The organism is Leucobacter aridicollis (assembly GCF_013409595.1).
Lineage (GTDB): Bacteria > Actinomycetota > Actinomycetes > Actinomycetales > Microbacteriaceae > Leucobacter > Leucobacter aridicollis.
Map to the genome: position 1 here is coordinate 2,442,893 of NZ_JACCBD010000001.1, position 229,735 is coordinate 2,672,627.

Annotated in this window: 207 protein-coding genes and 2 tRNA genes (2 of these 209 cut by a window edge); 76 read left to right on the top strand and 133 right to left on the bottom strand. The window is 68.0% G+C overall.

Features of this window, described 5'->3' with window-relative positions; all coding sequences use genetic code 11:
- From BJ960_RS11365 to BJ960_RS11375, 3 genes are all read right to left on the bottom strand, one after another.
- Positions 1-765 carry the 5' portion of a ribose-phosphate diphosphokinase gene (locus BJ960_RS11365; RefSeq protein ID WP_185987362.1) on the bottom strand. Its footprint begins 213 nt before the window's first position, so 765 of the gene's 978 nt are visible here — the first part of the coding sequence; it begins with the start codon at positions 763-765; its stop codon lies beyond the left edge, outside the window.
- Between the two features lie 28 nt (positions 766-793).
- Positions 794-2,263, bottom strand: coding sequence for a bifunctional UDP-N-acetylglucosamine diphosphorylase/glucosamine-1-phosphate N-acetyltransferase GlmU (gene glmU, locus BJ960_RS11370; RefSeq protein WP_185987363.1), 1,470 nt, complete (start codon positions 2,261-2,263; stop codon positions 794-796).
- A 95-nt stretch (positions 2,264-2,358) separates the two neighbouring features.
- Positions 2,359-2,430, bottom strand: a tRNA-Gln gene (locus tag BJ960_RS11375).
- A gap of 128 nt (positions 2,431-2,558) precedes the next feature.
- Between BJ960_RS11375 and BJ960_RS11380 the strand changes: the two genes are divergently transcribed.
- A complete protein-coding gene (locus tag BJ960_RS11380) occupies positions 2,559-3,107 on the top strand; it encodes a MarR family winged helix-turn-helix transcriptional regulator (protein ID WP_185987364.1) in 549 nt (182 codons plus the stop codon).
- Positions 3,108-3,154: 47 nt separating this feature from the next.
- On the opposite strand, the gene BJ960_RS11385 is transcribed toward BJ960_RS11380, so the two are convergent.
- From BJ960_RS11385 to BJ960_RS11395, 3 genes are all read right to left on the bottom strand, one after another.
- Positions 3,155-4,855 carry an amidase gene (locus tag BJ960_RS11385; RefSeq protein WP_185987365.1) on the bottom strand — a complete coding sequence of 567 codons (1,701 nt, stop codon included), beginning with the start codon at positions 4,853-4,855 and terminating at the stop codon, positions 3,155-3,157.
- 63 nt (positions 4,856-4,918) lie between these two features.
- Entirely contained in the window at positions 4,919-6,085 is a 1,167-nt protein-coding gene (locus BJ960_RS11390) for an acyl-CoA dehydrogenase family protein (protein WP_121073173.1), read from the bottom strand.
- Positions 6,086-6,238: 153 nt separating this feature from the next.
- A complete protein-coding gene (locus BJ960_RS11395) occupies positions 6,239-7,495 on the bottom strand; it encodes a hypothetical protein (protein WP_185987366.1) in 1,257 nt (418 codons plus the stop codon).
- Between the two features lie 289 nt (positions 7,496-7,784).
- Here BJ960_RS11395 and BJ960_RS11400 point away from each other — a divergent pair, with 289 nt between their 5' ends.
- The 7 genes from BJ960_RS11400 to BJ960_RS11430 all read left to right on the top strand — a co-directional run bounded on the left by BJ960_RS11400 (position 7,785) and on the right by BJ960_RS11430 (position 17,788).
- Positions 7,785-7,874, top strand: coding sequence for a potassium-transporting ATPase subunit F (locus tag BJ960_RS11400; RefSeq protein ID WP_121073177.1), 90 nt, complete (start codon positions 7,785-7,787; stop codon positions 7,872-7,874).
- Entirely contained in the window at positions 7,874-9,547 is a 1,674-nt protein-coding gene (gene kdpA / locus BJ960_RS11405; RefSeq protein ID WP_185987367.1) for a potassium-transporting ATPase subunit KdpA, read from the top strand. Before BJ960_RS11400 ends, kdpA begins: the two co-directional genes overlap by 1 nt.
- 4 nt (positions 9,548-9,551) lie before the next feature.
- Positions 9,552-11,684, top strand: coding sequence for a potassium-transporting ATPase subunit KdpB (kdpB, locus tag BJ960_RS11410; protein WP_185987368.1), 2,133 nt, complete (start codon positions 9,552-9,554; stop codon positions 11,682-11,684).
- A 24-nt stretch (positions 11,685-11,708) separates the two neighbouring features.
- Positions 11,709-12,323 (top strand): potassium-transporting ATPase subunit KdpC, encoded by a 615-nt coding sequence (gene kdpC / locus BJ960_RS11415; RefSeq protein ID WP_185987369.1) that lies wholly within the window; start codon positions 11,709-11,711, stop codon positions 12,321-12,323.
- A gap of 2 nt (positions 12,324-12,325) precedes the next feature.
- Positions 12,326-14,881, top strand: a complete 2,556-nt coding sequence (locus tag BJ960_RS11420; RefSeq protein ID WP_185987370.1) for a DUF4118 domain-containing protein — start codon at positions 12,326-12,328, stop codon at positions 14,879-14,881.
- On the top strand, positions 14,878-15,582 hold the full coding sequence (locus tag BJ960_RS11425) for a response regulator (protein ID WP_185987371.1): 705 nt from the start codon (positions 14,878-14,880) through the stop codon (positions 15,580-15,582). The genes BJ960_RS11420 and BJ960_RS11425 overlap by 4 nt, the downstream gene beginning before the upstream one ends.
- A 214-nt stretch (positions 15,583-15,796) precedes the next feature.
- Entirely contained in the window at positions 15,797-17,788 is a 1,992-nt protein-coding gene (locus BJ960_RS11430; RefSeq protein ID WP_185987372.1) for a fibronectin type III domain-containing protein, read from the top strand.
- Between the two features lie 74 nt (positions 17,789-17,862).
- Here the strand turns inward: BJ960_RS11430 and hemQ are convergent, their stop codons facing one another.
- Entirely contained in the window at positions 17,863-18,591 is a 729-nt protein-coding gene (gene hemQ, locus BJ960_RS11435; RefSeq protein ID WP_307814598.1) for a hydrogen peroxide-dependent heme synthase, read from the bottom strand.
- A 16-nt stretch (positions 18,592-18,607) separates the two neighbouring features.
- Entirely contained in the window at positions 18,608-19,720 is a 1,113-nt protein-coding gene (locus BJ960_RS11440; RefSeq protein ID WP_185987373.1) for a ferrochelatase, read from the bottom strand.
- A gap of 126 nt (positions 19,721-19,846) precedes the next feature.
- Between BJ960_RS11440 and BJ960_RS11445 the strand changes: the two genes are divergently transcribed.
- From BJ960_RS11445 to BJ960_RS11460, 4 genes are all read left to right on the top strand, one after another.
- Complete coding sequence (locus BJ960_RS11445) at positions 19,847-20,857, top strand: FecCD family ABC transporter permease (RefSeq protein ID WP_202229132.1); 1,011 nt, start codon at positions 19,847-19,849, stop codon at positions 20,855-20,857.
- On the top strand, positions 20,854-21,627 hold the full coding sequence (locus BJ960_RS11450; protein ID WP_185987374.1) for an ABC transporter ATP-binding protein: 774 nt from the start codon (positions 20,854-20,856) through the stop codon (positions 21,625-21,627). The genes BJ960_RS11445 and BJ960_RS11450 overlap by 4 nt, the downstream gene beginning before the upstream one ends.
- A gap of 36 nt (positions 21,628-21,663) precedes the next feature.
- On the top strand, positions 21,664-22,686 hold the full coding sequence (locus BJ960_RS11455; RefSeq protein ID WP_185987375.1) for an ABC transporter substrate-binding protein: 1,023 nt from the start codon (positions 21,664-21,666) through the stop codon (positions 22,684-22,686).
- 61 nt (positions 22,687-22,747) lie between these two features.
- On the top strand, positions 22,748-23,545 hold the full coding sequence (locus BJ960_RS11460; RefSeq protein ID WP_121073198.1) for a FadR/GntR family transcriptional regulator: 798 nt from the start codon (positions 22,748-22,750) through the stop codon (positions 23,543-23,545).
- Positions 23,546-23,892: 347 nt separating this feature from the next.
- On the opposite strand, the gene BJ960_RS11465 is transcribed toward BJ960_RS11460, so the two are convergent.
- The 6 genes from BJ960_RS11465 to BJ960_RS11490 form a co-directional block, all read right to left on the bottom strand.
- Entirely contained in the window at positions 23,893-25,140 is a 1,248-nt protein-coding gene (locus BJ960_RS11465; protein WP_307814597.1) for an alpha-hydroxy acid oxidase, read from the bottom strand.
- Entirely contained in the window at positions 25,137-25,862 is a 726-nt protein-coding gene (locus tag BJ960_RS11470) for an ABC transporter ATP-binding protein (protein ID WP_185987376.1), read from the bottom strand. Before BJ960_RS11470 ends, BJ960_RS11465 begins: the two co-directional genes overlap by 4 nt.
- Before the next feature lie 2 nt (positions 25,863-25,864).
- Positions 25,865-27,583, bottom strand: a complete 1,719-nt coding sequence (locus BJ960_RS11475) for a branched-chain amino acid ABC transporter ATP-binding protein/permease (RefSeq protein WP_121073202.1) — start codon at positions 27,581-27,583, stop codon at positions 25,865-25,867.
- A gap of 3 nt (positions 27,584-27,586) precedes the next feature.
- Positions 27,587-28,462, bottom strand: a complete 876-nt coding sequence (locus BJ960_RS11480) for a branched-chain amino acid ABC transporter permease (protein ID WP_119284679.1) — start codon at positions 28,460-28,462, stop codon at positions 27,587-27,589.
- A gap of 30 nt (positions 28,463-28,492) precedes the next feature.
- Positions 28,493-29,668: an ABC transporter substrate-binding protein gene (locus BJ960_RS11485; RefSeq protein WP_185987377.1), complete on the bottom strand. Its 1,176-nt coding sequence runs from the start codon at positions 29,666-29,668 to the stop codon at positions 28,493-28,495.
- Between the two features lie 190 nt (positions 29,669-29,858).
- Positions 29,859-31,475 (bottom strand): ATP-binding cassette domain-containing protein, encoded by a 1,617-nt coding sequence (locus BJ960_RS11490; RefSeq protein ID WP_202229131.1) that lies wholly within the window; start codon positions 31,473-31,475, stop codon positions 29,859-29,861.
- A gap of 188 nt (positions 31,476-31,663) precedes the next feature.
- Between BJ960_RS11490 and BJ960_RS17195 the strand changes: the two genes are divergently transcribed.
- The 6 genes from BJ960_RS17195 to BJ960_RS11520 all read left to right on the top strand — a co-directional run bounded on the left by BJ960_RS17195 (position 31,664) and on the right by BJ960_RS11520 (position 37,362).
- A complete protein-coding gene (locus BJ960_RS17195) occupies positions 31,664-32,449 on the top strand; it encodes a helix-turn-helix transcriptional regulator (protein ID WP_185987379.1) in 786 nt (261 codons plus the stop codon).
- A gap of 128 nt (positions 32,450-32,577) precedes the next feature.
- Complete coding sequence (locus BJ960_RS11500) at positions 32,578-33,591, top strand: ABC transporter substrate-binding protein (protein ID WP_185987380.1); 1,014 nt, start codon at positions 32,578-32,580, stop codon at positions 33,589-33,591.
- Entirely contained in the window at positions 33,591-34,460 is an 870-nt protein-coding gene (locus tag BJ960_RS11505) for a siderophore-interacting protein (RefSeq protein WP_185987381.1), read from the top strand. The genes BJ960_RS11500 and BJ960_RS11505 overlap by 1 nt, the downstream gene beginning before the upstream one ends.
- Positions 34,457-35,458, top strand: a complete 1,002-nt coding sequence (locus BJ960_RS11510) for a FecCD family ABC transporter permease (RefSeq protein WP_185987382.1) — start codon at positions 34,457-34,459, stop codon at positions 35,456-35,458. Before BJ960_RS11505 ends, BJ960_RS11510 begins: the two co-directional genes overlap by 4 nt.
- The gene (locus tag BJ960_RS11515; RefSeq protein ID WP_307814596.1) at positions 35,455-36,507 is read left to right on the top strand and encodes a FecCD family ABC transporter permease; all 1,053 of its coding nucleotides are present in this window, start codon (positions 35,455-35,457) and stop codon (positions 36,505-36,507) included. The genes BJ960_RS11510 and BJ960_RS11515 overlap by 4 nt, the downstream gene beginning before the upstream one ends.
- A 36-nt stretch (positions 36,508-36,543) precedes the next feature.
- A complete protein-coding gene (locus tag BJ960_RS11520) occupies positions 36,544-37,362 on the top strand; it encodes an ABC transporter ATP-binding protein (RefSeq protein ID WP_185987383.1) in 819 nt (272 codons plus the stop codon).
- A gap of 39 nt (positions 37,363-37,401) precedes the next feature.
- Here BJ960_RS11520 and BJ960_RS11525 read toward each other — a convergent pair whose 3' ends face one another.
- Complete coding sequence (locus tag BJ960_RS11525) at positions 37,402-38,415, bottom strand: aldo/keto reductase family protein (protein WP_185987384.1); 1,014 nt, start codon at positions 38,413-38,415, stop codon at positions 37,402-37,404.
- Between the two features lie 37 nt (positions 38,416-38,452).
- Entirely contained in the window at positions 38,453-39,283 is an 831-nt protein-coding gene (locus BJ960_RS11530; RefSeq protein WP_185987385.1) for an SDR family oxidoreductase, read from the bottom strand.
- 114 nt (positions 39,284-39,397) lie between these two features.
- Between BJ960_RS11530 and BJ960_RS11535 the strand changes: the two genes are divergently transcribed.
- Positions 39,398-39,976 carry a hypothetical protein gene (locus BJ960_RS11535; RefSeq protein WP_202229130.1) on the top strand — a complete coding sequence of 193 codons (579 nt, stop codon included), beginning with the start codon at positions 39,398-39,400 and terminating at the stop codon, positions 39,974-39,976.
- Between the two features lie 17 nt (positions 39,977-39,993).
- On the opposite strand, the gene BJ960_RS11540 is transcribed toward BJ960_RS11535, so the two are convergent.
- Entirely contained in the window at positions 39,994-41,853 is a 1,860-nt protein-coding gene (locus BJ960_RS11540) for an ABC-F family ATP-binding cassette domain-containing protein (protein ID WP_185987386.1), read from the bottom strand.
- 182 nt (positions 41,854-42,035) lie between these two features.
- Between BJ960_RS11540 and BJ960_RS11545 the strand changes: the two genes are divergently transcribed.
- A complete protein-coding gene (locus tag BJ960_RS11545) occupies positions 42,036-42,488 on the top strand; it encodes a hypothetical protein (protein WP_185987387.1) in 453 nt (150 codons plus the stop codon).
- Between the two features lie 82 nt (positions 42,489-42,570).
- The gene (locus tag BJ960_RS11550) at positions 42,571-44,340 is read left to right on the top strand and encodes a lipase family protein (RefSeq protein WP_307814595.1); all 1,770 of its coding nucleotides are present in this window, start codon (positions 42,571-42,573) and stop codon (positions 44,338-44,340) included.
- A gap of 32 nt (positions 44,341-44,372) precedes the next feature.
- Here BJ960_RS11550 and BJ960_RS11555 read toward each other — a convergent pair whose 3' ends face one another.
- The 8 genes from BJ960_RS11555 to BJ960_RS11590 form a co-directional block, all read right to left on the bottom strand.
- Positions 44,373-44,519, bottom strand: coding sequence for a hypothetical protein (locus BJ960_RS11555; RefSeq protein ID WP_185987388.1), 147 nt, complete (start codon positions 44,517-44,519; stop codon positions 44,373-44,375).
- A gap of 104 nt (positions 44,520-44,623) precedes the next feature.
- Complete coding sequence (locus BJ960_RS11560; RefSeq protein ID WP_121073252.1) at positions 44,624-44,809, bottom strand: hypothetical protein; 186 nt, start codon at positions 44,807-44,809, stop codon at positions 44,624-44,626.
- A 78-nt stretch (positions 44,810-44,887) separates the two neighbouring features.
- Entirely contained in the window at positions 44,888-45,565 is a 678-nt protein-coding gene (locus BJ960_RS11565; RefSeq protein ID WP_185987389.1) for a DsbA family oxidoreductase, read from the bottom strand.
- Between the two features lie 53 nt (positions 45,566-45,618).
- Complete coding sequence (locus BJ960_RS11570; protein ID WP_121073256.1) at positions 45,619-46,551, bottom strand: 4-(cytidine 5'-diphospho)-2-C-methyl-D-erythritol kinase; 933 nt, start codon at positions 46,549-46,551, stop codon at positions 45,619-45,621.
- 10 nt (positions 46,552-46,561) lie between these two features.
- Entirely contained in the window at positions 46,562-47,434 is an 873-nt protein-coding gene (gene rsmA / locus BJ960_RS11575) for a 16S rRNA (adenine(1518)-N(6)/adenine(1519)-N(6))-dimethyltransferase RsmA (protein WP_185987390.1), read from the bottom strand.
- Positions 47,427-48,320, bottom strand: a complete 894-nt coding sequence (locus BJ960_RS11580) for a TatD family hydrolase (protein WP_121073586.1) — start codon at positions 48,318-48,320, stop codon at positions 47,427-47,429. Before BJ960_RS11580 ends, rsmA begins: the two co-directional genes overlap by 8 nt.
- 47 nt (positions 48,321-48,367) lie before the next feature.
- Positions 48,368-49,963 (bottom strand): methionine--tRNA ligase, encoded by a 1,596-nt coding sequence (metG, locus tag BJ960_RS11585; protein ID WP_121073260.1) that lies wholly within the window; start codon positions 49,961-49,963, stop codon positions 48,368-48,370.
- Between the two features lie 70 nt (positions 49,964-50,033).
- Complete coding sequence (locus BJ960_RS11590; protein ID WP_185987391.1) at positions 50,034-50,501, bottom strand: OsmC family protein; 468 nt, start codon at positions 50,499-50,501, stop codon at positions 50,034-50,036.
- A 45-nt stretch (positions 50,502-50,546) separates the two neighbouring features.
- On the opposite strand from BJ960_RS11590, the gene BJ960_RS11595 reads away from it, so the two are divergent.
- Complete coding sequence (locus BJ960_RS11595) at positions 50,547-51,887, top strand: aminotransferase class III-fold pyridoxal phosphate-dependent enzyme (RefSeq protein ID WP_121073264.1); 1,341 nt, start codon at positions 50,547-50,549, stop codon at positions 51,885-51,887.
- 223 nt (positions 51,888-52,110) lie between these two features.
- Here the strand turns inward: BJ960_RS11595 and BJ960_RS16455 are convergent, their stop codons facing one another.
- Complete coding sequence (locus tag BJ960_RS16455) at positions 52,111-52,920, bottom strand: TetR/AcrR family transcriptional regulator (RefSeq protein WP_202229129.1); 810 nt, start codon at positions 52,918-52,920, stop codon at positions 52,111-52,113.
- Positions 52,921-53,023: 103 nt separating this feature from the next.
- Between BJ960_RS16455 and BJ960_RS11605 the strand changes: the two genes are divergently transcribed.
- Positions 53,024-54,016, top strand: coding sequence for an ABC transporter ATP-binding protein (locus BJ960_RS11605; RefSeq protein WP_185987392.1), 993 nt, complete (start codon positions 53,024-53,026; stop codon positions 54,014-54,016).
- Entirely contained in the window at positions 54,013-54,819 is an 807-nt protein-coding gene (locus tag BJ960_RS11610) for an ABC transporter permease (RefSeq protein ID WP_185987393.1), read from the top strand. The genes BJ960_RS11605 and BJ960_RS11610 overlap by 4 nt, the downstream gene beginning before the upstream one ends.
- Positions 54,820-54,878: 59 nt before the next feature.
- On the opposite strand, the gene BJ960_RS11615 is transcribed toward BJ960_RS11610, so the two are convergent.
- The 15 genes from BJ960_RS11615 to prmC all read right to left on the bottom strand — a co-directional run bounded on the left by BJ960_RS11615 (position 54,879) and on the right by prmC (position 67,524).
- A complete protein-coding gene (locus tag BJ960_RS11615) occupies positions 54,879-55,382 on the bottom strand; it encodes a DUF1307 domain-containing protein (RefSeq protein WP_185987394.1) in 504 nt (167 codons plus the stop codon).
- Complete coding sequence (locus BJ960_RS11620) at positions 55,366-56,268, bottom strand: PP2C family protein-serine/threonine phosphatase (protein ID WP_121073272.1); 903 nt, start codon at positions 56,266-56,268, stop codon at positions 55,366-55,368. Before BJ960_RS11620 ends, BJ960_RS11615 begins: the two co-directional genes overlap by 17 nt.
- A gap of 5 nt (positions 56,269-56,273) precedes the next feature.
- On the bottom strand, positions 56,274-57,056 hold the full coding sequence (locus BJ960_RS11625; RefSeq protein ID WP_185987395.1) for a YaaA family protein: 783 nt from the start codon (positions 57,054-57,056) through the stop codon (positions 56,274-56,276).
- Positions 57,057-57,114: 58 nt separating this feature from the next.
- On the bottom strand, positions 57,115-57,375 hold the full coding sequence (locus tag BJ960_RS11630) for a F0F1 ATP synthase subunit epsilon (protein WP_183075253.1): 261 nt from the start codon (positions 57,373-57,375) through the stop codon (positions 57,115-57,117).
- Between the two features lie 2 nt (positions 57,376-57,377).
- Entirely contained in the window at positions 57,378-58,823 is a 1,446-nt protein-coding gene (atpD, locus tag BJ960_RS11635; RefSeq protein WP_185987396.1) for a F0F1 ATP synthase subunit beta, read from the bottom strand.
- Positions 58,824-58,847: 24 nt separating this feature from the next.
- Positions 58,848-59,732, bottom strand: a complete 885-nt coding sequence (locus tag BJ960_RS11640; RefSeq protein ID WP_121073276.1) for a F0F1 ATP synthase subunit gamma — start codon at positions 59,730-59,732, stop codon at positions 58,848-58,850.
- A gap of 77 nt (positions 59,733-59,809) precedes the next feature.
- Entirely contained in the window at positions 59,810-61,435 is a 1,626-nt protein-coding gene (gene atpA, locus BJ960_RS11645) for a F0F1 ATP synthase subunit alpha (protein ID WP_121073277.1), read from the bottom strand.
- A gap of 55 nt (positions 61,436-61,490) precedes the next feature.
- Positions 61,491-62,267 (bottom strand): F0F1 ATP synthase subunit delta, encoded by a 777-nt coding sequence (locus BJ960_RS11650; RefSeq protein ID WP_121073278.1) that lies wholly within the window; start codon positions 62,265-62,267, stop codon positions 61,491-61,493.
- Entirely contained in the window at positions 62,267-62,818 is a 552-nt protein-coding gene (locus BJ960_RS11655) for a F0F1 ATP synthase subunit B (RefSeq protein WP_185987397.1), read from the bottom strand. The genes BJ960_RS11650 and BJ960_RS11655 overlap by 1 nt, the downstream gene beginning before the upstream one ends.
- Positions 62,819-62,852: 34 nt before the next feature.
- Positions 62,853-63,077, bottom strand: a complete 225-nt coding sequence (atpE, locus tag BJ960_RS11660) for an ATP synthase F0 subunit C (protein WP_119284718.1) — start codon at positions 63,075-63,077, stop codon at positions 62,853-62,855.
- 56 nt (positions 63,078-63,133) lie between these two features.
- Positions 63,134-63,937, bottom strand: coding sequence for a F0F1 ATP synthase subunit A (atpB, locus tag BJ960_RS11665; RefSeq protein WP_185987398.1), 804 nt, complete (start codon positions 63,935-63,937; stop codon positions 63,134-63,136).
- 221 nt (positions 63,938-64,158) lie between these two features.
- Complete coding sequence (locus BJ960_RS11670) at positions 64,159-64,653, bottom strand: Cg1360 family ATP-synthase-associated protein (protein WP_307814594.1); 495 nt, start codon at positions 64,651-64,653, stop codon at positions 64,159-64,161.
- Positions 64,650-65,855: an MraY family glycosyltransferase gene (locus tag BJ960_RS11675; protein WP_185987399.1), complete on the bottom strand. Its 1,206-nt coding sequence runs from the start codon at positions 65,853-65,855 to the stop codon at positions 64,650-64,652. Before BJ960_RS11675 ends, BJ960_RS11670 begins: the two co-directional genes overlap by 4 nt.
- 2 nt (positions 65,856-65,857) lie before the next feature.
- Positions 65,858-66,667, bottom strand: a complete 810-nt coding sequence (locus BJ960_RS11680; RefSeq protein WP_185987400.1) for an L-threonylcarbamoyladenylate synthase — start codon at positions 66,665-66,667, stop codon at positions 65,858-65,860.
- An 11-nt stretch (positions 66,668-66,678) separates the two neighbouring features.
- Positions 66,679-67,524, bottom strand: coding sequence for a peptide chain release factor N(5)-glutamine methyltransferase (prmC, locus tag BJ960_RS11685; RefSeq protein ID WP_237463554.1), 846 nt, complete (start codon positions 67,522-67,524; stop codon positions 66,679-66,681).
- 224 nt (positions 67,525-67,748) lie between these two features.
- Between prmC and cysK the strand changes: the two genes are divergently transcribed.
- Positions 67,749-68,684, top strand: coding sequence for a cysteine synthase A (cysK, locus tag BJ960_RS11690; RefSeq protein WP_121073283.1), 936 nt, complete (start codon positions 67,749-67,751; stop codon positions 68,682-68,684).
- The gene (epsC, locus tag BJ960_RS11695) at positions 68,681-69,250 is read left to right on the top strand and encodes a serine O-acetyltransferase EpsC (protein ID WP_121073285.1); all 570 of its coding nucleotides are present in this window, start codon (positions 68,681-68,683) and stop codon (positions 69,248-69,250) included. Before cysK ends, epsC begins: the two co-directional genes overlap by 4 nt.
- Before the next feature lie 469 nt (positions 69,251-69,719).
- Here epsC and BJ960_RS11700 read toward each other — a convergent pair whose 3' ends face one another.
- Positions 69,720-71,126: an MFS transporter gene (locus BJ960_RS11700; RefSeq protein ID WP_185987402.1), complete on the bottom strand. Its 1,407-nt coding sequence runs from the start codon at positions 71,124-71,126 to the stop codon at positions 69,720-69,722.
- An 87-nt stretch (positions 71,127-71,213) separates the two neighbouring features.
- Here BJ960_RS11700 and BJ960_RS11705 point away from each other — a divergent pair, with 87 nt between their 5' ends.
- On the top strand, positions 71,214-71,891 hold the full coding sequence (locus BJ960_RS11705) for a GntR family transcriptional regulator (protein WP_185987403.1): 678 nt from the start codon (positions 71,214-71,216) through the stop codon (positions 71,889-71,891).
- On the opposite strand, the gene BJ960_RS11710 is transcribed toward BJ960_RS11705, so the two are convergent.
- The 7 genes from BJ960_RS11710 to BJ960_RS11740 all read right to left on the bottom strand — a co-directional run bounded on the left by BJ960_RS11710 (position 71,888) and on the right by BJ960_RS11740 (position 81,000).
- On the bottom strand, positions 71,888-72,436 hold the full coding sequence (locus BJ960_RS11710) for a GNAT family N-acetyltransferase (protein ID WP_185987404.1): 549 nt from the start codon (positions 72,434-72,436) through the stop codon (positions 71,888-71,890). The two genes, BJ960_RS11705 and BJ960_RS11710, sit on opposite strands and share 4 nt — an antisense overlap.
- Before the next feature lie 101 nt (positions 72,437-72,537).
- Entirely contained in the window at positions 72,538-73,611 is a 1,074-nt protein-coding gene (gene prfA / locus BJ960_RS11715) for a peptide chain release factor 1 (RefSeq protein WP_121073309.1), read from the bottom strand.
- A 12-nt stretch (positions 73,612-73,623) separates the two neighbouring features.
- On the bottom strand, positions 73,624-75,474 hold the full coding sequence (locus BJ960_RS17200) for a hypothetical protein (RefSeq protein ID WP_185987405.1): 1,851 nt from the start codon (positions 75,472-75,474) through the stop codon (positions 73,624-73,626).
- A 123-nt stretch (positions 75,475-75,597) separates the two neighbouring features.
- Positions 75,598-76,554 (bottom strand): homoserine kinase, encoded by a 957-nt coding sequence (gene thrB, locus BJ960_RS11725; RefSeq protein ID WP_121073313.1) that lies wholly within the window; start codon positions 76,552-76,554, stop codon positions 75,598-75,600.
- Positions 76,551-77,855 (bottom strand): homoserine dehydrogenase, encoded by a 1,305-nt coding sequence (locus tag BJ960_RS11730; RefSeq protein ID WP_121073318.1) that lies wholly within the window; start codon positions 77,853-77,855, stop codon positions 76,551-76,553. The genes thrB and BJ960_RS11730 overlap by 4 nt, the downstream gene beginning before the upstream one ends.
- A gap of 46 nt (positions 77,856-77,901) precedes the next feature.
- Complete coding sequence (gene lysA / locus BJ960_RS11735; RefSeq protein WP_185987406.1) at positions 77,902-79,305, bottom strand: diaminopimelate decarboxylase; 1,404 nt, start codon at positions 79,303-79,305, stop codon at positions 77,902-77,904.
- 174 nt (positions 79,306-79,479) lie between these two features.
- Entirely contained in the window at positions 79,480-81,000 is a 1,521-nt protein-coding gene (locus tag BJ960_RS11740) for a serine hydrolase domain-containing protein (RefSeq protein WP_185987407.1), read from the bottom strand.
- 219 nt (positions 81,001-81,219) lie between these two features.
- On the opposite strand from BJ960_RS11740, the gene BJ960_RS11745 reads away from it, so the two are divergent.
- Positions 81,220-81,966, top strand: coding sequence for a DUF981 domain-containing protein (locus BJ960_RS11745; RefSeq protein WP_237463458.1), 747 nt, complete (start codon positions 81,220-81,222; stop codon positions 81,964-81,966).
- Between the two features lie 33 nt (positions 81,967-81,999).
- Here the strand turns inward: BJ960_RS11745 and BJ960_RS11750 are convergent, their stop codons facing one another.
- A complete protein-coding gene (locus BJ960_RS11750; protein WP_185987408.1) occupies positions 82,000-82,746 on the bottom strand; it encodes an LmeA family phospholipid-binding protein in 747 nt (248 codons plus the stop codon).
- 3 nt (positions 82,747-82,749) lie between these two features.
- Positions 82,750-84,429: an arginine--tRNA ligase gene (gene argS / locus BJ960_RS11755; protein WP_185987409.1), complete on the bottom strand. Its 1,680-nt coding sequence runs from the start codon at positions 84,427-84,429 to the stop codon at positions 82,750-82,752.
- A 92-nt stretch (positions 84,430-84,521) separates the two neighbouring features.
- On the opposite strand from argS, the gene BJ960_RS11760 reads away from it, so the two are divergent.
- Positions 84,522-84,594 (top strand) — tRNA-Arg (locus BJ960_RS11760).
- A gap of 217 nt (positions 84,595-84,811) precedes the next feature.
- Here the strand turns inward: BJ960_RS11760 and BJ960_RS17205 are convergent.
- A complete protein-coding gene (locus tag BJ960_RS17205; RefSeq protein ID WP_185987410.1) occupies positions 84,812-86,926 on the bottom strand; it encodes an acyltransferase family protein in 2,115 nt (704 codons plus the stop codon).
- Between the two features lie 503 nt (positions 86,927-87,429).
- Between BJ960_RS17205 and BJ960_RS11770 the strand changes: the two genes are divergently transcribed.
- The 6 genes from BJ960_RS11770 (at position 87,430) to BJ960_RS11795 (ending at position 92,219) form a co-directional block, all read left to right on the top strand.
- Positions 87,430-87,657: a hypothetical protein gene (locus BJ960_RS11770; RefSeq protein WP_185987411.1), complete on the top strand. Its 228-nt coding sequence runs from the start codon at positions 87,430-87,432 to the stop codon at positions 87,655-87,657.
- A 101-nt stretch (positions 87,658-87,758) separates the two neighbouring features.
- On the top strand, positions 87,759-89,744 hold the full coding sequence (locus BJ960_RS11775; protein WP_307814591.1) for an AMP-dependent synthetase/ligase: 1,986 nt from the start codon (positions 87,759-87,761) through the stop codon (positions 89,742-89,744).
- A gap of 73 nt (positions 89,745-89,817) precedes the next feature.
- Positions 89,818-90,741 carry a DUF1295 domain-containing protein gene (locus tag BJ960_RS11780; protein ID WP_185987412.1) on the top strand — a complete coding sequence of 308 codons (924 nt, stop codon included), beginning with the start codon at positions 89,818-89,820 and terminating at the stop codon, positions 90,739-90,741.
- Between the two features lie 59 nt (positions 90,742-90,800).
- On the top strand, positions 90,801-91,277 hold the full coding sequence (locus BJ960_RS11785; RefSeq protein WP_185987413.1) for a hypothetical protein: 477 nt from the start codon (positions 90,801-90,803) through the stop codon (positions 91,275-91,277).
- Between the two features lie 22 nt (positions 91,278-91,299).
- A complete protein-coding gene (locus BJ960_RS11790; RefSeq protein ID WP_185987414.1) occupies positions 91,300-91,443 on the top strand; it encodes a hypothetical protein in 144 nt (47 codons plus the stop codon).
- Positions 91,440-92,219: a thioesterase family protein gene (locus BJ960_RS11795; protein WP_185987415.1), complete on the top strand. Its 780-nt coding sequence runs from the start codon at positions 91,440-91,442 to the stop codon at positions 92,217-92,219. Before BJ960_RS11790 ends, BJ960_RS11795 begins: the two co-directional genes overlap by 4 nt.
- Before the next feature lie 98 nt (positions 92,220-92,317).
- On the opposite strand, the gene BJ960_RS11800 is transcribed toward BJ960_RS11795, so the two are convergent.
- Positions 92,318-93,604 carry an MFS transporter gene (locus BJ960_RS11800; RefSeq protein WP_185987416.1) on the bottom strand — a complete coding sequence of 429 codons (1,287 nt, stop codon included), beginning with the start codon at positions 93,602-93,604 and terminating at the stop codon, positions 92,318-92,320.
- A 180-nt stretch (positions 93,605-93,784) separates the two neighbouring features.
- On the opposite strand from BJ960_RS11800, the gene BJ960_RS11805 reads away from it, so the two are divergent.
- Positions 93,785-94,324: a hypothetical protein gene (locus BJ960_RS11805; RefSeq protein ID WP_185987417.1), complete on the top strand. Its 540-nt coding sequence runs from the start codon at positions 93,785-93,787 to the stop codon at positions 94,322-94,324.
- A gap of 200 nt (positions 94,325-94,524) precedes the next feature.
- Positions 94,525-96,936, top strand: coding sequence for an RCC1 domain-containing protein (locus BJ960_RS11810; protein ID WP_185987418.1), 2,412 nt, complete (start codon positions 94,525-94,527; stop codon positions 96,934-96,936).
- A 68-nt stretch (positions 96,937-97,004) separates the two neighbouring features.
- On the opposite strand, the gene BJ960_RS11815 is transcribed toward BJ960_RS11810, so the two are convergent.
- From BJ960_RS11815 to BJ960_RS11830, 4 genes are all read right to left on the bottom strand, one after another.
- Positions 97,005-97,637: a TetR/AcrR family transcriptional regulator gene (locus BJ960_RS11815; protein WP_185987419.1), complete on the bottom strand. Its 633-nt coding sequence runs from the start codon at positions 97,635-97,637 to the stop codon at positions 97,005-97,007.
- 10 nt (positions 97,638-97,647) lie between these two features.
- The gene (locus BJ960_RS11820; RefSeq protein ID WP_185987420.1) at positions 97,648-99,834 is read right to left on the bottom strand and encodes a YhgE/Pip domain-containing protein; all 2,187 of its coding nucleotides are present in this window, start codon (positions 99,832-99,834) and stop codon (positions 97,648-97,650) included.
- A complete protein-coding gene (locus tag BJ960_RS17210) occupies positions 99,831-102,572 on the bottom strand; it encodes a YhgE/Pip domain-containing protein (protein ID WP_185987421.1) in 2,742 nt (913 codons plus the stop codon). Before BJ960_RS17210 ends, BJ960_RS11820 begins: the two co-directional genes overlap by 4 nt.
- 71 nt (positions 102,573-102,643) lie before the next feature.
- A complete protein-coding gene (locus tag BJ960_RS11830; protein WP_185987422.1) occupies positions 102,644-103,429 on the bottom strand; it encodes a FadR/GntR family transcriptional regulator in 786 nt (261 codons plus the stop codon).
- 82 nt (positions 103,430-103,511) lie between these two features.
- On the opposite strand from BJ960_RS11830, the gene BJ960_RS11835 reads away from it, so the two are divergent.
- Positions 103,512-104,408: a proline iminopeptidase-family hydrolase gene (locus tag BJ960_RS11835; protein WP_185987423.1), complete on the top strand. Its 897-nt coding sequence runs from the start codon at positions 103,512-103,514 to the stop codon at positions 104,406-104,408.
- Between the two features lie 26 nt (positions 104,409-104,434).
- Positions 104,435-105,811, top strand: coding sequence for an APC family permease (locus tag BJ960_RS11840; RefSeq protein ID WP_185987424.1), 1,377 nt, complete (start codon positions 104,435-104,437; stop codon positions 105,809-105,811).
- A gap of 95 nt (positions 105,812-105,906) precedes the next feature.
- Here the strand turns inward: BJ960_RS11840 and BJ960_RS11845 are convergent, their stop codons facing one another.
- The 5 genes from BJ960_RS11845 to BJ960_RS11865 form a co-directional block, all read right to left on the bottom strand.
- Complete coding sequence (locus BJ960_RS11845) at positions 105,907-108,984, bottom strand: LamG domain-containing protein (protein ID WP_185987425.1); 3,078 nt, start codon at positions 108,982-108,984, stop codon at positions 105,907-105,909.
- A 106-nt stretch (positions 108,985-109,090) separates the two neighbouring features.
- Positions 109,091-110,827, bottom strand: coding sequence for a PhnE/PtxC family ABC transporter permease (locus BJ960_RS11850; protein ID WP_185987426.1), 1,737 nt, complete (start codon positions 110,825-110,827; stop codon positions 109,091-109,093).
- On the bottom strand, positions 110,824-111,648 hold the full coding sequence (phnC, locus tag BJ960_RS11855; protein ID WP_185987427.1) for a phosphonate ABC transporter ATP-binding protein: 825 nt from the start codon (positions 111,646-111,648) through the stop codon (positions 110,824-110,826). Before phnC ends, BJ960_RS11850 begins: the two co-directional genes overlap by 4 nt.
- A gap of 75 nt (positions 111,649-111,723) precedes the next feature.
- A complete protein-coding gene (locus BJ960_RS11860; protein ID WP_307814590.1) occupies positions 111,724-112,665 on the bottom strand; it encodes a phosphate/phosphite/phosphonate ABC transporter substrate-binding protein in 942 nt (313 codons plus the stop codon).
- Positions 112,666-112,675: 10 nt separating this feature from the next.
- The gene (locus BJ960_RS11865) at positions 112,676-113,410 is read right to left on the bottom strand and encodes an HAD family hydrolase (RefSeq protein ID WP_185987428.1); all 735 of its coding nucleotides are present in this window, start codon (positions 113,408-113,410) and stop codon (positions 112,676-112,678) included.
- Positions 113,411-113,552: 142 nt separating this feature from the next.
- Between BJ960_RS11865 and BJ960_RS11870 the strand changes: the two genes are divergently transcribed.
- Together BJ960_RS11870 and BJ960_RS17215 are read left to right on the top strand one after the other, a co-directional pair.
- Positions 113,553-114,308, top strand: coding sequence for a GntR family transcriptional regulator (locus BJ960_RS11870; protein ID WP_237463455.1), 756 nt, complete (start codon positions 113,553-113,555; stop codon positions 114,306-114,308).
- Positions 114,309-114,365: 57 nt separating this feature from the next.
- Positions 114,366-115,118 carry a GNAT family N-acetyltransferase gene (locus BJ960_RS17215; protein ID WP_185987429.1) on the top strand — a complete coding sequence of 251 codons (753 nt, stop codon included), beginning with the start codon at positions 114,366-114,368 and terminating at the stop codon, positions 115,116-115,118.
- A 34-nt stretch (positions 115,119-115,152) separates the two neighbouring features.
- Here BJ960_RS17215 and BJ960_RS11880 read toward each other — a convergent pair whose 3' ends face one another.
- The 7 genes from BJ960_RS11880 to BJ960_RS11910 all read right to left on the bottom strand — a co-directional run bounded on the left by BJ960_RS11880 (position 115,153) and on the right by BJ960_RS11910 (position 120,399).
- A complete protein-coding gene (locus BJ960_RS11880) occupies positions 115,153-115,365 on the bottom strand; it encodes a helix-hairpin-helix domain-containing protein (protein WP_185987430.1) in 213 nt (70 codons plus the stop codon).
- A gap of 42 nt (positions 115,366-115,407) precedes the next feature.
- Complete coding sequence (locus BJ960_RS16775; RefSeq protein ID WP_147429843.1) at positions 115,408-115,719, bottom strand: metal-sensitive transcriptional regulator; 312 nt, start codon at positions 115,717-115,719, stop codon at positions 115,408-115,410.
- Positions 115,720-115,829: 110 nt separating this feature from the next.
- Complete coding sequence (locus BJ960_RS11890; protein ID WP_185987431.1) at positions 115,830-117,248, bottom strand: dihydrolipoyl dehydrogenase family protein; 1,419 nt, start codon at positions 117,246-117,248, stop codon at positions 115,830-115,832.
- A 124-nt stretch (positions 117,249-117,372) separates the two neighbouring features.
- The gene (locus BJ960_RS11895) at positions 117,373-117,651 is read right to left on the bottom strand and encodes a YHS domain-containing protein (RefSeq protein WP_121077699.1); all 279 of its coding nucleotides are present in this window, start codon (positions 117,649-117,651) and stop codon (positions 117,373-117,375) included.
- A 53-nt stretch (positions 117,652-117,704) separates the two neighbouring features.
- Positions 117,705-119,972 (bottom strand): heavy metal translocating P-type ATPase, encoded by a 2,268-nt coding sequence (locus BJ960_RS11900; protein WP_185987432.1) that lies wholly within the window; start codon positions 119,970-119,972, stop codon positions 117,705-117,707.
- Positions 119,973-120,028: 56 nt separating this feature from the next.
- Positions 120,029-120,190 carry a hypothetical protein gene (locus tag BJ960_RS11905; RefSeq protein WP_185987433.1) on the bottom strand — a complete coding sequence of 54 codons (162 nt, stop codon included), beginning with the start codon at positions 120,188-120,190 and terminating at the stop codon, positions 120,029-120,031.
- Positions 120,187-120,399 (bottom strand): heavy-metal-associated domain-containing protein, encoded by a 213-nt coding sequence (locus BJ960_RS11910; RefSeq protein ID WP_185987434.1) that lies wholly within the window; start codon positions 120,397-120,399, stop codon positions 120,187-120,189. The genes BJ960_RS11905 and BJ960_RS11910 overlap by 4 nt, the downstream gene beginning before the upstream one ends.
- Before the next feature lie 267 nt (positions 120,400-120,666).
- Here BJ960_RS11910 and BJ960_RS11915 point away from each other — a divergent pair, with 267 nt between their 5' ends.
- From BJ960_RS11915 to BJ960_RS11925, 3 genes are all read left to right on the top strand, one after another.
- Positions 120,667-122,745, top strand: a complete 2,079-nt coding sequence (locus tag BJ960_RS11915; protein WP_185987435.1) for an alkaline phosphatase family protein — start codon at positions 120,667-120,669, stop codon at positions 122,743-122,745.
- 254 nt (positions 122,746-122,999) lie between these two features.
- On the top strand, positions 123,000-123,608 hold the full coding sequence (locus tag BJ960_RS11920; RefSeq protein WP_185987436.1) for a hypothetical protein: 609 nt from the start codon (positions 123,000-123,002) through the stop codon (positions 123,606-123,608).
- 112 nt (positions 123,609-123,720) lie between these two features.
- Positions 123,721-125,337, top strand: a complete 1,617-nt coding sequence (locus tag BJ960_RS11925; protein WP_185987437.1) for an amidohydrolase — start codon at positions 123,721-123,723, stop codon at positions 125,335-125,337.
- A gap of 151 nt (positions 125,338-125,488) precedes the next feature.
- Here BJ960_RS11925 and BJ960_RS11930 read toward each other — a convergent pair whose 3' ends face one another.
- The 6 genes from BJ960_RS11930 to BJ960_RS11955 all read right to left on the bottom strand — a co-directional run bounded on the left by BJ960_RS11930 (position 125,489) and on the right by BJ960_RS11955 (position 132,131).
- Positions 125,489-126,136: a response regulator gene (locus BJ960_RS11930; RefSeq protein WP_185987438.1), complete on the bottom strand. Its 648-nt coding sequence runs from the start codon at positions 126,134-126,136 to the stop codon at positions 125,489-125,491.
- Complete coding sequence (locus tag BJ960_RS11935; protein ID WP_185987439.1) at positions 126,117-127,442, bottom strand: sensor histidine kinase; 1,326 nt, start codon at positions 127,440-127,442, stop codon at positions 126,117-126,119. The genes BJ960_RS11930 and BJ960_RS11935 overlap by 20 nt, the downstream gene beginning before the upstream one ends.
- A gap of 73 nt (positions 127,443-127,515) precedes the next feature.
- Positions 127,516-130,068 (bottom strand): helix-turn-helix transcriptional regulator, encoded by a 2,553-nt coding sequence (locus BJ960_RS17220; RefSeq protein WP_185987440.1) that lies wholly within the window; start codon positions 130,066-130,068, stop codon positions 127,516-127,518.
- A gap of 95 nt (positions 130,069-130,163) precedes the next feature.
- Positions 130,164-130,790, bottom strand: coding sequence for a hypothetical protein (locus BJ960_RS11945; protein ID WP_185987441.1), 627 nt, complete (start codon positions 130,788-130,790; stop codon positions 130,164-130,166).
- Positions 130,787-131,398, bottom strand: a complete 612-nt coding sequence (locus tag BJ960_RS11950; RefSeq protein ID WP_185987442.1) for a S24 family peptidase — start codon at positions 131,396-131,398, stop codon at positions 130,787-130,789. Before BJ960_RS11950 ends, BJ960_RS11945 begins: the two co-directional genes overlap by 4 nt.
- A 175-nt stretch (positions 131,399-131,573) precedes the next feature.
- On the bottom strand, positions 131,574-132,131 hold the full coding sequence (locus BJ960_RS11955) for a hypothetical protein (protein WP_185987443.1): 558 nt from the start codon (positions 132,129-132,131) through the stop codon (positions 131,574-131,576).
- A gap of 200 nt (positions 132,132-132,331) precedes the next feature.
- Here BJ960_RS11955 and BJ960_RS11960 point away from each other — a divergent pair, with 200 nt between their 5' ends.
- Entirely contained in the window at positions 132,332-132,784 is a 453-nt protein-coding gene (locus BJ960_RS11960; protein ID WP_185987444.1) for a YdeI/OmpD-associated family protein, read from the top strand.
- Here BJ960_RS11960 and BJ960_RS11965 read toward each other — a convergent pair.
- The 12 genes from BJ960_RS11965 to rpoB form a co-directional block, all read right to left on the bottom strand.
- The gene (locus tag BJ960_RS11965) at positions 132,781-134,208 is read right to left on the bottom strand and encodes an MFS transporter (protein ID WP_185987445.1); all 1,428 of its coding nucleotides are present in this window, start codon (positions 134,206-134,208) and stop codon (positions 132,781-132,783) included. The genes BJ960_RS11960 and BJ960_RS11965 overlap by 4 nt on opposite strands.
- 25 nt (positions 134,209-134,233) lie before the next feature.
- Positions 134,234-135,331 (bottom strand): MraY family glycosyltransferase, encoded by a 1,098-nt coding sequence (locus BJ960_RS11970; RefSeq protein WP_307814588.1) that lies wholly within the window; start codon positions 135,329-135,331, stop codon positions 134,234-134,236.
- Positions 135,328-137,052 (bottom strand): polysaccharide biosynthesis protein, encoded by a 1,725-nt coding sequence (locus BJ960_RS11975; RefSeq protein WP_185988278.1) that lies wholly within the window; start codon positions 137,050-137,052, stop codon positions 135,328-135,330. Before BJ960_RS11975 ends, BJ960_RS11970 begins: the two co-directional genes overlap by 4 nt.
- 257 nt (positions 137,053-137,309) lie before the next feature.
- The gene (gene tuf, locus BJ960_RS11980; RefSeq protein ID WP_121077728.1) at positions 137,310-138,503 is read right to left on the bottom strand and encodes an elongation factor Tu; all 1,194 of its coding nucleotides are present in this window, start codon (positions 138,501-138,503) and stop codon (positions 137,310-137,312) included.
- 164 nt (positions 138,504-138,667) lie between these two features.
- Positions 138,668-140,782: an elongation factor G gene (gene fusA / locus BJ960_RS11985; protein ID WP_185987446.1), complete on the bottom strand. Its 2,115-nt coding sequence runs from the start codon at positions 140,780-140,782 to the stop codon at positions 138,668-138,670.
- Positions 140,783-140,881: 99 nt separating this feature from the next.
- Entirely contained in the window at positions 140,882-141,352 is a 471-nt protein-coding gene (rpsG, locus tag BJ960_RS11990; RefSeq protein WP_042544729.1) for a 30S ribosomal protein S7, read from the bottom strand.
- A complete protein-coding gene (rpsL, locus tag BJ960_RS11995) occupies positions 141,352-141,723 on the bottom strand; it encodes a 30S ribosomal protein S12 (protein WP_119284773.1) in 372 nt (123 codons plus the stop codon). Before rpsL ends, rpsG begins: the two co-directional genes overlap by 1 nt.
- A 262-nt stretch (positions 141,724-141,985) precedes the next feature.
- Complete coding sequence (locus BJ960_RS12000; protein ID WP_183075368.1) at positions 141,986-142,612, bottom strand: spermidine/putrescine ABC transporter substrate-binding protein; 627 nt, start codon at positions 142,610-142,612, stop codon at positions 141,986-141,988.
- An 11-nt stretch (positions 142,613-142,623) separates the two neighbouring features.
- Positions 142,624-143,106, bottom strand: coding sequence for a hypothetical protein (locus BJ960_RS12005; protein ID WP_185987447.1), 483 nt, complete (start codon positions 143,104-143,106; stop codon positions 142,624-142,626).
- Complete coding sequence (locus BJ960_RS12010) at positions 143,106-144,089, bottom strand: phage holin family protein (RefSeq protein WP_185987448.1); 984 nt, start codon at positions 144,087-144,089, stop codon at positions 143,106-143,108. The genes BJ960_RS12005 and BJ960_RS12010 overlap by 1 nt, the downstream gene beginning before the upstream one ends.
- A 346-nt stretch (positions 144,090-144,435) precedes the next feature.
- A complete protein-coding gene (rpoC, locus tag BJ960_RS12015; RefSeq protein WP_185987449.1) occupies positions 144,436-148,326 on the bottom strand; it encodes a DNA-directed RNA polymerase subunit beta' in 3,891 nt (1,296 codons plus the stop codon).
- Positions 148,327-148,404: 78 nt separating this feature from the next.
- Positions 148,405-151,920, bottom strand: a complete 3,516-nt coding sequence (gene rpoB, locus BJ960_RS12020) for a DNA-directed RNA polymerase subunit beta (RefSeq protein ID WP_121077737.1) — start codon at positions 151,918-151,920, stop codon at positions 148,405-148,407.
- Between the two features lie 299 nt (positions 151,921-152,219).
- Here rpoB and BJ960_RS12025 point away from each other — a divergent pair, with 299 nt between their 5' ends.
- The 4 genes from BJ960_RS12025 to BJ960_RS12040 are packed head-to-tail and all read left to right on the top strand — an operon-like array spanning position 152,220 to position 154,527.
- Positions 152,220-152,867 (top strand): phosphatase PAP2 family protein, encoded by a 648-nt coding sequence (locus tag BJ960_RS12025; protein ID WP_185987450.1) that lies wholly within the window; start codon positions 152,220-152,222, stop codon positions 152,865-152,867.
- A gap of 57 nt (positions 152,868-152,924) precedes the next feature.
- Positions 152,925-153,197, top strand: a complete 273-nt coding sequence (locus BJ960_RS16785) for a glutaredoxin domain-containing protein (RefSeq protein ID WP_121077741.1) — start codon at positions 152,925-152,927, stop codon at positions 153,195-153,197.
- Complete coding sequence (locus BJ960_RS12035) at positions 153,194-154,057, top strand: spermidine synthase (protein WP_185987451.1); 864 nt, start codon at positions 153,194-153,196, stop codon at positions 154,055-154,057. The genes BJ960_RS16785 and BJ960_RS12035 overlap by 4 nt, the downstream gene beginning before the upstream one ends.
- A 2-nt stretch (positions 154,058-154,059) precedes the next feature.
- Positions 154,060-154,527, top strand: a complete 468-nt coding sequence (locus BJ960_RS12040) for a SprT-like domain-containing protein (protein WP_121077745.1) — start codon at positions 154,060-154,062, stop codon at positions 154,525-154,527.
- Positions 154,528-154,554: 27 nt separating this feature from the next.
- Here the strand turns inward: BJ960_RS12040 and BJ960_RS12045 are convergent, their stop codons facing one another.
- Together BJ960_RS12045 and BJ960_RS12050 are read right to left on the bottom strand one after the other, a co-directional pair.
- A complete protein-coding gene (locus BJ960_RS12045; RefSeq protein WP_121077747.1) occupies positions 154,555-155,130 on the bottom strand; it encodes a DUF4916 domain-containing protein in 576 nt (191 codons plus the stop codon).
- Between the two features lie 45 nt (positions 155,131-155,175).
- Complete coding sequence (locus BJ960_RS12050; protein ID WP_307814584.1) at positions 155,176-156,432, bottom strand: CapA family protein; 1,257 nt, start codon at positions 156,430-156,432, stop codon at positions 155,176-155,178.
- A gap of 34 nt (positions 156,433-156,466) precedes the next feature.
- On the opposite strand from BJ960_RS12050, the gene BJ960_RS12055 reads away from it, so the two are divergent.
- The 4 genes from BJ960_RS12055 (at position 156,467) to BJ960_RS12070 (ending at position 161,175) form a co-directional block, all read left to right on the top strand.
- Positions 156,467-157,300, top strand: a complete 834-nt coding sequence (locus BJ960_RS12055) for a M15 family metallopeptidase (RefSeq protein ID WP_185987452.1) — start codon at positions 156,467-156,469, stop codon at positions 157,298-157,300.
- 74 nt (positions 157,301-157,374) lie between these two features.
- On the top strand, positions 157,375-158,055 hold the full coding sequence (locus tag BJ960_RS12060) for a lysophospholipid acyltransferase family protein (protein ID WP_185987453.1): 681 nt from the start codon (positions 157,375-157,377) through the stop codon (positions 158,053-158,055).
- 9 nt (positions 158,056-158,064) lie between these two features.
- Entirely contained in the window at positions 158,065-159,768 is a 1,704-nt protein-coding gene (locus BJ960_RS12065) for an FAD-binding dehydrogenase (RefSeq protein ID WP_185987454.1), read from the top strand.
- 3 nt (positions 159,769-159,771) lie between these two features.
- Complete coding sequence (locus BJ960_RS12070; RefSeq protein WP_185987455.1) at positions 159,772-161,175, top strand: flavin monoamine oxidase family protein; 1,404 nt, start codon at positions 159,772-159,774, stop codon at positions 161,173-161,175.
- A 19-nt stretch (positions 161,176-161,194) separates the two neighbouring features.
- Here the strand turns inward: BJ960_RS12070 and BJ960_RS16790 are convergent, their stop codons facing one another.
- The 3 genes from BJ960_RS16790 to BJ960_RS12085 all read right to left on the bottom strand — a co-directional run bounded on the left by BJ960_RS16790 (position 161,195) and on the right by BJ960_RS12085 (position 163,445).
- Positions 161,195-162,136 carry a DUF4190 domain-containing protein gene (locus BJ960_RS16790; RefSeq protein ID WP_237463453.1) on the bottom strand — a complete coding sequence of 314 codons (942 nt, stop codon included), beginning with the start codon at positions 162,134-162,136 and terminating at the stop codon, positions 161,195-161,197.
- A gap of 95 nt (positions 162,137-162,231) precedes the next feature.
- Entirely contained in the window at positions 162,232-162,894 is a 663-nt protein-coding gene (locus BJ960_RS12080) for a hypothetical protein (RefSeq protein ID WP_121077758.1), read from the bottom strand.
- 26 nt (positions 162,895-162,920) lie between these two features.
- Entirely contained in the window at positions 162,921-163,445 is a 525-nt protein-coding gene (locus BJ960_RS12085; RefSeq protein ID WP_185987456.1) for an amino-acid N-acetyltransferase, read from the bottom strand.
- Between the two features lie 87 nt (positions 163,446-163,532).
- Between BJ960_RS12085 and BJ960_RS12090 the strand changes: the two genes are divergently transcribed.
- Complete coding sequence (locus tag BJ960_RS12090) at positions 163,533-165,173, top strand: DNA-3-methyladenine glycosylase 2 family protein (RefSeq protein WP_185987457.1); 1,641 nt, start codon at positions 163,533-163,535, stop codon at positions 165,171-165,173.
- A complete protein-coding gene (locus BJ960_RS12095) occupies positions 165,170-165,802 on the top strand; it encodes a methylated-DNA--[protein]-cysteine S-methyltransferase (protein WP_185987458.1) in 633 nt (210 codons plus the stop codon). The genes BJ960_RS12090 and BJ960_RS12095 overlap by 4 nt, the downstream gene beginning before the upstream one ends.
- Before the next feature lie 459 nt (positions 165,803-166,261).
- On the opposite strand, the gene BJ960_RS12100 is transcribed toward BJ960_RS12095, so the two are convergent.
- The gene (locus tag BJ960_RS12100; RefSeq protein WP_185987459.1) at positions 166,262-168,787 is read right to left on the bottom strand and encodes an ATP-dependent Clp protease ATP-binding subunit; all 2,526 of its coding nucleotides are present in this window, start codon (positions 168,785-168,787) and stop codon (positions 166,262-166,264) included.
- A 269-nt stretch (positions 168,788-169,056) separates the two neighbouring features.
- On the opposite strand from BJ960_RS12100, the gene BJ960_RS12105 reads away from it, so the two are divergent.
- From BJ960_RS12105 to BJ960_RS12115, 3 genes are all read left to right on the top strand, one after another.
- Positions 169,057-169,677, top strand: coding sequence for a DUF2975 domain-containing protein (locus BJ960_RS12105; protein ID WP_185987460.1), 621 nt, complete (start codon positions 169,057-169,059; stop codon positions 169,675-169,677).
- Positions 169,674-169,904, top strand: coding sequence for a helix-turn-helix domain-containing protein (locus tag BJ960_RS12110; protein ID WP_185987461.1), 231 nt, complete (start codon positions 169,674-169,676; stop codon positions 169,902-169,904). The genes BJ960_RS12105 and BJ960_RS12110 overlap by 4 nt, the downstream gene beginning before the upstream one ends.
- 97 nt (positions 169,905-170,001) lie before the next feature.
- On the top strand, positions 170,002-170,592 hold the full coding sequence (locus BJ960_RS12115; protein ID WP_185987462.1) for a TetR/AcrR family transcriptional regulator: 591 nt from the start codon (positions 170,002-170,004) through the stop codon (positions 170,590-170,592).
- A gap of 150 nt (positions 170,593-170,742) precedes the next feature.
- Here BJ960_RS12115 and BJ960_RS12120 read toward each other — a convergent pair whose 3' ends face one another.
- From BJ960_RS12120 to BJ960_RS12140, 5 genes are read right to left on the bottom strand one after another with little or no spacing between them, the layout of a single operon-like run.
- Positions 170,743-171,543, bottom strand: a complete 801-nt coding sequence (locus BJ960_RS12120; RefSeq protein ID WP_185987463.1) for an NUDIX hydrolase — start codon at positions 171,541-171,543, stop codon at positions 170,743-170,745.
- A 3-nt stretch (positions 171,544-171,546) separates the two neighbouring features.
- Positions 171,547-172,410, bottom strand: coding sequence for an HpcH/HpaI aldolase/citrate lyase family protein (locus tag BJ960_RS12125; RefSeq protein ID WP_185987464.1), 864 nt, complete (start codon positions 172,408-172,410; stop codon positions 171,547-171,549).
- Complete coding sequence (locus BJ960_RS12130) at positions 172,407-172,946, bottom strand: MaoC family dehydratase (RefSeq protein WP_121077778.1); 540 nt, start codon at positions 172,944-172,946, stop codon at positions 172,407-172,409. The genes BJ960_RS12125 and BJ960_RS12130 overlap by 4 nt, the downstream gene beginning before the upstream one ends.
- Positions 172,943-175,063 carry an acetyl/propionyl/methylcrotonyl-CoA carboxylase subunit alpha gene (locus BJ960_RS12135; RefSeq protein WP_185987465.1) on the bottom strand — a complete coding sequence of 707 codons (2,121 nt, stop codon included), beginning with the start codon at positions 175,061-175,063 and terminating at the stop codon, positions 172,943-172,945. Before BJ960_RS12135 ends, BJ960_RS12130 begins: the two co-directional genes overlap by 4 nt.
- Complete coding sequence (locus BJ960_RS12140; protein ID WP_185987466.1) at positions 175,063-176,670, bottom strand: carboxyl transferase domain-containing protein; 1,608 nt, start codon at positions 176,668-176,670, stop codon at positions 175,063-175,065. Before BJ960_RS12140 ends, BJ960_RS12135 begins: the two co-directional genes overlap by 1 nt.
- A 132-nt stretch (positions 176,671-176,802) precedes the next feature.
- Here BJ960_RS12140 and BJ960_RS12145 point away from each other — a divergent pair, with 132 nt between their 5' ends.
- Entirely contained in the window at positions 176,803-177,387 is a 585-nt protein-coding gene (locus tag BJ960_RS12145) for a histidine phosphatase family protein (RefSeq protein ID WP_185987467.1), read from the top strand.
- On the opposite strand, the gene cls is transcribed toward BJ960_RS12145, so the two are convergent.
- The 3 genes from cls to lysS all read right to left on the bottom strand — a co-directional run bounded on the left by cls (position 177,373) and on the right by lysS (position 180,806).
- Positions 177,373-178,851: a cardiolipin synthase gene (gene cls / locus BJ960_RS12150; RefSeq protein ID WP_185987468.1), complete on the bottom strand. Its 1,479-nt coding sequence runs from the start codon at positions 178,849-178,851 to the stop codon at positions 177,373-177,375. The two genes, BJ960_RS12145 and cls, sit on opposite strands and share 15 nt — an antisense overlap.
- A gap of 75 nt (positions 178,852-178,926) precedes the next feature.
- Positions 178,927-179,088 carry a hypothetical protein gene (locus BJ960_RS12155; RefSeq protein ID WP_162921328.1) on the bottom strand — a complete coding sequence of 54 codons (162 nt, stop codon included), beginning with the start codon at positions 179,086-179,088 and terminating at the stop codon, positions 178,927-178,929.
- 170 nt (positions 179,089-179,258) lie between these two features.
- Positions 179,259-180,806: a lysine--tRNA ligase gene (gene lysS, locus BJ960_RS12160; RefSeq protein ID WP_185987469.1), complete on the bottom strand. Its 1,548-nt coding sequence runs from the start codon at positions 180,804-180,806 to the stop codon at positions 179,259-179,261.
- A 133-nt stretch (positions 180,807-180,939) separates the two neighbouring features.
- Here lysS and BJ960_RS12165 point away from each other — a divergent pair, with 133 nt between their 5' ends.
- The 3 genes from BJ960_RS12165 to BJ960_RS12175 are packed head-to-tail and all read left to right on the top strand — an operon-like array spanning position 180,940 to position 182,823.
- A complete protein-coding gene (locus BJ960_RS12165) occupies positions 180,940-181,482 on the top strand; it encodes a multicopper oxidase domain-containing protein (protein WP_185987470.1) in 543 nt (180 codons plus the stop codon).
- Positions 181,428-182,426 (top strand): multicopper oxidase family protein, encoded by a 999-nt coding sequence (locus BJ960_RS17225; protein ID WP_185987471.1) that lies wholly within the window; start codon positions 181,428-181,430, stop codon positions 182,424-182,426. The genes BJ960_RS12165 and BJ960_RS17225 overlap by 55 nt, the downstream gene beginning before the upstream one ends.
- Positions 182,413-182,823 (top strand): hypothetical protein, encoded by a 411-nt coding sequence (locus BJ960_RS12175; RefSeq protein ID WP_185987472.1) that lies wholly within the window; start codon positions 182,413-182,415, stop codon positions 182,821-182,823. Before BJ960_RS17225 ends, BJ960_RS12175 begins: the two co-directional genes overlap by 14 nt.
- Here BJ960_RS12175 and BJ960_RS12180 read toward each other — a convergent pair.
- From BJ960_RS12180 to tilS, 16 genes are all read right to left on the bottom strand, one after another.
- Positions 182,820-183,695, bottom strand: coding sequence for a hypothetical protein (locus tag BJ960_RS12180; RefSeq protein WP_185987473.1), 876 nt, complete (start codon positions 183,693-183,695; stop codon positions 182,820-182,822). The two genes, BJ960_RS12175 and BJ960_RS12180, sit on opposite strands and share 4 nt — an antisense overlap.
- A gap of 2 nt (positions 183,696-183,697) precedes the next feature.
- A complete protein-coding gene (locus BJ960_RS12185) occupies positions 183,698-184,609 on the bottom strand; it encodes a signal peptidase I (protein WP_185987474.1) in 912 nt (303 codons plus the stop codon).
- A 133-nt stretch (positions 184,610-184,742) separates the two neighbouring features.
- Positions 184,743-185,561 (bottom strand): alternate-type signal peptide domain-containing protein, encoded by an 819-nt coding sequence (locus BJ960_RS12190; protein WP_185987475.1) that lies wholly within the window; start codon positions 185,559-185,561, stop codon positions 184,743-184,745.
- 90 nt (positions 185,562-185,651) lie between these two features.
- Positions 185,652-186,554: a hypothetical protein gene (locus tag BJ960_RS12195; RefSeq protein WP_185987476.1), complete on the bottom strand. Its 903-nt coding sequence runs from the start codon at positions 186,552-186,554 to the stop codon at positions 185,652-185,654.
- 3 nt (positions 186,555-186,557) lie between these two features.
- Positions 186,558-187,187, bottom strand: coding sequence for a hypothetical protein (locus BJ960_RS12200; protein ID WP_185987477.1), 630 nt, complete (start codon positions 187,185-187,187; stop codon positions 186,558-186,560).
- A 44-nt stretch (positions 187,188-187,231) separates the two neighbouring features.
- Positions 187,232-189,913, bottom strand: a complete 2,682-nt coding sequence (locus BJ960_RS12205) for a right-handed parallel beta-helix repeat-containing protein (protein WP_185987478.1) — start codon at positions 189,911-189,913, stop codon at positions 187,232-187,234.
- Positions 189,914-190,347: 434 nt separating this feature from the next.
- Positions 190,348-191,049 (bottom strand): DUF2520 domain-containing protein, encoded by a 702-nt coding sequence (locus tag BJ960_RS12210; RefSeq protein WP_185987479.1) that lies wholly within the window; start codon positions 191,047-191,049, stop codon positions 190,348-190,350.
- Positions 191,036-192,766 carry a PH domain-containing protein gene (locus BJ960_RS12215; RefSeq protein WP_185987480.1) on the bottom strand — a complete coding sequence of 577 codons (1,731 nt, stop codon included), beginning with the start codon at positions 192,764-192,766 and terminating at the stop codon, positions 191,036-191,038. The genes BJ960_RS12210 and BJ960_RS12215 overlap by 14 nt, the downstream gene beginning before the upstream one ends.
- Entirely contained in the window at positions 192,763-193,260 is a 498-nt protein-coding gene (locus BJ960_RS12220) for a PH domain-containing protein (RefSeq protein WP_185987481.1), read from the bottom strand. Before BJ960_RS12220 ends, BJ960_RS12215 begins: the two co-directional genes overlap by 4 nt.
- Entirely contained in the window at positions 193,257-193,757 is a 501-nt protein-coding gene (locus tag BJ960_RS12225; protein ID WP_185987482.1) for a DUF3180 family protein, read from the bottom strand. Before BJ960_RS12225 ends, BJ960_RS12220 begins: the two co-directional genes overlap by 4 nt.
- Positions 193,754-194,305, bottom strand: coding sequence for a 2-amino-4-hydroxy-6-hydroxymethyldihydropteridine diphosphokinase (folK, locus tag BJ960_RS12230; protein WP_185987483.1), 552 nt, complete (start codon positions 194,303-194,305; stop codon positions 193,754-193,756). Before folK ends, BJ960_RS12225 begins: the two co-directional genes overlap by 4 nt.
- The gene (folP, locus tag BJ960_RS12235) at positions 194,302-195,507 is read right to left on the bottom strand and encodes a dihydropteroate synthase (protein ID WP_185987484.1); all 1,206 of its coding nucleotides are present in this window, start codon (positions 195,505-195,507) and stop codon (positions 194,302-194,304) included. Before folP ends, folK begins: the two co-directional genes overlap by 4 nt.
- Positions 195,504-196,067, bottom strand: a complete 564-nt coding sequence (folE, locus tag BJ960_RS12240; protein WP_372430577.1) for a GTP cyclohydrolase I FolE — start codon at positions 196,065-196,067, stop codon at positions 195,504-195,506. Before folE ends, folP begins: the two co-directional genes overlap by 4 nt.
- Before the next feature lie 32 nt (positions 196,068-196,099).
- Positions 196,100-198,163 (bottom strand): ATP-dependent zinc metalloprotease FtsH, encoded by a 2,064-nt coding sequence (ftsH, locus tag BJ960_RS12245; RefSeq protein WP_185987485.1) that lies wholly within the window; start codon positions 198,161-198,163, stop codon positions 196,100-196,102.
- 106 nt (positions 198,164-198,269) lie between these two features.
- A complete protein-coding gene (hpt, locus tag BJ960_RS12250; protein WP_185987486.1) occupies positions 198,270-198,827 on the bottom strand; it encodes a hypoxanthine phosphoribosyltransferase in 558 nt (185 codons plus the stop codon).
- Between the two features lie 35 nt (positions 198,828-198,862).
- Positions 198,863-199,972, bottom strand: a complete 1,110-nt coding sequence (tilS, locus tag BJ960_RS12255) for a tRNA lysidine(34) synthetase TilS (protein WP_185988283.1) — start codon at positions 199,970-199,972, stop codon at positions 198,863-198,865.
- A gap of 117 nt (positions 199,973-200,089) precedes the next feature.
- Here tilS and BJ960_RS12260 point away from each other — a divergent pair, with 117 nt between their 5' ends.
- The gene (locus BJ960_RS12260; protein ID WP_121077824.1) at positions 200,090-200,584 is read left to right on the top strand and encodes an inorganic diphosphatase; all 495 of its coding nucleotides are present in this window, start codon (positions 200,090-200,092) and stop codon (positions 200,582-200,584) included.
- An 11-nt stretch (positions 200,585-200,595) separates the two neighbouring features.
- Complete coding sequence (locus tag BJ960_RS12265) at positions 200,596-201,318, top strand: glucosamine-6-phosphate deaminase (protein WP_185987487.1); 723 nt, start codon at positions 200,596-200,598, stop codon at positions 201,316-201,318.
- Between the two features lie 65 nt (positions 201,319-201,383).
- Here BJ960_RS12265 and BJ960_RS12270 read toward each other — a convergent pair whose 3' ends face one another.
- Together BJ960_RS12270 and BJ960_RS12275 are read right to left on the bottom strand one after the other, a co-directional pair.
- Positions 201,384-201,965 carry a CueP family metal-binding protein gene (locus tag BJ960_RS12270; RefSeq protein ID WP_185987488.1) on the bottom strand — a complete coding sequence of 194 codons (582 nt, stop codon included), beginning with the start codon at positions 201,963-201,965 and terminating at the stop codon, positions 201,384-201,386.
- Positions 201,966-202,097: 132 nt separating this feature from the next.
- A complete protein-coding gene (locus tag BJ960_RS12275) occupies positions 202,098-202,304 on the bottom strand; it encodes a cold-shock protein (RefSeq protein ID WP_119284821.1) in 207 nt (68 codons plus the stop codon).
- A gap of 320 nt (positions 202,305-202,624) precedes the next feature.
- On the opposite strand from BJ960_RS12275, the gene BJ960_RS12280 reads away from it, so the two are divergent.
- Positions 202,625-204,379: a bifunctional 3'-5' exonuclease/DNA polymerase gene (locus BJ960_RS12280; protein WP_185987489.1), complete on the top strand. Its 1,755-nt coding sequence runs from the start codon at positions 202,625-202,627 to the stop codon at positions 204,377-204,379.
- A 208-nt stretch (positions 204,380-204,587) separates the two neighbouring features.
- The gene (locus BJ960_RS17230; protein WP_221936308.1) at positions 204,588-207,104 is read left to right on the top strand and encodes a LuxR family transcriptional regulator; all 2,517 of its coding nucleotides are present in this window, start codon (positions 204,588-204,590) and stop codon (positions 207,102-207,104) included.
- 484 nt (positions 207,105-207,588) lie between these two features.
- Here BJ960_RS17230 and BJ960_RS12290 read toward each other — a convergent pair whose 3' ends face one another.
- Both BJ960_RS12290 and BJ960_RS12295 read right to left on the bottom strand, forming a co-directional pair.
- A complete protein-coding gene (locus tag BJ960_RS12290) occupies positions 207,589-209,076 on the bottom strand; it encodes a phytoene desaturase family protein (RefSeq protein WP_185987490.1) in 1,488 nt (495 codons plus the stop codon).
- Between the two features lie 33 nt (positions 209,077-209,109).
- Positions 209,110-210,219, bottom strand: coding sequence for a fatty acid desaturase family protein (locus tag BJ960_RS12295; protein ID WP_185987491.1), 1,110 nt, complete (start codon positions 210,217-210,219; stop codon positions 209,110-209,112).
- A 160-nt stretch (positions 210,220-210,379) separates the two neighbouring features.
- On the opposite strand from BJ960_RS12295, the gene BJ960_RS16810 reads away from it, so the two are divergent.
- Together BJ960_RS16810 and BJ960_RS12305 are read left to right on the top strand one after the other, a co-directional pair.
- Positions 210,380-210,976 carry a GNAT family N-acetyltransferase gene (locus tag BJ960_RS16810; RefSeq protein WP_307814579.1) on the top strand — a complete coding sequence of 199 codons (597 nt, stop codon included), beginning with the start codon at positions 210,380-210,382 and terminating at the stop codon, positions 210,974-210,976.
- 60 nt (positions 210,977-211,036) lie between these two features.
- Entirely contained in the window at positions 211,037-212,551 is a 1,515-nt protein-coding gene (locus BJ960_RS12305; protein WP_185987493.1) for a SulP family inorganic anion transporter, read from the top strand.
- A 93-nt stretch (positions 212,552-212,644) separates the two neighbouring features.
- Here the strand turns inward: BJ960_RS12305 and BJ960_RS12310 are convergent, their stop codons facing one another.
- Positions 212,645-213,205, bottom strand: a complete 561-nt coding sequence (locus BJ960_RS12310; RefSeq protein ID WP_307814578.1) for a hypothetical protein — start codon at positions 213,203-213,205, stop codon at positions 212,645-212,647.
- A 233-nt stretch (positions 213,206-213,438) separates the two neighbouring features.
- Between BJ960_RS12310 and trxA the strand changes: the two genes are divergently transcribed.
- Positions 213,439-213,837 carry a thioredoxin gene (trxA, locus tag BJ960_RS12315; RefSeq protein ID WP_185987494.1) on the top strand — a complete coding sequence of 133 codons (399 nt, stop codon included), beginning with the start codon at positions 213,439-213,441 and terminating at the stop codon, positions 213,835-213,837.
- Here trxA and BJ960_RS12320 read toward each other — a convergent pair.
- The 3 genes from BJ960_RS12320 to BJ960_RS12330 are packed head-to-tail and all read right to left on the bottom strand — an operon-like array spanning position 213,834 to position 216,414.
- Positions 213,834-214,691: a metal ABC transporter permease gene (locus BJ960_RS12320; RefSeq protein ID WP_372430590.1), complete on the bottom strand. Its 858-nt coding sequence runs from the start codon at positions 214,689-214,691 to the stop codon at positions 213,834-213,836. The two genes, trxA and BJ960_RS12320, sit on opposite strands and share 4 nt — an antisense overlap.
- Before the next feature lie 5 nt (positions 214,692-214,696).
- Entirely contained in the window at positions 214,697-215,440 is a 744-nt protein-coding gene (locus BJ960_RS12325; RefSeq protein ID WP_185987496.1) for a metal ABC transporter ATP-binding protein, read from the bottom strand.
- Positions 215,437-216,414, bottom strand: a complete 978-nt coding sequence (locus BJ960_RS12330) for a metal ABC transporter substrate-binding protein (protein WP_237463452.1) — start codon at positions 216,412-216,414, stop codon at positions 215,437-215,439. The genes BJ960_RS12325 and BJ960_RS12330 overlap by 4 nt, the downstream gene beginning before the upstream one ends.
- Before the next feature lie 289 nt (positions 216,415-216,703).
- On the opposite strand from BJ960_RS12330, the gene BJ960_RS12335 reads away from it, so the two are divergent.
- Complete coding sequence (locus BJ960_RS12335; RefSeq protein WP_185987497.1) at positions 216,704-216,955, top strand: hypothetical protein; 252 nt, start codon at positions 216,704-216,706, stop codon at positions 216,953-216,955.
- A 47-nt stretch (positions 216,956-217,002) separates the two neighbouring features.
- Positions 217,003-217,809 carry a GIY-YIG nuclease family protein gene (locus BJ960_RS17235; protein WP_342354343.1) on the top strand — a complete coding sequence of 269 codons (807 nt, stop codon included), beginning with the start codon at positions 217,003-217,005 and terminating at the stop codon, positions 217,807-217,809.
- 16 nt (positions 217,810-217,825) lie between these two features.
- Here the strand turns inward: BJ960_RS17235 and BJ960_RS12345 are convergent, their stop codons facing one another.
- A complete protein-coding gene (locus tag BJ960_RS12345) occupies positions 217,826-218,287 on the bottom strand; it encodes a tRNA (cytidine(34)-2'-O)-methyltransferase (protein WP_185987499.1) in 462 nt (153 codons plus the stop codon).
- Positions 218,288-218,771: 484 nt separating this feature from the next.
- On the opposite strand from BJ960_RS12345, the gene BJ960_RS12350 reads away from it, so the two are divergent.
- The gene (locus BJ960_RS12350; RefSeq protein ID WP_185987500.1) at positions 218,772-219,992 is read left to right on the top strand and encodes a serine hydrolase domain-containing protein; all 1,221 of its coding nucleotides are present in this window, start codon (positions 218,772-218,774) and stop codon (positions 219,990-219,992) included.
- Between the two features lie 26 nt (positions 219,993-220,018).
- Entirely contained in the window at positions 220,019-220,708 is a 690-nt protein-coding gene (locus BJ960_RS12355; protein ID WP_185987501.1) for a TetR/AcrR family transcriptional regulator, read from the top strand.
- Here the strand turns inward: BJ960_RS12355 and BJ960_RS12360 are convergent.
- Complete coding sequence (locus BJ960_RS12360) at positions 220,686-221,954, bottom strand: MFS transporter (protein ID WP_185987502.1); 1,269 nt, start codon at positions 221,952-221,954, stop codon at positions 220,686-220,688. The genes BJ960_RS12355 and BJ960_RS12360 overlap by 23 nt on opposite strands.
- A gap of 144 nt (positions 221,955-222,098) precedes the next feature.
- Between BJ960_RS12360 and BJ960_RS12365 the strand changes: the two genes are divergently transcribed.
- Complete coding sequence (locus BJ960_RS12365; RefSeq protein ID WP_185987503.1) at positions 222,099-222,524, top strand: ester cyclase; 426 nt, start codon at positions 222,099-222,101, stop codon at positions 222,522-222,524.
- On the opposite strand, the gene BJ960_RS12370 is transcribed toward BJ960_RS12365, so the two are convergent.
- From BJ960_RS12370 to BJ960_RS16815, 6 genes are all read right to left on the bottom strand, one after another.
- A complete protein-coding gene (locus tag BJ960_RS12370; protein WP_185987504.1) occupies positions 222,521-222,949 on the bottom strand; it encodes a hypothetical protein in 429 nt (142 codons plus the stop codon). The genes BJ960_RS12365 and BJ960_RS12370 overlap by 4 nt on opposite strands.
- A gap of 13 nt (positions 222,950-222,962) precedes the next feature.
- Positions 222,963-223,409: a DUF6389 family protein gene (locus BJ960_RS12375; protein ID WP_185987505.1), complete on the bottom strand. Its 447-nt coding sequence runs from the start codon at positions 223,407-223,409 to the stop codon at positions 222,963-222,965.
- Between the two features lie 21 nt (positions 223,410-223,430).
- Entirely contained in the window at positions 223,431-223,934 is a 504-nt protein-coding gene (locus BJ960_RS12380) for an FBP domain-containing protein (RefSeq protein ID WP_185987506.1), read from the bottom strand.
- 213 nt (positions 223,935-224,147) lie between these two features.
- Positions 224,148-225,614 carry an amino acid permease gene (locus BJ960_RS12385; protein ID WP_237463451.1) on the bottom strand — a complete coding sequence of 489 codons (1,467 nt, stop codon included), beginning with the start codon at positions 225,612-225,614 and terminating at the stop codon, positions 224,148-224,150.
- 244 nt (positions 225,615-225,858) lie between these two features.
- Complete coding sequence (locus BJ960_RS12390; protein ID WP_185987507.1) at positions 225,859-226,545, bottom strand: response regulator; 687 nt, start codon at positions 226,543-226,545, stop codon at positions 225,859-225,861.
- Positions 226,542-227,747, bottom strand: a complete 1,206-nt coding sequence (locus tag BJ960_RS16815; protein ID WP_185987508.1) for a sensor histidine kinase — start codon at positions 227,745-227,747, stop codon at positions 226,542-226,544. The genes BJ960_RS12390 and BJ960_RS16815 overlap by 4 nt, the downstream gene beginning before the upstream one ends.
- A gap of 193 nt (positions 227,748-227,940) precedes the next feature.
- Here BJ960_RS16815 and BJ960_RS12400 point away from each other — a divergent pair, with 193 nt between their 5' ends.
- Positions 227,941-228,666, top strand: coding sequence for an ABC transporter ATP-binding protein (locus BJ960_RS12400; RefSeq protein ID WP_185987509.1), 726 nt, complete (start codon positions 227,941-227,943; stop codon positions 228,664-228,666).
- On the top strand, positions 228,663-229,735 hold the 5' portion of the coding sequence (locus BJ960_RS12405) for an FtsX-like permease family protein (protein ID WP_185987510.1). It continues 271 nt past the right edge of the window; the window shows 1,073 of its 1,344 coding nt (coding positions 1-1,073); it begins with the start codon at positions 228,663-228,665; its stop codon lies off the right edge, out of view. Before BJ960_RS12400 ends, BJ960_RS12405 begins: the two co-directional genes overlap by 4 nt.

The window sequence follows — 229,735 nt, forward strand, 5'->3', positions numbered from 1 at the left end:
GATCGTGACGCCGCGGGCACCAGCCTGCTTGAGCGCCTCCGCAGCCTTGGAGATCGTCCCGCCCGTGTCGATCATGTCGTCAACCATGAGGCACCAGCGGTCCTTCACGTCACCGACGATGCCGTGCACCGACGCCTGGTTCGCGACCGACGGGTCGCGGCGCTTGTGAATGATCGCGAGCGGTGCGCCGAGGCGGTCGCTCCAGACGTCGGCGACGCGAACGCGGCCCATGTCGGGCGAGACGACGGTGAGGTCGTCGCGGTTCAGGTTCTTCTCGAAGTGCTCGAGCAGCACGGGCATCGCAAACAGGTGGTCGAGCGGGCCATCGAAGAAGCCCTGGATCTGCGGCGCGTGCAGGTCGACCGACATGATGCGGTCGGCGCCTGCCGTTTTGAAGAGGTCAGCGATGAGGCGCGCCGAGATCGGCTCGCGACCGCGGCCCTTCTTGTCCTGGCGCGAGTACGGGTAGAACGGTGCGACGACGGTGATGCGCTTCGCCGACGCACGCTTCAACGCGTCAACCATGATGAGCTGCTCCATGAGCCACTCGTTGATCGGATCGGTGTGCGACTGGATCACAAACGCATCGGAACCGCGGACGCTCTCGTCGAACCGAGCGTAGAGCTCGCCGTTCGCGAAGGTTCGGGCATCGGTGGGAACGAGTTCAGCGCCGAGTTCAGCGGCAACTTGTTCGGCGAGCTCGGGGTACGCTCGGCCGGTAATGAGAACGAGCTTCTTCTGCCCGGTCATCTCGATTTTGCTCATCAGTGCTTTCCCACTTGCCCTTCAGTGATTACTTTGTATGAGATGTGTCGTTGAGTGAGTCTGTGGCGGCGTCGGGGCTCGCGGCCCGCTCGGCAGCGGCAGCGGAACTCGTTCCGGGGCGGTTCGCAGCGACCCAGCCCTCCAGGTTTCGCTGAGGGGCGACAGTCATCGCGAGCGCGCCAGCGGGCACAGGCTTGCGCACAATCGTTCCCGCCGCGGTGTACGTTCCGTCTTCAATGGTAACCGGTGCGATGAGCACGTTTTTCGACCCGATCCGAACGGCGTCTCCGACGACCGTCTGGTGCTTGTTCACGCCGTCGTAATTCGCGACGATCGTGCCCGCGCCGATGTTCGAGCCGGTACCGATGGTGACGTCGCCGACGTAGCTCAGGTGTGGCACCTTCGAGCCCTCGCCGATCTGCGCGTTCTTCGCTTCGACGAACGCGCCGATCTTGCCGCCCTCGCCGAGCTCGGTGCCGGGGCGGATGAACGCGAACGGTCCAACCTCCGCGCCGGCGTGGATCGCGGCGAGCGTCGCTTCGGACCGGCGAATGCGCGCGCCCTCGCCAACCTCGCAGTCGGTGAGCGTCGTGTCTGGGCCGATGATCGCGCCCGTCGCGATCGAGGTCGCGCCGTGCAGGAAGGTGCCAGGCAGGATCTCGACATCGGCCTCAATGGAGACGTCAGCGTCGATCCACGTCGTCGCCGGGTCCATGATGGTGACGCCGGCCCGCTGGTGCGCGCGGATGATGCGGGCGTTCAGCTCGCGTCCCGCATCGGCGAGCTGCGCCCGGTCGTTGACGCCTGCGACGACCCACGGATCGTTCGTTGCGACGGCTTCGACGCCGCCGCCCTTCGCGAGAATGCGGGCTGCCGCGTCGGTGAGGTACTTCTCGCCCTGCGCGTTGTTGGTGTCGATCTCGCCGAGTGCCTGCACCAGCGCGCGGTGGGTGAAGACGTAGATGCCGCCGTTGATCTCGCCGATCTTGCGCTGCTCATCCGTCGCGTCCTTCTCCTCGACGATGCCGGTCATGCCGCCATTCTCGTCGCGGAGGATACGGCCGAGGCCCGTCGGATTGTCAAGCAGCGCCGACAGCAGCGTCATGTCGCGGTTGCCGGCGAAGTGGCCGTCGAGCAGGTTGAGCACGGACGGCCCGTCAACGAGCGGGGCGTCGCCCGACAGCACAACGACGGAGCCGTCGAAGTCCGCGGGGAGTGCGGCGAGCGCAAGCTCGACCGCGCGGCCGGTGCCGGGGACCTCGTCTTGGTCGACGATGATCGTGTCGGGCGCGTGGTTCAGGATCGCCTCGGCAACGCGCTCGCGCTCGTGCCGAACGACGGCGACGATCTGCTGCGGCGAGACTGCCGCCGCGGTGTCGAGGACGTGCTCGATAAGCGAGCGTCCGCCGATGCGATGCAGCACCTTCGGAAGCGTCGACTTCATCCGGGTGCCCTGGCCAGCGGCCAGAATGACGACAGCGAGAGAACGTTCTGTCATGTCGGGTGTCCCTTTCTCGTTCGCGAGCGCGTGAGCACTGCGCGGAACTGCGCCGAAACCGGCGCGCGGCGGTGAGTTCGCCTCAGCCGCCACCGCTCCGCCCCTAGGATTCGAACCTAGACTTAACAGCTCCAAAGGCTGTCGTGCTGCCATTACACCAAGGCGGATCGCGCCGAAACCGGCACGGATATAGTCTGCCAGACGTCGCGACCACTTTCGCACCTCTCGGGCAGAACGGGGCAAACTGCGGCGGGTTCACGGGGAAAAATGTGTGCCAACCCGCGATAATGAGCAGATGGAAGACCGCACGCCAGACTCGACCGACGAGGTTGACGGGATCATCGCGTCGTGGAGCGCAGCGCGCCCCGACCTCGATTTCGCGCCACTCACCGTGTTCTCCAGGCTCTCGCGCATCGCGAAGCATCTGGATCGCGCGAGGTCACACGCGTTCGAGCGCTCCGGTCTCGCTTCGTGGGAGTTCGACGTACTCGCAGTGCTGCGCCGCGGCGGAGCCCCGTACCGGCAGAGCCCCAAGGTGCTCGTGCAGCAGACCATGGTGTCGAGCGGCACGATGACGAATCGGATTGACAGGCTCGTCGAGCGCGAGCTTGTGCGCCGCCTGACTGACCCGAACGACGGCCGGGGCGTGCTCGTCGAGATGACGCCGCTCGGCCAGACCCTCGTTGACGCGGCGATGACGCGCCTCACCGATTCAGAGGAGCGCCTGCTCGGCGCCATGAGCCGGCCCGAGCGTGAACGCCTCGCCGTGCTGCTGCGCAAGCTTGCTCGCAGCGTCGACCGCTACGAACCAGTCTCCGAAGCAACCGACGAGCCGGTCGTCTAGGCGCCGGCGCGGGGCGCGGGGCTCCGGGCGGACGCCCGCCGGCCATCTCAGAGCGCCGGCGTCGACTCCGGGGCGACCCGCAGCGAACCGGCTCCCCCGCCGGCCTCGAAGATCGCGCCGACGCGCAGCAGTTCGGGGTCAGTGTATGCGGCGCCGGCGAAGGTCAGCCCGACGGGCATCCCGATGTCTGACATCAGCCCCATCGCGACCGTGACCGTCGGAATGCCGAGGTGGCGCAGCGCGTAGTTGCCGTTCGAGAAGAACACGCCGTTCGACCACGCGTGATCGGCGGCGTCCTGGTCGCGCTCGGCCGATTCGCGCGCGACATCGGCGTTCGCGGGAAAGACGACGCCGTCAAACCCCTCGGCACGCAGCCACGACTCGAACAGCTCTTCGCGCAGCCGCACGAGCGCGCGCAGACCGTCGGCGAAGTCCGGCCGCTCCCGCGGGTCCGGGATTCCGGCCTTCGCGAACGCGACGACCGCACGATAGCGGTTCTCGTAGTCTTCGACTTCCTCGTAGCGGTCGGGCAGCGTGCCTGGCGGCTGCGGGAAGATCGTGTCGGGGTCGACGTCAGCGAGCGTCGGGATCGCGGGGTCGCCGTTCGCTCGGAGGAAGTCGTCCCAGCCGTAGGCGAGGAAGTGGTTGAACTCGGTGTCCATCCAGCCCTCGGGCAGCACGCCGAGCGCACCGACGTTCTCTTGGCCCGGCCGGTCGCCCTCGTAGCGTTCGATGAGCGGGAACCCGGTCTCGACGACCTCGGCGCCGAGGGCCTCCAGCCGGGCTCGCGCCTCCTCCCACAGGGCGAGCACGGACGGTCGCACGGCGATCGGGAACTGAGGATCGTGGCCGAGGTACATCCGCGGCACCGCGAACCGCTTGCCCGCGAGCGGCTGGGCTGACGCTGCCTCCGCGGCCGAAGGGTCGCCAGCGAGCGCAAGGTACGACGGGGGCCGGTGCGCGCTCGGAGCGGGAACCGGGACAGCGCTCTGCGCACGCCAGAAGTCGCCACGCGTGATCTCGTCGTCCTGCACGAGCACGTCGAGCAGCCTGAGCATGTCCGGCATCGACCTGGTGTGCGGCACAACGACGTCGCGCGCCGGGAAGAGCGGCCAGTTGCCGCGGATCGACAGCACTCCCCACGACGGCGTGTAGGCGCACAGGCCGTTGTTCGACGCGGGGCTGCGGCCGCTCGAGACCGTCTCCTCGCCCATGCCGAACACTGCGAGGTTGGCGGCGGTCGCGACGGCGGAACCGTTCGACGATCCCGACGCGTAGGCCGCGGCGAGGTAGTCGCGGTTGTACGGCGACTCCGCGCGGCCGTAGACGCCGCGCTGCATGCCGCCGTCGGCCATCGGCGGCATGTTTGTCTTGCCGAGGAGCACCGCCCCGGCCTCGCGAAGCTTCGCGACGGAGAAGGCATCCCACTGCGCCACGAGACGTTCGAACGCTGGCGACCCGGACGCGACGGTGAGGCCGCGCACCATGTACGAGTCCTTCACCGTGAACGGCACGCCCTCGAGGGCGCGCTGCGTGCCCGCGGCCCAGCGCGCGTCGGACTCGGCCGCCTGGGCGAGCGCCTCGGGGTGTGCCACGACGACGGCGTGCAGGCCAGCCTCGCCGGCGTCGTACGCCGCGATGCGTGCGAGATAACTCTCGGTCACGCCTGTCGGCGTGGCCGCCCCTGTTTCGTAGGCCTCGAGCACGTCGGCGATGCTCGCTTCGATGAGATCAAAAGACTCGCGCATGACCCCATGCTAGTGGGGGCATGCGCGAGTCTCGTGCGATGCGACGGCGCAGGGCCGGTGGCGCTACTTTCGGCCGGTCACCGCGCGCGCGACGATCTCGCGCATGACCTCGTTAGTGCCGCCGTAGATCCGGTGGACTCGGGCGTCGAGGAAGGCGCGGGCGATCGGGTACTCGGTGATGTAGCCGTAGCCGCCGTGGAGCTGGACGCCCTGGTCGAGGATCTCCCACTCGCGCTCGGTGCACCAGAACTTCACCTTGGCGGCCTCGTCTGCGGTGAGCTTGCCCTCGATGAAGAGCTTCATCGCGCGGTCGATGTACGCCCACATGACGTCGACGGTCGTCGCCATGTCTGCGAGGCTGAACCGGGAGTTCTGGAAGTCGGCGACGGGCTTGCCGAACGCCTCACGGCTCTTCGTGTAGTCGAGGGTCCACTGGAAGCCGGCCTGCGCGATCGCGGTCGCCGCGACACCGATCGAGAGGCGTTCGAGCGGCAGGTTCTCCATGAGCTGGATGAAGCCGTGACCCTCGGCGCCGCCGATGAGGTTCTCGTCGGGGACGAACACATCGACGAAGCTGAGCTCCGCGGTGTCGTGCCCGTGTGAGCCCATCTTGTGGAGCTTGCGGCCGTGGTCGAAGCCCTCCATGCCGTCCTCGATGATGATGAGGCTGAACGCGTCGGGGCGGTTGCCCTCGCCGGTCTTCACGAACGTCACGACCATGTCGGCGGTCTTGCCGCTCGAGATGAAGGTCTTTGCGCCGTTGACGATGTAGCCGCCCTCGGTCTTCTTCGCGGTCGTCGTGACACCGCGCAGGTCGCTACCGGTGCCGGGCTCGGTCATCGCGAGTGCGCCGAGCACCTCGCACGTCGCCATCTTCGGCAGCCACTTCTGCTTCTGCTCGGGGGTGCCGAAGCGGGCGATGTAGGGCACCGCGAGGTCGTCCTGGATGCCGACAGCGCCCGCAAGCGCGGCTCCGGTGCCCGACAGCGTGAGCTCCTCGAGCACGATAGAACGGAAGCGGTAGTCCTCGAGCATGCCGGCGCCGCCGAACTCCTCGGGAACCGAGAGGCCCACGATGCCGTGCTCAGCGGCGGCGAGCATCGTCGCGCGATCAACCTCGCCCGCCTCTTCCCACTCGTGCATCTTCTCGCTGGTGACGTAGCGCTTGATGAATTCCTTCACCATCTCACGAAAGTCGTCGTGGATCTCTTCGTAAATCTCGCGTTCCATGTGCGTTTCCCTTCGCGTCGTCGCGTTCTCCGGCGCGGTGGCCGGCGGTGGTGAGCGTTGTGTTCGGCGGAGCCGAGCGGGCCCGTCCCACGGTGGGGCGCGCCCGGTCAGGCTTTCGGTACACCCAAGCATGAACGACGCATCGATGCAACGTCAAGAGATTTGTTGCGTTGCTCCAGGTTTTCCGGCTTCCGAGCCCCGCGGCCTGCGCAACAGCTCCACCGCGACGAGCGCCACAACGAGCCACGCCAGCGCAGCCGCGACGCTCCCGAGGGAGATCGGGCGGTTCAGAAACACCGCAAGCACGGTCGCGGCGACGGCGACGCACCAGATCGCCGGCCGCAGCCTGTCGACCCAGGTGCCGACGGGGCCGGGGTCGAGGTGCAGCCTGTCGAGGCCGCCGCGGAGCCGGGCGAAGCCCCGGTTTGCCGCGCCGCGGATCGCGCGAGCCTGCCGCGATTCGCCGAAGAGCCAGGCGGCCAGCGCGATCACACACGAGAGCACGACGAGCGCGACGAGGATCGCGTGGATGTTCACCGTGACCTGCCCGAACAGCGCCTCGGCCGTCGCGACAGGCATGAGGGCGGGGCTCACCATCGCGAGGAAGAACACCTTGCCGGTGCCGATCCCGGCGAGCAGCAGCAGGAACGACGCGGCGAGGCCGATGCCAGCGCCGAACGCCGCCCGGCTCCGGCGCGTGGCGACCGCGATGCCGCCGACGAGCAGCGCGAGCACGAGCCACGGCAGCCAGGTGCCGACCGCCGTCGCGAGCGAGTAGGCGGTGCGCACCTGGGTGAGCGAATCGGAGGTGAGGAGCGGGACCGACCTGTCGACCTCCGGGATGAGCGTCGCGAGGTCGACGCCCTGCGCGACGAGCAGCGTCTTTGCCTCGGCGATGATGGTGCCGAGCTCGATGGAGACGGTGCCGTCGCCGGAGAGCTGCACGGCGCTGTTGGGATCCCCTTGAATGACGGCGATTGCGCGCGCGTGCGTCTGGCGCAGCGCGACCTCCCAGATCTGCGCGAACTGCGGGGAGGCGACCATGCCGTCGACGGTGGTGCGCAGGATGGACTGGATCCCGTGCACCGCGGGCCCCTCGAGCAGCCCGAACGCCGCGGTCGCCTGCGGCGGCAGGTCGAGGGCGTTCAGCCCGCTCACCGCGTCGTGCACGACGGCCTCGATGTCGAGGCTGCCCTCGATCGCGATGGCGACCTCGTCGGCGATGTACAACTGCACCGCGGGTGTGTCGGCGAGGGGGGCGAGGCCCGAGACGAAGCGATCGGTGTCGATGAGCTCCGCACGCACCCAGGTGCTCACGACCGCGGCGGGCGCGAGCAGCGCGGCAAGCAGGATCAGGATCACGGCGAACACCGAGCGGGTGCGAGCCGATTGCACGCGAGCAGTACTCATAGCTGGAGGTTAGCGCACGGATAGTTCGCGCTCACTCCCCCGGTTATCGCGCAGGGCGTTCGGTTCTCGTTAGGGATCGCGGAGCGGCCGTATGGATTCCGTTAGGACGCGAGATTTCGCCCGCTGGCGGGTATTCAATCAGAGCATGCGCCACTGCGGCGCACCGCCCCGGCACCGGCCAGGGCGTCACTCTCTTGAACGGAGTCATCGTGCTCGATGTGGTCTACGCGGTCGGCGTGATCGCCCTCTTCGCGCTCATCGGCCTGCTCGCGAAGGCGGTGGAGAAGCTGTGATCGTCTTCGACATCGTCGCCGCGGCCCTGGCACTCGCGGCCCTCGCCTACCTCGCCGTCTCTCTCACCCGACCGGAGAAGTTCTGATGAGCACCCTTTCCGCCCTGATGGCGCTCGTCACGGTTGCCGCCCTGATCACCATCATCTATCGCCCGCTCGGCGACTACATGGCGTGGGTCTACACGTCGACGAAGCACTGGCGCGTCGAACGCGGCATCTACCGCGTGATCGGCATCGATGAGGGGGCCGAGCAGACGTGGCGGGCGTACCTGCGCGGCGTGCTCGCGTTCTCCGCCGTCGGTCTGCTGCTCGTGTACGGGTTGCAACGGCTGCAGCAGTTGCTGCCGTACTCCCTCGGCCTTGGCGCCCCGAGCGCCCCGCTCTCGTTCAACACGGCGGCCTCGTTCGTCGGCAACACGAACTGGCAGTCGTACTCGCCGGAGGCGACCGTCGGCTACACCGTGCAGCTCGCGGGTCTCGCCGTGCAGAACTTCACCTCGGCGGCCGTCGGCATTGCCGTCGCCGTTGCGCTCGTGCGTGGCTTCGCCTACCGAAAGTCGGGCACGATCGGCAACTTCTGGGTCGATCTCGTGCGCGGCATTGTGCGCCTGCTGCTGCCGCTCGCCGCGGTCAGCGCAATCGTGCTGCTCGCGGGCGGTGTCATCCAGAACTTCAACGGCTTCACCGATGTGACGACCGTTGCGGGAGCCACGCAGACGATCCCTGGCGGGCCGACGGCCTCGCAGGAGGCGATCAAGCTGCTCGGCACGAACGGCGGCGGCTTCTTCAACGCGAACTCCTCGCACCCGTTCGAGAACCCGACGCCCTGGACCAACATCTTCCAGGTGCTGCTCATGCTCGCAATCCCATTCTCGCTGCCCCGCACGTTCGGCCGGATGGTCGGCGACAACCGGCAGGGCTACGCGATCCTCTCGGTGATGGGGCTGCTCTATGTCGCGTCATTCACGGCGCTCACGCTCGTCGAGCTCGCGGGCCGCGGGACGGCGCCCGAGCTCGCCGGGGCCGCGCTCGAGGGCAAGGAGCAGCGCTTCGGCATCGTCGGCTCGACGCTCTTCGCGACGACGAGCACGGGCACCTCCACCGGCGCGGTGAATTCGATGCACGACTCGTACACCGCGCTCGGCGGGTTCTTCCCGATGTTCAACATGATGCTCGGCGAGGTGTCGCCAGGCGGGGTCGGGTCGGGGCTCTACGCCCTGCTCATGCTCGCCGTAATCGCGGTGTTCATCGCTGGCCTCCTCATCGGCCGGACGCCCGAGTACCTCGGCAAGAAGATCGGGCCCCGCGAGATCAAGCTCGCCGCGCTCTACATTCTGGTGATGCCCACCCTCGTGCTCGCCGGAACGGCCTTGAGCTTCGCGCTGCCCGGCGTGCGCGACAGCGTCACGGGAGAGTCGATTGCGAACCCCGGCGTGCACGGCATGTCAGAGGTGCTGTACGCGTTCACGTCGGCGGCGAACAACAACGGCTCGGCGTTCGCCGGGCTCACCGCAGATACCCCGTGGCTGAACACCGCGCTCGGCGTCACGATCCTGCTCGGCCGCTTCGTGCCGATCATGCTCGTGCTCGCCCTCGCCGGGTCGCTCGCGCGACAGGACATCGTCCCCGCGACCTCCGGCACGCTCCCCACCCACCGTCCGCTGTTCGTCGGGCTCCTTGCCGCGGTCACGATCCTGCTCTCCGCGCTCGCCTTCCTTCCCGTTCTCGCGCTAGGCCCCCTAGCTGAAGGGCTCATGTAACACCATGTCTTCGCACACAAGCCCCGCCCAGAGCGGGTTCTCGCTCGCCGTACTCGTCGCGGCCCTGCCCGGCGCGCTGCGCAAACTCGACCCGCGCGAGCAGTGGCGCAACCCCGTCATGTTCATCGTGTGGGTCGGCGCCGCGCTCACCACCGCGCTCGCGATCGCCGAACCGTTCCTCGGCGGCCCGGCACCGTCGGGCGGCAGCGCGGTGCCCGGTTCGTTCACCTGGGCCATCGCCGCGTGGCTCTGGGCGACAGTACTCTTCGCGAACGTCGCCGAGTCGGTCGCCGAGGGGCGCGGCAAGGCGCAGGCGGACTCGCTCCGGAAGACGCGCACGACGACGGTCGCGCACCGCGTCGACGGATACGACGAGGCCGGCGACCCCGCAGCGACAGGCGCGACCCTCGCGTCGCTGCCCTCGGCAGAGCTGCGCGTCGGTGACGTCGTGGTCGTCGAACAGGGCGAGCTCATCCCCGGCGACGGCGACATCGTCTGGGGCATCGCCTCGGTCGACGAGTCCGCAATCACGGGCGAGTCGGCGCCGGTCGTGCGCGAGTCCGGCGGCGACCGCTCGGCCGTGACGGGCGGCACCCGGGTGCTGAGCGACAGGATCGTCGTGCGCATCACGTCGCGCCCGGGCGACACGTTCGTTGACCGGATGATCGCCCTCGTCGAGGGCGCCGCCAGGCAGAAGACGCCGAACGAGGTCGCGCTCAACATCCTGCTCGCAAGCCTCTCGATCGTCTTCGTGGTCGTCGCGCTCACACTGAACCCGATCGCGTCGTACGCGGCGGCCCCCGTCAGCCTGACCGTGCTCACCGCGCTGCTCGTCTGCCTCATCCCGACCACCATCGGGGCGCTGCTCAGCGCCGTCGGCATCGCCGGCATGGACCGCCTGGTCCAGCGCAACGTGCTCGCGACCTCGGGTCGCGCGGTCGAGGCCGCGGGAGACGTGACCACGCTGCTGCTCGACAAGACGGGCACGATCACGTACGGCAACCGCCGCGCGAGCGCCTTCATCCCGCTACTCGGCATCACCGAGAGCGAGCTCGTCACGGCGGCAGCGCTCTCGTCGCTCGCCGACCCGACGCCGGAGGGCGCCTCGATCGTCGAGCTCGCGGGCGGGCTTGGCGCGCAGTTCGACAGGAATACCCAGGGCGAGATCGTCCCGTTCACCGCGCAGACCAGGATGTCGGGGCTGAACCTCCCCGACGGCACCGAAATCCGAAAGGGCGCGGGCTCCGCGGTCATCGCGTGGCTCGAGGCGGGCGGCGCACCGCTGCCCCCGCAGCGCTCGGCAGAGCTCCAGCAGCGCGTCGCCGAGGTCTCTGAGACCGGCGGCACCCCACTCGTCGTCGCGATGCGCGCGGGCAGCGGAGCGGCCGCGGGCGAGCGCCGACTGCTCGGCGTCGTCCACCTGAAAGACGTCGTGAAGGAGGGCCTCCCAGAGAAGTTCACGGAGCTCCGGGCGATGGGGATCCGCACCGTCATGATCACCGGCGACAACGCGCTCACCGCAGCCGCAATCTCCCGCGAAGCCGGCGTCGACGACTTCCTCGCCGAGGCGACGCCGGAAGACAAGCTCGCGTACATCCGCAGGGAGCAGGAGGGCGGCAACCTCGTCGCGATGACCGGCGACGGCACGAACGATGCGCCCGCGCTCGCGCAGGCCGACGTCGGTGTCGCGATGAACTCGGGCACGTCGGCGGCGAAGGAGGCGGGAAACATGGTCGACCTCGACTCGGACCCGTCGAAGCTCATCGAGATCGTGCGCATCGGCAAGCAGCTGCTCATCACCCGCGGCGCGCTCACGACGTTCTCGATCGCAAACGACATCGCGAAGTACTTCGCGATCATCCCCGCCATGTTCATGGGCGTCTTCCCCGGGCTCGCGGCGCTGAACATCATGGGCCTCCACTCGGCGGCCTCGGCGGTGCTCTCCGCGATCATCTTCAACGCCCTCGTGATCATCGCGCTCATCCCGCTCGCCCTGCGCGGCGTGAAGTATCGCCCGGGCGGCGCCGCCCAGATCCTCGGCCGCAACCTCGCCGTCTACGGCCTCGGCGGTGTTGTCGCCCCGTTCCTCGGCATCTGGCTCATCGACCAGCTGGTCCGGCTCATCCCCGGGTTCTAGCGCACCACGAAAGAAGCACACATCATGAACGCTGCACGTCGCACGTCACGCCGAACCGTCTGGGCCGCAGTGCGGGCCATGGCGCTCTTCACGATCCTGCTCGGCGTCGCCTACCCGCTCGCCGTGACGGGGATCGGCCAGCTCGCGCTGCCCGCTCAGGCGAACGGTTCCCTCGTGAGCGACTCCGCGGGTTCGCCAGTCGGCTCCGCGCTCATCGGCCAGCAGTTCTTCACCGCCGCGGGCGATCCTGACCCCGCGTTCTTCCAGCCCCGTCCCTCGGCGGCGGGCGATGGCTACGACGGCGCCGCGTCGTCGGGGTCGAACCTCGGCCCCAAGAACCCCGACCTCGTCGCCGCGATCGGCGAGCGCAAGGCGCAGGTCGCCGACTTCAACGGTGTGCCCGAGACCGAGGTGCCAGCCGACGCCGTCACGGCGTCGTCCTCGGGCCTCGACCCGCACATCAGCCCGGCCTACGCCGCGATCCAAGTGCAGCGGGTCGCCGAAGCCAGGGGCATCGACACCGCCACGGTCGCACAGCTCGTCGAAGCGCACACCGCAGGGCCAGACCTGGGGTACCTGGGCGAGAGTAGGGTGAACGTACTCGAACTCAATCTGGCGCTCGAGCAGTTGCGGGGGTGAGCATGGCGAAGCGGGGCAGGCTGCGGGTGTTCCTCGGCGCGGCGCCGGGCGTGGGGAAGACGTTTTCCATGCTCGAGGAGGGGCGCAGGCTCCACAGTGATGGCCGCGATGTGGTTGTCGCGATCGTCGAGTCGCACGGGCGCGCGGCAACGGCGGCGCTCGCAGACGGGCTGCCTACCCTGCCCCGCGCGCACGTGAGCCACCGGGGCGTCGAGCTCGAAGAGATGGACCTTGCGGCCGTCCTCGCTCGGCGCCCCGAGCTCGCGCTCGTCGACGAGCTCGCACACACGAACGTGCCTGGGTCAGCGAACGAGAAGCGGTGGCAAGACGTCGCGGCGCTGCTCGCCGCCGGCATCGACGTAATCTCGACGCTCAACGTGCAGCACATCGAGTCGCTCAACGACGTGGTAGAGCAGATCACCGGAGTGCCCCAGCAGGAGACCGTGCCGGACAGTTTTCTCCGCGGGGCCGACGAGCTCGAACTCGTCGATCTCGCCCCGCAGTCGCTGCGCGACAGGCTCGCTGACGGCTACGTGTACCCCGCGGAGCGGATCGACGCGGCGCTCTCGCACTACTTCAGGCTCGGCAACCTCACCGCGCTCCGCGAGCTCGCGCTCGTGTGGCTCGCTGACGAGGTCGACCAGGCGCTGCGCGGCTATCGAGCGGCGCACGGGATCGACGGGACGTGGGAGGCGCGCGAGCGCGTCGTTGTCGCGCTGACGGGCGGGCCCGAAGGCGACACCCTCCTGCGTCGCGGTGCCAGGATCGCTGCGCGGTCGTCGGGCGGCGAGCTGCTCGCCGTGCACGTGACGAGCCAGGACGGCCTCCGCAGCGCAGCGCCCGACGTGCTCGCGAGCCAGCGCGCGCTCGTCGAGAAGCTCAACGGGAGCTACCACCAGGTCGTGGGCGAGGACGTGCCGACGGCGCTCGTCGAATTCGCGCGGTCGGTGAACGCGACCCAGCTTGTGCTCGGCGCGAGCCGGCGCGGGAGGTTCGCGGCCGCGCTCACCGGTCCGGGGATCGGGGCGACCGTCGTGCGCGAGTCGGGCGAGATCGACGTCCACATGGTGAACCACGCTGCCGCCGCGCGCAGGTTCGCGCTGCCGCCGCTGACCGGCGCGCTCACCGCCAAGCGTCGCATCCTCGGCTTCGTCGTGGCGCTCCTTGGCGGCCCGATCCTGACCTCCCTCCTGCTGCTCGTTCGCACGCCGGACTCGATCACCTCCGACGTGCTGAGCTACCAGCTCCTCACCGTGATCGTCGCGCTCGTCGGCGGGATCTGGCCCGCCCTGTTCGCGGCGGTGTTCTCGGGTCTCACCCTCGACTTCTTCTTCATCGAACCGATCTTCACGGTGCACATTCACGAGCCCCTGCACCTCCTCGCCCTCGGCCTCTACGTCGTCATCGCGAGCCTCGTGAGCTACATCGTGGACCGCGCAGCCAGGCACACTCGGGCGGCCCGGCGGCTCGCGGCCGAGTCCGAGCTCATCCAGACGATCGCGGGCAGCGTGCTCCGCGGCGACGACGCAGCCCAGGCCCTCGCCGACCGCACCCGCGAGGCGTTCCAGCTCGATGGCGTACGCGTTGTGCACGAGGGCACCGGACGGGTCGTCGCGGCGTCGGGCACCACCGCTGACACCGGCGGGCTCACCCGGGCGGCGCTCGGCGAGGACGCCTGGCTCGAGCTGTATGGCCAGCCGCTCGCCGCGGGAGAGCAGCGCCTGCTCTCCGTCGTTGTCGCGCAGCTCTCGGCGGCGCTCGCGCACCAGGAACTCGAGGAGACCGCACGCGAAATCGGGCCGATCGCCGCGTCCGACCGCGTCCGCGGAGCGCTCCTCACGGCCCTCAGCCACGATCTTCGTCGGCCGCTCGCGGCCGCGACGGCCGCCGTCGGCGGGCTCCGGGCGGCCGGCGGAGCGCTCACGGCCGACGACCGCGCGGAACTGCTCGATACCGCGGAGGAAAGCCTCGGCGCCCTCGGGACCCTGCTGACCGACCTGCTCGACGTGAGCAGGCTGCAAGGCGGCGTGCTCAGTATCGCGAACGTGCCGACGGACCCGGCCGAGGCGATCGCCCCGGCGCTCGACGAACTCGGGCTCGGCCCGGGCGACGTGCGGCTCGCCCTCGGGCACGACGAGGCGCGCGCGAACGCCGATCCGGTCCTCCTGCAGCGCGTGATCGTCAACCTCCTCGCGAACGCGCTGCGGCACTCCCCCGAGGGCACGCCCGTCACCGTCACGACCAGCGTGTTCGCGGAGACGCTCGAGCTGCGCATCATCGACCACGGGCCCGGCGTCCCCATCGACAGGCAGGAAGACATCTTCGTGCCGTTCCAACGCATCGGGGACACCGACAACGACACCGGTCTCGGCCTCGGCCTCGCCCTGTCGCGGGGGTTTATCGAGGCGATGCACGGTACGCTCACCCCAGAGGACACCCCCGGAGGAGGCCTGACGATGGTGATTGCGCTGGCGATGCCCCACCCCGACGAGGTGCCAGCGCGCGCTGACGACGCGGCAGAGCGCACTGACGGCGTGCCCGGGAGTGATGCCGCGTGAGGATCCTGATCGCCGACGACGACCAGCAGATCCTGCGCGCGCTGCGAATCACGCTCACGGCGCAGGGCCACGACGTCGCCACCGCGTCCGACGGCGCGGAGGCGATCTCGGCGGCGATCGCGCGCGAGCCAGACCTCGTGATCCTGGATCTTGGGATGCCGAAGCTCGACGGCATCGAGGTCATCCACGCGCTCCGCGGGTGGTCTCGCGCGCCGATCCTCGTCGTCTCGGGCCGGGCGGGCGCCGCCGACAAGATCGAGGCGCTCGACGCCGGCGCCGACGACTACGTCACGAAGCCGTTCGCGGTCGGCGAGCTCCTCGCGCGGATCCGGGCGCTCACGCGGCGCGCGCCCCAGGAGGAGGCGGCGCCCGTCGCGGTGCTCGGCGACGTGACGATTGACCTCGCCGCCCACAGCGCCGTCAGGCAGGAACCCGCCGGGCCGAAGCAGATCCGGTTCACGCCGACCGAGTGGCAGGTGATCGAGATCCTCATCCGCAACGCCGGCAAGCTCGTGACCCGGCAGACGCTGCTGACCAGTATCTGGGGCACCGAGCACGCCGAAGACTCCGGCTATCTCCGGCTGTACGTGTCGCAGTTACGCAAGAAGATCGAGCGGGATCCCGCGCACCCGACCTACATTCTCACCGAGCCAGGCATGGGGTACCGACTCGCGCACCTCGCCGGTGATCGCCTTCCCTGAGGCTGCCGATCATACTGCTCAGAAGCCGAAAACCTGGGCGCCGGTTTTAGGCATTCCACTACTCAAAACTACTTCTCACAGGCACCGATTTGCCCTGCCTAGACTCACTGCGTACCTCATCGGGCCGACCGAGTTTTACCCTTCTTTTGCATCGTGTCGCGGTGCCCGCGCCGGACCCTGTCTGACGTGAACGTCGATCATCGAAGGATTTCGTATGACACATTCCATCCGGTTTGGGGGGCTCGTCGCTGCGGCGCTCGCCGCCTCAACGCTCACGATCGCACCCGGTGCGGCGCAGGCGGTGCAGGACCCGCTTCCCAACGGCAAGGCCGAGGGTAGCGGGGAGTACGGGCTCATCGGCGACAGCCTCGAGACCGTTCCGAACATCTACGGCGTCGCGATCGACGACGCTGGCAGCATCTGGTACGCGGTGACCGACGGCGCCGCGCGTGGCATCACCGAGTACCGGCCAGGCACCCTCGACCCGAACGCCGGCGACTACCTCGGCAACGGCGAGTACGCGGACGGGACGGGCTACCTCGGCGCCGGATGGGAAGACCCCGTCCGGTACACGCACCGCGACTCCACCCGCGAGAACCCCGCAGGGGGCACGCAGCCGTGGGCGGAGCCCCGCGGTGTCGAGCCGCTCGCCGGCGGCGGCCTCGCAGTCTCTGACACGAACGGCAACGTGTCGACGCCTGTCGGCACGGTCCTGTTCTACGACGCTGACCACGCGATCACTGGCAACGCCGGCGTCGGCGGTGACCAGGGCTGCACCCAGCTCGCCCAGGGCGAGCTCGCCTGGGGCCCCTACTTTGCGGTCCTCGGCGACAAGCTCTACGCGCCTTACGAGGGCTGCAACGTCGTCAGCGTCTTCTCGGTGCCCGACGGCGAACCGCTCCACCGGCTCACCGGCGAGGGCCAGACGGCCGGAGCATCGCCGAACCCGGCCGTGACCAACGGCCCGGGCGGGCTGAGCGACGTCTACGGGGTGTCCTCGGACGGCGCCTCGCTCTACACGAGCGATCTCGGTTACAACCGGGCCCCCGGCGCAGGACTGGTGCAGCGCTGGACACTCACCGACGACGGGACCGACTGGCAGCTCGACCGCACGTTCGCGAACGACGGCGCCCTGAGCTTCCCGGGCGTCATGATGTACAACACCGTTGTCGGCCCGGCGAACGACCTCTACGCCATCCCGCAGAGCGGCCCGGTGCAGCGGTTCACGAACACCGGCGAGTATCTCGCGGACGTGCAGGTTCGCGACGTCCCGTACACCTCAGCGCGCGATCTCGCGGTGACCGACGAGGGCTGGATCGTGATGACGGCGAAGGGCGAGCACAGCCTCCGAATCATTGCGGAGAGCCCCTCGCCAGTGACCGGCCTGACCGGCGAGACGGGCCCGACAGCGGGCAGCGTTGAGCTCTCCTGGGACGCCGTCGAAACCTCGTACGGGCAAGCACCCGTGCTCGACTACGTCGTCGAACGCTCCGCTGACGGCGGGGCGACCTGGGAGGCGGTTGAGCGAGACATCAGCCTCGACACCACCGCAACGATCGCTGGGCTCGCACCCGGCGCGTACGACTTCCGCGTCACCGCGTACAGCGAGGCTGGCCGTGGCGATGCCGCGAGCGTCGACGCTGTCGTCGCAGCAGATGCGGCACCCGAGGTTGCCACGGCCCTCGCCGGGACCGCCCCCGAGGTGACCGAGCTCAACGCCGAGGTCACGTGGGAGGCGACAGTCACGAACCCGGGCAATACGCCGCTCGACAACGTCACGGCAGTGTTCGAGGCGGGCTCGGACGGCACTGCGGAGACCGTCGAGATCGGCGCGCTCGGAGTGGGCGCTTCACAGCAGGTCTCGGTCGCCGCGCCGCTCACCGAGGCGCAGCTCGAAGACCTCACCGCGGCGAACGCCGTGGCTGTCACCGGGTCGGCCCCCGATGGCACCGAGGTCACCGCGTCGGCGACGGCTGAGGTTACACTCGCCGAGGTGAAGGACCCGGGAACGACGGGCCCGGGCACTGACGAGCCTGGCCCCACCGATCCGGGAACCTCGGACGGCGGCACTGACCCGGCCACGAAGCCCGGCACCGCCCTGGCCCACAGCGGCTCGGGCGCCCCGGTCGCGCTCACGATCGGCGCCATCCTCGTCGCCGCAGGCGCAGCCTGGCTCCTCGCGCGGAAGCGTCACACCGCGGCCTAGGCTGGGCCCGAACGCGAATGGGTCAGACCGCCCCCACGACGGTCTGACCCATTCGCGCGCCAGGCACGAAATCGCTACGCGGCGTCGCCTCCGAGCACGCGCGTGAGCAGTACGTCGGGAGCCACACGCGGGCCGGTGAAGAACGGCGTCTCCTCGATCACGTGGTGCCGCGCCTCGGTCGCACGCAGTTCACGCATGAGATCGACGATGCGAGTGAGGTCGGCAGACTCAAAGGCCAGCAGCCACTCATAGTCCCCGAGGGCGAACGACGCGACGGTGTTCGCGAGCACATCGCCGTAGTCGCGGGCCGCCGCGCCGTGCTCGCGGAGCATCTTCGAGCGCTCCTCGTCGGGCAGCAGGTACCACTCGCGGCTGCGCACGAACGGGTACACGCAGAGGTAGTCCCCCGGGACCTCGCCAGCGAGGAACGCCGGGATGTGCGCCCGGTTGAACTCGGCCGCGCGGTGCACGCCGATGTTCGACCAGACGGGTGCGAGCCTGCCCGAAGCGCCCGCGAGGATCGCGCGGTAGCCGGCCTGCAGCGCCTCGGTCGAGGGCGCGTGCAGCCAGACGAGCACATCGGCGTCGGCCCGGAAGCCCGCGATATCGTACCAGCCGCGCACGGTCAGGCCGTCGATCGAGGCGAGCGCCGCAGTGGTCGAAGCGGCCGCGGTGGCCGGATCTTGAACGGAGGCCGCGGAACGCTCCTCGCGGAACACCGCGAACATCGTGTAGTTCACCGCCTCGTTGATGGACTCGGCAATTGCGCTGTGGTCGATGACAGGGCGAACGGTCTCGGTCACGATCTCTCTCCTTCGGTTAATCCTCGGCCCCAGCGAGCACGGGGATCCCCGTGACCTCGCCGTGGCGCATGCGGCAGCTCCCGGGCGGAGCGACGTCTGGCAGCGCCGGGAACGCCCCGACGGTGACGGGCGTGGCGTCCTCGCCGCGCTCGCGGGCGGCGCGCTCGACGACGAGGTCGACGAGGCCCGACACGAACTTGTCGCGCACCCCGACGGTGTCGGCCCGAACCGCCTGAATACCGTGTTCCTCGGCAGTTTCGAGGGCTTCGGTGTCGAGGTCGAACGCAACCTCCATGTGATCCGAGATGAAGCCGATCGGAGCGATGACGACCTTGCGCACGCCCTGCTTCGCGAGCTCTTCGAGGTGATCGTTAACGTCGGGCTCGAGCCACGGGGTGCGCGGGTCGCCCGAGCGCGAGCAGTACGCGAGCGAGGACTCGAAGGTGGGCGCGACGTCTCCGGTGAGGAACGCGTTGATCGTCGCGAGCACGTCTTCGTGCTGCTCCCGGTAGCCGGGTCCGGTCTCGGCCGACGCGTCCTGCATCGTGTCGGGGATCGAGTGCGTGACGTACACGATGTGGGCGCCGGCGAGGCCTCCGTCGAGGTGTGCTGCGGCCTCCATGATGGCGTCCGCGTTCGCGGTCACGAAGCCGGGATCGTTGAAGAACGGGCGGACGATGTCGATCTCCGGGGCGGCGTCGCCAAGCTCGGCGACCGCGGCGGCGAGGTGTTCGCGGTACTGGCGGCTGCCCGAGTAGGAGGCGTAGGCGCTCGTGACGATCGTGAGCACGCGCTTCGCGCCGAACGCCACCGCGTCGCGCAGGGTGTCGACGGTGTACGGGTGCCAGTTTCGGTTGCCCCACACGACAGGCAGCTCGATGCCGCGACGGCCGAGCTCTGCCTGCAGCGCCCGCAGCAGGTCGAGGTTCTGCTCGTTAATCGGACTCTTTCCATCGAAGTGTCCGTAGTGCTCACCAACCTCGACGAGTCGGTCCTCGGGGATGTTCTTGCCAACGGTGACGTTGCGCAGGAACGGCAGCACGTCGTCGGGGCCGTTGGGGCCGCCAAAGGAGCAGAGGAGCAGGGCATCGTAAGGAGCCGCGAGGGCGGCGGGCGAATTCTCAGTCACGCTCCGTACGCTATTCGACCGAACCTGAACGTCTGATGTGAAAGATCTGACTTATTAGATCTGACCTATGGCTAGAGTGGACCAGGCGCCATTCGACGCCCGTACGCACTCGGCAGCAGGAGATTCGTGAGCCGCACACGACACCCAGTCATGTGGACCGCCATCGTCGGGACACTCGCGCTCGGCGTATCCGCACTGCTCTCCCTCATGCTTGGCATCGTACGCCTCAGCCCTGGCGAGACCCTCACCGCCCTCTTCGCTCCCGGCGACGCCGAGATGCAGGCGGCGACAGTGGTCTGGTCGATCAGGCTCCCCCGCATCGCCGTCGCGGCACTCGTCGGAGCCGCGCTCGCGGTCGTCGGAACGGTCATGCAGGCGATTCTGCGCAATCCCCTCGCCGAGCCCGGCATCACCGGCGTCTCAGCGGGCGCGGCGGTCGGCGCCGTCGCCGGCATCACGCTCGGATTCTCGGGCACCCACCAGTGGGGAGTGCCCGTCGCAGCCTTCGCCGGCGCCGCGATCGTCGCACTGATCCTGCTCGGCGTTCTCCGCAGTCGCCGCGACCTCGGCCCGGGCACCATCATCCTCGTCGGCGTCTCGATCAGCGCGCTCGCGGGCGCCCTCATCAACGTCCTCATCGCGAACGCGACAGACGACTCGCTCGTGCGAAGCGCGATGTTCTGGCTCGCAGGCGACCTTGAGCTGCGAAGCTGGGATCACGTGGGGCTCGCTGTTGGACCGATCCTGATCGGCCTCGCCTACCTCGCGACGCGGGTCCGCGCGCTCGACGCGCTCTCGCTCGGCGAGGAGATCGCCGCGACCTCCGGCGTCAACGTCACCCGGGAGCGCACCGTGCTCCTGCTCGTCGCGGCGCTCGTCACCGGAGCCGCGGTCGCCGTGAGCGGAATCATCAGCTTCGTGGGTCTCGTCGTGCCGCACTTCCTGCGCCTGCTCGTCGGGGCCTCGCACGCGCGGCTCCTGCCACTTGCAGCGCTCGGCGGCGCGCTCTTCCTCATCGCCGCCGACACCGTCGCGCGCACGGCGTTCGGTGCGGTCGTCGTGCAGACCGGTGTCGTCGCGGCACTCGTCGGCGCACCGGTGTTCCTCGCCCTGCTGCTCAGAAAGAGCCGCGCATGATCCCGGCGCCAGACGACCTGCGACCCCTCGAGCTCACCGAGTTTGGGGCGATCCGCGGCAGCGTCGCGCTGAGCGACCCGCTCTCGCTACGACTCGAGCCCGGCACCGTGCTCGGCATCGTCGGCCCGAACGGCGTCGGAAAGTCATCCCTGCTCGCCGCAATCGCGCACTCCGGCGTCGCGAGCTACGGCCGGGCGGCGTTCGGCGATGAGGATCTCGGTGGGCTCCGCGCTAAGCGCCGCGCGCAGGTCGTGTCGCTCATGGCTCAGGATCACGGGGCGCCAGGCGAGCTGCGCGTCAGCGAACTCGTCGGCGTTGGCGCCTGGGCGTCGGGCCGAGCGCACCCCGCAGAAGCTGTGGCGGCCGCCATCGCGCGCGCCGGCGTCTCGCACCTCGCCGACCGCCGCTACGGGACGCTGTCGGGCGGCCAGCGCCAGCTCGCGCAGCTCGCGCGCGTGCTCGCGCAGAACACCCCCATCGTGATCATGGACGAACCGACGAGCGCGCTCGACCTCGCGCACCAACGCGCGGTCGAGCAGATGATGCGCGGCCTCGGGAACCAGGGGCGCATCGTGATCGCCGCAATCCACGACCTCAGCCTCGCGCTCAACGCATGCACCCGGGTGCTCCTCCTCGACCCCGGCGGGGCCTCGCACAGCGGCCCGCCGCAGGACGTGCTCGGGCCCGACAGGGTGTTCGCAGCCTACGGCGTGCGCACCACGATCCACACCACACCGCAGGGCCGCCGCATCCTCGCGGCGGATGACTAGTCGCGGAGCGCCAGGCGCCCCTTGCGAAAGGAAGACATGAAGACCACCCGAACCCTCACCGCGATCGCGGCGATCACGCTCTCGGCACTCGCGCTCAGCGGGTGCGCTGCCGGTGCGCCAGCCGACACGGACGGCGCTCCCCAGTCCGAGCAGGCCGCGCAACCCGCACAGGGATTCCCGCGCACCGTCGAGATCCCGGCAGGCCGTGGGGGCGAGGCGCACAGCCTCACCATCGAGAAGGAGCCGCAGGCGATCGCCGCCCTCGACTACGAAAGCGCCGAGGTGCTCGCGGAGCTCGGGCTCGCCGACCGGCTGGTCCTCATCCCGGAGGCGGTGCTGAATCCCGCGATCGGCGGCCACGTCGAGGAGCTCGCCGAGGTTCCCGCCACGTTCCCGGTCGCCATGAATCTCGACACTGAGACTGTCATCTCGGCGGCGCCGGATCTCGTCGTGATGAGCCCCAGGCACGGTGCCGAGTCATCGATCGGCGCGGTGCTCGAGCAGGCAGGACTGCCGACGCTGCAGCTCCCCGATCCCTGGACTGGCCCGAGCATCCTTGCGAAGAACATCGACCTCATCGGGCAGACGACCGGCACGGAGGACACCGCCGCCGCCCTCGTCACGACGATCGAAGACGGGCTCGCGCAGGGCGCGGCGAAGGTTGCCGGGTCCGACGCGAAGGATGCCCCGCGCGTGCTCGTGCTCACCAACCAGGCCGGCCGGCCGTTCGCGACCGCCGGCGACGCCTTCCCGCTCCACCTCCTCGACCTCGCCGGAGCCGCGAGCGTGTCCGACGAGCTCGGGATGGAGACGACGGGGCCGATCAGCGCCGAGCAGATTGTCGAGGCGAAGCCAGACGGCATCGTGCTGATCGACATGAACGGCACCGGGGATCGCATGTACGCGGAGCTGCTCGCGAACCCAGCCGTCGCAACGGTCCCGGCCGCTGCGGACGACAAGCTCATGCGCGTCACCGGCCGGGAGGTGCAGGCGATGGGCCTCAACTCGACCGTCGGCGGGCTTGAAACGCTCACGGACTGGGTGGCAACGCTCGGCTAACCCGGAAGATACCTGAGCGCGTGCCGCCCCCGATGTGGCGCGCGCTCGATACACTCAGAGCATGTCCTCCACACAGCTCGGTTCGCACAAGGTGCGCGAGGCTCATGAATTCCTCCGTTCGCGCATCAGCACGGGTGAATGGCCAATCGGCCAGCTCATCCCGAAAGAGCCCGAACTTATGGACCTCATTGGCGTGGGCCGCTCCACCGTGCGCGAGGCCGTGCGCTCGCTCACGACACTCGGAATGCTCGAGCCGGTGCCTGGCGTCGGAACGTTCGTCCGCGCGCGCACCCCAGTGAGCTCGCTGCTCACCGAGTTCTTGATCGAGCAGGATCTCGAAGAGGTGCTCATCTACCGCCGCTCGCTCGAGATCGAGGCGGCGCAGACCGCGGCGGTGAAGCGCAGCGACGCGCAGCTCGCAGCGCTGCGCGCAAGCTACGAGCGCAGCCTGGCGTTTGACGAGGCCCCCGAGGGCGCCGCCATGAACCCGGCGAACTGCGAGCGCTGCAACGACATCACCCGCCCCGACTCGTTTCACCGCCTGATTGTCGAGGCCAGCGGCAGCAAGCTGTTGCTCGACCTGTACACGGGCGTAATGACCGTGCTCGGCAGGGCCGTGGCTCGCGGCGTGGTGTTCCTCGGCATCTCGTCCGACACGATGCATCTCGACCACGGTGCGCTGCTCAAGGCGATTGAGGAGCGTGACGTTCGCGACGCTGCGCACACCATGGCGCTGCACGCGGACCGCGATCTCGGGGTGCACGCGGACATGCTCGACCTCAGCCCGAACACCGAGCGCGCAGAGAGCCTCATTGGGGCAGGCTACGATCCGCAGGGCCTCGCCACCGAAACCCCCTAGTCGGCTCCTTGCCGCGGCTTGGGTGGGGCGGTTGCGCCGGCCCTTCTGCCACTCTCTGCCGGCCCTCAGCCACCCGCCGCCAGCTCTCAGCCACCCGCCGCCAGCCCTCAGCCACCCGCCGCAACACCTGGGATCTGCAGCATCAATGCCCGAACCGCGCCCGGACGGCATAACTATTGCAGGTCACAGGTGTACGCGCTGAAGCAACCGGCCACCGAAGCTGCGTCCGGCCACACACAACCAAACAGCTAGGAAGCGCCCGGCAGTACACGCTGAGGCCGCCAGAGTCAGCCAGACAGAACAGGAAGGGGCTGCCAGGCGACGCCCGGCAGCCCCAACTCTGAGCCCTATGCGCGGAGCGTGACCCGCCCGCGCATCTCCTGCACTGTATCGACGCCGGTCAGCTGCATCGTTCGCACGGCCTCGGAGCGCATGATCTCGAACATCCTGTCGACACCGCGCTCTCCCCCGGCCATGAGCCCGTAGAGGTAGGCGCGACCGACCATGCACGCGTCGGCGCCCAACCCGACGGCCGCAAGCACGTCAGCGCCCGACAGGATGCCGGTGTCGAGAAAGATTTGCGCCCGACCGTTGACCGCCTCGGCTACGCGCGGCAACAGTTCGAGCGGAGTTGGCGCCCGGTCGAGCTGGCGGCCGCCGTGGTTAGAGACCACGACCGCGTCGACGCCGAGCTCGACGACTCGCTTCGCGTCTTCGACGGACTGGATGCCCTTCACAACGAGAGAGCCCTCCCACTCGTCGCGCAGCCACTGCACGTCGTCGAGGCTGAGGCTCGGGTCGAACATCTTGCCGACGAGCTCGGCCACGGTGCCATCGAACGACTTCAGGCTCGCGAACTCGATCGGCTCGGTCGTGAGGATATTCGCCCACCAGTTCGGGTACAGGGCGAAGTCCACGAAGGTCTTCACGCTCAGCGACGGCGGGATCGTCAGGCCGTTGCGGGTGTCGCGCAGTCGGTTCCCTGCGACTGGGGTGTCGACAGTCAAGACGAGGGTGTCGTACCCGGCGGCGCGCACCTGGTCGATGAGCTGCTTGGTCGCTGCGCGATCCTTCCAGAGGTACAGCTGGAACCAATTGTCGCCGCTCGGCACGGCCGCCTGCAGGTCGCCTGGCGCGGTGGTTCCCATCGTCGAGAGGGTGTACGGCACCCCGGCCCCGGCAGCGGCCCGCGCGACCGCGATCTCACCTTCGTGCTGCATCATCCGGGTGAAGCCGGTCGGCGCGAGAATGAGCGGAAAGCTCGCCTCCTTGCCGAGGATCGTCGTCCTCGTGTCGACGTTCGCAACGTCGTGGAGCACGCGCGGCTCGAACTCAACGCGCGAGAACGCGTCGCGGGCCCGCCAGATCGACAGCTCTCCCTCGGCCGCGCCGTGCACGTAGTAGAACACTGACTTGGGGGTGCGCCTGCGCGCCGCCTCGGCGAGATCCTTTACGGTGAGGGCCTTCTGCAGCCGCCGCTCGACCGGATCCAACTCGGGCTTCTTGAAGCCGAGAAACGGTGAGACCTCGCTCCATTTCGGGAGCTTCCGCCTGATCTTTCGTGTTCCGAGGGAGTCGCCGCGCTCGGTCGTCACTTGTCTCCTCCACCAGTTCCCAGGTATGCCTGGATGATTCCGTCGTCTGCGAGAAGCTCGGCGCCCGTGCCGGAGCGCACGATCTCGCCATTCTGCAGAATGTGCCCCTCGTCCGCTGCCTGCAGCGCGCGGCGGGCGTTCTGCTCGACGAGCACGACGGTGGTGCCGCCGGCGCGGATCTCCTCGATGACCTTGAACACCTCGTCGACGATCTTCGGCGCGAGGCCCATCGACGGCTCGTCCATGAAGATCACCCGCGGTTCGGCGAGCATCGCCCGCCCGATCGCAAGCATCTGCTGCTCGCCGCCGGACAAGGATCCGGCGGGCAGCTGCCGCCGCTCGCCGAGCACGGGGAACCGCTCGTAGATGCCGTCGATTGCGGCCGCGGCACCGCCGCGCAGCTTCCGGGCTCCGAGCTGCAGGTTCTCGCCGATGGTCAGCGTGCTGAGCACCTGGCGCCCTTCGGGAACCTGCACGAGGCCCCGGCCCACGAGCTTGTGCGCGCCGGTCTTCGTGATGTCCTGTCCCTCGAAGAGCACCGTGCCGCTCGCGGGCTTCACGATCCCCGAGATCGCGTTGATGATCGACGACTTGCCCGCGCCGTTCGCCCCAACGAGCGTGACGAGCGACCCCGCCTGGACGTCGAACGAGACGCCGCGGACGGCCTCGACCTTGCCATAGGTCACCTTGAGGTCGGTGACGCGAAGAATTGGCTCTGCCATGGTTAGGCCTTCCCGCTTGTCGAATCGGCGCCGGGAGCTGGCTCCGCGTCGGCGTCCTGCACGGCGCCGAGGTACGCCTCGATGACGCGTTCGTCTGCCTCGATCTCGGCCGGCGTACCGCTCGCGAGGAGCTGACCGAAGTTCAGCACCGCAATGTGGTCGCACGTGCCGAGCACCATGCCGACGTTGTGCTCGATGAAGATGATTGTCAGCCCGTCGTTCGCGAGCGACCTGATGAGCTCCGACAGCGCCTCAGCCTCGACGTGGTTCATACCGGCGGCTGGCTCGTCGAGGATCAGGATCGACGGGTCGGCCGCGAGCGCGCGGGCGATCTCGAGCCGACGCTGGTCACCGTACGAGAGGCCCTTCGCCTCGACGTTCGCCTTGTCAACGAGACCGACCCGGTCGAGGCAGCGTGCCGCCTGCGCGAGCGCCGCGCGCTCGTCGCGGCGCGCCGACGGGAGCCAGATGAGGCGCCGCAGGAATGTCGGCTTCGCGACGAGGTGGGTGCCGATGAGCACGTTCTCGAGCGCGGTGAGCCTGTTGAAGAGCTTCGAATGCTGGAAGGTGCGCGTGACGCCCGCCGCAGCGATCTTATGGACCGGAGTGCGCCCGACCTCGACGCCGAGCACGGTCGCCGACCCGCTCGACGGCGGGATGAGCCCGCTAATCATGTTGACGAGCGTGGTCTTGCCGGCGCCGTTCGGGCCGATCAGACCGACAACGTCGCCGCTCCGGATCGTCAGGTCGACGCCCTGCACCGCGTGCACGCCGCCGTATTCCTTCGCGAGCGCGTCGAGCTGCACGACGACCTCGCCCTTGGCGGGGTGCGAGCGCATCGCCGCCGGAGCGGCTCCAGCGGCGGTGAGTGCCGCGACGTCGATCTTCTGCTTGCGGCGCGGGACCAGGCTCGCGATGCCGCCCGGCAGGTACAGGATCACGATGAGCAGCAGCAGGCCAGAGATGAACGGGCGCAGCCAGCCCGCCTCGATGCCGACGGCGCGCTGCAGCTCGGGCAGCATCGTCTGGAACCCGCTGCCGAGGATCGGGCCGAAGAAGTTCGTCGAGCCACCGACAACCGCGGTGACGAGCCCGTCGATCGCGGTCGAGAAGCTGAAGTCCTCCGGCGCGATGATGCGCATGAAGTACGCCCACAGCACTCCGTAGAGGCCCGCGATGGCACCGGCCGACACGAATGCCGCGAGGCGGTGGCGGCCGACGTCGATCCCGATGGAGCGAGCGGCGAGCTCGTCCTCACGGATCGCCTCGAGCGCGCGACCGTAGCGCGAGCGCCCCTGGCGCCAGAACCAGTACGCGACGACAACGAGCAGCGCCCAGGCGAGCTCCGGGCTGACGATCTTCGGCACCGACATGCCCTGAGCGCCGCCGGTCCAGGACTGGTTCAGGATGAAGATACGGATGCCCTCGGCGAACCCGAGCGTCGCGATCGCGAGGAACACGCCGCGCAGTCGCATCGTGGGGAGGCCGAGGATCACGGCGGCGAGCGACCCGACGACCATACCGATCAGGATCGCGATGATGAGCGTCGGCACCGGGCCCCAGGAGGCTGGGGTGGGGGCAAGCGTGGCCGCGACGAACGCGGCAATACCGGCGAAGCCCGCCTGGCCGAGGCTGAGCTGGCCGGCGACGAGCACCGCGTAGAACGAGTACGCGAAGATGCCGTTGAGGGCGATGAAGACGAGAACGGATTCGGTAAACATGGGTTAGACCTCACGCACCTTCCGCTTGCCGAAGATGCCCTGCGGCATGAGCAGCAGGATGACGAACAGGAGCGCGAACGCGATGAAGTCGCGCCAGCTCGACCCGATGTACTGGATCGCGAACACCTCTGCGATGCCGAGCACGAGCCCGCCGACGAGGGCGCCGGGAAGCGAGCCCATGCCGCCGACGATGATGACGGCGAGGCCCTTCAACTCGATCGCTGTCCCCATGCCGAGCTGCGCGCTGTTCACGTTGAGCGCGAACAAGACGCCGGCGACCGCGCCGAGCGCGGACGAGATGGAGAACGTCATTGCGGTCACGCGGTCAACGTTGATGCCGAGCACGCGCGCTGCGGTGGGGTTCTCGGCGACGGCGCGCATCGAGCGGCCGAGCGACGAGCGCTTCACGAGCACGTTGAGCGCGATCACGAGGCCGATGCAGATCACCACGATGGCGAGCTGCACGTAGGTGGCGCTTGCGCCGAACAGTTCGACCTTGCCCTCGGGCGCCGTGCCCTCGGGGAACCGCCGCGTCTGTGGCCCGAAGAAGGCCTGCAGCACGGCGACGATCATGCCGGCCATCGCAATTGACGCGATCAGGCCGGCAAAGTGGGCGTCGGGCCGGTTCTTGAGCGGGCGGAAGGCCACCCGCTCAATCACCAGGCCGAGGAGCGCCCCGAACACAAAGACGAGGACGAGGATCACCCAGATCGACAGCTCGAACGCTTCGGCCAGGCCGATGCCGACGAATGCCGAGGCCGCGAACACTGCTGGGTGTGCCAGGTTCAGGCGGTCAAGAATGCCGAACACCAGGGTGAAACCGATGGCGAAGAGCGCATAGATCGAGCCTATAAATAGGCCGTTGAGCAATTGCTGCATGGGTGATCCTCGTTCAGGGGTGGTGCCGGGTTAGCGCAGAACGGCGAACTTGCCGTCCTTCACGATCTGCACGACGGCGGGGTGCTCTGCGTCGCGGTTCTCGTTGATGCTGACTGCACCGAGCGGCGTAGCGACGTCCGTGAGCTGCGCGATCGAGTCGCGGAGGTCGGCGCGCTCGGCCGAGCAGTTGCTGCGGATTGCGTCGTCGATGAGGTAGAGCGCCGAGTATGCCTGAGCCGCGAACTGGTCGGGCTGCGCACCGAACTTCTCTTCGTAGGCTGCGAGGAACGCCTGGTTCTCTGCGTTGTCCGATGCCGAGTTCCACGCTGCGCCGACCACGACGCCCTCTGCAGCGTCGCCGGCGTCAGCCATGAGCTTCGGGTTGTTGAAGCCGTTGCCGCCGACGATCGGCTGGTCGATGCCGAGCTCGCGCGCCTGCGTGACGAGCGGGATAGCCGCCTCGATCAGCGCGGACACCACGATCGCGTCGGGGTTCTTGTCTTTCGCCGCGGTGAGGAGGCTGCGGAAGTCGGTGTCTGCCTTCGAGAAGGTGAGCGTGTCGAGCACCTCGACATCGGTGCCCTCGAGCGTCTCCGCCATGACCTCGTAGCCCGACTCGGTGAACGCGTCGTCGTTCGAGTACATCACGACGACCTTCTTCAGGTCGTACTCGTCGATCACCGCGTCGATGGTCTGCGGGATGACCTGCGCCTCGGTGAGCGAGTCGCGGAAGACGAACTCGCCGATGTCGGTGATCCCGCCGGCGGTCGTCGAGATGCCCATGACAGGCATGCCGGCCTCGTTGGCGATCGGCATCGCTGCGACCGCGGTGTTCGAGAGGGTCGGGCCAAGCACGATGCTCGTGTCGTCGCCGGCGAACGTCTCCATGACGCTGATGCCCTGGCGCGGCTCGGACGCATCGTCCTCGATGCTGAGCTTGTACTCGATGCCGTCGGCTTCATTGAGCTCGGCGAGTGCGAGTTCGAGGCCCTGCTGCTGCGACGCGCCGTAGCTGCCTGCGCCACCGGTCAGGCTGAGCGCCGCTCCGACCTTGACGGGGCTCTCGATTGCGCAGCTGTCTCCGGAGCCGGTGCCGACGAGGCCGCCAGCCTCTCCACCGGACTCGCCGCCTCCACCGGTGCTACAACCGGCGAGCAACAGGGCGGACGCTGACACAACTGCGGCGGCGCGAAGCTTCATCTTCATTGAGTTCTCCTAGCAGATCTCGGCACGCAAAAACGTGTGGGAATAGACGATACTGATCAGATAACGCTGGCATAACGCCCAAGGATTTATCAAAGACTCGCCGGATAACTGGCCCAGATGTGCTCAAATCGCAACATACGGGGGCTGGCGAGATGCAGAAACCCTGCGGCCGAACGCGGCCGAACGACCGTCAGGCGGCGCGTCGCCCCTGCTCCGGCGCCAACCCCTGCGGTGCGGCAATGGCTCGCACACGATCGTCGCCGAGTTGAAGTTCGCCGTCGCAGCTCGCCCCGAGCCCGGCCGCCGAGCGGGCGAACACGAGCAGCGCGACGCCATCGTTGCGTCGGGCTCGGGCACACGCCTCGAAGAACTCGGCATCGCCGCCCGCGTCTCCCCCGTCGAGGACGAGCACGCTCGGGTCGTGCGCGAGGGCACGTGCGAGCGCGAGCCTGAGCTGTTCGGCGCGCGACAGGTCGCAGACGCGTTCGAGCAGGATCGCCGGGCTGAGGTCAGCGAGCTGCAGGAGCGTCGATACCCGCGTGCCAACCGCGCTCGATGATGCCGCGGGCCGCGCTCGCCTGATCGCACGCCTCAGCTGCGTGCGCACGGTGTGTGTCTCCGCGGTCGCACGGTCGGAGGAGTATGCAACGAGCTGGATGGCTCGGCGTTGATCCGGCGTTCGCGCGGCGGCGCGTGCCTCCTGCGCCACGCCTCCCAGGCGCAGTTCGCCGCCGATGCGCAGCGCCGCGCTCGGGCTCAGACCGCCGACGATGGCGAGCGCGAGCATACTCTTGCCGCTCCCGCTGGGTCCCGTGACGGCGAGCGAGTCTCCCCTGCCGAGCGTGAGCGACAGTGGCGCTGTCGCTCCGGGCCCCGCCGGGAGCGCGACAGACAGCCCGCGCAGTTCGAGCGCGGGGCTTCCGAGCAGCGCGCCCGCCTGCATCACGGCCCGGCTGCGCGCGCCATGCGCCCCGGGCACGGTCTGGCGGGAGCCCGGCACGGGAGTACCGGTGCCGCGTGGTCGCGTCGCGTCCTGGGAGCGGCCTGCAGGCCCCGCGGAAGCCTGCGCCGGCGGCGCGGCCACGGCGCGCGCGATCGAGCTCTCCGGCCGGAACGTCTCAACGACCTGACCGTCCTCAAGGACAGATATCTCGTCAGCGAAGCGCTGCGCGAGCTCAAGGTCCCTGGTGAGCACGACGACGGTCGTGCGGATTGCGCGCCGCATCCCTGCGAGCGCGCCGATGACCTCGGCGGCGGTGGCACGGTCGAGTCCGGCGAGCGGCTCGTCGAGAACGACGAGCTTCGGCGCGCCAGCGCTGACGGGTCGCACGAGGGCCTGCGCGAGCGCGACCCGACGCCGGAGTCCCGGCGAAAGCTGACGGGGTTCGCGGTCGAGGACGCGCGGATCGTTCATGCCGAGCCGCGCGAGCGCCGCGTGGAGCGTGAGGTCGTCGAACGAGGCCCCGGGGAATCGTGCGGTGATGGCGGAGGCGAGTGCGTCGCGGACCGTGGTGGCGCCGCCAAGTTCCGCTTCGGGATCCTCGCCGAGCCAGGCGACGTGCGCAGACGTCTCGGCCGCGGCCGCGCGGTCGAGCGGATCGAACCCGCCGACGCTGACGCTGCCCGCCGTCCGGTTCAGGCCAGGGCAGAGTGCGCCCCTGAGCGCCCAGCCGAGCACGGTCTTGCCCGAGCCCTTGCCGCCGACGATGGCGCGCACCCGACCGTGTTCGATCCGCGTCGAGAGGTTGCGGAGCACAGGCCGCTCCGCCCCTGCGGCACCGACAGAAAGCCGTTCGCACGTGATCATGTCTCCCCTAACGAGCGCGGCCGCTTCGATCCGCCCAGCATTCGTGCCGAACTTGCGCGGCACCGCAATTCATCTGATGATTGTTCTAGCCAGATGGTAGCACCAAGTTAGGTAAACCTCACCCACGTCTGATGTAGTCGCTCTCGCGGCGCTCGGTCGCCTGGCGCAACTCACCAAAGGACCGCTCCGTGACAGCAACCATGATCGTCCCCAGCGTGCCGCCGGGATTCCTCCTCACGACGATTGATTACGACGTCGAACGCTCGACGTCCTGGCACGAACACGCGCACCACCAGCATGAACTTCTCTGGTCCGAGGGCGGCATTGTGACGCTCGAGGCAGACGGGCGGGCCTGGTCGATCCCGCCGGCGCTTGGGGTGTGGATTCCGGCGGATATTCCCCACCGCGCATCCACCGTTGGCGCAGCGCGGGTGCGCGCCACCTACCTCACGGGCATCGAGGGGCACATGACCGCGGTCCCCCAGGCCGTGATGGGGATCGCGTTGAGCGACGCGCTCCGCATCCTCCTCCTGCACAATCTGCAGGCAAACCTCGACGCACAGGCCCGGTTGCGGCTCCAACGAGTCATCCTCGATCTCCTTGCACCGGCGCCCACGACCTCGTTCGACCTGAGCATGCCGTCGAGCCCGCACCTGCGCTCGATCGCCGACGCGGTGCTCGCAGACCCGGCCGACAAGCGCACGACCGCGACCTGGGCGCGCCTGCTCGGCATGCACGAGCGCACGCTCGCGCGCCAGTTCGAGGGCGAGACCGGCATCACGTTCACGCAGTGGCGTATCCTCGCCCGGCTCCAGGTCGCGATCCGGGAGCTTGCGAACGGCGAGGCCGTGGTGTCGATTTCCCGACGCCTCGGGTACCGGAATCCGTCGACCTTCATCGAGCACTTTCGCTCGCTCACCGGCCAGACACCGGCCGAGTACGCACGCGCCCGGGGACCACTGACGCAAGTCTGAGCGTACGAAAACCGGCACAAGTTGTCGCCAAACCAGAACGGCGCCACCGCTACGGTTACTTAGGTCAACCTAAGTTTCATCCGATGTGACAACATCCCGCCGCGTCGGAAACCATCTCCAGGAGTCTCATGTCGTCCTTCACCTCAGCCCGCGTCACGGGCAGGGTCGTCACCGCTGTCCTCGCGTCTGCCGCTGCCCTCGCGCTCTCCGCCTGCGGCGCCGCCACCACTGCGAGCGACGAAGCGCCGGGTAGCCGCGTCTACGAGAGCGAGTTCGGCGACGTCACGCTCCCCGAGAAGATTGAGCGCATCGTCTCCGTCGATTTCTACACCCCGGCCGCGCTCATGGACGTAGGAGTGACTCCGGTCGGAGTCGTGAACAGCTACTTCACGGACACCGACGGCGATGCGATCCCCGTCGACTACAGTGACAAGATTCGCGCGTCCGACGCCCAGTCGATCGGCGAGTACTACGAACTCAACCTCGAGGCCATCGTGCAGGCGAAGCCAGATCTCGTGGTCGCGACACAGGACTTCCTCCCGCTTGACGACCCGATGCGCGCTGAGATCGAGAAGATCGCCCCGATCGTCACGTTCAACGCCCGCGACGGCGAGGCATGGCGCACACGCTCAGTCGAGCTCGCGAAGATCATGGGCAAAGAGGACCTGGTCGCGCCACTGCAGGAGAAGTACAACGAGCGGCGCGACGAGATCAAGGCGAAGTACGCTGACATGCTCGCCGACAACGCGATCACGGTCGCGGCGCCCGGCGAGACCGAGTGGGGCACCTACTCGGACAAGCACTTCATGACCCCGATTCTCCGCGACCTCGGCGCGACATTCCGTGAGCAGCAAGAGGACGAGGTCACCACCGACGGCTTCCCCGAGTGGTTCTCGTACGAGGAGCTGGGGCGGCTGTCGAACGCCGACATTATCTTCACCTTGCAGAACACCCCGCAGGAGCAGCTCGACGCGCTCGCGAAGAACACGCTGTGGACGAATCTGCCCGCGGTGCAGCACGGGATGGTCTTCGACTACATCAACCTCGGCCCGACGGGCTCATTCGGCTGGGCAATGCAGAACCTCGACAGTCTCGAGGCGCTGTTCGCAGAGGTGCAGGCGAAGATCGACGCGCGGGCGTGATGGACGACCTGTACATCGGCGAGGTGACGCGCACCACCCGGCTCACGCCGGGGATGGTGCGCGTCACCCTTGGCGGGCCCGGTCTCAGCGGGTTCCCTACCACGGGGATCGGCGACGAATTCGTCCGCGTGCGCTTCCCCGGCGCCGACGGAGCGCTCCACCTGCCAACGCTCGACGAGTCAGGCACCTGGCGGGAACCCGAACACGACTCGCACATCGAGCCGTACACGATCAGGCGGCACGACCGTGCATGCGGCGAACTCGATATCGACTTCGTCGTCCACGGGCACGGGCAGGCGGGCCAGTGGGCGGCGGCGGCGCGACCCGGGGAACGCGTGGCGTTCCACTCGCCCCGCGGCCTCTACGAGCCGCCTGCAGACGCACGGACCCAGCTGTTCGTCACCGACGCGACCGGTATGCCCGCGCTCTCCCGGCTCGCCGAACAACTCTCCGAGGGTGTGCACGCCGTCGCCGCGATCGAGATCGCGGAGGCCTCGCACCGGATCGACTTCCACAGCGATCGCATGCAGGTCGAGTGGATCGTCGGCCGGGGCAATGGCGTCGCCCCGAGCGCGATGACGGAGGCGCTGCGGGCGCTCCCGATCTCGGATGACTGCTACGTCTGGGTCGCGGGCGAAGCGGGCGAGCTCAGGGAGGCACGGCGCTATCTCCGCCACGAACGCGGCCTCGACCCCCGGCAATACGCGGTCATCGGCTACTGGCGGGACAGGCAGGAGGAGTGGCTCGGCCGCTACGACGCGCTCGATGTGGGGACCGTCGCCGCGCTCGCGGCGGTCTGGGATTCGCCAGTTGACGAGGAGGAAAAACGGGATCTGTACGATTCGAAGCTCGACGAGCTCGGGCTGTGAACGGTACCGCACGGCAGCCACTCTTCCTTGCCGCCGCGATCGCGTTCATCGCGCTCACGCTCGCGCTCAGTGTGTCGGTTGGCGCACGCCCGATCTCACTTGACGACGTGTGGCGGGTGCTGTGGCACCCGGACGGGAGCGAGGAAGCCTACATCGTCACCGAGATGCGCGCGCCGCGCGCCGCGCTCGCCCTACTCCTCGGGGCGGCACTCGGCGTCGCCGGCGCCCTGATCCAGGCGCTCACCCGCAACCCGCTCGCCGACACGGGCATTCTCGGTGTCGGCGCAGGCAGCAGCTTCGCCGTTGTCGTGGGCGTCGCGTTCTTCGGGGTCTCCGCAATTTCTCAGTACCTGTGGTTCAGCTTCGCCGGCGCGATCCTCGTGACGCTCCTCGTCTACGCGCTGGGCTCCGCAGGGTCGCTCGGTGCGACGCCCATCCGGCTCACGCTTGTTGGCGTCGCCCTCGGCGCGCTGCTGTCAGGGTTCACCTCGGCGGTCGTCATGCTGAATCCCGACGTGTTCGACGACCTCCTGCGATGGAATGCGGGCTCGCTCGCGGGCCGGGGGTGGTCGACGCTCGGCGCGGTCTGGATCCCGATCGCGCTGGGCCTCGCACTCTCCCTCGCGGTCGGCCGCCCGCTCAACGCGATCGCGCTCGGGGATGACGCGGCGTCTGCGCTCGGCGCGAGCGTCCTGCGCACCCGCGTCGTTGTCATCGTCGCGGTGACGCTGCTCGCTGGCGCCGCGGCCGCGGCCGCAGGCCCGATCGGATTCGTCGGGCTGATGGTGCCGCACGTTGTCCGGTGGTTCACCGGGCCAGACCAGCGCTGGATCATCCCGTTCTCCGCCCTCGGCGCGGCCCTGCTGCTCCTCGCGTCAGACGTCGTCGGACGAGTGGTGCTCGCCCCGAAAGAGCTGGAGGTTGGCATCGTCACCGCGTTCCTCGGTGCCCCGGTCCTGATTGCCCTCGCGCGCCGGAAAAATGTGAGTGCATTGTGACCGACAGCCAGGTGAATTTTGGCTACGCAGCCCTCTCCGTCCAGCGTCCGAGGCTCTCATGGCGGGCCGCACGGCGCTCGGTGATCGTCGTGGTCGTGCTCGCGGCGCTCACCGCCGCCGTCATCGTCGCCTCGGTTGCGACCGGCACCTACACGCTCACCCTCGAAGAGGTCCTCGGCGGCGTGCTCGGGACCGCCGACGAGGGCACCGTGCTCGTCGTCCGCGAGTGGCGCCTCCCCCGCGCACTGCTCGCCGCGCTCTTCGGCATCGCCCTCGGCATGAGCGGCGCGATCTTCCAGTCGCTCACCCGCAACCCGCTCGGCTCGCCCGACGTCATCGGCTTCGCCTCGGGCTCCTACACCGGCGCACTGGTCGTGCTCTTGGTGACGGGCGGAGGCTACTTCGCGGTCGCAACGGGCGCCCTCGTCGGCGGGATCGTGACGGCGTTCGCCGTGTTCGCGCTCGCGTATCGGCGAGGGGTGCAGGGGTTCCGGCTCATCATCGTCGGAATCGGCGTCTCGGCGATGCTCGCCGCCGTCAATACCTACCTCATGCTCAGGGCAAGCACCGGCGAGCAGCTCACCGCCGCAGTCTGGGGCAGCGGCTCGCTCAACGGTCTCACGGTCGCGACGCTCGCTCCCGCCGCCGCCGTATTCCTTGCGTTGCTCATCCCTGCGATCGCGCTCTCGCCAGCGCTCCGCGTGCTCGAACTCGGCGACGACGCGGCTGGGTCGCTCGGATCCCGCCCTGACTGGGTCAGGCTTGCCGCGATCCTGATCGGCGTCGCGCTCGTCGCCCTCGTCACCGCATCCGCCGGCCCGATCGCGTTCATCGCGCTCGTCGCGCCACAGATCGCCCGCAGGCTCACGAGGGCGGCAGGAGTCGGCGTCGTCGCCGCCGGGGCGACGGGCGCACTGTTGCTCGTCGTGAGCGACTTCATCGGCCAGCGGCTCTTCGCGCCGATGCAGCTCCCCGTGGGCATCGTGACGGTGTCCGTCGGCGGCCTCTACTTCGTGTGGCTGCTCGTGCGCGAGACCCGTCGTCGCTAGCCGTTACTCATTCCCCGACTTACGAGAAAGCCCCACATGGACACCCTGCATTCTGCGCCCGCAGCTCACCCTTCCCGGCTGCACGCGAAGGATCTCACGCTCGGCTACGACAAGCGCGTCATCTCCAGCCAGTTGAACGTCGAGATCCCTGACGATTCGTTCACGGTGATCGTCGGCCCGAACGCCTGCGGCAAATCGACGCTGCTGCGCGCCCTCTCGCGGCTGCTCCGGCCTGCCGCCGGGGCAGTCGTGCTCGACGGCCGCGCCATTCACGAGCGCAAGGCGAAGGCATTCGCAAGGGAGGTAGGCCTGCTGCCGCAATCGTCCCTCTCCCCCGACGGGATCGTCGTCGCCGACCTCGTGTCGCGCGGCCGCTACCCACACCAGGGGATCGTGCGGCAGTGGTCGAGCGACGACGCGCGCGCTGTCAGCGAGGCGCTCGCAGCGACCCACACGACAGAGCTCTCAACGCGGCTTGTGGACGAGCTCTCAGGCGGCCAGCGGCAGCGAGTGTGGGTCGCGATGGCGTTGGCCCAGGAGACCCCGATCCTGCTCCTTGACGAGCCGACTACGTTCCTCGACATCGCGCACCAGATCGGGCTCCTCGAGCTGTTCCGGGCGCTCCACGCGAGCGGGCGCACGCTCGTCGCCGTCCTCCACGATCTCAACCACGCCGCGCGCTACGCGACCCACATCATCGCCATGCGCGATGGCGACGTCGTCGCCGCGGGCGCACCGAGGGACATCATCACCCCCGAGCTTGTGCGTGAGGTCTTCGATCTCGAGTGCGTCGTCGTGCCAGACCCCGTGAGCGGCAGCCCGCTCGTCGTGCCGATCGGCACCGCGAGCGCGTAGGGCGGGCGGTGCCCCGCAGCGCCCGCTCGGCAGCGGCAGCTAGCTCAGGCGCGTCTTCGGCGACACCGTGTAAGTGTGCTCTGGGTCGCTGTTGACCACGTCCCCGAGCGCCTCGTCGATGGCAGCGAGGGTCGCTGCGTCGAGCGTGACGCCCGACGCCTTCACGGTGTCGGCGAGCTGCTCGGGCCTGGACGCGCCAACGAGCGCCGACGCGACGTTTGGGTGCTGCAGCACCCACGCGATTGCAAGCTGTGGCATCGTGAGCCCCGCTTCCTCAGCGATGAGCTTCAGCCGCTGCACGGCGACGAGCAGCTCCTCTCGGAGAAAATCGTGGATGAACCTCGCGCCGCTCCGCTCGTCGGTCGCGCGCGACCCCGCGGGGAGCGGCTGGCCCGGCTGGTACTTGCCGGTGAGCACTCCCTGCGCCATCGGCGACCACACAATCTGCGAGATGCCGAGCTCCTCGGACGCTGGCACGACCTTGCCTTCAATGACCCGCCAGAGCATCGAGTACTGTGGCTGGTTCGAGATGAGCTGGATCCCGAGCTGTTTCGCGAGCGCGTGGCCCTCACGCAGCTGCTCCGCCGTCCACTCCGACACCCCGATGTACAGCGCCTTGCCCTGGCGCACGATGTCGGCGAACGCCTGGAACGTCTCTTCGAGCGGCGTCTCATAGTCGAACCTGTGCGCCTGGTACAGGTCGACGTAGTCGGTGCCGAGCCGAGTCAGCGAGCCGTTGATCGACTCAAAGATGTGTTTCCGGCTCAGCCCCGTGTCGTTCGGTCCCTTGGCTCCGACCGGGAAGTAGCACTTCGTGAAGATCTCGAGCCCCTCGCGCCGCTGCCCAGCGAGCGCCTTGCCGAGTACAACCTCGGCGCCCTGGTTCGCATAGGTGTCCGCGGTGTCGAAGGTCGTGATTCCTGCGTCGAGCGCCGCATGCACCGTCTTCGTCGCTGCCTCGTCGGCGACCTGCGAGGCGTGGGTGATCCAGTTGCCGTAGGTGATCTCCGAGACCTTGAGGCCGCTGTTTCCGAGGTAGCGATAGTTGACCATGTGCCAACGCTAATACCGCTACCCCGGGAACGGAACCCTAGTCCAGGAAGATGTCAGGGCGCAGCTCGCTGTCCGGGGTTCCGGGCACCGCCGCGTAGCCGGAGAAGTCGGTGACGCCCTCGCCGCGCAGCACGTCCTCTGCGATGAGGGACTGGCCGGTGTATTCTGCCGCTGGCTTCGTGAGCACCGCGTACGCCGCGTCGGCATAGACCGCAGCCGTCCGGCTCGCCGCCATCACCTTGTCGCCACCGAGCAGGTTCTGCACGGCAGCGGTCGCGACGGTGGTCGCCGGCCACAGCGTGTTCGCCGCGACTCCCGCCTTCGCGAACTCAGCCGCCATGCCAAGCGTCGCCATCGTCATGCCGTACTTCGCGAGCGTGTACCCCGTGTGCGCACCAAGCCACTTGGGGTCGAGGTTCAGGGGCGGCGAGAGCGACAGGATGTGGGGGTTCTCGGCCTGCTGCAGGAGCGGGAGCGCCGCGCGCGAGAGCATGAACGTGCCGCGCACGTTCACGTCCTGCATGAGATCGTACTTCTTCGGGCCCAGGTCGAGCGTTCCCGACAGGTCAATGACACTCGCGTTGTTCACGACAATGTCGATCCCGCCGAACTCGGCGCGCGCCTGCTCGACGGCCGACGCGATGTCCTCGTCGCTGCGCACGTCGCCGACAATCGCGAGCGCGTTGCCGCCAGCCGCGCGGATCTCGTCGGCGGCGGTGTGGATCGTTCCGGCGAGCTTCGGATGCGGGGTGTCGGTCTTCGCAAGCATCGCGACGTTCGCCCCGTCAGCCGCGGCGCGCAGCGCGATCGCAAGCCCGATTCCCCGGCTACCGCCAGACATGAGGATCGTCTTCCCTGCCAGTGTCATAGCTACTCCTTTGTGCTGTGGTTCTCAGCGCAAGTCTGGCACGCGCGCCACAAATGCGCGAACGTTGCGTGCAGATCGTGCACTCAGCACATCAGCGCCTGACAGTATTGGTGCATGTCGCACGATGCACAGCCCGATCAGCCCTGCGCCGACCTCCGCTACCCGTACGGCTCGACCGCGGCCCCGACCACGTCGCACATCGATGCGGGCGCGCTCACCACGCACCGGTTCGCGGACGGCGGCGCGTACCCGCCGTCGTACCGCGCATTCGTCGAGCAGTACGGCTGGGCGCGCACGTTCGGACTCTGGCTGATCTACCCGCCGGTGCGCGACGGCTTCGCCGACGGGCGGCGCCGCGCCGAACGTCTCACCGACAGGTTCCGTGCCGTCTACCGCGACGGCCAGGCTGAGGGCTTCGATTGGCTCGTCGAACCTGACGGCACGTGGAAGGTCGCGGAGACGCTTGAGGTGTTCGGGTGGAGCGAAAACGGCGACGCGCTGCTCTGGGACGTTTCTGCACGCTCCCACGCCGGAGAGCTTCCCGTGTGGCTCTCAACGGGTCTGGACTCGCTCACGCTACTCGGGGGCGACCTTGTCGAGGCACTCGCGGTGCTTGCGGCGAGCGCCTCGACCGGCCCCTCAGCAACCGACGCGGCTCGAGCGATCGAACCGGTCGCGGCGGCGCGGCTGTAGCGCCGCGGCCCGGGGCCTTACCCGAGCGCTTCCGACAGCTCCAGCCAGCGCTCCTCGAGGCTCTCGACCTCTGCCTCGAGCGCGGTGATCTTCGCCATCTCGGCGTTCAGCAGCGCATAGTCCGCCTGGTCGAGGGTCGCGAGTCCGTCGCGGGACTTCGCGATGTCGCCCTGCAGCTTCTCCATCTTCCGCTCCACCGACGACAGCTCTTTCTGGGCGTCGCGGAGCTCACGGCCCGAGAGCTTCGGCTGCGCGGGCTGGGCCGTCTTCGAGGCCTGCGAACCAGCGGAGGAGGAGGTCTGCTTCGTTCCCCCGCCCGCGGCGGCTGCCTCCTTCGCGCGCTCCTCGGCCTGGCGCAGCTTCAGGTATTCGTCGACACCGTTCGGGAGGTGCCTGAGCCGCCTATCGAGGATCGCGTACTGCTGATCTGTCACGCGCTCAAGGAAGTAGCGGTCGTGCGAGACGACGATGAGGGTGCCCGGCCACGAGTCGAGCAGGTCCTCCATCGCCGCGAGCATGTCGGTGTCGAGGTCGTTCGTCGGCTCGTCGAGGATGAGCACGTTCGGCTGATCGAGCAGGATCAGGAGCAGCTGCAGGCGCCGCTTCTGGCCGCCCGAGAGATCCTTCACGGGCGTCGACAGCTGCGCGCTCGTGAATCCCATGCGTTCGAGCAGCTGCCCAGGAGTGAGGTCCTGCGCCTTCGAGCCGGAGCCGACGGTGAAGCTCGTGCGCAGCCGCCCGATGACGACGCGCACCGGCTCGTTCAGGTGCGCCTCGAGCTCGTCGAGGCGCTGCGTGAGCTGCGCGACCTTCACGGTCTTGCCGGTCTTCACGGTGCCGCTCGTCGGCTCGACCGCGCCCGAGATGAGCCCGAGCAGCGTCGATTTGCCCGCACCGTTCACGCCGAGGATGCCGGTGCGCTCGCCCGGGGCGAGCCGCCACTCGACGTCGCGCAGCACCTCGCGGGGTTCCCCCGAAACCGGGTCGGTGTACGAGACGCCGACATCGAGGATGTTGACGACCTCCTTGCCGAGGCGCGAGACGGCCATCGACTGCAGTGACACCTTGTCGCGGATCTCGGGCACGTCGGCGATGAGTTCGTTCGCGGCGTCGATCCTGAACTTGGGCTTCGCGGTGCGCGCTGGCGCGCCGCGCCGGAGCCAGGCGAGCTCCTTGCGCGCGAGGTTCTGTCGCTTCTGCTCGACGACGGCGGCCTGCCGGTCGCGCTCGACGCGCTGCAGAATGTAGGCCGCATACCCGCCTTCGAACGGCTCGACGATCCTGTCGTGCACCTCCCAGGTCGCGGTGCAAACCTCGTCGAGGAACCACCGGTCGTGCGTGACGACGAGCAGCGCGCCCTGCCCATTCGGCCAGCGGCGTTTCAGGTGCTCCGCGAGCCAGGCGACGGCCTCGACGTCGAGGTGGTTCGTCGGCTCGTCGAGAAACAGCACGTCCCAGTCACCAACGAGGAGTCGGGCGAGCGCGACGCGTCGACGCTGGCCGCCCGACAGCGACTCGAGCTCGGCGTCCCACGGCAGGTCTGAGACGAGTCCCGCGATGACCTCGCGCACCTTTGGATCGCCAGCCCACTCGTACTCGGGGGTGTCACCGACGATCGCATTGCCGACGGTCTCACCGTCGTCGAACTGATCTGCCTGGTCGAGCACCCCGATCGTGGTGCCGCCGCGATAGGTGACGCGGCCGGAATCGGGCTCGCGCCGCCCGGCAAGCATCATGAGCAGCGAGGACTTGCCGTCGCCGTTGCGGCCGACGATTCCGATGCGATCCCCCTCGTCGACGCCGAGGGTCACCGAGTCAAACACCGTCTTCGTGGGCACCTCAAGATGCAGGGCCTCAGCCCCGAGAATATGCGCCATACCTGCCTCAATAGTCGCGTGGATCCCCCGACGCAGTCGATCGCCACGGGCGTCGCCGCCCGATACGCGGCGCGCGTCGGAAGGAGTACCTATCGAGAATAGTCGACTGGCCTGTGTGCCGGGGGGGCCGGAGCTTCAGGGCTCGGCCGATCGATGCTGTGCGCCGCCGGTACGCTTGCCGTATGACCGCGCACCCAGACGTCACCCACCCGACCCTTGGCACGCTGAGCCGCTCATCGTTCACGCTCACCGACGGCGATGTCCACTTCATGGACAGCTACGGCGGCGAGATTGAGGTCGCCGGGGCAACCATCGAACTGCTCGTCGAAAGCAGTGATCCGAAGGTCGTGGAGGCCCTCGCCGAGCGGCTCGCCGCCGCCCTCGCGCAGCTGCCCGCGCTCGTGCGGCGCTCCACCGACGCGATCGTCACCGAGTTCGGCGATGAGGATCCCACGGAGTCAGACCGCGAGGAGGCAGCCAGAGGCCTTGCGCTGCAGACCCTCGCGGCATCGCCCGGCGGCGGACTCGTGCTGCACTTTGACGATACAACGGGCGAGCACTTCCCGGAGGGCTACTGGCCCGCCGTCTACCTTGGGGGCGAGAACGAGGTACTCGATGTCGCCGTGGAGGCGTGACTGCGCGGTAGTCTGAACGCGTCATACCGAACGCATTGCCCGCTCGACCCGGGGCGACGCCGAGCCATGTGAGGGCAACGAAGTGCCGCTGAAATCCACGATCACCGCCTCACTCTCGTCGTTCGCAGTGCCTGTGCGTGCGCTTATCGGCGTCGCCGGCGTCGTTCTCGGCGTGCTACTCGTATTGGCACCACTCTCCACACACCAGATCGCCGTGGTCACCGGCATCGGCTTGGCGCTCGCTGGAATTGCTGCGGCGCTGCTGCCAACGATCGACGGCTTCACCCGCGTCTCCGCGCGCGTCTTCGGGGCAGTGCTATTCCTGCTCGGCGCAATCATCGCGGTGTGGCCCGCTGGCGGCGCCCCGTGGATCGCGTTCATCGTCGGTGCGTCGCTCATCGGCCACGGCGTCTTGCAGACCGTCCAGGTGATCCGACACGGCGGAGACCAGCGCGCGACGAGCGTCATCATCGCGCTCGCGAGCATCGTCTTCGGAGTCGTCGCGCTGTCGTGGCCCGTGCTCACCCTGACGTTTTTCAGACTCGGAGTCGGCGCCTGGTTCGTGTTCTTCGGACTGCAACTCGTCCTGGCTGCGCTGTATCGGCGGACGCCAGAGCAGAAGCGGCAGCGCGGCAAACTTGCCCGCTGGTCGCGCACCATCGGCGCAAGCCTCGCGCTTGTGCTTGCCGTCGCCGTTGCGCTCGGCTCGAACTGGGCGCTCGGCGGCGTCCCCCTCCCGCAGCCTGGAGCCTTCTACGACCCGCCGACGAGCGTGCCCTCGGAGCCTGGCAAGCTCATCCGTTCGGAGCCGCTGCGGGAGGGCGTGCCCCGCGGCGCCGACGCCTGGCGCATCCTCTACACGACCACGAACACGGACGGCTCACCGGCGGTCTCCAGCGGCACGATTGTGGCGCCGAAGGCGAGGGGCGAGGACCCCCTGCAACTCCTCTCGGTCGCGCACGGAACCACCGGCGTCGCGGCGAAGTGTGCCCCGTCGCTGAGCGCGACCCCGTTCGCAGACGGCGCTGGGGCAGCCCTCGAGCAGCTCGTCGTCGACAATGGCTGGGCCGCGGTCACGTCGGACTACATTGGGCTGGGTACCGCTGGCGCGCACCCCTATCTCATCGGGGACTCGGAGGCCCGCAACGTTCTGGACGCGGCCAGAGCCGCCCAGGAGTTCTCCGAGGTGTCGGTCACGAGCGAGACCGTCGTCTGGGGTCACTCGCAGGGCGGGCAGGGATCGCTGTGGACAGGGCAGCTCGCCGAGCGCTACGCTCCCGACGTCACCGTGCAGGGCATCGCGGCATTCGCGCCGGCTGCCGACCTGTTCGGGCTCGCCGAGGTGAACAAGAACGACGCGGCAGGAAAGACTGTCTCGGCGTACATCGCAGCCACCTGGGGCGAGCTCTACCCGCAGCTGAATCTCGCCGCGCAGCTCACGCCCGGATCGGCGCGCGGCGTCGAGCAGATCAAGGACCTGTGCTTCAACGGGCAGGACGTGCTTGCTGCGATCCTCCACGGCACGCAGGTGCCGAACCAGATCTTCCCCGACAGCCTGCTCGACGGCGAGTTCGGCGACCTGCTCAGGGCGCAGACCCCCGTCGGGCCGTTCCCTGCCCCTGTGCTCGTGGCCCAGGGCCTCGCGGACCCGCTCGTTCGACCCGAGCAACAGCGCGAGTGGGTTGCCGACCGCTGCGCCGCAGGGGCCGAGATCGACTACCGGGAGTTTGCGGGGCTCGACCACCTCTCGCTCGTTGCTGCTGACTCTCCGCTCACCCCGGAACTCGTCGAGTGGACGCTGGCACGGGCTGCCGGCGAGCCTGCAACCCCAAACTGTAACGCGCTGCCCTAGGGACGCGGCCCCAGGTCTGGCGCCAGCCTTGCTCAGCTCCAGCTCCAGCTCCAGCTCCAGCCCCAGCCCCAGCCCCAGCCCCAGCCCCAGCCCCAGCCCCAGCCCCAGCCCCAGCCCCAGCCCCAGCCCCAGCGTCTGTGATCGGCGAAGGCAATGCCAAACTCCGGTGGTTTCTGCATTGCAACGGCCGATGCCATACGCAGTGCCGATCGCGGCGGGCCGGTCGCGGCCACACAAAAGGCGGCGCACCCCGAGGGGTACGCCGCCTGTGTTTGCGAATCCTTTAGCCCTCGCCGGGCATGCAGCAGCTTCCGCCGCAGCACGAGCCGCCGGTGGAGCTGTCGCCGAGCAGATTCAGAATCTCTGCGGTCTCGGCGCCCGCAAACGCCGCAGCGCCCGCGATGCTCGCATCGGTGTTCAGCTCGACCAGGTCAGGGGTCTCGGTCTTCTCGGTTGTCGTGTCACTCATATTGGATCCTCTCCTGCGTGAATTCTAGTTCGGCGAACCGCGGGGCGGCCGCCCGTCCACTGATCTCTCAGTGGAGGCTCAGTCAGCCGAGTTCGCCTCGGCCTCGAGGGTGAGCACCTGTTCGAACGCGCTCACGAACATCTCTGGCTGCTGGGCGCCCGAGACGCCGTACTTCTCGTTGATGAGGTAGAAGGGCACGCCCGTCACGCCGAGCATCCGAGCGCGGGTGATGTCGCTCTCGACGGCCTCCCCGTATCCCTCGTCTTCGAAGGCGTCGCGAACCTCGTCGGGGTCGAGCCCGACCTCGTCGACGACCTTGGCGATCTGCTCGGGGTCGCCAACGTTGACGCCCTCCTCGAAGTAGGCCTTGAAGAGGCGCGCGAGTACCTCCTCGTAGATGCCCTGCTCCTTCGCGAGGTGCAGCACACGGTGGGCGGCCGCAGTGTTCGAGTGCGCGACCTTCCCGAAGTCGAACGTGATGCCTTCGGCGGCAGCCATCGCGGTCATCTGGCCGAGCATGTCTTCGACCTGTTCGCGCGGCATACCCTTGTGCTTCACGAGGAAGTCGATCTCGCTGCCTTCGAAGTTCAGCGGGGTGTCTGGGGCGAGCTCGTAGCTGTGCCCCTCGATCTCGAACTCAACCTCAGGGTTGTCGGCTTGGAACTGCGCGACCGCCGTGCGGAAGCGGTTCGCGCCGATGTAGCACCACGGGCAGGCGATGTCAGACCAAATGTCAATGCGGATCGTATTACTCACGTCCCGTGCAACCCCGCCTGTCGCCGAAGTATTCCTCGCAGCAGCGCGATGTTTCAGCCTTCGATGACGCGAGCGCCGTGCACGGGGCCGGTGACGGTGAGCGCGCTGACACCCGCGCGGGTGAGCACGGACTTCAGTTCCGACGCTTCCTGTGCGCTCTCGACCAGGAACGCGACGGTTGGCCCGGAGCCCGAGACGATCCCGGCGAGCGCACCGCGCGACTCCCCCAGCTCGAGGAGCTTCGTAAGCTCTGGCGCGAGCCGCAGCGCCGCCGCCTGCAGATCGTTGTGCATCGAGTCCGCGAGCGACTCGGCGTCGCCTACGCGCACCGCCTGGAGCACGGCAGTCTCAACCTTGACGTACTCCGGCTGCTCGCCGAGCTCGTTCGCGTGGTCGTCGCGGTGGCGATCCAGCATGTTGTAGACCTCAGGCGTGCTGAGCCCGCCGTCAGACAGGGCGAGCACCCAGTGGAAGGTCCCCTTGGCGAGCGCCTGACTCAGCTCGTCGCCGCGACCGGTGCCGACGGCGGTGCCGCCCTCGAGCGCGAACGGCACGTCCGCACCGAGCTCGGCCGCGAGCGCCGCGAGCCCCGAACGGCCGACCCCTGTGCACCACAGCTCGTCGCAGGCGAGCAGGGTTGCCGCGGCGTCTGCTGACCCGCCCCCCATGCCCCCGGCAATCGGCACGCGCTTGAGCACGGTGAGATCGACGCCGCCCTGGTATCCGGTGTGGGCCGCGAGCAGCTTCGCCGCTCGGATCGCGAGGTTCGTGTCGTCGGTCGGGAGGCCGGCAGTGTCGATGGGGCCGCCGAACCGCAACGAGAACGCATCGGACTCGGTCGCCGTGACTTCTTCGAAGAGCGAGACCGCCTGGTAGAGCGAGGCAACCTCGTGGTAGCCATCGTCCTGCAGCGCGCCGACGCGGAAGTAGACGTTGATCTTGCCGGGCGCTCGCACGGTGATCGATCTTCGCTGGTCGCTCCGCATGGTTCCTACGCTAGCGCAACTCAGCGGCCGCGCGTGACCGCGCGATCGCGAGGAAGTCGGTGATGTGCAGCTGCTCTGCACGGGCGGTCGGGGCGATGCCCGCCTGTTCGATGATCGCGACGGCATGTTCGGGCCCGAGCACGGGCTGAAGCGCCTGCCTGATCATCTTGCGACGCTGCGCGAACGCCGCGTTGACGAGCTCGAACGTGAGCACCCGTTCGGCCTCGGTTCCAAGGCTCTCGGCGCGTCGCTCGTACGAGACGAGCACCGAGTCGACCCCGGGCACCGGCCAGAAGATGCGGCGGCTCACCGTGCCCGCGATCCCCCATTCCCCGTACCAGGTCGCCTTCGCGCTCGGTGCGCCGTACTCCTTCGAGCCTGGACCCGCCGCGATCCGGTAGCCGACCTCGGCCTGCACCATCACCAGCCCGCGATCAAGCGTCGGGATGAGCTCAAGCAGGTGCATGAGGATCGGCACCGACACGTTGTACGGCAGGTTTGCGACAAGCGCCGTCGGCTGGGCGGGGAGACCCGCGAGCTGCTCGTCCGCGAGGTCGAGCGCGTCGGTGTGGATCACGCGGAAGCGCTCGGCCGCCTCAGGCTGCATCGCGCGAATCGTGTTTGGCAGCTCTGCGGCAAGACGAGAGTCGATCTCGATCGCGGTGACGTCGGCGCCGACCTCGGTGATCCCCAGCGTCAGCGAACCGAGCCCGGGGCCAATCTCGATGACCGCGTCGTCCGCCCCGACGCCCGCGAGGCGCACGATCTTGCGCACGGTGTTCGGGTCGATCACGAAGTTCTGGCCGAGCTTTTTCGTCGGCGACACGTCGAGCCGCTCCGCGAGCTCGCGGACCTCGACCGGGCCGAGCAGCGCGTTAGTCATCTGAGTCCATCTCCCACGTGCCGTACACGCGCTCGGTGTTTGCCGCGAGCTGACGGCACACGTCCTCAAGTGGCAGCTCCTGCACCTCGGCGAGCCGACGCACGGTGTGCGGCATCAGGTAGGGCGCGTTCGGGCGCCCACGCAACGGCTCGGGCGTAAGGAATGGCGCGTCGGTTTCGACGAGCACCAGCTCGGGCCGCGCGATCGAGAGCGCTTCCCGCAGCGCCGGCGCGTTCTTGAAAGTCATCGTGCCAGCGAACGACATGTACCAGCCACGTTCGTTGCAAATCTTCGCGAGAGCCGCGTCGCCAGAGAAGCAGTGGAACACGGTGCGCTCCGGAGCGCCCACGCGGGTGAGGGTCGCGACGACCTCGTCGTGCGCGTCGCGATCGTGGATCTGCAATGCGATGCCGTGCGCCTTCGCGATCTCGATGTGCGTCTCGAACGACTCGTACTGGGCCTCGCGCCCCTCTTCGCCCGTGCGGAAGAAGTCGAGCCCGGTCTCACCAACCGCGCGCACGCGCGGCTGGGCAGCGAGCCTGGCGATCTCGGAGAGGTGTTCCGACAGCGTCCCCGCTGCGGCGAGCCGCGGAGCCTCGTTCGGGTGCAGAGCGACGGCGGCGAGCACGCGCGCGTCGGTCGCGGCGAACTCGGCGCTCCACCTGCTCGTCTCGAGATCCGTGCCGACCTGGACGACGCCGCGAACGCCGACGGCCTCAGCGCGGGCGAGCGACTCGAGCGGATCGAGCTGCTCCACGCCGTCCTCGAACTCGAGGTGGGTGTGGTTGTCGTACAGCGGGAACGGCAAAGGCTCGGGGCTGGCAGGACGCGTGAGATCGCGCGTCTGCTTGCCGGGGCCCTCGGGCGCCTCTCGCCGCTTGCGAATCCCGCCCGCGGGAGTCTGCGAGGGCGTCGCCCCCTCAGCTGCGGGACTCACTTACTGTCGCCCTCCGTCTCGATCCGGGGGAAGAGCACTGGCAGCGGATGCTGGGTCGCGCCCGCCGGAAGCCGGCCCCACGTGCCGGCAGCGCGCAGCGGCTGCGCGGCGAGCGCGCCGAGGCTCTCCTCTGCGCCGAGCGCGGCCCAGAGCTTGCCCGTCGATTCGGGGATCACGGGGTGCAGCAGCTCGGCGAGCATGCGCAGCCCCTCGGACACGGTGTAGAGCACCGTCCCGAGACGCTCACGCTGCGTCTCATCCTTTGCAAGCACCCACGGCTGCTGCTCGGTGATGTAGCCATTCAGCGCGTCCACGAGCTCCCAGATCGAGGCGAGCGCCTCGTGGATCGCGAACGCCTCGATGTGCGCATCGGCGTCGGCCGCGGCCTTCGCGGCGAGCTCACGGATCGCGGCGTCTGCCGGTTCCTCGGCCCCAGCTGCGGGGACGGCACCGTCGAAGTACTTGACGTTCATCGCGAGCAACCGGCTCGCGAGGTTGCCGAAGCCGTTCGCAAGCTCGGCCTGGTACCGAGCCGCGAGATCCTCCCAGCTGAACGAGCCGTCGTGGCCGAACGACACGGCGCGCATGAAGTAGTAGCGGAACGCGTCGGCGCCGAAGGTATCGGTGATCTCGTTCGGCGCGATACCGGTGAGCTTTGACTTCGACATCTTCTCGCCGCCGACGAGGAGCCAGCCGTGCGCGAACACGTTCGAGGGCACCTCGAGGCCAGCAGCCATGAGCATCGCGGGCCAGATCACGGCGTGGAAGCGCAGGATGTCCTTGCCGACGATCTGCACGGCCGGCCAGTGCTTCAGGTCAGCCGTCGGGTCTGCCGGGTTCTGCCCGTAACCGCGCGCGGTGATGTAGTTGAGCAGCGCGTCGAACCAGACGTAGGTGACGTGCGCGGAGTCCCACGGGATCGGGATGCCCCAGTCGAATGAGGTGCGCGAGATCGACAGGTCTTCGAGGCCCTGCTGCACGAACGCAATCACCTCGTTGCGCGCGCTCGCCGGCTGCACGAAGTCGGGGCGCTCTTCGTAGAGCGCCAGCAGGCGGTCCTGGAACGCGCTCATCTTGAAGAAGTAGTTCTTCTCCTGGAGCAGCTCCAGCGGCTTCGAGTGGATCGCGCAGACTTTCTGGCCCTCGAACGCGCCCTCGCCGTCGACGATCTCGCTTTTCGGCTTGAACTCCTCACATCCGACGCAGTACAGCGCCTCGAACTCGCCAGCATAGACGTGGCCGTCGTCGTGCAGGCGCTGCAGGAACGTCTCGACGCCGACCTTGTGGCGCTCGTCGGTCGTGCGAATGAAGTCGTCGTTGGAGATGTTGATCGTGTCGAGCAGCGGGCGCCACGACGACTCGACGAGGCGGTCAGCCCATTCCTTCGGGTGCACGCCGTTCGCCGTCGCCGTGCGCAGGATCTTCTGGCCGTGCTCGTCGGTGCCGGTGAGGAAGAACGTCTCGTCGCCGGCCTGCCGGTGCCAGCGCGCGAGCACGTCGGCAGCCACCTCGGTGTAGGCGTGCCCGATGTGCGGGGCGTCGTTGACGTAGAAGATCGGCGTGGAGACGGAGAACGAAGAGGACTGGGCCATGGGCTCCATTGTATTAGGAGTGCGCGGCGCTCGGGACCGTGTTACGCGGACGGCGACCGGGCCGCGCGCCCTAGCCTACGGTGATCGTCGGCTCGTGCTTGACCGGGAAGTTCACGGACCGCGCGATGAAGCAGTTCTCGTACGCGTCCTTGTGCGCGGCCAGTGCGGCGTCGACCATGGAGGCGTCCGCGACAGTCACCCGCGGGTAGAGCGTCACCTCGGTGAACTCGCCGCCGAGTCCCTCCTGCCGCATCACGCCCACCGCGGCGTCGCTATAGCTCGTGACGACGACGCCCTCCCGCACCGCCATATGTAGGTACGACAGCATGTGGCACTGCGCGAGCGCGGTCACGAGCAGCTCCTCGGGGTTCCATCGGTCGCGGTCGCCGCGGAAGGTCGGGTCGGCGGAGCCCTCGAGCTCCTCCTTGCCGGCCGCGCGAATCACGAGTTCCCGGCCGTAGTCACGGTAGCCACTCGTGCCGGTTCCCCGGTTGCCCCGCCACTCAACCTCGATCTTGTACTCGTGCTCGTTTCCCATAGCCCTATCGTAGAGTCCTCGGATAGTCGGGAGTAAGCTTGCCCCATGACCTCAGACATGTTGGAAGCAGAAATTACTCAGGAGCGCAAGCTCGTCACCGAGATCCCTGGCCCGCGCTCGCGCGAGATCCACGAGCGTCGTCAGCGAGTCATCCCCCCGGGCGTCCACACCGTCTTCCCCGTCTACATCGAGCGTGCGCACGATTCGATCGTCGTCGACGTTGATGGCAACCAGCTCATCGACGTGTGCGGTGGCATCGGTGTCACCACAATCGGCCACACCGACGAGGCCGTCGTCGCAGCTGCCCGCGAGCAGGTCGGCAAGGTCACGCACACGCTCTTCACGATGAACGCCTACGAGCCATACGTGCGCGTCGCCGAGCTGCTCGCGCAGCACGTTCCCGGTGACGGCGAGTACAAGACGCTGCTCATGAACTCCGGCGCAGAGGCCGTGGAGAACGGCGTGAAGATCGCCCGCAAGTTCACCGGCCGCCCAGGTGTCGCGGTGCTCGAGCACGCGTACCACGGCCGCACGATGCTTACGAGCAGCATGAACCACAAGGGCGCACCTTACGCGCTCGGCTACGGCCCCCGCGCGGGCGACATCTACCGCGCGCCGAACTCGCACCCCCTCCACGACGGCCTGACCGGCGAAGAGGCCGCGAAGCGCACGATCAAGTACCTCGAGAAGACCGCTGGCGCGTCGGATCTCGCGTGCCTCGTCGTCGAGCCGATCCAGGGCGAGGGCGGCTTCGTCGTCCCGGCCGACGGCTACCTCCCCGCGCTCGCAGCGTGGTGCAAGGAGAACGGGATCGTCTTCATCGCCGACGAGGTGCAGGCTGGCATGGCCCGCACCGGCACCATGTTCTCGATCGAGCAGTTCGGTGTGCAGCCCGACATCGTGCTCTCGGCAAAGGGCATCGCTGGCGGCCTCCCCCTGGCAGGCATCACCGGCCGCGCCGAGATTATGGACAAGTCGATGCCGGGTGGCCTCGGCGGCACCTTCGGCGGTAACCCGGTCTCCTGCGCGGCAGCCGTCGCGGTGTTCGAGCGCATCGAGAGCCTCAACCTGCTCGCCGAGGCGAAGCGCATCGAGCAGACCTTCGGTGGCGCGCTGCGCGAGCTGCAGGGCGAGTTCGACGCGATCGCCGAGGTTCGCGGCAAGGGCGCCATGCTCGCGATCGAGATCGTGAAGCCTGGCACCCTCGAGCCCGACGCCGACCGCGTGAACGCGATCATCGACTACGCGGGCAAGCAGGGCGTCATCCTGCTGTCGGCAGGCCTCTACGGTGAGGCGATTCGCTTCCTGCCGTCGCTGAAGATGGGCGACGAGCTGCTGCTCGACGTCGTCAGCGTGCTGCGCGAGGCGTTTGCGGCGACCGCGTAGCAGGACTGCCTAGCACGACCGCGTAACGACGAGGGGGTCCGGACCAGAGTGGTCCGGACCCCCTTCGTCGTACTCGGCCCGCGCCCCTCGGGTTTCCGCGGGGCCCACCACCGCCACCGAGCATCTTTCCCGCAGCTGTGCCCCTTGCCGACGGTTGGCAAGGGACGCTGTTGCGGGAAAGGTACTCGGTGGCGCACAGGCGGGCAGCGTGTGGCCGGGCCGACTAGCTCTCGGAGGGTCCGCCGGCGGGTGCGTCCGAGGTCAGTCCGAGCAGCAGGGTCCGCATGGCCAGATCCGCGACCACCGACTCGTCTCGGTCGAGGACCCGCTCGTGGCCGTCCCCTGCATCGCCGAGCCTGCGCTTGGCTGCCGCGAGGGCCTCGATGAGGTCCGCAACGATGCCGCGTACTTCCTCGCGCCGTTCAGGCGTGCGCCGCCCGAACAACATCGCCTCGAGCGCCAAGGTCACGGCCTGGGCAAGCTGCTGCGGCCCCGTGCGTGACGGGGGCTGCAGCGCCGGGTCATCGGCGGACTCGGGCGCCCCAGCAGCAGCCCCAGCAGCCACGTCAGCCCCGCCGGGCCCCTCAGCCCCACCGGGCCCGGCCTCGGCCGGGCGCTCCGGCGCCACGCCGAGGCTCGCAAGGTCCTCCGTCGCGGCGCGCAACGCGGCCAGGAAGGTCTGCTCCTTCGACCCGAAGTGGCTGTAGACGGCGCCCTTCGTGAATCCGGCGGCCTGCGCAATGTCTTCAAGCGAGACGCCTGCGTAGCCGCGCTCCGCGAAGAGCCGCACGGCCTGTTCGAGCAGTTTCTCTTTCGTGCTCAGTGGCTTCGCCCGCTGCTCTACCCACGCGCTCGCCTGCGCCAACGCTTGGGCGGCCGCGAGGAGCCCCTTCGTGACGCCGGTCTCGGCCTGCGCCCCCGCACTCCCGAGCGACTGGCCAAACTGGCCGGCAGCCTCCGCGAGCGCGCGGGCGGCGTCGCGCAGGCGCTGTTCGCCGCTGGGATCCGGTCCGCCGGGAGGATGTGTAGCCATGCGGCCAGAATACCTCACATACCCGAAAGGATGCTCTTGCGTTATTGAGATACCAGTGAGTATATTCATACCAATCAGTATCCAACCCCGTAAGGAGCATTCGATGTCCCGTACCCATTCGTCGCCTGCCGGCGGCGCACCGTTGCTGCAGCCGGCAGGCGCGACAGGCGAGCCAGTGCTCGCTATCGAACATCTCGTGAAGCAGTACCGGGGCAAGGCGGCGCCCGCAAACGACGACGTCTCGCTGACGGCTCACGCTGGCCGCGTGCTCGGGGTGCTCGGCCATAACGGCGCGGGCAAGACCACGATGGTGAACCAGATTGTCGGGCTGCTCCGCCCCACGTCGGGCACCATTCACGTGAGCGGCGTCGACGCCGTCGCGCATCCCGCCAGGGCGCGCGAGATCGTCGCGGTACAGGCCCAGGCGAACGTGCCGATTACCGGGCTCACACCGCGAAAGGCGGTCGAGCTTGTCGGCCGCATCCGTGGCGGAGAGCCTCGAGCCGTGCGTCGCCGCACGGACCAGCTCCTCCAGGCCCTCGACCTCGGCCCGTGGGCCGACACCCCGGCGGAGAAGATCTCGGGCGGCGTCGCGCGCCTCACCGCCTTCTGCATGACCGTCGTGCAGCCCGCCGCCCTCGTGATTCTCGACGAGCCGACGAACGACGTCGATCCGGCTAGGCGCCGGTTGCTCTGGGACGCGATCCGTGACACCGCCGCGGCTGGCGCGGCGGTGCTACTTGTCACGCACAACGTGCGCGAGGCCGAGCGCACCGTCGATGATCTCGTGGTGCTCGACAGTGGCCGAGTACTCGCGGCGGGCAGCCCCGCGGATCTCACAACCCACCTTCGCGGCGAGCTCTTCCTTGAACTCGATGGCCGGGACCTTCCCGCGCTGCCCCCTGGACTACGCGCGAGCGTCACCCGCCCGGCGCAGAGCGTGGTGCCGGTTCCGGCAGCGCGCGGTGCCGAGGTCGTGGCGTGGGCGCAGACCGCAGTCGAGCGGGGCGAGGTGGAGCGGTTCGCGCTCACCCCGGCCTCGCTCGAAGACGCGTATCTCGAGCTCGTCGGCGCAGGATCGGAGGTCGCAGCATGACCGCGCTCACGACCGATCCGAGATTTGTTCGCACTCCCCCGCCCGGCGGGTCACCTTCGTCCCGCGCACTTCTCGGCCTCCGCGGCACGCTGCTGCTCCTCCAGTGGCAGGTCAGGCGCCAGGCACAATTCCTCCCGCTCATGGCCGTCGTGCAGACCGCGCTCGCGGTGTCGACGGTGCTCGGCTACGGCCTGTTGATCGGCAACGTCGACGGTGAGGCCGCCCTCTTCCTCGCGACCGGAGCGCCAACGATTACGCTCATCGTGATCGGCCTCGTGATGACACCGCAGGCGATGGTGCAGGCGCGAACCGAGGGCAGCGCCGACTGGCTGCGTACGCTGCCGCTCCCCCGCGGCGCGTTCCTGGCGGCCGACCTCACCGTGTGGACTCTGCTCGCCCTGCCCGGCCTCATCCTCGGCACGATCGTCGGGGCGCTCCGCTACGACATCACCTATCACCTGGCACCGTGGGTGTTGCCCGTCGCGATCCTGATCTCGCTGACCGCAGCGTCGATCGGGTACGCGTTCGCGGCCCTGCTGCCGCCGATGATCACGCAGCTCGTCTCGCAGATGCTCGTGTTCCTGCTGCTGCTCTTCTCACCCGTGAGCTTCCCCGCAGCGAACCTGCCAGGCTGGCTGCGCACCGCGCATGAGATCCTTCCGATCGAGCCGATGGCGAACCTCATGCGTGCTGGCCTCGCCGGTCAGGCGTTCGATGCGAGCGCGCGCGACCTCATCACCGTGCTTGCGTGGTGCGCGGCCGCCGTCACCGCCGCGGTGCTCGCGCTCCGCCGGCGCGGATAGCGCAAACGCCGGGCGCCCCGAGGGGTGCCCGGCGTTTCCGCGCGGCGATCAGGATCGGCCTACTTCACCTCAGTGAATCCACCGTCGGTGAGGGTTTTCACGGCCTCCTTGAGGCTCACGTCGCGCGCGTCCTCAGGGTTCTCTCCCGGGTCGCCGCCGGTCACGGACGACAGCTTCTCGATGTCGAGGTCGGCGTAGGTCAGCGTGACGGTCTCCGTGAGTTCGTCGTCGCCGAACTCGATCGAGTGCTCGACACCCTTGATGCCCTTGTACTGCTCTGCGAGCGGAGCGACAGACTCTTCGGCCGCCGCGCGATCGGCAATCCCGCTCGCCTCGTAGTTGACGACGTTCTTGGTCGTCTGCTGCGTCACCTTGTCGCCCTCGGCGACATAGGTAACGGTGAGCTCCGCGCCCTCGACCGAGCGGGTGAGCGTGGTCTCCGTGGTCTCGCCCGCGGCGTCACCGCCGCCGCTGCAGCCTGTGAGCGCGAGCGCCGCGGCGAGCATCACCGCCGCAACCGTGCCGGTCCGTCGGGTGGCGCGTGGGCTAGGCTTCGTCAGCACTGCTCTCCTCAGCTGTTGGAGCGTCTCCGCTCGGTTCCAACGTGACCCCGCTCGAGGCGAGGCTTCCGGTATCGATAACGTCGCCAACGGCGTGCACGTCAATCACCACGACCGTAACATTGTCGCGGCCGGCGTTGTTGAGCGCTTGCTCAACGAGCGTGTTCGCCGCGTCCTCTGCACTGTGCTGGGTGGACAGGAAGTACTGGATGCCCACCTCGGTGAGCTCCTTCGTGAGGCCGTCGGAGCAGATCAGGATCCGCTGGCCCGGAATCAGCGCGAGCGTGGTGTAGTCGGGTAGCGGCGCTTCGCCGAGTCCGACGGCTCGCGTGATCACGTTGGCGTGCGGGTGTACCTCGGCCTCTTCCTCGGTAATCGCGCCGGTGTCGAGCAGGTGCTGCACGACCGAGTGGTCGACGGTGATCTGGCTGAGCGCGCCCTTGAAGTACTGGTAGACGCGGGAGTCTCCAATGTTGAAGACCTTCCACACCGGAGTATCGCTCTGCTCGCTCACGATGACGCCCGTGACGGTCGTGCCAGCACCAAGTTCGGTGTCGCCGGTGTCGATCTCGATGTCATCGACCGCCTGCGTGAGGATCTCGAGGATGTCATCCTCGGTCACGGTGAGGTCGCCAGCGAGCTCGTTCAAGCGTCGCACGACCGCGGCAGAGGCAACCTCGCCAGCGGAGTGACCGCCCATGCCGTCGGCCACAGCGAATACGGGTGGTACGGTGATGAAGCTGTCTTGGTTCGTCTCGCGTCGGTTTCCGACGTGCGTGACTGCGTGCCAGGAGAGCTCGATATCGGCCTCCCCGCCCGGACGGTACGCGAGGCGTCGCCTCACAGCGTTCTCACCGTGGGTGGTCACCAGCTCATCTCCTGCACTCATGTATTCTAGCGGCTCGCCGCCGGGACGCCCTGAAGCGTCACCAGTCGGAGCACGGCCGGATCGGCGCCTTCACCGATCTCCAGCCCGGCCTCGCGGGCCCACTCGAGGAACTCAGCGCGCGACGAGATCGCCGGCGCACTCTCTGCAACGCGGCGAACAAGGTCGCCCTTCGCCGCCTTGTTAAAGTGGTTGAGCGCGCGAACTTCGCCGTCGTCTGAGCGCGCCACCACCTCCAAGTAGTCGGTCTCCGACGCCCCGAGCGCCCCGAGCGGAGCGAGGGCGGCGTAGTCCTTCGACCTGAGGTCGAGCACGTAGTCGGCCCCCGTGAGGGCTCCCTCGTGCGGGCCCGCCCACAGCTTCGCGAGCGGGGATCCGAGCTCCGGGAGCCGCGAGGACGCCGAGACGCGATAGGCGGGAATCGGATCGCCACCCCGCACCAGCCCGAACAGTGCCGACTGCACGAAGACGTGATCGCTGAGCCAGGCGAGCGCCGCGGGAGCGAGCGTCTCCGTGTCGAGCGCGTCGTAGAGCACCCCGGTGTAGCGCTCGATCGCTGGCATCGCACCGCTGACGTCGAGGTCGAGGTTGCGCAGCCGCTCGTCGCGATTCTTCACGCCGAGCTTGAGCGCCTTGGTCGCGGCTGCCTCGTCGGCGCTCACGCGCTCGAGCGCCGACTTGACCGCGGCGCGTGGGGCGGCGAGCCGCTCCCCCAGGAAGAGGTCGTCCGGGGAAAACGGAAGCCGCCCTCCGAGACGTTTCGTCTCAGAGGGCGGCAACAGGATACGCATAGTGACTCTAGCCTAGCGCGGTGCGGGCGAATGCCCGTCCGACGTGTGGACGGCCTGCCTACGCGACGAGCACGGCGTCGCCGGCAACGACGGTGACCGTGTCGTGGTCGACGGACAGGAACCCGTCCTCAGCGTTCACGGTGATCTTCTCGCCCGCCTCAGTCGTCACGCGCACCTCACCCTTGGCGAGGAGAGCGAGGAACGGCTGGTGGCCCGTAAGGATACCGATCTCGCCTTCGACAGTGTTCGCGACGACCTGGCTGGCTGCGCCAGACCAGATCTCGCTCGTTGCCGAGACAACCTTGACGTTGAGCGCCATGATTAGGCCATATCCTTCTGCATCTGAGCCCACTTCTCTTCGACGTCGGAGATTCCGCCAACGTTGAAGAATGCCTGCTCAGCGACGTGGTCGAACTCGCCCTTGGCAATCGCGTCGAACGACTCGATGGTCTCCTTGAGCGGAACCGTCGAACCCTCGACACCGGTGAACTTCTTCGCCATGTAGGTGTTCTGCGAGAGGAACTGCTGGATGCGGCGTGCGCGCGAGACGGTGATCTTGTCGTCTTCCGAGAGCTCGTCGACACCAAGGATCGCGATGATCTCCTGGAGTTCCTTGTTCTTCTGCAGGATCTGCTTGACGGTGGTTGCCACGCGGTAGTGATCCTCGCCCAAGTAGCGGGGATCCATGATGCGCGACGACGAGGTCAGCGGGTCGATCGCGGGGTACAGACCCTGCGACGCGATCTCACGCGAGAGCTCGGTGGTCGCGTCGAGGTGCGCGAAGGTGGTCGCCGGAGCCGGGTCGGTGTAGTCGTCAGCAGGAACGTAAATTGCCTGCAGAGAGGTGATCGAGTGGCCACGGGTCGAGGTGATGCGCTCCTGGAGGATGCCCATCTCGTCAGCCAGGTTCGGCTGGTAGCCCACTGCCGAGGGCATACGACCGAGCAGGGTCGACACCTCGGAACCGGCCTGGGTGAAGCGGAAGATGTTGTCGATGAAGAGGAGCACGTCCTGCTTCTGAACATCACGGAAGTACTCAGCCATGGTGAGCGCCGAGAGTGCGACGCGAAGACGCGTCCCCGGGGGCTCATCCATCTGGCCGAACACGAGTGCGGTCTTGTCGAAGACGCCGGCCTCGTCCATCTCGTGGATGAGGTCGTTGCCCTCGCGGGTGCGCTCACCGACACCGGCGAACACCGACACGCCACCGTGATCCTGAGCCACACGCTGGATCATCTCCTGGATGAGGACGGTCTTGCCGACGCCCGCACCACCGAAGAGGCCAATCTTGCCGCCCTGCACGTACGGGGTGAGGAGGTCGATCGACTTGATGCCGGTCTCGAAGAGCTCGGTCTTCGACTCGAGCTGGTCGAATGCCGGCGGGGTGCGGTGAATGCCCCAGCGCTCGGTGACCTCGATGGTCTCACCCTCGGGGAGGTTGAGCACGTTACCGGCAACGTCGAAGACCTTGCCCTTGGTGATGTCGCCGACGGGAACGGTGATCGAGTCACCGGTGTCCACAACTTCCTGGCCGCGGACCAGGCCGTCGGTGGGCTTCAGCGCGATCGCGCGGACGAGGTTGTCTCCGAGGTGCTGTGCGACCTCGAGGACGAGGGTGAAGGGCTCCGAGCCCTCGCCCATGTTGACGGTCGTCTCGAGTGCGTTGTACACGCCGGGGATCGCGTCGTGCGGGAACTCGATGTCGACGACGGGGCCGGTAACGCGGGCGATGCGCCCGGTGACCTTGGTGGTGGCCGTATCGGTCATGTCTCTTCTCTCTTCAGTCTGGACTTAGGACAGCGCGTCAGCGCCGCCCACGATCTCGGAAATCTGCTGGGTGATTTCCGCCTGGCGTGCGTTGTTGGCGAGGCGGGTGAAGTCGCGGATGAGTGTGTCAGCGTTGTCACTCGCGGACTTCATCGCCTTCTGGGTTGCCGCGTGCTTCGCAGCTGCGGACTCAAGCATCGCGTTGAAAATACGCGACTCGATGTAGTCGGGCAGCAGCTTGTCGAGCACGATATCTGCCTCGGGCTCGAATTCGTACAGCGGGTTCAGGTCGTTCGCGTCGGCGACGCCCTCAACGATCTGCAGCGGCAGCAGGCGGGTAACCTGCGGCGCCTGCGTGACCATGCTGATGAAGCGGTTGTACACGAGGTGGATCTCCTGCACACCACCCTCGTCGCTGTTGCGGAGGAATGCGGAGACGACTGCCTCTGCAACTTCCTTGGCGGTCTCGAACACCGGGTTCTCGGTGTCCCCAACCCACACGCGCTCAGCAGCACGACGGCGGAAGGTGAAGTACCCCTGCGCCTTACGTCCGATGAGGTAGTACGAGATCTCCTTGCCCTCGGCACGGAGCAGCTCGCTGAGCTCCTCGGCCTCGCGCAGTACCTGCGAGTTGAACGCGCCGGCAAGGCCGCGATCGGAGGTGAAGATCACAACTGCTGCGCGCTCGACAGTGTCGGCCTCGGTCAGCAGCGGGTGGTCGGTCTTCGCGTGCGTCGCAACCGCCGATACAGCCCTGGTGATGGCCTGGGTGTAGGGGTTTGAGGCGTCGACGCGAGCCCGTGCCTTCTGAATGCGTGAGGCAGCGATGAGCTCCATCGCACGGGTGATCTTCTTGGTCGTCTGGGCAGAGCGAATGCGCTGCCTGTAGACCCGAAGTTGCGCTCCCATGTCTCTCCTGTGTTATTCGGTGCTGGCTAGTTGTCGAGTGGCGAGCGGCGGGGGCGCGAACGCCCCCACCGTCTCAGCTACTTCTTGACGACGAGCTGCTCCTGCTGGATCTCTGCCTCGTCGAGCGCGTCGAACTGCTCGTTGAGGGACTTGCCCTCAGCGGTCAGGAACTCGCTCTTGAACTTCTCGATCTGAGTGGTGAGCTCAGCAACGATGTCGTCGTCGAGCACGTTCGTCTTCGCGAGCGTCGACAGCGCCTCGGAGTTGCGGCCGAGGTAGTCGAGGAACTCGCGCTCGAAACGGAGGATGTCGACGACGGGGACGTCATCAAGGAAGCCCTTGGTGCCGGCCCAGATCGAAACCGTCTGCTCCTCAACCGCGAACGGTGAGTACTGCGGCTGCTTGAGGAGCTCGGTGAGGCGTGCGCCACGCTCGAGCTGCTTGCGGCTGGCCGCGTCGAGGTCGGATGCGAACATCGCGAATGCCTCGAGCGCACGGTACTGAGCGAGCTCAAGCTTGAGCGTGCCCGAGACCTTCTTGATCGACTTCACCTGCGCGTCGCCACCCACGCGGGACACCGAGATGCCCACGTCGACGGCGGGACGCTGGTTCGCGTTGAAGAGGTCCGACTGGAGGAAGATCTGGCCGTCGGTGATCGAGATCACGTTGGTCGGAATGTACGCCGAGACGTCGTTTGCCTTGGTCTCGATGATCGGCAGGCCGGTCATCGAGCCTGCGCCGAGCTCGTCGGACAGCTTTGCGCAACGCTCCAGCAGACGCGAGTGGAGGTAGAACACGTCACCCGGGTATGCCTCGCGCCCCGGCGGGCGGCGAAGGAGGAGCGAAACGGCACGGTACGCCTCAGCCTGCTTCGAGAGATCATCAAAGATGATCAGCACGTGCTTGCTGTCGTACATCCAGTGCTGGCCGATAGCCGAGCCGGTGTACGGAGCGAGGTACTTGAAGCCTGCGGGGTCAGACGCGGGCGAAGCGACGATGGTGGTGTACTCCATCGCGCCTGCGTCCTCGAGCGCGCCCTTCACCGAAGCGATGGTCGAGCCCTTCTGGCCGATTGCAACGTAGATGCAGCGAACCTGCTTGTTGGTGTCGCCCGACTCCCAGTTCGCCTTCTGGTTGATGATCGTGTCGATCGCGAGAGCGGTCTTGCCGGTCTGACGGTCGCCAATGATGAGCTGACGCTGGCCACGGCCAACGGGGATCATCGCGTCGATCGCCTTGATGCCGGTCTGCAGTGGCTCGTGAACCGACTTACGCTGCATGACGCCGGGAGCCTGAAGCTCGAGTGCGCGACGCGACTCGATGCCAGTGATCTCGCCGAGGCCGTCGATCGGGTTACCGAGCGGGTCGACCACGCGGCCGAGGTAGCCCTCGCCCACGGGAACCGAGAGAACCTCGCCGGTGCGGGTGACCTGCTGGCCCTCCTCAATGCCGGTGAACTGGCCGAGCACGACAACGCCGATCTCGTCCTCTTCGAGGTTCTGTGCAAGGCCGAGCGTGCCGTCTGCGAAGCGAACGAGCTCGTTGGCCATCACTCCGGGAAGCCCGGAGACGTGTGCAATGCCGTCAGCGGCGTCGACGACGGTTCCGACCTCGGTCTTCCCCGCCTGAGCCGGCTCGTACGATGCTGCGAATTCATTCAGCGCGCTACGGATCTCGTCCGGGCTGATTGAGAGTTCTGCCATTTCGTTTCCTCTATCTGTTCCGGAGAGACTCTCCGGCAAGTAACTATGTTGTGCTCTACGCAGCGAGCCGCTGGCGGAGGTCTTCCAGGCGAGCCCGGACACTTCCGTCGATAACGTCGTCGGCCATCTGGATACGGACGCCGCCGATCAGCGCAGGATCCACAACCGTGGTGACCTTGACCTTGCGGCCAGCGCTCTGCTCGAGCAGAGCAGCCAACTTCTCCTGCTGCGCATCGGTCAGCGGAGCCGCAACCGTGACGGTCGCGAGCTCGAGCCCACCCTGGTCGGCCGCAACGCGTGCGGCCTCGGTGAGCGCTGCATTCACGCGGCGTCCGCGGGGGTTCGCGACCACGTGGGTCACGACACCAAGGGCGCCGGCGGAGAGCTTGCCGGAAAAGACCTTCGACGCGAGCTGCGCCTTCGCTGCGGGATCGCCGAGCTTGTTGCCAAGCTCGAGCTCGAGCTCGTGGCTCGAGTTGATCGTCGCGGTCGCTGCGAGCAGCTCATCGGCAAGGCCGGGCTCCGCGAGCGACTGGGCGCGGAAGCCGAGCTCCTCGACGCCGTCAACGAATTCAGCTGCGGTCGACCAGTTCTGCTCGACTGCTGCGGTAAGCACAGAGCGCGCGCCAGCCGACAGGCTGCCGAAGAGCTTGCCGACGACCTCTGCCTTCGCAGAAGCCGGGAGCGATGCATCAGCGAGAGCGCTGACGAGAGCGGGTGAGCCCTCGATCTGCGCAGCCGCCGAAAGGAGCTCTGAACCGACTGCCTTCCCGAGGCGGCCGCTGAGCGCGGACTTCGCCGCCGCGAGTGCCTCGCGTGACGCGCTGCCCATTACTTCGCCGCCCGTTCGGACGCTTCGAGGTCGACGAGGAAGCGGTCGACGAGCGCCGATGCCTTCTTGTCGTCGCTCAGGCTCTCGCCGACAACGCCCGAGGCGAGATCGATCGCGAGCGAGCCAACATCCTTGCGCAGCGAGACGAGTGCGCTCTGGCGCTCTGCCTCGATCTGCACCTGAGCGGCCTGCGTGATGCGTGCCTGCTCGGTGGTGGCGTCTTCCTTCGCCTTCGACACGATCTTCGTCGCGTCGAGGCGTGCGGACTCGCGGATCTCGCCAGCTTCCTGGCGAGCGCTTGCGAGCTGCGCGGTGTACTCCTGCAAGGCAGCCTCTGCCTTTGCCTGAGCCTCATCGGCCTTTGCGATGTTCCCCTCAATCGCTTCGGCGCGCGCGTCAAGCATGACCTGCACCTTCGGGAGGAAGACCTTCCAGAATGCGATGAGGATAATGAAGAACGCGATCGCCGACCAGACGATATCGTACGTCGCCGGGAGCAGCGGGTTCTGTGTAGCGCCCTCTGCAGCCGCGAACTGCACTGCGTGATTCATCTTGCCTCCCTTTCGAGACTAGTTGAAAGGATGCTTACTGGAAGATGAAGTAGGTTGCGACGCCGATGAGGGCGAGCATCTCGGTGAACGCGATGCCGATCCACATCATGCCCTGGAGCTTGCCGGCGAGCTCAGGCTGGCGAGCGGTGCTTTCGATGGTCTTGCCAACAACGATGGCCACACCGATGGCGGGTCCGATGGCAGCGAGGCCGTAGCCTACGGTTGCAATGTTGCCCGAGATTTCAGCGAGAACAGACACAGTATGTGTTTCCTTCCGTGTATGAGCGCGGCGGGAGCCGAACCCAAGGTTTGGTTTTAGTGCTCGTCAGCCAGCGCGAGCTGGATGTAGAGCGCGGTGAGCAAGGTGAAGACGTAGGCTTGCAGGCCTGCGACAAAGATCTCAAACAGGGTGAACGCGAAACCAAAGGTAAAGGTCACGGCACCGAGTGCGGGGAACAGGCCTCCTGCGGACAGGATGAAGAAGTTCGTCGCGGCCCACAGCAGCACGAGGATCATGTGACCGACGAGCATGTTCATGAGCAGTCGGAGCGCGAGCGTCACCGGGCGGACGATAAACGTCGAGATGAACTCGATCGGCGTGACGAGAATGTACATCGCCTTCGGCACGCCGGCCGGGAAGAGCGAGTTCTTGAAGAACTTGCCCGGGTGCTTCTTGATGCCCGCGTAGATGAACGAGACGTACGCGACAACGGCCATGAAGATCGGGAACCCGACCACGGACGACGCGGCGATGTTCAGACCCGGGATCACGCCGGTGATGTTGAACGCGAAGACGAGGAAGAAGATCGTCATGAGGAGCGGAGCGAAGCGACGCCCCTCCTTCACGCCGAGCTGCGACTCGATCGTGTTCTTGCGCACGAAGTCAAGGGCGAACTCAAGAACGCCCTGCGCGCGGCCAGGGATCACGCGGAGGTTGCGGGTTCCGAGCCAGAACAGCACGAGAAGCACGACGACCATGAGCATACGGATCAGCATGATCCGGTTCATCTCAAATGGCGTGCCTTCGAAGAGAACAGCCGGGGGGAAGAAGTCATTGAGAGTAGGACCGTGGAAGCCACCCTCCTCGGCACGAATAAGTCCGGGGGCAACGAGGTGCATAGCGTTAGCGAACAGGCCATTCTCCTGATTCGGGGCGCGGCGTGAGCCGCACGGCATCGAACGATGGTCGCGCGCCCTGCTCGCGGGCACTCAGAAATGGCGCCACGGGGCTGGGAACGAACTAATCCTAACAAGGTTTCACTCCGAGCGAAACTCGAGAGCGGCCCTCGCGGGTCAAGATTTTGTGGTGGCTGAGAATCTCCCCTCAAGCACCTTGCCGATTACGGCAGATTTGCGCTGTATGGTACGCGTGCCTTGGCAACAATCACTGTGTCAATCACGATCGAGACAATTATTGTGGCGACCAACGCGATGAACAGCATCTTGGGGTCGAGCCAGGGCTGGTCGCGAAGGAGCAGCGCCGCAACGACGAACGCGACGAGCTTGAGCACCCAGGTGCCCATGACGATCCCCATAAAGATCTGGAGGTAGACCGCGCTCTGCACGAAGCGGTTCGCGAACGCGATGCTGCCAACGGTGGCGAGCAGCAGCGCTCCCCCGATCGCGGCGCCGATGAGGCCACCGACAAGGCCGTTCGTGCCGCTCACGAAGAACCCGACCGCGGCGAACACGATCATCGAAGCGACCGTCGCGATGATTCCCCAGCGCACCCCGCGGAGCAGCATGGGCTGCGACGAGGGCATCGGGTACTCGCCGCTGCCATACGTGGAGGGCTCGGGCGTCTGCGCGGGCTCGGGATGCACGGGTGTGCTCACTCGGTGGTCCTTTCGTTGGGCGCCGCGCCGAAGTCTGCGCGTGCGTCCGGGCCAGATGCGGGGCCACCCCGCTTGTCTAACGCTACCAACCTGCGCTGCGCGAGCGCTGCGCGCACGCGGCTCGCCGGGAACCGGACGAGCAGTACGCCGGCGGCGATTCCGACGACGAGTACGATCAGCGGCAGCGCGAAGCTCTGGCTCGTGAAGACGAGCAGGCCCGCGATCGACAGCACGGCGGTCCCAAGATAGAAGATGGATACCGCTTGCACGGGCGAATGGCCCATATCCAGCAGCCGGTGGTGCAGGTGCAGGCGATCCGCCTCAAACGGGCTCTTGCCCGCGCGCAGTCGCCGCAGCACGGCAAGCACAAAGTCTGCGAGCGGCATTGCGAGCACCGCGAACGGCAGCAGGATCGGAATGTAGCTCGCGAGGACGAGCTTGAGGTCGAGCGCCGCCGGGTCGAGGTCGCCAGTGACCGAAACCGTCGACGTCGCCATGAGCAGCCCGACGAGGAGGGCCCCCGTGTCGCCCATGAACATCTTCGCGCGATGCCAGTTGAACGGGATGAACCCGACGCATATGCCCACGAGCACGAGCGCGATCAGGCTCGCGAACGTCACCGCCTGCGAGTTGCCGAGTTGTGAGTTGAGAATCAACGTGTAGACGAAGAAGGTGCCGCTCGCGATGATTGCCACGCCCGCGACCAGGCCGTCGAGGCCATCGACAAAGTTCACGGCGTTCATCACGAGCGTGATGAGGAACACGGTCAGCACGAAGTTCACCGTCGAAGACCCGATCACGAGGGTGTCACCGACCGGAATCGAGACGATCTGCACGCCGTTCCAGGCGAGCACGCCTGAGGCGAGCAGCTGGGCGCCGAGCTTGATCATCCAGTCGAGATCAAGCAGGTCGTCGAGGAAGCCGATGACCGCGATCAGCAGGCACGCCCCGATGAGGGCCCACATCTTCAGGCCGTCGCGGAACAGCCCCTGGAACTCGGGGAACAGCGCGGCGGCGCCGAGGCCAGCGAGAAGGCCGACGAACATCGCGACCCCACCGAGCCGCGGCGTGGGGTTCTTGTGAACGTCACGCTCGCGGACCTCCGGGGCCAACTTGAACCGCCGAGCGAGACGCAGCACGCCGAACGACGCGGCGGCGGTCACGACGACAGCCACTGCGAAGACCGGCAGGTACGGGAACATCGCTAGTCGCTGACCCGCGGCGCCTCAGCGTCAGTCTCCGCGCTACCGTCAGTCTCCGCGCTCGCGTCGATCGCAGCGTCGGCGTCGGCGTCGGCGTCGGTCGCAGCGTCAGCTTCGGCCTGCACGAGCGGGGTCGCAGACGGCGCCGGCTGCTCGAGGACGGTGGCTTCGGGGAGCACGCGCTGCAGCTCTGCAACAGTGACGGCGCCCTGGCGCAGCACCCGCACGGTGCCGGTGCCATCGCCGTCAAGCTTCGTCGCGTCGATGATCGTCGAGGCCTCGCCGCGGGCTTCCCCGCCGTCGAGGTAGACGGCGATCGAATCGCCGAGCATCTCCCGAGCCTCCTGAGCGGAACCAGCCGCGGGCATGCCGGTCTTATTCGCGGACGACACCGCCAGCGGCCCCGTCTCCTGCAAGAGTTCGCGCGCGAACGCGTTCCCGGGGATCCTGAGCGCGACAGTTCCGCCCGTCTCGCCGAGATCCCAGCTGAGGGAGGGGTTCGCCTGCGTGATGATGGTGAGCGCGCCCGGCCAGAACGCCTCGGCGAGGCTGTGCAGCGCCTCGGTCGCCTCCGCGGCGAGCGCCGCGAGCGTCCCGACGTTCGGGATCAGCACGGGCGGCGGCGACTGCCTGCCGCGCCCCTTTGCGTCGAGGAGTCGCTGCACCGCTTCGGGCGAGAACGCGTCGGCGGCAACGCCGTAGACCGTATCGGTCGGCATGACGATGAGTTCGCCCCGGCCGAGCGACTGGCGCGCGAGCCTCGTCCCCTGCAACAATTGGGCACCATCTGAACAGTCAAATACCTCGGACATAGTTCGCAATTCTACTTGAGTGCGGTTGTGGCGCGGTCCCGGCCGGTGAGATCGGGGTGGGTTGCGCTGGCGCGCCAGCCGTCGGCGGCGAGCAGCTCACGAATCGCGGCCCCTTGTCCCTCGGCGTGTTCGAGCACGAGCGCGCCGCCCGGAGCGAGCAGGTTCGCTGCGATCCGGCTGATGATCCTGATCACATCGAGCCCGTCGTCACCGCCGTACAACGCGAGATCAGGATCGTGGTCGCGCACCTCGGGGTCCCGCGGCACCATTGCGGCAGGCACATACGGCGGGTTTGACACCACGACGTTGACGCGCCCAGCGAGCTCCGCAGGCGCGAGCCTGCCGGGGACGAAGTCCGCGAGGTCGCCGTGGATGAGATCGACCCTGCCGTCGCCGAGCGCCGCGACGTTCTCGGCGGCCCACGCGTGAGCGTCGGCGCTCTTCTCCACTGCCCACACCCGCGCGGTCGGCACCTCCGACGCGAGCGCGAGCGCGATGGCGCCGGAGCCTGTGCAGAGGTCCACCGCGAGTGGTTCCGGCGTCGGCGCGAGGGCGAGCGCGTCGATCGCGAACTGGGCGACAGTCTCGGTCTCGGGGCGCGGCACAAACACGCCGGGGCCGACGCGCAGCTCGAGCGACCGGAACGGCGCCCTCCCCGTCAGGTGCTGCAGCGGCAGCCGCGAGGCGCGGAGCTCCGCAAGATCACGCAGCCGCTCCCCGTCTGCCTCGGTCAGCCGCTCCCCCATGATCGCCAGCGTCTGCACGCGACCACGGCTCACGTCGAGCACGTGCGCAACGAGCAATTCGGCATCGACCTCGGGGTCGACGATCCCGGCCTCCGAGAATGCGTCGCGCATCGCGCGAAGAGCGTGGTCGATCTGGGGTCCGAGTGTGTCTGTCACCCGCCCATTCTCTCGCACGGGGTCACGCTGCCCCGCAGGCCCCGCGTGTTGGGGAATACCCGTTCGCGTAAGGCGTTGTAACAGAACGAGCATGAGCATAAGCATTCAGAACATTTCAGATAACCTGGTGGCATAACTCACCCACGCTGAAACTTACAACGACACGGAGGGCATTCCGCATGGCTCGCATTCACGACAACATCACCCAGGCGTTTGGCAACACTCCCCTGGTCCGCCTCAACCGAGTGACCGACGGCGCAGACGCCGAGGTGCTTGCAAAGCTTGAGTTCTACAACCCGGCCGGGAGCGTGAAGGACCGCATCGGCGTCGCGATCATCGACGCAGCCGAGCAGTCGGGTGAGCTGAAGCCTGGCGGAACGATCGTCGAGGGCACGAGCGGCAACACGGGCATCGCGCTCGCGTTTGTCGGCGCGGCGCGCGGCTACAAGGTCATCCTCACGATGCCCGAGACCATGAGCGTCGAGCGTCGCAAGCTGCTCGCGGCATACGGCGCCGAGATCGTGCTCACCGAAGGCCCCCTCGGCATGAAGGGTGCGGTCGCGAAGGCTGAAGAGATCGTCGCGAACACCCCGGGCGCGATCCTCGCGAAGCAGTTCGGCAACCCCGCCAACCCTGCGATCCATCGGGCAACCACCGGCCCCGAGATCTGGAACGACACCGACGGCTCGGTCGACATTTTCGTCGCAGGCATCGGCACGGGCGGCACCATCACCGGCGCTGGCGGCTACCTCAAGGAGCAGAACCCCGGCGTCCAGGTCATCGCCGTTGAGCCGATCGACTCGCCGCTGCTCACCGAAGGCACCGCCGGCCCGCACAAGATCCAGGGCCTCGGCGCGAACTTCGTCCCCGACATCCTCGACCGCGACGTCTACGACGAGGTCATCGACGTCGCGCTGCCCGACGCCATCGCGAAGGCACGCGCGCTCGGCACCGACGAGGGCGTGCTCGCTGGCATCTCAGGCGGCGCTGCCGTGTGGGCCGCCGTCGAGGTCGCGAAGCGTCCGGAGAACGCGGGCAAGAAGATCGTCGTGATCGTCCCCGACTTCGGTGAGCGCTACTTCTCGACGGTGCTCTACGAGGACCTCGCAGTTTGAGCCTGTTTTCCCGTATCCGCGAGGACATCTCTTCGGCCCGCGCGCACGATCCAGCTGCGCGCGGGCCTGTTGAGGTGTTTTTCCTGTATTCAGGCCTGCACGCGGTGTGGTGGCATCACGTGTCGCACGCGCTCTGGCGCCGGGGCCTGCGGTTTCTCCCGCGCGCAATCTCGCAGATCACCCGATTCTTCACGGGCATCGAGATCCACCCCGGCGCGACGATCGGCCGCCGCCTGTTCATCGATCACGGCATGGGCATCGTCATTGGCGAGACCGCAGAGGTCGGCGACGATGTGCTCATCTACCACGGCGTCACGCTCGGGGGCACAGGCCACCAGAGCGGCAAGCGCCACCCCACCGTCGGCGACCGCGTCGTCCTCGGCGCCGGCGCGAAGCTGCTTGGCGATATCGTGATCGGGGCGGACTCGGCCGTCGGCGCAAACGCCGTCGTTGTGCGCTCAGCTGACGCGTGGACGACACTCACGGGGATCCCGGCGACGGGCAGGCCCCGCCGTGGTGCCCCGGTCGCGGAGCACCCGAACACCGCCGGGTTCTACGTCATCTAGCGGCGTCGGGGCGCCTCGGCCACCCGGGCTGCCTCAGTCGCCTGGCCTCGCAGCAACACAGCCACAGCCACAGCCACAGCCACAGCCACAGCCACAGCCACAGCCACAGCCACAGCCACAGCCAGCCCTACAGCCATCACCACAGCCAATGGGATCTGCAGGCCCAATGCTCTCACGTGCCGAGATCGACATAGACACTGCAGATCACCTTGGCTACCGCCGCCACCAGAGCCAGCTCGGCCGCCCATGGACCGGGCCACACCGCCACAAGCAATGGGATCTGCAGGTCCAATGCCCTCACGTGCCTAGATCGACATAGACACTGCAGATCACCCCGAGAACTGCAGGTGGCAGGAGGCTCGACTTCCACCAGGCGCACAGGGCTCGACTTCCGCCAGACGGCAGGAGGCTCTACTTCCACCAGGCGGCGGGCCCGGCTCCTAGGCTGGACGCCAGCGGTGCGGCCACCCTAGCGCAGCGTGCGCCCGTGCCTGTCCATCCACGTTCCCGTGCGCCGGCGCTCGATGAAGATCATTGTCAGTCCAAGCAGCCACAGCGGGATCTGCGCGGCGAACGCCACCTTGAACGCGGTGAGCGAGTAGGTCTCTGGCGATCCCGCGCCTTGGAGGTCGAGGATGACCCCAATGAGCATCACGAGCAGCAGCGCGGCAGTGAAGCCGCCCGTGTTCACGAGGCCGGTGCCGAAGCCAGCGAAACTGCGCGGCGTGTGCGACCGAGAAACCTCGAACGCGATCATCGACGCCGGCCCACCAAGCGGCAGGATGACGAGCAGCGCGATGATGAGCCACCCCGGAGGCATGCCAGGCCAGAGCAGCACGGCAAGCCAGGTCACCATAATGAGCACGGTGATGCCAATGACAAGCAGCACCCTGCGCTCGATGAAGCGTGAGCTGATCGGGCCGAGCACGAGGCCTGCGACCATCGAGGAGACGACGGTCAGGCTCAAGAGCCCGCTCGCCGCGGGAGCGCTCAGGCCGAGCCCGCCCGTCAGGAACGGCGTGCCCCAGAGCAGCAGAAACGCCTGCGCGGAGAACGGCGTCACGAAGTGAATCCAGTACGCGAGCCGCACCCCCGGGATCGACAGTAGGCGCCGCACGCGGGTGAGGATCCCTTCCTTCCCGCTCGCGCTCCTTCGGCGAGCGCGGCTGCCGCCGACGACGGGAATCATGTTCGTCGCGGGCGGCGCCATCGTCACGGTCGTGATCGGGGCCGCGGCAAGTGACTCGGAGTTTCTCGTCACACGGCCGGTTCGCCTGGTGAGGCGTTCGAAGGCTGTCCGTCGGCCCGGCGCGTCACGCAGCACGACGAATGCAAGCAGGAACGACAGCACGCCGACGGCCGCGATCCCGAGGAAGCCAGTGGACCACCCAAAGGTGTCGACGACGAACGCGAGCGGGGCGACCGAGACGAGCTGACCGACCTGCCCGATGAGCCCGGTGACCTGTCCAAGGGTGGGGAGCTGGCGCGGCTTGAACCATTCCGGGAGCAACCGCATCACGGCAGTGAACGTGCACGCGTCGCCAGCGCCAACGAGGATGCGAGCGAGAATCGCGAACTCGACGTTCGCGACCGTCGCCATCACGATCTGCCCGGTGAGCATGAGGGCGGAGCCGGCGAGGATCAGGATCGTCGAACCATACCTGTCGAGCAGCATCCCGACCGGGATCTGGCAGGCGGCGTACACCAAGAGCTGGATGACGGGGAAGGCCGCGAGCGTCGACGCGTCGATCGAGAAGTGGTCTTGCGTGGCAGGCCCGAGCGCTGAGAGCGATGATCGGTTCACAATCGCGATCGCGTAGAGCGTGACCGCCACTCCCCACACCACCCAGGGGAGGAATGGTTTGGAAGCTCGCATGAATTCAATGGTAGTCCTGTGCGGCTGCCCTGCGCGCGATACTGAGCCACGCGTCGTGACGCAGTATCCCGACTATCCTAGGAATTTATGAGCTCGACTATTCGCACTGAGGCAGGAGCCGCCGAGAGCGGGGCCCCGCAGTCGCACGAACTGGTGTCGATCCTGCGCGACAGGATCCTGCACGGCGACCTCGCTCCCGGGCAGCGGCTCGTCGAACGCACCCTCGCGAGCGAGCTGGGGGTGTCGCGGATCCCGGTGCGCGACGCCCTGAACATTCTCCGCGGCGAGGGGTTCGTCTCCGCGCTCCCGAATCGCGGCATGACGGTGACGGCGCTGTCGCCGCAGGACGTTGAAGAGCTGTTCGAGGTGCGCGAATCGCTCGAGGTGCTCGCGGTACGGCGGGCGACCGAGCGCGCGACCCCCGACGAGATCGACAGGCTCGAGCAGTCGATCGCCGCGTCGGAGGCCGCGTGGGAGCGTTCCGACACGGACGCTGTCGGTCGGTGCAATCAGGAGTTCCACGACCTGCTCTGGAAGATGGCGCACAACTCGCTGCTCTCCTCGCTCATGGAGCCGCTGGAGGGCCGCATGCACTGGCTGCTCAGGCAAAACGATGACCCGCGCCGCCTCCAGGCCGAGCACGTCGCGATACTCGCCGCCATCCGAAGCGGCGACGCGGAGCTCGCTGCCCGGTCGGCCCTGGACCACGTGCAGACGAGCCGGGAGATCTGGCTCGATCTCTCGGCTCGCAGGCGCACGGCCTAGTCGCGCGGCGGCAGCGGCGGCCCGTCGGGGAAGTCGCTGCGGGTGAGGTCGAGGAACATCGCGCCCTCGAGCGCGCCTCTCGGCCGCACCTGGTAGTCACGCAGGATCCCGATGCGCTTGAAGCCGAGCCGCTCGTAGCTGCGGATCGCGCCGTCGTTGTTCTCGTTCGGGTCGAGCGTGACGCGAGTGATCCCGTTCGCGAACTCGTGCCTGATGGCGAGTGCGAGCGCCTCCTCGCCGACGCGATTGCCCCGGAAGCGTGTCCCGATGAAGAGGTGCATCACCGTCGTCGGGTACTCGGGGTCCTCCCCGCGCAGCACGTAGAGCGCGCCGGCGCACTCCCCCGCGACCTCGATGATGCGGGTCGTCTCGGCGGCATCGATGAACTCGGCCTGGACGCGCTCGCTGGTGTACCCGACCCACCAGAAGGCGACCTCCGGCTCTCGCAGGATCTCGAACAGCGGGTCGAGGTCCTCCTGCCTCGGAGCGCGGAGGGTGACGAGGGGCCCGACGATGGGCGCTGCGGGAAGTACGGGTGTAGACATGGACACAGCGTACTGCGTACGCGCTCGCGCGCGCCATGCAAAAAACCCTGGTGGTCAGCAGGAACACTTCCCGCAGACCACCAGGGTTCAGCGTCAGGCGGCTACTGCCCGAGTGCCTTCAGGCGCTCCTCCTCGTCCATGCGGATGCAGGACTCGATGAGCGGCTCCATCGACCCGTTCATGACCTGGTCAAGGTTGTATGCCTTGTACCCGGTGCGGTGATCGGCGATGCGGTTCTCCGGGAAGTTGTACGTGCGAATCCGCTCCGAGCGATCCATCGTGCGGATCTGGCTCGAACGGTGCGCGCTCGCCTCAGCGGCGGCTTCCTCGGCGAGGCGAGCAAGCAGTCGCGCGCGGAGCACGCGCATGCCGGCCTCACGGTTCTGCAGCTGCGACTTCTCGTTCTGCATCGCGACGACGATACCCGTCGGGAGGTGCGTGATGCGAACCGCGGAGTCCGTCGTGTTCACCGACTGGCCGCCGGGGCCGCTCGATCGGTAGACGTCGATCTTCAGGTCGTTCTGGCTGATCTCGACCTCTTCAGCCTCGTCGGGCTCGGGGTAGACGAGCACGCCGGTCGTTGAGGTGTGGATGCGGCCCTGCGACTCGGTGACAGGCACGCGCTGCACGCGGTGCACCCCGCCCTCGTACTTCAGGTGCGCCCACACGCCCTGCGACGGGTCGCTCGCGTTCGCCTTGATCGCGACCTGCACGTTCTTGTAGCCGCCGAGATCGCTCTCGTCCTTCTCAAGAATCTCAGTCTTCCAGCCCTTGGACTCCGCGTAGTGCATGTACATGCGGAGCAGGTCGGCACCGAACAGCGCCGATTCGGCACCGCCCTCGCCGCCCTTGATCTCGAGGATCACGTCGCGGGCATCGTCGGGATCGCGGGGAATCAGGAGACGGCGTACCTTCTCCTGCGCGTCGGCGAGCTGCGCCTCGAGGTCGGGGACCTCCTCGGCGAACGCTTCGTCCTCCTTCGCGAGCTCCCGTGCAGCCTCGAGGTCATCCCCCAGCTGCACCCAGTGCTCGTGGGCTGACTTGATCTTGCTGAGCTCGGCGTAGCGGCGATTCACCCGCTTCGCACGTGCGGCGTCGGCGTGCAGCGCCGGATCGGCGAGATCCTCCTGCAGCGACGCGTGCTCGGCGAGCAGCCCTGAAACCTGTTCAAACACGTGCCGTTCCCCTTAGAACGAGAGGGTGTACGACTTCTCCGCGTTGACCTCGGGGGCCTGGCGGCTGCCCGAGATCTTCACGAAGCTGTTCACCGCGGGAACGAGCGCACGAAGCAGATCCTTGTCACCGGCGACGCCCGTGTGGGTGCGCGCGGTAGCGAGCAGCGTGAGCGACCCACCGTTCTCAAGGTTGCGAGCGGCGCCGAGCAGACGCTTCGCGTGCGCGATCGGCAGCGCCTGGGCGGCCTCCGGCGTCGTGCGCGAGCCCTGCAGGTTCTGGTGCGCGGCGTGCGCGAGATCGGTGAGCGAGTCGAGCAGCACGATCACGTCGTGACCGAGCTCGACGAGCCTGCTGGCACGGTCGAGCGCGAGCTCGACGATCGTGGCCTGATCCTCTGCCGCGCGGTCGAACGTCGCGGCGATGACCTCGCCGCTGACGGTGCGCTGCAGGTGCGTGACCTCTTCGGGGCGCGCGTTCGTGAGCACGAGCAGCAGGTGCGCGTCAGGAGCGTTCGCCGTGACTGCGGCGGCGAGCTCGGCGAACACACGGGCAGCGGGGATCTCGGCAGGCAGCGCGATGAGCGCGCGCTGGCCGAGCCCCATCGGAGCCGCAGCGTCGATCGCCGAGCCGAGGCCCTGCTCGCCGGTCGCGAAACGGAGCGGCTGCTCGGGGAAGATCGCGGTCATCTCTGCGATGTCTGCGCGCTTCTCGGTCTCCTCGACGGGCTTGCCGTTCACGGAGTCGATCTTCACGATCGCGTTGTACTTCTGGCGGCCGCCGCTGTCGCCCTCGCGGGGCTGGCGGATCGCGCCGACGATCGCATCGCCGCGGCGAAGGCTGTACTTCTTGACCTGGCCGAGCGCGACGTACACGTCGGACACGCCGGGGAGGTAGCCGCTCGTGCGCACGAACGCGTAGTTGTCGAGCACGTCGAGGATGCCAGCGACGGGCAGCAGCACGTCGTCTTCTGCGATCTCGGGCTCGAGGTCGTCACCGCCGCGACGCTTGCGGTCGCGCTGGCGGGTGCGGCTCGAACGCGAGCCGTTCTCCTGCTTGGAGTTGTCCGAGCGATCGCCCTGGCCCTGCTTCTCCTGGCCCTGCTTGTCGCTCTGGCCATGCTTGTCGGCGTCGCCCTTGGCGGCGTCGCCCTTCGAGCCATCATTCTTCGAGCCATCGTTCTTCGCCGCGTCGCCCTTGGCACCGTTCTGGTTGCCGCGGCCGCGGCCCTTCGGCTCCTCCGACTGCGCGGGGGTCTCGCCCTCGGCCTGCTCGGCGGTCTGGCTCGACCGGCGGCGCGACCGCTTCGCCGGAGCAGCCTCAGGATCCTCCGCGGGAGTCGCTGCTGCCTGCGCATCGCCCGCTGCAGCGGGCTGCTCGGCCGCAGCCTCCTCTGCGGGAGCCTCGACAGCGGCGGCCGCCTTGCGCGAACGGGTGGCGCGCTTCTTCGGCGCCTCGGCTGGCGCGGCCTCGGCGTCGTCGGCCTTCGCGACAGCCTCATCGGCCTTCGCGGGTGCCTCCTCGGCCTTCGCCTTTGCTGCGGCGCGCGTCGTCTTGGGTGCGGCGGCTGCCTCGTCGGCCTCGGCTGCGGGGGCCTCGGGCTCCGCCTTCTTGCGAGCGCGGCTCGCGCGCTTCGGCGCGGCCTTCTCTGCCGGTGCCTCGGCGGGTGCCTCGGCGGGCGCAGCCTGCTCGGCCGGCGCAGCCTCGGGGGCGGCCGCCGGCGCTGCAGCGGTCGCCGCGGTGTCGGCGGCGACCTCTGGAGCGGCACCAGCCGCAGCCGAGACGCGCCGCGATGCGCGACGGCGAACTGGAGCAGCTTCCGCCGCCTCCTGGGCAGGCGTCTGGTCTTCAGTGTTGAGTTCCACGTGTATTCCTTCCGGAACCTATCGAGTCTGAGCACTCAGGCCACAAACAGGCACGAGAGTGCGGGAAGCTCGGGGACAAATACCCCGGCTGGGAATGCGATCCGGGACACAAACTACGAAGTGTCACACTCGCGAAGAGAACGCAGAGTCGACCGGGATCTCCTCTACTGTAGCACCCTTGATATCGACAGCGAGAGTGAGAATTCGCCATTCGGGTGCGATCTGCGCGACGAGATCCGCCGCGGCGAGGCGCTCGCGCGGTCCGTTCGAGAGCACGAGCACCGAGGGCCCGGCGCCCGACACGACCGCCGGGTGCCCCGCCTCGCGGAGCGCACCGATGAGGTCGCGGGTCTCGGGCATCGCCGCGCCGCGGTAGTTCTGATGCAACCGGTCCTCCGTCGCCTCAAGCATGAGCTCGGGGCTCTGCGTGAGCGCCGCGATGAGCAGCGCCGAACGCGACACGTTAAAGACGGCGTCCTCGTGCGGCACCTGCTTTGGCTGCAGGCTCCGGGCATGCTCGGTCGACATGGTGAACGTCGGCACCAGCACGAGCGGCGCGACGCCGCGGTGCACGAGCAGTCGCTTGAACCGCGGCCCCTGCTCGTTCGTCCAGGCGATCGTGAGTCCGCCGAAGAGCGCCGGGGCGACGTTGTCGGGGTGGCCCTCGAGCTCGGTCGCGAATGCGAAGATCTGCGCCTCGCTGAGCTCAAGCGGGTCGTCGGGGTCGCTCGCGAGCAGCCCGGCTGCGATCATCACGCCAGAGACGATCGCGGAGCCCGAGGATCCCATGCCGCGGCCGTGCGGGATTCGGTTGTGCGCCTCGATGTTCAGCCCGGGCATGTCGCGCCCGAGCCGTTCGAACACGAACGCGGCCGAACGCACGACGAGGTTGCGCTCGTCGGTGTCGACCTCTCCCTCACCGACGCCGATCACCGTGACGGTCGCGCCGGGTTCTGGCCGGGTGACCACCGTCAGCTCGTCGCCGTAGGCGAGCGCGATGCCGAGGGTGTCGAAGCCGGGGCCGAGGTTTGCGCTCGTCGCCGGGACGTGGACGCGGAGCGCGCGCTCGACCCGGCTCATGCGCGGCCCTCCCGGCGCAGCACGCTCACGACCTCGGCGACAGCGTCGTCGGCGCGGAGCGCGTCGACCGTCGCCGCGAGGTCAGCCTCGCGCGCCGTGTGGGTCCCGATGACGAGCGTCGCACGCCCCTCCTCGGAGGTGTTCTGCTCGACGCTCGCGGCCGAAACGCCGTGGGCGGCGAGGATCCCCGCGACCCGAGCGAGCACGCCGGGCTCGTCGCGGACCTCGAGCATGACCTGGTACGCGGTCAGCACCTCGCCGACGGGCAGTACCGGGAATTCGGCGTGCGTCGACCCGGGGATTCCGGGGCCGCCGACAACGTGGCGGCGGGCGGCCGAGACGAGGTCGCCCAGCACCGCGGATGCGGTCTCGTTGCCGCCTGCGCCCGCGCCGTAGAACATGAGTTCGCCCGCCGCCTCGGCCTCGACGAACACGGCGTTCTTGCCCTCGTGCACGGCAGCGAGGGGGTGTTCGCGCGGGATAAGCGCCGGGTAGACGCGCACCGATACCCCGTCGGTGCCGTCGGAGGCGGCGAGCCGCTCGGCGACGGCGAGCAGCTTGATGACGAAGCCGGCGTGGCGCGCCGCGGTGATCTGCTCGAGCGTCACCGCGGTGATGCCCTCGCGGTACACCGCGCTCTCGGGAACCTCCGTGTGGAACGCGATGCTCGCGAGGATCGTCGCCTTCTGCGCGGCGTCAAAGCCCTCAACGTCGAGCGTCGGGTCAGCCTCGAGGAAGCCAAGGTCGCTCGCGAGCTTCATCGCGTCTTCGGCGGACTCGCCGAAGCGGTCCATGCGATCCAGAATGTAGTTTGTCGAGCCGTTGACGATCCCCATCACCCGGGTGACATGGTCGCCGGCGAGGCTCTCGCGCAGCGGGCGCAGGATCGGGATCGCGGCCGCGACGGACGCCTCGTAGAGCAGCTGCGCGCCGACCTGGTCGGCGGCGTCGGAGAGCTCGCGGCCGTGCGCTGCGATGAGCGCTTTGTTCGCCGTGACGACGTCCGCGCCGCCGCCGAGGGCGAGCAGGATCAGGGAGCGCGCCGGCTCGATCCCGCCCATGAGCTCGATCACGATGTCCGCGCCCTGCACGAGACGCTCGGCGTCCGTCGTGAAGAGCTCGCGCGGCAGCGGGACGTCGCGCTCGGCGTCGAGCGAGCGCACCGCGATGCCGTCGAGGACGAGGTTCGCACCAATGCGGGCTGCGAGCTCGTCACCGTTCTCGAGAATCAGTCGCGCCACCTGGGCGCCAACCGACCCGCAACCAAGCAATGCAACTCGAAGGTCTCGATACGCGTTCAACCGTTGTTCTCCTGTGTTCTGTGAGGTCAAGTCGTGGGGGTCGCGGTTACGCGACGACGCTCTGTGCGAGCAGGTCGGCCTCGGTCTGGCCGCGCACGATGACGCGGCCCTCGCCGCCGCGGACGGCGACAACCGGCGGCCTCGGGACAAAGTTGTAGTTGCTCGACAGCGACCAGCAGTACGCGCCGGTGACTGCGACCGCGAGCGTGTCGCCCGGCTGCACGTCCGCGGGGAGCTCGTCGCGGTAGACGACGATGTCGCCGGACTCGCAGTGCTTGCCGACGACGCGCACAAGCGCGGGGGCCGCCTCGCTCTGGCGGTTCGCAATGCGCACGTGGTAGTCGGAGCCGTAGAGCGCGGGGCGCGCGTTGTCGCTCATGCCGCCGTCGACGCTCACATAGAGCCGCTCGGAGTAGCCGCGGTCGACAGGGTCGGCCTCGCCGGTGCCCGTGAGGTCGACGCGCTTCGTCGTGCCGACCGTGTAGAGCGTCACACCCGACTGGCCGACGACCGCGCGGCCCGGCTCGAACGCGAGGTGCGGGATCGCGATTCCTGCTTCCGCGGAGGCCTCCGCGACGATGTCGGCGAGCTGCCTGGCGATGTCGCCGACGTTCGGCGCCTCACCGGCCTGCTCGGGCGTGTACGCGATGCCAAAGCCGCCGCCAAGATTGAGCTCGGGAATCTGGCGCCCAGCGATCTCGGCGAGCTCAACGTAGACGCCAAGGAGGCGCCGCGCGGACTCGCGGAACCCCTCGGTCGCGAAGATCTGCGAGCCGATGTGGCAGTGCAGGCCAACGAAGTCGAGGCCCTCGTGCGAGACGATCTCGCGCACGAGCGCAGGCGCGTCGGTGAGCGGCATGCCGAACTTCTGATCCTCGTGGGCGGTCGCCAGGTAGTCGTGTGTCGACGCGTGCACGCCGCTGTTGACGCGGAGGCGAACGCGCTGCCGCTTCCCGGCGGCGGCTGTCGCCGCGGCGATGCGCGCGACCTCAATCTCGCTGTCGATGATGATCGTGCCGACCCCGGCCTCGACGGCGCGGACAATCTCGGCGTCGGACTTGTTGTTGCCGTGGAAGCCGATCTTCGCGGGGTCGACGCCGGCCGCAAGCGCGACCATGAGTTCGCCGCCGCTCGCGACGTCGATCGCGAGCCCCTCCTCTGCCATCCACTGCGCGGTCTGCACGCTGAGGAACGCCTTACTCGCGTAGTACACGGTCGCGTCGGTGCCGACGCGCTGCGCCTCGCCACGGAGGGCGTCGCGGATCTCGCGCGCCGTCGCGCGGGTCGCGTCCTCGTCGACGACGTAGAGCGGAGAGCCGAACTGCTCGACGAGCTCGGTGGCGCGCACGCCGCCAATCTTCAGCACGCCGCACTCGCTTCCGCGGCGGGCGCCGCGCGGGAAGACACGGTCGTCGATCGCATTGACATCGCGGGTTCGGTGATCGGTCATTGGACGCTCCTCGGCTCTGGGTGGGTGTCGCATGGACGCTCGGACGCTCGGAGAATTGCACACTTGCAACCCGTGGCGAGCGGACCCGGCTTGGCCCCTGAAGCCGCGCGAACGGAAAACTGCTCCGAACGAACCCCTCCATCTTAATAGACGCCGCGTTCCCAGACGCGGATGTTACGAAACCGGGCTTCCCTCGCGTGCAACGGCGGCGAGCACCTGGAGCCCCGGCTCCCCCGCGAGCGGCTTCGTGCCGGTCTCGTCGGCGATCGCGACGGTGAGGCTCTGCACGAGCGGCGCGCTCAGGCCGATGAGGCGAATGTCGCACACGAGCGCGCCGTGCGCGCAGTCGATGCGCCAGCGGAGGTGGGCTGCGTCCGATGCGCCGACGATCCGCTCCCCGAACGACGTGCGCTCCCGGGGCTCGCCGACGGTCTGCAGGAGCTCGGCGACCCTGGCCGTACGCACCTCGTCGGGCACGTCGGCGAAGAAGTTACTCGAGGTGAGGTGGGCCGCCCCGGCGAGGGGCTCGCCGCCGCGAATGAGCCCGTCCAGGAGTGCGCCGGCTTCGAGCGCGAGCGGCCACGGCTCTACCGTGCGCGGCGGAACCGCCTTCGCCCGGAGCACGCCGGCGTGGGCGGCCATCGCGAGCGTGTCTGCGCGGAACGCGTCTGAGTTGCCGAACACGACCACTCCGACGCCGGAGTCAGTGTGCCACCGCATGTTCGAGGAGAAGCCCGGGAGGCCGCCCGAGTGGTCGACGGTGGCCCCGAGCCGGCGGTCGTGGGCGGGGAAGAGCCCGAGGCCGTATCCCAGCGCCGTGAGATCGCGAAACTCGGTGGCGGCCGGTACTGGGATCGGGGTGTGCACCCGCTGCATCTCGATCCGGCTCCTCGCGGACAGCAGTTCTGGCGCGAGCGGCTCATTGGTGTAGCCGGAGGCGAGGAACCACGACCACGTCGCGATGTCGTCGACCGTGCTGAACAGCCCGCCGATGCAGGCGAGCGCCCCTTCCCCGATAAACGGCTCCTGAATGAACGTCGCGCCCGTGTCGAAGGTGCGGAAGCCGTGGGCAACATCCGTGCCCTCGCCATAGTGCTCCACGGCGAAGCGGGTCCCGGTGAGCCCGAGGGGCTCGATGAACCTGCTGGTGATCTCGGCTTCCACGGAGCGTCCGACCGCCGCCTCGATGACGCGCCCGACGAGCGACATCCCGAGGTTCGAGTACTGGTACCCGACGCCGGGGGCCTGGGTGAGTCCGATCCCCTCAGCGAACAGGCCCGCAATATATTCGCGGCTCGAACCGAGCTGCCGGTCTGCCCAGGCGTTGTCCTCCGGCATACCCGAGCGATTCGAGAGCAGCTCGGCAACGGTGACTGGATAATCGATGCCGCGATAGGTGAACCGCACCCCGGGGAGGTAGCGCGCCACCGGCGCGGCGAGGTCGAGCGCCCCCGCCTCGTCGAGCGCGAGCGCCGTCGCCGCAAGGAAGCTCTTCGACATCGACGCGATCCGAAATACAGTCTCGCGCGTCACCGGTGCGCCGTCGAGTCGCGGCTCCCCGACCCCGTGCCAGGCGATGACGCCGGTCGCGTCGAATGCCGCGACGGACACCGCCGGCGCGAGCGTCCCCGCATAGTCGGCGATGGTCTCCTCGAGAACTGCGACGGTTTCGGCGGTGCGGGCGGGGTGAGACATGCGGTGGTCCTTTGTGCGACGGTGAACGGAGTGCCTCTGCCACCCTATGCCCGCGCGGCCGCTGCTGGCGCTGAGTCCGCGAACACCCGGGACCGATACCCGCGCCAAATGCATGCAAGCGAATACAATTTGCTGCGAGTTGGTTGTACTTCATACGCCCCGCTGACCAATGGGCAATGCACGAGCATTTCATTGCCGGGGCACTGAAAGGAACTGATCATGGGAAGCTTCATCGAAGATTTCTTCAAGGGCCGCGACACCGGTCTCGTCATCGACTGGACGCAGATGCCGACCTACAACACCATCATGGCCGTCGCCGCGGGCGCCGGCCTCATCTTCATGTACATGCTCGGACGCGCGCTCGTACGCGACCGGGACTTCAAGGCTGAAGGATGGGCACTCACCGCTGGCGTGCTCGGCCTGATCCTCACCACGACCGGCCTGCACATGACGCTCGAATGGCCGTTCGCCATGTACTTCCCGTTCGACAACATCGTCTTCGGCGAACCGAGCCTCGCGTTCGGCGTGCTGCTGCTCGCCGCGTCGCTGTACCTGTGGAAGCGCGGCGACCAGATTATCGGCGCGGACGACCGGGCCGCGGAGGCCGCCGCCGTCGCCCGCCCGACGGGCATCTTCGTGCTGGGCATGGGTCTCGCCCTCTTTGGTATCGCGCTCGCTGGCCTCGTATTCCAGCTGTTCGCGGCGCCGGCGGAGGAGCCCATCTCGGGCATCGTCGCCGACTACCCGATGATCGAGGCCATCTTCATGTCGCTGCTGTTCGCGTTCGTCGGACTCGGCGCGGCGCTGTTCCCGGTCGCGCTCCGCGGCTTCTCCTCGACGCGGCCGCTGTCCGGCGTCGCGAAGCTCGTCGGCGTGACCTGGCTCGTCACCGGCATCATCTTCCTGCTCTTCGGTGCGATGAACTTCTTCACCCACATCGGGCTCATCGTGAACACCATGCAGTAACTCGCCCGGACGGCACCTGCGGCTGGAATCAAACTAGCCGCAGGTGCCAAGCTCCTGCTGCTGCGGGTTCGACAGAAAATCGGGCGCGAGCGCGAACTCGACCCGTGCACCGTTCTTCGTGATCCTGATGTCGCTGAGGGTTGCTCCCGCGGGGAGCCACTCGCGGACACAGAGTTGACGCGCCGACAGCAGGGGGTCGAGGAGCCCGCCGGTCGCTGAGGCGAGCTGGTCAACGGAGAGGTCGAAGCCGACAGCCGACAGGCCGCGCGGTTCAACAAGCACCTCACCATCGACGGCGGTGAGGCCCAGCGTCGCCTCGATCGGCACGGTGAACCCGAGGGCCTCGAGCTGCCGCCCGACGACGAGTTCGCCGCTGCTTGTCTTCCCGGAGTCGACGACCCCATTCGTGAGCAGCGAGATCATCGGCCCCAGGTCCGCGGTGGGCACATAGATCGCCGCCGTCGCGCCAGTCATGTCACCCTTCGACGGATCGAACGGGGAGCGGTCTGCAGAGAAGATGAGCGTCGCGCGCACCCCGTCGGCGACGGGCGCATCAGGAATCTCGACAGTGATGTCCCCCACGCCGCCGCCGATCGCGTGCAGCAGCGCCGACCCGCCCATGTCGACCTCGACGGGATGGCTACTCGGAATCCCGAGCTGCTCCTGCGCAATCGTCTTCACCACGCCGGGGATCGCGAGCCGCAGCCCCCACTCCCCGAGCCCTGCAAGCACGCCCACCGTCACGACGAGGGCGATGACAATCTTGAGCGCGCGGCGCATGCGTTAGAGCCGTTCTGGCGCCGACACACCCAGCAGGTCGAGGCCGTTGCGCAGCACCTGGCCAGCCGCGTCGTTGAGCCACAGGCGCGTGCGGTGTACGTCCTCGACGGGCTCTTCACCGAGCGGGATGACGCGGCAGTTGTCGTACCAGCGGTGATAGACGGCCGCGAGCTCCTCGAGGAAGCGGGCGATCCTGTGCGGTTCGCGCAGCTCCGCCGCGCCAGCGACGATGCCCGGGTACTGCTGCAGCTTGCCGAGCAGGTCGGTCTCGGTGTCGTGCGTGAGCAGCTCGGGGGCAAACACCTCGCGGGTGATGCCGGCCGCGGCCGCGTTGCGGTCTACCGCGCAGGTTCGCGCGTGCGCGTACTGCACGTAGAACACTGGGTTGTCGTTCGTGCGGCTGCGAATCTTCTCGCCGTCGAGCGAGAGCGGCGAATCAGCCGGGTAGCGTGCGAGCCAGTACCGCAGCGTGTCGGACCCGAGCCACTCGAGCAGGTCGTCAAGCTCGATGATGTTTCCCGCGCGCTTCGAGAGCCGCGCACCGTTGAGGTTCACGAGCTGACCGATGAGCACCGTGATGCTCTTCTCGACGTCGTCACCAGCCGCACCCGCGATCGCGGTGAGGCGGCCGATGTAGCCGTGGTGATCAGCGCCAAGCAGGTAGATCTTCTCGGTGAAGCCACGGTCCATCTTGTCGAGGTAGTAGGCCGCGTCCGCCGCGAAGTAGGTGTAGATCCCGTTGCCGCGCGTGAACACGCGATCCTTATCGTCACCGAATGCGGTCGTGCGCACCCAGATCGCGCCGTCCTCTTCGAACACGTGCCCCTGCTCGCGCAGTCGGTCCACCGCGAGCTCGATCGGGCTCGGCTCGCCGTTCGCGCCCTTCGCGTGCAGCGTGCGCTCCGAGAAGAACACGTCGAAGTGCACGTTGAAGCGCTCGAGCGAATCCTTGATCTCGGCGAGCTGCAACTGGTAGGCGAGCTCCTGCACCTGCTCGAGCGCCGCGTCGCGGTCACTCGCAGCGAGCTCGGCGACGTTCGGCAGCTGCTCGCGGACCTTGGCGCCGAGCACCTGAATGTACTCACCCGGGTATGCGTCCTCGGGAGCCTCCTCGCCGAGCACTGCCGCGAGCACGGAGCGCCCGAACTTGTTCATCTGCGACCCGGCGTCGTTGATGTAGTACTCGTTGGTCACCTCTGCGCCCGCGGCACGAAGCACGCGCGCGGTCGAGTCACCGAGGGCCGCCCAGCGGGTGTGCCCCATGTGCAGCGGGCCCGTCGGGTTCGCACTCACGAACTCGAGGTTGATGCGCTGGCCGGCGAGCGAATCGTTCCGGCCGTAATCCGCGCCCTGTTCGACGACGCGCCGCGCGGTCTCCCCCGCGCTCGCCGCGTCAAGCGTGATGTTCATGAAGCCAGGGCCCGCGATCTCAACCTTCGCGACGCCGTCGATCTTCTCGATCTCGGCGGCGAGCTCCTGCGCGAGCTCGCGCGGGTTGGTGCCGATGCGCTTCGCGAACTTCATGGCGACGTTCGACGCCCATTCGCCATGCTCTCGGCTCTTGGGTCGCTCCAGCTGCGTGTCCTGTTCGGACACGACAATCTCGGCGGCGTCCCCGCCGCGGGCGGCGAAGTTGGCTGCGAGAATCTGGGCAAGGGCCTGTGCAAGTTCTAGAGGCGTCACGAGGGTCAAGTCTACCGTCAGCTCGGCGCGCCACCGACCGGTTGCAAAAACGCCGCCAGAGGTGCGCTAGGCTTGGGGAGTTACATCTGCTCGCCTCCGTAGCTCAGGGGATAGAGCGCCGGTTTCCGGTACCGTAGGTCGGGGGTTCGAATCCCTCCGGGGGCACTTGTGACACGGCTTCAGCGCTCAGCGCTGGGGCCGTTTCTGCTTTACGCGAGCATCTCGCGGGCCACGCGTAACTCGACGTCGAGGAGATCATCGGCTCCATATCGAACACCTCCGCAGCGCTGGAGGCGGGTGCTTGCAGAGACTGCGCCGCCAGGGTTCTCTCGAGGATCCATTCCTCCGGATACTCCACGTAGAGACCCACGCCTCTCCAAAGCTATTCGCCAACTACGTCGAGTACACCCTTGGCAATCAACGACTCTTCGATCACGGGTTGCAACCGAGCAGCAAAGCTGCCTGTGACGTGAATGTTGTCATGCTTGGTGAGCAGCGAACCCGCCAACGGGGGGCACTTGCCCCGCACGCAGAACCAGCTTTCAGACGAAATCAATCGGGCACCCGCACGGCTCGAAACCTGGCGTTCGACATCCCCAAAGAACTCGTGCGGCGTGCTCACACATGCGGACGGACCGGTGAGACCCGAGTAGCACTCACGGATATCGATATCGTACGGCGGTGGAGTAATCACTACGGTCTGGGTCGCTGAGCTCAGTTCCGCTAGCTTCTTCTCAGCACCGGGGTCTACGCCGACGAGGACGAGGAGATCAGCGCTATATTCGTTCGCAATGTCGACCACCGTGCTGGACCGGTCCGCGCACTCGCTCGCAACTGCGACATCTGCGTCAGACCCGCCAGGATCCACGAATGGGCATCCGGTCTTCGACGCAACAACGAATCGCCATTCCGGACGCTTCTCAAAGATCGCCCTGAGCGGCGCTGCCATCCCCACGGAGTGGGAATTTCCGGCGAGCACGACGGTGCGACTGCCTTGCTGATTGCCCCAGGTGCACTTCTCAACTGAATAGGGTTCGTGCGCGACACACTCAGCAATCTCAGGTTCCGTGAACGTCGCCTCTGCGTTTGCGAGGACCTCGTCCACCGAGGGTTCAACGCTCTCCCAGCTGTCGGCTTTGAGCGCTTCAGAGAGCTCCTCGCGAAGAATGCTCGCAGCTGACTCGGCCACCTGTTCATCACTCGATTCACTCGCGGTGTCGGTGGCGGTTGTGGGTTCGGAAGCTTGCTGAGCCACCGGAATACTCCTCGCGGCGAGGTGACTGGAACTTGCCTGATAGAGGACGACATTGAGACACAGCAATAGCCCTATCGCGAGAGCAGCCGACGCTCTCTTCTCACCAAAGCGGCCGGATTTTCGAAGGCGGTTGACTGTCTTCCCCAGGTCAAGCCGACGCAACGGTTCCTCGACGAAATGAAATGACAGTACAGCGAACCCGAGCGAGGCGATCGCCACCAGCACGGTGCGAAGGACGTTCGCACCCGGGAAGACCTGCGCAAACACGATGAGCGGGAAGTGCCAGAGGTAGAGCGAATACGAGATCTTGCCAAGATATTGCGCCACCGGATTGGTGAGCACACGAGCGCTCGGCGTTCCGGCGTTAGAACCCGCAACAATCACGGCGGCTGTAGACAGCGTGGGGAGCAAAGCCCCGGGCGCCGGGAAGGAGCTATCGGGTGCCAAAACGAGAAAGCTCGCGACGAGTCCAGCGAGTCCGGAGTACAGGAGGACTGCTCGAGCCACCCGATGAAGGACGATGCCGGCGCCCCAAGCGAGCGCAACGAGCGCTCCGATCCCGAGTTCCCACGCACGCGAATACGTCGAGAAGTACGCCCACGTTGGTGAGACACGTGTTTCGATCAGAGAAGCCGCAAAGGAGACCATGACGACCACTCCCACGATCGCGACGATCCAACGCTTTTGGGCTTTCGCCGACCCCGGGGCGAGCCTTGCCGAACAGATGAATCCAGCAATCAGCAGCCACGGCCACACAAGATAGAACTGTTCTTCGACGGATAGCGACCAGAAGTGCTGCAGTGGAGACACCGGAAGACCGGCAGCAAAATAGTCCGTGCCTGCTATCGCGAAAGACCAATTGGCAGTAAACACTCCCGCCCACAGGGCATCCCAAGCCGTGGCAATGAACCTTCCACGCCCGAATATCCACCAAGCGCCGAGCAGAGTTATGAGTAATACGGTGGCGGCAGCCGGCACAATACGCCGGACTCTGGCTACGTAGAAGCGCCGAAACGAAATTCTGCCGGTGGCGTGAAGTTGCCGATACAACATGCCCGTAATCAAATATCCGGAGATGACAAAGAACACATCGACCCCGGCAAATCCACCCCGGGGCCAACCGGTCAGATGCTCAAGAAAAACCGCGACTACCGCGACTGCGCGAAGGCCCTGGATATCGAACCGAAATCGGGATGCCGTCGCCACCTGGGGTTGACCCGTGGCCGACTTGAAACTGTTCACACCATCATGCTACTCATATTCTGAAATTTCACAATGCGGGCGCGCTCCTGTGTATGTATCGTCGACATTCCTTTCACCGCGACACCACACAGCCATCACCCACCTGGAGCCCCCTCTGCCCAAAGCGGCAGGACTCACCCAAGCGCATACCGAGCGAAATCTTGGCATAACACAGCCTGGGAGTTGATATACCTCGCGGGTCGGCACACCCCAGCCAGCGCCAGCAACGCCACCCCACGTGCAACAACAAACGCCGCCACTCTGTGTCAGTCGGCGCGATCAGGAGACTCGTAAGCAGACAATCCGATTCGCGAGCCGCCGCAAACAGGCACTCACGCACTCGCGTTCAGCCTTCGCGCCTCCATCGCTTCTGGGAGAGGATCGAAACGGGGAATCGCGTTGCGTCAGATGAGCTCGTCAAGCTGGACAAGAGCCTCGTTCGGTTGCCATTCGGTGACCTGGGGGCCGCACGTGCGACTCCGCAACCCAGAAAGGCAATGCACATGGACACGCAAACGACTCGGTCGCTCCTGCTCAGCCCCGGAGCATTTCTTGCCCTATTCTCCCTTGCGCTGTTCATCTGGCGCCTGTTCCTCCCCGAGCCGACGTTCCTCGCCCTGTTCGCGCCGATCCTGACTATGGCGCTCGGGTTCGCGCTGATCCGACAGAAGTACGTGGCGATGAAGAGGCAGCAGCACCCGAAGGACCAGGACCCTCCCACTGGGGCCTAAGGCAGTTCAAACGACCTCGAGGCCGCGCCACAGCACGTGACGAAACGACACCCACAACAATTATCTCGCCTGTCTAGTAATATTCCTGTATTGTCTATTCCGTGACCGCCAGCGAGAACCCCAGCCACCCAGCCGCCGCGCCAACCGTGGCGGCGACCCCGCCCGACGGCATGCTGCACGCCGCCACCCCGCAGACCGTGGACATCGAGCAGACCCGCAACGTCACCGAGCTCCTCATGCAGCGCGTTCGCACGGCACCGGCGCACATCGCGTTCGAGACCAGGCCGGCCGGCCAGCCCCTCACCGCACCGTGGGAGCAGATCTCGACCGAGCGCTTTGCCCGCCAGGTCTCCGAGATCGCGAAGGGGCTCATTGCCTCGGGCGTGCGCGCAGGCGACACGATCATGATCATGGCGCAGACGCAGTACCTCTGGGCCGTCGTTGACCACGCCGCGCTATTCGCCGGTGCAGTCGTCGTTCCCGTCTACGACACGGCGTCAGCCGCGCAGCTGCGCTCGATCATCAGTGACTCCCGCCCAGTGCACGCGTTCGTCGGCACCGTCACCGGCGGCGAGCGCCTCCTCGAGGCTGCGGCGGCCGCTTCGAACGGGTCAGCCCCACACGCTCCGCAGGTCTCAGTGCTGTCGACCGAGTCACCGCAGCCGCAGCCGCAGCCGCCGTCGCAGCGCGCAGCTACCGGCGCGGCGGACAGCGCCGGGATCGGCTCGCTCGCAACGCTCATTGCGGGCGGCGTCCACGTCACCGACGCCGAACTTGAGGCCCGTCGCCTGGGCGCGTCACTCGACGACGTTGCGACGATCGTCTACACCTCCGGCACGACCGGCGACCCGAAGGGCGCCCAGATCACACACCGCAACCTGGTGGGCCAGGTGTTGAACACGGCCGCCGCATACTCGGAGGTTGTGCGCGAATCCGGCAACACGGTGCTCTTCCTCCCCCTCACCCACGTGTTGGGCCGTGCACTGCAGCTGATCTGCATCGCCAACGGCATGCGCGTCGCGCACCTCTCGGACCCCAAGGAGGTGGTGCAGTCGCTCGCGATCCTGCGGCCGACCTTCCTCGTCGTGGTCCCTCGCGTGCTCGAGAAGATCGAGGGCGCAGCCGCAGCGTCGGCGACCGAGAAGCGTGTGCTCCCGCTGTGGCGGGCGGCCCACCGCACCGCGCTCGCGTGGGGCGAGTTCCTCGAGACGTCCGATCGGGATCCGTCAGCGCACGCGCCCGCCGGTCTACGGCTTCGTCGCGCGCTCTTCGACCGCGTGTTCTACCGCAGGCTCCGTTCCGTCATGGGAGGGCGGCTCGACTATCTCCTCTCGGGCGCCGCCACCCTTCGCCCCTCGCTCGCGACGTTCTTCCGAGGGATCGGCGTCCCGGTCATCGAGGGATACGGGCTGACGGAGACCACCGCGCCGCTCACGGGCGGACGACCAGGATCGCTGCGCGCGGGGAGCGTCGGCACCCCGCTCCCGGGCAACGCCGTGCGGATCGCGGACAACGGCGAAGTCCTCGCGAAGGGCGTCGGCGTCTTTGCCGGATACCGGAACGAGGCGCACAACGCCGACGCGTTCATCGACGGGTACTTCCGCACCGGAGACCTCGGCTCGCTCGCGCCCGACGGGTCGCTCACGTTGAGCGGCAGACTCAAGCACGTGATTGTCACGTCGACCGGCAGAACGGTGTCGCCCGAACAGTGGGAGCAGACCGTCGAACAGCACCCGCTCGTCGCGCACGCCGCGCTCGTTGGCACGGATCGGCCCTACCTCACGGCGCTGGTGGTCATCGACACCGAGGCGGCAACCGCGTGGTTCACTGATCGCGGCGATGCGCCGGCCAGCGCGCTCAGCGCGTCCGGTCTTGTGGTGTGCTCGGACGGTCGGCTCCTGGAGGAGATCACCACGGCAATCGACCGCGCGAACGCCGCCGTATCGCCGGCGGAGCGCGTGCAGTCCTGGCGCGGGCTCGTGATCGGCGGCGACCGCCTCGACGAGTTCGTGACCCCCACGATGAAGCTCAAACGCCAGGCACTCCTCACGGAGTCAGAGCCGATCATCTCCGAGTTGTACCGCTAGTCCAGCCCGACGCGCACCGTCGCCCCAACGCTCCGCCCACTCTTCCCGATCCGACTCCCTTGAAGGATTCACCATGTCTCAGGCGAACACTCGCTCACTCATACTCACTGTCGCGGCCATCGTGCTCGGCGGTCTGCTCGCCCTCGCCGGGAGCAGCAACAGCTGGACCATCGGAGGCGGTGCCGACGGCGGCGGCTTCCCCGGGTTCGCGCTCGCTGTCATCGTCACTTTCGCAGTGCAGTGGATCGCATACATCCCGGCGGCCATCGCGCAGACCGACAGGTACTTCGACCTGACGGGCAGCCTCACCTACATCTCGGTGACGGTGCTGCTGCTCGCCTGCTCGCCCGGGCTGGATCCGCGCAGCGTGATCCTGACCGCCGTCGTCGTCATCTGGGCGGCCCGCCTCGGCTCCTTCCTCTTCGCCAGGAACCGGCGATCCGGCACCGACGACCGGTTCGATGAGATCAAGACCTCGAAGCTGCGGTTCCTCTCGGTCTGGACGGTGCAGGGCCTCTGGGTGAGCCTGACGGCGGCGGCCGCCTGGGTCGCGATCGCTTCGGCCGGGAGCGCTCCCCTCGGATGGACCACCTGGATCGGTCTCGCCGTGTGGGCCTTCGGATTCACGTTCGAGGTTATCGCCGACAACCAAAAGCGCCTGTTCAAGGCCGACCCTGCCAACGACGGCCAGTTCATTCACACGGGACTGTGGTCGGTTTCTCGCCACCCCAACTACTTCGGCGAGATCGTGCTCTGGATCGGCGTGCTCATCATCGCCGCCCCGGCGCTGCAGGGGTGGCAATGGATCGCGCTGCTCTCGCCCGTGTTCGTCATCGTCCTGTTGACGCGCGTGAGCGGAATCCCGCTGCTCGAGGCAAAGGCGAAGCGCAAGTGGGGCGACGATCCGGAGTACCAGGCCTACCGGGCCCGCACTCCGCAGTTGCTCCCCCGGATTGGCACCGGGCGCTCGACTAAGGCACCAGACGCGAGGCCGTAAGGCGCCCACGGAACAGCTCCAGCGACGCTCCCCCGATCCTGCGTGACTAGGCTGAATTCGTGCACGATCCCAGACGCATTTCCTCGCTGAAGTTCGTCGTCGTCACGCGCTCGCTCGCGGCCGCACTGCTCGCGGCCGGGAGCGCGCTTGCGTTCGGGCAGCTCGTCGGCGAGACCGCGCACGTCGACCGCGCGCTCTATGCGCTCGGCGGCGGGATCATTGCCGCCCTCGCGCTCTGGTTCTTTGGGGTCGGCTACACGCCGGTCGTGCTCGACGCAGGCGACGCGCTGCTCGTCGGGCGCTCGCGCATCCGCGTGCCGCTGCGCCGGATCACGGCGGTGTCCCACAACGTCCCGACCATGCGCGGCGGCCGGGCGTACACCGAGATCACGACGCCGGCCTACCCAGGCGGCACCTTCGGCTACATTCCCCGGGACCTCGTCACGGGGTTCACCTCGGTACCCGAACCGCCGTCGACGACCGACCTGCGCGAGCGCGTCGAGCGGGCGCGGGCCAGTCGCCCGTCACCCCCGTAAGTGGGGAGCTTGGGCCCGCGCGGTGACGATAGAGTCGAAGCCGACCCTCATTGATCACCGGCTCACCATGCGCAGCGACGCGCTCACCATCGACCACGGCGAGCGCGCACCGGACCTCACGCCCGCTACGCATCCCGCCCCGTCGAAAGGCCATTCCTCGACATGACCGTCTCCCCAACCGCGTACTTTCGGCAACTCTCAGGCACCCGCTTCGAAGCGACCGAGGCCACGGCCGGGGCTTGGAACCCCGCCGAGCAGCACATCGCCCCGGTAATTGGCCTCCTCGCGCATCTCATCGAGCAGGATCACGCGCAGCGCGGCGGCGCACTGCGCCTGGGCTCGCTGTCGTGCGACATCCTCGGAGTGCTGCCGCTCGGCGAGTTCGACGTTGAAGTGTCAGTGATCCGGCCTGGGCGCACCATCGAACTCGTCGAGGCCGTGCTCACGAGCAACGGGCGCACTGGTGTCCGGGCGCGCGCATGGCTGCTACAAACGTCCGACACGACCGCGCTCGCGGGCACCTCCTTCCCCGATATGCCCCAGCTCGACTCGACCCCGGAGTACCCGTTCGGCACGACGTGGAACGGTGAGTGCGTGAACACCATCGAGGCCCGCCGCGACTTCCTCGGCACGGGCCGCGCCCGCAGCTGGATCCGCACGGACACCGCGCTCATCGAGGGCACCGAGGTCAGCGAGCAGGCGCGTCTGATTGGCATGCTCGATTTCGCGAACGGTCTCGTCCCACGGGTCGACCCGCTCGAGATCGGCTTCCCGAACATCGACCTCAACGTCTCGTTCTTCCGCGCGCCTTCCGGCGACTGGCTCGGGCTCGACTCAACGGTGTCGTTCGGGCCTGACGCTGTCGGCCTGACGGAGTCCGTCGTGCACGACGCGAGCGGCCCGGTCGGCACGCTCTCGCAGACCCTCACGATCCGCGCGTAGGGTGAACCTCTGAGGACTTAGATCAAAGGGCTCACCGTCGTGGCGCCGCTGAACGCGTCGAACTCGCCACAGGCCGCTCAGCCTGAGGGCGGCGTCGCCTAGACCGGGCGGACGCAGGCGCACTGCGCGGCGATGAGGGTTCCCTCGGCCGCCTGCGCCTCGCGCGTGTGTTCAGCGTCGAGACGCACGACCTCCGGTTCCCGCCGCCAGAGCGCGAACCCGCCAACGGCCCCGACGACGGCGAGCGCCGCGAGCATCCACCAGGCGACCACAAACCCAAGGCTCGTCGCGACCCATCCCGCGATGGGGTAGGCCACGAGCCACGCGAGGTGTGACAGCGAGAACTGCGCCGCGAAGACCTCGGGAATGGCGTTCGGTTCGACCGAGGACCGCAGGACTCTGCCCGTCGGGGTGATGATCATTGCCATGCCTCCGCCGATCACTGCCCACACGCTCGCCGTGAGCGGCCAGCTGGTGACGCCCGAGGTCGCCATCCACACGGCGACGGCTACCGCAGCGACGAGCACGAGGCCACCAGTCAGCATCACGCTGCGGTCGGCGAGTGCGCCGAGCACGCGCGGGAGCACCAGCGCGACGACAAGCGTCCCGCCACCCGACGCGGCGAGCATCCACGCGACGTCTGCCTGGCTGCCGCCAAGCTCGTCGCGCACATAGTTCACCGTGTTCACGACAACAATCGAACCGGCGGACGCCACCGCCAGGTTGAGCGCCATGAGCCCGCGGAGCCGCGGGGTCCTGAGGAAGGTCCTTGTGCCCGAGGCGATGCGCGCCCACGCGCCGGCGTGCGCGCTGGGCCGGGCGTTCGGTATCCGCGTCGACAGCACGAGAATCGCTGACAGCGCGAATCCGATAGACGTGCCGATAAACAGCCAGTTGAACGAAATGAGGCTGAGCGCAACGGCCGCGAGCAGCGGGCTCAGCAGACTCTCCATCGTGGTCGCGACCTGGGAGGCCGAGAGCGCCTTCGTGTAGTCGTCCTCGTCAGGCACGATGTCTGGAATCACGGCCTGGAAGGTCGGCGTGAACGCTGCCGACGCGGATTGGAGCACCGCGATGAGCGCATAGATCTGCCAGATCTCGGTGACGAACGGCAGCGCGATCACGACGAGCGCGCGAACCACATCGAGCACGGTCAGGAACAGGCGCCGTGGCAGTCGGTCGACGTAGGCGGCCGCGATCGGCGCGATGACGACATACATGACCATCTTGATGGTGAGGGCGGTACCGAGCACGGCGCCCGCCTGCGGGCCGGCGAGCTCGTACGCGAGCAACCCGAGCGCGACGGTCGCGAGCCCCGTGCCGAAGAGGGCGACGATCTGGGCTGAAAACAGGCGCCGAAAGTCGCGATTGGCCAGGAGACCCATGGGTGCTCACCTTCCGATTCGTGTGCTGCACTAACGAGGAACACCCATAACGCTATACCCCCAGGGGGTATCCTTGCAACCGGCCGTACCGGTCGCCGAACATGCCCCGACCACCGCCGGCCTCCGATGCGGTAACGTTGCGCGCGAGCGGAAATCTACACGTGAGCGAAGGGTAGTGCGGTGTCTACTCCTGATGCGACCGAGGACGCACATGCGAACCCGCCCGGATCAAACAGGCAGCACTCCGGCTTCTCTGCGAGTGAACTCGTGCGCGTGATCGGAGTCGGGGTCGTCCTGCCTGCGCTCGTCGTACTGATCGTGTGGGGCATCGAATCGTCGTGGACGGATCTCCCTGCCCGCTACCCCGCGCATTGGAGCGGCGGTGACGTCGACCGGTTCGCTGCCCCTGAGGAGTACATCAACACTCAGGCCGTAGCCGCGGCAGTAGCCGCTCTCGTCACGGCGGGTATCGCCGTAGGGAACCTCCTCAGCGGCGGGTGGTCGCCGCTCGCACGCGGCTTCACCTCAGTCGCCGCTGGGGTCACCGGCGCGATCGCAGGCGGCTTCTTCGTACAGCTCCTCCGGTCGCGCGGGCTGACCACGCAGTCGGTCATCGAGCTGGGCGGCGGCGCCGGCATACTCGGCGTCGCGATCGGCTTCGTCGGGCTGCTCACGCTCGCAGCACTGCTGCTGCCCCGTGGCGAGTACGCGCGATCATAGCGGATACTTTTCGCGGCAGATATCATGCGTCCCGCTCCAGGCTGGTTGTGCCGACGAGCCCCAACCCCAACTCCGCTACGCGCACGCGTACGCCCTGCGGCACACGCGTAGTTCTCGGTGGGCGACCCCGTAGATCAGCCCGCTTCCCGTACTGCCCGCGCGGCCCCCAGCTTGACTGGTGCTAACGAAGGGGGCCTCTCATGGGCAAGCACAGCGAACTGACGACAGCGGGACACGCCAGGGCAGGAAAGCGGGTCGGCCTTGGCCTCGCGGTCGGCGCTGCCCTCGCGGTCGTCGTATTCGGCGCAACGTCGACCCTCGTCGGCGCGGTCACCACCGACAACTCGACTGTGCACGGCAACCGCTTCGCGAAGGCGCTCCGCATCGATGCGGGCGTCTACGGACTCGCCGCGACGCCCGAGCACGGCACCGCGTTCGGCCCCGGCTCAGCAGCCGGCACGGTGAGCTTCGACATGCTGCCCGGCGGCGCGACAGTCGTCGACCTCGAGGCCGGCGACACTATCACCATCGATGTGTCGCTCCCCCTGGGGGTCGCCCCCGCTGAGCTTCCCGCGGATGACGCCGCAGGCGTGTACACCCGCGCCTGGTCGGCGACGCAGACTGACGACGCGTGGACCGTCAGCCAGGCCGTGACCGCGACGGCGACGGGGCCGGTCGCGCTTCCCACCGCGAGCTTCGGGATCACCGCCGACCTAGCCGACGTTCGTTCGGTAGAGGAACTCACTGTCCGGGCGACCGTGGGCCTCCCGGAGCGGTACGCGAGCACGCACCCGACAGACAGCGCAGTCATTCCGGCTCACTGGAACGTCGCGGCGGGCGTGTATGGCCTCGCGGTCTCGGGCAGCGGATCAAACACCATGTCGCTGCAGTTCGCAAGCCACCCCGGGCCGACCGGCGAGAAGCTGCACCTCGTTCCGGGTGACGTCATCTCGACCACGGTGACGCTTCCCGCCGGTGTCACGCCCGCGCAACTTCCCGGTGCCAGCGAGGTCGACGGCATCGGCTACTCCTGGGCGAGCAAGCGCGTCGGCCAGGGCTGGGCTGTCACCCAGACTCAGACCGTCACCACCTCCGTCGAGAGGTACGGGCCCACGAGCGGCATGTTCAAGGCGACAGTCACCAACCAGGTGTGGAACACCGGCTACACGGTGCAGGCGGAGACCACCCTGCCGGTTCGGTTCACGAGCGCCCAGGCGCGCATGGAGACGAAGGTTCCCGGCAAGGTCTCGCCCCCAGGGATCGGGCGTATTGCCGCCGGTGGCGGGCAGTCAATCGCTATCTCGGAAGCCAACCGGGCGGGGAACGGCTGGGGCGTCAACACCTTCGGACAGGTCGGCTCGGGGTCCAGCGCGGCGCAGGTGACAGCCCCGACCAACCTCGGCGCGCTCGGTGTCCAGCCATTCCTGCAGGTCGCTGCTGGCGCCCATCACACCGTTGGGTTGAGCGCCGATCTTCGACTGTACGGCTGGGGCTCCGATGCGTACCGCCAGACCGGAACCGACCCGAAATCTGGGAACAAGGTTCTCAAGCCTACTGAGGCGATCCCGACGCAGGCCGTCGCGTTTACTCAGGTGGCCGCGGGGACGCGCACGTCGCTCGCTCTCGACCGCTACGGCAAAGCCTGGGGCTGGGGTGACGGAGGCTCTGGTGCACTCGGGAAGAGTGCTGAGGGTTCCGCCGTGCCCCGCCCTACACCACTCCCCCAGCCCGAAGGTGTGAAGTTCGTGCAGGTTGAGGCCGGCAACCAGACGACATTCGCGATCGATACCGACGGCCGCGTCTGGGGCATGGGCTCGAACGCCGGCGGCCAGCTCGGCCTCGGCACCGACGTGCCGAAGACGAACGTCTTTACACAGATTCCGATGCCAGACAACGCGCGCATCGTCCAGATCGCGGCAAACGCGTCGACCGAGAACCAGCAGGCCCTCGCCCTGACCGAGAACGGCGAGATCATCGCGTGGGGCATGAACGCCGGTGGCGAAGCCGGGCTCGGTCTCGACGGCTCACAGCCCACGTCCGTCTGGACCCCGCGGAAGATCCAGACCCCAGAGGGCGTCAGGTTCACCAAGCTCGCCGCCGGCGACGGCGTCTCACTCGCGCTGAGCTCAACCGGGCAGGTGTACTCGTGGGGTATCCAAACTCTCGGCTACGCGACGCCGTACCAGACCGCGATTCCGACACTCATTCAGCTTCCGGCCGTCCAGGGCGGCTACATCGACATCGCCGCGGGCGACGCCCATGCCTTCGCGCTCGGCGCGAACAATGCGCTCTACGGCTGGGGTATGCAGAACGCTGGTCGACTGGGGACGACAGCCACGGGGTTCCAGGTCACGCCGAAGCTCATCAACCTGACGCTCGCCCGCTCAGCGGATGACGCCGGCGTTGAGGCGGACGCGGCAGCCGAGGAGACAGCAGCAGACGCCGAGCAGGTCGAAGCGCAAGACGACGCAGCGGAAACCGACGAGATCGACGCGCCGGGCGCTATCGATGAGGGGGCTGACGAGGAGCACTCCGACGCCGACGCCGAGCCGGCACCGGCGCCCGCAGAGGGCCAAGCCGACCTCGCCCCAGCGCGGGAAGAGTCCGACTGACACACGCGAAGGCCCGGTCCCCAAGAACGTCGGGAACCGGGCCTGCTGGGTGCGATGCGCCGGGCCAGCTAGCGGGCCCCGGCCTCCAGCACGGACGGGTGCGCCGTCAGCAGCTGATCCTGCTCGCGCCACGACAGTCCCGCGATACTCAGCACGACCTTGATCGCCGTTTCTGCGGTGTGGCCCGCGGTGATCCGCTGGTCGCGGAGCGTCGCCTTCGCGGCCTCCTCGATGAGCATCGCGAGCACCTCGGCGCTCATGTCGCCGCGCAGCGCACCGGAGGCAATACCGCCGCGCGTGAGCTCGGCGAGCTTCCGGCGGAGCGGTTCGAACGCCTGCGCGGTGGCGGCGTGGTATTGCTCGGTGGCGGCGATATTCACCGACGCACGCACGCTCACCGATGCGCGCCACAGCTCGGTGGCGAGGTGCGCCAGCGCGAGCCGCGGATCCTCTTCGGTCGCGTTCGCCGCCATCTCCGCGAACTCGCGGGCGCCGTCGGCGATCACCTCTCGGACGAGCGCGTCGCGATCCGGAAAGTGCCCGTAGACCGCTCGCCGGGTGAGCCCGGCCGCCTGCGCGATGGTGTCGAGCGAGGCGTTCGCGTGCTCCGCAATCGCCGCGCGGGCGGCGCGCAGGAGCAGCTCGCGATTCTTCGTCGCGTCCTTCCTGCGGCCGTCGAGCGGTGGCTCCGGTGTCGTCATCTCTACTTCCTCACATCAGTTTCGTTGATTCGAGCGCGTCCATGAGCTTCCGGTTGAACGGAATCATGGGCCGGCGGAGCACGAGTCCGAGCAGCAGGGCCGGGATCGCGAAGAGCAGCAGCATCCCCAGCGCGACCCAGAAGTCGCCGCCGTACACCCCCGCCACCGCGGCGCGTAGCGCCTGGATCGCGTACGTCGCCGGCAGGAACGGACTGATGTTCTGGAACCACTGCGGGAGCAGCTCGAGCGGGTACGCGCCCCCGGAGCCAGAGATCTGGATCACGAGCAGCAAGACCGCGAGCGCCTTGCCGGCGTTGCCGAACGCGACGACGAACGTGTACACGATGAGCGTGAAGACGAGCGAGATCACCCAGCCCGCAAGAATGAGCAGCAGCGGGTGGGCCGGTTCGATCTGCACGAAGAGCACGAGCCCGAGCGTCAGCAGCGTGCTCTGCGCGAGACCGACGAGCGCGAAGACGCCGTAGCGCCCCAGATACTTCTGGGTTGGCGTGAGCTCCGGCCGATCTGGGAGTGTCTCCTCGTTCACGTCGACGCGGATCGTGACGGTCATGAGCAGCGCGCCAACCCAGAGGGCGAGCACGCTGTAGAGCGGGGCCATGCCCGCGCCGAAGCCGACGATCGGGAACACCGCGGTACGCTCGACGCGCACGGGCTCGGCGAGCGACGTCGCGAGCACGGCTGGGCCGGCGCCGATGATCTCAGAGAGCTCGCTGAGGTCGCCGGTGTCGGCGGCCTTCGCGATCGCGCGCTGCAGTTCGCCGAACTTGTCGGCGGTGTCGTTCAGCGACGTCGCGAGTTTCGTTGTGGCCTCGCCTGACTCCGCGAGCACCGTGCGGACGGACCCCGCCGCGCCCGCGAGCGTGGACGACGATCCCGCGAGGCTGTCGCGGATGCCCGCGATGTCGCCGCTGATCGTGTCGAGCGTCGTCGCGAGGGTGTCGAGCTGCGGCTTCAGCCCGGTCGCATAGGCGTCTTGTGCGTCGGTCACGGCCTTCTTTGCCTCGGCCACCGCCGCGGCGATGGCGTCGTGCGATTCCTGCGCGGATCCTGAACCGTTCGCGATATCTGTTGCCGCCTGACGCATGCGGTCGCGCACGCCCTCCTGGCGGGCGATTGACTCGTCAAGATTCGTGAGCATGCGCGCGAACGCCGCCTGCCCAGACTCGGGCACGAGCGGTTCGACCTCGTCGACGAGCGACTGCTTGAGCGCCGTCGTCTGGTCCACCTGGACCTGCACCGAATCGGCGAGGGCGCCAAGCGCCGCGGCCTGGCTCCCGCCGACGGCACCCGCCTGCGCGAAGAGGTCGTCGATGCGCGCCCCGACCGCATCGTAGCTGCCGGCCGTGGCGCCGAGCGCGTCGACGAGCGCCTGGGTGGCGCCCTGCAGCGTTCCCTTCAGGTCGCCAACAGCGGCCGCGCCACTGCCGATTGCCGTCGACGTGTCGTCGAATGCGCCCCCTGCCGAGGCCACCAGCGACTCGGCGCTGTCGACGAGCGGAATGCTCGACTCGACGAGAGTGGAGAGCGTCTCCGCGGTGCGGGCGCCGCCCCGGAGCTGGCTCGCGATATTGCCGATGCGCGATTCGACCCGGGTGAGGGCGGCCTGCGTGTTGTCGTCGGTGAGGTAGTCGGACACGGAGGAGACCAGACTGAGCGCGACCTCGCTCAGCGTGACGGTGAAAGCCTCGCTGATCTGCGAGGACACCCCCTCGGCCCCCTGCTCGGTGATCTTCGGGGCGAGCGCGTTCTTCTTCTCGTTCGTGTAGAAGGTGATGCTTGTGCGGTCCGCGCCGTCGGCGTAGAACGTGAGCATGTCGGAGCTGAACGACGGCGGCAGTACGATCGCGGCGTAGTAGGCGCCCGACTTCGTGCCGTCGATCGCGTCGTCCTTCGTCGTGATGACCCAGTCGAGCCCGTCATTCGCGCGCAGCTCGGAGAGGACCTGCTCCCCCACATTGATCGGGATCGGCATGAGGTCACTCTGGAACCCGGCGTCCGTGCTCGCGACGGCGACCTTCAGGTTGCTCGTGTTCGCGAACGGGTCCCAGCTCGCGATCACGTTGAACCAGGTGAAGAGCGACGGGATGATCACGAGGCCAAAGAGCACGATCGACGCCATCACGTTGCGGGTGGCGTGGCGCAGGTCGCGGCGCACGAGGCTGAGTACGTTGTTCATGAGCGCGGCCCTCCCTCGTTCGTCTCGGTCGTATCGTTTGTCTGCTCGGATGCGTCGCCGAAGAGCTCGGCCATCACGTCGTCGATGTCGGCGGTGTCCGTCTGCGCCGCGGGCCGCTCGCGCGAGTGGCCCGCCCCGGCGACCTCGAGCCGGGTCGTCGGTGGCGGCGCAGTCGCGAGCGCCATCTCGGGATCGGTGTGGATCCCCCGCCTGTCGGTCATCACCGCGTCGCGAAGCTCGTCATCGTCGAGCGTTCCGACCTCTCGTGCGTGCACGAAGCTCTGCTTGATGTACTCGATGACCACGAGGAATCCCATGATGATCAGGCACCAGAGTACCCAGACCCCAAGGAGTGGGGCCTTGCCGCCCGGCAGTGCCCACGCGACAACGCCGATGACCACCATGCCGACGACTCCCACGATGAGCGTCGTGCGGAGCATCGTCGGGTAGTGCTGGGTGAACGGCTGCGCCCGGCGTTCGAGGTCTTCGCGGTATTCGCCGCGGTTGCGCAGCGCGTGGATCACGTCGCTCAGGCGATACCCGGAGCCCACCACCTGCACCTTTTCGCCGGTGAGGAGGTCGGTCGACGCGATCTGCCGGTTGAACAGCAGGTTAAAGTTCGCGAGGCGACGCCGCAGCACGAGACCGAGCACGAGGGCGAGCAGCCCCATGAGCGCGAGCACCCCGACGAAGCGCCAGTAGTGGCCGCCGTAGAACCCGGCGATTGTCTCGCGCATCGCGTCGATACCGTACGAGAACGGGAGGAAGGGGTAGATCGCGCGGAAGAATCCGGGCATGAGCTCGATCGGGTAGAGCCCGGAGGCGCCGGGGATCTGCATGATGACAAGCAGCACGCACAGTCCCCTCCCGACGTGCCCGAACGCCACGGAGAGCGCGTAGATGATGCTCACGTACACCAGTCCCGTGAACACACCGGTCGCGAGATATGCCACGGCGTTCGCCGTCTGGATCCCGATCACGAGATTGCCGATGCAGACGATCAGTGCCTGGAGCGCGGCCAGCGTCGCGAGCAGGAAGAACCTGCCGAAGTAGGCCTGCCGCACGGTGACGTCGTTCAGGCCCTCAGTGTCGACCTCAATCTTGAAGATCACCATGAGCACGAACGCTCCGATCCAGAGCGACAGGTTCGTGAACAGCGCCGCCATCGCGGAGCCGTAGGCGTTGATTGGGAAGACGACCTGCTCGTCGACCGTCACCGGCGAGGCCACGAACTCGGCGATCTGCGCGGGATCGAGTCCGGTGAGCGTGTTGAGCGTGCCCCATTCCGACGCGGCGCCGAGCGCCAGCACGTCCGCACGAGCTGTGGTGACGCTTCCGCGAATCCCATTGAGGTCCGCTTTGAAGCTATCGAGCGCCTCCCCCGTCGAACCAAGCTGGGTGTCGATGCCCGCGAGCAGCGTATCGGCGTCGCCGAGTACTGCCTGCTGCGCGCCGAGGGCCGACGCGAACGCACCGGAGCTCGCGGACAGCTGCGACATCGCCGCGTTCAGCGCCGGGACGGTGCCGCTGAGCACCTGCCGCATGCCAGCGGCCGCGGTGCGCGTCTCTTTCATCGCTTGACTCAACGCGTTCGACGCGTCGGAGACGGCCTGCACTGCGCCGGACGCGTCGCTGTTCGCCTTCTGGAGCGCTGCGAGCACGTCCCCGTGAGCCGCGTTCTGCGCGGTGAGCGCGTCGAGCGCGCTCTGGAGCTGGGCGACGAGGGGCGATCCAGGGTCTGCCTGGTCGACGAGATCCTGCAGTTGCGCGATCGCCTGCTGATTCGCGTCGATGACGGAACTGACCTCGGTGATCGACGCGTCGATGCGCACGTTCGCCTGCTTGAGCTGCTGCGTCAGCTCGGCGACGGAGGCGTTTGCCGACCCGGCCGCGTCGGCAAGCGCCGTCGTACCCGCGAGGTAGGCGGAAGTCGCGGCGTCCCCGAAAGCGACGATCTGCTGCTGGGTCTCCGCAACGATCGCCTGTGCCTGCCGCGCGGCGACCTGCACGTCGCCGAGCGTAGCGGCGACGTCACCGAGCGTGGTCCGAGTCGATGCGAGCAAGTCGCGCGACGAGTCGAGGCCCTGGCGCATCTTGTCGATGTTCTTGTCGGCCTGGTCGAGCGTCTTCGTCGTGCGATCGAAGGCGTTGAGCGTGTCACCGCGAGCGTTGAGCAGGCGAAGTTCGACGGAGTCGCCGGCGTCCTTTACCGCCTCGGTGGCGGCCTGGGCGACCTGTTCTTTGAAGGCGCTCGTGATCTGCTTGTCGAGCTGCGAGGCACCGACGTCAGTGATCTTCGGCGCGATCGCGCTCGCCTTCTCATTCACGAAGTACTGGAGTGCGGGCTGGGTGAAGTCGCCAGAGGTCATGCTGAGGAGGTCGCTGCTGAAGTCCTCCGGAATGACGATCGTCGCGTAGACATCGCCACGCTTCACGGCTTCTTTGGCCTTCGCCTCGCTCATGAACTGCCAGCCCAGCTGGTCGTTCTCTTCGAGCTGCTCGACCACTTGGTCGCCGATGTTCACCTCTCCGGTGAGCTCCGACTCCGCGCCGGAATCGAGGTTCGCGACGGCGATGTTCACGTTCGCAGTATTGGCGTACGGGTCCCAGAACGCGTTGATGTTGAACCACGCGTACAGGGCAGGCGTGATGAGGATACCGATGACGATAACCCAGCTTTTTCGTTGCCGGGCGAGCCGCCCGACGTCTCTCCGAAAGATATTCCAACTTTGCCGCACCGAAACAGTGTACCCGATACTTGCACATTGCTGTGCAAGTTATTTTTGCGGCGGGCGAACAGGTCGCTTGGTCAGGTCACCGCGCCGCTTGCCCGGGCGTCGCGGAGCGCGTTCTCGAGGTGCTCACGGTTGATTCGCGCGTGCACCCTCCCAACCTCGTGCGCGCGGGGCGAATCGCCCGCCGAAATCGCATCGAACAGGAGCTCGTGGTCGCGAAGCGCTCGCGCTTCCATATCGCGCCGGCCACGTTCACTCCCCCACGGGTGCGCCGGCGCGGAGAGGTGGATCTGGGACTCGAGCGAGAACAACAGCCCGGCGAGCGCGGGGCTGTGAGCAGCCTCGGTGATCGCGAGGTGAAACGCCTCGTCGGCCTTTTGGGCGGCGCGACCGGACTCGGCGTCACGATACCCTGCGAGGCGCTCGCGGAGCACCTCGATGTCCGTCTCGCTGCGCCTATCTGCCGCGGCCGCCGCGATCGCTCCGTGCATCCACGTTTGCGCTTCGTGTTGATCAATCAGCCGATCCCACGTTGCCGAGAGCACCCTCGCGATCGACGCGCGGGCCTCGTCAGTCGTGGGCTCGACGACGAAGTTGCCACCACCGCGACCCTGCTGCTTGCGAATGAGCCCGAGCCCCACGAGCCGCTCAATTGCTGCGCGCACGGTCACTCGACCGACGCCGAGCATGGCCGCAAGCTCGCGCTCCGCCGGGAGGCGAGCGCCAGGAAGATAGTCCCCCACGGCAAGTGCCGTAACGAGCCTGTCAGCAATCTCGTCAGCGAGCGTCTGCGCCGGCCCGGTCTCCACGCGAGTAGAGACGAGCTGCCGCCCACCACGCTGTTCCGCCTCGAATGCCATAGCTCCATTAACCCACACCCAAAAGGTCTCATGATGGAACCTTTTGTGCAATGATGTGTCTATCACGATCAAAGGAGTTCCTGTGCCGCACGGCCCCACCGCCTCCACCACTGTCGAGAACGGCCTCGCCCCCACCCCGCACGGCGGCCTCTGGTACCAGCTCACCAGCCCGGCGCAGCCCACCGCCGACACCAGGCCCGCACCGCTGCCCATCGTCCTGCTCCACGGTGGGCCCGGGTCGCCGAGCGACTATCTCGCGCCGCTCGACGCACTCTCAGCAGACCGCCCGGTGCTCCGCTACGACCAGATCGGTTGCGGGCGCTCCGACGCGGCGGGCGACAACACTGCCTGGACAGTCGACGCGCACGTTGACCACCTCGACAGGCTCACCCGTCACCTCGGATTCGACCGTTTTCACCTCTACGGTCACTCGTGGGGCGGCATGCTTGCGCTCGCATTCCACGAGGCGCACCCTCATCGCGCAGCTTCGCTGACGTTGGCGAGCCCCCTCGTCGACACGAAGCGGTGGGTCGCAGACGCCGCGATACTCATCGCCAAGCTTCCCACAGCCCACCAGGCAGCCATCGCAGCGGGGCCTGAACACGCCGGCTACGCCGCGGCGGAGGCCGAGTTCTACAGGCGCCACTTTTGCAACATCGAACCGTGGCCGACGCCGATCCAGGAGTCAGACGCCGGCCAAAACGCGCTGGCCTACAACACCATGTGGGGCCCGAACGAGTTCACCCAGACCGGCAACCTTCGCGACGAAGACCGTTCCGGCGTCGTGCGCGACCTCACCGTCCCGAACCTGTGGCTGACAGGGGCCGACGACGAGGCCCGCCCCGAAACCATCCGTGCGTTCGCTGCGCTGAATAGCAACAGCTCAGTACACGTGTTCCCCGGGGGGACTCACTCGGTGCACCTTGAACAGCCCGGCCCCTATCTCGCAGAGCTCAGAGCCTTTCTGCGCAACAACTAACCACCCCTTACAGAAAGCACACTGCAATGACGCACGCCTCCCCCACTGACGCCCCCGAGGGCGCTACCTCGCTCGAGGACCTCGGGTACGCCCAAGAGCTCAAGCGGTCGATGTCGCTGCTCGACGTCGTCGTCTACGGCCTCATCTACATGGTGCCGATGGCACCGCTCGCCGTCTTCGGCATCATCTACAACTTCTCGGGCGGCATGCCTGCCCTCGTCTACCTGGTCGCCGCGTTCGCGATGCTCTTCAGCGCGCTCAGCTACAAGGAGATGGCGAAGCGCTTCCCGGTCGCCGGCTCCGTGTACTCGTACGTTCGTCTCGGCATCAACCGGTTTTTCGGGTTCATCGCTGGCTGGGCGATTCTGCTCGACTATCTTCTTCTGCCTGCGCTGCTCTCCGTATTCGCAGCGGCCGCGATGGTGACCGTCGTGCCGGGCGTACCCGAGTTCGTCTGGATTATCGTGTTCGTCGTGCTCGCTGCGGCAATCAACTTGCGCGGCATCACGCTCACGGCGGGCATGAACAAGATCTTCCTGGCGATCCAGGTTGTCGTCCTCGCGATCTTCGTCGTCGGGGCGCTCGTCGCCGTCGCCGAGGGGCGCGCGGAATTCTCGCTGGCGCCCATCTTCCAGGCGCAGGAGTTCTCGTGGGCGATCGTGTTCGGGGCCATCCCGATCGCAGCGCTGAGCTTCATCGGTTTTGACGCGATCTCAACGCTGAACGAGGAGGCGAAGGGCGGGGGCGCGACGGTCTCTCGCGCAACAATCATCGTGCTCATCGCGGTGACGTTCCTGTTCGTCGTGCAGGTCTACCTGGCCGCCCTGTTCGTCCCAACCGGCACGACGTTTGCGTCGGGTGACGCGACGAACAACGCGTTCTACAACATCGCCGGCGAGATCATCGGGCCGTGGTTCAAGATCCTCATCACCCTCACCTCTGCCCTCATCGCGATCTTCGCCAACTCGATCGCCTCGCAGGCGACCTCGAGCCGCCTGGTCTACAGCATGGCCCGCGACGGCCAGTTGCCTCGTGTCTTCGCGCGCGTCAGTGATCGCCAGGTTCCACGCAACGCGATGCTGCTCATCGCGGGGCTCTCGCTCGTTGTCGGCATTCTTGGCACGACCGAACAAGAGCTCCTCACGACGCTCGTCACGTTCGGCGCGCTCACCGCGTACATCTTGCTCAACATCGCCGTCATCGTCCACTTCGGTCTCAGGGCCGCGGGCCGCAACGTCTTCCTCCACTGGGTCTCCCCGATCATCGGCACCGCCGTACTCGGGTACGCGCTCTGGAACGCGAACGTGAACGCGCAGCTCATCGGTCTAGGCTGGCTCGGGCTTGGGGCGCTGCTCGCGGGCTACTGGGCGTTGCGCGCAACACGCGAGCGCGCGGCAGCCTAGCCGGCTCACGCCGGGCGTGCCCGGCACCGTGTTGCAGCGCGAGAGGGGCGGTGGGGATCGCTTGATCCCCCACCGCCCCTCTCGTGTGCGCGGCCCTACTGGCGGCGCAGGCGGGCTCGCAGCGCGAGCACGATGCCGGCCGCGACCGTGAGCGCCGAGGCAAGGCCGGTCAGCGCCCAGACCGTCGCGGATGCACCGCCGGTCGCGGCGATGTCCGCGCGGGGGCCTGCACCCGTGCTGCCTGAGCTATCGTCACCTGAGCCGGTTCCGGAGCCCGGGCCGCCATGGCCATTGCCGCCATCACCCGGGCCGTCGTCGCCGGGGCCGCCATCTCCGGGACCGCCGTCGCCCGGGCCACCGTCAACGACCTTCGCGAACTCAATGTCGACGCTCACGCGCCCCTGCACGTCTCGCAGCACGAGCTCCGTGCCCTCGACCGCGAAGCCCTCGGCCCCCTCGACAGCGACAACCGGGTCGACCGCGGTGTACCCGGCGGCGGGCTCGAGCGCGAGCCGCAGCTCGCCACCGAGATCCGCGATTCCCTCGGCCGGGGTCACTGCGCCGTTCGTCGCGCGGGCGGCATAGGTGAACCGCACCGGCTGATCTTCAACCGCGGTGACCGCCGCGCGCAGTGAATCGTAGCTCGCGCGCAGGTCAGCTTCGGTCGGCGCCGCCGCTCCGAGCGCCGCGCGCGCCTGTTTGACGGCTGCGGTGAGCGCTTCCGTGAGCGCCTCGTCGAACACGCGGCCGTTTGCGGCCGCGCTCTCGTTGGCGGTGAGCAACTCAGCCGAGTAGTCGACGGCCCGTGTGAGCGCATCGGTCTCAGCCCCGGTGTCGTCGGCGCCGTGCAGCGCCGCGATCTCGTCAGGGGTGAGCGCCGAGTCCCACATCTTCAGGTCGTCCATGTCGAGGCCGACGCCGTAGCTCTTGCCCGCGTCCACGCCAATGAGCATGTTCAGGCCGCTCGTGAGGCTCCCGATCGACTCGATGCTCGCCTCTTTCACGAGCTGGCCGTCCATGTAGGTGCTCGCCGTGTTGCGCTCGCGGTCGACGGTAAACGCCATGTGGTGCCACGAGTTCTTGTAGTTCGTGACGTCACCCGTCGCGTAGACGCCGTTCTTGTCATCGCCGAGGGTGAACTCGAGCTTGCCGGTGTCTCCGCCCTGTGGCGCCACGTTGAGGCCCGAGCGGTAGAAGTTGCTCCAGTTCTTGTTGCTGATGATGGCGCCGTAGCCGCCGACGCTCGTGACCTTCGTCCAGAAGCTCATCGTGAGGTCGCTGTCGGTGCCGAGGTCGAACTCGGGCCTTGAACCAAGGTCGACGTAGCTGCCAGCCCCGGCCCCGATGCGCACCGCCTGCCCCGCGGCGCCGTTTCGGTCGGCAGGAACGTAGCTCACTGAACCGACCGGTGCCGCCTTCGGTGCCACCCCTGCGGCAGTGCCCGCATCGCTCAGGTCGCCCTCGAACGCGAGGTTCAAGAACTCGCCGCCGGGTGCCTCCGCCCCGGTTGCAGGGAAGTCGGGGAACACGAGCGTACCCGCCGTGCGGAACGTGCCTGTGAGCGCCTCGGACTTGTTCTGGAAGTCGTCGAACGCGAACACGTTCACCGTGTACGTCTTCGCAGCGTCGAGCCCGCCGATGTCGAAGCCCATCGTGTTCGGGCTCATGTAGAAGCGTGAGTAGGCTTTGAAGCTGCCGGTGAATGCTTTCGACTTCTTCGCGCCGAAGTCGGGCACCTGGTTCGCAGTGAACGCGACGGGGTTGCCCGCCTGGTCGGTGATCTGCACCTCGTAGTAGTTGACGAGCTCGTCGTCCTTCGCCTGCTCGAACCCGATCGTCGCTGACGTCTCGGTCACTTCGCGCGCGGTGACGGCCGCGCTGTCCCACCACGGCGCAATCTTGCTGCGCTTGTCGCTCGTGTAGGTGAAGCCGGCTTTGCCCTTCGTAGTGTCGACAACCCACGGCATGCCGAGCCAGCGCTTGTGGGTGACGTCGAAGCGGCGAATTACGGTGCTGCCGTCTTCGAGCACCGTCACGAAGTTGGCGCTCTTCTGCGGCACACCCTTCGCCGCGTCTCCCTGGTTGCCGTCGAAGTAGCCGCCGCCGATGAAGTCCCCCGGCACATCCTGGTAGATGTAGTTCATCGAGGCGTTCTCGTAGACCGTGAAGTCTTTCTGGTAGATGCTCGTCTCGGGGTTCGACGAGAAGTGGGTGTGGGCCGAGCCGAGCACGGCCTGCGGGTAGTCGGCGAGGATGCGCTGCAGCTCGGGGCCCGCCATGTCGTAGTCGCCGTGGAACGGGCCGCCGAGCGAGGTGCCCGCGTAGCCGCTGTGGATCGACACGAAGATCGGCTTCTTCGGGTCGTAGTCGGGCTTCGCCGCGATGCCCGCGAGCGTCTGCTTGAGGTACTCCTGGTAGCCGGTGCGCTGGCCGGTGTACCCAAACGTGTGCTTACCGTTGTAGTCAAGCCCGATGAAGTCGATGTCCTCAACCTTCGTGTGGAAGTTGCTGACGTAGTCGCTCTCAGCCCGCGGGTAGAACCACTCCGGGGCGCTGTCGCCGGCGCGGTCGGCGCGCGCCTCGTCAAACGTCTTCCCCATGAGGTCGGCAATGTCGTGGTTGCCCTGAGTGAGCAGCACGTTGGCGTCGGGGAAGCTCTCGCGCATCACCCGCTCGACGGCACGGTACCAGCCGGCGACCTTCTCTGAGTCGCCGCGCAGGTGCGCGGAGTACTCGGGGTCGTTTGCGCCCACGACGTCACCGTTGTCGACGACGGCTTTGGGGGTGAAGCCCTTCGCCGTCGCCCAGTCGGTGATGCTCTTGAAGTGGGGCTGGATGCCCTCGTACGCGACCTGCTCCGAGGTTTTTTCAGCGGTGGCGGTGCCGCCGAGCTCGGTGTCAGACATCGTGATGAACTCGAGCGTCGCCGCCGCCCCGTTGTAGGCGTCGTTCGCAGCGTCGATTCGGGCCTGAGTCATCGCCTCGGCTGGCGCTCCCGCGGGTGCCGCGGTCGGCGCTGCGGTCGGCGCCGCCTGGGCTGGGAGCGTTGGGGCTAGCAGCGCCACTGCGGTCATCGCCGCGATGGCACTTCCGAGCAGCGCAGTGCGCGGCGCCTTGCGCGGCCCTCGTGTGAGGCACGCGGGCACGCTCGGTGTGCGTTCGGAGTTAAACATGGGGTTCCTTTCAGAGGTGTGGCGGGCAGGGGGCGGCCCACCACCGGGGAGGGTGATGTGGGAGAAACAGCGAGTGGGTCTGATGCGCCTTCGGTGGGCGACGGGGTTAGGCGATGAGCCGCCTGAGCCAGGAGGCGAGACCCTCAACCGCGAACACGATCACGAGCACGCAGAGCAGCAGGGCGAGGAGCTCGTGCTGGTTGATGCGTGCGGCGCTCGACAGCATGTAGCCGATGCCGCCGCCGCCGACGATGCCGAGCACCGTCGCTGAGCGGATGTTGGTGTCGAGCAGGTAGAGCGTGTGCCCGACGAGCGCGGGCGTCGCCTGCGGAAAGGTCGCCGCGGTAAAGACCTGCGTGCGCGTCGCGCCGACTGCTTTGAGGGCGCCCTCGGGGCCGCGGTCGACCTCCTCGATCGAGTCCGCGAACAGCTTGCCAAGCAGGCCAACACCGCCGATGGCGAGCGCGAGTACGGCGGCGCCGGGGCCAAGGCCGGTGAGAATGATGAAGAAGAGCGCGAGCAGCAGCTCGGGGAGCCCGCGGATCACGACGAGCGCGAACCGCGAGGCGCCGCGCACCGCGGGATTCGGGGCGACGTTTCGCGCAGAAAACACGCCGAGGATCAGGGACCCGACGAGCGCCAGGAGTGTCGCCGCAAAGGCGATCTGCACGGTCTCCGTGAGCGCGACCGCCGTCGCTTCCCACTTCTCGGGCGGCAGCGCCGGCGGCCAGAGCCGCGCCGCGGCGATGCCGAGGTTCTTCCAGAAGTTCGCGAAGCTGCTCTCCTGGGTCGCCGCAAGCGCGATCGAGACGCCGATGAGGGTCGCGGTGCCCCAGACGAGCGCTGACGATTTCAGTCGGTCTGCCGTCCACGGCACCCGACCGGCACCCGCCGCGCGGCCGAGCGAGCGACCTTTCGTCGCAGACTGCCCGGAGGGGCCAGCGTTCTGCCCTGCACCTGCCTCGGCGCCGGGAAGCGCGCGCACGAAACGGTGCGCGAGCGTACGGCGCGCGACCGGCGCGCCGAGGAGAAAGCGGCGGATGAGCGCCGAGACGATCTCGAAGGCGACGCAGAGCACGAAAATGATGATCGCGAACGGCAGCGCCTCGCGATAGTTCAGGGTCTGCATCGCGATGCTGAGTTGCTGGCCGAGCCCCGCGACGCCGACGAACCCGAGGATCACGGACACCCGGAGATTGATGTCTGCGCGGTGCAGCACGATCGCGATGAAGGCCGGGAGTATCTGCGGCCAGACCGCTCCCCAGAACTCCTGCGATTTCGTGGCCCCCGCCGCGCGCAGCGCAAGGCGGGGCCCGTCGGGGACCTGCTCGATCGCGTCGGCGGTGAGTTTGCTGATCATGCCGACCGAGTGGATCCCGAGGGCGAGGACGCCCGCGAGCGCGCCCTGGCCAATCACCATTGCAAAGATCATCGCCATGATTGCGTCGGGAGCCGCGCGGGTAGCAACCCCGAGGAACCTCCCGAGCGCGCCACCCAAGCGAGTCGGCGTCGTATTGCGCGCCGCGAGGTACGCGACCGGGATCGAGATAATCGCTGCCATCGCTGTGCCGCAGAACACGATCGCGAGTGTGAGGGCCGAGAGCCAGAGGATCTCGGGGATGGAAGGCCACACGAACGGTACCGCCCGTGCGAGGAAGCTGCCCGCGTAGTCGACGCCGCGGGCGATCTGCTGCCACGACAGCCCCACGCCAGAGAGCGACCACAGCCCGACCGCAAGAAGAGCGAGGAGCAGGGCCCCGGCGGTGAGCGCGTTCCTCGACGGGAGCGGGAGCTTCGCGCCCGTCCGGGCTGCCAGGCGGACGGGGGTGATGATCGCGGTCACGCCGCCGCCCCGCTGAGCTCGGGCTGGGGAGCGCGCTGGGTTTCCCCGGCGCTGTCGGCGCGCTTGACGTCGGCGCCGCGCTTGTAGATCGCCATGACCGACGCCTCGTCGAGGTCGCTCGCTGGGGCGTCGAGCACGACCCTTCCAGTTTGGAGCCCGACGATACGGCTCCCCCACCCGAGCGCGAGGTCGACCTGGTGCAGGCTGCACACGACCGTGAGGTTCCGCCGCTCGGCGAGTTCTTGGATGAGCGCCATGATCTGCTGTGACGACTCGGGGTCGAGCGAGGCGACGGGCTCGTCAGCAAGCAAGATCTCGGGCTCCTGCATGAGGGCGCGGGCGATCGCGACGCGCTGCTGCTGCCCGCCCGAGAGCGTGTCGGCGCGCTGGAACGCACGTTCCTCGAGCCCGACCTCGGCGAGCAGCTCGGCGGCTCGGATGCGGAGCGCCTTGGGGTAGGCGAAGAGCCCGAGCCGAGGGCCGCGCAACTCCGAGAGCGCCCCCGTGAGCACGTTCTCGAGCACCGTTCTCGGCCCGACGAGCTCGAACTGCTGGAAGACGAAGCCGACCCTGCTGCGCAGCTGCCTGAGCGCGCGCCCGCGGGCGGCGTCGACGTGCACGCCGAGCACTGAAACGCTCCCCGAGTCGGCCCGTTCGAGCCCGTTCAGGTGGCGGAGGAGCGTCGACTTCCCCGACCCCGAAAGGCCGAGAAGAACCGTCCGCTCCCCCGGAGCGATGTCGAGGGTGACGTCGTCGAGCGCGACGGTCGTGCCGTAGCGCTTCGTGAGAGTATCGAGCTGGATGGCGGCGGAATGATGCATGAGGGTCAGACTCCAGGAGCTACGCGGCGGGGTGGGGCGGGGTTCGGCCGATGACGGCCGAACCCCCAGGGGGTGTTACGGCTGGCACTGCGCCGCGCCGGTCTGCTCACAGACCTTGCGGACGCTGTCGTAGTACGAGTCCTCGACCGGGACGAGCTCGTAGAAGAACGCCTTGAACGCGTCGGTGACCTCGATACCCTCGGCTTCGATGTCTGCGAGCGTCAGGTCCTTCATGACGTCCTGCAGCTCCGTCTGCGTGTCGGCGGGAAGCTTCGTCGACATCACGATCGGCGCGCCGGGCACGGTCACGCGGTTGATGACTTCGAGGTCGCCCTCGGCAAACAGGCCGTCGGCGATGCCCGTCGTCTCGACGACCGCGTCCTCGGCGAACCCGGCCTCGCACTCGACGCCCTGCGCGGTCTTCTGCGCGGAAGCGTCGTGCCCGCCCGCCATGACCGGCGTGATGTCTTTCTCAGGGTCGATGCCGGCCGCGAGCAGCTCGGCGCTCGGGTAGAGGTAGCCGGACGTCGAGCCGGGGTCGACGAAGCACACCTTGTGGCCCTTCAGGTCGGCGATCGACGCGATGTCTGAGCCCTTCGGCACGACGGTGAGCGACTCGTAGCCGGGCTCTTCGCCCTCCTTCGTGACCGTCACGCCGAGCGGCGCGAGCTCGGCGCCGCCGTTCGTTGCGGCAACGTAGGTGAAGCCAGAGAAGCTACCGATATCGATGCGGCCCGCAATCGAGGCCTCGACGAGCGCTGCGTAGTCGGTCGACTGGATGAGCTCAACTTTCTTCCCGGTTTTTGCGGCGATGTAGTCGACGAGCGGCTGGAACGTATTCTCGACGGACTGCTGGTCGGGGACCATACCCATGACGAGCGTGTCAGCGTCTTTCGCGAACCCCTCGGATGCGCTCGCGCCTTCGTCTGCGGGCCCTGCCGAACAGGCGGCGAGGGTGCCCATGAGCGTGATGCCTGCGACGAGCGCGAGCCCGCGGGTGAGTGTGTTCTTCTTCACGGTGTGCCTTTCAAAGCGAGTGAGTGTGAATCGGTGTGAGTCGGATGGAATCTGTGAGCCGGTGGCGCCGCGTCAGCGCGGCGATCCAGTCGGTAGTGACGCCCGCGAAGCTCGCGATCGTCACGTCGGCGAGGAGATCGAGTTCGGGCCGCGGCTCCCCCACGCGCACGACGGTGCAGCCGGCGGATCGCGCGGAGCGGATGCCGACCTCGGAATCCTCGAACGCGACGCAATTCGCCGGCGAGACGCCGAGCGCTCGGGCAGCACGCGCATACGGCTCGGGTTCGGGCTTCGTCTTCGGCACGTCATCGGCGGTGACGACGGTGTCGAAGCGGCCGAGGCCAGCGAGGCTGTCAACTGCCTCGACCCAGGTTCGCGTCGAGCTCGTCACGAGCCCGATCGGCGTCCCGGCGACGCGCAGCCGGTGCAGGGCCTCCTCGGCGCCGGCGAGCCAGCGCAGGTTTCCGGAGAAGGCAGCGATTGAACGCGCCTCAAGCAGGCGGGCAACCTCCTCGGGCGTGCCGGCGTGGCCGTGCGTCTCGACCAGTCGGCGACCGGCCTCGTCAACGGCGACCCCTTCGAACTCCGCGACAAGCTCGTCGGGGGCTTCCCCGGTGCTCGCGGCGAGGGCTGCCCGGATCGCCTCAAGCCAGCTCCGCTCGCTGTCAACGAGCGTGCCGTCAAGGTCGAACAATACGGCGCCGAGCGCGGTGCCTGAGTGCGGTGAGGTTGGCTGCTGAATCACCTGATCATTACCCCGTGACCAGGTATGCAGTTCGCAACGAAATAGTGAACGACACCTGAACACTGAGCGCTCAGTCGCCACAGGGCGGGACAGCTGTGAACGGCTGTCCACCGGCGCCGTTTTCCGGGCGTACGCTGACAGCATGACGGCCGATTCCACACGCTCGCACACGGCGATTATGCGCGACCTCCTCGCGCGCATCGTTGACGGCGAGTTCGCCCCCGGAACGACGCTGCCGTCGGAATCGAGGCTGAGCCAGCACTACGGCGCCGCACGCGGCACAGTGCGCAACGCGCTCGCTGCGCTCGAGGGCCGCGGCCTCGTCGCCCCCGTGCAGGGGTCGGGCTGGGTCGTCCGCTCCAGCAGACAGAACCAGTCGTTCGCCGAGCTGCGCTCGTTCGCGCAGTGGGCACGCAGCAAGGGGATGACTCCCGGAGGTCTCGTGCGGCTCGCGGAGTTCGGCGAGGCGTCTCAGAGCGAGGCGCGCCGCCTCCGCGTGGCTCCGAGCTCCCGGGTCATCCGGGTGACGCGCACGCGCTCGCTCGACGGCCGCACCGTCATGCTTGAGCGCACCTGCTACCCCGAGTGGATCGCCGACAAGATCGCAAGCATCCCCGACGACGAAGCATCCGTCGTCGAGACGCTGCGCACGCAGTTCGGTGTCGACACCGCCCACGCCGAGCACTCGATCGACGCGATCCCCGCGTCGAGCGCCGACGCCGAGCTACTCGGGATCCGCAGGTCGAGCCCGCTCCTCCGGGTCCGGCGCGTGAGCTTCACGCGCGGCGGCGCCCCCATCGAGTTCGGCGAAGACAGGTACCTGCCCGACACGGTGACATTTCAGGTGGCGACCTCAAGCGACAGCAACGCGCTGAACCGCGCCGAGTTTCTCCAGTAGCAGGCCGGGTTCGCCCGCCCATCGCGGCGCTACCGGTAGACTCCCGCCGAGAGGAAGGTGCCGCCCATCGAAGCCCCAGACGCGTTCTCGCTGTACGTAGATACCCACCTCGCCCGCGCGGCCAGCTCGTTCCAGTCCGAGCGGCTCGCCTGGTTCCGAACAGGCGCCCCGCATGAGGAACTCAACGGAATGCTCTACGCCACGTCGGCAGATTTGAACGCCGCGGGAACCGAGCTTGCTGGCGTTCCCGCGCTGTGGCATTCGTGGCCCGAGCGACCCGAATTCGATGTCGAGGCGCAGCTCCGTGCGCGCGGCTTTGAGTTCGTCGAGGAGGAGCCCATCATGACGCTCGCCTTCGGCAGCGGCTCAGGGGAACCCACCGCGGCGCGACCGGGGCCGGCCACCGTTCGCCGCGTCGAAACCGAGCGCGACCTCGCCGTCTGGGAGGAGGTCTGGAGAGGCGAGGCCCCAAACCCGGCGACGCTTCGCGCCCTCGCGTCGGCGGGGCTCGGCGCGAACCGCACCGTGCACCACCTGCTTGCAGAGGTCGACGGCGTCGCCGTCGGTTGCGGCGCGGCCGTCGTCGCCGGGAGAACTCTCGCCGTCGAGCACATCGTCACGGTGGCGTCGCACCGCAGGCGCGGGATCGGCAGCCAGCTCACGGCGGCGGCGCTCGCAGTCGGGCGCAGCCATGGTGCGCGTCACGCGATCCTCACCGCGTCACCCGACGGCGCCGGGATCTACGAGCGCCTCGGATTCGAGCGGCGCGAGCCCGTTCGCAGGTTTGTCGCTCCGACTGCGACCGGCTAGCCAGCCAGGGTCACTGCATCCTCGCGTCTCCGCGTCACTGCCTGAGCGTCTGGCCATGCTCGGCGAGCGCCGCCTCGAGGATTCGCACTGCCTTCGGGCCCACCCCGTGCAACGACAGCAACTCCGCTCGCGAAAGCTCGCGCACCTCGGCGAGCGTCGATACCCCTGCCAGCAGGAGCGCCGAGGTCGCAGGCCGGCCGATCCGTGGCAGGTCCCCAATCTGCTCGGGCACATCGCGTGTAGACATGCGTGCAGTCTACGCGGCGGCCTGCTCCCCCACCGCGGCCGCCTAGGACTTCACGAGGCGGGCGATCGCGTCGCTCGCCTCCTTGAGCTTCTCCTGCGCCTCCGGCCCGTCTTTGCGGGCGGCGTCCACGACGCAGTGCGACAGGTGATCGTCGAGCAGGCCGAGACCGACCGCCTGGAGCGCGCTCGTGAGCGCGCTGATCTGAGTGAGGATGTCGATGCAGTATTTCTCCTCGTCGACCATGCGCGAGATGCCCCGCGCCTGACCCTCGATGCGCTTCAGGCGCTGCAGATACTTCTCCTTGTCGGTGATGTATCCGTGCGTGCTCTCATGCGTGTCCTGCACTGCGTCCACGATTGCCCCCTCCTCAGCCGCGGCGACTCGCCGCTCCCTACAGGATACCCCCTCCGGGTATCCTGTAGGGATTGTTTCGCTCAGGGCTGCACGCCACCGCGCGACACCCGTTACGCCGCCTCGCTTCGGTACGTTTCGAGGAGCCGCAGCCATACCTCGCTGATCGTCGGGTATGCCGGCACCGCGTGCCACAGCCGGTCCATCGGAACCTCCCCCACAATCGCGATCGTCGCCGCGTGCACAAGGTCCGCGACGTCCTGCCCGACGAACGTCGCGCCAACGATCACGCCGCGCGCGTGGTCGATCACGAGCTTGGCCCGGCCAACGTAGCCGTCCGCGTGGAGCTTCGCCCCGGCAACCTGGCCCATGTCGTACTCGACCGTTCTGAACTCGAGGTCGGCCTCGCGCGCCTGCGCCTCGGTGAGCCCAACCGCGGCAACCTCCGGGTCCGAGAACACCACCCGCGGCACGGCAACGTGATCCGCCGACGCCGCATGGGCTTCCCACGCGCCATCGTGCACCTGTCCGCCAGCGAGCCGCGCGGCGATGGCCTGACCGGCCGCGCGCGCCTGATATTTGCCCTGGTGCGTGAGCAGCGCGCGGCCGTTCACGTCCCCGACGGCGTAGAGCCAGTCGGTGCCAGCAACGAGCATGGTGTCGTCGACCGTCAGCGTGTCGTCGAGGCCAACGGTCTCGAGGCCGAGGCCCGAGGTCGCCGGGCGGCGTCCGGTCGAGACGAGGAGCTCGGCGGCCCGCACGGTCGCGCCACCGGCGAGCTCAACCGAGACGTTGCCGTCGGCGCCTCGGTCAACGCGCACGGGGTCGTCACCAATCCGAACGTCAACGCCCTCGGCGGCGAGCGCGGAGGCAAGCATCGCGCCAACGAACGGCTCTTCACGCCCGAGCAGCGCGCCGCGCGAGAGCAGCGTCACGCTGGTTCCGAGCGCGGCGAATGCGAATGCCATCTCGGTGCCCGCCACGCCTCCGCCGAGGATGATGAGGCTCTGCGGCACCTCTTCGGTTGAGGTCGCCTCCCGCGTTCCCCATGCGCGTGCCTCCGCGAGGCCCGGGATATCCGGCAGCGTCGGCACCGATCCGGTCGCGAGCGCGACAGCCCTGGCCGATAAGGTGCGCTCCCCGACGCGCACGCGCCCGTCCCCGACGATTTCACCGAACCCCCGAATGAGGTCAATTCCATCCGCGGCAACCCACTCGACCTGGCCGGAGTCATCCCAATTGCTGGTGAAGGCGTCGCGCCGCGCGAGCACGGCGGCGGCGTCAAGGTCGCCCGTGACCGCCTCGCGCGCCCCCGGGAGCCGCCCCGCGGCCCGGATGGCGTGGCCGCTGCGCAACAGCGCCTTCGATGGCATGCAGGCCCAGTACGAACACTCACCACCGACGAGTTCAGCTTCGATGATCGCGACACGCAGGTTGGGGCCGACCGCGTAGTCGGCGACGTTCTCGCCGACCGGACCGGCGCCGATGACAATGAGGTCATAGTCGGTTGAGGTGGGTGCTGCGGTATCCATGCGGGTCCCCTTTCCCGTAGTCGCGAACCGGCTGCTCGCCGGAAGGTGTCCGCCATTCTTTCGCACGACACGCAAAAGGGCCTGTGTTTCCACAGGCCCTTCTCAGGCGATCCGGGAGTGACCGTTACGCCATGTTCGCCGCGTACTTCGCGGGGTCAGCATCGAACGCTGGGCCGCAGCCGGCGCAGCAGAAGAAGTAGCGCTCGCCCTCGAAGTCGCGGTAGAGCCCTGCTTCGACGGCTTTCGCCTTGTTCACCGGGCTGCCGACCATCACGGGGCAGGTCGTCATCTCTGCGTCGGCGGCGCTCCCGCCGAGCAGGTCGGTGCGCCCCTCGGCCGCAACCGCGGTCGCCTTCGCGCCGCCGCCGCAGCAGCTCGCTGTCGGGAGTGTCTGTTCGGTCATGAGGTGTCCTTTCGAGACGTCGTTCGGTTCAGGTAGTTCGTGCGGGTGTGCCGCTAGACGGCGGTGCTCTTGAAGCCGCGCAGGCGCAGGCTGTTGCCGACCACGAAGACGCTCGAAAGCGCCATCGCCGCACCGGCGAGCATCGGGTTCAGCATGCCGAGCGCCGCGACGGGGATCGCTGCGACGTTGTAGGCGAACGCCCAGAAGAGGTTCGTCTTAATTGTGCTGAGCGTCTTCCGTGAGAGACGGATCGCGTCGACCGCGCTGCGCAGGTCGCCTCGCACCAGGGTGATGTCGGAGGCCTCGATCGCGACGTCCGCGCCCGTGCCCATTGCGAGACCAAGGTCGGCCTGCGCGAGCGCGGGAGCGTCGTTCACGCCGTCGCCAATCATCGCGACGACCTTCCCCTCGCGCTGCAGCCGCTGCACAACGTCGACCTTGTCCTTGGGCAGCACCTCGGCGATGACCTCATCGATCCCGACCTCGGCGGCGATGTGCCGAGCGACGGCCTCGTTGTCGCCGGTGAGCAGCACGGGCGACAGGCCCAGCGCCTTCAGCTGGCGAATCGCTTCGACGCTCGTGTCCTTCACGGTGTCGGCGACGATCAGGATCCCTCGCGCCTGGCCATCCCAGCCCACGGCGACGACGGTCTTGCCTTCGCCCTCGGCGCGCGCCTTCGTGGCGGCGAGCTCGCCGCTCAGCTGGAGCGACCATTCAGCGAGGAGCGAGTCGCGCCCGACGAGCACGGCGTGCCCATCGACGACGCCCTGCACGCCCTTGCCCTCGATGTTCGCGAAGCCCTCAACGATGGGCAGCGTACCGACCTCCTGCGTCGCCCCCTTTGCGATCGCTTGCGCAATCGGGTGCTCCGAGGCATCCTCGAGCGCCCCCGCGAGCCGCAAGAGCTCCGCACGGTCGACCCCGGGCTCGGTCGCAACGTCGACGAGCGTCATCTTGCCGGTCGTGACGGTGCCCGTCTTATCGAGGACGACAGTGTCGACCTTGCGGGTGGACTCGAGTACCTCGGGACCCTTGATGAGCACGCCCATCTGGGCGCCACGGCCCGTGCCGACGAGCAGCGCGGTCGGAGTTGCGAGCCCGAGCGCGCAGGGGCAGGCGATGACGAGCACGGCGACGGCTGCGGTGAACGCGGCCGAGACCGGGAAGCCGGCGCCGAGCCAGCCACCGAGCGTGACGGCTGCGACGACGATCACGATCGGCACGAAGACGCCCGAGATCCTGTCAGCGAGCCGCTGCACCTCGGCCTTGCCCGTCTGCGCGTCTTCAACGAGCTGCGCCATCTGCGCGAGCTGCGTGTCCGACCCGATCCGCGTCGCGCGCACGACAAGTCGCCCGCCAACGTTGGTGGTCGCGCCGGTGACGGTGTCGTCCTCGGCGACCTCAACGGGGACGGCCTCGCCGGTGAGCATGGACGCATCGACGGCCGAGGTCCCCGAGACGACCGTGCCATCCGTCGCGATCTTCTCCCCGGGGCGCACGATGAACTCGTCGCCAACGCGCAGGTCTTCGACAGGGATCTGAGTCTCGACACCGCCGCGCAGCACCGCGACCTCCTTTGCGCCGAGTTCAAGCAGGGCGCGAAGGGCTGCTCCAGCCTGCTTCTTCGAGCGCTTCTCGAAGTAGCGGCCCGCGAGAATGAACATGGTGACGCCGGCGCCGACCTCGAGGTAAATGTTCGCCGCGCCGTCCGACGGGGCGAGCGTGAACTCGAACGGGTGTGTCATCCCTGGAACGCCTGCGGTGCCGAAGAACAGCGCGTACAGCGACCAGAGGAACGCGGCCGACGTGCCCATCGAGATGAGGGTGTCCATCGTCGCGGCGCCGTGCTTAAGATTCACCCAGGCTGCCTTGTGGAACGGCCAGGCCCCCCACACGATCACGGGAGCTGCGAGCGCGAGCGATGCCCACTGCCAGTAGGTGAACTGGAGCGCCGGGATCATCGCCATCGCGATCACCGGAACGGTGAGCACGATCGAACCGGTCAGGCGGTGGCGCAGCGACGTCAGCTCGGCGTCTTCCTCACCTCCCCCGTTACCCGTCGCCGTGTCGCCCTTGGCGCTCTTGGGCTGCGGCATCACCGCCGTGTAGCCGGTCTTTTCGACCTCCGCGATGAGCAGCTCCGGATCGTACCCTTCAGGAACGGTGACCTTCGCTTTCTCGGTCGCATAGTTGACGGTCGCGACGACGCCGTCGAGCTTGTTGAGTTTCTTCTCGATGCGGTTCGCACACGATGCGCACGTCATGCCGCCGATCTCGAGTTCGACACCGGAGTGTGCACTGGGGAGCGCGGATGTACTCATTTCGAATTCCTTCATTCTCACCTGCACCCGCTGAGCGTGTCAGCGGGTGGCATTGGCTAGTTCTCGTCCGCGGTCTGCTCGGGATCGTGCGCTTCGCCGCTTGCGACCCAGTCCGCAACGAAGCTCGCTGGGACGATCACGCTGGCGAGCCCGTACGCGGCACCGAAGGCCACGACCAGGCCGGCGCCGTAGAGCGCGAGGCGTGCTGCTGGCTTCATGAGGAGCGCACCGCCGAGTACCCAGCTTCTTCGACAGCGGCAAGCACCGCCGCGTCGTCAAGTGCGCCCGCTGCGGACACGGCAAGCTTGCCGGTCACTGCGCTCACCTCGATGCCGGTGACGCCGGCAATCTGTTCGACTTCCTCGCGGATCGACATCTCACAGTGGGAGCACGTCATTCCGGTGACCTGATACTCGGTTGTAGCCATAGCTTGTTCCTCCTTCACCAGGATACCCCATGTGGGTATCTCCACACCTAGAACCATATACCCCCCTAGGGTATCTTTGCAAGCGCGTTCTTTGAGATTTCTCCGCCCGAAAGTTACGGCCCGTCATCGCGGAGGCGAACGCCAACTTGCCGAGACTTGAAGGTTGTCAATACAACTGGCGATCCGCTTGTATGGACAACTTTCCCGCGGAAAACTCAGTCTCCGGGACGCTAGCCAGCGCACCCATCCGACTTCCAGGAGACTGACTTGAAGCACACTCACATCACCGCAGCGGCGGCCGCGCTCCTCCTCGGGGCGACCGGCATCGCGACGGCGGCGTCCCCAGCTCTCGCCGAGGACGCCGTTCAAGCGACGGCAAAGACCCCCAAGACGCTCGTCATCGGCGTCGACGGCGCCTCCTTCGACATCATGGCCGACAGCACCACCCCGACAGTGAGCGCCCTGCGCGCTGGCGGGCTCAGCGCTACGAGCAATCTCGCTGGCGCCCCCATGTCGCCGACGGTGTCGGGTCCCGGGTGGTCGACGATCGCGACGGGTGTCTGGGCACCCAAGCACGGCGTCGTTGACAACAACTTCACGAGCCCGAACTACGGCGCGTTCCCCGACTACCTCACGCGCATCGAGCAGCACCTCCCCGACAGGAACACCACGGTTGTCGGCACGTGGGGCCCCATCTCGACGACGATCTTCGGGGCGGCAGTCGACAGCCGCAGCAGGTTCGGCAACGACACGCTCACCACGCAGGCCGTAGTGTCGTCGCTCTCGGCGCCAGCCACCGACGACGTCTTCGTGCATCTCGACGAGGTCGACGGCGCGGGCCATAGCTCCGGTTCGAGCTCTGAGGCGTACCGTAAGGCGCTGCAGAAGGCGGACGGCCAGATCGGCGAGATGGTGAATGCGATCAAGCAGCGCCCGACGTACGGCTCCGAGGACTGGCTCGTCGTTGTCACGTCCGACCACGGCCACACCCCGACCGGCGGGCACGGTGGCTCAACGAAGCTCGAGCGCAAGACCTTTGTCGCCGCGAACGGTTCGCTGTTTGCCCCCGGCACCGTCCGCCACGACGTCAAGGTCACTGACATCGCCCCGACGGTGCTCTCGCACGTCGGTATCGCGAACGACCCGGCCTGGGACCTCGACGGCTCCGTCGTGAACGAACTCGTTCCCGACGACTTCGACACACTGCGCCCCCAGCTGCAGCCCGCTGTGCAGGAGAAGGGCCCGGCCGACCTCCTCGGCTGGACCGCTGCGACCCCCGAGGGGTGGAGCGTCGACAACTCGAAGATGCCCTCCGGCGGCGCCCCGGAGTTCAGCGGCTGGACGTTCATGACCGACGACTTCTTCTCGAACGTCGAACTCGGCCAGCTCCGCGAGAACAACGTCTACTCGCGCGACGTGTTCGCTGTCGCGGACTCAGATGAGTGGGCCGACGTAAGCCCCCGCGGTGGCAACATGTTCGATTCGACGCTGAAGAGCCCCGCCTACGAGCTCAACGGCGCGGCCGAGCTCGACATCTCGTTCGTGTCCGATTACGCGGTCGACGGCCCGCAGAAGGCCATCGTCAGGGTCGTGTTTGATGAGGCCTCGGGCATCGCCCCGCACACGCTCGTGACCTACCCCGGCGACGGCACCCGTCTCAACCCTGTCAACCAGGTGGAGCGCTTCACGCTGGAGCTGCCGCGGTCGGAGACCGGCGACCTTCCGAAGACCGCGAGCCTGCACTTCGAGTACGGCGGCAACAACTCCGCGTTCTGGGCTATCGACCAGGTGCGCGTCAGCCAGGGCGAGGCGCCCGCGGTGCCCGCGGAGCTGAGCCTCTCGGCCGCGACCGTCGAGGCGGGCAAGCCCGTCACAGCGTCGGGCACCGGATTCGCGCCAGAGGAGGTCGTCGCGTTCGAGCTGCGCTCCGAGCCACAGGATCTCGGCACTGCGACGGCTGACGCCGCCGGTGCGCTCTCGCAGGAGCTCACGATTCCTGCCGCGACCCCCGCCGGCGAGCACACTGTCGTCGCAATTCGCGCGGACGGCACCGAGCTCGGCCAGCCGGTCACGGTGACCGCGGCGCCGACCGAGGAGAAGCCGGAGCCAGAGACTCCCGGGACGAAGCCTGGCACCGGCACGGAAACCCCCGGCACCAAGCCCGGCACCAACGCTGGTACCGGCGCTGGCACCGACCCAGCAGGTGGCGCTCCCGGCAGCGGCGGCGAGGGAGACGGCCTCGCCGCGACCGGCGGCACGGTCGCAGGACTCGCGCTGGGCGCGGCCGCAATCGCCGGCGCGGGCGCGTACCTCGTCATCCGCAGCCGCAGGCGTCTCGCCGCGTAGGGCACGGACTACCGCACTCGCGGGCCGGTCCTCGATCCTTCAGGATCGTGGGCCGGCCCGCCTGTGTCGTGCGGACCAGGCCAAGACTGCGGGGTCGCGCGGCCCGCGCCTCGGCCCACTCGCGGCGACACCCACCCAGCACTCAGTCGCGCCGAGCGCCGGAGCAGTAGCATGGTTGCGAACGCCGGTTCGACCCAATGGCGGGTCCGACAGAGGAGAGATAGTTGGAAATTCGTACCCTTGAGCCTAAAAGAGTGCGCGAAGCAGCGAAGGTCCTCGCAGAGGCGTTCACGGACGAGCCACTCGTCACCCAGCTCCTCCCCCTCGGCACCCTCCACCGCCAGCGCAAGATCGCCGACTATTTTGTCTGGAACATGCGCCGCACCGGGCTCCGCACGGTCGACGTCGCACTCGAAGACGACCGTATTGTTGGCGTCGCCCTGTGGCGTGCCCCCGGACACGTCTCACGCTGGCTCCCCGTGCTCCCCGCCAAGACCGGTGTGCTCCTGCGCGGTGTCGGGCGCCGCGGCCTGCGGGTGCTCGGGGCACACGACGCGGCCTGCGCAGACAAGCACCCGAGCGAACCGTACTGGCACCTCATCGGCGTCGGCACAGCCCAGGCACACGCTCGCGGCGCCCGGCCCGCGACGGTGCCCGATATCGAGGCCGCTCTCGTCTCGCACAGGCTCCGCGAGATCGACGACGCAGGATCCCTCGCGTCCTTCGAAGCACGCACCCCGCAGCATGTGAGCCAGTACGAGGCGCTCGGCTTCTCGCACCAGTGCGAGCTCGCGAGCCCGGCGGTCAGCACGGTCGTGATGTGGCGGTCGCCCCGCGCGAGCCGATCCAGAATCGCCGCGTAGGCGCAGCGGCGGCCTCCCCCGTACCCACCACACTCCGCCGGAATCGCCGCGCGCAGGTCAGCATCGGCGTGCCCGCCCGGCCCCACCATTTCCGACCCGCAGGAAGGCGCTCATGACGCTCCCCACCCCGACAGGCTTCGCGCTTATCGACGCACACCTCATCACGAACACCCCGCACCACGCTGGCGCGACCGCGCTGCTCGTCGAGCACGGCAGGATCACCGCGGTCGGTGACGACACCGAGATTGAGGCGCTCGCCCTCGCCGCCGGCTATCCCGTCCGCAACGCGGGCGGCGCGACGGTGACCCCCGGCCTCTTCGACTCGCACACCCATCCGCACTGGGCCGCCGACGTGACCCGCGGCGTCGACCTCGGCGGGCTCGGGACCGTGGCAGACCTGCAGGCGGCGGTCGCAGCATATGCTGCCACGCTGCCGGACGACGCCTGGGTCCTTGGCTGGAACCTCGAGTTCGAGCCGTTTGAGGCGACTGGGGTGCGTGGCGACCTGTTCGACGACGCCGTCGCCGGACGGCCGTTCGCCGCAATGTTCTATGACCTCCACTCAGGGCTCGCGAACGCCGCAGCCCTCACCGCGGCCGGCGTGACAGCGGCCCCCGTGTTCGAGGACATGTCCGAGGTCGTCGTCGACGCGTCGGGTGCGCTCACCGGCGAACTGCGCGAGCCGAGCGCCTACCAGCTCGTCTTCAACGCCGTCCCGGCACGGTCTCACGAGGCCGAACGTGATGCGCTCCGCGACATGTTCCGCACGCTCGCCGCTGCGGGGCTCACGGGCGGCGCGATCATGGACGGTAAGCCCCGCACGGTCGACCTCATCGAGGAGCTCGAACAGCGCGGTGAGCTCGACCATCGCCTCGTCGTGCACCACTGGCACGCCGTCACCGACGACGACGCCGCTGTGGCGCGCGTGATCGCGGCGAAGGATCGGCGTGGCCGCCTCTGGGAGTCCGACGGCATCAAGCTCTTCAGCGACGGCGTCATCGACACCGGCACCGCCTGGCTGCACCAGCCAGACACCTGCGGCGACGGCGTGCACGCCTTCTGGCCCGACTGGAACCGCTACCGCGAGGTTGTACGGGCGTACCATGACGCCGGCATGATCATCGCGACGCACGCGGTCGGTGACTTCGCCGTGAACCGTGTACTCGACGCGTATGCCGAGCTCCCGGCGCACGCAGCTGCACGGGTTCACTCGATCGAGCATCTCGAGGTACTCGCTGACGAGGATCTCGAGAAGCTCACCGGCTCCGGTGTCACCGCGTCGATGCAACCCCTGCACATGCAGTGGCGCGAGGGCGATGACAGCGACAACTGGGCGGTTCGGCTCGGCGAGCGCGCGGCGACAGGGTATCGGGTGCGCGACGTCCTCAACACCGGCACCCGGGTCACGCTCGGGTCGGACTGGCCGGTCGCACACTACGACCCCCGCATCGGAATGGCGTGGGCGCGCGGCCGCAGCACCCCTGGCGTCGCAGGCGCGCCCGTCTTCGAGCCCGACCAGCGGCTCACTGGCGAGGAGGCGCTGCTCGCCTACACGCTCTGGCCAGCCCTCGCTCGTGGGCATGAGGACCGCGGGATCATCGCCCCCGGCGCGCTCGCAGACCTCACGCTCTGGTCGGGTGACCCCGTCGCGGCGAGCGCCGATGAGCTTGCGACGCTCCCGATCGCCGCGACCGTCGTCGATGGTCGGTTCGTCTACGACGCCTTCTAGCGCGGGGAGCCCAGACCCCAGCTTCAACGCCCAGCTTCAGCGCCCAACTTTCTCTACGGATTGACGTACTTCCCCCGGCCGAACTACGTCAATCCGTAGAGAAAGTTCCGTGCGCCGGCCGGACCCGGCCAGCCCAGCCGGCCCCCGCCCGCTAGCCCGCCTGCAGGTACGTCAGGATCGCCCGCACCCGTCGGTTCTCGTCGCTCGGCTGAAGCCCCAGGCGCGTGAAGATGTTGCCGATGTGCTTCCGCACGGCCGCATCGCTGACGTAGAGCTGCGCCGCGATCCCGGCGTTCGACTCGCCCTTCGCCATGAGCTCGAGCACCTCACGCTCGCGCGGCGTCAGGTCCGCGAGCGGCCCCGGCTGGTCCTGCCGAAGCAGGTGCCGCGTCACCTCCGGGTCGATGATGGTGCCGCCGGCGGCGACGGTGACGAGCGCCTGGTCGAAGTCGGCGACCCTGTTGACGCGTTCCTTGAGCAGGTACCCGACCCCGCCTGACGGAAGCGTCAGGAGGTCCCGCGCGTACCTGTCGGCGACGTACTGCGACAGCGCGAGCACCGGCTGCTCGGGGGCGAGCTCGCGGATCTCGAGCGCCGCCCGCAGGCCGTCGTCAGTGCGTGTCGGCGGCATTCGCACGTCGGTGACGACCAGGTCTGGCGCGGTCTCGAGCGCCCGGTAGACGGCCACGAGCTCGGTGGCATCGCCTGCCGTCGCCACGACCTCGTGGCCAAGGCGCTCGAGCAGTGCCTGTAGCGCTTCCCGGAGCAGGGCGGCATCGTCAGCGAGCAGGATGCGCATCGGCTACCACACTCCGTTCCGGGCCCGAAGCGATGAAGGCACGCCTGTCGCTCTCCGACGGCTGGGGCGCCGCGTCCGCCAGCGGGAAGGACAGCGTCAGTCGCGTCGGACCCCCAACCGGGCTGTCGATCGCGAGCTCGCCGTCGAGCGCATCCGCACGCTCGCGCAGGCCGCGAAGCCCGGTTCCACGATCGACGTCGACACCGCCGTGGCCGGTGTCGCTCGCGATCACGTAGGCGCGCTCGTCGTCCGCGGCGAGCGCGACCCGCACCACCGAGGCGGAGGTGTGCTTTGCAGCGTTCGTGAGCGCCTCCGCGACGAAGAAGTAGGCCGCGGCTTCACGCGCCGGGCTCAGCCGGGGGAACCCGCGATCCTCAATTCGGAGCGGCATCGCACTCCGTGACGCGAGCTCGGTGAGCGCCGCGGCCACCCCGTGGTCCGAGAGCACTGCCGGGTGGATGCCGCGCACCGTGCTCCGCAACGAGTCGAGTGCGCGTTCGGTCTGCTGTTGGGCGGCTTCGAGCGCCGCCATGCGCGCCGCGTCGTCGCCGTGCTGCAGCTCGAGTTCGAGGATGCCGAGCCGCGCGGCGATCGCGACAAGCTCCTGCTGCACCCCGTCGTGCAGGTCGCGTTCGATGCGACGCCGCTCGGCTTCGTTCGCGGCAACGAGCGTCGCTCGCGACCGGGTCAGGCGGGCAACCCGCTCGTCGATCTCTGCGATCCGCGGCGCGAGCAGCCACCGCAGGCAGCCGCCGTGCAGGGCGGCGAGCAGACCGTTCACGTAGCCGAACAGCAGCAGCGCGAACGCGATGACCGGGATCGGCCACCACCAGGTCTCCGGCCCGAGATCAATCACGATGTCGCCGAAGAGGTTCGCCGAGAGCGCGCCGTTCAGCGCCATGCTCGACAGCGCCACTCCGACCGCGACAACGAGCCCCTCGGCCCCGACGACGGCCAGCGAGACCGCGCCGAACACGATGCCGAGCAGCAGAGAGAGCATCTCGCGCCAGGTCGCGGGCTCGGTGAGGCGCACGCCGAGCCAGTTCTGGCGCTCCCCGCGCGGCACCGGCACGTGGCCGCTCGGCGGGCGCGGCAGCCCGAGCAGCACGAGCCGCTGCCGGTCGAGCCGCGATAGCGCGATCCCCCAGAACGGCAGCAGCAGGATCGTCGGGACCAGGACGGAGATCAGGATCGGCGCGAGCAGCGCACTCGTCACGACGAACGCGAGCGCACGCCACGGCCAGCCGGAGGCCAGAAACTGCCACGGCGGCAGCATGAGCGCCTGCCACACCGTCTGAGCCTTCATGCTCCTAGGCTACGTCCCCTTCGACGCACGCGCGGGGTTCGCGCGCGCTTGCCGTCGAAAGGTATCGCCAGGTCTACCTGTGCGTGGCGTACTCGCCGATCTCCTCGCGTTCGAGCGCGCCCGACTTCCGGCGAATGTTTCGCAGGTGCGTTTCGACGGTTCGCACCGACAGGCTGAGTGCGGCGGCGATGCCCGGGTTGTTCATCCCCTCGGCGACGAGGTCGATGATCTCGCGCTCGCGCTGGGTGAAGCCGAGGCTCGACTCGACCTGCGTGAGCGCGATCTCGGTCGCCGGGTCCTCCGAGGTCATCAGCGCGGCGACCTCCTCGCGCACCTCGGCTGACCGATCCTCCTCGCCCGCCTCGCGGTAGAGCCGCGCTGCCGCGAGGAAGTACTTGAGCGCCGAGTCGTTCGCGTGCTCGCGGCGCAGCCACCGCGCCGCCTCGACGAGCCCGGCCGCGTCGCGCGTGTGGTGCGCGATGCGCGCGTCGAGGTACGCCAGGAAGACGGTGCCGCCGAGGTACTCGAGTCGAGCACGCTCCGCGATGGCCTCGTCGACGTTGAAGTCGAGCAGCATCGCGAGCATCGTTGAGCCCGCGGCGGAGAACTCGTAGCCGCGCTCGCGCAGCGCGCCTGCGAGCGCCCGGTAGCTCGCGCTCGTCTCCTCGGGGGTGCCGTCGATCTCGGTGACGAGCGCCGCGGGGAACCCGATCGCGCCCATCGGGACTGCCTCGCTCCGGCCGGCGTACGAGGCGCCGCGCTCGATGAGCGTGCCGACCGAGCTGATGCGTCCGCTCCTGCGTGCGGCGATCGCGAGCGCGTTCATGAGCGCGCGGTCGGGTCCGAAGAGGAGGTTCGCGGCCTGGAACTGGCCGCTCGCGGCGATGCTGCCCGCTGCGGTCGCGTCGGCGTAGCGGCTCATGGTGAGCAGCGCCATGACCGCGACGTACGCCTGCGCGACGATGGCCGAACGGTCGAAGCGTTCGCGGGCGACGGTCAGCTGCGACGAGGCCCATTCGAGGGCCTCCTGCGGCCGCCCGGCGGTCACGAGGGCGAGTCCGCGCAGCGGGGCGGCGAACCGAGGCACCCAGCCGGTGTTGGGGAGCTTCGCGAACTGCTCGAGCGCGGTCGCCGGGCGCCCGCCGAGGGCGTGCATGGCGATCAGGATCAGCCCGCCAACGTCGCCCTCAACGCCCGGCAGCCCCGCGATCTCCTCGATGCGTTCGAGCATGGGCGCGGTGATCTCGGTCTGCTCCGCGTGGAAGCCGATCGTCAGTGCCTCGATGGCCGCCGGGTAGCCGAGGTCGCCGGTTCCGGCGAGGGTCGCCTCGACGGCCTCGCGCGGCTGCTGCTGCGTGACGAGCCAGCGCGCGTGGAGGTACCTGAAGTAGAGCGCCTCGAGTGGCGCGGCGGCATCGAGCTCGGTCTCTGCGACGATCGCCTCGATCTGGCCGGCCGGCGCGTCGCCCGTGAGGCGAAGCTCGAGGGCGGCGATGCCGTTGCCCGGGCTGGGGCTCTCCGACCAGTTGCTCCAGGTGCGGCCGAGGTCCGCGTCGAACGCGTCGCGGAACGCCCGTGCGAGCAGCGGGATGTCGGGCTGCGGGATGACGTCGGCGAACTGCCGCGGGACCTGCGGCTGCTCGGCGATCCCGATCCCGAACTCCGGTCCGAGCACCTCCTCGATCTGCTGTCGCAGGCGGATGCCACGCACCGAGGGCGCGCGGTGCCGGAAGTAGTCGCTGATGCCGGGCGGGTTCACGGTGATCCGCGGGCCGGAGCCGGCGCTGAAGAGACGGACAAGCCCGCGCCCCTCGAGGCGTTCGAGTTCTTCCTGCCCCACGAGCGTTGTCGCCTGGTCGACCGCGAGCGGGCCCGTCGCGACGAGCATCTCGAGCGCCTCGCGGATCTCCTCCGGGTACCGGTAGAGCAGCGACTCGAATGCGCCCTCAAGTTCCTCAGACCACAGGTCGGCGCCGTCGTGCCACACGCTGCCCTGCTTGCGAATCTTCGCACGCCGCTTCGCGCTGTCGGCGAAGGCGATGGCGTAGCCGGGCAGCCCGCCCGACTTCATGTGGACCCTGCCGCTCAGCGAGGGCGCGACCTGGTCGCCGAGCCGCTCCTCGAGCAGATCGTGGATCGCGTCGAGCCGCAGCTCGTCGAGCGTGAGCTTCACGACTGGCTGCGCCATCCTGATGAGCAGGCGCTCGTCAGGATCAATGTCGCCGCGCGACTCTGCCGTCGCCACGATGGGCACGCCGGTTGCCTTGTGGATCTGCTCGAGCAGCACCCATGACGCCTCGTCGAGCAGGTCGATGTCGTCGACGAGCACCACCGCCGGCCCCTCCGAGAGCAGCTCGGTGACGGCGCGCGGGAGTTCGGCGGAGAGGTCGGCGTCCGGGCGGCGGTTCGCCGGCAGGTTGGGCAGCGCGACCTTGAAAGCTTCGAGCGGTCTCGCATGCTCGATGCCGCGCAGTTGCACGAGCGCGAGCCCGATCCCGCGCAGGGCCTCGCCGACGCGCCTGAGCAGTTCGGTCCTCCCCGACCAGTGCTGCCCGATCACGGACACCGAGGTGCCGTCGATCACGTAGCGCACGATCCGCTGGACTTCCGTGTTGCGAGCGTACACAGGCTCCCCCTCCTGCTGCCAGGGAGGCAGCCCCCGCTGCAGTAGCGACATGGGCCGCCCGTCCCGTTCATTCAGTACAGGCAGGATACCGCGCATCAGTTCTCCTTCGCAGGGGTGGGGCGCCGGGGGTGGCGCAGGAGCGAGGCCGCTCCCGCAGTGACGAGGCCGGCCGCGCCGAGCAGGAGGGCGGCGCTCGGCCCGCCGCCCGTGCCTGGCAGGCCGCCGCCGGTCGACGGGCTGCGCTCGATACCGGTGAACGCGAGGTCGACGACCGAGACCGCGCTGCCTGCGGCGCGGGCTTCCGGGTAACGCACCTGCACGCAGAGGTCGATCGTGTCGCCGGAGCCGATCGTGCCCTGTGAGAGCGGCATTGCCGCGGCCAGCGTGACTTCGTCGGCCCCGGCCATCGCGGCGGCGGAGCACTCAGTCGTGCGCTCCGACGAGAGCACGAGCGCGCTCGCACCGGCGCCGTCACCGGACTCGCCGGTCAGGATCGGGGTGAGCGCGAGTTCGAGATCCTCAGCCGCGTCGTTGCGCACCGTGGCGAGCGCGCGGGCCTGCTCGCCGGGGTGGAGCGTCACGTTGAACAGCTGCCGCGCGGGGGTCACCGTGAGTCCTCCCGCCCGGGGTGCGGCGAGCGCGGGGGTGCCGATCGCGAGGCCGCACGCGGCCACCGCGGCGCCCCCGGCAAGGAGCGCCGCGAGCATCCGCTGGCGTGTCATCGCGCGTGCCCTGCCGGGGTGAGGTCCGCGCTGTGTCGCGGCGCTGACGCGGTACCGCGCACCGCAGCCTCCGCGTTCGGGGCTGGGGCTGGGACCGGGGCCGCTACCGCGACCGCGGCGGCGGGATCCGCCTGGCGTGCCCGGCGCCGGCTCGGCGCGAACAGCGCGATAAGGAAGACCGCGCCGACAATGAGCCGGACCGCCCAGAGTTCCGAGACCCGGAAGAGGGTAGCCCAGGTTCCCTGCAGCGCGAACCGCGGCGTGCCGAGCACCTGTTCCTGCGTCACCGGCAGCGGGTCGCTGATGTCGTTACCGTCACCCTTCAGGATCGCCCCGTCCTCGGTGACAGTCTCCACCCGGTGCACGTACTGGTCCGACGTGTCGCCCGCAGCGAACGAGACGACGACCGGGGTCCCTGGGGTGGCAAGCTCGTCGCCGGCGGGGGCCTGCACGACGAGAACGTCACCCACCTCGTAGGTGGGGCGCATCGAGACTCCGGTGACGGTCATGTAGTAGTCGCCGCTGGCGGCCGCCCAGAGAAACGGGACCGCAAGTGCCACAAGCGCGATGCTCGAGAGCGTTCGCAGGGTCAGAATGATGCTTCGCATGTCGTCCTCCGGGAGAGTGGTGAGCGTGTGTGTCGTGGTCAGTGCGTTTCGTCTGGTGCGGGTCGTCGTGAGCGCGCAGGTGGGGGTACGCCGCGGCGCCGAGCAGAATCGGGGGGGGCTGCTCGGCGCCGCGCTGCATTATCTCGGCACGCGCTAGGTGCGTGCCAGGTACGTACTAGTTGCTCTTGGCGATGCTGTTGAAGAGGTAGTCCGCCGTCACCTTCGAGTCGTCGAGGCCAGCCGAGTGGAAGGCCGCCGCGTCGTCGACGAACACGTCGACGCGCACCTTGGCGCTCTCACCGGGTGCGAGCTCGAACGAGTCTGCGCCATCGAGTCGCATGTCCGCGAGCTTGCCGCTGCTGACGAGCGGGCCGCCTTCGACGGCAACGCGGGTGTCGAGCGCCCCGGCGAGCTGGGCGCCGTTCACGCCGCCCGGCTGCACCTGCGAGGCGAGGGTCACCGTGAGGGTTGCGTTGGTCGAGGTGTTCGTTGCCGTGTAGTACCCGGTGACCGCTTCGCCGTCCATCTCGCCCGTGAAGGTGTTCGACATCGGGGCGCCAGTGACCGTGAGCTCGCCGTCGGCGGTGGTGTCCGAAATCTTGGTGTCGAACACGTTGTCGAAGATGGTGCTGTTCGCGGTGACGAGCGCGCCACCGACGGTGACGCCGGCAATCAGCAGGAGCGAACCGCCAGCGATCGCGAGCTTCTTCTTGGTGGATGTCTGCGTAGCCATGGGGATACCTTTCTCAGGGGGTGGTGTGAGCGAGTGCCCTGCGAGTCACTGTGTCGATTCGCGTTGGCCTCGAATACGAGTCAACCGGCTGCGCGACCCTCCCCCACGGGTTCCGGAGCGATCTGCGGGGTCCCGTACCGAGATCTACGCGTGATCCGATTCCGTCTACGTCTGACACCCCTGGGTGCATACTTGTGCACATGAGTCTCACCGTCACGACCACCCTCGAACCGTTTGGGCCAGCGACCGCGATCACGCTCACCGAGGAGCAGCTCGCGCAGCTCGGCGGCGGCAAGCGCGCCCCGGTCGTCGTCGAGATCGCCGGCCGTAACGCGCGCCTGCGCGTCGCCAGCATGGGCGGCGCGTACGTCATCGGGATCTCGAAGGCGAACCGTGCTGCCCTCGGCGTGGAGATCGGCGACACCGTGACCGCGACAATCACCGCCGACACTGCTGAGCGCACGGTGGACGTGCCAACCGAGTTGGCGTCAGCGCTCGCCAAGCGTGCCGGCGCCCGTTCGGCGTTCGACGCGCTCCCCTACACGCAGCGGAAGGAGCACGCGGCGGCGGTGACGGGCGCGAAGCGGGAGGAGACGCGGGCGCGCAGGATCGCGGCGATCCTTGACTCGCTTGCCCCCGGCTCCGGGAGTTAGTCCTCGTCGAGTGCCTTGCCGCGGAACTCTACGAGCGCCCAGGCAGCGGCCGCGGCGACGAGGAAGAAGACGGCGAACACCGTGAACGTGAGCCCGGCTCCGCCCGCAGCGAGCATCACGGGGACGAGGAGCGGAGCGGCGATCGACGCGATGCGCCCGAATCCCGCGGCCCACCCCGCGCCAGTGCCGCGGAGGGACGTCGGGTAGATCTCTGGGGTGACCGCGTACAGCGCACCCCAGGCGCCGAGGTTGAAGAACGACAGCGCCATGCCAGCGGCGATGATCGCCCCCTCCGTTTCCGCGGTGCCGAAGGCGATTGCTGACGCTGCGGAACCGACGAGGAACACCGACAGCGTGAGCCGGCGTCCCCACTTCTCGATGAGCCAGGCCGCCACAGCGTAGCCCGGGAGCTGCGCGAGCGTGATGAGCAGCGTGAATCCGAACGAGCGCACGAGGCCGAAGCCCGCGTCGACGAGGATCGACGGAATCCAGATGAACGCACCGTAGTACGCGAAGTTCACGCAGAACCACACGGCCCAAATCGCGGCGGTGCGGGTGCGGTACTCAGGCGCCCAGATCGCCGCGAGCCGGTTGCGGACTGGCTGGACCGGTCGATCACCGCCGCCTGCCTGCGCGCCGGAGTGCGCGCCGGCCGCCTCGGTCACCGCCGCTGCGGCAGCCGACTCTGGCGGCGTTGCCGGCTGCGCCGCCGGCTGGGTTGCCGTCTGCGCGTCGGCTCCGAGCGCTGGCGAGGCCTCGAAGTCGGCGACGATCTTCTCCGCCTCGGCGATGCGTCCGCGCGAGGCCAGCCAGCGCGGGGACTCGGGAAGGCCGAGCCTGACGACGAGCGCGTAGACCGCCGGCACCGCTCCGATGACAAAGGCCCATCGCCAGCCGTTCTCCGAGGCGGGGACGACGAAGTACCCAATGATCGCCGACGCCGTCCAGCCCACTGCCCAAAACGCCTCGAGGATCACGATGATCCGGCCGCGAATGCGTGCGGGGGCGAACTCGGACACGTAAGTGGATGCCACGGGAAGCTCGGCGCCGAGCCCGAGCCCGACGAGGAAGCGGAAGATGAGCAGCAGCGCGAGCCCCCCAACGAGCGCGCTTGCGCCCGTCGCGAGGCCGTAAATGAGGAGGGTGAGGGCGAAGACCTGCCTGCGGCCGATTCGGTCGGCCAGGAGCCCGCCAAGGCTCGCGCCGATGGCCATGCCGAGGAATCCGACGGAGGCGATGAGCCCGCCCTCGCCCTTAGTCAGCCCCCAGTGCTGGGTGAGGGCGGCGATGATGAAGGAGATGAGGCCGACGTCCATCGCGTCGAGCGCCCAACCGAGCCCCGACCCCGAGAGCACGCGAAGGTGCTTGCGGGTAAACGGCAGCGCGTCGAGGCGCCCTGAAACGGTTCGATTGGTCTCACTCACAGGGACATCCTATGAGTCAGCTGGACTACGCGGCGAACTTCTGTGCAAGGAGGCGCGGCAGGAGCTGGTACAGCACCACGAGCGCGAGGCCGCCAACGAGCAGCGCGAGCCACCAGACCGGGGCGACGAAGATCGATGCCAGCCCGAGCAGCGACGCGGCGAGCGTGAACGCCGCGTTGATGCTCGAGGCCGCGAGGTGTGACATGCCGAGCTGCTGAAGCCGCTGGTAGGCGTGCTCCTTGTGCGGCTCATCCCACTGGTGGCCGGCACGCACGCGCTTCACGAGCGTCGTGCCGACGTCACCGAAGTAGATGATCGTGGGGCCAATGGCGGCGAGCACCGGCACGCCCGCGACAAACGCCGCGAAGCTGGTGACCGCGACGGCGCCGCCGAGGAGGTAGCTGCCGACATCGCCGAGAAACGCTCCGGGCTTCGTGAGATTCCAGGGCAGGAAGCCTGCGAACCCTGCGGCGAGCACGAGGCCTGCGATGGTGAGCCAGCCCCCGCCCATCCAGAAGTAGCCGGCCGCGGCAAACGCGAGGCCAGCGATGACGCCGTGCAATCCGCTGATGCCGTTGAGCCCGTCCATGAAGTTTGCGACGTTGATGTAGCTCGAGATGAACAGCACGCCATACACCGCGAGCGGCACGAGCACCCACGCCGGAATGAGGCTCACCCACGGCACGCTGTCGGGCATCCCCGGCGAAGCAATCCAGCCGAAGTATGGGCCAGTCCCGAACGAGCCACGCACAATCCAGATCAGCGCGACCGAGGTCGACGCCGCGATGACGAGCAGCAGCGCGCTCCGCACGGGCACGCTCACGCCCCTGAGGTCTTCGCCGAGGCCCAGGAGCCCCGAAGCGAGCGTACCCAGCAGAATGACGAGCAGCATCTTCCACGAGAAGCTCCCGCCGTACGACGCAAAGTCGTCGACGACGGCCACGGCCTCCGCAACAACAACCGCGATCAGCACCGCGAGACCGAGCCCGCGAAGCACAGGCTTCTCGTGCGAGGAGCGTTCGTTCGGGACATCCATCACGCCAAGCTTCACGAGCAGCGGTTTCACCACGAACGGCAGTGCGAGCGAGAGCACGAGCGCGAGCACGCCAACAGTCGCGGTCACTGGACGCGCCCCTCTGCCTCGTTGGTGAGGTCGAGCCTGGCGACCCAACCGTCGTGGTCGAGAATGTCCGGGCTGATCACGCCGATGTGGGCGTGCGAGATCTTCGGATGGAAGGGGCGCTCGTTGCCCTCGCCGTCACCGGTGAGCACCTCGTGCAGCTTCTCGCCGTGGCGGAGCCCGGTGAACACGATGTCGATGTCCTTGCCCGACTGCGCAATCATGCGCTTCGCGACGTCGAGGATGCGGACGGGCTCCCCCATGTCGAGGATGAGCACCTCACCCGGGCGGCCGATGCCGCCAGCCTGAATCACGAGCTGCGAAGCCTCGGGGATGGTCATAAAGAAGCGCGTTGCCTCGGGATGGGTGACCGTGATGGGCCCGCCCTTCTCGATGAGGTTACGGAATGTGGGGAGCATGGACCCACGGCTCCCGATGACGTTGCCGAACCGCACGGACAGGTACCGGCCGCCGGTCTGCTCGGCCATCCACCCCGTGAGCTTCTCGGCGACACGCTTCGAGTGGCCAAGCACGCTCGTCGGGTTCGCGGCCTTGTCCGTGGAGATGTTCACGAAGGTGCCGACGTTCACCGAGCGCGCCGCGTTGAGCACGTTGAGGGTGCCCACGACGTTCGTCTTCCACGCCTCGTCAGGGTACTGCTCGAGCATCGGGAGATGCTTCAGCGCCGCCGCATGGAACACGACCTCGGGCTGGCGCTCCTGGAAGATCTCCCGGACCGCCTCGGCATCACGGATATCGGCGAGCACCACGTCGTTCGTGTCGAGCAGGCCGTGTCCCGCGATCGAGATCTGGACCTCCTGCAGGGCCGTCTCGTCGCGGTCAAGCATGATGAGCTCTCTCGGCGCGAAGTTCACGAGCTGCCGGCAGAGCTCCGAGCCGATCGATCCGCCCGCGCCCGTGACGAGCACGCGCTTGCCCTGCAGGTAGTCGGCGATCGACTCGGTGCTCAGTCGCACCGGGTGCCTGCCGATGATGTCCTCAATCGAGAGTTCGCGCACGTTCGAGATCGACGCCGAATTGTCGAGCAGCTGGTTGAGCGGCGGCAGCACCATCACGTTGACACCGAGCTTGTCGGCGTCCTCGTCGAGCCTGCGCAGCATCCCGGCGTCCGCGTCCCCGATGCAGACGAGGATCGCCGTCGCACCGGTGGAGCGAACCGCCGGCGCGAGATCCTGAATGCCGCCAAGCACCTTGACGCCGCGGACCTCTTGGTTTCGCTTGTCGGGGTCGTCGTCGAGAAAGCCAACCGGGAGGTACTCTGACTTCGCATCGGTGAGGAGGCGCTTAGCGGTCTGCACCCCCAGATAGCCGGAGCCGTACAGCAGCACGCGCTCGGCCTGCTCGGGCTTGAGGTTGCGCTCCTTGAGGATCCGGATGATGTAGCGCGCGACGCCCATGACCGAGAACGTGATCGGGGCTGCGATGACGAGCGTGCTTCGCGGAATGCCGTTGCCGTAGCCCACGAGGAACGCGAACACCCACGTGACGGCGGTCACGGCCGTGACGTTGAACACGACCGCTCGGACCTCGTCGAAGCTCCCGACCTGGTAGCGGCTGCGATACACCCAGAAGACCCAGCCGAACAGCAGCTGCAGCGCCGCGGCGACGCCGATGACCGCGAGCGTCCAGCCCCAGTGGATACGAGTGAACGCGAAGTCGAAGCGGAGCACGAGCGCGATGATGATGCCGAGCGCCCAGGCCATCACGTCAAGTAGGTACAGGCCGCCGTAGGTCTCAACGAAGTGTGCAAACCGACCGCTCGCAGGCTTCCGCACGCGCCCTCCTCGTCTGTGTGGGCACTCGCCCCCAAACGCCCGGCGTGACCCGAACGTTATGAATGAATAGGTTCAAGGATAGCGCGGCGGCGGCTGTGCCCGGGACGCACGCCCCGTGAGACGCAAAGAACCCCGGAGGTTTCCCTCCGGGGTTCTTCTACAGTTCAGAGACTGTCGGCTGTGACTTAGGCAATAACCTTGGTCACGGTGCCGGCGCCAACGGTGCGGCCACCCTCACGGATAGCGAAGCCGAGGCCCTCTTCCATAGCGATCGGCTGGATGAGCTCGACCGTCATGTCGGTGGTGTCGCCGGGCATAACCATCGGCTTGTCCTCGGGCAGCGTGATAACACCGGTCACGTCAGTCGTACGGAAGTAGAACTGCGGACGGTAGTTCGTCTCGAACGGGTTGTGGCGGCCGCCCTCTTCCTTCTTGAGGATGTAGGCAGTGCCCTCGAAGTTGGTGTGCGGGGTGATCGAGCCGGGGGCAACGATAACCTGGCCGCGCTCAACGTCCTCGCGCTTGGTGCCGCGAAGCAGGAGGCCACAGTTCTCGCCGGCCCATGCCTCGTCGAGCTGCTTGTGGAACATCTCGATACCGGTCACGGTGGTCTTCTGCGTGGGACGCAGGCCAACGATCTCGATTTCCGAGTTGATCTTCAGCGTGCCACGCTCGGCGCGACCCGTAACAACGGTGCCACGGCCGGTGATCGTGAAGACGTCCTCAACAGGCATGAGGAACGGCTTGTCACGGTCACGTACGGGGTCCGGAACGCTGTTGTCGACAGCTTCCATGAGCTCGAGAACGGAGTTAACCCACTTCTCTTCGCCCTGGAGTGCCTGGTAGCCCGAAACGCGGACGACGGGGACGTCGTCTCCCGGGTAACCCTGCTTCGAGAGCTCCTCGCGGACCTCCATCTCGACGAGCTCGAGGATTTCCTCGTCGTCGACCTGGTCGCACTTGTTGAGCGCAACGAGGAGGTAGGGAACGCCGACCTGCTTCGCAAGGAGGATGTGCTCCTTGGTCTGAGCCATCATGCCGTCAGTAGCAGCAACCACGAGGATCGCGCCGTCCATCTGAGCAGCACCGGTGATCATGTTCTTGATGTAGTCAGCGTGGCCGGGTGCATCAACGTGAGCGTAGTGACGCTTCGGGGTCTCGTACTCAACGTGCGAGATGTTGATGGTAATGCCGCGCTGGCGCTCCTCGGGAGCGGAGTCAATCGTCGCGAAGTCACGCTGGACGTTCGTGTCCGACGGGTACTTGTCGGCGAGCGTCTTCGAGATTGCTGCGGTAAGGGTGGTCTTACCGTGGTCAACGTGACCGATCGTTCCGATGTTTACGTGCGGCTTGGTCCGCTCGAACTTGGCCTTCGCCACTATGGTCCTCCTCAGGACAGTCATGTGCCGTTTTCCCTCTTGACGGTTTCGAGAGGGCACGATCACAGGGTGTGTACTTATGTTACAAGCTCTGGTCTATCTGCGCGACCTGAGCCGGGTGATCGGGGGCGAGACACGCTCGACCCCCGATCGATGGGGCAATGTTACTCGCCCTTAGCCTTCTGAACGATCTCATCGGCCACGGCCTTCGGCACCTCAGCATAGGAGTCGAAGGTCATCGAGAACACTGCACGACCGCTGGTCTTCGACCGGAGATCACCAATGTACCCGAACATTTCTGAAAGCGGGACCAGCGCACGAACGACCTTCACGCCGCTCGCGTCTTCCATCGACTGGATCTGGCCACGGCGGGAGTTGAGGTCGCCGATCACGTCGCCCATGTACTCCTCAGGAGTACGGACCTCAACGGCCATCATCGGCTCGAGCAGCACGGGCTGAGCCATGCGTGCGGCCTCCTTGAAGGCCATCGAGCCGGCGATCTTGAACGCCATCTCAGACGAGTCAACATCGTGGTACTGGCCATCAAGCAGCTGCGCCTTGATGCCCACGACGGGGAAGCCAGCGAGGATGCCGTACTGCATGGCGTCCTGAATACCGGCGTCGACCGACGGGATGTACTCGCGAGGAACGCGACCACCGGTCACCTTGTCCTCGAACTCGTAGACCTTGTCCGACTCGACCTCGAGCGGCGCGAGCGAGATCTGCACCTTTGCGAACTGACCGGAACCACCGGTCTGCTTCTTGTGGGTGTAGTCGTACTTCGGAACAGCCTTGCGGATGGTCTCGCGGTACGCGACCTGCGGCTTACCGACGTTCGCCTCAACCTTGAACTCGCGCTTCATGCGATCGACAAGGATGTCGAGGTGGAGCTCGCCCATACCGGCAATAACGGTCTGACCGGTCTCGGCGTTGAGGCTCACGCGGAACGTGGGGTCCTCTTCGGCGAGCTTCTGGATCGCGGTGCCCAGCTTCTCCTGGTCGCCCTTGGTCTTCGGCTCGATTGCAACCTCGATGACGGGCTCGGGGAAGGTCATCGACTCGAGAACAACCTGGTTGTTCGGATCCGAGAGGGTGTCACCGGTGGTGGTGTCCTTCAGGCCGATAACCGCGTAGATGTTGCCGGCCATGAGGTCGTCAACGGGGTTCTCCTTGTTGGCGTGCATCTGGAAGATCTTTCCGATGCGCTCCTTCTTGCCCTTGGTCGAGTTGATGACCTGAGCGCCCGACTCGATGCGGCCCGAGTACACGCGGACGTAGGTGAGGCGACCGAAGAACGGGTGCACTGCAACCTTGAACGCGAGAGCCGAGAACGGCTGGTCAGCCTTCGGGAGACGCTCGATAACGATCGACTCGTCGCGCGGGTCGTGCGCCTCGATAGCGCCGACGTCGAGCGGGTTCGGGAGGAAGTCAACAACCGCGTCGAGCATCGGCTGGATGCCGCGGTTCTTGAATGCCGAGCCACAGTAGACCGGGTAGATCTCGTTGTTGACGACGAGCTTGCGGATGCCAGCCTTGATCTCGTCAACGCTGATCTCTTCGCCACCGAAGAACTTCTCGAGGAGCGCATCGTCGGTCTCAGCGACGGTCTCGACGAGCTTCTCGCGGTACTCCTTCGCCTTCTCGACGAGGTCCGCGGGGATCTCCTGGGTCTCGTAGTTCGCCCCGAGGGTAACGTCACCCTTCGAGTCGCCCTCCCAGACGAACGCCTTCATCGACAGCAGGTCGACGACGCCGATGAAGTCAGACTCCGAGCCGATCGGGAGCTGCATGACGAGCGGCTTTGCGCCGAGACGGTTGACGATGGTGTCTACGGTGAAGTAGAAGTCAGCGCCCATCTTGTCCATCTTGTTGACGAAGCAGATGCGCGGAACGCCGTACTTGTCAGCCTGACGCCACACGGTCTCCGACTGGGGCTCAACGCCCTCCTTGCCGTCGAACACAGCGACAGCGCCGTCGAGAACGCGGAGCGAGCGCTCCACCTCGACGGTGAAGTCAACGTGGCCGGGGGTGTCGATGATGTTGATCTGGTTGTTGTTCCAGAAGCAGGTCACGGCGGCCGACGTGATCGTGATGCCGCGCTCCTTCTCCTGCTCCATCCAGTCAGTCGTTGCGCCACCGTCGTGGGTCTCGCCCAGCTTGTGGTTCACACCCGTGTAAAACAGGATGCGCTCGGTGGTGGTGGTCTTGCCGGCATCGATGTGGGCCATGATGCCGATGTTACGGACCTTGCTCAGGTCGGTGAGCACGTCTTGTGCCACGGGGGTCTCCTCCGGGGTGGGGATTTAAGAGTGTGGGTTGCGGGCGAACCCGCAAGTGGGAGATGGTTCGGGTAGCGAGCCATCTCCCACTTCAGATGACTACCAGCGGTAGTGAGCGAACGCGCGGTTCGACTCTGCCATCTTGTGCGTGTCCTCGCGGCGCTTCACAGCGGCACCCAGGCCGTTGGAGGCGTCGAGAATCTCGTTGGTGAGGCGATCCGTCATCGAGTTCTCGCGACGGGCCTTTGCGTAGCTCGTGAGCCAGCGCAGTGCGAGGGTGTTCGCACGGTGCGGCTTGACCTCAACGGGCACCTGGTAGGTCGAGCCACCGACACGACGCGAACGTACCTCAAGGGTGGGGCGCACGTTGTCGAGCGCCTTCTTGAGTACGACCACGGCGTCCTGGCCGCTCTTCTCAGCGACGACCTCGAGCGCGTTGTACACAATGCGCTCTGCGAGGCCCTTCTTGCCGTCAACAAGAATCTTGTTCACGAGCTGGCTGACGATGGGTGCGCCGTAAACCGGATCGGCAACTACGGGACGCTTGGGAGCAGGTCCTTTACGGGGCATTACTTCACCTTCTTTGCACCGTAGCGGCTACGAGCTTGCTTGCGGTCCTTGACCGCCTGCGTGTCGAGTGCGCCGCGCACGATCTTGTAACGAACACCGGGGAGGTCCTTCACACGACCACCGCGCACGAGCACCATCGAGTGCTCCTGCAGGTTGTGGCCCTCACCGGGGATGTAGGCCGTAACCTCGGTACCGTTCGAGAGCTTCACACGAGCGACCTTACGCATCGCCGAGTTCGGCTTCTTGGGTGTGGTGGTGTACACACGGGTGCACACACCGCGCTGCTGAGGGTTCGCCTTCAGTGCGGGAGCCTTGGTCTTGGTGACCTTCGGCGTCCGCCCCTTGCGAACCAGCTGCTGAATAGTAGGCACTGATTCTCCTAGTAGGTCCTGCACGGTGACAGGAATGCTTCAAATGGGCGAGCATTTGCACGAGCTTGCACTCACGCGGAGCTGCTGGTTCTCCGGCCGAAACCGATGAACCGAGTGCAGCTATGCCGTGGGGGTTTCAGCTCTGGGAGCGAGTGACCCTTGGAGTCCTCCGCCCGCATTCGCGCACGCGCGAAGCAGGTGGAGTGCACCAAAGAACAACTTTACGCGGTGTGACGCATCCGCGCAAGGGTGACGGCGTGGACTACGCCGGCGGTTCGAGGTGGCGCGACAGATCGTCGAGCATCGCCTGCACCTGGGGCTCGACGAACCTGTCAATCGCGGCGGCAATTCGCGGCCGGTGCCCCATGAGCGCGAAGCACACGTCGTTGCCCGCATCGGTGGCGCGCACGTCGGCGAGGTGAATCTCCCGGCGCAGCTGCTCCTTCTCCTCCGCGCTCAGCGGGGGCCGTGGCAGCGGTGGCTCGGGCTGGACCTCTGCGGCGAGACCGGCGAGCGTGAACAGGAATGGCTGGCCCTCCTCCGTCGGCTCCGGATCGGGGTCAAGACCGTCATACTCCGGGTCGAGGCCCGCCGCGGGATCGTACCCGCCCACGCGCCACATGTCGGCGCCGCTCAGCTCAGCGTGGAGTACGGGCAGGTGCTCAGCCGTGTACTCGTCGACGACGCGGTCGATGATCCGCTGCACGCGAGACACGAGCGCATGCTTCACCTGGTGCGGCGTTCCGTCTGGAATGCCCGAGGCGACAAGCACCGGAGAGCCCGTGCAGCGACGGCAGATCCGGCTGCGCGCCCGATACCCGGCGGGTTCCCACCTCGGCACCCACTCGAGCCACGCGTCAACCGCACTGTCTACGCGCTCATCAATCATTCCCACCGAGGCTACTCCTGGCCCTCACGGCGCTCCCACGGCCACTGCGGAGTGGGGCGGTCGGTGTAGATCCGCCGCGCGAGGACGAGCCAGAACAAGGTCACGGCGATGATCCAGATCGGGATCAGCGCGATCGCAAACGGACTGAACCAGGTCTCCCCCGTGCCCAGCCCGCCAGCGATGCCGCACAGGCCCCACAGCAGGTAGACGCCGAAGCCAGCGCCCACCATGATTCCGCCGACCGGAGTCTTGCGGCCGCGCAGCAGCGAGAGCGCCTGCTGCCACAGCAATACCCCGAGGAGCGCCAGGCCGAGCCCGATGCTGACAATGCCGAACCACAGCGGAACGTCGTCCGTCTCGATCGGCTCGCGCCCGAGCGCCATGCCGAGGAGCCCCCAGGCGGCAACCACGAGCGCCGCAGTTACCACGAGGGTCGCGCCAAGCAGCCCGAGGACGTACCCCCGGGTCACTCCCCGCTTGGCGCCCTCGGTCATTACTGCTTCGCCCGAACCTCTGCGAGGGCCGCCTCATACTCTTCGAGCAGGGCCGCGTTCTTCGTGGTCATCCGGCGACCGCGCGAGCCAATCCACGCGCCGAACCACACCGCGACCTCGCGCGCGAGGATCGCGGCGCCCAGCGTCGGCACCGTGAACGCGAGCTGTCGGGCGGTCTCGACGAAGCCAGTGGCACCCTCGATCGCCTCGTACGGGCCGCCCGTGAGCGCGAACGTCGCGGTCGTCGCGACCCAGACGATGATGCCGACGAACAGGCTGAAGATCACGTACGCCCACCAGCCAGCACGCCCGAAGATCAGTACGAGGATAGCGAGCCCGACAAAGAATGCGACGACGCCGGCGATGAAGCCCCACGAGGTGACCCACGGCAGCAGGCCCTCGGTGAGGAACGTCGATGGCGGGAAGTCGCGCGCGATCATCGCCGAGATGATGCCCGCATACAGCACGGCGAACGCGACCGCGCCGAGCAACGCGATCAGCACGCCGGCGGCCCGGTTGCCCTTGAGGTCCGGCGGCATCGGCGACTGCATGTAGAGCGCAGCCATTGGATGGTCCGCGCTGATCCTGATTTCGCCATCGCGAGCGGGCTCCGCGAACTGCACGCCGGGAGCGACGACGGGCACCTCGGGCGCCGCGGCCGCCGAGGGCAGATCCTCAACCGGAGGGATGCGCGTCGGCTGCTCCCCCGGCGTCTCAATGTCGAGCTGCGTGTCGACACTCGCCGCCTGCTCGCGGTGCGCCTGCTCGGCGAACGCCTCGGCACCCGCCGCGACCGCGGTCGGGGTCTCCCCTACCGACGAGTCAACGACGGCGCCGGTTGCGTCGACAACGATGACCTCGTTCGCGGGGTCGTCAACGCCCCCGGTCGCGCGATCGACTGCGTCCTGCACAGCCGTGTCGGTGGCTGCCTGTTCCTCGACCGGCGCACCGGGATCGACGGGTGTCTCACGCTCATCGCTCATCGTTCTACCTCTCGCATGCCTTGCGTTCTGCCGCCACGATACAAGCTCCGCAGCGAAAATGTGCGTTCCCGCGCGGGAATATGGTGCGAAACAGTGTTTTCGGGCGGCCGCCAGCCAGTGCCGGAGCGGCTCTGCCCGCTGTCGGCCGTTCACCTGCAGATCAGCACATTGAATGCCCGCACGGCGCCGGATGGGCATACGCGCTGCAGATCCCAGGCCGTGTGTGCGAGCGAAGGGCTGTGCAGCGGTGCGGCAGTGCCTCCACACACAACAGCGGGCCCCCACCCGAAGGTGGAGGCCCGCTGTGTGTCTGACCGGCTACCCGCTGCGCGGGCGGCCGAACCCGCTAGCTGTAGTTGCCGGGGTTGAACTCGTCAGAGGTGAAGGTGTCGAAGTCGACGAACGAGAAGTCGTTCTCGTCGAACGTGCCCTCGCCCGCGTACATGCGGTTCGGGTAACGCTCGGCGCGAGCCTCTTCCGTAGCCGAAACGTCGACGTCGGTGTAGGTGCTCAGGCCCGTACCAGCCGGGATGAGCTTACCGATGATGACGTTCTCCTTCAGGCCGACGAGCGGATCCTTCGATCCCTCCATCGCAGCCTGCGTGAGCACGCGGGTGGTCTCCTGGAAGGAGGCCGCCGAGAGCCACGACTCGGTCGCGAGCGATGCCTTGGTGATACCCATGACCTCGGGACGCGCGGTGGCCGCACGCTTGCCGTCGACGAGCGCCTCGCGGTTGATGCGCTGGTAGCGCGACCGGTCAACGAGCTCGCCCGGGAGCAGCTCGGTCTCGCCGTGGTCAACCACGGTGACCTTGCGGAGCATCTGGCGAACGATGACCTCGATGTGCTTGTCGTGGATCGGCACACCCTGCGAGCGGTACACGCCCTGCACGCCCTCAACGAGGTACTTCTGCACTGCGCGCTCACCCGGAATGTGCTTGCCGCCCTCGGTCGAACCGACCTGCAGGATGTCCTTCGGGTCCAGGGTTCCCTGGATGAAGGGCTGGCCGAGCTCGACGTGGTCGCCGTCTTCGACGATGAGCGTCGAACGCTTCAGCACGGGGTACTGCTTCTCCTCGGTGCCATCATCAGGCGTGAGGATCAGGCGACGGCTCTTCTCGGTGTCCTCGATCGTGATGCGGCCTGCCGCCTCAGCGATCGGCGACGCACCCTTCGGGGTACGGGCCTCGAAGAGCTCCTGCACGCGGGGAAGACCCTGCGTGATGTCGTCAGCCGAAGCCGAACCACCGGTGTGGAAGGTACGCATGGTCAGCTGGGTACCCGGCTCACCAATCGACTGCGCCGCGATGATGCCGACGGCCTCGCCGATGTCAACGCGCTGGCCGGTCGCGAGCGAGCGGCCGTAGCAGGTCGCGCAGACGCCAACCGCAGACTCACAGGTGAGCACGGAGCGCACCTTGATCTCGGTGACACCAGCGCCGACGAGGAGGTCGATCGCGACGTCGCCGACGTCCGAACCCGCAGCGGCGACAACGTCACCGGCAGCGTTCACCGCGTCAGCGGCGAGGGTACGAGCGTAGACCGAGTTCTCAACGTTCTCGTCGCGGACGATCTGACCGTCAACCTCAGCGGCGATCGGCAGGTCGAGGCCGCGGCGGGTGCCACAGTCTTCCTCGCGGATGATGACATCCTGCGAGACGTCGACCAGACGACGCGTGAGGTACCCCGAGTCAGCGGTACGCAGTGCGGTATCGGCAAGACCCTTACGCGCACCGTGGGTCGCGATGAAGTACTCCGCCACCGACAGGCCCTCGCGGTACGAGTTAATGATCGGGCGCGGGATGATCTCGCCCTTCGGGTCGGACACGAGGCCACGCATACCGGCGATGTTACGGATCTGCAGCCAGTTACCACGAGCACCCGACGACACCATGCGGAAGATGGTGTTGTCGACGGGGAACGCGTCGCGCATGGCCTCAGCAACCTCGTCGGTCGCCTGGGTCCAGATCTTCACGAGATCCGCGTGACGCTCCTGCTCGGTGATGAGACCGCGGTCGAAACGCTTCTGCACTGCGGCAGCCTCGGTCTCGTGCGCCGCAAGGATCTCGGCCTTGTTCGACGGGGTCACGATGTCAGACAGCGCAACGGTCACGCCCGAACGGGTTGCCCAGTGGAAACCGGCATCCTTGATGCGGTCGAGGGTCGCAGCGACCTCCACCTTCGGGTAGCGCTCGGCAAGGTCGTTGACCAGCGTGGAGAGCGTGCCCTTGTCGGCAACCTGCTCGAAGTACACGTAGTCCGCGGGCAGCGCCTCGTTGAAGATCGCGCGGCCGAGGGTGGTCTCGACGAGCACGGGCTTCTCCGAGGTCACACCCGACGCGTCGGTGTATCCGGTGAGGCGGATCTTGGCGAGCGCGCCAAGATCGAGCGTGTGCTCGTCCATAGCGAGGATCGCCTCGGAGACGGAACCGAACGCGCGGCCCTCGCCAACAGCACCCGGCTTCACCGTGGTGAGGTGGTGCAGGCCGATGATCATATCCTGCGACGGGAGGGTCACGGGACGGCCATCCGACGGCTTCAGGATGTTGTTCGATGCGAGCATGAGCACGCGCGCCTCGGCCTGAGCCTCGACCGACAGCGGCAGGTGAACTGCCATCTGGTCGCCGTCGAAGTCAGCGTTGAACGCTGCACAGACGAGCGGGTGCAGCTGGATCGCCTTGCCCTCAACGAGCTGCGGCTCGAACGCCTGGATGCCGAGGCGGTGCAGGGTAGGTGCACGGTTCAGCATGACGGGGCGCTCGCGGATGATCTCCTCAAGCACGTCCCAGACCTCGCTGCGCGAACGCTCGACCATACGCTTGGCGGCCTTCACGTTCTGTGCGTGCGAGAGGTCCATCAGGCGCTTGATGACGAACGGCTTGAACAGCTCGAGCGCCATCTGCTTCGGCAGACCACACTGGTGCAGCTTGAGCTGCGGGCCGACGACGATGACCGAACGGCCCGAGTAGTCGACGCGCTTACCCAGCAGGTTCTGACGGAAGCGGCCCTGCTTGCCCTTGAGCATGTCGGACAGCGACTTCAGCGCACGGTTGCCGGTACCCGTCACCGGGCGGCCACGGCGGCCGTTGTCGAACAGCGCGTCGACGGCTTCCTGGAGCATGCGCTTCTCGTTGTTCACGATGATCTCGGGGGCACCGAGATCGAGCAGGCGACGCAGACGGTTGTTGCGGTTGATGACGCGACGGTAGAGGTCGTTGAGATCCGAGGTCGCAAAGCGGCCACCGTCGAGCTGCACCATCGGGCGAAGCTCGGGCGGGATCACGGGAACGACGTCGAGCACCATAGCGGCCGGGCTTGCCCCGGTCTGCAGGAAGGCGCTGACGACCTTCAGGCGCTTGATCGCACGAATCTTCTTCTGACCCTTGCCCTCAGCGATCTGCAGGTGCAGCGTCTCAGCCTCAGCCTCGAGATCGAAGGCCTCGAGGCGCTTCTTGATCGCTTCGGCGCCCATGTAGGCCTCGAAGTAGTCGCCGTAGCGGTCCATGAGGTCTGCGAAGACAGCGTCCTCGGGCTTGAGGTCGCCAACCTTTAGGTTGCGGAAGTCATCCCAGACGCGCTCGAGACGAGCGATGTCGTCATCGAAGCCGCGACGGATGAGCGTCATGTCCTTCTCGGCCGAAGCCTCGGCGCGGCGGCGCTGGTCTGCCTTCGCACCCTCAGCCTCGAGCGCGGCGAGATCGGTCTCAGCCTGCTGCTGGCGCTGGGCGACAGCGATATCACGCTGATCCGACAGCGCCTTCAGCTCGAGCCGCAGCTCAGCCTCAAGCTCTGCCATGTCTTCGTGGCGGCCCTCTTCATCGATGTCGATGATCATGTACGCAGCGAAGTAGATGACCTTCTCGAGGTCCTTCGGCGCCATGTCGAGCAGGTAGCCGAGGCGTGACGGCACGCCCTTGAAGTACCAGATGTGGGTCACGGGAGCGGCGAGCTCGATGTGGCCCATGCGCTCACGACGCACCGACGACTTCGTCACTTCAACGCCACAGCGCTCACAGACGATGCCCTTGTAACGGACGCGCTTGTACTTGCCACACGCGCACTCCCAGTCACGGCTGGGGCCGAAGATCTGCTCGCCGAACAGACCATCCTTCTCAGGCTTCAGCGTGCGGTAGTTGATGGTCTCCGGCTTCTTGACCTCGCCGAACGACCAGCCACGGATGTCGTCGGCGGTTGCCAGACGAATCTGCAGCTCATTGAAACTCGTACCCTCGAGCAAATTGTTCTCCTTGGTATGAAAACTTTAAAAAAATCAGATCGGCTGCGCGCCCCGCCTCACAGCGGGGCGCCGATCAATTTAGATCTCGTCAGCCGAAGCTGCCTCGAAGCGGGTCGAAAGGTTAATCCCGAGCTCCTCCGCTGTACGGTGTGCCTCGTCGTCGTTGTCGCGCAGGCTGACGGCGTTGCCGTCTGCTCCGAGCACCTCGACGTTCAGGCAGAGCGACTGCATCTCCTTCATGAGAACGCGGAAGGACTCGGGCACGCCCGGCTCCGGGATGTTCTCACCGCGGACGATGGCCTCGTAGACCTTCACGCGGCCGAGGATGTCATCGGACTTCACCGTGAGCAGCTCCTGGAGAGCGTACGCGGCGCCGTAGGCTTCGAGGGCCCACACTTCCATCTCACCGAAGCGCTGGCCACCGAACTGGGCCTTACCACCGAGCGGCTGCTGGGTGATCATCGAGTACGGGCCGGTCGAACGAGCGTGGATCTTGTCGTCGACGAGGTGGTGCAGCTTCAGGATGTACATGTAGCCGACCGAGATCGGGTACGGGTACGGCTCGCCCGAGCGGCCGTCGAACAGACGGGTCTTTCCGCTCGAGTCGATGAGGCGCTCACCGTCGCGGTTCGGGGTCGTCGAGTCGAGTAGGCCAGCGATCTCGAGCTCCGAGGCGCCGTCGAACACGGGGGTCGCAACCTTCGTGTTCGGCGCTGCCTGCAGCGCCGACTCAGCGAGCTTTGCAGCCCACTCAGGCGATCCGTCGACCTTCCAGCCCTGCTTCGCGATCCAGCCGAGGTGGATCTCGAGGACCTGACCGAAGTTCATTCGGCCCGGGATACCGAGCGGGTTCAGGATCACGTCGACCGGCGTACCGTCCTCGAGGAACGGCATGTCCTCGACGGGGAGGATCTTCGAGATGACGCCCTTGTTGCCGTGACGGCCAGCAAGCTTGTCACCCTCGGTGATCTTACGCTTCTGCGCAATGTAGACGACCACGCGCTGGTTGACGCCCGACCCGAGGTCGTCGTCGTTGTCGTTCTCAGCGTCGAACACCTTCACGGAGGTGACGGTGCCGGCAACGCCGTGCGGAACCTTCAGCGAGGTGTCGCGAACCTCGCGGCTCTTCTCGTTGAAGATCGCGCGAAGCAGGCGCTCCTCAGCCGAGAGCTCGGTCTCGCCCTTCGGGGTCACCTTGCCGACGAGGATGTCGCCGGGGTTGACCTCTGCGCCGATCCGGATGATGCCGCGCTCGTCGAGATCCTTCAGCGCCTCCATGCTCGCGTTGGGGAGATCACGGGTGATCTCCTCCTTGCCGAGCTTGGTGTCGCGCGCGTCGACGTCGTACTCCTCGATATGGATCGACGACAGCGTGTCGTCCTTCACGAGGTTCTGGCTGAGGATGATCGCGTCCTCGAAGTTGTGGCCCTCCCACGGCATGAACGCTACGAGGAGGTTCTTGCCGAGCGCGAGCTCACCGTTCTCGGTTGCGGGGCCGTCGGCGATAACCTCGCCGGCCTCGATCCGCTCGCCAGCCTTGACGATCACGCGGTGGTTGTAGTTCGTGCCCTGGTTCGAGCGGTCGAACTTGCGCATGTAGTACTTCTTCGTGCCGCCCTCATCGAGCATCACGGTGACAACGTCAGCCGACACGTCCTGGATCACGCCAGCCTGCTCAGCGACGATCACATCGCCAGCGTCGATGGCCGCGTAGCCCTCCATACCGGTGCCGACGAGCGGCGACTCGGAGCGAACGAGCGGCACAGCCTGACGCTGCATGTTCGCGCCCATGAGCGCGCGGTTCGCATCGTCGTGCTCGAGGAAGGGGATCAGCGAGGTCGCGACGGAGACCATCTGGCGCGCCGAGACGTCCATGTACTGGACCTGGTCGGCGTCGACGAGCTGCACCTCGGAGCCACGGGGGCGAGCGAGGACCTGCTTCTCGGCGAACTTGCCGTCCTTGTCGACGGGAGCACCAGCCTGCGCGATGAGGAACTCGTCCTCCTCGTGGGCGGTGAGGTAGTCGACCTGGTCGGTGACGGTGCCGTCGACGATGCGACGGTACGGGGTCTCGATGAAGCCGAACGCGTTGATGCGCGCGAAGGTTGCGAGCGCGCCGATCAGGCCAATGTTCGGGCCTTCCGGGGTCTCAATCGGGCACATGCGGCCGTAGTGCGACGGGTGAACGTCTCGCACCTCGACGCCTGCGCGGTCACGCGAGAGACCGCCCGGGCCGAGCGCCGACAGACGACGCTTGTTCGTCAGGCCAGCGAGCGGGTTGTTCTGGTCCATGAACTGCGAGAGCTGCGAGGTTCCGAAGAACTCCTTGATCGCAGCGAGCACTGGGCGCGTGTTGATCAGGGTGTTCGGGGTGATCGCCTCGATGTCCTGCGTGGTCATACGCTCACGGACGACGCGCTCCATGCGGCTGAGGCCGGTGCGCACCTGGTTCTGGATCAGCTCACCAACGGCGCGGATACGACGGTTACCGAAGTGATCGATATCGTCGGTGTCCAGGCGGTTGTCGAATGCCTTCCCGTCGCGGGTACCGGGCAGCGTCTCGGTGCCTGCGTGGAGGCCAACGAGGTACTTGATCGTTGCAACGATGTCCTCGAGCGAGAGCACCGAATCGGTGATCGGCGCTTCGAGACCAAGCTTGCGGTTGATCTTGTAACGACCGACCTTCGCGAGGTCGTAGCGCTTCGGGTTGAAGTAGCTGTTGTCGAGGAGCGCGCGCGCAGCCTCGATCGCAACCTGCTCGCCCGGGCGCTGCTTGCGGTAGATGTCCTTGAGGGCTTCCTCCTGAAGGCTGACGCCTTCCTTCTCGACGATGCCGTCCTTCTCAAGGGTGAGGGCGATCGACTCGTAGCCTGCGAACTCCTCGAGGATTTCGCCGGTGGTCATGCCGAGTGCCTTCAGGAACACGGTGACCGACTGCTTACGCTTGCGGTCGATACGCACGCCGACCTGGTCGCGCTTGTCGATCTCGAACTCGAGCCACGCGCCGCGGCTCGGGATGACGCGTGCCGAGAAGACGTCCTTATCGGAGGTCTTCTCCTGCTGGCGCTCGAAGTAGACGCCGGGCGAACGGACGAGCTGCGAGACGATGACGCGCTCGGTGCCGTTGATGATGAAGGTGCCCTTGTCGGTCATGAGCGGGAAGTCGCCCATGTACACGGTCTGGCTCTTCAGCACCTGGGTCTCGGTGTTGTAGAACGCCGCCTCGACGTAGAGGGGAGCCGAGTAGGTCTTGCCACGCTCCTTGCACTCGTCGATCGAGAACTTCTGATCGTCAAGGATCGGGTTCTCGAACGAGAGCTGCATGGTGCCAGCGTTGTCCTCGATCGGGGACATCTCCTCGAAGATCTCCTCGAGGCCGCTCTTCAGCGCGATGTCATCGCGCCCCTGAGCCTGAGCCTCAGCGACGCGTGCAGCCCACGCGTCGTTGCCGACGAGCCAGTCGAAGCTCTCGAGCTGCAGTGCCAGCAGGTTCGGCACCGACAGCGTGTCGGAAATCTTGGCGAATGAGAGTCGCGAGTGGTTGCGACCGTTCTTCGGATTATTGGTGGACGATGCGTTGCGCGCAGCAGCCAAGGAAGTACCTCCGTGGGCCCCGTCGGGCCGATTGACTTGGTCTTGCGAAGAAATGCTCTGCGGTCACACGGGGTTCATCTGCGCCTGCGCGCCAACTCCCGGGGGCCTTCCGCTATATGAAGGCAGACTCGTGTCCATAGTGCAGCTTTCTACTGTAACACCATCGTTACCAGCTGACAAGGGAGCGCACACAGTTCGCCAGGTCAATACTCACACCGTAGCTCAACTCCCCCGCAACTGCCAGCCGGAGCCAAGCTGCCTACCAGCCTCGGGGCAGGCTTGGCCATTACTGTGAAGGAATGCACTCAAAGCCCGCCGCCCCAGGCATCATCTGGGCGTCTCTCGCGATCCTCGCGGTGGCCGGGCTCGGCGCATACATCCACTTTGCCCACAGCGGAGCACTGCCACTCGACGAGGCATGGCGCGAGGCGGTGCGGCTCGAGCCGGGATCGGTGTCATTCACAGTCGCCGCGTTCATGGCCGAGATCGGCTCGGGCATCGGCGTCGCAGCGTGCGGCGCCGTCGCCTGCGCGCTGCTGCTCACACGCCGGTTTCTGCGCGAGGCCGCAGCGCTCGCGACCGCGCTGCTGCTCGGGGTCGCACTCTCCGAGGGATTGAAGTCCCTCGTGGTGCGGCCTCGCCCAATGGAGGCGCTGTACCCGTGGGACGGCTACTCGTTCCCCTCGGGGCACTCGATGGGCGCCGCCGCGCTCGCGGTGTCCCTCGCCTTCGCGTTCTCATCGGTCTACGAGAGCGGGGCAACCTTTGTCACGAAGTCCTCGGTGACCTGGATCTGGATCGCAGCGTTCGCCTGGACCCTCGCGATGATGTGGAGCCGGACAGCGCTCGGCGTGCACTGGCTCAGCGACACCGTCGCCGGGGCCGTTGTTGGCGCATCCGCTGCGGTCATCGCGCAACGCGTCTGGCATCGGCCGAGAACACGGTAATCCACAGGCTCTTGCGGCCAGCCCCACGCCTCAGCCGCGCAACGTAAGATTGGCGGCATGAGCGAGAACCAGCAGACCGAGACCCCGAACATCCGCATCTTCGGCGCTGATTGGTGCGGTGACTGCCGCCGCGCGAAGCGCGTGTTCGGCGAGGCGCAGGTTGCCTACGAGTGGATCGACCTCGTCGAGACCCCGGAGGCAGCAGACGTCGCTGCCGACATCAGCGGCCGCAAGAACATCCCGGTGATCACGTACCCAGACGGCACACATCAGGTCGAACCGAGCGACGCGGACATGCGCGCGAAGCTCACCGAACTCGGGCTGGTGTGATCCTCCCCGAGCCCGTCACGCTCGCCTCCGGGCGTACGGCTTCGATCGAGGCCGACAAGTGGGTCGACGGCGCCATCGAGCTCGTGATCGACGGGACCCCGCAGTCGCACGTGAACCTGCGCGACCCGTCTGATCTCTTCTTCGAGTACATGCGGCGCATCGGCCACGTAATCGACCTCTTCAGGCCGACAGGCGAGCCGATTTCGACGCTCCACCTGGGTGGCGGGGCGTTCTCTCTCCCCCGCTACGTCGAGGCGACCCGGCCGGGCAGCCGCCAGCAGGTCGTCGAGCTCGAGAGCGCGCTCGTCGATCTCGTGCGTGAAGCGGCTCCACTGCCGAAGCGTGCGAGCATCCGAGTGCGCCACGGCGACGCGCGCGCGGTCCTCGGGAAGCTCCCAGCGGGAATGCACGGCGCGATGGACCTCGTCGTCGTCGACATCTTCTCGGGGTCTCAGACGCCGGCGCACGTGTCGAGCGTTGAGTTCTACGAACTCGTCCGACCGCTCCTGGCCCCGAACGGCCTCGTCGTCGTGAACGCCGCCGACGGCACGGGCCTCCCGTTCGTGCGCGGCCAGCTCGCGACCCTCAGGGCGCTGTTCTCCGAGGTCGTCGCGGTCGCCGAGCCGCAGGTGCTCAAGGGCCGCAGGTTCGGAAACGTGGTCATCATCGCGTCGAACGCCGCGGGCGGCTCCCCGGTAGGCGAGCTCGACTGGCTCCCCCGGCTCCTCGCGGGCGGCCCCCACCCCGCCCGCCTCCTCGAGGGGCAGGAACTCACCGAGCTCGTCGGTGCAACACGCCCCGTTACGGATGCGACGGCAGTCGACTCCCCCGCACCGTCCCCCGGCATCTTCGGCGCCTAGCCATGAGCGAACTCGACCGCGTCAGGCACTGGGCCAACGCGCTGATCCGGCATCACCTCGATCCGCTGCACGGCGCCGGCACGTGGACGTTCGCGTTCGACAACGCGAAGCGACGCGCGGGGCTGTGCAACTACACGGACCGCCGGATCAGCGTCTCGAAGTATCTCGCCGAGAAGTTCGATGACGACGAGGTGCACCAGATCCTGCTCCACGAGGTCGCGCACGCGATCGCGGGGCCCGCAGCCGCACACGGCCCGCAGTGGGCGCGCATCGCTCGCGACCTCGGGTACGTCGGCGGGCGCACGCATCACGGCGAGATCGCGCACGAGCGCGCGCCGTGGGTCGGCCACTGCCCGGGCGGGCACGAGCACTACCGATTCCGGAAGCCTGTGCGCGAGGCGTCGTGCGCGAAGTGCGCCCGCGGGTTCTCGCGCGCCCACCTCATCGTCTGGCAGCGTCGAGCGGGCTAGCGGCCCCGCCGCACCAGCAGCGCCGCGCTAACAGCCGACCGTGCTCAGTACCTGGCGCAGCAGTTCGCCGCGCCCACCTGGCAGCTCGTTGAGGGTGTCGGCGGCGAGCGCGTCCTCCGGTGTCATCCACGTCACCTCGAGCGCGTCCTGGCGGGGGTCGCAGCTCCCTGTCACAGGCACGACGTACACGAGCGAAACCGCGTGCTGCCGCTCGTCGACGTACTGGGAGATGCCAGGCATCGGGAAGTACTCGGCGACCTGAGCCGGCATGAGCGTCGTCGGCATCTGCGGGAACGCCATCGGCCCGAGATCGTTCTCGAGGTGGCGAAAGAGCGCCTCGCGCAGCGGCTCGCCGAACCGCACCCTGCCCGACACAAATGCTCGCGTCAGGTGCCCTTCCGGCGTGCTCCGCAGCAGCAGGCCGACCTCGATGACTTTGCCGAGGCCGTCGAGGCGCACCGGCACCGCTTCGACGTACAGCACCGGGACCCGGCCGCGCACGAAGAGGAGTTCCTCCTCGTTGAGCCAGCCCGGATTCCCCGCGGGCGCGGGGCGATCCTCCGGGCCGTCGGGATCGGGGAGGTCTGCGGTTCCTATCGCCATGTTCTCATTCTGCCAGTGAAAGATCCGTTTGGGCGTGTGCGGCCACTATCGCTCCACGACCTTGACGTCCCCGCCGAGAATGCTTGTCGTTGCCGCGAGCTGTTCGGCAGCGGTGACGCCGAACCGGGTCTGTTTCAGGAGTTCGTCGGCATCGGCGAGCGGGGTCAGCGACAGGTTGTGGCGGGCTGCCAGATCACCGGCGGCCTCCTGTTCGGCGGTCCAGTCGTAGTGCATGTATGTCGGGATCGCGGTTGGGTTCTCGATCGTCACGCCTCCGTCGCCGTCTCGTACGACGTCGAACCCGGCGATCACTCCGGTGCGCTGGTCGAGCTCGAGCTGGGTGCTGAGCATGTTCCCGATCGAGTACCAGACGAGCGTCTTGCCGCCGCCCGCCCGGTCGAGCCAGGTGACCGGCTGGAGGACGTGCGGGCCCGTACCCACGATCACGTCGGCGCCGAGACCCGCGAGTTTCGTCGCGAAGCTCCGCTGGGCGTCGTTCACCTCGTGCGAGTCTTCGGTGCCCCAGTGGGCCGAGACGATGACGACGTCGGCACGCTTGCGGGCGTCAGCCATGAGCTTCTCGACGAGGGCGTCGTCGTCCATGAAGTTCATTGATATTTTGTCGACCGGCGCGTTCGAGAACTCGGCGAAGGAGACCAGCGCGAACGTCGTGCCGTCCTGGTCGTAGACGGCGACGGTGCCCTGTTCGTCCGCGTTGCGGTTTGCCCCGTTCACGATGGCCGGGGTGAGCGCGTCCCACGCGGCGCGGGTCGCCGCGATCCCCTCGGTGCCCTTGTCTGCGTTGTGGTTCGTCGCGAGGTTGACGAGGTCGCAGCCTGCGGCCCCGCGGAGATCTCGCGCGAACTCGGTCGGGGCGTTGAATGTCGGATACCCGCTGACGCCGAAGTCGACGCCGGCGCTCGGTACCTCCTGGTTGCAGAAGGTCACGTCGGCCGCGTCAAGCTGCGCCTCGATGCCGCTGAAGAACGGGGCGTAGTTGTAGCTTCCGTCCGGCTGCTGCGCGTTCTCGTTCACCGAGTCGTGCGGGAGCATGTCGCCCATCGCGATCACGTGGATCGGTGCGGGCGCGGCGGGCTCCTCAGACTGCTCGGCGGCCGGAGACTGGCTCGGCGTCGGTTTCTTGGTCGGATCAGGATCGCCGGAACCTCCGAGCAGCAGCGCGGCGGCAACCGCGGCACCGCCGAGCAGCAGCACCGCGGCGACGATGCTGGCGATGAGCACAGTACGGTTCGATCGGCCGGCGTCACGGCGGGCTGGATCTGAGTGCGTGTTATCGGCCACAGTTTCAGCTTAAAGCCTTCGTTAGGCTGAACCTATGAACCTCGTCCCGTTCGGCTACCGCCCGACCACAGCGGCCTCCACGCGGGCTGTGCGCCGGGGAGATCTTGCCCGCCGTGCAGGCTGGACTGCAGCCGCCGCGTTCCTCGGCCTCGGCCTGCTCGCGGGCTGCGCCCAGAGCGAGCCAGCTTCGCCGTCTCCCGACACGGCAACAACGTCGCCAGCACCCGAGCCGACGCCAGATCCGGCTCCCGCGCAGCCCGAGTTCGACAGGTCTGCGCAGTCGATCGACGATCCGGCATCACTGTGGGTCATCAGCAACAAGTCGCGGCCGCTGGACCCGGTCGACTGGGCGCCGAGCGACCTCGTCGCAACCTCCGGCGTCGAGAACGAGTTCGACCAGCCGCTCCGCGAGCCGGCTGCGCGCGCGGTCGAGGCGCTCATCGGTGCGGCGGCCGACGCCGGTCACTCGGTGTGGATCATCAGCGCGTACCGCGACTACGGCACGCAGGTCGCGCTCTACGACGGGTACGTCGACCGTGACGGCGCGGCGGCGGCCGACAGGTATTCGGCGCGGCCCGGCCATTCCGAGCACCAAACCGGGCTCGTCGTCGACCTCGACGATCACGGAGACTGCTACCTCGACGGCTGTTTCGGGGATACCCCCGCCGGGAAGTGGCTCGCCGAGAACGCGGCCGACTACGGGTTCGTCATTCGGTATCCCGAGGGCAAGGAGCAGGTGACGGGCTTCATGCCCGAGCCCTGGCATTTCAGGTTCGTCGGCACCGAGCTGGCGCTCGAGATGCGCGACCAGGGGGTCACGACGCTCGAGGAGTTCTTCGGGCTCCCGGCGGCGCCCGACTACCCGTAGCGCGTCGCCAACGCGCCCGCGCGCTGCCAACGCGCCGGCGCGCTGCGGCATGCCCTGGGCGCTACACTCGTGCGGTGACCACCCCAGCGCAACCGGCTCGCACAGGCCCCATATTCTTTGTTGGCCGCGCCATTCTGAAGCCCGCGCTGTGGCTGCGGTACCGGCCGCGGGTGACGGGCCGCGACCACGTGCCTCGCACCGGCCCGCTCCTGCTCGTGAGCAACCACGAGTCGATGCTTGACACGATCCTGATCCCGTCGTTCACCCCGCGCCGCGTGCAGTTCCTCGCGAAGGCCTCGCTCTTTGGCTCGCGCCTGGGCCGCTGGTTCTTCACAGGCATCGGCGCGGTCGCCGTGCACCGGGGCGCCTCGTCGACGGCACAGGCGGCGCTCGACGCTGGCCGCGAGGTGCTCGAGCGCGGGAGCGCCTTTGTCGTCTTTCCCGAGGGTAGCCGGTCGACGGATGGCCGCCTGTACCGGGGGCGCGGCGGGGCGGCGTGGCTCGCGCTCGAGACCGGTGCGACCGTCGTCCCCGTCGGCCTTCGCGGCACGAACCGAAAGCTGCGCGACCCGCGGACCGGTCGCCCGGAGCGGGTCGCCATCCGGTTCGGCGCCCCGCTGGACCTCAGCGACCTGCGCGGCGAGCCGGGCGGCCGCGCGCGGCGGGAGGCCACCGAACGCATCATGGCCGCGATCCAGCAGCTCACCGGTCAGGAGCGCGCGGAAAAGTTCGCCGAAGGCAGCACCGCCGCGTAGCATTGCGGCATGGACGCTGATGTCATTGTCGTAGGTGCCGGACTCTCCGGGCTCGTCGCCGCGCGGGAGGCGTACGCCGCCGGGCTACGCACGATCATTGTTGATCAGGAGGGCCCGCAGAACGTCGGCGGGCAGGCGTGGTGGTCGTTCGGCGGGCTCTTCCTCGTCGACTCCCCCGAGCAGCGGCGCCTCGGCGTCAAGGATTCCTTCGAGCTCGCCTGGCAGGACTGGCAGGGCAGCGCCCAGTGGGACAGGCTCCCGGACCCCGGGCAGGAGGCCGACGCGGCGGACGGTGCGCCGGCGGCGGACCACTGGGCGGCGCGCTGGGGCCGTGCCTACGTCGAGTGGGCGGCGGGTGAGAAGCGCGCGTGGCTGCGTGAGGTCGGCATCGACCTCACCCCGATGGTCGGCTGGGCCGAGCGCGGCGATCTCACGGCGACCGGCCACGGGAACTCGGTGCCGCGCTTCCACGTGTCGTGGGGCACGGGGACCGGGGTTGTGCGGCCGTTTGTCGAGTCCGCGCACGAGGCGGTGGCCGCGGGCCGCACGGAGTTCAGGCACCGTCACCGGGTCGACGAACTCGTCACCGAGGGCGGGGCCGTCGTTGGTGTGCGCGGCGCCGTGCTCGCGCCCGACGAGGGCGACCGCGGGGCCGCCTCGAACCGCGCCGAGGTCGGCGCATTCGAGCTGCGCGCGCCGAACGTCATCGTCGCGAGCGGCGGTATCGGCGGCAACCACGACCTCGTCCGCGAGCACTGGCCCGAGCGCCTCGGCGCTCCCCCGCGCGAGATGGTGACCGGCGTTCCGGCGTATGTCGATGGGCGCATGCTCGCGATCGCGGGCGACGCGGGAGCACGCCTCGTCAATCAGGATCGCATGTGGCACTACACCGAGGGCATCAAGAACTGGTACCCGGTCTGGCCGAGCCACGCGATCCGGATCCTGCCAGGCCCGTCGCCGCTCTGGCTCGATGCGCTGGGCCGGCGGCTCCCCGCCCCGGGGCTGCCCGGCCACGACACGCTCGGCACGCTGAAGCTTCTGCGCACCCTCCCGGGCCTCGCCGAGCACGATCACTCGTGGTTCGTCGTGACCAGCAGGATCGCCGCGAAGGAGTTCGCGCTGTCTGGTTCCGAGCAGAACCCCGACCTCACGAACCGCGACAAGAAGCTCCTCATGAAGACCCGGCTCGGCAAGGGGGCGCCGGGGCCGGTGCAGGCGTTCATCGACCGGGGCGCCGACTTCGTCACGGCCGACACCGTCGCCGAACTCGTCGCGAAGATGAACGGGCTCACGGACGAGCCGCTGCTCGATGCCGCGGAGGTCGAGCGCGTCGTTCGCGCGCGCGACGCCGAGTTCGACAACCCCTTCTCGAAGGACGCGCAGGCCATGAGCGTGCACAATTCGCGCCGCTACCTCGGGGACCGTCTCACCCGCACGACCAAGCCGCACAAGCTCCTCGATGAGTCGGCCGGACCGCTCGTGGGCATCAAGCTGCACGTGCTCACCCGGAAGTCGCTCGGCGGGGTCCAGACCGACCTCTCCTCCCGTGCGCTCGGGGCCGACGGTTCGCCGATTCCGGGGCTCTTTGCCGTGGGCGAGGCCGCCGGCTTCGGCGGCGGCGGCGTGCACGGCTACAACGCACTCGAAGGCACGTTCCTCGGCGGCTGCCTCTTCTCCGGGCGGGCCGCGGGGCGCGCCGTCGCGGGGCGATAGCGCGTGGAGCGATTCGACACGATCGTTGTAGGCGCCGGCGTCGCGGGCCTCACCGCGGCCCGGCTACTCGCGCACGCTGGCCAGCGGGTCACCGTGCTCGAGGCACGCAATCGGATCGGCGGCAGGCTGCACTCCGAGCGGATCGGCGGCCGCGTCACCGACGTTGGGGGATCCTGGATTCACGGGATCACTGACAGCTCGGTCCATGCGGTCGCGGTCGGGCTCGGCCTCGACATGGCCGAGTTCACCGTCGGCGGCTACCAGGCAGGCGGGCGGCCCATCGCCTACTACGGCCCCACCGGTGAGCGACTGAGCGCCGCAGCCCGGGCGGCGTTCGTCGCCGATGTCGCGGCCGTCGACCGCCGCCTCGCAGCGGTCGTCCAGGCCCTCCCGGCCGGCCACACGTACGCTGCGGCGTCGGCCACCGCGGTCGAGGCGGTCGCGCGGCAGAGCGGATGGGACGACGCTCGCGCGGCCCGCGTGTCCGAGTACCTCGCGCACCGCGCCGAGGAGCAGTACGGGGTCGACGCGTCGCTGCTCGACGCGCACGGGCTCGACGACGACGAGGTGGACGGCGACGAGGTCGTCTTCCCCGGCGGCTACGACGCGCTCGCCAGCGGGATCGGTCGCGGGATCGACGTCAGGCTCGAGCACACCGTCCGAGCGATCCGATGGGCGGCCGTGCCCGGCACCGATCCCGCGATCGCGCCGGTGACAGTCGACACTGGCGCCGGCGAGTTCCACGCGGACCGCGTCGTCGTCACAGTCCCGGTCGGGGTACTTCGGTCGGGTGCGATTGCGTTCGAACCGTCGCTGCCAGACGACGTCAGCGGTCCGCTCTCGCGGCTGACGATGAACGCGTTCGAAAAGGTGTTCCTGCGCTTCGATGAACCGTTCTGGGATCGCGACGTCTACGCGATCCGCAGGCAGGGCGAGCGCGCGGCATGGTGGCACTCCTGGTACGATCTCACGCGACTCGGCGGCGGGCCGACGCTGCTGACGTTCGCCGCCGGCGACTGCGCCCTCGCGACGCGGGGGTGGAGCGACGAGCGGATCACGGGCTCCGTGATGAGCGCGCTCCGCGACATCTACGGACCCGATGTTCCCGACCCGACAGAGGTGCGGGTCACTCGGTGGCAGGACGACGAGTTCTCCCGCGGATCCTACGCCTACATGACCGTCGGATCGACGCCGGCGGATCACGAACGGATCGCCGCCCCGCTCGGCGGCCCGTCGACTCCCACAGGGGCCGCACGCGACTGGGCAACGGCGACGCTCCACATCGCCGGCGAGGCGACGTGGCAGGACGACCCCGCGACCGTCACCGCCGCACTGGAATCCGGGCGGCGAGCCGCAGCCAGGATCCTGGGCGAGACACCGCCGCTGTCGGCGCTCTGGGCGCAGTAGGCCGCGGCCCCCGTGCGGGTTAGCGCGCGCTCGCGTCCTCGCCCATGCAGATCGCGCCGAGCTGCGAGCTCGCCTCAGCCCACTGCGACTCCGCGTCCGAGCGCTGCTTCACCTGATCCAAGGTGAGCTGCTCGTCCGTCTCAGCGAACGCCAGCAACTCCGAAACGAGCGCTGAGAACTCGGCGTCGTCCGATGCCGCGAGCAGGTCGGTGTAGTACGCCGCGGGGTCGTCGAAGATCGATACCTCCGGCGCGAGCAGCGCGGTGCATAGTGCCTCGTTCTCGGAGCCGATCCACGGCGTGTCGCTGAAGCGCGGGTCCGGCACCTCGGTCCAGTCGTCGCCCGGGCTGTGGAACTCGCTGTCGCCGTGATCGTAGGCGTCGGCGTCGACCGCCGAGCTGTACGCGGAGCCGAACGCGCCAAACACGCCGAAGAAGACGAAGAACAGGATCGTGCCGAGGATGCTCAGCCCGATACGCACGTAGCCGATGATCGTCGCGGCGAGTGCGAGTCCCCGCCCGCCTTCTCCCGTGCGCTTGATCTTGCTGAGCGCGATGTGGCCGAGAATGACACCAACGATGCCCGAGAAGAACACGGCGATGAACCCGACGATCGCAAACACGTTCATCGGCGGCGCGGCCGGCGCGTACGGCTGACCGACCGGATACCCGGGCTGCGCGTAGCCAGGCTGCGCGTAGCCCGGCTGCTGATACGTCGGCTGGCCTGCTGGCTGTGCCCAGCCCTGGGCGGGCTGCGGGGCGCCAGGCGCCGGCTGCTCGGGAGCTGGGAACCCTGAGGGCGACGCCTGTGCGGCGGGCTGCTGCTCGGAGCCGTCCTGTTCGGGCTCGGGCCGGTGCGGGAACGACTGCAGGGCAGGCACGCCTGGGGTGGCGGTACCGGGATCGACAGCGCCGTCCTCGGGCGTTTCGTTGGGGTCGCGGTCAGGGGGCAGCTGGGTCATGCCCCAAGTCTACGCGGGCGATCCTCGCGAATCGCGGTGAGACATGACGCGACGACCCGCCGCGATGGGGTCTGCGCGACGTCGGTGACGCAGAGCTAGTAGAGCAGGAACTGCGCGGTCTCTTCGCTCTCAGCTCCGCCAGCCCCCGCGCTCAGGTGGTAGGAGGCGCCGCCGGCCACGACCGGGTCGCGCGTGATCTCGCAGGTCTCCGTACTCGACCGCGTCCGGTCCCACGAGACAGGCTCGCTCTCCAGGGTCTCCCCTGCTTTCAGCACGACGGGGAGCGACTCCGCGTTCGTCTGGCAGTCCGTCGAGCGCCAGACGTCGTCGCTGCCGCTCGACACCGTGAAGCTCATGCCGGCGGTGCCGAGGTCGGCGACGCATGCGTCCTTGCCCGTGTTCTTCACGCTGAGCGACAGCTGCGGGAACTCGCCGTCGCCGTACGAGCCCTGGTCGGTCACGGGGACCACCTCGAGCGCGGCCTTCGCGCACGCGACCGGTTCCCCGGCCTTCGCAGCATCGGGCTTCGGGGTTTCGGCGACGTCGGACGGGACCTTGACGTCCTTCGCGTCGTCCGGCGCCGCCGCCCCTGGCCGCACGACAATCAGCACGATCGCGACAACAACAGCGACGAGGCCGAGCAGAACGATGAGTCTGCGCCGGACGTAGACACTCCGATCCTCCGGCCCCACGGGGTCGCGCAGGGCCGACCGCGCTCCGTGCTGCTCCGACGGATCTTGAGCTGGTCGCCTGGCCATGGCCTCAGCGTACCCCCGACCTCTGACTACAGGCGCTTCAACATGCGGGTGTTGCCAAGCGTGTTCGGCTTCACCCTCGCGAGATCAAGGAACTCGGCGATGCCCTCGTCGTGCGAGCGAAGCAGCTCGGCGTACACCTCTGCTGCGACCAGCTCGGCGTCCTCCCCGACCTCTTCGAACCCGTTGCGGCCAAAGAACTCGGTCTCGAACGTGAGGCAGAACAGTAACTGCAGTCCGAGCCCGCGAGCGCGCTCCTCGAGTGCGAGTAGCACGGCACGGCCGACGCCCTTGCCGAGATAGTCCTCGGAGACGCCGAGCGTGCGCACCTCACCGAGGTGCTCCCACATCACGTGCAACGCGCCGTACCCGATGACGTCGCCAGCCTCGTCCTCCGCGACCATGAACCCCGGTACCGCCCCGTACAGCTCGACAAGGTCCTTGCCGAGCAGGATTCGCCTCGCGACAAGCGGCTCCATAAGGTTCACGATCTTGACGACGTCGTGGGTCGTCGCAGGCCGGACACTGATAGCGCTAACGTCGCTGACACTCATGCACAAAGTCTAGTCCGCGCGCATGCTCCCACCGTCGTGTCCGATTCCCGCGTGCCTCATCCCAGCCGTGCGCGGCAGAATGATTCCGTGTCCACTCAATTCGCAGCGCTCCCGCTCAGTTTCGACGCCTGCTACCGCGCCGCGTCTGGCCGCGACAGGCGCTGGGACGGCCGGTTCTACCTCGGGGTGACGAGCACCGGCATCTACTGCCGCCCGTCCTGCCCGGCCCGGAAGCCGAAGCCTGCGAACTGCCGATTCTTCCCGAGCGCAGCCGCGTGCGTTGCCGCGGGGTTCCGCGCGTGCAAGCGTTGCCGCCCCGACGCGCTCCCAGGCAGCCGGGACTGGGACCACCGCAGCGACCTCGTCGCTCGAGCGGTCCGCGGAATCCGCGACGGCGCTATCGACGCCGGCGGCGTCACAGGGCTGGCGAGCTCGCTTGCCGTGAGCGAGCGGCACCTGCGGCGGATCCTGCTCGACGAAATCGGCGCGACGCCGATCCAACTCGCGCGGACGCGGCGTGCGCACGCCGCGCGGATCCTGATCGAGCAGACCGACCTGTCGCTCACGGACGTGGCGTTCGCCGCCGGGTTCGGCAGCGTGCGGCAGTTCGGCGACACGATGCGCGATGAGTTCGGGATGGCACCCTCGGCGATTGCCAGGCGCGCGGGGCAGGACGCGCAAGCCGGGGGCGCCACTGGCACCGGCGGCGACGGCGAGCGGCCCGGGCCCGAGTCGCGGGAGTGGCCGACGGTGACGCTGAGGTTGCAGACGCGGGCGCCGTTCGACGCGCAGGCGACGCGGTCGTTCCTCGCCGCGCACGCGATCCCGGGGCGCGACATGATCGGCGCAGGCACGGCGGATCTCCCGTCAACGGCGGCCCCGACCTCTCACGCCATCGACGTGCCCGGCGGCACCGCGCGCGCCACGATCTCGTGGGCCGACGTGCCGGCCGTCGCCGAACAGGAGCCCGGCACGCTCGGGATCCCGGTCACGCTGGCGTTGCCGAGCCTCGCAGACACGATGCCCGCGATCCAGGTCGTTCGGCGCATGCTCGATCTTGACGCGGACCCGGCACAGCTCGCCGAGGCGTTCGCTGGCGACCCCATCCTCGGCCCGCTCGTCGCCGCGCGTCCGGGGCTGCGGCTCCCCGGCGCCCGAGACCCGCACGAGTTCGCGCTCGCGACCGTGCTCGGGCAGCAGGTCTCGCTCGCCGCCGCCCGCACGCTCCAGGGCCGGCTCGTTGCCGAGTTCGCCGAGCCGGGCGGCCACGCCGAACTCGGGTTCTCGGGTCGTGTCGACGCCTCCCGGATCGCGGCGGAGACTCCAGAATCGCTCCAGTCGACGCTCCGCATCACTGGCGCTCGCGCGGCGACGCTCCGGGGGCTCGCGGGTGCGCTCGAGCGTGGGCTCGACATCGGCCAGGGCGCCGACCGTGAGCGGGCGCGAGCCGAGCTCATCGCACTCCGGGGCATTGGGCCGTGGACCGTCGAGCTGATCGCGATGCGTGCGCTCGGGGACCCTGACGCCTACCCCGCCGGCGACCTCATCTTGCGCCGGGCTCTTGGCGTCGCCGGGGCGAAAGCAGCCGAGGCCGCCGCAGAGGCCTGGCGCCCGTTCCGGGGCTACGCGACGCAGTACCTCTGGGCAGATTTCCTGGCTCACGCCGCCGCGGGCGGTGCCTCGCCCGCGACCTCCAACCCTCCGAAAGACACGAAGGACACCCCATGAACGCTTCCCTGTCTTACACAGTCGTCGACATCGTCGGAAGTCCGTTTGTCGCTATCTGGCGGCCCGAGGACGGTTCGGTGTGCGCGGCCGGGTTCCTGGCGGCACCATCAGATCTCGAATCCTCCAGGCTCACGGTGCCGGACGCCCGGGCCGCGACTGCGGGGCCTGGCGGCAATAACGGGTCCACCGCGATCTCGCGCGCGCAGGTCGTGTCAGACCCGCTCTGGGACCGGCTCACGACAAGCGACCCCGGTCTCGCCGGCCGGGGGCTCGCCACCAAGCCTGCGACATCGGGAGCCGTGCCCGACGCGCTGCGGGCCTACGCCGACGGCGACCTCGCAGCGATCGACACCATTGCGGTCGCACAGCGGGAGACGCCCTTCCGCGGCGAGGTGTCGCGGGCGCTCCGCCGGGTGCCAGCTGGCGACGCGGTGACCTACACCACGCTTGCGGCGTTGGCTGGCAGGCCCGCGGCGGTCCGGGCCGCGGCCTCGGGCTGCGCCACGAACCTTGTCGCACTGATCGTCCCCTGCCACCGCATTGTGCGCGCCGACGGCGGCCTCGGCGGGTACCTCTTCGGCACTGAGGTGAAGCATCGGCTGCTCACACACGAGGGCGCCCTGGGGTAAGCGGGGTGCGCCCGGGGTAGAGGGCGTTTGCTCGGGTGGTCGCCCAGCAGTCCCGTGTGCCCGCACCGGCCGCCCCGGCCACGCCCAGCCGCCCCCGGCGCACGCAATGGGATCTGCAGAAGATCTGCCCTCCCCCGGCTGTCAGGCCATACCAACTGACGATCCCAGATGTACCGCCCACTGCAAGGCCGCGCCCCAGCGCCCAGCCACACCCAGCTACATCACGCCCCACCCAGCCGCACCGACTACACCCACCAGCACCCAGCCAGACCCCGCCGCACCCAATGGGATCTGCAGAAGATCTGCCCACCTCCAGCTGCCAGGGCATACCAACTGCCGATCCCATAGCTACGGCTCATTGCCCAGGCAGTGCAGCGCCCCAGCGGCGTCCGCTCCCCAAACGCCCAGAGGGGGCCCGGCATGAAGCCGAGCCCCCTCTGGGGAGTGAACGCGCTAGGGCTATTCGCCCTGGCCGGGGGTGAGCCCGGTCGAGGCGGCGGCCGCCGCGGCAGAGGCCGCGGCCTCGCCGTGCGACTTCTGCTGGTCGCGCTTCGTCTCGAAGGTGAACTTGCCGTCCTTGACGTCGACCATCACGGTGTCGCCAGCGAGCAGTTCGGCGCCGAGGATCTTCTCGGAGAGCTGATCCTCGATCTCCCGCTGCATCGCGCGGCGCAGCGGACGTGCACCGAGCGTCGGGTCGTACCCAATCTCGGAGAGTCGTTCGCGCGCGGGCGTCGTGATCTCGATGTACATGTCGCGGTCGAGCAGGCGATCCTTCAGCTGCTTCACGAACAGGTCCACGATCTGCAGCAGTTCGGGCTTCGACAGCTGCGGGAACACGATCGTGTCATCGACACGGTTCAGGAACTCGGGCTTGAAGTGCTTCTTGAGCTCCTCGTTGACCTTGCCCTTCATCGTCTCGTAGCCGACCTGCGAGTCGCCCTCGAGCTGGAACCCGACAGGGCCACCAGCGATCGCGGTCGAACCGAGGTTCGTCGTCATGATGATCACGGTGTTCTTGAAGTCGACCACGCGGCCCTGGCCGTCGGTGAGGCGACCCTCCTCGAGCACCTGCAGCAGCGAGTTGAAGATGTCAGGGTGAGCCTTCTCGATCTCGTCGAAGAGCACGACGGAGAACGGCTTGCGGCGCACCTTCTCGGTGAGCTGACCGCCCTCTTCGAATCCGACGAACCCGGGAGGGGCACCGAACAGGCGCGACACGGTGTGCTTCTCGCCGTACTCGGACATGTCGAGCGAGATGAGCGCGTCTTCGTCGTCGAACAGGAACTCCGCGAGTGCCTTCGCGAGCTCGGTCTTGCCGACACCGGTGGGGCCGGCGAAGATGAACGAGCCCGAGGGGCGCTTCGGATCCTTCAGGCCAGCACGCTGGCGGCGGATCGTCTTCGCGAGCGCCGAGATTGCCTCGTTCTGGCCGATGACCCGCTGGTGCAGGGCATCCTCCATGAAGCGGAGACGCGAGGTCTCTTCCTCGGTGAGCTTGAACACGGGAATGCCGGTCGCCTGCGCGAGCACCTCGGCGATGAGCCCCTCATCGACCTCGGCGTTCGTCGCGACGTCGCCCGCGCGCCACTGCTTCTCGAGGCGGAGGCGTTCGGCGATGAGCTTCTTCTCCTCGTCGCGCTTGTTCGCGGCCTTCTCGAAGTCCTGAGCCTCGATCGCCTGCTCCTTGTCGGCCCGGACGACGGCGATCTTCTCGTCGAATTCGCGCAGCTCGGGCGGGCTCGACAGGATCGAGAGCCGCAGGCGTGCGCCTGCCTCGTCGATCAGGTCGATGGCCTTGTCCGGGAGGAAGCGATCCTGAACGTACCGGTCCGCGAGATTCACGGCGGCGACGATTGCGCCGTCGGTGATCGAGACCTTGTGGTGCGCCTCGTAGCGGTCGCGGAGACCCTTCAGAATATTGATGGTGTGCGGCAGCGACGGTTCGTTCACCATGATCGACTGGAAACGGCGCTCGAGCGCTGCGTCCTTCTCGAAGTGCTTGCGGAACTCGTCAAGCGTGGTCGCACCGATGGTCTGCAGCTCGCCGCGCGAGAGCATCGGCTTCAAGATGTTCGCCGCGTCGATCGCGCCCTCGGCAGCACCAGCGCCGACGAGCGTGTGGATCTCGTCGATGAAGATGATGATGTCGCCGCGGTTACGGATCTCCTTGGTGACCTTCTTCAGGCGCTCCTCGAAGTCGCCACGGTAGCGGCTGCCGGCGATCATCGACGACAGGTCGAGGACGTAGACCTGCTTGTCCTTCAGCGTCTCGGGGACCTCGCCCTTGACGATGGCCTGCGCGAGACCCTCGACGACAGCGGTCTTACCGACACCCGGTTCACCGATGAGCACTGGGTTGTTCTTGGAGCGGCGCGAGAGGATCTGCATGACCCGCTCGACCTCCTTCTCACGCCCGATAACGGGGTCAAGCTTGCCCTCACGGGCGGCCTGTGTGAGGTTGCGGCCGAACTGGTCGAGCACCTGCGAGCCCTTCGGGGCGTCGCCGGCCTCGGGGGCACCAACGGTCGCGTTCTCCTTGCCGGCCTGGTAGCCGGAGAGGAGCTGGATCACGGCCTGGCGCACGCGGTTCAGGTCGGCGCCGAGCTTCACGAGCACCTGGGCTGCGACACCCTCGCCCTCGCGGATGAGGCCGAGCAGGATGTGCTCCGTGCCAATGTAGTTGTGGCCGAGCTGCAGCGACTCGCGCAGGCTCAGCTCAAGCATCTTCTTCGCGCGAGGCGTGAACGGAATGTGCCCCGACGGCGGCTGCTGGCCTGTTCCGATGATCTCAGTGACCTGCGCGCGCACAGCGTCGAGTGAAATGTCGAGCTGCTCAAGAGCCTTCGCTGCGACACCCTCGCCCTCGTGAATGAGGCCGAGCAGGATGTGCTCAGTACCAATGTAGTTGTGGTTGAGCAGCTTCGCCTCTTCCTGGGCGAGCACGATCACGCGGCGAGCGCGGTCAGTGAATCTCTCAAACATCTATACCCTCCTTGACGGTCCACGGGGTATGGAACCGCCGCTGGTTAAAGGCTACGCGCCCTTTCCTGTCATTGGGGCCGTGTTCGCCAGAGGCGTTACGGCGTCTGCCCCGCTTCTGGGGTCGGAGCTACGGGGTCGAGCGTTCGGGGTATGCGCGCTTGACGCGGCGGCCCGCGAGCACGTAGGTTATCGATAAGCGATAACAACGATTATCGATAAGGATCGCCGGAACGTGCGCAACGCCTCCGGCCCGACAGCGGAGGACGCTCATGTCACCAACCACTCATACCCCGGAGGTATCGCGTGGCGACCGATTTGCCATCTGGGCGTTCGTCGTCGCGGGCGCAGCGATCATCGTGTTCACCGGCATTCAAGCGGTCACCAGGGTGCTGGCGATGCTCGGCGAGGGGCCGCATCTCGTTCCCATCCAGTTCCCCGAAGGAATGACCGTCTCACTCGACCCCGGTACGGGAGCAGTGCTCTCAGTAACGGGAGCAACAGGCACCATCCGAGTCGATTCCCTCGCCGCTCCCGCGCTCGTTCCTGGCATCGCGGCCCCGATCCTCGCGGCGGTGACAACGATCGTGGTGACAGGCTGTCTGCTCGCACTCGCCGCCTCAATCCTGCGCGGCAAGATCTTCTCCCGACGCAACACTGCACTCGTCGTCACCGCGGGTATTTCGGGCCTCGTCGGGTACTCGCTCGCAAACCTCGCCAGCACAATGCTCGCCAACGAGGCAGTCCACTCGGCCGTAGGTGGGGGGCTGATTTCAAGCGTCTTCGCGGCCGACCCGCTCGTCTACTTGCTCGCCGCTTTCACGGTCGCCGTCGTAGCCACAGCGTTCACGGTCGGCGCCCGGCTGCAGCGCGAGACCGAGGGGCTCGTATGACGCCGGCCGAACCAGCGGACGGGCACGCGATCCACTGTCGGCTCGACGAGCTCCTCGCCGAGCGCGGGATGACCCTCACCGAGCTGGCTGAGCGGGTCGGCGTGAGCATCGTCAATCTGTCGGTACTCAAGAACGATCGGGCGAAGGCGATTCGATTCACGACGCTCACCGCGATCTGCCGCGCCCTCGACTGCGAGGTGGGCGACCTGCTCGTCGTCGGCGAGTAACATCGAGACACCTCGGCTCGACCGGCACAGTTACCGGACGATAACCGACGAGCACCGTCTTCTCCACGAAACCACGGCGCTGGGATACGATGAGGCCATGTCTAGTTCGCCCCGGGAGGTCGCCAAGGCTCAGCGCCGCGAGCGCTACCTCGAAGCGGCAGCGTCGCTCATCGCGGAGCGCGGCTTCAGCGGCGTCTCCATCGACCTGCTGGGTGCTGCCGTGGGAGTGAGTGGCCCCGCGCTCTACAGGCACTTTTCGAGCAAGGAAGACATCCTGACGCAGCTGCTTGTCGGGGCCAGTGAGCGGCTCCTCGCGGGCTACGAGGCGATCATCGCGGAGGAGCTCAGCGACGAGGAAACCCTGCGCAGGCTCGTGCGTTTCCACCTCGACTTTGCAACAAACGAGCGCGACGTGATTCTCGCGCAGGAGCGCGAGCTCGTGAACCTCCCCGAGGAGCCCCGCCGCCGCGTGCGCAGCCTGCAGCGCCGCTACGTGAACGGCTGGGTACAGATCACCGAGCGCCTCATGCCCGACGCGAGCCGAGCCGACCTCACAGTCCGGCTGCACGCAGTCTTCGGCCTGCTCAACTCGACCCCGTACAGCGGGTCCCTCGCGTCGCCTTCGCGGGTGCGGGATATCCTCGCCGACCTCGCGCTCAGCGCCCTCTTCACCGCGGACTCGCCCTAGCGCTCGCGACCACATGCGAGACCGCCCTCGCCCTCCGAGCAGGCACCGGATGTCGCGGCATGTGGCGCGGTCTCGGAGGAACAGCACGGTCTCGGCGGGCCGAGGCCGTCTCGGCGGAACGAGGCCGTCTCGGCGGCAATGCCGCCGCCACTAGCGCTCGAACTGGAAGTGCCCCTGGTCACGCGGCCGGAACTCGGTGACGCCGTAGCCTGCCTCGGCGGGGATCCGCACGACGGGGTTGCCCGCACCGTCAAAGCCAACAGTTGGCGTGACCGCGATACGGGGCAGGCGCGGGGACGCCTCCACGGCCTCGGCGACCGAGCCGAACGAGCCGAGTCGCCTGAGGTTCATGAGCGTCGGCAGCAGCAGCATCTCGCTCGTGAGCGACGGCACTTCGGCCGGTTCGACCCACCGCAGCGCGACGGCTTCGACCCCGTCCGCGGTCGGCTCTTGTTCGTCGGGCGCGCGGGCGATGAAGAAGTCGGTATCGAATCTACGCTTGCCCTCGACCGGGGTGATCCACCGCCCGAACGGGACGACGTCGTCGAGCGCGAGCCTGGCGGCAGCTGCCCCGAGCACCCCGCCAAGCCCGGCGGCACCGGCCGCCTCGGGGGTCGGGACCTGCGGCCCGGTCAACAGGCGTTCGCTCGGGTCGCGGGCGAGGAGCACGCCGACTTCCTCCCAGGTCTCGCGGATCGCCGTCGCGCGCAGCGCGGCCGACTCGTCGCCCGCGGCGTGGCCGTGCGCGACGGCCGCGGCCCCGTCCTCCACTTCGAGCACGCCGCCCGGGAAGACCAGCGCCGACGGGAACGCACCCCTGGTGCTCCCCCGTCTGAGCATGAGCACGCGCAGCGGATCATCGCGCACGAGGAGCAGCGAGGCCGACCGTCGCGGCACGACGGGCGGCCGCGGCCCCTCAGCCGCGCCCTGTCCGTCCGCTTCGAACGCCATGGGTCAGCCCGCGGCTCCCGGCGTGCTTCCGGCTCCTGACGCTTCACCGGTTGCCGCGTCCTCGGCAGCGTCCGCGACCTCCGCGATGCGGCGCGCCTGGCGCAGGAGCGGCTCGTCGATCATCTGCCCATTGTATGCAAAGACCCCGCTCGGCGCGTTCGCCCAGGCGGCGAGCACGCCCGTCGCCCACTCGATCGCCGCGGCGTCCGGGAGGTACGCCTCGCGCAGCACCGGCACCTGGCGCGGGTGCAAACACATCGCACCCCGGAAGCCGGACGCCGCCGCCTCCGACGCCTCCTCGCGGAGCCCCTCGTCGTCGGCGAGATCCGTGCGCACCGTGTCAAAGGCCGGCTTGCCCGCAGCAGCAGCAGCGATCAGCACGCGCGCCCGGGCGTACTCGGCGAGCTTGCCGAGCCGCCCGTCGGGCGTGCGACTCTTGAACCCGCCGATGCCGGCGACAAGATCCTCGGCACCCCAGGTGAGCGCGGCAACCCGCGGGTCTGCGGCGAGCGCGTCGACGTCTCGGATGCCGACGGGCGTCTCGCAGAGCGCGATCACCTCGTAGCCCTCGAGGCCGTCGAGGTCGCTCGGCCGCTCGGCCTTCGGGAGCATGATGGCGCGGTACGGGGTCTGCGCGACGGCGGCGAGGTCGGCGTCGAAGAACTCGGAGCTGCGCGGGTTCACGCGCACGATCACGCGATCAGGATCGAGCGGCGTCGCGACCAACGCGGCCCGCGCCGTCTGCTTGTCCGTCGGGGCAACCGCGTCTTCGAGGTCGATGATGACGCTGTCGGCCCTGTCGAACGCCTTCGCGTAGCGGTCCGGGCGGTCGCCTGGGCAGAAGAGCAGTGCTGGACCGGTGATCATGCGTCTGCCTCCGCGGGGCTCGCGGCGGACTCCGCGGATCCCGTCGCGTCGACGCCCGGGGCGTCATCGGGACGGCAGCGCATGAGCGTGGACCGCTTGGCGACCGCGACGATGTTGCCGCGCTGGTCGCGCGCGGTGTGCTCAAACTCGACGACGCCCTGGCCCGGGCGCGACTTCGAGAGGCGCTTGCCGAGGATGCGGGTCTCGGCGGTCATCGTGTCTCCGGCGCGCATCGGCGACGGGAACCGGATGTCGGTCATACCGAGGTTGGCGACGATGGTGCCCTGCGTGAGCTGCGCGACCGACAGCCCGACCATCGTGGAGAGCGTGAACATGCTGTTCACGAGCCGCTCCCCGAACTCGGTCGTGGCGGACCACTCGGCGTCAAGGTGCAGCGACTGCGGGTTCATGGTGAGCGTCGTGAACAGCACGTTGTCGGCCTCGGTGACGGTGCGGGCGGGCGCGTGCACGTAGACGTCACCCTCCTCGAACTCCTCGAAGTATCGCCCGCGCTGTTCAAAGATTCGTCCGGTCATCGTGCTGCGCCCTCCTTGGCTGCATCGCTCGGCTGCTCTTCGGCCGATCCTAGTTCAGTGGTGCTGGCGGCCGCAGCGTCGGAGTCAGGAGTGACCTCGGCGAGCACCTCATTCGCGCCAACCTGCTGGCCCGCTGCGACGCGGAGCACGAGCGTTCCGGCGACCGGGGCACGAAGCACATGCTCCATCTTCATCGCTTCGACGCTGAGCACCGGCTGACCGGCGGCGACGGTGGCGCCATCTTCCGCGTGCACGGCGACAACGGCGCCAGGCATCGGTGAGAGCAGTTCGGGGGCTGCCGCGTCCGAACGCGTCACGCGCTCGAGCACGACGTCCTCGAACCGCCACGCGGCCCCGCCGATCGCGAGTCGCAGCGCGCCGGCGATGCTGCCCGGCCGGGCGCTCACCGCGCGCGGGTCGAACACGAAGTGGGCGTGCTCGGTGCGACCGTCGATCCTGATCTGGGCGGTGCCGCTCGGGCGCTGCGCCGCGTCCGGGCGTTCGGTCACGCGGACTCCCGCGGTGCGCCACTGCCCGTCGTCGACGCGCACGCGCGCGGCTCCGGGCTCGCCGGCAACCTGGACCGTGCGCACCGTGTCCGTCTGGCCCGCGACGCGGAGCCGGAAGCGGGCCGCCGCGTGCTCGCCGACGCGCCAGCCGAGGCCCGCCGCCCCGGGGGGAGATGCGGCAACCTCGCGCGCGTGGAGCACGAGCGCGGCCGCGGCGAACGCGGTGTCGTCAGGATCGCGGAACGCGAGCTCGGGCGTGACCCGCTCGATGAGGGCGGTGTCGAGCAGGCCCGCGCGCACGTCGGCGTCGTCGAGCAGCAGCCGGAGGAACTCGACGTTCGTGTCAACGCCGAGCGTCACCGTGTCGGTGAGCGCGCCCCGCAGCAGCCGGATCGCCCCGGCCCGGTCGGGCGCCCAGGTCATGACTTTTGCGAGCATCGGGTCGTAGTCCGACGTGATCTTCGACCCCTCGGTGAGGGCGGCGTCGACGCGGACACCCTCGCCCGCGGGGAGTGACACCGATTCGAGCACGCCGCCCGTCGGCAGGAAGCCCGCGCGCGGGTCCTCCGCGTAGATGCGTGCCTCAATAGCGTGCCCGTCGAGGCGCACGTCCGCCTGGTCGATGCCGAGCGGCTCGCCGGCGGCGACGCGCAGCTGGGCGGCGACGAGGTCGACGCCCGTCACCTCCTCGGTGACGGGGTGCTCGACCTGCAGCCGCGTGTTCATCTCCATGAACGCGAACTCGTTCGGGTCGTCTGCCGACACGATGAACTCGACGGTGCCAGCGCCGCGGTAATCGATACTGCGAGCGGTCTCGACCGCCGCCTCCGCGAGCTGGGCGCGCAGCTCGTCGCTGAGGTTCGGCGCGGGCGCCTCCTCGATGACCTTCTGGTGCCGCCGCTGCAGCGAGCACTCACGCTCGCCAAGGTGGATGACGGTGCCGTGGCTGTCGGCGACGACCTGCACCTCGATGTGGCGGGGTCGGGTGATCAGCCGCTCGAGGAAGAGGGTGTCATCGCCGAACGATGCCTTCGCCTCGCGCCGCGCGGTCGCGAGCGCCTCGGCGAGGTCCTCGCGCGTCGCGACAGCGTGCATGCCCTTGCCGCCGCCGCCTGCCGCGGGCTTCACGAGCACGGGGAAGGTCAGGTCGGCGGAGCGCGCGAGAAGCTCGTCGTTCGTGAGACCCGGTTCGGAGACGCCCGGCACGACCGGGACGCCCCGCCTCGACACGCGCTCGCGGGCGCGGATCTTGTCGCCCATCACCTCGAGCGCCTCGACCGATGGACCAACGAACACGATCCCGGCTTCTGCGCACGCAAGCGCGAGCGCCGGCTGCTCGGAGAGGAAGCCGTAGCCGGGGTGGATCGCCTCGGCCCCGGTCGCCTTCGCCGCCGCGACGATCTGCTCGACGCTGAGGTAGCCACCGGCGCTGCCGGGCTCCGTGCCGTCGAGCGCGACGGCCTCGTCAGCGAGCCGCACGTGCGGCGCATCGGCGTCGACCGCGCTGTAGACGGCGACCGAGCGGACGCCAAGGTCGCGCAGGGTCCTGATAATCCGGCAGGCGATCTCGCCGCGGTTTGCAATAAGTACTGAAGAAAACATCGCCATCACATCCGAAAGATTCCGTAGCCCTGATCCGCGAGCGGCGCCCGCGAAACGGTGTCGAGCGCGAGGCCAAGCACCCCGCGGGTGTCGAGCGGATCGATGATCCCGTCGTCCCACAGCCGGGCGCTCGCGTAGCGCGCGTCGCTCTGCTCGGCGAACCGCTCGAGGGTGGGGCGCGAAAACTCGGCCTCCTCCTCCGCCGACCAGGTGCCACCCGCGGCCTCGATCTTGTCGCGCTTCACCGTCGCGAGCACGGACGCGGCCTGCGGCCCGCCCATCACGCCGATGCGCGATGTTGGCCACATCCACAGGAAGCGGGGCGAGTAGGCGCGGCCGCTCATGGCGTAGTTGCCAGCCCCGAAGGATCCGCCAACGATCACTGTGAGTTTCGGCACGCGGGCGCAGGCGACGGCGGTGACCATCTTCGCGCCGTGCTTCGCGATGCCGCCGCGCTCGTATTCGCGGCCGACCATGAAGCCCGACAGGTTCTGCAGGAACACGAGCGGGATCTTGCGCGTGTCGCAGAGCTGCACGAAGTGCGCGCCCTTCTGGGCCGACTCCGCGAACAGCACGCCGTTGTTCGCGATGATGCCGACGGGGTGGCCCTCGATGTGGGCGAAGCCCGTGACGAGGGTGGAACCGAAGTCACGCTTGAACTCGTGGAAGCGGCTGCCGTCGACGATGCGCGCGATGATCTCGCGAGCGTCGTATGGCGACTGTGGCTCTGGCGGAACGACCCCGTAGAGCTGGCTGGGGTCGACGGCGGGCTCCTCCGGCTCGGCAACGTCCCAGGCGCGGGGCGCGGGCGCCGGCAGCTGCGCGATAATGTCGCGCACGATCTCGAGCGCGTGCTCGTCGTTCTCGGCGAGGTGGTCCGCGACGCCTGAGTCGCGGGTGTGGGTGACGCCGCCGCCGAGCTCCTCGGCGCTCACGACCTCGCCTGTCGCCGCCCGCACGAGGGGCGGGCCGCCGAGGAAGATCGTGCCCTGCTCGCGCACGATGACGACCTCGTCACTCATCGCGGGAACGTAGGCGCCGCCGGCGGTGCTCGACCCCATCACGGCGGCGATCTGGGCGATGCCGCGGGCCGACATGCGCGCCTGGTTGTAGAAGATGCGACCGAAGTGCTCGCGGTCCGGGAAGACGTCGTCTTGCAGCGGCAGGAACGCGCCGCCCGAGTCGACGAGGCTCACGCAGGGCAGCTCGTTTTCGGCGGCGATCTCCTGCGCGCGGAGGTGCTTCTTCACTGTCAGCGGCATGTACGTGCCGCCCTTCACCGTCGGGTCGTTCGCGATGATCATCACCTTGCGGCCGTGGATCTCACCGACGGCCGTGATGAGTCCCGCGGCGGGGATGTCCTCGTCGTAGACGCCGTCGGCCGCGAGGGCTCCGACCTCGAGGAGCGCACTCCCCCGGTCGACGAGGCGCTCGACGCGCTCTCGCGGCAGCAGTTTGCCGCGCCCGACGTGGCGCTCGCGCGACGCTTCGCTGCCGCCAAGCGCGATCTCCGCGAGGCGCTCGCGCAGCTCTGTGACGGCCGCCCTGTGCGCCTCTTCGTTCGCGCGGTACTCGGCGCTTGCAGGTCTCGCCTGGCTCGCGAGAGTCTCCATCGACGTCCCCTTCCGGTTCACGGTCGAGCGCGTCTGTGCGCCCGCTCGAAATTAGGTTAGCGGTCACTAACTGAATTGTCTAGCGGTGATCCATCCAGCATCCGTGCCGCCCACACCGGCTAGCGTTGAGGCATGACTCCCGCTAACGTGCCCGTGCTCGCCCTCGTCCGGCACGGCGAAACCGACTGGAACCGAGCACGGCGCATCCAGGGCCGCACCGAGGTCCCCCTCAACGACACCGGCCGTGAGCAGGCGCGGGGCGCCGCCGCAACCCTCGCCGCTCACGCATGGGCGTCCGTGCACGCGTCGCCACTCGGCCGCGCGATCGAAACCGCGGAGATCATCGCCGCGGGCCTCGGCCTCGCGACCCCCGCCATCAACGACGGGCTGTGGGAGCGCGACTTCGGTGAGGCCGAGGGGCTCTCCGTGCCCGACATCGAGGCGCGCTGGCCCGGCCTGAGCGGCATCCCCGGAGCGGAGCCTCTCGAGGCCGTCGCCGAACGCTCTGCCGCCGCCATCGCCGCGCTCTACGAGGCTGCACCGAGCGGAATCGTCGTCGCGCACGGCGCGATGCTCCGCGCCGGCATCGGACGGCTGACAGGCGTCGACGTTCCGCGGATCCTGAACGGCGAGATCTGGCTGCTCCGCCGCGAGCCGACCGGATACGCCGCGACGATGCTGAAGGCCCCGGCAGCGAGCCCGCTACTGCAGAGCTGAGGTCAGGCGCGCGAGGCCGTCGAGCAGCTGCGACCGCACCGGCTGCTTCGCCCACTCCTCGGGAAGCAGCTCGCGCGAGTTCGCGCGGTAGTAGTCCGTGACCTCGTCGAGGTCACGCACGAAGCTCGCCCCCCGCACGACCATCGAGATCTCCATGTTCAGGCCGAACGAGCGCGGATCCATATTCGACGAGCCAACGACGGCGACGTCATCGTCGATCGTGAAGTGCTTCGAGTGCAGGATAAAGGGCGGCCGATACATCCAAATTCGCACCCCCGCGTTCAGCAGCTCCTCGTAGTACGAACGCTGCGCGTGGTAGACGAGCGCCTGGTCGCCGATCTCTGAGACGAAGAGTTCGACCTCGACGCCGCGCGCGGTCGCCGCGCGGAGCGCGTTCATGATCGACCCGTCGGGCACGAAGTACGGGCTCGTGATGCTGATGCGGCGGCGGGCGGTGTAGAGCAGCGACACGAACACCTGCAGGTTGTTCTCGGACGCGTACCCGGGGCCGCTCGGCACGATCTGGCAGTCGAGGTCGCCCGGGAACTCGGTCTCGAACGATTCGATGTCGAGCTGCTCGAGGTACGTGTCGGTCTCGAGATACCAGTCGGCCTGGAAGACGGCCTCGAGGCCGAGCACGATCGGCCCTTCCACGCGCACCATGATGTCGCGCCAGTGCAGGCCACGGCGAATGTTGCCGCGCTTGTTGTAGCTCGAATCGACGAGGTTTTGCGACCCCGTGAATCCGACCTTGCCGTCGACGACGACGAGCTTGCGGTGGTTACGCAGGTCGGGGCGCTGGTATTCGCCGCGCCACGGACGCACGGGCAGCATGTACGTCCACTCAGCGCCCATGTCATCGAGGCTCTGCGCGGTTCGTCTCCGGCCGGGATTGCGCACCGCCGAGATGTGGTCGAGCATCACGCGAACCTTCACTCCACGCTCGACCGCGCGCCGCATCGCAGCAAACACCACGTCGGTCGTGTCGTCGTGCACGAGAATGTAGAACTGCACGTGCACGTAGTCTGTGGCGTCATCGATCGCGTCGGCGATCTGACGGAACGACAGCTCGTAGTCGATCGTCATCGCCGCCACGTTGCCGCGGAGCATGGGCTGCGCGCCGAGCGTCTGGCCGAGCCTGACCGCGCTCTCAAGGCCGGGCGACATCGCGTCGATATCCGAGATCAGGCCCTGGTTCTCGCGCTCCGCGAGGCTCGAGACGAGCTTGTTGATCGCGTCCTGCTTCGCCTCGCGGTGCTTCGGGAGCCGGTTGCTGCCGATGATGAGAAACACGATGAGTCCCGGCACCGGCAGCAGGAAGATCGCGAGCAGCCAGGCCATGCCCGAGGTTGGGCGGCGGTTGCGCGGCACCACAAACAGCGCGACAACGCGGATCGCCATGTCGATGGTGAGCGCGACGGCAGCGCCAATCGCGGGCCAGTTCCAGCCGGAAAAGAACTCCATGTCGGCCCTTTCCCTGGAACTACAGCAGCGACGCGGAGACCCGCGCCTGCATTAACTGTAGCGAAAAAGCGGGAGCTACTCCTCGCGTGCGGGAAGACCGGCCTTCTGGCGTTCCTCGTTCTCGATCTCGCGGTAGATGCGTCGCTCGGTGCGGTCTGCCCGGAGAATGAGCCTCATAACCATCCAGAAGAAGAGCCCGATGAGCACGGTCGGCGTGAGCGACCAGACTGCATTCATCCACCAGTTATCCATAGTTGCCAACTTTACCCCCAGCGCCCCTGGGATTACCTGGGCGCTTCACGATCATTCCCTGTCAGTTGCGTGCCGCCGCTACGCGCTGAACGCGCAGCCGCTCATGCGGAGGGCCCCCGCGCGAACGGAGGCCCTCCGCGGCCAATGCTCGGTCGCTACTTGACGAGCGGGAAGAGGATCGTCTCGCGGATTCCCAGGCCGGTGAGCGCCATGAGCAGGCGGTCCATGCCCATGCCCATGCCACCGGTCGGGGGCATCGCATGCTCGAGCGCGCGGAGGAACTCCTCGTCGACCTTCATCGCTTCGACGTCGCCGCGGGCCCCCTCCGCCGCCTGCTGCACGAAGCGCTCGCGCTGCACGACGGGGTCGATGAGCTCGGAGTATCCCGTGGCCAGCTCGAAGCCGCGGATGTACAGGTCCCACTTCTCGACGACGCCAGGGATCGAGCGGTGGTGTCGGGTGAGCGGGCTCGTCTCGACAGGGAAGTCCATGACGAACGTCGGGGTGGTGAGCGAGTCGATCACAAAGTGCTCCCACAGCTCTTCGACGAGCTTGCCGTGGTTTGCGAGCGGCACCTCGACGCCCTCGGCGTCGGCGAGCGCCTGCAGCTCGGCGACAGTCGTCTCCGGCGTGATCTGCGTGCCGGCTGCCTCCGAGAGCGAGTCGTACATCGAGATACGGTTCCACTCGCCGCCGAGGTCGAAGAGCGTGCCGTCCGCCCACTTCACGACGTGCGTGCCCTCGCGCTCGGTGCCGACGTTCGCGGCGAGCGCGGCGTTCTGCACGAGCTCCTGCGTGAGGTCGGCGATGCCGTTGTAGTCGGTGTAGGCCTGGTATGACTCGAGCATCGCGAACTCGGGGCTGTGGGTCGAGTCTGCGCCCTCGTTGCGGAAGTTGCGGTTGATCTCGAAGACCCGCTCGAGCCCGCCGACGGCAGCGCGCTTGAGGAACAGCTCGGGCGCGATGCGCAGGTAAAGCTCCATGTCGAACGCGTTCGAGTGCGTCACGAACGGTCGGGCCGAGGCGCCGCCGTGCATGGTCTGCAGCATCGGGGTCTCGACCTCGATGAAGTCATGCTTCGCGAAGGTATCGCGCAGGCTCGCCATGGTGCGCGCGCGGGTGAGCACGTTGACGCGGGCCTGCTCGCGAGCGATGAGGTCGAGGTAGCGCTGGCGCACCCGCGTCTCCTCGTTCAGCTCGGCGTGCAGGTTCGGCAGCGGGGCAATCGCCTTCGCCGCGACCTGCCACTGGGTCACCATCACCGAGAGCTCGCCGCGGCGGCTCGAGATCACCTCTCCCTGCACGAACAGGTGGTCACCGAGGTCGGTGAGCTCCTTGTACTCGGCGAGCGACGCTTCGCCGACCTCCGCGAGCGACAGCATTGCCTGGATGCGGGTACCGTCGCCGGCCTGGATCGAGGCGAAGCAGAGCTTGCCGGTGTTGCGCTGGAAGACGATGCGGCCGGCGATGCCGACGGTCTCACCCGAGGCCGAATCGGGGGTCTCCTCGAGGTGCCCCCACTTGGCCCGCACTGCCGGGATCGTCGTCGTGACGGGCACCGAAACCGGGTACGCGCCGCCGGCAAGGTCACCCGCGGCGTTCAGCCGCTCCCGCTTCTCGAGACGGATGCGCTTCTGCTCGAAGATTTCCTCTTCGCTCTGAACTTCTTCAGTGGCGGGGTTCGGCGCAGTCTGCTCGCTCATTTGGCGGGTTCCTCCGTAGTGTAGACGTAGATATCTATCCTACGCGAGGCGCAGAGTGTTCCCACATTTGGAGCCCGCGGATGGGCGATACTGATGGGTGGTGGGAGCGCCCACCCCGGCTCAAGGAGGCTGCATGCCCGGCTCATCGCGGATCACCCGCAGGGGCGTCCTCGCGGCGGCAGCGGCCGGCGCCGTCACGACGTCGATCGTCGCGCTCGGGGGCTGGCGGGTCGCGCGGCGCCCGGTCATCTCCCCCGAACCGGGATCGGGATCGGCTCTGCCACCCGGAGCGACCACTGTCCGTGCGCCCCTCGCCATCCCCGCGCTCGACGAGGGCACTGTCGGCGACGACGGCGTGCGCGCCTTCGAGCTCGTTGCCCAGGCCGGGGAGAGTTCGTTCGTCGCCGGCGTGCGGACTCCCACGTGGGGGTACAACGGCGCGTTCGGCGGGCCGACGCTCCGCGCGGCGCAGGGCGAGCGCGTCCGCGTTGTCGTGCGCAGCGAGCTCGCCGAGGTGACGACGACGCACTGGCACGGCATGAAGCTTCCGGCGATCGCCGACGGCGGCCCGCACCAGCCCATCGCGCCGGGCTGTTCATTGTCGACGACGCCGAGCCTCCCGTGGATGCTCCGCTGCCGCGAGAGTACGGTGTTGACGACATCCCCGTCGTGGTGACCGACCGCAGCTTCTCGGCCGACGGCACGTTCGACGAGCGCAGGCGCGACGCGGCGGGCATGCTGGGCGACACGCTCCTCGTCAACGGCACCGTGTCGCCCCGCTTCGCCGCGACGCGGGAGCTCACTCGGCTGCGCATCCTCAACGGGTCCACGGCGCGCAGCTACCGCTTCGAGCTCGATGCCGGCCCACTGCTGCTCGTCGGCACCGACTCTGGGCTGTTGCCGGAGCCCGTGGAGGTCCCGGGGGTCACGCTGACGCCCGGGGAACGGGCGGAGGTGGTCGTCGCGCTTGCACCCGGCGCGTCCGCCATGCTGCGCTCGGTGCCCCACACGCTCGGGCTGCTGGACACGACGGAGCGTGCAAGCGGCACCGGCGACACCTTCGAGGTCCTCGAACTCACCCGCGACGGCGCGACGGCCCGCCCCGCTGCTGCGACGCTCGCGGACCTGACAGGCTGGATCGCGGCGGGCGGCGCGCTCGCCGCACCCCTCACGGACCCACCCGAGCCCGACCGGCGGCGCACCATCACGCTGCAGGACAACAAGATCAACCACCGGCGCATGAACATGGCGCGCATCGACGAGGTCGTCACCGTCGGAGACCGCGAGCGCTGGCTCATCACCAACGAGCACTTCCTCCCCCACAACCTGCACATCCACAACGCCCGGTTCAGGGTGCACTCGGTTGAGGGCCGCGCGCCCACCGCCGAGCTGCGCGGGTGGAAAGACACCGTGTACGCGCCGCCAAGCCGGACCGTCGTCATCGACGTCGAGTTCGGCACGTCAACAGACCCGCACCTGCCCTACATGTTCCACTGCCACCTGCTCCAGCACGAGGATCAGGGCATGATGGCGCAGTTCGTCGTTGTGCGGCCGGGCGAGGAGGCCGGGCCGCTCGACACCCCAGCAATCCGCGATGGAGGTTCACATGACGGACACTGATCGAGCTCCCGGGGGCGGCGCGGTTGCGGCGCTCACACGCTGGACGCTGATCCTGCACGCTGCGCTGCTCGCAGCGCAGCCCTTCCTCGCGGGGGCGATGCTCGACGCGATGAGCCCGAGCCCGCAGACGATGCACCGGATGGTTGCCATGACTGTCGTCGCGGTCGCAATCGTCCAGGTACTTCTCACCCTCGCGGCCTGGAAGGGCAGGGCGGGGTGGCCGCGCGACGCCTTTAACCTGTCGTTGCTGTTGCTCGGGCTTGAGCTCGTGCAGTTCACGCTCGGCCATCTCAGCCTCGGCATGGCCTTACACATCCCGCTCGGGATCGCGTCGCTCGCCGCCGGCGTCTATCTCGCCGTACGATTCGCGAGACACCCCATCCCCGTCGAGGGTTAGACCGCCTCGATCTCGAGTTCTTCTTCCTCCTCGCGGCGGCGCTTCGCGGCAAACAGCATGACGCCGATGAGCAGCAGCGCGAGCGCGATGCAGATGAGCGCGAGCATCCCGGTGCCACCGGTGACGGAGATCTCGGGAGTCGAGGTCTCCCCCGTGAGGTTCACGCCAACGTCAAAGCTCAGCTCGGTCGACGGCGCGCCAGACGAGTTCGAGGTCTCCACGGCGGCGTCCATCGCGAAACCGAACGTGACGGGAACCGTCGCGCCCTGCTGGACGGCAACCTCCGCGAAGGAGACCCTGTCGCCGGCCTTCAGGGCCTCGAAGGTTTCCTCGCCGGTGACGCCCGCGATGTCCCAGAACAGGGTCACGTCTTTCGCGAGGTCGGGGTTCAACGCGCCCTCAGGAATGAGCTCGGTCACGTCGAGGGTGACAGCGGCGACGCCCTCGCCGGGACCCGCGTTGATGACGTTCAGGGTGCGGGTGACGCGGTCGCCGGGCGATGCCTTGCGGTCACCGATGAACGTGGTCTCGGCGCGAGCGTACTCGGCGCCGGTCCAGTCCAGGTGCACGGCCGGGCCGTCCCACTCGGCCTGCACCGTCGCCGCGGGAAGGGCGGTCGCGCCCTGCACGGTCGTGCCTGTGCCGAGGCGCTCTGGCGCCTGCGGGGTTCCGCCCGGAGCGACAGAGTTTGCCCGGCCGCCGAACATCGGCATCGAGTCGGCCATCGCAAGCGCGACGCCGGCCCCGAGCAGCAGGAGAACGGTGAGGATGCCGGCAATGAACTTGCCGCGTGCGCTCATCCCATGGCCTGCGTCGACGGTGAGCACCGTACTGGCAGCGCGCGTCGCGTGGTCGTCTGTGGAGATACGCAAGGTCATCCCTCGTTTCGGTGGTTGGGCGTACTGTCTGAATGCTTGGCGTCTGAGGCGATCTCGTCAGTCTCGGCGGACTTCAGGAGCGCTTCGGCTTCGGTGACGGCGTCTCTGCCGCCCATCGCGAACGCGAGTTCGCGCTCCCGGAGTTCGATCTCGCGCTCCCTGATCGCGAGCTCGCGCTCGCGGAGATCCTGCTCGCGTGGCTCGGCGACTGGCGCCTGATAGGTCACGGTCGGAGCCGGTGCGGCCGCTCCCGCCCCGGATGGGCCTGCACCCTGCGGGCGGGGCACCGAGACGACGGTGGTGCGGGGCTTACGGAAGCTGCTGAGCGCTCCCCAGCCGATGAGTACCGCCGCGGCGATGCCTGCAACGATCATCGGGTTTTGCGAGACCCACTGGCGGATCCAGCCGAGCCCAGGGACGCCGTACATGAACACGCCGCGGACCTGCGCCGGGGAGACCGGCTCGTCGACAGAGGAGTTCGCGTCGCCCTGGGTGATGAGCCGGCATGAGGTGCCGTCCTCGAACGTGCCGATGGTCTTGCCGATCACGCGGTGCGTGATGAGCGTCGGGTCGTTCGGCTCGGGGAAGTACGTGACGATCTGCCCGACAGAGACATCGTTGCAGACCTTGGCCTCGTCCGTGCCCTTGACGACAACAACGTCGCCCGGCGAGAACGTCGGCTCCATCGACCCGGACAGCACCGTGAGCGAGTCACCGCCGAGCACGCGCGGCACAACGAGCAGCGCGGCGAGGGCGGCGATCACGACGATCGCGAAAGCGGACCCGATCGCGCGGGCAGCAATCTGCCACGGCGAGTCGTACCAACCGCGGGTCGTCTTCCTCGCCGTGGTGCGGGTCTTCGTGCGGACCGGCTGCCTCCGCGCCTTGGACGTCGTCTTGGTGCTCATCGGATCCTCCTTTCGGATCGTCTCAGGTGGCCCGTCGGGCCGGAAAGTTGAGGGGGTGGGGCCCCGCAGGCCCTGCCAGTGGCCTGGCCTGCGGGGGTCCCGGTGTTCGCGCGGGGCGCGAACGGTGATGCGCTTAGTTGAACTGTGCGCCGGTGTCGCGGACCTGGTTCAGCGAAACGGTCAGCTCGCCGAGCGTGTCAACGAGGGTAACGTCGGTGCGCTCTTCAACGGTGACGTCGGTTGCCTGGTAGCGGAAGTCGCCATCCTGGTCCTCGTAGAACGATGCGTAGATCACAACGTTGAGGTCAACCGAGGTGGTCGGCATGCCGAAGACTGCCGACTGTGCAGCTGCGCCGCCAACAGCGGTCGCGGTGTCGCCGAGGATGCCGTTGGTTGCGTCCTCTGCGCCTGCTGCCTGGCCCGCGGCCGGAGCCGAGAGGTAGAGCAGCGGTGCGTCAGCGGTCTTGGGCAGCGCGGTCTCGGTGACGAGGAGCTCGTCGCCGTAGTAGATCTCGTAGCTGTAGTTGATGCCCGAGACGTTCTCCTCGAGCGCGTCGAGACCGTCGATGCCGACGCGAGCAACAAGGTTGTCGCCCTCGAGGGTTGCGGTTGCCTCGAACGATGCTGCGAGCTTGTCGCCCGGGGCGATGCGCCACTCAGCAACGTCAACGATCTCGTGGCCGGGCTGCGAGCCATCGGTCGCGCCAACGGTCTCGGTAGCGTCCTTACGGTCGTTCGAGACATCCCAGAACGACGTGTCAGCGGACTGCACGAGGTTCAGGTCACCGGCGGTGATGTCGCCGCCCGAGAACGTGTCCGATGCGGACCAGAGGGCGAAGGTCGAGCCGCCGATGAGCAGCGCTGCAGTGCCAGCAGCTACCCACATGAAGCCCTTGCGGCGCTTGTTGGGCTCGCTGACAACGATGACCTGGTCGTGGTTCGTGTTCGACATGATGGTTTTTCTCCTAGTTGGTTGAGCGCGGGGGAAGCAAGACCTCGGTCGGCGCTCAGCGCCAAGGCCACGTTTTTATGGGGGGGGGAACTAGTCGCGAGGCGAAACCGTGGGATTCACGTTCGTGACGATCGGGTCAAGCGAGATGACAATGTCAGGCTCATTTGACGGGTCTGGGTAGATGTCGGCGTCCCACGCGGCGGAGGCCTTCGCCTTCGTCGTGTCTTCTGCCGTCGCCTCGGCGACCACCAGGTTGCGGTAGACGCCGAGAAGTTCAAGTGCCGGCGGGAAGCCGATCTGGGAGTGCCAGCGGGCGATCGCGCCGTTCGCGCTGCCGTCCTCCGCGATGCTGGTCACGCGCACGTCGTTGACGTACGTGCCGTCAGCGACGGAGTTCCAGCTGATCGCTGCACACCATTCCTGGCTGGCCTCCGTGCCGTCAAGCGCGGTGCCGGGAGCCTGGAGTTCCACGTCGGTGTTGCCAAAGACGTAGATGTTCTTCGGATCCTCGCCCTCCGGTGTCTCGGGCGTTGCCGGGACTGCAGAGCAGTCGCCGCCGTCGCCAGCGCGGAACACCTTCAGGGTCGAGCGCTCGAGCACAGTGCCTGGCTGGGCGATGCCGGAGGACACGTCGTGCGCCTCGTCGTCTCGCACCTGCTCGGTGACGGCGACATCGTAGTTCAGGCCTGCGATGCCGAGCGCGTTGCCGCTGGCGGTGAACCGCCAGACAACCGGGTCAGCGTCGATCGTGGTCTGGTCGAGTACCTCGATGACAGTCTTGCCTGGGAGGGTGACTGTCACCGGGGCGCCGCCATCCGAGTAGCTGGGCTCCGTGATGGTCTCACTCGCCGCACCGAAACGAACCGCGCCGAGCGTGACGTCGGGAACCGTTGCCCCGACCCGTGCGCTCCAGAGCGCTGCGGCCGCGAGGCCACCTGCCAGGAGTACGACCACCGCGCCGGCGGTGACTGCAGTACGGGTGCTGCGCTTCATGGATCAGCCCTCCCCGTCCGTGTAGCCATCGCCTGAGCGGATCTGCTCGAGCGTTACGTTGATTCCGTCAACCGACCATTTGTCGAGGTCGTTGAGCGGCTCTTGATCGGTCCAGCGGTAGTCGCCGAGCACCTTGATCGTGACGACCACGGTCCAGTTCGCGGTCACTCCGGCATTGTCGCCGGTCAGACCTGCGACGCTCACCGGCTCACCGAGCTCGGCTTCCTCGGAGGCGGCCTCCGAGGCGTCGTTCTCGACGAGGTAGGTCGCCGCGATGATGCCGTTCTCGATGTCCTGCTCCGCGCCCGACCCCATCTCAACGTTCATCTGAGCGTTGAGGTTGTCGCCCTGCAGCACCGTGGTGAGCGGGACGCGGATCTCGACGATGTCGCCCGGCATGGAGTTGAAGCCAGCCGTGCCACCGGCGAGCGTGCCCGCCGCGGGAACAGCCACCTCGGGGGTGATCTGCGCCCAGGTGCCCTCGCCGTAGCTCAGGTTCAGGTCGCCGGCCGCAATCTTGCCGCCGGTGTAGCTGTCCTGCGCGTTCCAGAGGGCGTATGCCGCCCCGCCGGTTGCGAGCAGACCAACCGCCGCGATCGATGCACCAGCAATGAGCTGGGTTCGGTAACTCATCCGTCTGACCCGTTTTCGGGCCGCGCCGAAGGCGCTACCGAGTTTCACCTGGAACCACCGACCGTGGTGTCCTCGGGCATGAGGCTGCCACACGCGGAGAGCAGGGTGCTCTGGCCCACGGCGAGCGACGGGACCGATCCGATCAGGCCGCCGTCACCCAGGCGGGTGTCGGTGTCCGTGACCATGATGTCGGTGAGCTCAGTTGCCCAGTCGTCAGCCGAGATGTTCGACACCTCGTAGACGAAGCACACAGCCTGGCCATCGGTCAGTCGTGCACCGGCAAGCGCCTCCGTGCCCGTCGCCATGATCTGCGCCGGCGAGGACGCGTCACCCACGTCCGTGAACGCACGCTTGGTGATCTTCACCGACGGATCCGTGGAGAACAGCTTCACGAGGAGGTCGTTCACGACGAGGCCGTCGAAGTTCGAGTCGTCAGAGGTCACGGTGTGGCTGAACCGCACCGGGGTGTTCGCGGGGACGTCGCCTTCGGCGGCCGTCACCTTGATCTTGCCCGAGCTCGTTGCACCCGCGGCGATGACCGCGTTCACGTTCGACAGCTCAACACTGTTGTCCGTTGCAGCCTGGTCAGGCGTCGCAACAAAGTTCAGGTCCGATGACGGCTTCGGAGCACCCGAGGCAATCGTGAGCTGGTACTGCTTACCAGTGGGCTCACCGGTCACGAGCGTGAACGAGCCTGGCTTCGCCTGCACCGGGTTGATGAACGTGATGTCCGGGTCGGTGCTCTCGGCCGCAGCGCGGTTCGTGAGACCACCCGTACTCGTCACCTTCTCGGCGGCGATCCCAGCGGTCACCTTCGCAGAGTCATCGACCCTGGCGATCACCGTGAACTCGCGGTTCGCGGTGCCCGAGATGGGCTTCACGGATACTGAGCGGGGGTTCAGGCGGCCCGCGTCGACGGTCTCGGCGACCGCAGCAGCGGTGACGTCGACCACACCAGCGGTGACGCTTGCGGGGTCCAGCGGCAGCGACGACTTCACCGTGTAGTGGAGATCGCGCGCCATCGTCGAATCGTTCTGGGTTGCGGACTGGTCGATCGTCAGCTCGGGGCGGCAGTTGCCGCTGAAGCCAACCATTCGCGAGTACTGCGAGGACTGACCGGTCGTTGCGCCGACAGTCTGCATCCGGACGTAGCCCTGGCCGGCGCCCGTGTTTGCGTCGACAATCGTCGCCTCATCGAACTCGCCGACAACCGTCGACGGGAACTTCTGGGGTCCGACCGGGAGGTCGAGCAGGAGCTTCGCGCTGGAGCCGGTGATTCCCTCAACGCGGCCGAGGTAGACCTCGGCGGTCCGGTCAGCGGTCCAGTACAGGTCGAGGTCGACCGTACTCTCGGGGAGCGGCAGGTCACTCGGCGCGGACACGTCAAGCGTTGCCACGCAGGCGGGGACGTCTGCAGCGAGCGGCGACTCCACCTGGATCGAGCCTGCTGGGGCGTCGCCAGTCAGTACTGCCGAGTCACCCGTCGGGTACCAGGTCATGACGCGACCGTTCGCGTTCCGGTTGTTGTCGAGCAGTGCGTTCGAGCCGTCGCGGCCCTCCTCGGCGGTGCCGGGGCGGTTCTGGCTCGCGCTGCGCTCGCCGAACGTGTTCTTCTCAACGTTCACGGTGCCCGTGTCGTAGAGGTAGATTGAGTTGGCTGAGTAGCCGTTGAAGTAGTTGTTCGCGATTCGCATGTCGCCGGCATTACCACTGGTCGTGTTGCCGTTCCATGCGACTGCCATCGTCTGGCCTGAGGTGTCGCGGACAAACTGGTTGCCACTGATCTCGTTCTTGCCGGCGATCTGGCCGTACGGCAGCGTGATGAACGCATTGGTTGAGCCCGAGCCCGTGCCGCGCACGTTGATGAACTCGTTGTCGGTGATCGTGATGTCCGACACCTTCGCGCTCGTTCCCGCGGTATTGCCAGTAGCAAACGGGAAGGCACTCTGAGCGAGGAGGTTCGACACGAATGAGTTCGTGAAGGTGAACCCATCGACGATGACGCCGGCGCCGCGACCCGAGAACCCGAGAATGTCGGTGCGGCAGCCGGAGCCGTCGCTCGAGCTACAGGAACCGCCAACGGTGTAGGTCACGCGAACATTGTCGATGACGATGTTTTCGATGGGAGTCGCGCTCTGCGCGTTCACCCAGAACAGCGCGTCGCCGGCGTAGAAGCCCTGGAGCCTATAGTTCTTAACAGTGATGTCCTTGGCGCCCTCGCGGTAGACCACGAACCGCTCAGGTCCGTAGTGGGCCTGGGTCACAGAGGAGCCTCCGTCGATCGTGACGCGCAGAGCTTTCGGGCCCATCACGAACGAGGTCTCGCCCGACAGCGCCTGGTTCATGTTCAGGAAGTTGATGTCCGGGCCGTTCGCGTGGAAGAGCGCGCCGCCGGTGTCGCGGCTCGCCTCAATCGTGACCTGGCTCTTCATGTCGATCGTCACGGGCGCGGTGACCGCGAAGTGCGATCCACCGTCACGGGACGAAGGAGATGCAGTTTCCATGTACTGGTACCCCGACAGTGGCACCGGGTCAATGTTGCCCGTGAAGCCCGCTGCCGGAGTGATGAGGATCGCGCCCGGCGCGAGGTTCAGCGCGTTCGACTCTTCAAGTGCTGCGCGCATGGTGCACGTGCCTGCTGCGGTTGCGCAGATGCCGTCACCGGGGTTCGCGTCCTTGGCGTTCGCGGTCACGTCGGCCGAGTTCAGCTCGAACGTGTGCGTCACGGCCTGGGCCGATGAAACCGGCAGGAAGGGGCTCGCGATCAGTGCGACCGCGAGAGCGGCAGCGGCGAACGCACCTCCACGCCGCCGATGTAGACGCCCGGCCGCGTGGCGTGACGCTGCGGCCGCTCCGCCTGTACTCGCTCGATGTCGCATGTCGAGGGGTTCCCTTCTTGTCGCTGTTCTGCCCTTACGAGAACAGCCTGACCGAAGGAATCGGGGGTGAGTACTGCGAGTGATGTGGCTGTTGAGCCGCTGAGTACGTTCTGAGGCACAACTGAGTACGGAAACATGCGTACCCAGTCGCTTACTTAGGTAGGAGATCGCATTTACCCCCCACAGACAACGCAGCGCAAATGCGTAGTTGCAGGCGCGGCGCTACTGGGTTCCGGGGGAACCTGAGTAGCCGTTCCCCACCCCCCGACGTGCCAGCGAAGCTAGGCGATGAGCCCCTCGTCGCTCGAGTGACGCGTGAGCTCCTCTTCGAGCGCCGCGCGCATGGTACCGCCGATGACGCGGTCCGCCCCGGTGATGCCGAGGGCCTCAAGCGCCTCGATCGCGTTCGCCGCTGCGGCCCGCGCGGTATCACCCGCGGCGGTCACCGCCGCGGCGTATGCCGCTCGGTCGGATTCGGCGACGAGCACGGGCTCAGCGCCCATCTCGACCACGAGCGCCTGCCCGATGGGTTGCACGACGGTCGGCGCGGTGACGGCGACGGTGGCGCCCGACAGTCGCGTGAGATCCAGGCTCGTACCGGTAAAGACGATGCCGGGGTGCAGAGCGATCGGGATCACCCCCGGCGCGTCAGCAAACACCGCGGTGCCGTGCTCCGGCGCCGTGTGGATCACCAGCTGGCCCGGCTGCCACGCGCCAAGCTTCGCGAGCCCCGACACGAGGCCGGGGATCTCACTGCCCGGGATCGCGAGCAACACCATTTCGGCGCGGCGCACGACCTCCTGCACCTCGAGGAGCGGAACGCCCGGCAGCATCGCCTCTGCGCGCTCTCTGCTCTCATCGCTGACCGCACTCATGCCAACGATCGCATGGCCGACGCCGGCGAGCGCGCGCCCCAGCACGGGGCCCACCTTGCCGGCGCCGACGATGCCGATGCCGAGTCGGCTAGCTCTAAGGCCGCTCATCGCTCTCGCTCCGCCTCGCCGTCGGGTGGCCGTCGGATTCCGCGCGCTGCACGGCGAGCACCGCGGCGGAGAGGTGCTCAAAGACCGCGCGCGCGTCGTCAAGCGCGATACCGCGCACGGAGACTCGCACCGGCCCAAGCACGGTGTGCGCCTGCAGCGAGGCGAGCTTCAGCACGTAGTGGCACATCGGGCGGCTGAGCTGCACGGACTGCGCGCGCACGATCGGCATGATCGCGAACGACCGCGTGAGCGCCCCCCGCCTGATACGAAGCGTCACGTCGGTGAGAGCGGCCGGATCGGTTGGCACGTCGATCCGCACTCCCGCGCGGCGCTTGCCGAACCAGAGCAGCCAGCCCGAGCGCGGCCCGGCCCCGACGTAGTCTTCGCCGGCCCCGGTGAGCCCCTCGGTGATGCCCGTCGCCGCGCCTGGGACGAGCGTCTCGATGACCCGGACCACGTCGTCGTGCCTGCCGACGGGCAGCACGACGTTCTGGGTGACGCTCTGCCCCGCCTCGGACACCGAGTGTCCCGCGAGCGTTACGCGGACGCGCCACCACCCGAACGGCCGCCAGAACAGCGGCTGGCGCGCCTCGATCGCGTGAATCCTGCCGAACGGGATGGAGTCGGTGACCGTCGAGGTGAGTCCTGAGCCGACCCGCACCGACTCGCGCCCCCGCGAGAGTGTGAAGTTGAAGCCCTTATTGAACTGGGCGAACATCATGCCGACAGTGACCAGGATGAGCGGGATGACGGTGAGCAGCGACACGCCGCCAGCCGCGAGGAATCCGCTATTGCCAGTGACCGCGCCAATCGCGGAGCTGATGAGCCCCCAGAAGATCGCGACGAGCAGCAGGATGAGCGTGATGACGGCTTCCCAGCTCAGCAGAATCGAGCCGAGCAGCCGCCCCAGCGGCACGCGCACGAGCGCCTGCGCCTCGGCGGCCTCCGGATCCACGTCGAAGTCAGCAAAGTCCTGGACACGCTCCGTGAGCGAGTCCGCGGGCTGCGCGTACCGTGTGCCGTCGTACGAGACGGCGGCGGCGGGCGCGACGACGCCGGGCGCCGCGTCGACGCTGGTTCCCGAGCGGCGGGCCGATGCGAGCTGCAGAATCCGCTCGCGCACTGCCTTCGCGTCCCGGTGCCCGAGATAGGCGAGCTCGACCTTCCCGCCCTGGCCGCCGGTGAGCACCTCGATCTTCGTGAGTCCGAGCAGTCGCGCGAGCAGCGGGCGCTGCAGGTTGACGCTCTGCACGCGATCGAGCGGCGCCCGCCGGTGCTGCCTGAACAGCACGCCGGAGCGCGACTCGACCGCCTCGCCGGAGACGCGATACGTATGGAACCGCCACGCGACCCAGGAGACGCCGATGATGACCACGAGCAGCAGTACGACGCCGCCGAGCACGATCAGCAGGGTCTGGCCGTTCGACAGCATGCCGAGGATCGCGGTGAACTCGTCGTCCTCGACGGGTTCGTGTGTCGATGCTGCGACGAACATCCGCACGAACAGGTCACGGAAGTTCGCGATGAAGACGCCGATGAGCACGAGCAGCACGAGGCCGCCGCGCAGCAGCGGGGAGATCGGGTGCAGCCGGCGCCATCCCTCCGCGTCGGCCGTGCCGGGCATCGCCTCGGCGCCGGCGGGCTCCACGGATCCCGCGAGCGGCTCGCCCGCGGGCGGCACCGCCGGATCCTGACCGGGAAGGCCTGGGGAGGTCACAGCCCTGACCGCCGCGACTCGGCGAGCTCGACGAGGCGGTCGCGCAGCGCCTCGGCGTCGCTCGTGGTCAGCCCCGGCAGCTGCACGCCGGTCGCCGCAGACGCCGTCACAAACTTCAGCGTGGAGAGGCCGAGCGCGCGCAGCAGCGGGCCGCGCGTGATATCGACGAGCTGCAGCCTGCCGTACGGCACCGCCACGACTCGTTCGAACATGATGCCGCGGCGGAACAGGAGATCGTCCTCGCGCAGAATGTAGCCGATCGCCTTAACCCTGCGAAACGCGAAGAGCGAGTTCACCAGGAAGAAGACGACGAGAGCCCACAGGCCGAGCGTGAGCCAGAGCGGAACATCGCCGTTATTCGTGAGCGACACGATAATGACGCCGACGAGCGGGAAGAACGACGTCACGACGTTGATGATGAGGTCAGAGACGGCGTACTTTGGCGAGACTCGGTGCCACTTGGGCTCGAGTGCGGGGAAAGTCTGTTGGGTCACGTCTCAAGTGTAGCCAGGCCCGGGTCGCTTTCGCCTTCCGGGTCGTCGCTCGGCGGCACCCGGCACAGGCGTTCGGCGATCAGCGCGCACACGAGCAGCACGACGCCCGCGGCCGTTGTGACGAGCATCGGCAACCAGGTGGGTGTCGGGGCCGGCACGCTCCGGCCGAGCAGCGACAGCAGCAACCCACCGCCGAAGCCCGCGAACGCTGCGCCGACGATCTGGCCGGCCCGGGCCGTCGCGAGGAGGCGGACGGCCTGGAACGGGTTCACCGCACCGGTGCCCTTCGCGACGTGCTTGCGCAACCGAAGTCCCAGGACGACAAGCAGCACCGCGAGCGCGACGAGCGTGATCGCCATCGAGTACGGCAGCAAGATCGACGGCCGCCCGCGCGAAGACAGCCACGCTTGGATGAGCAACGCGAGCGCGGCCCCGACCGCTCCGGTGCCGAGGAGGTGCAGCGGGTTCAGCCCGCGGAGCTTCTGCGGCGCGCTCACGCTGGCTCGCCCCCGGGACGCGTTGGCGCGTGCCCACGGTCGGCCGCGTCAGCGAGCGGGGTGGTGGTGTCGCCGATTCGGTCGAGCAGCTCTCGCACACGTCCGTGCCCCATGAGCACGGCGTCCGGATCGAGCGCGAGCCAGGGCGACAGTACAAAGTCGCGCTCGTGCGCGCGGGGGTGGGGCACCGTCAGCCTGTCGTCGGAAATCACTCTGCCGCCAAACAGGATGAGGTCGATGTCGAGGGTCCGGTCTCCCCATCTGGTGTCGCGAACTCTGCCATGCGCGGTCTCGATGCGCTGCATCGCGTCCAGAAGCGCGTGCGGCGCAAGCGTCGTCCGCAGCGTCGCGACGCCGTTGATGTACTTTGGCGCCGCCGGATCGGGTCCGTCGAGCGTGAGTGCCACCGTCTCGTGCAGCGGGGAGGCGACGAAGTCAGTGACACCGTCGACGTCGGCGAGCTCCCGCTGCGCTGCGCGGATCGTCTCGCCTCGGTCTCCGAGGTTCGCCCCGAACGCAAGCAGCACGGGAACGACCTGCGCGATCATTCGGCTCTCCGAACACGGTCGACGGTGACGGCGACGTCGGCGAACGGCGCCTGGATCGGCGCGTCAGGCTTGTGCACGGTGATGCACGCCCGGTTCACCCCGGGATAGCCGAGTGCGAGCTGCGCGATGCGCTCGGCGACGGTTTCGATGAGGTCGACGGGGTCGGCGGCGACCGCCGCGACGACGGCGTCGGCGAACTCCCCATAGTGCACGGTGCTCGCCAGGTCGTCGCCCGCCGCGGCGGCGCGGAGGTCCACGTCAAGCCTGGCGTCGATGAGGAAGCGCTGCCCCTGTTCGCGCTCGAAGTCGAAGACGCCGTGGTGCGCGTAGACCTCGAGCCCGGTCAACGTGATCTGGTCGCCGCCGGCTGGCCCGGCCCAGGCGCGCTCGACGGCGATCGCGGCGGCGGTGCCCGCAACATCGTGGACGCGGACGCCCCAGGCCCCGGCTCGCGCCGAGAGCGCGCTGACGACCGCGGTCGCGCCGTCGCGGTCGGCCGGGCCTGATGCCGCTCCGGGAAGCCCGCCGAGCACCTCGCCGAGCATTCGCTTCCGCGATGCACCGATCAGGACGGGGTAGCCGAGCGCCTGAAGCTCGCCCAGCCGCCGCAACAGCTCCCAGCACTGCTCGCCGGTCTTATCGAAGCCGAGCCCGGGATCGAGCACGATGAGCTCGCTCGGCACGCCCGCCGCGACCGCCTCGCTCGCCCGCTGCACGAGCTCGTCCCGCACCTCGCGCACGACGTCGCCGTAGACGGACCGCTCGTTCCGCGGATCCGGGATGCCGCGCCAGTGACCCAGGATCAGCGTCGTGCCCGTTTCGGCGGCGGCGCGCGCCGCGACCTGGAACATTTCGGGGTCGTTGAGCCCGCCAGAGACGTCGTTGATAAAGCGCGCGCCGGCGGCAACGGCCGCCGCGGCGGTCTCCGCGTGAATCGTGTCGGTCGAGACCGCGATCCCGGCCGCGGAGAGCTCGCGGATGACCGGAATGACACGGCCGAGTTCCTCGTCGCGCGGCACCGGGGTCGCGCCGGGCCTGGTGGACTCGCCGCCGACATCGATCACGTCGGCGCCCTCCGCAACGAGCTCGCGGGCGCGGGCGACGGCGCGTTCAGGATCGAGGTAGGCTCCCCCATCGCTGAAGGAATCGGGCGTGGTGTTGAGCACGCCAAGGATCAGCGGGGCGGTGCGGGCGCCGGTCACAGCGAAGCCCTTGGGCTGCCTGGCGCGATGAGGGCCATGACCTCCGAGCGCGCGGCAGCATCGGTGAGGCTCCCACGCGCGGCGATGGTCACGGCCTCGGCCTCGGTCTCGCGCACACCCCGGTCAGCAACGCAGCCGTGGCTCGCTTCGAGGACGACGAGCACGCCCTTCGCGTCGAGCCCGTCGGCGATGGCCTGCGCGATCTGTTCGCCGAGGCGTTCCTGGACCTGCGGGCGGGCGGCGAGAGCGTCGACGACGCGAGGCAACGCACTCAACCCGACGACGCGGTCGCGCGGCTGGTAGGCGACGTGGGCCCTCCCCCGGAACGGGAGCAGGTGGTGCTCGCAGATCGAGCGCAGCGCGATATCGCGCATGAGCACAAGCTCGCCCGTCTCACCATCGACGGGCACAGCGTCGCTCAGAAACTGCTGCGGATCGACGCCGACTCCCGCGAAGAACTCGGCGTAGGAGTCGGCAACGCGCCCGGGCGTCGCCCGGAGCTCGTCGCTTTCAGGGTCGGCGCCGATCGCGCTGAGCAGCTCGCGAACTGCTCTCGCCACACGCTCCCGATCCACTCCCGCGCTCACGTCAGCTACTCCGCGGGGGTGTCTGGTTGCGTGGTGTCGGCCGGGCCCGGACGGTGGCCGTCGCCCTGCTCAGCACCCTCGGCGCCGTTCTCGCCGTGGTGCTGGGCGACCTTCTCGGCGGTCGGCCCGTCGGTGCGAACCTCCGCGGGGACCTCGATCGGCGGCCGATCCGAGACCGGCCGGTCGCCGTGCGAGAGCCAGGTTGAGCGCGGGGCCAGCTTCTGCACGTCGCGGAAAATCTCCGCGAGCTGCAGGTGATCAAGGGTCTCCTTCTCGAGGAGTTCGCGGGCGAGCCTGTCAAGCACGTCGCGGTTCGCCACGAGCACCTCGTAGGCCTCGTTGTGCGCCTGCTCGATGAGCGCGCGCACCTCGGCGTCGATCTGCACCGCGAGACCCTCGGAGTAGTCGCGTGACTGGCCGAAGTCGCCCATGAACGCCCCCGGCTGCGCCTGTCCGAGCTTCACCGGGCCGACCGAGGTTGTCATGCCGTACTCGGTCACCATCTTGCGGGCGGTGGAGGTCGCCTTCTCGATATCGTTGCCGGCGCCGGTTGTCGGGTCGTGGAACACGAGTTCCTCAGCGACGCGGCCACCGAGGGCGTACGCGAGCTGGTCCTGCAGCTCGTTGCGAGTCACCGAGTACTTGTCCTCGAGCGGAATCACCATCGTGTAGCCGAGGGCGCGGCCGCGCGGCAGGATCGTGATCTTGGTGACAGGGTCCGTGTGGTTCAGCGACGCCGCCACGAGTGCGTGCCCGCCCTCGTGATACGCCGTGATGAGCTTTTCCTGGTCCTTCATGACGCGCGTGCGGCGCTGCGGACCGGCGATGACACGATCAATCGCCTCGTCGAGCGCACGGTTGTCGATGAGCTGCGCGTTGGAGCGGGCGGTGAGCAGCGCCGCCTCGTTCAGCACGTTGGCGAGATCTGCGCCAGAGAAGCCGGGCGTCTTGCGTGCGACGACCTCAAGGTCGACGTTCTTCGAGAGCGGCTTGCCCTTCGCGTGGACCTGCAGGATCATGAGCCTGCCGCGCATGTCAGGCGCGTCAACGCCGACCTGGCGGTCGAAACGGCCCGGACGCAGCAGCGCGGGGTCGAGCATGTCCGGGCGGTTGGTCGCCGCGATCATGATGACGTTCGCCTTCGGATCGAAGCCGTCCATCTCGACGAGCAGCTGGTTCAGGGTCTGCTCGCGCTCGTCATGGCCGCCGCCCATGCCCTGGCCGCGGCGCTGACCGACAGCGTCGATCTCGTCGATGAAGATGATGGCGGGCGCGTTCGCCTTCGCCTCCTTGAAGAGGTCTCGGACGCGGCTCGCGCCGACGCCGACAAACATCTCGACGAAGTCCGATCCCGAGATCGAATAGAACGGTACGCCGGCCTCGCCCGCGACCGCGCGCGCGAGGAGCGTCTTGCCGGTGCCGGGAGGGCCGTACAGCAGCACGCCCTTCGGAATCCGGGCGCCGACCGCCTGGAAGCGTGAGGCGTCCTGCAGGAAGTCCTTGATCTCCTCGAGCTCCTCGACGGCCTCGTCTGCACCGGCGACGTCGGCGAAGGTCACGACCGGGGTCTCCTTCGAGACGAGCTTGGCCTTCGACTTGCCGAACTGCATCACGCCGCGTCCGCCGCCCTGCATCGACGACATCATCCACCACAGCAGTACGCCGATGAGCAGGAGCGGGAGCAGGAAGCCGAGCAGCGACCAGAACGGGTTCGGCTTCGGGACGACGTCGTTGAAGCCGTCCTTCGGCTTCGCCTCGTCGATCGCCGACACCACCTCTGCCCCGCGCTGATTCACGTAGTAGAAGAAGACATTCTCGCTGCCGGCCTTCTTATCGGCCTTCGTGAGCTCGAGGTTGACGCGCTGGTCGCCGTCGATGATCTCCGCCTGCTTGACCTTGCCCTCGGCGATGAGCTCGAGGCCGCGCTCGGTGCTCACCTCGCGGGTGTTGCTCCCAGAGAGGAACGACCACCCGAGCAGCAAGAAGACGACCGCGATCGCGATATACACGAACGGGCCCTTGAGCAGGCGCCGACCCTTTGTTGGGGTCTCGGACGATTTTTCAGCCAAGTCTGGGCCTTTCGATCGGCAGATTACAGCGAGCTAAGCGTATCCGAGGCGTCTGACACTTCTCCTGCCCCGTCGTGCTTGTCCGCTCAGGGCGGAGAACCTAACGTTACTCGCCCGAGTACACGTGCGGTGCGAGGATGGCGACGTCGCGGAGGTTTCTGTAGTCCTCTGCGTAGTCGAGGCCGTAGCCGACGACGAACTCAACGGGAATGTCGAAGCCGACGTACGCGACATCGACCTCCACCTTCAGCGCCTCCGGCTTGCGGAGCATCGTGCAGATGCGCACCGACTTCGCGCCCCGGCTCTCCAGGTTGTCCTTCAGCCACGAGAGCGTGAGTCCCGAGTCGATGATGTCCTCGACGATCAGCACGTCGCGGCCCGTGATGTCTGCGTCGAGGTCCTTCAGGATCTTGACGACGCCGCTCGATTTCGTGCCAACGCCGTACGACGAGACGGCCATCCAGTCCATCTGCGCGTGGAAGTTCAGCTCGCGAGCGAGGTCGGCCATCACCATGACGGCGCCCTTCAGCACGCCAACCAGCAGCGGCGGCTCCTCGGCGTAGTCGCGCTCGATCTCGCGCGCCAGTTCAGCGAGGCGCACGCGAAGTTCTTCTTCGGTGTGCAGTACAACAGTGAGGTCATCGCCAAGATGTTTCGCGTCCATGCGTCCATCGTAGTGCGCGGCGCGGGAGAGTCCGATCAGCGTGCTGCTTGGCGGCTGTGCGCGCCTCGCGGTGATCCGCGCTGTGGCTCGAACGTGAGCTCGCCCCCAGCTCTGGTAACTCGGATGCCAGGCACGAACACCGGTCCCTGCCCGGCCCAGTGCGTGACAAGCGCCGCGATGCGCAGCGTGTGTTCGCGAGTGAGCGTGACGCCAAAGCGTTCCCGCGCCAGTCGGTGGATCGCCCGCTGGCGCACTGCAGCCGGAAGGCCCCCGAGCACGGCTACCCCTTCGGCGTCGATGCGCCATCGCTGCGCCGCGCTGCCGTCGGGGTCGTCGCCGGTCCCCTGCGTCTGCTGAAGTTTGCAGCTGAGCCGGTCGGCGCCGGCCGGAAGCAGCAGGACGTCGACGACCCTGCCGGCCCAGTCGTCGAGGGCGTCGGCGTCCTCACGGGCGAGGTCGGCGCTCCGCGCGAGCCCCGCGACGGCCCCCGGCCCGAGTTCGTCGGCGAGCGTCGGCAGCACCGTCTCGCGAACGCGCACCCGCGCGTACGAGGTGTCACGGTTGTGCGGATCGTGCCACGGAGAGAGCCCGAGCTCGGCGCACGCGGCCTCGGTCGTGGCACGCGAGATCTCCGGGTCGTCGCCGAGCAGCGGGCGCACGAGCTCGACGCCCGCCGCCAACGGCCGACGGCCGGGAATCCCCGCGATGCTCCGCGTTCCCGAGCCGCGCGCCAGCGCAAGCAGCACCTGCTCGGCCTGGTCGTCGCGTGTGTGGGCCGTCAGCACAGCGGCCGCGCCAACCTCCGTGGCGACCGCGCTGAACGCCGCGTAGCGCGCCTCTCGCGCGGCGGCTTCGGGGCCTCCCGCGGACGCCACCTCGACGCGGCGCACCACGACCGGCGCGAGCCCGAGCTCACGAGCCTGGGCCGCCGCGGCCTCAGCCACCCGGTCCGAGCCGGTCTGGAGCCCGTGGTCGACGACGAGTGCTCCCGCGCGGACCCCTGCCTTCCCTGCTTCGGCGGCGACGGCGGCCGCTAGGGCCAGGGAGTCCGCCCCGCCGGAGAGCCCGACGAGCGCGAGCGGGTCGCCCGTGTCGGTCGCCCGGAGCGTGGCGAGTGAGCGGCGTACAGCCCGCCGTATCTGCATAAACTCCGGATGCTCCACGCGTCCACGCTACCCGAGCATGTCATCGGGTAGCCTTAGCTTCGGCAATATTTCGCAACCAGGCCGACACGGGTCGACCACAAGCACGAAGGAGCGCGCATGACCGCCGCATTTGATGCCGTCATCGAGATCCCCAAGGGAAGCCGCAACAAGTACGAGATCGACCACGAGACCGGGCGCGTATACCTCGACCGCGTGCTCTACACGAACTTTGTGTACCCCGCCGATTACGGGTTCTTCGAGGAGACCCTCGGCGAGGACAACGATCCGCTCGACGTACTCGTACTGCTCGACTACCCGGTGTTCCCCGGTGTTGGCATCAAGGTTCGCCCCGTCGGCGTGCTCAAGATGAGCGACGAGGCAGGCGGCGACGACAAGGTCATCGCTGTGCAGTACAAGGATCCGCGCTGGGCGCACATTCAGGACGTCGACGACATTCCTGAGTACACCCGCAAGGAGATCGCGCACTTCTTCGAGCGCTACAAGGATCTCGAAGAGGGCAAGTGGGTCAAGGTTGACGCCTGGGGCTCCGCTGCTGACGCTGAGCGCCTGATCGTCGAGGCGCAGGAGCGCCTCGCCGCACAGGGACACTGAGGCTCGCCCCGGTGGAGGTACGCGTATTCGACGACGCGGTCTCACTCGGTCGGTTCGCCGCGGAGCAAGTGCTTGAGGCGATTGCGGCGAAGCCTGACGCCGTCATTGGCCTCGCGACCGGTTCATCCCCGCTGTCGCTCTACGCGGCATGGGCCGAGCTCGCGCGCGAGCGCGGCACGGACCTCTCGGCTGTGCGAGGCTTCGCCCTCGACGAGTACGCCGGCATCGACCCGGCCCACCCTGAGAGCTATCACTCGGTGATCGCACACGAGGTGGTCGCGCCCGTCGGGCTCACACCCGAGCAGGTATTCGTGCCATCGGCTGAGGCGACGGAGGAGGCTGCGGAGGCCTACGAGCAGGCGATCGCGGCAGCGGGCGGCGTTGACGTGCAGATCCTCGGGATTGGCCGCAACGGCCACCTCGGCTTCAACGAGCCGGGGTCCGCGCTCGATTCGCGGACGCGGCGCGTGGCGCTCACCGCCGAGACGATCGAGGACAACGCGCGCTTCTTTGACAGCGCCGCGGACGTCCCCACCGAGGCCATTACGCAGGGGCTCGGCACGATCATGGATGCCCGCAAACTTGTGATCCTCGCCGTCGGCGAGGCGAAGGCCGCGGCGGTCGCCGCAGCGATCGAGGGGCCGGTCACCGAGGCGATGCCAGCGAGCATCGCGCAGCGCCACCCGAACGTGGTGTACGTCCTCGACCGGGCGGCGGCGTCCCTGCTCTCGTAGCCACCCAACACGCGCAGCGGCTCCCCGGGGATTCTTCCCGGGGAGCCGCGTCGTTGTTGTGTGGGCTAGGCGCGGAGCTGCATCGTGGTCAGGCAGGTCGGATCAGTGTCGCCCGTCGTCACGCGCTGTTCGGCGACCCCCTGTTCCCCGACGACGCGAACGTCGAACTCGCCGTCGCGGGGCAACCAGACACCGACGAAGCCGTTGTCTGCGGTTGCCGTGATCTCGTTCACAACAACCTCGCCGGTCCTGCTGTCGGTCACCGTGAGTTCGATGGGCGTGTTCTGCAACTCGCCGAGGCACGTCGTCAGGCTGTGGAAGTCGCACGGGTGCGTTTGGTTTACGTACGGCGCGATCGAGAGGTAGAACCCTGCGTCCGCAAGCGGGAGAGTAACGTCGCCGGGCTGCAGAACAAGCTCGGTCGGACGAACTGACGCGATGAGGGCGTCCGGGCTCGGACGCTTGTCGACAGGCAGCCTGTCGAGGCCCTCAACGATGGCCTGTGCGTCGTCGGTAGCGAGGCCAAGCGCGGCAACCTGGTCGAGAGCGGCGGCAGGAGCCTCCGTCTCGGGCTCGGCGGCAGCGGTGCAGCCGGTGAGCAGGAGCGCGCCTGCGAGGAGCGTGAGAACAGCAGATCGGATACCCATACTGGGTATTCTCGCAGAGTGAGCCGTGCGATTGCTGCGTCACCCCCGAATCGATCAGACCGGACCCCGCGGAGACGCAAAAGGGGTGTCATCCGCGAGTAACGCGGATGACACCCCCAATGAAGACGTCGCTTAGGACAGCTTGCGGATGTTCACGGCCTGCGGGCCGCGAGCGCCATCCTCGGTGTCGAACTCGACCTGCTGGTTCTCCTCCAGGTCGCGACGGCCGGTGCCCTCAATTGCGCTGAAGTGCGCGAAGAGATCTGCCGAGCCGTCGTCGGGTGCGATGAACCCGTAGCCCTTTTCACTGTTGAACCACTTGACGGTGCCGGTTGCCATAAGAGCATTCCTTTGTGATGCGGAGCCGCCGGGGCGGCTCATAATGGTCGCGCCGAGGCGCGGATTGAACTTATCAGCGGGACAGCCCGGGGAAACACACCAGCGGCTGTGAGACACTGAGGCGAAGCGATCGGAAAGAAGGCGCCGATACGTGTAACCCTACCGCACCACCGCCCAAAACAAGCCTGAACCAAGTTTCGTGATAAATCCTTAACTTTTGTGTTCTCAATGGCTGAGCTGAGCGACGGTCTCTGAACTGCACCCCGGCCCGCACGGCGTCTGGTGCGCCGAGCACGCCCCGCAGCCGCTAACGTTAGAACATGCGTTCGAATCCCGCGACCCCCGCTGTGCGGTGGTGCGCGCTCGGGCGCACCACCGGCGGCGACTTCGAAGCGCTCGCACATCACGCGGACGGCACCGCGTCTGGGCCCACCCCGATCCCGGTCGGCGATCTGGCAGGATTCGTCGCCACGCTCGAGCGCGACCACGCCCCGCGCTGGGTGTGGCAGAGCTCCGCGGCCGTCTACCCCCAGCTGCTCTCAGCGGGCGTCAGGGTCGAGCGCTGCCACGATCTGCGGCTCTGCCACCAGATTCTCCGCAATTCTCAGTACGTCGCCGATCGGTCGGCCCTCGCGGCGGCGACGCAGTGGATCGCCACCCCAGCTTCGGAGGACATCAGTGCCGCGGATTCCGGGCCCGCACTTTTCGACCTCGACGCGCTCCCGCGGGGGCACAACCAGCCGGCCACGCTCGCGGACGCCCTCTCCGAGTACGACCGCCAGCGCGCGGCCGTCAACGGCTCGAGCCATCCCGGGCGGCTCTCGCTCCTGCTCGCTGCCGAGTCGGCGGGCGCCCTCATCGCCGCAGAACTCGCGGCGGCCGGCATCCCCTGGGACGCGGCGGAGCACGATCGGATCCTCACCCGGGCGCTCGGACCTCGCCCAGCAAGCTACGCCGACAAGCCGGCCCTGCTCGCAGCCGCGGGCGCCCGCGTCCGCGAGGCGCTCGGAGACCCGCTGCTGTCGCTCGACTCTCCCCCGAAGCTTCTCCGCGCGCTGCGAGCCGCCGGAATTCAGACGTCCTCCACGTCCCAGTGGGAGCTTGCAGAGCACAGCCATCCCGCGCTCGGGCCGCTGTTCGAGTACAAGAAGCTCTCTCGCCTCCTGACCGCGAACGGGTGGGCGTGGCTCGACGAATGGGTGCGCATGGGACGTTATCGCCCCGTGTATATTCCCGGCGGCGTCGTCACCGGGCGCTGGGCGTCGAACGGGGGCGGGGCCCTCCAGCTCCCCCGCGTGCTCCGCCCTGCGCTCAGGGCCGACCCCGGCTGGACGCTCGTCATCGCGGACGTCTCCCAGCTCGAACCGCGCGTGCTCGCGGCGATGTCCGGCGACACCGCGATGGCCGCGGCGGGGCGCGACACGGATCTCTACTCAGGCATCGTTGCGACGAGCACGATCGCGAACCGTGACGACGCGAAGATCGCGATGCTCGGGGCAATGTACGGCGCGACGTCCGGCGAGAGCGGCCGGCTCGTCCCCCAGCTCAGGCGGGTCTTCCCGCGCGCCATGGGGCTCGTCGATGGGGCCGCCGATATTGGCGAGCGTGGCGGGACAGTGACGACCTGGCTCGGCCGCTCCTCCCCCGAAGCCGACCTCGACTGGCGCGAGGCACAGTCGCAGGCGAGCATGCCTGGCGCGACACCACAGGACGAGCAGATTGCCAGGCGGAGTGCTCGGGAGCGCGGCCGCTTCACCCGGAACTTCGTGGTGCAGGGCACCGCGGCCGAGTGGGCGCTCGCCTGGCTCGCCGAGATACGCAAGCAGCTCGCGAGTTTTCCCGAGAGCGAGCACTCGCCCTCCGCGGAGAGCTCCGGCCCGGTGTTCTCGCGCCGCCCGCATCTCGCATTCTTTCTGCACGACGAGATCATCGTGCACACACCTGCTAACCAGGCCGCACAGGTTGCGGAGGTCGTCCAAGCGGCGGCAGCAGCCGCCGGAAATCTCCTGTTCCCGGGCGGAGCCGTTGACTTCAGGCTCGACCTGCACATCACGGACCGGGCAACGAAGCAGTAACGCACCTTACAGGAGCACCCGAATATCCTACCAATCGCAAATCTACCTTGGACGCGCGCGGTAGAATTGCAAGACAATCGCAACTTAGGTTCGGGCCCCAGCACTACTCGTCTGCGCCCTCGGGCCAAGAGGGAGGGGCTGAATTTTGCGCGCCAAAGAACTTGATACGCTACTCGCCCACGTTCGTGCACGGGAGACAGTTCGTCTCGTGGGCAGCCAGGAGCTCGGCAAGACCTCGCTCCTTGGCGACCTGGAGGCGTCGCTCGCCGCGCTCGGCTTCGACGTCCTGCGCATCGGCGCGGACCCCGCCCTGGCCCCGATCAAGTACGGGGCGCTGCGCGAGTCGTGGATCTCGTCCGATCGGTTTCATCAGAACAGCTCACCGGTCGAGCTCACTGCGATCCTCACCTCGGAACTCGCCCGATCTAGCAACTCGGTGCTCCTCATTGACGATGCCGAATGGCTCGATGTCGCCTCGGCGCAGGCGCTCGCACCGCTGATGAACCGCGGCATCGTCTCGGGCGTGCTCGCCTCCGCCCCGTTCCGGCAGCTGACCACCGAGCAGCGCGCGACGTCTCGCCTCATCCGGGCGGATGCCCGCGTCGAACTGCAAGCACTGAGTTTCGAACAGGTCGGGGTGCTCTCCGAGAGCATTCTCGGCGCCTACGTCAGCCCCGAGATCATCTCCGAGATCTTCTCGATGTCGTCAGGCATCACGGGCATCGCCGCGGACATTATTCGTGCCGCGCAGGCCGCAAACCTCATCGAGCCCGGTGCCGACCGGTGGGTGTCGTCACAGAGCCGGCTCTGGAGCGTTCACCTGGAGGAGACCGTCGAGCGTGCGTTCGCCCACCTCTCCGACGACGCGTTCAGGCTCTTGCACGCGCTCTCTCTCGCCGGCAGCATGCCCGCCGACCGCGTCCACGCGTACGACCCGGAATCGACGATCCTACTGACGCACCGCGGACTCGTCACAATGTTCCGAGATCCGCAAGGAGAGTCCAGGATCTCGCCTCGCCCCGCCCTCATCACCGACTTCTTCAGGCAGCGCCGAGTCGACGTGCTGCACCTCTCCGCCGTCGGGCTACTCGACGAGCTCTCGCGCATACCGGCGCCGCCACCGCTGTCGGCGGCGGCAACGCTCACCGAGTCACTCGCAGCGCGCACCGCGGCACAAGAGACCCACAACGCGGGGCTCGCCCGCTATATCCGGGAGGAGGCCGAGCAGCGACTCGCGCTCGCCGCCCAGGACTGGCGGCGACTCCCGAACCCGCCACACGCGATCGCGTACATCGACGCCCTGCTGCAAGCCGGCGGATACCAGGGCACGGCCTCCGAGGTCATCGAACACACGCCCGCGTCGTCGGAAAACGCCGTGGAGATGCTTCAGCTCGCCCTGCACGAGCAGCTCCTCGGCGCGGCAGGACGTCGTTCCAGTTCCCGACACACGGCGGCGCTCCGCGCGCACCACGCAGATTTCTCCCCCGCCCTCGACGCCTACGAGATGTACGTCAGGTTCTCGTCCGATGGCCTTACCCCTGAGGTTCGGCAGTGGCTCGACTCCCCCGCCTCAGATCCGGTCGGCTTCAGCCAGACCGTGGCCGACTACATTCACGCGTCGACTGGCCGGGTGCACCCGCTCTCGGACGCGCCAGATTCGCCTGCACGAATCCCGGTGCAGCGGTTGATCGCAGACCAGACTCACCTCATCACTGTTGTTCGGCACAGCGCGCTCGACGACTCGCTCGAGCGGCTGCTCGCCGACCCGATCAGCTTGCTGCCGGGCGACGATCCAGTCCCGTTCCTCGTCGACTCGTACGTGCGGTCACAGATCCTGCTCGGCCTCGGGCGGTTGTCCGAGGCCCGCTCGACACTCAGCCAGGCGCTGTCAGTCGGCAACCTCGATCTCCGATTCGCGGTGCTCTACGCGGCGATGCTGCGCTGGTCGGCGTTTCTCCACTACCGCGACGGCCGCACCGACATCGCAACCTCGCTGCTCAAGGAAAGCCGAGGGTACCCTGACCTGCGCGGCCCGATGCCAGGCATGCGCCCAGAGTTCGGCGACGCGCTCGAGGTGCTCTTCGAGAGCGGTCCGCGACAGGCGAGCGAGCGGTTCCTCGTCGAGGCGCAGGCCTGCCACGATCGGTCGTTCGTCGACGCGAGCTGGGCGATGGCGCGGTTCGCCTTTCAGCTGAACCCCACCGACGCAGCGCTCGACGTGCTCGACACCCTTGGAGAGCTCCAGAGCTATGCGTGGTCGACCCGCCTGTCGACGTTCGCGCGGGCAGCGCTCCGGCAAGACCCGCAGATCTTCAACTACATCTCGCGGCTCACAACGCTGTCAGAGATCTCGACGGCCGCCGACTTTCTCGAGGACATCGAGCGGGTGCACCGCGACCGCGGAACGAAGATCGATCCGCGCTACGTCGAGGCCGTGACCGAGGCGCGCCAGGCGTTTCACATGTTCCAGGAGCCGGTGGCGGTCAGGCCGCGGCCCGAGCACGTCTCGGCGGTTGAGTCGCTCACCCCGCGCGAGCTCGAGATCGCGCCGCTCACCGCTACCCTGAGTAATCGGGAAATCGCCGACCGGCTGACGCTCAGCATCCGCACCGTCGAGAATCACATCGCGCGATCCATGAAGAAGCTCGGCCTCTCGTCCCGTAAAGAGTTGAGCACGGCGCTCTCCTCCGCCGCGATCGCAGCCTCGGGCGTGGGTAGTGACTAGTGCAACCTCCCCTAGTTCCGGCCAGATCCGCACCTAAATACTCACGCAACGACTCGGTGCGCGGGGGTTCGACTACTTAAGAGTCGGGTTTTGTCACCCAATATCACTCAAATCACTCCCGCAGGAGATCGAACTCAAGTACTGTTTCATTAGTCCCTCAGTGAAGGACTTCTCACCCACATCGATGATGAGATACCTTTCCCCCAATGCGGTATCGGGTGAGACAGGTCTGGTGTGTGGGGAGTGGGCTTCCCCCCCATCGCTTCCCCCAAATATTGCGACTCTCCACACACCACACCGCCTCTTCTCCGGCAGTCCAGCCAGACACTGGCTCAGTCCCAGATCTCGGACGGCGCCCCAGCGCACTTCCGCCACAGGCGCGACGCCCGACGCGCGGTCCCGACGCTGCGATCTACGCACTCAGCGCGTGACGCCGCGGCTCACGCACGCAGTGCGTGAGCCGCCGCTCCCCGCACTCAGTGCGTCAGGACGACTCGCCGCCGAGCGCCAGCGATGGCGCCAGCGATGGCGCGTCGAGCCCGTACTCGTGCCTCAGCGCAGACTTCGCCGCGTACCAGCCGGCCAGCCCATGCACGCCGGGCCCCGGCGCGGTCGATGACGAGCACAGGTAGACGCCGCGCGCCGGCGTGCGCCAGGGCTCGTTCCCGAGCACCGGGCGCGCAAGCAGCTGCCGCATCGACACCTGCCCCGCGCTGAAGTCGCCGCCCACATAGTTGCGGTTCTCGCGCCCGAGTTCTGCGGCGGTCGTCACCCGCATCGCCGTCACGCGGTCACGCACACCGGGGGCGAACCGCTCGAGCTGGGCGAGTATGGTCTCCGTCACGTCTGCGGTCGAACCGCTCGGCACGTGGGTGTAGCTCGTCACCGCATGCACCCCAGCAGGGTTTCGTCCGGCATCAAACGCGCTCGGCTGCGCGAGCAACACGTACGGCCGGTCCGCGTGGCGGCCCCGTGCGATCTCCGCCTCGGCGGCGGCAATCTCATCCCGCGTGCCCCCGAGGTGCACCGTCGGCGCCTGCGCGACGCGCGGGTCGCGCCACGGAATCGGGCCATCAAGCACGAGATCAAGCTTCGCGGCGGCGTTGCCGTATCGGAACCGCGTCAGCCGCTTCCGGTACCCGGCCGGCAACGCGTCTCCGGCGATCTCGACGAGCCCGCGCGCGGACGTGTCACACAGTGTGACGTCGAAGGCCGAAAGCTCGTCGAGGTGCGTGATCGGCCGTCCGAGCTCGATGCGCCCGCCGTGCGCAAGGAGGTCTGCGGCGAGCGCGTCCGTGATGGCTTGCGAGCCCCCGACGGGCACCGGCCAGCCCGACGCGTGACCGAGCGCGCCGAGCACGAACGCGACCCCCGCGTGCGTGAGCGCCGGCATGCGACCGATGCTGTGCGCCGCGACGCCTGCGATCAACGCGGGAGCAACCTGCTCGCTGAACCGAAGCCCCCACAGTGGGGTTCCCTGCTCCAGGGTTCGCGCGCCGAATGCTGCGGCGCCGAATAGGTCCCGCGGCCACCGCAGCACCGGCCCGCCGAGCGCGACGTCGAGCACGCCTTCGAGCCGGTCGAGCAGCGGCCTGTAGAGCCGCGCGTACGCTGCGCCGTCACGCCCGAGCTCACTCGCCGTGCGCTCGATATCCCGGTAGGCGATCGCGGCGTCCGCCCCCGCGGCGCCGTCAAGGGGGTGCGCGTACGAGGCCTCGGGCGTCACGAAATCGACGCGCCGCGTCAGCTCAAACTCGCGGAAGAACCCCGTCGCCAGCGCCATCGGGTGGATCGCCGAACACACGTCGTGCACAACACCGGGCGCCACGTGCGAGAGGGTTCGCGCGCCGCCCCCGAGGGTCTCCATGGCTTCGAAGACGGTGACGGGGATCCCGGCGCGCGCGAGCGTCACCGCGGCGGCGAGGCCGTTCGGCCCCGAGCCAACGACGGCTGCTCCGAGTGAGGATCGCATGATCCCTGAGTGTAGCGGCGTACGCCGCCCAGGTCAGGCTTTCCGGTAGGTTGCCGTGATCGGGCACTCGAACGGGTCGCGCGCGGCGAGCCCCACGCGGTTCAGGTACTCGATCACGATCGCGTACGACCGCAGCAGCGAGGTCTCGGTGTAAGGGACGCCGAGCTTCTCGCAGTGCTCGCGCACGAGCAGGCGCACCTTCGACAGGTTCGGCCGCGCCATGCTCGGGAACAGGTGGTGCTCCACCTGGTAGTTCAGGCCGCCCATGAGCGAGGTCGCCCACCAGCCGCCGCGAATGTTGCGCGACGTGCGCACCTGCTTCGAGAAGAAATCAAGCTTCGCATCGTGCGCGATGACAGGCATCCCCTTGTGGTTCGGTGCGAACGACGCCCCCATGTAGACGCCGAACACGGCGAGCTGAACGCCGATGAACGCGAATGCCATGCCCAGCGGCAGGAACATGAATACCGGCACGAGGATGATGACAAAACGGGCAACGATGATGGGCAGCTCGATCCACCGACCCTTCACCGGGCCGCGCTGCAGCAGGTAGGCGATCGAGTGGCGGTGCAGGTTCAGGCCCTCAAGCGTGAGCAGCGGGAAGAACAGCCACCCCTGCCGCTGCGTGAGAAACCGGAGGAAACCGCGCGCCTTCACTGCGTCCTCCTCGATAAAGGAAATCGTGTCGATCTCAATATCCGGGTCCTTGCCGACCCGATTCGGGTTTGCGTGGTGCCGCGTGTGCTTTGAATCCCACCACGCGTAGCTCATGCCGATGCTCGCCGCGAGGATGCGAGCGAGTCGATCGTTCGCGGGCCCACTCGACAGGATCTGTCGGTGCGCGGCCTCGTGCGTGAGGAATGCGATCTGGGTGAAGAGCAGGGCGTAGGCCGCCGCCATGAGCAGCTGAAACCAGGAGTCCCCGAGCAGGATCGACCCCGCGGTCGTCGCCGCGAGACCGACCGCGATGGCGACACCGACGAGCCCGTAGAACCAGGGGGCGCGGGCGAACAGCCCCGACTCGCGCGCGATCTGCGAGAGCGTCGTGTACGCCTTCGCGACCGGCGGGAAGTCCTCGGCTCGTGCGCGCGTGTAGCGGAGCGGGCCGAGGCCGTCGAGGGTAGGGGCAACGGTCGTTGTCATGGTCAGCACCCATTCGGTTGCGAGGGCCCGAACGAGCCACTCTGATCAAGCCACTGGCGGTTGCCGATCGCTTCGCTCACACTATCCAGCGCACCATGCAAAATGCCGTACATGCCCCCTTCGCGCGGACCGGCGGCGCCCGGCAGGTACACTTGCGGTCGTGTCAGCCGATTCAACACCCCAGCCCGCATTCCGTTCGCTCGCCTGGCCGCTGCAGACGGAGCGGCTCTCGCTTCGCCCCGCCGAGCTCGCGGACGCCGAGGCCCTGTGGGTGCACCGGCAGCTTCCCGAGGTCGGCAAGTGGCTCGGGTGGCATCCCGTCGACCACGCCGATTGGATGGCGACGTACCCGGACAAGTACCTCGACACCCTCGTCGTCGAGCTCGACGGCCGCATCGTCGGCGACATCATGCTGTCCACGGGCGACGGCTGGGGTCAGCGCGAGGTGCGCGACCAGGCGGCGGGTGTGCAAGCCGAGCTCGGGTGGACGTTCTCGCCCGAGGTCGCCGGCCGCGGCCTCGCGACCGAGGCCGTCCGCGCCGTGATCGCGCTGTGCTTCACCGATCTCGGTCTCCGCAGGGTCGAGGCCGGCGCGTTCGCCGACAACACGCCGTCGTGGCGTCTCATGGAGCGCGTCGGAATGCGGCGCGAGTCGTACTCGGTCCGCGACTCCCTCCACCGGGATCTCGGGTGGATTGACGGCGTTCTGTACGCCCTCCTCGCCGATGAGTGGGCCGCGCTGCACCAGGCGCCCTAGGGGGGTCGCCGGAGCGGCTCGCCCGCTCGACCGATCCCCCACCGCGCCCGAAAGGATCCCATGGCTCTGCCCGCCGCCCAGCCCCAGCCCGGTCCCGCAAGACCCCGGAGTGGCTCGCCGACCACCCTGCAGGCGCTGCGCTCCCCCAGGCTCCTCCTGCGCGAGGCGCTCGCCGGCCTTGTCGTCGCGCTCGCGCTGATCCCTGAGGCGATCGCGTTCTCGGTCATCGCGGGCGTCGACCCGAAGGTGGGACTGTTCTCGTCCTTTGTGATGGCCGTCTCGATCGCCTTCCTCGGTGGCAGGCCGGCGATGATCACCGCCGCGACCGGCGCCGTCGCCCTCGTCATCGCGCCGGTCATGCGCGACCATGGCTTCGACTACTTCATCGCCACGGTCCTGCTCGCCGGCGCGCTGCAGATTGTGCTCGCGGCCCTCGGTGTTGCGAAGCTCATGCGGTTCATCCCGCGCAGCGTCATGGTCGGCTTCGTGAACGCGCTCGCCCTGCTCGTGTTCGGCGCCCAGCTGCCCGAGCTCATCGGCGTCCCCTGGGCCGTCTACCCGCTCGTCGCGGCCGGGATCCTCATCATGGTCTTCATGCCGAAGATCACGAAGGCGGTGCCGGCGCCGCTCGTGTCGGTGATCATCGTCACCGCCGCGGCGGTCGTGTTCGCGATCAACGTCCCGACTGTCGGCGACAAGGGCGATCTGCCCGACAGCCTTCCCGAGTTCTTCTTCCCGAATGTTCCCATGACGTGGGAGACGCTCAGCATCATCGGCCCGTTCGCGCTCGGCATGGCGCTCGTCGGGCTCATGGAATCGCTCCTCACCGCGAAGCTCGTCGACGACATCACCGACACCCCCTCCAACAAGACGCGCGAGACGTGGGCGCAGGGCGTCGCGAATCTGCTCGCCGGAATGTTCGGCGGGATGGGCGGTTGCGCGGTCGTCGGGCAGACAATGATCAACGTGAAGGTGTCCGGCGCCCGCACCCGCATCTCAACGTTTCTCGCGGGCGCGTTCCTGCTGATCCTGATCCTCGTGCTCGGCGACCTCGTCTCGCTCATCCCGATGGCGGCGCTCGTCGCCGTGATGATCATGGTGTCGGTCGCTGCGTTCGATTGGCACTCGATTGCCCCGAGCACGCTCCGCCGGCTCCCAAAGAGCGAGACCTTCGTGATGGTGGCGACCGTTGCCGTGGTGCTTGCGACGCACAACCTCGCGATCGGCGTGATCGCCGGGGTCGTCGTCGCGGCGGTGCTGTTCGTTCGTCGCGTCGCGCACGTCGTCGCCGTCGAGCGTGAACCCGGCGACGAGTCCGTCACGTACCGCGTGACGGGCGAGCTGTTCTTCGCGTCCAGCAATGACCTCACGACCATGTTCGACTACGCGGGCGACCCGCCGCGCATCATCATCGATATGAGCGCGGCCCACGTCTGGGACGCTTCCTCGGTCGCCGCGCTCGACGCAATCACGACGAAGTACGCGCGGCGCGGCGCGACGGTCGAGCTTGTCGGCATGAACGCGGCGACGCGCACGCTGCACGAGCGCCTGTCCGGCGGCCTCGGGGTCGAATAACGCCGGGCGCTGTCCGGCCGAATCTGGCGGCTCCCCCCACGGTTCGCGACGCGCTCGGACCTGCGGGGCTCCGCGGGTCAGCAGATCAGCCGATCAACGGGCGAGCTCCGCGGCCGCGCCTCGCGCGCCCGCGCGCCGGTTCGTCGGCATCGGACACGCGACCTGACCGCTCAGACGCCAAACGAGTGCGACGCCGGTCAGGATCAGCGCCGCGACCGCGAGCACCGGTTGGAGTGGCGCGAACCAGGTGATCGCGCCGGAGTAGCCGAGCGCGATGAGGGCGATCTTGTTGCACACCGGGCACCCGACCGCGAACCAGGTGAGTACGCCGCCGGCGAGGCCCATGCGCGTGCTTTTCCGCTCCGCCGGGGTCTCGTCGACCGCTCCCGTCCCCGCGGGCCGCATGTAGGTCGCGGTGAGCAGACCGACACCGATCGCGGTCAGGATCCACACCGGGTAGTTCCACCACACCGTCTCGATCTCCCGAGCGAACCACGGATTCGGGATCAGCACTGTCGCGACCCCAACCAGCACAGCGAACGCGGCGGCGACCGCGGCCGCGACGAGCAGCTGTCGCGGCCCCCAGGCGCGCAACGCCCGCAGCGCGAGCGCTCCCCGCTGACGCATCGCGCCGACGCTTCTGCCTCTGCCCACGGCACCGATCCTTCCCCACCCGCTAGCGCGGCGGACTCACCGAGCCGCGGGACGGCCCGCGCGCTCGACAGTGTTGCTGAGTAATGTACGCGGCCCGAGCTTGAATAGTCCTGTGCGCCAGTCGGCCCGCGCGGTTTAGCCATCGGAGAACACCGCTCCCCGGCGCGGGCGGTCGCCCCGTACGCTGGAAGAAACAGAGAGGGGACCGGCGAGATTCCTCGCCGCCAAGCACTATGAGTACAGTCGAAATCACCAAAGACAACCTCGAGCAGACCATCGGCACGGACGGGATCGTGCTGCTCGATTTCTGGGCTGCCTGGTGCGGGCCGTGCCGCTCGTTCGCCCCCGTCTTCGAGACCGCCTCCGAGGCGAACTCGGACATCGTGTTCGGCAAGATCGACACCGAAGCCGAGCAGGAGCTCGCGGGCATGTTCGGCATCACCTCGATTCCGACGATTATGGCGTTCCGCGACGGCATCAACGTGTTCGCGCAGGCCGGCGCGTTGCCCGCTCGGACGCTCGACCAGCTCATCGACGCCGTCCGCGGCCTCGACATGGACGACGTGCGGGCCCAGCTCGCGAAGCAGACCGAGGGTGAGCCCACCGTCGCCCCGGAGGCCGACGCGAACTAACCCTTCTGCCGCCGTCGCCGTCGGGCGAGCAGCCGCGTGCCGATGAGTCCGTGCCGCGGGCTGAACAGGTAGACGAACGCGAAGACGGTGCCCTGCGCGAGCACGACCATGCCGCCAGAGGCCGTGTCAAGGTAGTAGCTGCAGTACAGCCCGGCGATCGCGCAGGCGGCAGAGATCGCCGGCGCGATCACGAGCATCCGCGAGAACCGGTCGGTGAGCAGGTAGGCCGTGGCGCCCGGAATGATGAGCATCGCGACGACGAGCACCACGCCGACCGCCTGCAGCGCCACGACCGAGGTGAGCGCGAGGAGCCCGAGCAGCGCGGCCCCGAGCAGGCGCGGGTTCAGCCCGATCGCGTGCGCGTGGGTCGGGTCGAACGCGAACAGGGTGAAGTCGCGCCGCTTTGCGACAAGCACCACGAGCGTGACGGCGCCGAGCACGACGATCTGGAGCAGGTCACCCTCGGAAACGCCGAGCAGGTTGCCGAAGATGATGTGGTTGAGGTCGGTCTGCGAGGGCGTCACTGAGATGAGCACGAGGCCGAGGGCGAAGAGCGTGGTGAACACGATCCCGATCGCCGCGTCTTCCTTCACCCGGCTCGTGTCTCTGACCGCGCCGATGAGCGCGACCGCGAGGAAGCCGAACAGCACCGCCCCGAGCGCAAAGGGCGCGCCGACGATGTAGGCGAGCACGACGCCGGGGAGCACGGCGTGCGAGACGGCGTCGCCCATCAGCGACCACCCGATGAGCACCAGCCAGCACGACAGCACCGCGCACACCACCGCCGCGATGAGCGTCGTCGCGAGCGCGCGCACCATGAAGTCGTAGCTCAGGGGCTCGAGGACGATATCGATGAGGTTCACTGCTCGGTCCCCCTGTCGAGGACGTCGAGCCCGAACGCGAGCGCGAGGTTCTCTGGTCGCAGTACGGCGTCGGGGGGACCGTGCATGAGCACACGACGCATGAGCAGGATCGCCTCGTCCGCGAGGCTCGGCAGGGCATGCAGATCGTGCGTCGAGACGAGGATCGTTGCCCCCTCGCCGGCGAGCTCGCGCAGCAGTCGGGTGATTGTCGCCTCCGAGCGTTTGTCGACGCCGGCGAATGGCTCGTCGAGCAGCAGGGTTGTCGCCCCCTGCGCGATCCCGCGCGCGACGAACGTCCGCTTCTTCTGCCCGCCCGATAGCTGGCCGATCTGCCGATCGGCAAAGTCCGTGAGCTCGACGCGTTCGAGCGCGTGATCGACGGCGCGCTGGTCCGCGGCCTTCGGCCGGCGCGTCGGCCCCATCTTGCCGTAGCGGCCGGTCATGACGACGTCACGCACCGACAGCGGGAAGCCCCAATCCACGTCCTCGCTCTGCGGCACGTAACCGACCGCGCCCGTCTTGCGCATCCGAGCCGGGCTCTGCCCGTCGATCCGCACCGAGCCGCGATCGGGTCGGACCATGCCCATGATTGTCTTGAACAGGGTCGACTTGCCAGAGCCGTTCATGCCGACGAGCCCGCAGACGCGGCCGCGTTCGAGCGTCAGCGATGCCCCGTCGAGCGCGAGCACCTCGCCGTAGTGCACCGTCACGTCGTCGACGACGATCGCCGGGGCGCTCACTGCTGCCCGCCCGAGAGCGCAGCGACGATCGCGTCGGCGTCGTGCCGGATGAGATCCAGATAGGTCGGCACGGGCCCATCCGCCTCCGAGAGCGAATCGACGTAGAGCACGTCGCCAAGCGTGGCGTCGGTCGCCTCCACGACCTGCCGCATCGGAGCGTCCGACACCGTCGACTCGCAGAACACGGCCGGGACATCGTTCTCGCGCACGAATTCGATCGCCGAGGCGATCTGCCGTGGCGTCGCCTGCTGCTCAGCGTTCACCGCCCAGATGTACTTCTCGGTGAGCCGGGCGTCGCGGGCCAGATACGAGAACGCTCCCTCGCAGGTGACGAGTGCCCGTTGCTGTCTCGGCAGGGCTTCGAGGGACTGCACGAGCTCATCCTGCACATCCTGCAGTTCGGTCTTGTACGCCTGCGCGTTTGCCGCGTATGCCTCGGCGTGTGCCGGGTCGATGCGCGTGAATGCCTCGGCCATGTTGTCGACGTAGACCTGCACGTTGAGCGGGCTCATCCACGCGTGGGGATTCGGCATGCCGCTGTAGGCGTCCTCGCGGATGTCGATCGGTTCGATCCCGTCGCTCACGACCGCGTGCGGCACGTCGAGGCCGCTCACGAACTGTTCGAACCAGGCTTCCAGCCCCATCCCGTTGTCGAGGATGAGGTCGGCCTCGCTCGCCCGGCGAATGTCGCCGGGCGTCGGCTCGTAGCCGTGAATCTCGGCGCCCACCTTGGTGATGGATTCGACGCGCAGGTGGCCGCCGGCGACGTTCTCGGCGATATCCGCGAGCACGGTGAACGTCGTGAGCACGACGGGCCGGGCGTCGGCGTCGCTGCCGCGAGCCTCGCCGCCACTGGCGCCGGACTGGCTGCCGGTGCTCGGGCCCGCGCAGCCGGCGAGGAGGAGCGTCGCGGCCGCGACTGCGGCTGCGAAGAACGTGTGCTTCAGGCTCCAAGGGGAGGGAATGGGTGGCAAGTTGACCTCCGTGGGTAGTGAGATATTGACCTATCGACGTGGAAATTCGACAAAGGCAACTATAGAGTTCGGACTGTCGAACTTGCAAGCCCATAGAAGCGAACTCCGGAGTTGCCCGCTCCCGCCATGAAGGAACGGGGCCGAGTTCCACCTCTCACGCATTCCGAATGCAACCCTGTCGCGATAGCGTGAGTGAAAGTGGCAGCTTGGGACACGCCGCGTCACGCAGCCAGCAAGCGCCAGTGATGCCATAGCCAACGGGTGGCGCTCAAGACTCAGGAGATACGACATGAAGAACCGACCATCTGAAATAGCGCAAGGCGCCGGCGGTCAGCCAGGCTTCGGCCTCACGCCACGTCAGGAGATCATCGAAATCGATGTTCCGCCTCACGGCACTCCGGCGCTTCAGGCGAGTCTCACATCAGCCCTTGCCGGGCGGCCGCTACACAGAATTGTGGCACTGACGATGGCGACTTACGGCGAGTTTCCGCTGCACTACCGCCTATTGGTCGTTATCGAGTATCTCCAGGGGCAGCAATGACGTTGCACGAAGCGATGCGTCAGGCCCTGCGGGCTGCGGGTCGCGGTATGACCGCAGCAGAAATCGCATTGGCCGTCAACGCAGGCGAGAGCTACCGAAATCGCGACGGCTCTCCAGTGGCTGCCTCGCAGGTCGCACTTCGGGCGAGTAACTACTCGCACCTGTTCGATCGGGAGGGCGCGCAAATCTTCTTGGCTAGTGACGCATGGGGCGACACTGCCCCGGCGCTTCAGACGGGAACTGCGGAAGCTCAAGCGCACCGGGTGGCCCGAGCAGAACTCACTCGCGTTCAGCCAACGCCGTCTGACGACCTCCGCCGACTCGTCTATGCCGGCTCATTCATCTCCGCCGCGGACGCAGACGTCCACGTCCCGCCTTCACCAGGACTCTACGCAATTCGACTCGCAGACGACGCCGCGTTGCCGCGAGAATTCGCTGAACTTGCACTGACCCGGGGCCATCGGATTGCATATGTGGGCAAGGCCACCACGAGCCTCCGGACCCGATTAGTCAGCCAGGAGCTTCGCGCCAGGGGTCACGGAACGTTCTTCCGAAGCATTGGAGCAGTGCTCGGGTTCAGGCCAGCACCGGGGAGCATGGCCGGAAGGAAGAACGGGCGCAATTACGGTTTCGTGCCAGCTGACGAGGCAGCGATCATTCGCTGGATCAACAACAACATGCTCGTCAATTGGGTTGAGGTTGACCCCGAGCTTCAGCGCAGTAGTGAGGCGCGCCTGATCCGGCAGCATTGTCCGGTATTCAATCTCGCCGGGAACCCGGAGGCTTCCACGCGACTATTGGCGCTGCGCGCAGAGTGCGTCCGCATCGCTAGTGCCGCGGCCTCGGGTCCTTAAGTTCACGGAAAGGGCGCTAGGCCGCGCCGACGAATCCCTGCTGCCTCCACGCCTCGTAGCTGGCAATCGCGGCGCAGTTTGCGAGGTTCATGGAGCGCGGTCCGGGAAGCATCGGGATGCGCAGACTGTCCGTAATCGCTTCGTGGTCGAGGATCTCCTGGGGCAGCCCGGTCGGCTCAGGCCCGAAGAGGAGCACGTCAGTCGGCTCATATGCCACATCCGTGTAGTGCCGAGTGGTGTGAGCGGTGAACGCAAACACCCGTGCTGGCGCGAGCGCAGCGATCGCCGCGTCGAAGGAGTCGTGAAGGTGCACGACTGCAAGGTCGTGATAGTCGAGGCCCGCACGCTTGAGCTTTGAGTCTTCGAAGTCAAACAGCGGGTTGACGATGTGGAGCTCGGCGCCGGTGCCGGCGGCCAATCGAATCGTGTTACCGGTGTTTCCGGCGATGCGGGGCTCGAAGAAAAGGATGCGGGTCACCCACACAGGATACTCCTCGCGGTCGTGCACACAGGTTCAGACCGGCGTCCCGCCCGGGCAACCGGGGCCTCATCTCCAGCAGCGCCTTCACCTGGGATCCGCAGTTCGAATCCCGCACCTCACCCAAATCGACAGGTGAATTGCAGATCCCATTGGCTGCAGCTGCCCCGGCTGTTGCTGCAGGCGCACTCGCCCAGCCCATGCATCTGAGATCTGCACACCTAATACCTCAGAGCCAGCGGATTGGCATCGCAATCGCAGATCCCATTGGTACGACCGGAAGCGTGCGGGTACGGCCGGAAGGATGCAACCTACGGCAGAAATCTAGCGGGCCACCGGCTGAAGCGCGCGGGCCACGGGCTGAGGCGCGCTCGCCGAGAGCCAACACCCCCACCCCTCCCGTCACCACTGGTGACACCGCAGGTGACAGCCTCTACACTGGGGAGCATTCAGCATCGCTGAACCACGTGAGCAGAGGAGCACCATGAGAACTAGCCGCGCACTCGGTCTCGCCGCGACCCTCGGGGCAGCCGTAGCGGGAGCCGCCTGGATCTGGCGACACCAGGGCGACATTGCATTCAGTCGCCCTGTCAACGAGTGGACGTTTACTCACATGGACCGGGTCATGCCGACCGAGACGGTTCACCGGCCGGCCGCGCCCAGTCCCCTGAACACGAGCCGCACACCGCTCGGCGTTGCAGGGATCCGCTACGAGTTCGACGGCCGCCGGTACTCGATCCCGGAGCTGCACCAGCGCACCCACACCACTGCATTTCTTGTTGCGCACCGCGGCGAGATCGTCCACGAGAGCTACCCGGGAAGATTCGCGAGCCCGACCGCGAAATTCCAGCTGTTCTCGCTCACGAAGTCGGTCACCTCAATGCTTGTCGGCATCGCCCTCGAACGCGGTGAGATCGGCGCGATCACCGACGACGTCATCGACTACGTTCCCTCGCTCAAGGGTTCGGGCTACGACGGGGTCACGCTCGAACACCTGCTGAACATGTCGAGCGGCGTCGGCGGCGTCGAGGCTTGGACGGTGCCCGACGCGCCAATCAAACAGTTCGAGGAGGCGGTCACCACCGGCGGCTCGGTGCTCGACGTAATCCGCGCGCTCCCCCGGCTGCGCGAGCCCGGTACGGCGTTCAACTACTCAACGATCGACACGCACGTCATCGGGTGGGTGCTCGAGGCTGCCACCGGCCACACGCTCGCCCAGTACGCGACCGAGCGACTCTGGCGACCGATGGGCGCCGAGTCCGACGCGTTCTACTTCCTCACCCGAGGCAAGCCGCGCACCGCGCTCGGCGGCGGCTCGCTGAACGCCACCGTCAGGGATCTCGCGCGGGTCGGCGCCATGATGGCCGCGGGCGGCCGCGTCGGCGACACTCAGCTGGTGCCCGAAGCGTGGGTGTCGAGGAGCCGCGGGTCCGACCTCCCCCAGTTTCAGGCGGGCGCCCTCCTCGGAGGAGGCGGGGCCGCGCATTACGGCTACTCGAACCAGTGGTGGACCGTCGGCGGCGAGCGACGCGCCTACACTGGCCTCGGAGTGCACGGCCAGTTCCTGTGGATTGATCCTGACAGCGAAACAGTCATCGTCAAGACGAGCGCCTGGAACGATCCCGACGACGACGCACGCGACGCCGAGACCTGCGCCGCGCTCGCCGCGGTTGTGGCGGCCGTCGTCGAGTCGGCGGAGCGCTGAGGGCGCCGCCCGGTAGGCTCAGTCCCATGCCCGCTTCGCCCGCTGAGACGCCCGCAGCCCAGCCGCCCCGAGTGCAGCTCTCAGCGCCCGTCATCTTGGACGCCGCGGCAATCATTGTCGAGCGGGAAGGGCCGGCGGCGCTCACGCTACGCAAGCTCGGCACGGAGCTCGGGGTCAATCACACGGCGGTCCTCCGACACTTCACCGGCAAGGATCAGATCGTGCTCGGGCTTGCCGAGCGCGTCCTCGAGCAGGCGCTCGACGGCTTCATGCCAAACGGCGACTGGGACGACGCGTTTGCCCAGCTCGCTCGCCGGGTGCGAGAGGCATACCTCGTGCATCCCGGGATCGCCTCGCTCGTCGCGGCACGGGTGTCACGCAGCCCGGCTGAGTTTCGGGGCGCCGACCTCGTGCTCGCAACGTTTGAGCGGGCGGGGTTCACGGGCCGCGATGCCGCGGTCCTCTACCGCACCGTCACGGATCTCACGCTCGCGCTCACCGCGTACGAGGCGTCGGTGCTTGCGCTCGACCCAGCGGCTCGCGCCGGCGATGAACTCGCGATGCAGCGGGAGTACCTGCTCGCGTCGGCCGGGGAATTCCCGCATCTCGCACAGGCGGCTCCGGATCTCGCGGGCATCTCCAGCGACGAGATCTTTGAATCGGCACTGAGCCTTGTGATCGACGGGATCAGGTTCAGGCGCGCTCAGCAGCGCTAGCGGTCGTGTCGCCAGGCGCGGGCGGCACGGGCTGCACGGGCTGCGCTGTATCGGCGGGGCCGACTTCAACGGCCTCTCCGCGAGACTCCGAACTGTTGGGCGACGGCACCCGAGCCGCGAGCCGAGCCAGTGGCACGAGCGCGAGCACGCCGAGGCCGAGAAGCGCTGCGGCGAGGCCCCACGGACCGACGACGTCGAGGGTTGCGCCGATGACGGCAGGCCCGATGCCCGTGCCGAGCGCAACTGCGCCGGCGGTCGCCGCGACGAGTCTGCCGCTGCGGTCGAGTCCAGCTGCGAGCGCGAGGATCTGCACGAGGAGCGCGAGGTAACACACCTGCCACAGGCTCGTCGCGATCGCGAACACGGTTCCGCTCTCGGTGACGACGACGAGCGTGCGGGCTGCAAATTCGACCGCGGCGACTGCGACAAGGCCGGTGACCCTGCCGAGGCGCAGCGACGCGAGGGTGCCAAGCGGCACACCGATGAGGGCGGCGAGCGCCGCGACGCTGAGCGTGAGCGAGGCGGCCCCGTCTGAGAGCTCCGCGTGCCGCATGCCGAAGACCGCGGCGTACGACCACGTGCCCTGCTCGACGACGCCGAACGCGAGCACGGCCCCGAGGAACAGGAGGGAGGGGCGCGGGCCGGTCTGCGCGGCGTCGTCGCCTGGGCGTTCGGGGAGTCCACGCACGCCCCACAGCCCGAGCGCGCAGCACGCCGCGAGCACAGCGAAGCCTGCGGTGCCACCGCCCAGCTCGTTCGCGTACGAGACGGCGAGGATGAGCACCGCGGTCGCGAGGGTCGCGACGAGGACGGTTCGAAACGTCGCGCGGTCGACGTCAGCGGTGGATCCAAGGGCAGCGGTGCCGGCGGCGAAGACCGCCCCGAGCCCGACTCCCGCAAGAATATTCGCGCTGACGAGTACCCCGACCGACGGGCTCAGCCACGCGGCCACGAAGCCGATCGTGGCAAGCAGGAGCCCGACTTGGGCAAGCTGCACACGGCCGGAGCGGGACGCCCGTGCGCTCAGGAGCAGCGTGACGACGGCAGTAGCGAGGAGTTGCGCCGCCGCGACCATGCCGGCCGCGGTGTCGGTCAGGCCGAAGCGCTCACCGAAGCCGGCGAGTAGCGCCGGCATGACGTTGCCGCCCACGTTGCCGAGGGTCGTTCCGCACGCGAGGGCGACGAGCGCGGCGGCGCCCAGTCCCCCGACTGGCGCCGCCCGCTTCGGGCTTCCCGCTGTTGCCATGATTGAGTGCTCCCTTGCGCTACGGCGTCCCCCGATGCCGTGTAACCATTGGTGACACCAATGCTCTCACATGATTCATCGTGCGCAAAGCTCGGGAGCCCGCCCCTGTCCGCGGAGCCCCCTCCTGGCCGCTACACTCGATCCATGACTCGCACCACGGAAGAAACGGTTCGCGCGTTCCTCACCGAGGTGCGCAGCGGTAGGTCGCCCGAGCGGGCGGATCGCTACATGGCTTCGACCGTACTTGCTCACCAGGTGCGTGCGGGCGCGCGGGTGACGCTTGAGCGCGGCCCCTCAAACTACACCGAGCATGTCAAGGAAATGCTCGAAATGTTTGGGCCGTTCGAGTTCATCTTTGACGAGTTGCTCGTCGATGGTGATCGCGCGTACGCCAGGTGGGTGCAGCAGGGCACCCACGTGGGCGTGATCGATGGCCATGCGCCCACAGGCCAGCCGGTGGAAACCATCGGGAGCGCCGTCTACCGCGTGGCAGAGGGCCGCATCGTCGAGTATTGGATCCAGCAAGATGCTGCAGGTCTCACTGCCCAGCTCGCCGCCTCCGAAAGCTAGAGGGCCATCCAGCAATACAGCGCCGCGCCCTCGTCGGCTGCCCGCCGAGCCAGGTCACGCCACTCGCGCAACATCGGAAGTAGCTGTTCAGGATCGCCGCTCCCCCAGAATTCCTCGGTCTGCGACCAGGGACCAACGACTTCGGCAAGCTCTTCGTCGGATGCCGCGGCGAGCGCGCTCGTGAATGAGTCAGGCATGGAGACGACCCACGCGCTCTCGTCATCGGGGTCGCTGACCAGCCGCGCCCACGACCTGTCGGATACGATCTCGTCGTAGTCCCGCCCGGTCAGCAGTGCGAGCAGCGTCCCCGCCTGCACCGTGGCGTCAACGGCGTCGACGGCGGGGAGCCCGGCGGGACCCTCGCCGACGACCGCGGCCGCAGCCTCATGCGAGCTCGCGATGAAGTAGGTATTGATCACGCCCATAAGAACCCTCGTGTTAGATGCTGTCCGCGACGACGGCGCCGTCGGGTGATTCGATACGCCAGCTCACATCGCTGGCCTCGGCCGGGATGAGGGGACGCAGCCAGGCAGCCACGGCCGCCACCACTGCGTCTTCGAGGTCGTCACGCGTCCACCCCGCAGGGCGGTCCGGCACCTCGGGTTCCCAGCCCTGCTCACCCCAGACCACGCCAAACAGCTCGCGCTCGTCGTCAAATCGACGATCGAGGGCAAACCCGTCGCGCCCTTCGAAGCGTGCCCACACGTCAAAGGGCCCTTCCCCGTCTTGATCGACGAAGACGTTAATGACGATAGCGTCGACGCCGCCACCGGCCCCTCCCGGGGCGGTGGCGGCGTCGACGAAGCGTTCGAGTCGAGCTCTGGCGACGTCCGAGTGCTCCTCGAGCATCGGGCGCAGAGCCGTCTCGTAGTCGCGCTGATCCATGCTGTCAGCGTAGCGTGGCGGCTACCGGCCCGCTACGAGCATGTCGGCGAAACTTGCCGCCTTCAAACGAAGCGTATCGATGCGCTGCACGCGGGCCGCGGCGACGTCAAACCCCTCGTAGGCGGGCGGCGGGTCGTTGCGCACGTTGCGGGAGCACTGGAATTCCCGGCAGAGCAGGATCCCGACCGTACTACCCCGTCGCCCGGCGTCGCCAACGCGCTTCGCGGCCCAGAACACGACCTCGTTCGGCAGCCGTACGTCCTGGCACCAGTTGCACATGGCACGCGAGCGCGGCGTCGCTTCGGCCTGCGAGAAACTGACGCCGACCGGGTCACCATCAAGCAGCGGGAGCACGGCGTAGGCGCGGCGCACGAACTTCGGGTCCCGCCACCCGTAGAAGTCGAGCGCGGCCCAGTCGGCGTCGGTGAGGGTTTCGAAGGTCGCCGGCAGCGATAGCTCTTTCGTTTCCCTGCGCGATGCGTTGACGAACGAGGATCGGATGAATGATTCTGTGAGGGGTTGCATGAGTCAGCCTTTCGAGAGCCGGCCGCGAGACCGCGGCGCGGATCCTAGCGATGTGAGAAGTGGGTTCACCAAGCCCGCGGCGGGGAGGCGCTCAGCATTCCCGCCGCGAGGGCAGTGCAGTCACTCACCGTCAGCAAGGGCTTCGCTGACGACCTCCTGACGCTGCGAGTACAGCTCTCGGTAACTCATGCGTACGAGTGTACTCGCGCTCGGCTACTCCGCGCTGTCAGCCTGTTGCGCGCCCGCCTTCGCCGCACGGACGCGCGCGAGCCGCCGCCGCACGGCCGGCCAGAACACGGCCAGCACGGCGACCGAAATGAGGCTCGTCCACACCTGCGTGCGGGTACCGTCGCCGCTCACGACCATGATGACGACGATGCCGATCACCGCGAGAATCACGAGGATCCCGAGCCACGGGTGGAGCCACATCTTGAGCTCGAGCCCTGCGACCTCCTCCTTCGTCATGCGCTGCCGCATGCGGATCTGGGTGGCCGCGATGAACGCGTAGACGAACAGCGCGACCAGGCCAGCGGAGTTCATGATGAAGTCGAAGATGCCTGACTCGGGTGCCGCGAAGTTCACGATCACCGCCGCGTACCCGCCGAGTGTCGACGCAATGACCGCGGCGATCGGCACCCCGTTGCGCGAGCGCTTGGCGACGATCGCTGGGGCGTAGCCCTGCTCGGCGAGCGCCGCGAACATGCGCGCGGCAGAGTAGAGACCAGAGTTCAGCACCGAGCAGACCGCGGTGAGTGTGACGGCGCTCATGATCGCGCCGGCCGCGGGGATGCCGTACAGGGTGAAGACGTGCACGAACGGCCCCTCGACCTGCGGGTCGGGCAGCTGATTCCACGGCACGATCACGACGATGAGGAAGACTGCACCGACGAAGAACAGCAGGATGCGCCATACGACCGTCGTCGTCGCCTGCCGCACGCCCTTGGCCGGGTTCTCCGATTCCGCGGCGGCCATCACGGCGATCTCCGTGCCGAAGTACGAGAAGATCACGATCGCGACGCCGGCGATGACAGGCCAGACGCCGTTCGGGGCGAAGCCGCCGTGCTCCCACAGGTTCGGCAGCGAGAACGAGGCGCCGGGCCACAGCCCGAAGGCGAAGAGCACGCCTACGCCGAGGAATACCACGATCGCGACAACCTTGATGCTCGCGAGCCAGAACTCGACCTCACCAAACGAGCGCACCGAGACCACGTTCGTGATGGTAAAGATCAGCATCATTGCGATCGAGAACACCCATTCGGGAATCCCCGGCATCCAGCCGTGCAGGATCGAGCCGCTCACGACGGCCTCGAATGCGATGACACCCACCCAGAAGTACCAGTAGAGCCAGCCCACGAAGTACGCGGCCCAGTCGCCGAGGCCGACCCGCGCGTATTCCATGAACGAGCCCGTCGTCGGCCGGGCCGCCGCCATCTCTCCGAGCATGCGCATCGCGAGGAAGACCAGCACACCGCCGATGAGGTACGAGACGAGCGCGGCGGGCCCCACGGACCGGATCACGTTCCCCGAGCCAACGAACAGGCTCGCGCCGATGATCCCGCCGAGCGTGATCATCGTGATGTGGCGCGATGCCAGCTTCTTGGACTTCCCACCGCCCTTGCCAGGCACCACCTGTGCCACTGAGGTCGCTGGTGAAACCGGCTTATCGTAATTCGCTCGCATACCTGCCCTTGTCGTCGCGTCTCTGCGGATGCACATAGGCTACGCATGACGCCGAAACGCGTGAAACGAAGTTCTGCACATTGATCGGCGCTTCCCCGTGCAAAGCCATCTTTCCCGCGAATTCGCTTGTTTAGGCACTCGGCTGGCACCGAATCCGCTGCCCAGGGCTACAAGAACTCCGCTTTTCGCGTCCACAAATTCCCCCTTTTGGGAGGGGAAAGTCCACGGTCGACGCCTTCCACCATCAGGCCTGCGGGGCTTCGGCAACTCCAATCTCGTAGCCGAGGATCACAGCGTGCACGCGGTCGCGCAGGTGCAGCTTCGCGAAGATCGCATTCACATGCGATTTCACCGTCGACGGCGCGAGATGGAGCGACGCGGCGATCTCGGCATTCGTCTCGCCGCGAACGATCCCCAGGAACACGTCGCGTTCACGCGGGCTCAGGATCGCTAGCTCGCCAGGCTCCTCCGCTCGCCCGCCCAGCGGCCCTTCGGATTCCTCGGATCCAACGAAATGCGCAACGAGTTGCGCCGTCAGCCGCGGCGAGACGACGGACTCGCCAGCGGCCACTGCTTGCACGGCCTCGACCAGCGCTGCTGGCTTCGAACTTTTGAGGAGAAAGGCACTCGCGCCCGCGCGCAGGCTCCCGAAGGCGTACTCGTCAAGGTCGAACGTGGTGAGCACGATCACCCGCACCGCTGGATGCCGCTCGGCGATAAGTCGCGTCGCCTCAAGGCCTCCCATCAGCGGCATGCGCACATCCATGAGCACCACATCCGGGTGCAGAACCGCCGCCGCGTCGAGTGCCTCGAGCCCGTTCCCCGCTTCACCGACAACGTCGATTCCGTCCGCGGAATCGAGGATCAGGGCGTGCCCAGCGCGCGCAAGCGGCTGATCATCGACCACGACGACACGGATCGGCCCGCTCATGATCGCCTCAGCTGAACCGGGAGCACTGCGCGCGTCTGCCACCCAGCGTGCGCACCCGGCAATGGGGCGGCCGTCAGCTCTCCGCCGAACGCACGAGCGCGCTCGCGCAAAGCAGTGAGCCCAACACCAGCTCCGACGCCGATGTTCGGGTTCGCTCCGCCACGACAGTTGTCGGTCACCGTCACGACGAGCTCGGAGTCGGTCACCGCAACCCGAACTTCGACATACGTTACGTCTACGCCGTGACGGAGCACATTCGTGAGCGATTCACGTACGATCCGGTGAACGGCTGTGCGCAGCCCGGGGTCAGCGGGCAACTCGGTATTGACGTCAAGCGTGACGGGGACGCCGGTGCGGCGAAAGACCTCGACAAGCCCGTCAAGCGTCGGCGCCGTGTGCCCAGCCGTTTCGAGCGTCTCAACCAGATCTGGGTCGCTGTCGCGGAGGACGTGCAAGATACGCTGCATTTCCTCCAGCGCACCAGCCCCGACCTCGCCGAGCTGGTCGAGCGCCGCCCGAGCCCGCTCTGGGTGTTTCTCCCAGCCCGCCGCCGCGCCGCCCGCGAGCGCCACCATCACCGTCACGGAGTGGGCGACAACGTCGTGCATCTCAGCCGTAATACGGGCGCGCTCAGCGCCAGCCGCACGTTCCTCACGGAGGGCCACGACCTGTTCAAGCGTCTCGCGCCTTCCCCGCGCCGTTCGCACCGCAACCCCCGCAGCAAGCGCGGCGACTGCGAACGGTTGCAGCCCAGCGATCGGCGGGGTCGCACGGATGCCGATCCACATCGCGGCCCAGCTCACGCCGAGCACGATGAGCGCAGCGGCGGCCGCACCGATCAGCGCGGTACGAAGGCGCACGCGACTCGCAAGCGCGAACAGCCCGAAGATGATCTCTGTCGTTGGCCCGGCCAACGACGCTGCATAGACGGGGTTCAGCGAAGCTACTCCGGCCACGATGAGGAGCACGGGGAGCGGGTGGCTTCTGCGCCACCAGAACACAATGGCGACGACGACCACGCATGCCCAGCCGAGCCAGACCGGGTGACGCGGCTCGAGAATGAGCGCCGCCGCCGGCGGCGCCGAGCAAGCAAGGATCACCGCGACATCGGCGACCCTGGGACGTGCCGCGAACCACCTCGCGACGCGAGAACGCCCCTGCTGCAGGGAGAGGTCAGGGCGGTCCAACATCACACCTGCCACGCTCTTCCTCTCTGCACCACGGGGCGCAGCACACTGCGTGGCCCTCCTCCGACGCTACTGCGGAGCAGCTGTGCGCGCCACCACCCGTGGGTGGAAGCCATGGCCCACCGGTTCAGCCCGTGGGCGGTGACGACGCGCCTCACCCCGCTCGTAGCGTGGGTCGAACCAGCTGCTCATCGAAAGGTACGACGCTATGGCCGACTCCGTCACCGTCCCCCGCCCGTGGCTTCTCAGCGCCGAAGGCCTCACTAAATCGTTCGGACCAACGCACGCACTCGTCGACGCCGACTTCACCATATTTCCGGGCGAGGCCGTCGCGATCATGGGCCCGTCGGGGTCAGGCAAGTCGACGCTGCTGCACGCGCTCGCGGGGATCGAGCCGGCGGACTCCGGCACTGTCATACTTCGTCGGACAGCTGCAACGGGGAGCTCCGACGCTGGCTTCGATGACCTCGCCACTCTGAGCGACGCCGCCCGTTCCGCCCTCCGGCTGCGGCGCTTCGGGTTCGTCTTTCAGCACGGCATGCTGGTGCCCGAACTCCGCGCATGGGAGAACGTCGCGCTTCCACTGCTGCTTGCTGGCGCGTCCCGAGATACGGCGAGGCATCGGGCCGCCGACGAACTCGAACGGCTGGGTCTCGCCGGGCTTGAAGATAGGCGCATCGGCCAGCTCTCGGGCGGCGAGGCGCAGCGGGTGGCCATCGCCCGTGCCCTAGCGCCCCGCCCAACGTTGATCTTCGCCGATGAGCCGACCGGCGCGCTCGACTCCGTCACCGCTGGCGGTGTGCTCGACGCGCTTCTTGCGTCGAGCACGGGCCCGGCCCGGGCGCTCCTCATCGTCACCCATGACGAAGGTGTCGCCGCGCGCTGCGACCGTGTTGTCCGATTGCGTGACGGCAGCGTGGAGGCTCGCTCGTGACCGCCCACGCCTTCCTCATCCTGGCGAGGCCGGCTGGCAAGTCTGGCACCATCGCGGCGATGCAACTTGCCGCGGCGGCCCTCACCACGATCCTCACGTTCGCCGTTGCCCTGCTTGCCCGGGCATATTGGAGCGTGCCCTCGCCGGAGCCGGGGTACCCCATCCTTGCTGTCGGTCTCGCCGGCGCGCTCCTCGTTCCACTCATCACGCTCGGAGGCTCGACGGCGCGGCTCGCAGCGCGGAGCCGCGACGACAGATTGGCGACGCTTCGGCTGCTCGGCGCTTCAGCCGGCACGGTCCGGCGACTCGCCGTCGCGGAGGCGACACTGATGGCTGCGGCGGGCGTCGCAGCGGGCACTGGGCTCTCAGTTGCGCTCCCTGCTGCGCTGGGCGGGCTCACCGTCCACGGGTCCCCCTTCCGCGAGGCCTCATATCACTTGCCGTGGTGGGTGACCGCAGCGCTCCCGCCGGCCCTCATCGCGGTCGCAGCGATGAGCGCACTGCTCGGCCTCCGGCGAGTCACGCTCTCACCGCTCGGGGTTCGCACACGGCAGGACGCGCCTCGATTGAGCTGGCTGCGTGCCGTCGCAGGAGTTGCAGTGGTCGTCGCAGCCGTCGTATTAGTGCAGATTTCGTCGCCTGGCTGGGGCACTGCCGCGCTCGTCGCAGCGTTCGCGCTCACAACGCTTGCGCTCATGGCGGTGCTGGGATTGGTTGGCCCTCTCGCCATCGGAGTGACAGCCCGCGTGACCGCAGCCCGAACCGCCGATGCGTCGTCACTCGTGGCGGCGCGAGGCGTCGCCGACGATCCGCGTGCAGCCTGGCGCAGCGTCTCTTCGCTCGCGCTTGCGAGCTTTGTGCTCCTGCCAGCGGGATCGCTGCTCGGATACCTTGACACGATCAGCCGCAGCGAGAGTCGCGCGATCATGACGACGGACCAGCTGCTGCTTTTTGCCGACACGCGGACGATGCTGCTCGCGCTCACCGCCGTGTCGTTCGTGGTTGTGTCATGCCAGATCGCCATCACTCAAACGGCCGCGATTCTCGAACGTCGAGACCTCTACATTGC

Coding starts and splice junctions, on each gene's coding strand:
- glmU (WP_185987363.1), bottom strand. CDS start 2,263: ATGACAGAACGTTCTCTCGCTGTCGTCATTCTGGCCGCTGGCCAGGGC.
- BJ960_RS11380 (WP_185987364.1), top strand. CDS start 2,559: ATGGAAGACCGCACGCCAGACTCGACCGACGAGGTTGACGGGATCATC.
- BJ960_RS11385 (WP_185987365.1), bottom strand. CDS start 4,855: ATGCGCGAGTCTTTTGATCTCATCGAAGCGAGCATCGCCGACGTGCTC.
- BJ960_RS11390 (WP_121073173.1), bottom strand. CDS start 6,085: ATGGAACGCGAGATTTACGAAGAGATCCACGACGACTTTCGTGAGATG.
- BJ960_RS11395 (WP_185987366.1), bottom strand. CDS start 7,495: ATGAGTACTGCTCGCGTGCAATCGGCTCGCACCCGCTCGGTGTTCGCC.
- kdpA (WP_185987367.1), top strand. CDS start 7,874: ATGAGCACCCTTTCCGCCCTGATGGCGCTCGTCACGGTTGCCGCCCTG.
- kdpB (WP_185987368.1), top strand. CDS start 9,552: ATGTCTTCGCACACAAGCCCCGCCCAGAGCGGGTTCTCGCTCGCCGTA.
- kdpC (WP_185987369.1), top strand. CDS start 11,709: ATGAACGCTGCACGTCGCACGTCACGCCGAACCGTCTGGGCCGCAGTG.
- BJ960_RS11420 (WP_185987370.1), top strand. CDS start 12,326: ATGGCGAAGCGGGGCAGGCTGCGGGTGTTCCTCGGCGCGGCGCCGGGC.
- BJ960_RS11430 (WP_185987372.1), top strand. CDS start 15,797: ATGACACATTCCATCCGGTTTGGGGGGCTCGTCGCTGCGGCGCTCGCC.
- BJ960_RS11450 (WP_185987374.1), top strand. CDS start 20,854: ATGATCCCGGCGCCAGACGACCTGCGACCCCTCGAGCTCACCGAGTTT.
- BJ960_RS11455 (WP_185987375.1), top strand. CDS start 21,664: ATGAAGACCACCCGAACCCTCACCGCGATCGCGGCGATCACGCTCTCG.
- BJ960_RS11460 (WP_121073198.1), top strand. CDS start 22,748: ATGTCCTCCACACAGCTCGGTTCGCACAAGGTGCGCGAGGCTCATGAA.
- BJ960_RS11470 (WP_185987376.1), bottom strand. CDS start 25,862: ATGGCAGAGCCAATTCTTCGCGTCACCGACCTCAAGGTGACCTATGGC.
- BJ960_RS11475 (WP_121073202.1), bottom strand. CDS start 27,583: ATGTTTACCGAATCCGTTCTCGTCTTCATCGCCCTCAACGGCATCTTC.
- BJ960_RS11480 (WP_119284679.1), bottom strand. CDS start 28,462: ATGCAGCAATTGCTCAACGGCCTATTTATAGGCTCGATCTATGCGCTC.
- BJ960_RS11485 (WP_185987377.1), bottom strand. CDS start 29,668: ATGAAGATGAAGCTTCGCGCCGCCGCAGTTGTGTCAGCGTCCGCCCTG.
- BJ960_RS11490 (WP_202229131.1), bottom strand. CDS start 31,475: ATGATCACGTGCGAACGGCTTTCTGTCGGTGCCGCAGGGGCGGAGCGG.
- BJ960_RS11500 (WP_185987380.1), top strand. CDS start 32,578: ATGTCGTCCTTCACCTCAGCCCGCGTCACGGGCAGGGTCGTCACCGCT.
- BJ960_RS11505 (WP_185987381.1), top strand. CDS start 33,591: ATGGACGACCTGTACATCGGCGAGGTGACGCGCACCACCCGGCTCACG.
- BJ960_RS11520 (WP_185987383.1), top strand. CDS start 36,544: ATGGACACCCTGCATTCTGCGCCCGCAGCTCACCCTTCCCGGCTGCAC.
- BJ960_RS11525 (WP_185987384.1), bottom strand. CDS start 38,415: ATGGTCAACTATCGCTACCTCGGAAACAGCGGCCTCAAGGTCTCGGAG.
- BJ960_RS11530 (WP_185987385.1), bottom strand. CDS start 39,283: ATGACACTGGCAGGGAAGACGATCCTCATGTCTGGCGGTAGCCGGGGA.
- BJ960_RS11535 (WP_202229130.1), top strand. CDS start 39,398: ATGTCGCACGATGCACAGCCCGATCAGCCCTGCGCCGACCTCCGCTAC.
- BJ960_RS11540 (WP_185987386.1), bottom strand. CDS start 41,853: ATGGCGCATATTCTCGGGGCTGAGGCCCTGCATCTTGAGGTGCCCACG.
- BJ960_RS11545 (WP_185987387.1), top strand. CDS start 42,036: ATGACCGCGCACCCAGACGTCACCCACCCGACCCTTGGCACGCTGAGC.
- BJ960_RS11555 (WP_185987388.1), bottom strand. CDS start 44,519: ATGCAGAAACCACCGGAGTTTGGCATTGCCTTCGCCGATCACAGACGC.
- BJ960_RS11560 (WP_121073252.1), bottom strand. CDS start 44,809: ATGAGTGACACGACAACCGAGAAGACCGAGACCCCTGACCTGGTCGAG.
- BJ960_RS11570 (WP_121073256.1), bottom strand. CDS start 46,551: ATGCGGAGCGACCAGCGAAGATCGATCACCGTGCGAGCGCCCGGCAAG.
- rsmA (WP_185987390.1), bottom strand. CDS start 47,434: ATGACTAACGCGCTGCTCGGCCCGGTCGAGGTCCGCGAGCTCGCGGAG.
- metG (WP_121073260.1), bottom strand. CDS start 49,963: ATGGCCCAGTCCTCTTCGTTCTCCGTCTCCACGCCGATCTTCTACGTC.
- BJ960_RS11590 (WP_185987391.1), bottom strand. CDS start 50,501: ATGGGAAACGAGCACGAGTACAAGATCGAGGTTGAGTGGCGGGGCAAC.
- BJ960_RS11595 (WP_121073264.1), top strand. CDS start 50,547: ATGACCTCAGACATGTTGGAAGCAGAAATTACTCAGGAGCGCAAGCTC.
- BJ960_RS16455 (WP_202229129.1), bottom strand. CDS start 52,920: ATGGCTACACATCCTCCCGGCGGACCGGATCCCAGCGGCGAACAGCGC.
- BJ960_RS11605 (WP_185987392.1), top strand. CDS start 53,024: ATGTCCCGTACCCATTCGTCGCCTGCCGGCGGCGCACCGTTGCTGCAG.
- BJ960_RS11610 (WP_185987393.1), top strand. CDS start 54,013: ATGACCGCGCTCACGACCGATCCGAGATTTGTTCGCACTCCCCCGCCC.
- BJ960_RS11620 (WP_121073272.1), bottom strand. CDS start 56,268: ATGAGTGCAGGAGATGAGCTGGTGACCACCCACGGTGAGAACGCTGTG.
- BJ960_RS11625 (WP_185987395.1), bottom strand. CDS start 57,056: ATGCGTATCCTGTTGCCGCCCTCTGAGACGAAACGTCTCGGAGGGCGG.
- BJ960_RS11630 (WP_183075253.1), bottom strand. CDS start 57,375: ATGGCGCTCAACGTCAAGGTTGTCTCGGCAACGAGCGAGATCTGGTCT.
- atpD (WP_185987396.1), bottom strand. CDS start 58,823: ATGACCGATACGGCCACCACCAAGGTCACCGGGCGCATCGCCCGCGTT.
- BJ960_RS11640 (WP_121073276.1), bottom strand. CDS start 59,732: ATGGGAGCGCAACTTCGGGTCTACAGGCAGCGCATTCGCTCTGCCCAG.
- atpA (WP_121073277.1), bottom strand. CDS start 61,435: ATGGCAGAACTCTCAATCAGCCCGGACGAGATCCGTAGCGCGCTGAAT.
- BJ960_RS11650 (WP_121073278.1), bottom strand. CDS start 62,267: ATGGGCAGCGCGTCACGCGAGGCACTCGCGGCGGCGAAGTCCGCGCTC.
- BJ960_RS11655 (WP_185987397.1), bottom strand. CDS start 62,818: ATGAATCACGCAGTGCAGTTCGCGGCTGCAGAGGGCGCTACACAGAAC.
- atpB (WP_185987398.1), bottom strand. CDS start 63,937: ATGCACCTCGTTGCCCCCGGACTTATTCGTGCCGAGGAGGGTGGCTTC.
- BJ960_RS11675 (WP_185987399.1), bottom strand. CDS start 65,855: ATGTTCCCGTACCTGCCGGTCTTCGCAGTGGCTGTCGTCGTGACCGCC.
- BJ960_RS11680 (WP_185987400.1), bottom strand. CDS start 66,667: ATGTCCGAGGTATTTGACTGTTCAGATGGTGCCCAATTGTTGCAGGGG.
- prmC (WP_237463554.1), bottom strand. CDS start 67,524: ATGCGCGACGCATTCTCGGAGGCCGGGATCGTCGACCCCGAGGTCGAT.
- cysK (WP_121073283.1), top strand. CDS start 67,749: ATGGCTCGCATTCACGACAACATCACCCAGGCGTTTGGCAACACTCCC.
- BJ960_RS11700 (WP_185987402.1), bottom strand. CDS start 71,126: ATGCGAGCTTCCAAACCATTCCTCCCCTGGGTGGTGTGGGGAGTGGCG.
- BJ960_RS11705 (WP_185987403.1), top strand. CDS start 71,214: ATGAGCTCGACTATTCGCACTGAGGCAGGAGCCGCCGAGAGCGGGGCC.
- BJ960_RS11710 (WP_185987404.1), bottom strand. CDS start 72,436: ATGTCTACACCCGTACTTCCCGCAGCGCCCATCGTCGGGCCCCTCGTC.
- thrB (WP_121073313.1), bottom strand. CDS start 76,554: ATGAGCCGGGTCGAGCGCGCGCTCCGCGTCCACGTCCCGGCGACGAGC.
- lysA (WP_185987406.1), bottom strand. CDS start 79,305: ATGACCGATCACCGAACCCGCGATGTCAATGCGATCGACGACCGTGTC.
- BJ960_RS11740 (WP_185987407.1), bottom strand. CDS start 81,000: ATGTCTCACCCCGCCCGCACCGCCGAAACCGTCGCAGTTCTCGAGGAG.
- BJ960_RS11745 (WP_237463458.1), top strand. CDS start 81,220: ATGGGAAGCTTCATCGAAGATTTCTTCAAGGGCCGCGACACCGGTCTC.
- BJ960_RS11750 (WP_185987408.1), bottom strand. CDS start 82,746: ATGCGCCGCGCGCTCAAGATTGTCATCGCCCTCGTCGTGACGGTGGGC.
- BJ960_RS11770 (WP_185987411.1), top strand. CDS start 87,430: ATGGACACGCAAACGACTCGGTCGCTCCTGCTCAGCCCCGGAGCATTT.
- BJ960_RS11780 (WP_185987412.1), top strand. CDS start 89,818: ATGTCTCAGGCGAACACTCGCTCACTCATACTCACTGTCGCGGCCATC.
- BJ960_RS11795 (WP_185987415.1), top strand. CDS start 91,440: ATGACCGTCTCCCCAACCGCGTACTTTCGGCAACTCTCAGGCACCCGC.
- BJ960_RS11800 (WP_185987416.1), bottom strand. CDS start 93,604: ATGGGTCTCCTGGCCAATCGCGACTTTCGGCGCCTGTTTTCAGCCCAG.
- BJ960_RS11810 (WP_185987418.1), top strand. CDS start 94,525: ATGGGCAAGCACAGCGAACTGACGACAGCGGGACACGCCAGGGCAGGA.
- BJ960_RS11815 (WP_185987419.1), bottom strand. CDS start 97,637: ATGACGACACCGGAGCCACCGCTCGACGGCCGCAGGAAGGACGCGACG.
- BJ960_RS11820 (WP_185987420.1), bottom strand. CDS start 99,834: ATGAACAACGTACTCAGCCTCGTGCGCCGCGACCTGCGCCACGCCACC.
- BJ960_RS11830 (WP_185987422.1), bottom strand. CDS start 103,429: ATGGCATTCGAGGCGGAACAGCGTGGTGGGCGGCAGCTCGTCTCTACT.
- BJ960_RS11840 (WP_185987424.1), top strand. CDS start 104,435: ATGACGCACGCCTCCCCCACTGACGCCCCCGAGGGCGCTACCTCGCTC.
- BJ960_RS11845 (WP_185987425.1), bottom strand. CDS start 108,984: ATGTTTAACTCCGAACGCACACCGAGCGTGCCCGCGTGCCTCACACGA.
- phnC (WP_185987427.1), bottom strand. CDS start 111,648: ATGCATCATTCCGCCGCCATCCAGCTCGATACTCTCACGAAGCGCTAC.
- BJ960_RS11870 (WP_237463455.1), top strand. CDS start 113,553: ATGACGGCCGATTCCACACGCTCGCACACGGCGATTATGCGCGACCTC.
- BJ960_RS11880 (WP_185987430.1), bottom strand. CDS start 115,365: ATGTCTACACGCGATGTGCCCGAGCAGATTGGGGACCTGCCACGGATC.
- BJ960_RS11890 (WP_185987431.1), bottom strand. CDS start 117,248: ATGGATACCGCAGCACCCACCTCAACCGACTATGACCTCATTGTCATC.
- BJ960_RS11895 (WP_121077699.1), bottom strand. CDS start 117,651: ATGACCGAACAGACACTCCCGACAGCGAGCTGCTGCGGCGGCGGCGCG.
- BJ960_RS11900 (WP_185987432.1), bottom strand. CDS start 119,972: ATGAGTACATCCGCGCTCCCCAGTGCACACTCCGGTGTCGAACTCGAG.
- BJ960_RS11905 (WP_185987433.1), bottom strand. CDS start 120,190: ATGAAGCCAGCAGCACGCCTCGCGCTCTACGGCGCCGGCCTGGTCGTG.
- BJ960_RS11910 (WP_185987434.1), bottom strand. CDS start 120,399: ATGGCTACAACCGAGTATCAGGTCACCGGAATGACGTGCTCCCACTGT.
- BJ960_RS11925 (WP_185987437.1), top strand. CDS start 123,721: ATGACGCTCCCCACCCCGACAGGCTTCGCGCTTATCGACGCACACCTC.
- BJ960_RS11930 (WP_185987438.1), bottom strand. CDS start 126,136: ATGCGCATCCTGCTCGCTGACGATGCCGCCCTGCTCCGGGAAGCGCTA.
- BJ960_RS11935 (WP_185987439.1), bottom strand. CDS start 127,442: ATGAAGGCTCAGACGGTGTGGCAGGCGCTCATGCTGCCGCCGTGGCAG.
- BJ960_RS11945 (WP_185987441.1), bottom strand. CDS start 130,790: ATGACACGCCAGCGGATGCTCGCGGCGCTCCTTGCCGGGGGCGCCGCG.
- BJ960_RS11950 (WP_185987442.1), bottom strand. CDS start 131,398: ATGCGAAGCATCATTCTGACCCTGCGAACGCTCTCGAGCATCGCGCTT.
- BJ960_RS11955 (WP_185987443.1), bottom strand. CDS start 132,131: ATGGCTACGCAGACATCCACCAAGAAGAAGCTCGCGATCGCTGGCGGT.
- BJ960_RS11960 (WP_185987444.1), top strand. CDS start 132,332: ATGAGTCTCACCGTCACGACCACCCTCGAACCGTTTGGGCCAGCGACC.
- BJ960_RS11975 (WP_185988278.1), bottom strand. CDS start 137,052: ATGGCCTGGGCGCTCGGCATCATCATCGCGCTCGTGCTCCGCTTCGAC.
- rpsG (WP_042544729.1), bottom strand. CDS start 141,352: ATGCCCCGTAAAGGACCTGCTCCCAAGCGTCCCGTAGTTGCCGATCCG.
- BJ960_RS12000 (WP_183075368.1), bottom strand. CDS start 142,612: ATGATTGATGAGCGCGTAGACAGTGCGGTTGACGCGTGGCTCGAGTGG.
- BJ960_RS12005 (WP_185987447.1), bottom strand. CDS start 143,106: ATGACCGAGGGCGCCAAGCGGGGAGTGACCCGGGGGTACGTCCTCGGG.
- BJ960_RS12010 (WP_185987448.1), bottom strand. CDS start 144,089: ATGAGCGATGAGCGTGAGACACCCGTCGATCCCGGTGCGCCGGTCGAG.
- BJ960_RS12025 (WP_185987450.1), top strand. CDS start 152,220: ATGCACTCAAAGCCCGCCGCCCCAGGCATCATCTGGGCGTCTCTCGCG.
- BJ960_RS16785 (WP_121077741.1), top strand. CDS start 152,925: ATGAGCGAGAACCAGCAGACCGAGACCCCGAACATCCGCATCTTCGGC.
- BJ960_RS12040 (WP_121077745.1), top strand. CDS start 154,060: ATGAGCGAACTCGACCGCGTCAGGCACTGGGCCAACGCGCTGATCCGG.
- BJ960_RS12045 (WP_121077747.1), bottom strand. CDS start 155,130: ATGGCGATAGGAACCGCAGACCTCCCCGATCCCGACGGCCCGGAGGAT.
- BJ960_RS12055 (WP_185987452.1), top strand. CDS start 156,467: ATGAACCTCGTCCCGTTCGGCTACCGCCCGACCACAGCGGCCTCCACG.
- BJ960_RS12065 (WP_185987454.1), top strand. CDS start 158,065: ATGGACGCTGATGTCATTGTCGTAGGTGCCGGACTCTCCGGGCTCGTC.
- BJ960_RS16790 (WP_237463453.1), bottom strand. CDS start 162,136: ATGACCCAGCTGCCCCCTGACCGCGACCCCAACGAAACGCCCGAGGAC.
- BJ960_RS12080 (WP_121077758.1), bottom strand. CDS start 162,894: ATGGCCAGGCGACCAGCTCAAGATCCGTCGGAGCAGCACGGAGCGCGG.
- BJ960_RS12085 (WP_185987456.1), bottom strand. CDS start 163,445: ATGAGTGTCAGCGACGTTAGCGCTATCAGTGTCCGGCCTGCGACGACC.
- BJ960_RS12095 (WP_185987458.1), top strand. CDS start 165,170: ATGAACGCTTCCCTGTCTTACACAGTCGTCGACATCGTCGGAAGTCCG.
- BJ960_RS12100 (WP_185987459.1), bottom strand. CDS start 168,787: ATGTTTGAGAGATTCACTGACCGCGCTCGCCGCGTGATCGTGCTCGCC.
- BJ960_RS12105 (WP_185987460.1), top strand. CDS start 169,057: ATGTCACCAACCACTCATACCCCGGAGGTATCGCGTGGCGACCGATTT.
- BJ960_RS12110 (WP_185987461.1), top strand. CDS start 169,674: ATGACGCCGGCCGAACCAGCGGACGGGCACGCGATCCACTGTCGGCTC.
- BJ960_RS12115 (WP_185987462.1), top strand. CDS start 170,002: ATGTCTAGTTCGCCCCGGGAGGTCGCCAAGGCTCAGCGCCGCGAGCGC.
- BJ960_RS12120 (WP_185987463.1), bottom strand. CDS start 171,543: ATGGCGTTCGAAGCGGACGGACAGGGCGCGGCTGAGGGGCCGCGGCCG.
- BJ960_RS12125 (WP_185987464.1), bottom strand. CDS start 172,410: ATGATCACCGGTCCAGCACTGCTCTTCTGCCCAGGCGACCGCCCGGAC.
- BJ960_RS12130 (WP_121077778.1), bottom strand. CDS start 172,946: ATGACCGGACGAATCTTTGAACAGCGCGGGCGATACTTCGAGGAGTTC.
- BJ960_RS12135 (WP_185987465.1), bottom strand. CDS start 175,063: ATGGCGATGTTTTCTTCAGTACTTATTGCAAACCGCGGCGAGATCGCC.
- BJ960_RS12140 (WP_185987466.1), bottom strand. CDS start 176,670: ATGGAGACTCTCGCGAGCCAGGCGAGACCTGCAAGCGCCGAGTACCGC.
- BJ960_RS12145 (WP_185987467.1), top strand. CDS start 176,803: ATGACTCCCGCTAACGTGCCCGTGCTCGCCCTCGTCCGGCACGGCGAA.
- cls (WP_185987468.1), bottom strand. CDS start 178,851: ATGGAGTTCTTTTCCGGCTGGAACTGGCCCGCGATTGGCGCTGCCGTC.
- BJ960_RS12155 (WP_162921328.1), bottom strand. CDS start 179,088: ATGAATGCAGTCTGGTCGCTCACGCCGACCGTGCTCATCGGGCTCTTC.
- lysS (WP_185987469.1), bottom strand. CDS start 180,806: ATGAGCGAGCAGACTGCGCCGAACCCCGCCACTGAAGAAGTTCAGAGC.
- BJ960_RS12165 (WP_185987470.1), top strand. CDS start 180,940: ATGCCCGGCTCATCGCGGATCACCCGCAGGGGCGTCCTCGCGGCGGCA.
- BJ960_RS12175 (WP_185987472.1), top strand. CDS start 182,413: ATGACGGACACTGATCGAGCTCCCGGGGGCGGCGCGGTTGCGGCGCTC.
- BJ960_RS12185 (WP_185987474.1), bottom strand. CDS start 184,609: ATGAGCACCAAGACGACGTCCAAGGCGCGGAGGCAGCCGGTCCGCACG.
- BJ960_RS12190 (WP_185987475.1), bottom strand. CDS start 185,561: ATGTCGAACACGAACCACGACCAGGTCATCGTTGTCAGCGAGCCCAAC.
- BJ960_RS12195 (WP_185987476.1), bottom strand. CDS start 186,554: ATGAAGCGCAGCACCCGTACTGCAGTCACCGCCGGCGCGGTGGTCGTA.
- BJ960_RS12200 (WP_185987477.1), bottom strand. CDS start 187,187: ATGAGTTACCGAACCCAGCTCATTGCTGGTGCATCGATCGCGGCGGTT.
- BJ960_RS12210 (WP_185987479.1), bottom strand. CDS start 191,049: ATGAGCGGCCTTAGAGCTAGCCGACTCGGCATCGGCATCGTCGGCGCC.
- folK (WP_185987483.1), bottom strand. CDS start 194,305: ATGATCGCGCAGGTCGTTCCCGTGCTGCTTGCGTTCGGGGCGAACCTC.
- hpt (WP_185987486.1), bottom strand. CDS start 198,827: ATGGACGCGAAACATCTTGGCGATGACCTCACTGTTGTACTGCACACC.
- tilS (WP_185988283.1), bottom strand. CDS start 199,972: ATGCAGATACGGCGGGCTGTACGCCGCTCACTCGCCACGCTCCGGGCG.
- BJ960_RS12260 (WP_121077824.1), top strand. CDS start 200,090: ATGACCGCCGCATTTGATGCCGTCATCGAGATCCCCAAGGGAAGCCGC.
- BJ960_RS12270 (WP_185987488.1), bottom strand. CDS start 201,965: ATGGGTATCCGATCTGCTGTTCTCACGCTCCTCGCAGGCGCGCTCCTG.
- BJ960_RS12275 (WP_119284821.1), bottom strand. CDS start 202,304: ATGGCAACCGGCACCGTCAAGTGGTTCAACAGTGAAAAGGGCTACGGG.
- BJ960_RS12280 (WP_185987489.1), top strand. CDS start 202,625: ATGCGTTCGAATCCCGCGACCCCCGCTGTGCGGTGGTGCGCGCTCGGG.
- BJ960_RS12290 (WP_185987490.1), bottom strand. CDS start 209,076: ATGCGATCCTCACTCGGAGCAGCCGTCGTTGGCTCGGGGCCGAACGGC.
- BJ960_RS12295 (WP_185987491.1), bottom strand. CDS start 210,219: ATGACAACGACCGTTGCCCCTACCCTCGACGGCCTCGGCCCGCTCCGC.
- BJ960_RS12305 (WP_185987493.1), top strand. CDS start 211,037: ATGGCTCTGCCCGCCGCCCAGCCCCAGCCCGGTCCCGCAAGACCCCGG.
- trxA (WP_185987494.1), top strand. CDS start 213,439: ATGAGTACAGTCGAAATCACCAAAGACAACCTCGAGCAGACCATCGGC.
- BJ960_RS12335 (WP_185987497.1), top strand. CDS start 216,704: ATGAAGAACCGACCATCTGAAATAGCGCAAGGCGCCGGCGGTCAGCCA.
- BJ960_RS17235 (WP_342354343.1), top strand. CDS start 217,003: ATGACCGCAGCAGAAATCGCATTGGCCGTCAACGCAGGCGAGAGCTAC.
- BJ960_RS12350 (WP_185987500.1), top strand. CDS start 218,772: ATGAGAACTAGCCGCGCACTCGGTCTCGCCGCGACCCTCGGGGCAGCC.
- BJ960_RS12355 (WP_185987501.1), top strand. CDS start 220,019: ATGCCCGCTTCGCCCGCTGAGACGCCCGCAGCCCAGCCGCCCCGAGTG.
- BJ960_RS12360 (WP_185987502.1), bottom strand. CDS start 221,954: ATGGCAACAGCGGGAAGCCCGAAGCGGGCGGCGCCAGTCGGGGGACTG.
- BJ960_RS12365 (WP_185987503.1), top strand. CDS start 222,099: ATGACTCGCACCACGGAAGAAACGGTTCGCGCGTTCCTCACCGAGGTG.
- BJ960_RS12370 (WP_185987504.1), bottom strand. CDS start 222,949: ATGGGCGTGATCAATACCTACTTCATCGCGAGCTCGCATGAGGCTGCG.
- BJ960_RS12375 (WP_185987505.1), bottom strand. CDS start 223,409: ATGGATCAGCGCGACTACGAGACGGCTCTGCGCCCGATGCTCGAGGAG.
- BJ960_RS12380 (WP_185987506.1), bottom strand. CDS start 223,934: ATGCAACCCCTCACAGAATCATTCATCCGATCCTCGTTCGTCAACGCA.
- BJ960_RS12385 (WP_237463451.1), bottom strand. CDS start 225,614: ATGCGAGCGAATTACGATAAGCCGGTTTCACCAGCGACCTCAGTGGCA.
- BJ960_RS12390 (WP_185987507.1), bottom strand. CDS start 226,545: ATGAGCGGGCCGATCCGTGTCGTCGTGGTCGATGATCAGCCGCTTGCG.
- BJ960_RS12400 (WP_185987509.1), top strand. CDS start 227,941: ATGGCCGACTCCGTCACCGTCCCCCGCCCGTGGCTTCTCAGCGCCGAA.